General features: G+C 46.1%; 207 protein-coding genes, 1 rRNA gene and 1 riboswitch (1 of these 209 cut by a window edge). Of the genes, 105 read left to right on the forward strand and 103 right to left on the reverse strand.

Features of this window, described 5'->3' with window-relative positions; genetic code table 11:
* Both NL644_RS00005 and NL644_RS00010 read right to left on the reverse strand, forming a co-directional pair.
* A 16S ribosomal RNA gene (locus NL644_RS00005) occupies positions 1–608 on the reverse strand; the annotation flags it as partial.
* A 523-nt stretch (positions 609–1,131) separates the two neighbouring features.
* Positions 1,132–1,656 (reverse strand): DUF3087 domain-containing protein, encoded by a 525-nt coding sequence (locus tag NL644_RS00010; RefSeq protein ID WP_053809661.1) that lies wholly within the window; start codon positions 1,654–1,656, stop codon positions 1,132–1,134.
* A 160-nt stretch (positions 1,657–1,816) separates the two neighbouring features.
* Here NL644_RS00010 and trmY point away from each other — a divergent pair, with 160 nt between their 5' ends.
* Positions 1,817–2,416: a tRNA (pseudouridine(54)-N(1))-methyltransferase TrmY gene (gene trmY, locus NL644_RS00015; RefSeq protein ID WP_005459965.1), complete on the forward strand. Its 600-nt coding sequence runs from the start codon at positions 1,817–1,819 to the stop codon at positions 2,414–2,416.
* Between the two features lie 80 nt (positions 2,417–2,496).
* Here the strand turns inward: trmY and NL644_RS00020 are convergent, their stop codons facing one another.
* Together NL644_RS00020 and NL644_RS00025 are read right to left on the reverse strand one after the other, a co-directional pair.
* Positions 2,497–3,840 carry a TldD/PmbA family protein gene (locus tag NL644_RS00020; protein ID WP_114322630.1) on the reverse strand — a complete coding sequence of 448 codons (1,344 nt, stop codon included), beginning with the start codon at positions 3,838–3,840 and terminating at the stop codon, positions 2,497–2,499.
* A complete protein-coding gene (locus NL644_RS00025) occupies positions 3,840–5,225 on the reverse strand; it encodes a TldD/PmbA family protein (protein ID WP_114322631.1) in 1,386 nt (461 codons plus the stop codon). The genes NL644_RS00020 and NL644_RS00025 overlap by 1 nt, the downstream gene beginning before the upstream one ends.
* 311 nt (positions 5,226–5,536) lie before the next feature.
* Positions 5,537–5,644: riboswitch (TPP riboswitch) on the forward strand.
* Positions 5,645–5,741: 97 nt separating this feature from the next.
* On the opposite strand from NL644_RS00025, the gene thiD reads away from it, so the two are divergent.
* The 8 genes from thiD to NL644_RS00065 all read left to right on the forward strand — a co-directional run bounded on the left by thiD (position 5,742) and on the right by NL644_RS00065 (position 12,187).
* Positions 5,742–6,599, forward strand: coding sequence for a bifunctional hydroxymethylpyrimidine kinase/phosphomethylpyrimidine kinase (gene thiD, locus NL644_RS00030; protein WP_114322632.1), 858 nt, complete (start codon positions 5,742–5,744; stop codon positions 6,597–6,599).
* The gene (locus NL644_RS00035; RefSeq protein ID WP_253657854.1) at positions 6,589–7,344 is read left to right on the forward strand and encodes an ABC transporter ATP-binding protein; all 756 of its coding nucleotides are present in this window, start codon (positions 6,589–6,591) and stop codon (positions 7,342–7,344) included. The genes thiD and NL644_RS00035 overlap by 11 nt, the downstream gene beginning before the upstream one ends.
* Positions 7,337–8,137 (forward strand): ABC transporter permease, encoded by an 801-nt coding sequence (locus NL644_RS00040; RefSeq protein WP_114322633.1) that lies wholly within the window; start codon positions 7,337–7,339, stop codon positions 8,135–8,137. Before NL644_RS00035 ends, NL644_RS00040 begins: the two co-directional genes overlap by 8 nt.
* A gap of 22 nt (positions 8,138–8,159) precedes the next feature.
* A complete protein-coding gene (locus NL644_RS00045) occupies positions 8,160–9,110 on the forward strand; it encodes an ABC transporter substrate-binding protein (RefSeq protein ID WP_114322634.1) in 951 nt (316 codons plus the stop codon).
* An 18-nt stretch (positions 9,111–9,128) separates the two neighbouring features.
* A complete protein-coding gene (gene tenA, locus NL644_RS00050; protein WP_006740999.1) occupies positions 9,129–9,791 on the forward strand; it encodes a thiaminase II in 663 nt (220 codons plus the stop codon).
* A gap of 18 nt (positions 9,792–9,809) precedes the next feature.
* The gene (thiM, locus tag NL644_RS00055; protein WP_114322635.1) at positions 9,810–10,601 is read left to right on the forward strand and encodes a hydroxyethylthiazole kinase; all 792 of its coding nucleotides are present in this window, start codon (positions 9,810–9,812) and stop codon (positions 10,599–10,601) included.
* Positions 10,602–10,664: 63 nt separating this feature from the next.
* Entirely contained in the window at positions 10,665–11,279 is a 615-nt protein-coding gene (thiE, locus tag NL644_RS00060; protein WP_114322636.1) for a thiamine phosphate synthase, read from the forward strand.
* A gap of 182 nt (positions 11,280–11,461) precedes the next feature.
* Positions 11,462–12,187 carry a phosphatase PAP2 family protein gene (locus NL644_RS00065; protein WP_114322637.1) on the forward strand — a complete coding sequence of 242 codons (726 nt, stop codon included), beginning with the start codon at positions 11,462–11,464 and terminating at the stop codon, positions 12,185–12,187.
* A 70-nt stretch (positions 12,188–12,257) separates the two neighbouring features.
* Here NL644_RS00065 and NL644_RS00070 read toward each other — a convergent pair whose 3' ends face one another.
* Together NL644_RS00070 and NL644_RS00075 are read right to left on the reverse strand one after the other, a co-directional pair.
* Positions 12,258–14,705, reverse strand: coding sequence for a trimethylamine-N-oxide reductase 2 (locus NL644_RS00070; protein WP_104972195.1), 2,448 nt, complete (start codon positions 14,703–14,705; stop codon positions 12,258–12,260).
* 22 nt (positions 14,706–14,727) lie between these two features.
* A complete protein-coding gene (locus NL644_RS00075; protein WP_085344579.1) occupies positions 14,728–15,822 on the reverse strand; it encodes a NapC/NirT family cytochrome c in 1,095 nt (364 codons plus the stop codon).
* 270 nt (positions 15,823–16,092) lie between these two features.
* Here NL644_RS00075 and NL644_RS00080 point away from each other — a divergent pair, with 270 nt between their 5' ends.
* The 5 genes from NL644_RS00080 (at position 16,093) to NL644_RS00100 (ending at position 18,953) form a co-directional block, all read left to right on the forward strand.
* Entirely contained in the window at positions 16,093–16,608 is a 516-nt protein-coding gene (locus NL644_RS00080; protein WP_047009770.1) for a GNAT family N-acetyltransferase, read from the forward strand.
* A 9-nt stretch (positions 16,609–16,617) separates the two neighbouring features.
* The gene (locus NL644_RS00085) at positions 16,618–17,349 is read left to right on the forward strand and encodes a glucose 1-dehydrogenase (RefSeq protein ID WP_047009769.1); all 732 of its coding nucleotides are present in this window, start codon (positions 16,618–16,620) and stop codon (positions 17,347–17,349) included.
* A 1-nt stretch (position 17,350) separates the two neighbouring features.
* Positions 17,351–17,821: a GNAT family N-acetyltransferase gene (locus tag NL644_RS00090; RefSeq protein ID WP_006740992.1), complete on the forward strand. Its 471-nt coding sequence runs from the start codon at positions 17,351–17,353 to the stop codon at positions 17,819–17,821.
* A gap of 118 nt (positions 17,822–17,939) precedes the next feature.
* Positions 17,940–18,407 carry an HAD family hydrolase gene (locus NL644_RS00095; RefSeq protein WP_006740991.1) on the forward strand — a complete coding sequence of 156 codons (468 nt, stop codon included), beginning with the start codon at positions 17,940–17,942 and terminating at the stop codon, positions 18,405–18,407.
* A gap of 33 nt (positions 18,408–18,440) precedes the next feature.
* Entirely contained in the window at positions 18,441–18,953 is a 513-nt protein-coding gene (locus NL644_RS00100; RefSeq protein WP_006740990.1) for a GNAT family N-acetyltransferase, read from the forward strand.
* Here NL644_RS00100 and NL644_RS00105 read toward each other — a convergent pair.
* From NL644_RS00105 to NL644_RS00115, 3 genes are all read right to left on the reverse strand, one after another.
* The gene (locus NL644_RS00105; protein ID WP_005391876.1) at positions 18,937–19,464 is read right to left on the reverse strand and encodes a hypothetical protein; all 528 of its coding nucleotides are present in this window, start codon (positions 19,462–19,464) and stop codon (positions 18,937–18,939) included. The two genes, NL644_RS00100 and NL644_RS00105, sit on opposite strands and share 17 nt — an antisense overlap.
* 238 nt (positions 19,465–19,702) lie before the next feature.
* Complete coding sequence (locus NL644_RS00110) at positions 19,703–19,987, reverse strand: hypothetical protein (protein ID WP_046875577.1); 285 nt, start codon at positions 19,985–19,987, stop codon at positions 19,703–19,705.
* A 67-nt stretch (positions 19,988–20,054) separates the two neighbouring features.
* Positions 20,055–20,954, reverse strand: coding sequence for a DMT family transporter (locus NL644_RS00115; RefSeq protein WP_253657855.1), 900 nt, complete (start codon positions 20,952–20,954; stop codon positions 20,055–20,057).
* Between the two features lie 92 nt (positions 20,955–21,046).
* Between NL644_RS00115 and NL644_RS00120 the strand changes: the two genes are divergently transcribed.
* Positions 21,047–22,483: a PLP-dependent aminotransferase family protein gene (locus tag NL644_RS00120; RefSeq protein ID WP_253657856.1), complete on the forward strand. Its 1,437-nt coding sequence runs from the start codon at positions 21,047–21,049 to the stop codon at positions 22,481–22,483.
* 93 nt (positions 22,484–22,576) lie between these two features.
* On the opposite strand, the gene NL644_RS00125 is transcribed toward NL644_RS00120, so the two are convergent.
* The 3 genes from NL644_RS00125 to NL644_RS00135 form a co-directional block, all read right to left on the reverse strand.
* Positions 22,577–23,713: a glycerate kinase gene (locus tag NL644_RS00125; RefSeq protein ID WP_114322641.1), complete on the reverse strand. Its 1,137-nt coding sequence runs from the start codon at positions 23,711–23,713 to the stop codon at positions 22,577–22,579.
* A gap of 16 nt (positions 23,714–23,729) precedes the next feature.
* On the reverse strand, positions 23,730–25,082 hold the full coding sequence (locus NL644_RS00130; RefSeq protein ID WP_048625544.1) for a GntP family permease: 1,353 nt from the start codon (positions 25,080–25,082) through the stop codon (positions 23,730–23,732).
* A gap of 158 nt (positions 25,083–25,240) precedes the next feature.
* Complete coding sequence (locus NL644_RS00135) at positions 25,241–26,383, reverse strand: sugar diacid recognition domain-containing protein (RefSeq protein ID WP_114322642.1); 1,143 nt, start codon at positions 26,381–26,383, stop codon at positions 25,241–25,243.
* 234 nt (positions 26,384–26,617) lie between these two features.
* Here NL644_RS00135 and NL644_RS00140 point away from each other — a divergent pair, with 234 nt between their 5' ends.
* The gene (locus tag NL644_RS00140) at positions 26,618–26,791 is read left to right on the forward strand and encodes a hypothetical protein (protein WP_005391896.1); all 174 of its coding nucleotides are present in this window, start codon (positions 26,618–26,620) and stop codon (positions 26,789–26,791) included.
* 69 nt (positions 26,792–26,860) lie between these two features.
* Here the strand turns inward: NL644_RS00140 and NL644_RS00145 are convergent, their stop codons facing one another.
* Positions 26,861–27,223, reverse strand: coding sequence for a hypothetical protein (locus NL644_RS00145; RefSeq protein ID WP_047009761.1), 363 nt, complete (start codon positions 27,221–27,223; stop codon positions 26,861–26,863).
* 283 nt (positions 27,224–27,506) lie between these two features.
* On the opposite strand from NL644_RS00145, the gene NL644_RS00150 reads away from it, so the two are divergent.
* The 5 genes from NL644_RS00150 (at position 27,507) to NL644_RS00170 (ending at position 31,730) form a co-directional block, all read left to right on the forward strand.
* A complete protein-coding gene (locus tag NL644_RS00150; RefSeq protein WP_114322643.1) occupies positions 27,507–29,354 on the forward strand; it encodes a M3 family metallopeptidase in 1,848 nt (615 codons plus the stop codon).
* A 65-nt stretch (positions 29,355–29,419) separates the two neighbouring features.
* The gene (locus NL644_RS00155; protein WP_114322644.1) at positions 29,420–29,956 is read left to right on the forward strand and encodes a DUF924 family protein; all 537 of its coding nucleotides are present in this window, start codon (positions 29,420–29,422) and stop codon (positions 29,954–29,956) included.
* A gap of 25 nt (positions 29,957–29,981) precedes the next feature.
* Positions 29,982–30,692, forward strand: coding sequence for an HAD family hydrolase (locus NL644_RS00160; protein WP_114322645.1), 711 nt, complete (start codon positions 29,982–29,984; stop codon positions 30,690–30,692).
* Between the two features lie 96 nt (positions 30,693–30,788).
* Entirely contained in the window at positions 30,789–31,106 is a 318-nt protein-coding gene (locus NL644_RS00165) for a DUF4144 domain-containing protein (protein ID WP_005460842.1), read from the forward strand.
* Between the two features lie 138 nt (positions 31,107–31,244).
* Positions 31,245–31,730: a VOC family protein gene (locus NL644_RS00170; RefSeq protein WP_025522697.1), complete on the forward strand. Its 486-nt coding sequence runs from the start codon at positions 31,245–31,247 to the stop codon at positions 31,728–31,730.
* A 72-nt stretch (positions 31,731–31,802) separates the two neighbouring features.
* Here NL644_RS00170 and NL644_RS00175 read toward each other — a convergent pair whose 3' ends face one another.
* Positions 31,803–32,717, reverse strand: a complete 915-nt coding sequence (locus NL644_RS00175; protein WP_253657857.1) for a LysR family transcriptional regulator — start codon at positions 32,715–32,717, stop codon at positions 31,803–31,805.
* A gap of 141 nt (positions 32,718–32,858) precedes the next feature.
* On the opposite strand from NL644_RS00175, the gene NL644_RS00180 reads away from it, so the two are divergent.
* The 4 genes from NL644_RS00180 (at position 32,859) to NL644_RS00195 (ending at position 36,312) form a co-directional block, all read left to right on the forward strand.
* Complete coding sequence (locus NL644_RS00180; RefSeq protein WP_053313895.1) at positions 32,859–34,166, forward strand: DUF1254 domain-containing protein; 1,308 nt, start codon at positions 32,859–32,861, stop codon at positions 34,164–34,166.
* A 151-nt stretch (positions 34,167–34,317) separates the two neighbouring features.
* A complete protein-coding gene (locus tag NL644_RS00185; RefSeq protein WP_139060498.1) occupies positions 34,318–35,160 on the forward strand; it encodes a LysR family transcriptional regulator in 843 nt (280 codons plus the stop codon).
* A 154-nt stretch (positions 35,161–35,314) separates the two neighbouring features.
* Positions 35,315–35,740: a VOC family protein gene (locus tag NL644_RS00190; RefSeq protein WP_005391937.1), complete on the forward strand. Its 426-nt coding sequence runs from the start codon at positions 35,315–35,317 to the stop codon at positions 35,738–35,740.
* Between the two features lie 59 nt (positions 35,741–35,799).
* The gene (locus NL644_RS00195; protein WP_046875590.1) at positions 35,800–36,312 is read left to right on the forward strand and encodes an O-acetyl-ADP-ribose deacetylase; all 513 of its coding nucleotides are present in this window, start codon (positions 35,800–35,802) and stop codon (positions 36,310–36,312) included.
* A 133-nt stretch (positions 36,313–36,445) separates the two neighbouring features.
* Here the strand turns inward: NL644_RS00195 and ygjK are convergent, their stop codons facing one another.
* From ygjK to NL644_RS00210, 3 genes are all read right to left on the reverse strand, one after another.
* Positions 36,446–39,136, reverse strand: coding sequence for an alpha-glucosidase (gene ygjK / locus NL644_RS00200; RefSeq protein WP_253657858.1), 2,691 nt, complete (start codon positions 39,134–39,136; stop codon positions 36,446–36,448).
* 115 nt (positions 39,137–39,251) lie between these two features.
* Positions 39,252–40,019 (reverse strand): hypothetical protein, encoded by a 768-nt coding sequence (locus NL644_RS00205; RefSeq protein WP_020841655.1) that lies wholly within the window; start codon positions 40,017–40,019, stop codon positions 39,252–39,254.
* A gap of 455 nt (positions 40,020–40,474) precedes the next feature.
* Entirely contained in the window at positions 40,475–41,611 is a 1,137-nt protein-coding gene (locus NL644_RS00210) for an MBL fold metallo-hydrolase (protein WP_253658291.1), read from the reverse strand.
* A 180-nt stretch (positions 41,612–41,791) separates the two neighbouring features.
* Here NL644_RS00210 and NL644_RS00215 point away from each other — a divergent pair, with 180 nt between their 5' ends.
* Positions 41,792–42,037, forward strand: coding sequence for a Rho-binding antiterminator (locus NL644_RS00215; RefSeq protein WP_020841653.1), 246 nt, complete (start codon positions 41,792–41,794; stop codon positions 42,035–42,037).
* A 96-nt stretch (positions 42,038–42,133) separates the two neighbouring features.
* On the opposite strand, the gene NL644_RS00220 is transcribed toward NL644_RS00215, so the two are convergent.
* The 3 genes from NL644_RS00220 to ompW form a co-directional block, all read right to left on the reverse strand.
* Entirely contained in the window at positions 42,134–43,624 is a 1,491-nt protein-coding gene (locus NL644_RS00220) for an MDR family MFS transporter (RefSeq protein WP_253657859.1), read from the reverse strand.
* A complete protein-coding gene (locus NL644_RS00225; RefSeq protein WP_005482880.1) occupies positions 43,621–44,646 on the reverse strand; it encodes an HlyD family secretion protein in 1,026 nt (341 codons plus the stop codon). Before NL644_RS00225 ends, NL644_RS00220 begins: the two co-directional genes overlap by 4 nt.
* Before the next feature lie 214 nt (positions 44,647–44,860).
* Positions 44,861–45,505: an outer membrane protein OmpW gene (gene ompW / locus NL644_RS00230; RefSeq protein WP_005391962.1), complete on the reverse strand. Its 645-nt coding sequence runs from the start codon at positions 45,503–45,505 to the stop codon at positions 44,861–44,863.
* Between the two features lie 496 nt (positions 45,506–46,001).
* On the opposite strand from ompW, the gene NL644_RS00235 reads away from it, so the two are divergent.
* Genes NL644_RS00235 through NL644_RS00245 form a run of 3 tightly spaced genes read left to right on the forward strand, consistent with a single transcriptional unit; the run spans position 46,002 to position 47,632 of the window.
* Positions 46,002–46,652 (forward strand): Qnr family pentapeptide repeat protein, encoded by a 651-nt coding sequence (locus tag NL644_RS00235; RefSeq protein ID WP_005391967.1) that lies wholly within the window; start codon positions 46,002–46,004, stop codon positions 46,650–46,652.
* Positions 46,653–46,661: 9 nt separating this feature from the next.
* The gene (locus NL644_RS00240) at positions 46,662–46,973 is read left to right on the forward strand and encodes a cupin domain-containing protein (protein ID WP_114322652.1); all 312 of its coding nucleotides are present in this window, start codon (positions 46,662–46,664) and stop codon (positions 46,971–46,973) included.
* 38 nt (positions 46,974–47,011) lie between these two features.
* Positions 47,012–47,632, forward strand: a complete 621-nt coding sequence (locus NL644_RS00245; protein WP_046875594.1) for an HAD-IB family hydrolase — start codon at positions 47,012–47,014, stop codon at positions 47,630–47,632.
* Positions 47,633–47,748: 116 nt separating this feature from the next.
* On the opposite strand, the gene NL644_RS00250 is transcribed toward NL644_RS00245, so the two are convergent.
* Positions 47,749–48,927 (reverse strand): lytic polysaccharide monooxygenase, encoded by a 1,179-nt coding sequence (locus tag NL644_RS00250; protein WP_006740966.1) that lies wholly within the window; start codon positions 48,925–48,927, stop codon positions 47,749–47,751.
* A gap of 215 nt (positions 48,928–49,142) precedes the next feature.
* On the reverse strand, positions 49,143–49,583 hold the full coding sequence (locus NL644_RS00255) for an Lrp/AsnC family transcriptional regulator (RefSeq protein ID WP_114322653.1): 441 nt from the start codon (positions 49,581–49,583) through the stop codon (positions 49,143–49,145).
* 114 nt (positions 49,584–49,697) lie between these two features.
* On the opposite strand from NL644_RS00255, the gene NL644_RS00260 reads away from it, so the two are divergent.
* The 3 genes from NL644_RS00260 (at position 49,698) to NL644_RS00270 (ending at position 53,446) form a co-directional block, all read left to right on the forward strand.
* A complete protein-coding gene (locus NL644_RS00260; protein WP_006740964.1) occupies positions 49,698–50,282 on the forward strand; it encodes a LysE family translocator in 585 nt (194 codons plus the stop codon).
* Positions 50,283–50,538: 256 nt separating this feature from the next.
* Positions 50,539–52,461 (forward strand): S9 family peptidase, encoded by a 1,923-nt coding sequence (locus tag NL644_RS00265; protein ID WP_114322654.1) that lies wholly within the window; start codon positions 50,539–50,541, stop codon positions 52,459–52,461.
* A gap of 211 nt (positions 52,462–52,672) precedes the next feature.
* Positions 52,673–53,446, forward strand: a complete 774-nt coding sequence (locus tag NL644_RS00270; protein ID WP_253657860.1) for a siderophore-interacting protein — start codon at positions 52,673–52,675, stop codon at positions 53,444–53,446.
* 100 nt (positions 53,447–53,546) lie between these two features.
* Here NL644_RS00270 and NL644_RS00275 read toward each other — a convergent pair whose 3' ends face one another.
* The gene (locus NL644_RS00275) at positions 53,547–54,419 is read right to left on the reverse strand and encodes a LysR family transcriptional regulator (RefSeq protein ID WP_114322656.1); all 873 of its coding nucleotides are present in this window, start codon (positions 54,417–54,419) and stop codon (positions 53,547–53,549) included.
* Positions 54,420–54,498: 79 nt separating this feature from the next.
* The gene (locus tag NL644_RS00280) at positions 54,499–55,305 is read right to left on the reverse strand and encodes an arylamine N-acetyltransferase (RefSeq protein ID WP_054866732.1); all 807 of its coding nucleotides are present in this window, start codon (positions 55,303–55,305) and stop codon (positions 54,499–54,501) included.
* 293 nt (positions 55,306–55,598) lie between these two features.
* On the opposite strand from NL644_RS00280, the gene NL644_RS00285 reads away from it, so the two are divergent.
* The 5 genes from NL644_RS00285 to NL644_RS00305 all read left to right on the forward strand — a co-directional run bounded on the left by NL644_RS00285 (position 55,599) and on the right by NL644_RS00305 (position 60,072).
* The gene (locus NL644_RS00285) at positions 55,599–56,747 is read left to right on the forward strand and encodes an S-(hydroxymethyl)glutathione dehydrogenase/class III alcohol dehydrogenase (protein ID WP_054866733.1); all 1,149 of its coding nucleotides are present in this window, start codon (positions 55,599–55,601) and stop codon (positions 56,745–56,747) included.
* Positions 56,748–56,808: 61 nt separating this feature from the next.
* Positions 56,809–57,648, forward strand: a complete 840-nt coding sequence (gene fghA / locus NL644_RS00290) for an S-formylglutathione hydrolase (protein WP_047009747.1) — start codon at positions 56,809–56,811, stop codon at positions 57,646–57,648.
* 451 nt (positions 57,649–58,099) lie between these two features.
* Positions 58,100–58,555 (forward strand): hypothetical protein, encoded by a 456-nt coding sequence (locus NL644_RS00295; RefSeq protein WP_005391987.1) that lies wholly within the window; start codon positions 58,100–58,102, stop codon positions 58,553–58,555.
* A gap of 5 nt (positions 58,556–58,560) precedes the next feature.
* Complete coding sequence (locus tag NL644_RS00300) at positions 58,561–59,658, forward strand: GGDEF domain-containing protein (RefSeq protein WP_109169350.1); 1,098 nt, start codon at positions 58,561–58,563, stop codon at positions 59,656–59,658.
* 9 nt (positions 59,659–59,667) lie between these two features.
* Entirely contained in the window at positions 59,668–60,072 is a 405-nt protein-coding gene (locus NL644_RS00305; RefSeq protein ID WP_031831553.1) for a hypothetical protein, read from the forward strand.
* A 110-nt stretch (positions 60,073–60,182) separates the two neighbouring features.
* Here the strand turns inward: NL644_RS00305 and NL644_RS00310 are convergent, their stop codons facing one another.
* Complete coding sequence (locus NL644_RS00310) at positions 60,183–60,986, reverse strand: HAD family hydrolase (protein ID WP_114322657.1); 804 nt, start codon at positions 60,984–60,986, stop codon at positions 60,183–60,185.
* 95 nt (positions 60,987–61,081) lie between these two features.
* Positions 61,082–61,969: a LysR family transcriptional regulator gene (locus tag NL644_RS00315; RefSeq protein ID WP_109169345.1), complete on the reverse strand. Its 888-nt coding sequence runs from the start codon at positions 61,967–61,969 to the stop codon at positions 61,082–61,084.
* 126 nt (positions 61,970–62,095) lie between these two features.
* On the opposite strand from NL644_RS00315, the gene NL644_RS00320 reads away from it, so the two are divergent.
* From NL644_RS00320 to NL644_RS00330, 3 genes are all read left to right on the forward strand, one after another.
* Entirely contained in the window at positions 62,096–62,962 is an 867-nt protein-coding gene (locus NL644_RS00320; RefSeq protein WP_006740944.1) for an MBL fold metallo-hydrolase, read from the forward strand.
* A complete protein-coding gene (locus NL644_RS00325; RefSeq protein WP_114322658.1) occupies positions 62,956–63,576 on the forward strand; it encodes a DsbA family protein in 621 nt (206 codons plus the stop codon). Before NL644_RS00320 ends, NL644_RS00325 begins: the two co-directional genes overlap by 7 nt.
* A gap of 117 nt (positions 63,577–63,693) precedes the next feature.
* Positions 63,694–65,373, forward strand: a complete 1,680-nt coding sequence (locus tag NL644_RS00330; protein ID WP_114322659.1) for a pseudouridine synthase — start codon at positions 63,694–63,696, stop codon at positions 65,371–65,373.
* Between the two features lie 97 nt (positions 65,374–65,470).
* Here NL644_RS00330 and NL644_RS00335 read toward each other — a convergent pair whose 3' ends face one another.
* Positions 65,471–66,811, reverse strand: a complete 1,341-nt coding sequence (locus tag NL644_RS00335; protein WP_114322660.1) for an MATE family efflux transporter — start codon at positions 66,809–66,811, stop codon at positions 65,471–65,473.
* 533 nt (positions 66,812–67,344) lie between these two features.
* Here NL644_RS00335 and NL644_RS00340 point away from each other — a divergent pair.
* Positions 67,345–68,493 (forward strand): GGDEF domain-containing protein, encoded by a 1,149-nt coding sequence (locus NL644_RS00340; protein ID WP_046875609.1) that lies wholly within the window; start codon positions 67,345–67,347, stop codon positions 68,491–68,493.
* 3 nt (positions 68,494–68,496) lie between these two features.
* Here the strand turns inward: NL644_RS00340 and NL644_RS00345 are convergent, their stop codons facing one another.
* Positions 68,497–68,778: a hypothetical protein gene (locus NL644_RS00345; RefSeq protein ID WP_114322662.1), complete on the reverse strand. Its 282-nt coding sequence runs from the start codon at positions 68,776–68,778 to the stop codon at positions 68,497–68,499.
* 131 nt (positions 68,779–68,909) lie between these two features.
* Positions 68,910–69,194: a pyrimidine/purine nucleoside phosphorylase gene (locus tag NL644_RS00350; protein ID WP_005392006.1), complete on the reverse strand. Its 285-nt coding sequence runs from the start codon at positions 69,192–69,194 to the stop codon at positions 68,910–68,912.
* A gap of 326 nt (positions 69,195–69,520) precedes the next feature.
* Between NL644_RS00350 and NL644_RS00355 the strand changes: the two genes are divergently transcribed.
* Together NL644_RS00355 and NL644_RS00360 are read left to right on the forward strand one after the other, a co-directional pair.
* The gene (locus NL644_RS00355; protein WP_054866862.1) at positions 69,521–70,024 is read left to right on the forward strand and encodes a DUF2850 domain-containing protein; all 504 of its coding nucleotides are present in this window, start codon (positions 69,521–69,523) and stop codon (positions 70,022–70,024) included.
* 369 nt (positions 70,025–70,393) lie between these two features.
* Positions 70,394–72,940 (forward strand): glycosyl hydrolase family 18 protein, encoded by a 2,547-nt coding sequence (locus NL644_RS00360; protein ID WP_253657861.1) that lies wholly within the window; start codon positions 70,394–70,396, stop codon positions 72,938–72,940.
* Positions 72,941–73,114: 174 nt separating this feature from the next.
* Here the strand turns inward: NL644_RS00360 and NL644_RS00365 are convergent, their stop codons facing one another.
* Both NL644_RS00365 and NL644_RS00370 read right to left on the reverse strand, forming a co-directional pair.
* Positions 73,115–73,972 (reverse strand): alpha/beta fold hydrolase, encoded by an 858-nt coding sequence (locus NL644_RS00365; RefSeq protein ID WP_006740936.1) that lies wholly within the window; start codon positions 73,970–73,972, stop codon positions 73,115–73,117.
* Positions 73,973–74,102: 130 nt separating this feature from the next.
* Positions 74,103–74,693 (reverse strand): TetR/AcrR family transcriptional regulator, encoded by a 591-nt coding sequence (locus NL644_RS00370; protein WP_005392013.1) that lies wholly within the window; start codon positions 74,691–74,693, stop codon positions 74,103–74,105.
* 251 nt (positions 74,694–74,944) lie between these two features.
* On the opposite strand from NL644_RS00370, the gene NL644_RS00375 reads away from it, so the two are divergent.
* Together NL644_RS00375 and nhaD are read left to right on the forward strand one after the other, a co-directional pair.
* Entirely contained in the window at positions 74,945–75,970 is a 1,026-nt protein-coding gene (locus NL644_RS00375) for an acyltransferase (RefSeq protein WP_114322664.1), read from the forward strand.
* A 420-nt stretch (positions 75,971–76,390) separates the two neighbouring features.
* Positions 76,391–77,821, forward strand: a complete 1,431-nt coding sequence (nhaD, locus tag NL644_RS00380) for a sodium:proton antiporter NhaD (protein WP_114322665.1) — start codon at positions 76,391–76,393, stop codon at positions 77,819–77,821.
* Between the two features lie 35 nt (positions 77,822–77,856).
* Here the strand turns inward: nhaD and NL644_RS00385 are convergent, their stop codons facing one another.
* Entirely contained in the window at positions 77,857–78,252 is a 396-nt protein-coding gene (locus NL644_RS00385; RefSeq protein WP_006740934.1) for a GFA family protein, read from the reverse strand.
* Positions 78,253–78,453: 201 nt separating this feature from the next.
* Here NL644_RS00385 and NL644_RS00390 point away from each other — a divergent pair, with 201 nt between their 5' ends.
* The gene (locus tag NL644_RS00390; protein ID WP_006740933.1) at positions 78,454–79,062 is read left to right on the forward strand and encodes a YitT family protein; all 609 of its coding nucleotides are present in this window, start codon (positions 78,454–78,456) and stop codon (positions 79,060–79,062) included.
* 79 nt (positions 79,063–79,141) lie between these two features.
* Here the strand turns inward: NL644_RS00390 and NL644_RS00395 are convergent, their stop codons facing one another.
* From NL644_RS00395 to NL644_RS00405, 3 genes are all read right to left on the reverse strand, one after another.
* Positions 79,142–79,960 (reverse strand): hypothetical protein, encoded by an 819-nt coding sequence (locus NL644_RS00395; RefSeq protein WP_114322666.1) that lies wholly within the window; start codon positions 79,958–79,960, stop codon positions 79,142–79,144.
* Between the two features lie 100 nt (positions 79,961–80,060).
* Positions 80,061–80,543 carry a methylated-DNA--[protein]-cysteine S-methyltransferase gene (locus NL644_RS00400; RefSeq protein ID WP_046875615.1) on the reverse strand — a complete coding sequence of 161 codons (483 nt, stop codon included), beginning with the start codon at positions 80,541–80,543 and terminating at the stop codon, positions 80,061–80,063.
* Positions 80,540–81,907, reverse strand: coding sequence for an AlkA N-terminal domain-containing protein (locus NL644_RS00405; RefSeq protein ID WP_114322667.1), 1,368 nt, complete (start codon positions 81,905–81,907; stop codon positions 80,540–80,542). The genes NL644_RS00400 and NL644_RS00405 overlap by 4 nt, the downstream gene beginning before the upstream one ends.
* A gap of 194 nt (positions 81,908–82,101) precedes the next feature.
* Here NL644_RS00405 and NL644_RS00410 point away from each other — a divergent pair, with 194 nt between their 5' ends.
* The 3 genes from NL644_RS00410 (at position 82,102) to NL644_RS00420 (ending at position 83,781) form a co-directional block, all read left to right on the forward strand.
* Positions 82,102–82,305: a hypothetical protein gene (locus NL644_RS00410; RefSeq protein WP_253657862.1), complete on the forward strand. Its 204-nt coding sequence runs from the start codon at positions 82,102–82,104 to the stop codon at positions 82,303–82,305.
* Positions 82,306–82,632: 327 nt separating this feature from the next.
* Positions 82,633–83,076, forward strand: a complete 444-nt coding sequence (locus tag NL644_RS00415) for a DoxX family protein (RefSeq protein WP_005374434.1) — start codon at positions 82,633–82,635, stop codon at positions 83,074–83,076.
* Positions 83,077–83,085: 9 nt separating this feature from the next.
* Positions 83,086–83,781, forward strand: a complete 696-nt coding sequence (locus NL644_RS00420; protein ID WP_054866741.1) for a pirin family protein — start codon at positions 83,086–83,088, stop codon at positions 83,779–83,781.
* Positions 83,782–83,862: 81 nt separating this feature from the next.
* On the opposite strand, the gene NL644_RS00425 is transcribed toward NL644_RS00420, so the two are convergent.
* Positions 83,863–84,756: a LysR family transcriptional regulator gene (locus tag NL644_RS00425; RefSeq protein WP_005374436.1), complete on the reverse strand. Its 894-nt coding sequence runs from the start codon at positions 84,754–84,756 to the stop codon at positions 83,863–83,865.
* 148 nt (positions 84,757–84,904) lie between these two features.
* Between NL644_RS00425 and NL644_RS00430 the strand changes: the two genes are divergently transcribed.
* Entirely contained in the window at positions 84,905–85,258 is a 354-nt protein-coding gene (locus NL644_RS00430; protein WP_005392041.1) for a DUF413 domain-containing protein, read from the forward strand.
* A 151-nt stretch (positions 85,259–85,409) separates the two neighbouring features.
* Here the strand turns inward: NL644_RS00430 and NL644_RS00435 are convergent, their stop codons facing one another.
* Positions 85,410–85,661 carry a DUF3081 domain-containing protein gene (locus tag NL644_RS00435; RefSeq protein ID WP_253657863.1) on the reverse strand — a complete coding sequence of 84 codons (252 nt, stop codon included), beginning with the start codon at positions 85,659–85,661 and terminating at the stop codon, positions 85,410–85,412.
* 374 nt (positions 85,662–86,035) lie between these two features.
* Between NL644_RS00435 and nagB the strand changes: the two genes are divergently transcribed.
* On the forward strand, positions 86,036–86,836 hold the full coding sequence (gene nagB / locus NL644_RS00440; protein ID WP_006740926.1) for a glucosamine-6-phosphate deaminase: 801 nt from the start codon (positions 86,036–86,038) through the stop codon (positions 86,834–86,836).
* Positions 86,837–86,927: 91 nt separating this feature from the next.
* On the opposite strand, the gene NL644_RS00445 is transcribed toward nagB, so the two are convergent.
* Together NL644_RS00445 and gltS (NL644_RS00450) are read right to left on the reverse strand one after the other, a co-directional pair.
* Complete coding sequence (locus NL644_RS00445) at positions 86,928–87,794, reverse strand: glycerol kinase (RefSeq protein ID WP_065645245.1); 867 nt, start codon at positions 87,792–87,794, stop codon at positions 86,928–86,930.
* 157 nt (positions 87,795–87,951) lie between these two features.
* Positions 87,952–89,178, reverse strand: a complete 1,227-nt coding sequence (gene gltS, locus NL644_RS00450) for a sodium/glutamate symporter (RefSeq protein WP_046875620.1) — start codon at positions 89,176–89,178, stop codon at positions 87,952–87,954.
* A gap of 415 nt (positions 89,179–89,593) precedes the next feature.
* Between gltS (NL644_RS00450) and NL644_RS00455 the strand changes: the two genes are divergently transcribed.
* The 3 genes from NL644_RS00455 to NL644_RS00465 are packed head-to-tail and all read left to right on the forward strand — an operon-like array spanning position 89,594 to position 91,649.
* Positions 89,594–89,965: a GntR family transcriptional regulator gene (locus NL644_RS00455; protein ID WP_005392046.1), complete on the forward strand. Its 372-nt coding sequence runs from the start codon at positions 89,594–89,596 to the stop codon at positions 89,963–89,965.
* A complete protein-coding gene (locus NL644_RS00460) occupies positions 89,962–90,819 on the forward strand; it encodes an ABC transporter ATP-binding protein (RefSeq protein WP_114322668.1) in 858 nt (285 codons plus the stop codon). The genes NL644_RS00455 and NL644_RS00460 overlap by 4 nt, the downstream gene beginning before the upstream one ends.
* Positions 90,819–91,649, forward strand: a complete 831-nt coding sequence (locus NL644_RS00465; RefSeq protein WP_114322669.1) for a hypothetical protein — start codon at positions 90,819–90,821, stop codon at positions 91,647–91,649. The genes NL644_RS00460 and NL644_RS00465 overlap by 1 nt, the downstream gene beginning before the upstream one ends.
* Positions 91,650–91,750: 101 nt before the next feature.
* On the opposite strand, the gene gltS (NL644_RS00470) is transcribed toward NL644_RS00465, so the two are convergent.
* Positions 91,751–92,986 carry a sodium/glutamate symporter gene (gltS, locus tag NL644_RS00470; RefSeq protein ID WP_006740921.1) on the reverse strand — a complete coding sequence of 412 codons (1,236 nt, stop codon included), beginning with the start codon at positions 92,984–92,986 and terminating at the stop codon, positions 91,751–91,753.
* Positions 92,987–93,853: 867 nt separating this feature from the next.
* Between gltS (NL644_RS00470) and NL644_RS00475 the strand changes: the two genes are divergently transcribed.
* The 4 genes from NL644_RS00475 to NL644_RS00490 all read left to right on the forward strand — a co-directional run bounded on the left by NL644_RS00475 (position 93,854) and on the right by NL644_RS00490 (position 97,521).
* Positions 93,854–94,648 carry a DUF4344 domain-containing metallopeptidase gene (locus NL644_RS00475; RefSeq protein WP_114322670.1) on the forward strand — a complete coding sequence of 265 codons (795 nt, stop codon included), beginning with the start codon at positions 93,854–93,856 and terminating at the stop codon, positions 94,646–94,648.
* 27 nt (positions 94,649–94,675) lie between these two features.
* Positions 94,676–95,062: a thiol-disulfide oxidoreductase DCC family protein gene (locus NL644_RS00480; RefSeq protein ID WP_005392063.1), complete on the forward strand. Its 387-nt coding sequence runs from the start codon at positions 94,676–94,678 to the stop codon at positions 95,060–95,062.
* Positions 95,063–95,242: 180 nt separating this feature from the next.
* Positions 95,243–96,904, forward strand: a complete 1,662-nt coding sequence (locus NL644_RS00485; protein ID WP_114322671.1) for a methyl-accepting chemotaxis protein — start codon at positions 95,243–95,245, stop codon at positions 96,902–96,904.
* A gap of 122 nt (positions 96,905–97,026) precedes the next feature.
* Positions 97,027–97,521: a peptidylprolyl isomerase gene (locus NL644_RS00490; protein WP_020195057.1), complete on the forward strand. Its 495-nt coding sequence runs from the start codon at positions 97,027–97,029 to the stop codon at positions 97,519–97,521.
* A gap of 119 nt (positions 97,522–97,640) precedes the next feature.
* On the opposite strand, the gene NL644_RS00495 is transcribed toward NL644_RS00490, so the two are convergent.
* The 8 genes from NL644_RS00495 to NL644_RS00530 form a co-directional block, all read right to left on the reverse strand.
* Positions 97,641–98,276 (reverse strand): DUF2268 domain-containing putative Zn-dependent protease, encoded by a 636-nt coding sequence (locus tag NL644_RS00495; RefSeq protein ID WP_114322672.1) that lies wholly within the window; start codon positions 98,274–98,276, stop codon positions 97,641–97,643.
* A gap of 68 nt (positions 98,277–98,344) precedes the next feature.
* Positions 98,345–99,136, reverse strand: a complete 792-nt coding sequence (locus tag NL644_RS00500; protein WP_065645241.1) for a LytTR family DNA-binding domain-containing protein — start codon at positions 99,134–99,136, stop codon at positions 98,345–98,347.
* Between the two features lie 15 nt (positions 99,137–99,151).
* Positions 99,152–100,174 carry a sensor histidine kinase gene (locus tag NL644_RS00505; RefSeq protein ID WP_114322673.1) on the reverse strand — a complete coding sequence of 341 codons (1,023 nt, stop codon included), beginning with the start codon at positions 100,172–100,174 and terminating at the stop codon, positions 99,152–99,154.
* Positions 100,175–101,521, reverse strand: coding sequence for a hypothetical protein (locus NL644_RS00510; RefSeq protein WP_114322674.1), 1,347 nt, complete (start codon positions 101,519–101,521; stop codon positions 100,175–100,177). It abuts the gene before it with no gap.
* Between the two features lie 45 nt (positions 101,522–101,566).
* On the reverse strand, positions 101,567–102,352 hold the full coding sequence (locus NL644_RS00515) for an outer membrane lipoprotein-sorting protein (RefSeq protein ID WP_085342431.1): 786 nt from the start codon (positions 102,350–102,352) through the stop codon (positions 101,567–101,569).
* The gene (locus NL644_RS00520) at positions 102,345–103,613 is read right to left on the reverse strand and encodes an ABC transporter permease (RefSeq protein WP_114322675.1); all 1,269 of its coding nucleotides are present in this window, start codon (positions 103,611–103,613) and stop codon (positions 102,345–102,347) included. Before NL644_RS00520 ends, NL644_RS00515 begins: the two co-directional genes overlap by 8 nt.
* The gene (locus NL644_RS00525) at positions 103,601–104,299 is read right to left on the reverse strand and encodes an ABC transporter ATP-binding protein (protein WP_054866749.1); all 699 of its coding nucleotides are present in this window, start codon (positions 104,297–104,299) and stop codon (positions 103,601–103,603) included. The genes NL644_RS00520 and NL644_RS00525 overlap by 13 nt, the downstream gene beginning before the upstream one ends.
* Positions 104,300–104,308: 9 nt before the next feature.
* Positions 104,309–104,977: a hypothetical protein gene (locus NL644_RS00530; RefSeq protein ID WP_114322676.1), complete on the reverse strand. Its 669-nt coding sequence runs from the start codon at positions 104,975–104,977 to the stop codon at positions 104,309–104,311.
* Positions 104,978–105,384: 407 nt separating this feature from the next.
* Between NL644_RS00530 and rodA the strand changes: the two genes are divergently transcribed.
* The gene (gene rodA, locus NL644_RS00535; protein WP_074190274.1) at positions 105,385–106,467 is read left to right on the forward strand and encodes a rod shape-determining protein RodA; all 1,083 of its coding nucleotides are present in this window, start codon (positions 105,385–105,387) and stop codon (positions 106,465–106,467) included.
* A gap of 73 nt (positions 106,468–106,540) precedes the next feature.
* Here the strand turns inward: rodA and NL644_RS00540 are convergent, their stop codons facing one another.
* The 3 genes from NL644_RS00540 to NL644_RS00550 form a co-directional block, all read right to left on the reverse strand.
* Positions 106,541–107,257 (reverse strand): YebC/PmpR family DNA-binding transcriptional regulator, encoded by a 717-nt coding sequence (locus tag NL644_RS00540; RefSeq protein WP_005392082.1) that lies wholly within the window; start codon positions 107,255–107,257, stop codon positions 106,541–106,543.
* 135 nt (positions 107,258–107,392) lie between these two features.
* Complete coding sequence (locus tag NL644_RS00545; protein WP_005374484.1) at positions 107,393–107,602, reverse strand: DUF3283 family protein; 210 nt, start codon at positions 107,600–107,602, stop codon at positions 107,393–107,395.
* 100 nt (positions 107,603–107,702) lie between these two features.
* Positions 107,703–109,598 (reverse strand): ATP-binding protein, encoded by a 1,896-nt coding sequence (locus NL644_RS00550; protein WP_114322677.1) that lies wholly within the window; start codon positions 109,596–109,598, stop codon positions 107,703–107,705.
* A gap of 68 nt (positions 109,599–109,666) precedes the next feature.
* Here NL644_RS00550 and NL644_RS00555 point away from each other — a divergent pair, with 68 nt between their 5' ends.
* Positions 109,667–110,422, forward strand: coding sequence for an ABC transporter substrate-binding protein (locus NL644_RS00555; RefSeq protein ID WP_006740908.1), 756 nt, complete (start codon positions 109,667–109,669; stop codon positions 110,420–110,422).
* Positions 110,423–110,493: 71 nt separating this feature from the next.
* Here the strand turns inward: NL644_RS00555 and ribA are convergent, their stop codons facing one another.
* Positions 110,494–111,555 carry a GTP cyclohydrolase II gene (gene ribA, locus NL644_RS00560; RefSeq protein ID WP_074190277.1) on the reverse strand — a complete coding sequence of 354 codons (1,062 nt, stop codon included), beginning with the start codon at positions 111,553–111,555 and terminating at the stop codon, positions 110,494–110,496.
* A 281-nt stretch (positions 111,556–111,836) separates the two neighbouring features.
* A complete protein-coding gene (locus NL644_RS00565) occupies positions 111,837–112,034 on the reverse strand; it encodes a PA3496 family putative envelope integrity protein (protein ID WP_005392088.1) in 198 nt (65 codons plus the stop codon).
* A gap of 361 nt (positions 112,035–112,395) precedes the next feature.
* Here NL644_RS00565 and NL644_RS00570 point away from each other — a divergent pair, with 361 nt between their 5' ends.
* The 3 genes from NL644_RS00570 to NL644_RS00580 are packed head-to-tail and all read left to right on the forward strand — an operon-like array spanning position 112,396 to position 114,645.
* On the forward strand, positions 112,396–113,283 hold the full coding sequence (locus tag NL644_RS00570; protein ID WP_114322678.1) for an ABC transporter ATP-binding protein: 888 nt from the start codon (positions 112,396–112,398) through the stop codon (positions 113,281–113,283).
* Positions 113,246–114,178, forward strand: coding sequence for an ATP-binding cassette domain-containing protein (locus NL644_RS00575; protein ID WP_114322679.1), 933 nt, complete (start codon positions 113,246–113,248; stop codon positions 114,176–114,178). The genes NL644_RS00570 and NL644_RS00575 overlap by 38 nt, the downstream gene beginning before the upstream one ends.
* Positions 114,178–114,645 (forward strand): transcriptional regulator, encoded by a 468-nt coding sequence (locus tag NL644_RS00580; RefSeq protein ID WP_114322680.1) that lies wholly within the window; start codon positions 114,178–114,180, stop codon positions 114,643–114,645. The genes NL644_RS00575 and NL644_RS00580 overlap by 1 nt, the downstream gene beginning before the upstream one ends.
* 289 nt (positions 114,646–114,934) lie before the next feature.
* On the opposite strand, the gene NL644_RS00585 is transcribed toward NL644_RS00580, so the two are convergent.
* Positions 114,935–116,905, reverse strand: a complete 1,971-nt coding sequence (locus tag NL644_RS00585) for a replication initiator protein RctB domain-containing protein (protein WP_005392102.1) — start codon at positions 116,903–116,905, stop codon at positions 114,935–114,937.
* 1,240 nt (positions 116,906–118,145) lie between these two features.
* On the opposite strand from NL644_RS00585, the gene NL644_RS00590 reads away from it, so the two are divergent.
* From NL644_RS00590 to NL644_RS00605, 4 genes are all read left to right on the forward strand, one after another.
* The gene (locus NL644_RS00590; protein WP_005374503.1) at positions 118,146–119,363 is read left to right on the forward strand and encodes an AAA family ATPase; all 1,218 of its coding nucleotides are present in this window, start codon (positions 118,146–118,148) and stop codon (positions 119,361–119,363) included.
* Positions 119,364–119,370: 7 nt separating this feature from the next.
* Positions 119,371–120,345, forward strand: a complete 975-nt coding sequence (locus NL644_RS00595; RefSeq protein WP_006740903.1) for a ParB/RepB/Spo0J family partition protein — start codon at positions 119,371–119,373, stop codon at positions 120,343–120,345.
* Positions 120,346–120,450: 105 nt separating this feature from the next.
* Complete coding sequence (locus NL644_RS00600; RefSeq protein WP_114322681.1) at positions 120,451–122,478, forward strand: tRNA(Met) cytidine acetyltransferase TmcA; 2,028 nt, start codon at positions 120,451–120,453, stop codon at positions 122,476–122,478.
* A gap of 252 nt (positions 122,479–122,730) precedes the next feature.
* Entirely contained in the window at positions 122,731–124,410 is a 1,680-nt protein-coding gene (locus tag NL644_RS00605; RefSeq protein ID WP_114322682.1) for a DUF342 domain-containing protein, read from the forward strand.
* Between the two features lie 56 nt (positions 124,411–124,466).
* Here NL644_RS00605 and catC read toward each other — a convergent pair whose 3' ends face one another.
* Positions 124,467–125,126, reverse strand: a complete 660-nt coding sequence (gene catC, locus NL644_RS00610) for a type C chloramphenicol O-acetyltransferase (RefSeq protein WP_114322683.1) — start codon at positions 125,124–125,126, stop codon at positions 124,467–124,469.
* Between the two features lie 88 nt (positions 125,127–125,214).
* On the opposite strand from catC, the gene NL644_RS00615 reads away from it, so the two are divergent.
* Positions 125,215–126,126, forward strand: a complete 912-nt coding sequence (locus NL644_RS00615) for a LysR family transcriptional regulator (RefSeq protein WP_253657864.1) — start codon at positions 125,215–125,217, stop codon at positions 126,124–126,126.
* Between the two features lie 208 nt (positions 126,127–126,334).
* Here NL644_RS00615 and NL644_RS00620 read toward each other — a convergent pair whose 3' ends face one another.
* The 3 genes from NL644_RS00620 to murQ all read right to left on the reverse strand — a co-directional run bounded on the left by NL644_RS00620 (position 126,335) and on the right by murQ (position 129,924).
* Positions 126,335–127,390: a porin gene (locus NL644_RS00620; RefSeq protein ID WP_006740897.1), complete on the reverse strand. Its 1,056-nt coding sequence runs from the start codon at positions 127,388–127,390 to the stop codon at positions 126,335–126,337.
* A gap of 148 nt (positions 127,391–127,538) precedes the next feature.
* Positions 127,539–128,993, reverse strand: coding sequence for a PTS N-acetylmuramic acid transporter subunit IIBC (murP, locus tag NL644_RS00625; protein ID WP_005500182.1), 1,455 nt, complete (start codon positions 128,991–128,993; stop codon positions 127,539–127,541).
* Positions 128,994–129,021: 28 nt separating this feature from the next.
* On the reverse strand, positions 129,022–129,924 hold the full coding sequence (gene murQ, locus NL644_RS00630) for an N-acetylmuramic acid 6-phosphate etherase (protein ID WP_114322684.1): 903 nt from the start codon (positions 129,922–129,924) through the stop codon (positions 129,022–129,024).
* A gap of 242 nt (positions 129,925–130,166) precedes the next feature.
* On the opposite strand from murQ, the gene NL644_RS00635 reads away from it, so the two are divergent.
* Positions 130,167–131,018, forward strand: a complete 852-nt coding sequence (locus NL644_RS00635) for a MurR/RpiR family transcriptional regulator (RefSeq protein WP_109169311.1) — start codon at positions 130,167–130,169, stop codon at positions 131,016–131,018.
* A gap of 19 nt (positions 131,019–131,037) precedes the next feature.
* Here NL644_RS00635 and mpaA read toward each other — a convergent pair whose 3' ends face one another.
* On the reverse strand, positions 131,038–131,748 hold the full coding sequence (gene mpaA / locus NL644_RS00640; RefSeq protein ID WP_031381642.1) for a murein tripeptide amidase MpaA: 711 nt from the start codon (positions 131,746–131,748) through the stop codon (positions 131,038–131,040).
* Between the two features lie 141 nt (positions 131,749–131,889).
* Here mpaA and NL644_RS00645 point away from each other — a divergent pair, with 141 nt between their 5' ends.
* Positions 131,890–133,515, forward strand: coding sequence for an ABC transporter substrate-binding protein (locus NL644_RS00645; protein ID WP_114322685.1), 1,626 nt, complete (start codon positions 131,890–131,892; stop codon positions 133,513–133,515).
* 62 nt (positions 133,516–133,577) lie between these two features.
* On the opposite strand, the gene NL644_RS00650 is transcribed toward NL644_RS00645, so the two are convergent.
* Positions 133,578–134,162 carry a flavodoxin family protein gene (locus tag NL644_RS00650; RefSeq protein WP_085342445.1) on the reverse strand — a complete coding sequence of 195 codons (585 nt, stop codon included), beginning with the start codon at positions 134,160–134,162 and terminating at the stop codon, positions 133,578–133,580.
* A gap of 231 nt (positions 134,163–134,393) precedes the next feature.
* On the opposite strand from NL644_RS00650, the gene NL644_RS00655 reads away from it, so the two are divergent.
* Complete coding sequence (locus tag NL644_RS00655; RefSeq protein ID WP_104973199.1) at positions 134,394–134,732, forward strand: hypothetical protein; 339 nt, start codon at positions 134,394–134,396, stop codon at positions 134,730–134,732.
* 300 nt (positions 134,733–135,032) lie between these two features.
* Here the strand turns inward: NL644_RS00655 and NL644_RS00660 are convergent, their stop codons facing one another.
* The 7 genes from NL644_RS00660 to NL644_RS00690 all read right to left on the reverse strand — a co-directional run bounded on the left by NL644_RS00660 (position 135,033) and on the right by NL644_RS00690 (position 145,642).
* Positions 135,033–135,626 (reverse strand): mechanosensitive ion channel family protein, encoded by a 594-nt coding sequence (locus NL644_RS00660; RefSeq protein ID WP_012842403.1) that lies wholly within the window; start codon positions 135,624–135,626, stop codon positions 135,033–135,035.
* Between the two features lie 511 nt (positions 135,627–136,137).
* Positions 136,138–138,252 carry a type I secretion system permease/ATPase gene (locus NL644_RS00665; protein ID WP_006740888.1) on the reverse strand — a complete coding sequence of 705 codons (2,115 nt, stop codon included), beginning with the start codon at positions 138,250–138,252 and terminating at the stop codon, positions 136,138–136,140.
* Positions 138,253–138,267: 15 nt separating this feature from the next.
* Positions 138,268–140,181 (reverse strand): EAL domain-containing protein, encoded by a 1,914-nt coding sequence (locus tag NL644_RS00670; protein ID WP_031780239.1) that lies wholly within the window; start codon positions 140,179–140,181, stop codon positions 138,268–138,270.
* 5 nt (positions 140,182–140,186) lie between these two features.
* Entirely contained in the window at positions 140,187–140,870 is a 684-nt protein-coding gene (locus tag NL644_RS00675; protein WP_005392134.1) for a transglutaminase-like cysteine peptidase, read from the reverse strand.
* Between the two features lie 114 nt (positions 140,871–140,984).
* Complete coding sequence (locus NL644_RS00680; RefSeq protein ID WP_005392136.1) at positions 140,985–142,376, reverse strand: HlyD family type I secretion periplasmic adaptor subunit; 1,392 nt, start codon at positions 142,374–142,376, stop codon at positions 140,985–140,987.
* Between the two features lie 172 nt (positions 142,377–142,548).
* Positions 142,549–143,775 (reverse strand): sigma-54 dependent transcriptional regulator, encoded by a 1,227-nt coding sequence (locus NL644_RS00685; protein WP_253657865.1) that lies wholly within the window; start codon positions 143,773–143,775, stop codon positions 142,549–142,551.
* Positions 143,768–145,642, reverse strand: a complete 1,875-nt coding sequence (locus tag NL644_RS00690; protein ID WP_253658292.1) for an ATP-binding protein — start codon at positions 145,640–145,642, stop codon at positions 143,768–143,770. The genes NL644_RS00685 and NL644_RS00690 overlap by 8 nt, the downstream gene beginning before the upstream one ends.
* A gap of 115 nt (positions 145,643–145,757) precedes the next feature.
* On the opposite strand from NL644_RS00690, the gene pdxH reads away from it, so the two are divergent.
* The gene (pdxH, locus tag NL644_RS00695; protein WP_054866767.1) at positions 145,758–146,393 is read left to right on the forward strand and encodes a pyridoxamine 5'-phosphate oxidase; all 636 of its coding nucleotides are present in this window, start codon (positions 145,758–145,760) and stop codon (positions 146,391–146,393) included.
* A 72-nt stretch (positions 146,394–146,465) separates the two neighbouring features.
* Here pdxH and NL644_RS00700 read toward each other — a convergent pair whose 3' ends face one another.
* Positions 146,466–147,185: a PAS domain-containing protein gene (locus tag NL644_RS00700; protein WP_005392144.1), complete on the reverse strand. Its 720-nt coding sequence runs from the start codon at positions 147,183–147,185 to the stop codon at positions 146,466–146,468.
* A gap of 968 nt (positions 147,186–148,153) precedes the next feature.
* On the opposite strand from NL644_RS00700, the gene NL644_RS00705 reads away from it, so the two are divergent.
* From NL644_RS00705 to putP, 4 genes are all read left to right on the forward strand, one after another.
* Positions 148,154–148,966 carry an AraC family transcriptional regulator gene (locus NL644_RS00705; RefSeq protein ID WP_005392148.1) on the forward strand — a complete coding sequence of 271 codons (813 nt, stop codon included), beginning with the start codon at positions 148,154–148,156 and terminating at the stop codon, positions 148,964–148,966.
* A gap of 406 nt (positions 148,967–149,372) precedes the next feature.
* The gene (putA, locus tag NL644_RS00710) at positions 149,373–152,504 is read left to right on the forward strand and encodes a bifunctional proline dehydrogenase/L-glutamate gamma-semialdehyde dehydrogenase PutA (protein WP_006740881.1); all 3,132 of its coding nucleotides are present in this window, start codon (positions 149,373–149,375) and stop codon (positions 152,502–152,504) included.
* A gap of 11 nt (positions 152,505–152,515) precedes the next feature.
* Positions 152,516–153,223, forward strand: coding sequence for a 1-pyrroline-5-carboxylate dehydrogenase (locus NL644_RS00715; protein ID WP_006740880.1), 708 nt, complete (start codon positions 152,516–152,518; stop codon positions 153,221–153,223).
* Positions 153,224–153,359: 136 nt separating this feature from the next.
* Positions 153,360–154,853, forward strand: a complete 1,494-nt coding sequence (gene putP / locus NL644_RS00720; protein WP_005392162.1) for a sodium/proline symporter PutP — start codon at positions 153,360–153,362, stop codon at positions 154,851–154,853.
* Positions 154,854–154,976: 123 nt separating this feature from the next.
* On the opposite strand, the gene NL644_RS00725 is transcribed toward putP, so the two are convergent.
* A complete protein-coding gene (locus NL644_RS00725) occupies positions 154,977–155,510 on the reverse strand; it encodes a GNAT family N-acetyltransferase (RefSeq protein ID WP_006740879.1) in 534 nt (177 codons plus the stop codon).
* Between the two features lie 182 nt (positions 155,511–155,692).
* On the opposite strand from NL644_RS00725, the gene NL644_RS00730 reads away from it, so the two are divergent.
* Entirely contained in the window at positions 155,693–155,932 is a 240-nt protein-coding gene (locus NL644_RS00730) for an RNA-binding protein (RefSeq protein ID WP_005392166.1), read from the forward strand.
* Between the two features lie 58 nt (positions 155,933–155,990).
* Here NL644_RS00730 and NL644_RS00735 read toward each other — a convergent pair whose 3' ends face one another.
* Positions 155,991–156,548, reverse strand: a complete 558-nt coding sequence (locus tag NL644_RS00735; RefSeq protein WP_253657866.1) for a GNAT family N-acetyltransferase — start codon at positions 156,546–156,548, stop codon at positions 155,991–155,993.
* 384 nt (positions 156,549–156,932) lie between these two features.
* Between NL644_RS00735 and NL644_RS00740 the strand changes: the two genes are divergently transcribed.
* Positions 156,933–157,181 carry a hypothetical protein gene (locus NL644_RS00740; RefSeq protein WP_012842405.1) on the forward strand — a complete coding sequence of 83 codons (249 nt, stop codon included), beginning with the start codon at positions 156,933–156,935 and terminating at the stop codon, positions 157,179–157,181.
* A gap of 290 nt (positions 157,182–157,471) precedes the next feature.
* The gene (locus NL644_RS00745) at positions 157,472–157,948 is read left to right on the forward strand and encodes an Lrp/AsnC family transcriptional regulator (RefSeq protein ID WP_006740877.1); all 477 of its coding nucleotides are present in this window, start codon (positions 157,472–157,474) and stop codon (positions 157,946–157,948) included.
* 102 nt (positions 157,949–158,050) lie between these two features.
* On the opposite strand, the gene NL644_RS00750 is transcribed toward NL644_RS00745, so the two are convergent.
* Positions 158,051–158,758 (reverse strand): DUF445 domain-containing protein, encoded by a 708-nt coding sequence (locus NL644_RS00750; protein ID WP_114322689.1) that lies wholly within the window; start codon positions 158,756–158,758, stop codon positions 158,051–158,053.
* 591 nt (positions 158,759–159,349) lie between these two features.
* Positions 159,350–161,200 carry an ABC transporter ATP-binding protein gene (locus NL644_RS00755; protein ID WP_005392176.1) on the reverse strand — a complete coding sequence of 617 codons (1,851 nt, stop codon included), beginning with the start codon at positions 161,198–161,200 and terminating at the stop codon, positions 159,350–159,352.
* 403 nt (positions 161,201–161,603) lie between these two features.
* Between NL644_RS00755 and NL644_RS00760 the strand changes: the two genes are divergently transcribed.
* Positions 161,604–162,605: an arginine deiminase-related protein gene (locus NL644_RS00760; RefSeq protein ID WP_054866774.1), complete on the forward strand. Its 1,002-nt coding sequence runs from the start codon at positions 161,604–161,606 to the stop codon at positions 162,603–162,605.
* Positions 162,606–162,735: 130 nt separating this feature from the next.
* On the opposite strand, the gene NL644_RS00765 is transcribed toward NL644_RS00760, so the two are convergent.
* Positions 162,736–163,659, reverse strand: a complete 924-nt coding sequence (locus tag NL644_RS00765; RefSeq protein ID WP_005392187.1) for an AraC family transcriptional regulator — start codon at positions 163,657–163,659, stop codon at positions 162,736–162,738.
* 423 nt (positions 163,660–164,082) lie between these two features.
* On the opposite strand from NL644_RS00765, the gene NL644_RS00770 reads away from it, so the two are divergent.
* From NL644_RS00770 to NL644_RS00785, 4 genes are all read left to right on the forward strand, one after another.
* On the forward strand, positions 164,083–164,532 hold the full coding sequence (locus NL644_RS00770; RefSeq protein ID WP_114322690.1) for a cupin domain-containing protein: 450 nt from the start codon (positions 164,083–164,085) through the stop codon (positions 164,530–164,532).
* A gap of 152 nt (positions 164,533–164,684) precedes the next feature.
* Positions 164,685–165,035, forward strand: a complete 351-nt coding sequence (locus NL644_RS00775) for a cyclophilin-like fold protein (protein WP_114322691.1) — start codon at positions 164,685–164,687, stop codon at positions 165,033–165,035.
* Between the two features lie 157 nt (positions 165,036–165,192).
* Positions 165,193–165,858, forward strand: a complete 666-nt coding sequence (locus tag NL644_RS00780; protein ID WP_243327427.1) for a carboxymuconolactone decarboxylase family protein — start codon at positions 165,193–165,195, stop codon at positions 165,856–165,858.
* A 43-nt stretch (positions 165,859–165,901) separates the two neighbouring features.
* Entirely contained in the window at positions 165,902–166,399 is a 498-nt protein-coding gene (locus NL644_RS00785) for a cupin domain-containing protein (RefSeq protein WP_005398244.1), read from the forward strand.
* A gap of 51 nt (positions 166,400–166,450) precedes the next feature.
* Here the strand turns inward: NL644_RS00785 and NL644_RS00790 are convergent, their stop codons facing one another.
* The gene (locus NL644_RS00790) at positions 166,451–167,143 is read right to left on the reverse strand and encodes an MOSC domain-containing protein (RefSeq protein WP_114322693.1); all 693 of its coding nucleotides are present in this window, start codon (positions 167,141–167,143) and stop codon (positions 166,451–166,453) included.
* Positions 167,144–167,254: 111 nt separating this feature from the next.
* Here NL644_RS00790 and NL644_RS00795 point away from each other — a divergent pair, with 111 nt between their 5' ends.
* Positions 167,255–168,070, forward strand: coding sequence for a helix-turn-helix transcriptional regulator (locus NL644_RS00795; protein ID WP_181869487.1), 816 nt, complete (start codon positions 167,255–167,257; stop codon positions 168,068–168,070).
* Between the two features lie 88 nt (positions 168,071–168,158).
* Positions 168,159–169,151 carry a zinc-dependent alcohol dehydrogenase family protein gene (locus tag NL644_RS00800; protein ID WP_114322695.1) on the forward strand — a complete coding sequence of 331 codons (993 nt, stop codon included), beginning with the start codon at positions 168,159–168,161 and terminating at the stop codon, positions 169,149–169,151.
* 72 nt (positions 169,152–169,223) lie between these two features.
* Here NL644_RS00800 and NL644_RS00805 read toward each other — a convergent pair whose 3' ends face one another.
* From NL644_RS00805 to NL644_RS00815, 3 genes are all read right to left on the reverse strand, one after another.
* The gene (locus tag NL644_RS00805; RefSeq protein WP_114322696.1) at positions 169,224–169,919 is read right to left on the reverse strand and encodes a VC0807 family protein; all 696 of its coding nucleotides are present in this window, start codon (positions 169,917–169,919) and stop codon (positions 169,224–169,226) included.
* 167 nt (positions 169,920–170,086) lie between these two features.
* On the reverse strand, positions 170,087–170,572 hold the full coding sequence (locus NL644_RS00810) for a sigma-70 family RNA polymerase sigma factor (protein WP_065645210.1): 486 nt from the start codon (positions 170,570–170,572) through the stop codon (positions 170,087–170,089).
* A gap of 84 nt (positions 170,573–170,656) precedes the next feature.
* On the reverse strand, positions 170,657–171,343 hold the full coding sequence (locus NL644_RS00815) for a DJ-1/PfpI family protein (protein WP_114322697.1): 687 nt from the start codon (positions 171,341–171,343) through the stop codon (positions 170,657–170,659).
* Positions 171,344–171,468: 125 nt separating this feature from the next.
* On the opposite strand from NL644_RS00815, the gene NL644_RS00820 reads away from it, so the two are divergent.
* A complete protein-coding gene (locus tag NL644_RS00820) occupies positions 171,469–172,425 on the forward strand; it encodes a LysR family transcriptional regulator (protein ID WP_114322698.1) in 957 nt (318 codons plus the stop codon).
* Between the two features lie 127 nt (positions 172,426–172,552).
* Positions 172,553–173,092 (forward strand): CAP domain-containing protein, encoded by a 540-nt coding sequence (locus NL644_RS00825; RefSeq protein WP_006740864.1) that lies wholly within the window; start codon positions 172,553–172,555, stop codon positions 173,090–173,092.
* A 77-nt stretch (positions 173,093–173,169) separates the two neighbouring features.
* Here NL644_RS00825 and NL644_RS00830 read toward each other — a convergent pair whose 3' ends face one another.
* The 4 genes from NL644_RS00830 to NL644_RS00845 form a co-directional block, all read right to left on the reverse strand.
* Positions 173,170–173,589 (reverse strand): VOC family protein, encoded by a 420-nt coding sequence (locus tag NL644_RS00830; RefSeq protein WP_114322700.1) that lies wholly within the window; start codon positions 173,587–173,589, stop codon positions 173,170–173,172.
* 1,252 nt (positions 173,590–174,841) lie between these two features.
* On the reverse strand, positions 174,842–176,410 hold the full coding sequence (ahpF, locus tag NL644_RS00835; protein WP_109169293.1) for an alkyl hydroperoxide reductase subunit F: 1,569 nt from the start codon (positions 176,408–176,410) through the stop codon (positions 174,842–174,844).
* Between the two features lie 157 nt (positions 176,411–176,567).
* Positions 176,568–177,125: an alkyl hydroperoxide reductase subunit C gene (gene ahpC / locus NL644_RS00840; protein WP_005395542.1), complete on the reverse strand. Its 558-nt coding sequence runs from the start codon at positions 177,123–177,125 to the stop codon at positions 176,568–176,570.
* A gap of 303 nt (positions 177,126–177,428) precedes the next feature.
* On the reverse strand, positions 177,429–177,887 hold the full coding sequence (locus NL644_RS00845; RefSeq protein ID WP_114322701.1) for a MarR family winged helix-turn-helix transcriptional regulator: 459 nt from the start codon (positions 177,885–177,887) through the stop codon (positions 177,429–177,431).
* A 137-nt stretch (positions 177,888–178,024) separates the two neighbouring features.
* Between NL644_RS00845 and NL644_RS00850 the strand changes: the two genes are divergently transcribed.
* A complete protein-coding gene (locus tag NL644_RS00850; RefSeq protein WP_005374640.1) occupies positions 178,025–178,447 on the forward strand; it encodes an organic hydroperoxide resistance protein in 423 nt (140 codons plus the stop codon).
* Positions 178,448–178,506: 59 nt separating this feature from the next.
* Here NL644_RS00850 and NL644_RS00855 read toward each other — a convergent pair whose 3' ends face one another.
* From NL644_RS00855 to NL644_RS00875, 5 genes are all read right to left on the reverse strand, one after another.
* Entirely contained in the window at positions 178,507–179,406 is a 900-nt protein-coding gene (locus NL644_RS00855; protein ID WP_114322702.1) for a GyrI-like domain-containing protein, read from the reverse strand.
* 178 nt (positions 179,407–179,584) lie between these two features.
* Positions 179,585–180,709: a lipocalin-like domain-containing protein gene (locus tag NL644_RS00860; RefSeq protein ID WP_114322703.1), complete on the reverse strand. Its 1,125-nt coding sequence runs from the start codon at positions 180,707–180,709 to the stop codon at positions 179,585–179,587.
* Positions 180,709–183,234: an ABC transporter permease gene (locus tag NL644_RS00865; protein WP_114322704.1), complete on the reverse strand. Its 2,526-nt coding sequence runs from the start codon at positions 183,232–183,234 to the stop codon at positions 180,709–180,711. Before NL644_RS00865 ends, NL644_RS00860 begins: the two co-directional genes overlap by 1 nt.
* The gene (locus NL644_RS00870; RefSeq protein ID WP_114322705.1) at positions 183,221–183,955 is read right to left on the reverse strand and encodes an ABC transporter ATP-binding protein; all 735 of its coding nucleotides are present in this window, start codon (positions 183,953–183,955) and stop codon (positions 183,221–183,223) included. The genes NL644_RS00865 and NL644_RS00870 overlap by 14 nt, the downstream gene beginning before the upstream one ends.
* 226 nt (positions 183,956–184,181) lie before the next feature.
* Positions 184,182–184,427 carry a DUF3297 family protein gene (locus NL644_RS00875; RefSeq protein ID WP_005383498.1) on the reverse strand — a complete coding sequence of 82 codons (246 nt, stop codon included), beginning with the start codon at positions 184,425–184,427 and terminating at the stop codon, positions 184,182–184,184.
* 304 nt (positions 184,428–184,731) lie between these two features.
* On the opposite strand from NL644_RS00875, the gene NL644_RS00880 reads away from it, so the two are divergent.
* Together NL644_RS00880 and NL644_RS00885 are read left to right on the forward strand one after the other, a co-directional pair.
* On the forward strand, positions 184,732–186,453 hold the full coding sequence (locus tag NL644_RS00880; protein ID WP_114322706.1) for a glycosyltransferase family 39 protein: 1,722 nt from the start codon (positions 184,732–184,734) through the stop codon (positions 186,451–186,453).
* 39 nt (positions 186,454–186,492) lie between these two features.
* Positions 186,493–187,494, forward strand: coding sequence for a glycosyltransferase family 2 protein (locus NL644_RS00885; RefSeq protein ID WP_005395558.1), 1,002 nt, complete (start codon positions 186,493–186,495; stop codon positions 187,492–187,494).
* Between the two features lie 20 nt (positions 187,495–187,514).
* Here NL644_RS00885 and NL644_RS00890 read toward each other — a convergent pair whose 3' ends face one another.
* From NL644_RS00890 to NL644_RS00900, 3 genes are all read right to left on the reverse strand, one after another.
* A complete protein-coding gene (locus NL644_RS00890) occupies positions 187,515–188,399 on the reverse strand; it encodes a hypothetical protein (RefSeq protein WP_006740853.1) in 885 nt (294 codons plus the stop codon).
* Entirely contained in the window at positions 188,389–189,033 is a 645-nt protein-coding gene (locus NL644_RS00895; RefSeq protein WP_006740852.1) for a bifunctional 2-polyprenyl-6-hydroxyphenol methylase/3-demethylubiquinol 3-O-methyltransferase UbiG, read from the reverse strand. Before NL644_RS00895 ends, NL644_RS00890 begins: the two co-directional genes overlap by 11 nt.
* A gap of 152 nt (positions 189,034–189,185) precedes the next feature.
* Positions 189,186–191,177 carry a U32 family peptidase gene (locus tag NL644_RS00900; protein WP_114322708.1) on the reverse strand — a complete coding sequence of 664 codons (1,992 nt, stop codon included), beginning with the start codon at positions 191,175–191,177 and terminating at the stop codon, positions 189,186–189,188.
* Positions 191,178–191,408: 231 nt separating this feature from the next.
* Here NL644_RS00900 and NL644_RS00905 point away from each other — a divergent pair, with 231 nt between their 5' ends.
* Positions 191,409–191,855, forward strand: a complete 447-nt coding sequence (locus tag NL644_RS00905; protein WP_025515564.1) for a DUF302 domain-containing protein — start codon at positions 191,409–191,411, stop codon at positions 191,853–191,855.
* Positions 191,856–191,951: 96 nt separating this feature from the next.
* On the opposite strand, the gene ptsG is transcribed toward NL644_RS00905, so the two are convergent.
* Positions 191,952–193,394: a glucose-specific PTS transporter subunit IIBC gene (gene ptsG, locus NL644_RS00910; RefSeq protein WP_253657867.1), complete on the reverse strand. Its 1,443-nt coding sequence runs from the start codon at positions 193,392–193,394 to the stop codon at positions 191,952–191,954.
* A gap of 265 nt (positions 193,395–193,659) precedes the next feature.
* Between ptsG and NL644_RS00915 the strand changes: the two genes are divergently transcribed.
* The 3 genes from NL644_RS00915 to NL644_RS00925 are packed head-to-tail and all read left to right on the forward strand — an operon-like array spanning position 193,660 to position 197,034.
* Positions 193,660–194,367 carry a response regulator gene (locus NL644_RS00915; protein ID WP_114322711.1) on the forward strand — a complete coding sequence of 236 codons (708 nt, stop codon included), beginning with the start codon at positions 193,660–193,662 and terminating at the stop codon, positions 194,365–194,367.
* Positions 194,357–195,787 carry an ATP-binding protein gene (locus NL644_RS00920; protein ID WP_025535909.1) on the forward strand — a complete coding sequence of 477 codons (1,431 nt, stop codon included), beginning with the start codon at positions 194,357–194,359 and terminating at the stop codon, positions 195,785–195,787. Before NL644_RS00915 ends, NL644_RS00920 begins: the two co-directional genes overlap by 11 nt.
* A 2-nt stretch (positions 195,788–195,789) precedes the next feature.
* Entirely contained in the window at positions 195,790–197,034 is a 1,245-nt protein-coding gene (locus NL644_RS00925) for an ABC transporter substrate-binding protein (RefSeq protein ID WP_114322713.1), read from the forward strand.
* Positions 197,035–197,107: 73 nt separating this feature from the next.
* On the opposite strand, the gene NL644_RS00930 is transcribed toward NL644_RS00925, so the two are convergent.
* Genes NL644_RS00930 through NL644_RS00950 form a run of 5 tightly spaced genes read right to left on the reverse strand, consistent with a single transcriptional unit; the run spans position 197,108 to position 204,356 of the window.
* Positions 197,108–198,310 (reverse strand): type III PLP-dependent enzyme, encoded by a 1,203-nt coding sequence (locus NL644_RS00930; protein ID WP_114322714.1) that lies wholly within the window; start codon positions 198,308–198,310, stop codon positions 197,108–197,110.
* Entirely contained in the window at positions 198,303–200,132 is a 1,830-nt protein-coding gene (locus NL644_RS00935) for an IucA/IucC family siderophore biosynthesis protein (RefSeq protein ID WP_114322715.1), read from the reverse strand. The genes NL644_RS00930 and NL644_RS00935 overlap by 8 nt, the downstream gene beginning before the upstream one ends.
* On the reverse strand, positions 200,104–201,309 hold the full coding sequence (locus NL644_RS00940; protein ID WP_253657868.1) for an MFS transporter: 1,206 nt from the start codon (positions 201,307–201,309) through the stop codon (positions 200,104–200,106). Before NL644_RS00940 ends, NL644_RS00935 begins: the two co-directional genes overlap by 29 nt.
* 6 nt (positions 201,310–201,315) lie before the next feature.
* Positions 201,316–203,148 (reverse strand): IucA/IucC family protein, encoded by a 1,833-nt coding sequence (locus NL644_RS00945; RefSeq protein ID WP_253657869.1) that lies wholly within the window; start codon positions 203,146–203,148, stop codon positions 201,316–201,318.
* Positions 203,145–204,356 carry an acetyl-CoA carboxylase biotin carboxylase subunit family protein gene (locus tag NL644_RS00950; RefSeq protein WP_253657870.1) on the reverse strand — a complete coding sequence of 404 codons (1,212 nt, stop codon included), beginning with the start codon at positions 204,354–204,356 and terminating at the stop codon, positions 203,145–203,147. Before NL644_RS00950 ends, NL644_RS00945 begins: the two co-directional genes overlap by 4 nt.
* Before the next feature lie 249 nt (positions 204,357–204,605).
* On the opposite strand from NL644_RS00950, the gene NL644_RS00955 reads away from it, so the two are divergent.
* The 6 genes from NL644_RS00955 (at position 204,606) to fecE (ending at position 212,694) form a co-directional block, all read left to right on the forward strand.
* The gene (locus NL644_RS00955; RefSeq protein ID WP_114322719.1) at positions 204,606–206,642 is read left to right on the forward strand and encodes a TonB-dependent siderophore receptor; all 2,037 of its coding nucleotides are present in this window, start codon (positions 204,606–204,608) and stop codon (positions 206,640–206,642) included.
* Between the two features lie 120 nt (positions 206,643–206,762).
* Positions 206,763–208,901: a TonB-dependent siderophore vibrioferrin receptor PvuA gene (gene pvuA / locus NL644_RS00960; RefSeq protein ID WP_253657871.1), complete on the forward strand. Its 2,139-nt coding sequence runs from the start codon at positions 206,763–206,765 to the stop codon at positions 208,899–208,901.
* Between the two features lie 100 nt (positions 208,902–209,001).
* Positions 209,002–209,925, forward strand: coding sequence for a Fe(3+) dicitrate ABC transporter substrate-binding protein FecB (locus NL644_RS00965; protein ID WP_114322721.1), 924 nt, complete (start codon positions 209,002–209,004; stop codon positions 209,923–209,925).
* Positions 209,922–210,959 (forward strand): iron ABC transporter permease, encoded by a 1,038-nt coding sequence (locus NL644_RS00970; RefSeq protein WP_114322722.1) that lies wholly within the window; start codon positions 209,922–209,924, stop codon positions 210,957–210,959. The genes NL644_RS00965 and NL644_RS00970 overlap by 4 nt, the downstream gene beginning before the upstream one ends.
* Positions 210,956–211,927, forward strand: coding sequence for an iron ABC transporter permease (locus tag NL644_RS00975; protein ID WP_114322723.1), 972 nt, complete (start codon positions 210,956–210,958; stop codon positions 211,925–211,927). The genes NL644_RS00970 and NL644_RS00975 overlap by 4 nt, the downstream gene beginning before the upstream one ends.
* A gap of 2 nt (positions 211,928–211,929) precedes the next feature.
* Positions 211,930–212,694 carry a Fe(3+) dicitrate ABC transporter ATP-binding protein FecE gene (fecE, locus tag NL644_RS00980; protein ID WP_114322724.1) on the forward strand — a complete coding sequence of 255 codons (765 nt, stop codon included), beginning with the start codon at positions 211,930–211,932 and terminating at the stop codon, positions 212,692–212,694.
* A 118-nt stretch (positions 212,695–212,812) separates the two neighbouring features.
* Here the strand turns inward: fecE and NL644_RS00985 are convergent, their stop codons facing one another.
* Entirely contained in the window at positions 212,813–214,699 is a 1,887-nt protein-coding gene (locus NL644_RS00985) for a methyl-accepting chemotaxis protein (protein ID WP_114322725.1), read from the reverse strand.
* A gap of 364 nt (positions 214,700–215,063) precedes the next feature.
* Here NL644_RS00985 and NL644_RS00990 point away from each other — a divergent pair, with 364 nt between their 5' ends.
* On the forward strand, positions 215,064–217,814 hold the full coding sequence (locus NL644_RS00990) for a pitrilysin family protein (RefSeq protein ID WP_114322726.1): 2,751 nt from the start codon (positions 215,064–215,066) through the stop codon (positions 217,812–217,814).
* Positions 217,815–217,902: 88 nt separating this feature from the next.
* Here NL644_RS00990 and NL644_RS00995 read toward each other — a convergent pair whose 3' ends face one another.
* Both NL644_RS00995 and NL644_RS01000 read right to left on the reverse strand, forming a co-directional pair.
* Positions 217,903–218,355 (reverse strand): polymer-forming cytoskeletal protein, encoded by a 453-nt coding sequence (locus NL644_RS00995; protein ID WP_074190324.1) that lies wholly within the window; start codon positions 218,353–218,355, stop codon positions 217,903–217,905.
* The gene (locus NL644_RS01000; RefSeq protein ID WP_005395595.1) at positions 218,259–219,212 is read right to left on the reverse strand and encodes a M23 family metallopeptidase; all 954 of its coding nucleotides are present in this window, start codon (positions 219,210–219,212) and stop codon (positions 218,259–218,261) included. The genes NL644_RS00995 and NL644_RS01000 overlap by 97 nt, the downstream gene beginning before the upstream one ends.
* Before the next feature lie 428 nt (positions 219,213–219,640).
* Between NL644_RS01000 and NL644_RS01005 the strand changes: the two genes are divergently transcribed.
* Positions 219,641–221,395 carry a hypothetical protein gene (locus NL644_RS01005; protein WP_253657872.1) on the forward strand — a complete coding sequence of 585 codons (1,755 nt, stop codon included), beginning with the start codon at positions 219,641–219,643 and terminating at the stop codon, positions 221,393–221,395.
* A 91-nt stretch (positions 221,396–221,486) separates the two neighbouring features.
* Here NL644_RS01005 and NL644_RS01010 read toward each other — a convergent pair whose 3' ends face one another.
* A complete protein-coding gene (locus tag NL644_RS01010; protein WP_114322727.1) occupies positions 221,487–223,733 on the reverse strand; it encodes a CehA/McbA family metallohydrolase in 2,247 nt (748 codons plus the stop codon).
* Between the two features lie 505 nt (positions 223,734–224,238).
* On the opposite strand from NL644_RS01010, the gene NL644_RS01015 reads away from it, so the two are divergent.
* Complete coding sequence (locus tag NL644_RS01015; RefSeq protein ID WP_005395601.1) at positions 224,239–224,448, forward strand: DUF3955 domain-containing protein; 210 nt, start codon at positions 224,239–224,241, stop codon at positions 224,446–224,448.
* A 16-nt stretch (positions 224,449–224,464) separates the two neighbouring features.
* On the opposite strand, the gene NL644_RS01020 is transcribed toward NL644_RS01015, so the two are convergent.
* The 4 genes from NL644_RS01020 to glgX form a co-directional block, all read right to left on the reverse strand.
* A complete protein-coding gene (locus tag NL644_RS01020) occupies positions 224,465–225,109 on the reverse strand; it encodes an START domain-containing protein (RefSeq protein ID WP_181869469.1) in 645 nt (214 codons plus the stop codon).
* Positions 225,110–225,188: 79 nt separating this feature from the next.
* Positions 225,189–226,373 (reverse strand): multidrug effflux MFS transporter, encoded by a 1,185-nt coding sequence (locus NL644_RS01025; protein WP_253657873.1) that lies wholly within the window; start codon positions 226,371–226,373, stop codon positions 225,189–225,191.
* Entirely contained in the window at positions 226,370–227,014 is a 645-nt protein-coding gene (locus tag NL644_RS01030; RefSeq protein ID WP_114322729.1) for a recombinase family protein, read from the reverse strand. Before NL644_RS01030 ends, NL644_RS01025 begins: the two co-directional genes overlap by 4 nt.
* A gap of 160 nt (positions 227,015–227,174) precedes the next feature.
* Entirely contained in the window at positions 227,175–229,145 is a 1,971-nt protein-coding gene (gene glgX / locus NL644_RS01035) for a glycogen debranching protein GlgX (protein WP_114322730.1), read from the reverse strand.
* A gap of 446 nt (positions 229,146–229,591) precedes the next feature.
* On the opposite strand from glgX, the gene NL644_RS01040 reads away from it, so the two are divergent.
* Positions 229,592–230,686, forward strand: partial view of a maltoporin gene (locus tag NL644_RS01040; RefSeq protein WP_006740823.1) — the 5' portion only. Its footprint extends 177 nt past the window's final position; the window shows 1,095 of its 1,272 coding nt (coding positions 1–1,095); its start codon is at positions 229,592–229,594; its stop codon lies off the right edge, out of view.

Here is a 230,686-nt window from a genome sequence, read left to right on the forward strand (position 1 = left end):
ACTTAACAAACCACCTGCATGCGCTTTACGCCCAGTAATTCCGATTAACGCTCGCACCCTCCGTATTACCGCGGCTGCTGGCACGGAGTTAGCCGGTGCTTCTTCTGTCGCTAACGTCAAATGATAGTGCTATTAACACTACCACCTTCCTCACGACTGAAAGTACTTTACAACCCGAAGGCCTTCTTCATACACGCGGCATGGCTGCATCAGGCTTGCGCCCATTGTGCAATATTCCCCACTGCTGCCTCCCGTAGGAGTCTGGACCGTGTCTCAGTTCCAGTGTGGCTGATCATCCTCTCAGACCAGCTAGGGATCGTCGCCTTGGTGAGCCCTTACCTCACCAACTAGCTAATCCCACCTAGGCATATCCTGACGCGAGAGGCCCGAAGGTCCCCCTCTTTGGCCCGTAGGCATCATGCGGTATTAGCCATCGTTTCCAATGGTTATCCCCCACATCAGGGCAATTTCCTAGGCATTACTCACCCGTCCGCCGCTCGACGCCGTTATCGTCCCCCGAAGGTTCTGATAACTCGTTTCCGCTCGACTTGCATGTGTTAGGCCTGCCGCCAGCGTTCAATCTGAGCCATGATCAAACTCTTCAATTTAAAGCTTTTGATTCCCTAAATAAATAGGGAGAGGCTCAATGAATACTGACTTCAAAACTACTTATGTAATTTTAAAGCTATTATCGTTCCAACAGAACGATAATGAATTGACTGTGCCAAGTCCGAAGACTTGATTGGTCACTTCGTTTCATTGAAACCTAATTTGAAACCGAAGTTTCTAATTGGATTATCATCAACGAGTGCCCACACAGATTGATAGGTCTATATTGTTAAAGAGCTTGCTTCGTAAGCTTTGCTATCGAAGCGGAGGCGTATTCTAAGGAATTAACTTTCAGTGTCAAACACTTTTTCAAATTAATTTTTAGAAGCTTTCTTTCGCCTTATTGCCAATTGCTTTTGCGTTTCCGCTTTGCCCTGACAACGGAGGCGCATTATAGGGAGATGATTTTTCTTGGCAACCCCTTTTTAGAAAAAAACTTAAAAAAAAGCATCAAGTGATTAAATCTCACTCAAACGCTTAATTTTAGCACTCAGTTGTTAACTTCAAGTAGCAAATAGGCAATCAGTATGTGTCTACCCAGCTCTCTTTAAAGCTGGTGATATCAAGATCCAGTGATTGCGCCGCTTCGATTTGCTCAATTGCCTCTAATTCTTTATTTACACTATTCATCGTCAATGTGTTGTTGTCTAACTCAAACACTTGTTGTTGCGTTGTGTAATAGAACTTAAGCGTAGTGAGCGCTTTTACATCGTCATTGCTCGCGGCTGCTTTAATGCTTTTTAGTTTACGAAATATTTTGTTGTGCAGTTGCTTGAGCTTCCAAACGTACAGCACCTCTTCCATGTATGGTCGAGTTTTAATTTGATTCAATAAAGAGAGGGAAGTTGCGACTGCGAGAACGACACCAATCAAATTCCAATGAAAGTTTCCCGTTGATTGTTCAGGTACGACTTCAGTGTTGCCAAACAAAACAATAAGCAAGGTACTAAAGGCAAGAGATGAGATAGCGAGCAACGCAACAAAACCGCCAATCACCAGGTTTACTTTCTTTTTATAAATGTCTTTATTTATCTTTTTGATTTCCATATACCGCTCCTAACAGGGTTGCCTCCTATTCTAACCAGCATACTCCGCACGACAATCGAAGCTTTGTAAGTAAGTTCACATTTACTATTAAACTCGCATCCCTTCCCTGCTTGGGTATATACTTCCGCGCATTCACTCTTCCTATATAGAGGCTAAATTCATGCGCTCTTTTGTTTTACGAGCTCGCGCGGCGCCAACCACCAGCAAAGCACTATTAGAAGGTGTTGGTAACGAGGCGCATACCGAGATCCTTGCTCATACCATGATGAACACCATGTTCGTGGCACAATCTCACCGTGAAGATGTGGTTGTCCACTTGGTATTAGAGAGCACGAAGGATTACTCGCGCACGATTACCATTCGTTCAAACGACATTACCAATATTGGCGGTTTTCACGAGTCAACGTTGATCGCTGCCGTTGCCCGTGCGTTGGACGCATCTGTTGGTATGGGTAAAGAGCAGCTTCGTGAAGTCGAACCTGGTATCACCGTTCGTACAGTGAGCTTCGAACGCTTGGTTCAAGAACTAGCCGAAGATCACCAGCTTTATATGTTGGACAAGAAAGGCGAATTTGTTCGTGATGCAGAAATTGGTGAAAACCCATGCTTCTTGTTAACTGACCATATTCCGATGCCTAAGAAGTCTTTTAACAGCTTAAAGCGCCTTGGCACAGAGAAGATCAGCTTGGGTCCTAAGATGCTTTTCGCTTCTCAGTGTGTGGTATTGATCCACAACGAACTGGATATCCGCGAATTCTAGTTATTCGCGTACACGTTGCTAGATGATGAAAGAGGACTCGATTGAGTCCTCTTTTTTGTTTCTGATTTTCTATGCTGCGCTTATTTGCCGCCAATACTCAAGCGAGCAAAACGCACATCTGGCGCGAAGAAAGTGCGGCTATCATTAATAAGCTGGGTATCACCCACAGCTTCTACTTCTTGCAGCATCTTATAGAAGTTACCTGCAACTGTAATTCCGCGCACAGGTTGAACACGTTGACCATCACGACACAAGAAACCACTCGCACCAAATGAGAAATCACCACTGACAGCATCTGCACCAGAGTGAACCCCTTGCAGTTCCACTAATTCTAGGTATTCACCTGCTTTGACTTCTGACGCACTGCTGTTGCCTGTCGCAATCACTTTATGATTTGCCGATACGTCTAAGCTCGATTTCGCACTGCGAGATGCACTTGCCGTCGACACAGCACCCAAATAATTCGCTGTTTGGCTATTGTGCAATAGCGTATTCAGTTGGCCATTGGCGATCAACACATTGTCTTGAGTTGCAAAACCTTCACTATCAAACCCTGCGATAGCCATACCATTTGGCATGTATGCCGCATCGGTAAAGGTGAGAAGTTCACTTGCAACGCTTTGACCAAGCTTGTCACCCAGTGGCGTAATGCCTTTCATCGCACTTACACCAGAGAAAGCACTGCCGAAAGCACCGAATAAACTTGCCAGCGCATTGATGTGGAAAATAGCGGGGTAGTTACCTGTCGCAACTGGTGCGCCATCAAGGAGGTCGCGAGCAAGGTTGTAACCGCCTTCAATGCAGTAAGTTGGATCCAACTCATCAAAACGGCGACCTAGCGACATTCTACCTGCCATCGACTGTTTGCCATCTTTTTCAAATAAGGTATACGCGTAACAAGTGAAAGAGCGCTCGAAATGTTGACATAACGTACCCTGAGTATTCGCAATGATGAGCTGAGTTTCACCGTCACTGTAACCATTGTATGGTGAGCTTGAAGCGTGAGGCAAAGCCACAACACCTTGCTCAAGCGCAAGGGACAGTTCAATTTTCTCATCGACCGATGTGGTATCGTCTTGCGCAATTTCTGCAATATCAGTGGTGATTTTACTGTTTACGCAGCTGATGGTTTGATGTTCATCTTGCTTGGAAAAGCGAGCACTTTGCAGCGCGTTGGTGAGCATCAAATCTAAACTTGGTTGCTCTAGTGATTCAGAATAACTTGTCGCGACACGAGCATCTTTAATGACTCGAACACCCAGCACTTGACTTGAGCTTACTTTGTATTCATCCAACTTGCCTTGGTTCGCTTTCAGAGAAAAGCTGCTGTTGCGGTTTACAATGACGTCCGCTTCTGCGCCTTGACGCTTTGCTTCTGATAGGACGTAATCAACCGCATTAAGAAGTTGTTTTTCTTGGCTCATTAGTTACCGCCTCCTACCAGAATATTATCCACTTTCAGTGTTGGCTGACCGACTGTTGTTGGTACTGAACCACTTACTGAACCACACATGCCCGGCGCAAGCGCCATGTCTTTGCCGACCATGCTGATTTCTTTCAACACTTTTGGACCCGTGCTGATCAGCGTTGCTGTTTTCAGAGGCTTGGTGATTTTGCCATTTTCAATGAGGTAAGCTTCACGAACGGCAAAGTTGAACTCACCCGTACCCGGTTGAACCGAGCCACCGCCCATCTTCTTCGCATAGATACCACGCTCGATGCCTGCCAGCATGTCATCAAGTGAATGCTCGCCTTCTTCGATAAAGGTGTTACGCATACGCGAGGTTGGTGCGAATTTGTAGTTTTGACGACGACCAGAACCCGTAGGCTCATAACCTGTCTTCATGCCACCCATTTTATCGACCATAAAGCTGGTTAGCTTACCGTCTTTGATCAATTGAGTGCGCTGAGTCTTCATGCCTTCGTCATCAACATGAATCGAGCCCCATTCGTTGGTCATGGTGCCATCATCAACTGCATTCACTGCGGTGTGAGCAACCATTTCGCCCATCTTGTCGTGGAATACGGACGCTTTCTTCGCAACCGAAGTAGTTTCGAGTAAGTGACCACACGCTTCATGGAAGATAACGCCGCCAAAGCCGTTACCAATTACCACTGGCATTTCCCCCGATGGACAAGCATCCGCGCCAAGTTTCACTAACGCTTGCTGCGCGATAGTTTGACCCAGCTCTTTCGCATCAAGCTGTTCGCTGAACTCCCAACCAGCAAGAGCGCCAGGACCTTCCATACCAGAAGACTGCTCATTACCTTTTTGAGCAACGGTATTACCAGCAACTCGGATGTAGTGACGAGTATCGTCAACGTGTAGACCTTCTGAGTTGAAGATAGACACTTGCTGCTCGCGCTGAAGCACACTACCAATGAACTGGCTGATGTACTCACTTTCTGCACGCGCAGCTTGGTCAACTTTCAATAGAAACGCGATTTTTGAATCTAAGTTGGCATCCTGACTTAACGGCATGCGACAACCGTGTTGGATTGGGTAGCGGTTCAAATTCAAAGAACCTGCTGACGCGATTTGTTCACGCTTGTCTTTTGCCGCAAGCAATGACGTTACGCGTTTTAGCTCGGCTTCGTCGGTGCTGTTGGTGTAACCGTAAAGCACTTTATGACCGAAGAAGAGACGAATACCGATACCAAAATCGATACCCGAGTTCACCTTATCCACCTCACCAGATGCGATCTGGACGGTGTTAGTTTGATGATGTTCAACGAATAGTTCAGCGAAATCAGCCCCTAAAAAGAGAGCATGATCGATCACTGACTTCGCTGTTGCAGAATTAAGCATGAAGTCTCCTTGCTCGATGATCGTCTTAGCCTTCCTAATTAACTGTCGAAAAGTTCAACAAAGTTAAATTGGCAACGCGTTAAATTTTAACAGTTTTTTAACCTTGTTTTGTGCTAATCCTTGCTTAGCGAGACCACGATTATTTATTAAATATTCCAGGTTCAGCTCTTTCACCAGAGCGTTGCACTAGTAAATTCCACACAGCAAACCATTTAGGTGCTTACTTTATCACTCACCTCGCATAATTGAATACTCATTATAATTACGCTCAAAAAACGTATCCCTTCCGCAATGGTCCTGCTATCATCCGAACGAAATAGTCGGGGGGCCACACGACAAGTGTTGGCTGAGATCGAAATTCGAGACCCGTTGAACCTGATTCAGTTAGCACTGACGTAGGGAACTATGCACACTTTGCCTTTCGTCACCCCTCTTAGGTAAGCGATAGCGATCGAAAAATCGATCTATCTGCAACGGTCAAAGTCAGTTCCTATACGTCTTGTAGTAGGAGCGACCATGACGCAGCAATCACAACCTCATTCACATCACACGCCAGCCTTGCCTACCCCTATCGTATTGACCATCGCGGGCTCAGACAGTGGTGGCGGTGCAGGTATTCAAGCCGACATCAAAGCGATGTCCGCAACCGGCAGTTTTGCTTGCTCGGTAATCACGGCGATTACTTCGCAAAATACCCAAGGCGTTTCTGCGATTTTCCCCATTCCTCTCGACCATGTAGAGAGCCAACTTGATGCAGTATTTACCGACCTCAACATCGTTGCAGTCAAAGTGGGCATGCTAGCCGACTCCAACATCATCAAAGTTGTTGCAGACAAAATTAAACAATACCAGCCAAAACACCTCGTGATTGACCCTGTAATGGTGGCCACCAGCGGCGATCTATTACTGGAACAGTCGGCAATCAGCACATTAAAAGAAGAGTTAATTCCACTGGCAGACATCATCACTCCTAACCTGCCAGAAGGTGCAGCATTGACGGGTAAGCCAGTGCCTCAATCAGAATCTGAAATGAACGATATGATTACCGACCTTCGTGCACTTGGTGCCAAAGCTATTCTGCTCAAAGGCGGTCATCTTGAAGAAAATGAAAACAGCAACGATCTGCTGATCATGCAAGACTGTGCCGAGTTAATCAGCGCCAAGCGTTTTCCGACCAAAAACACACACGGTACGGGCTGTACACTGTCTTCCGCCATTGCGTCTTACCTTAGCCAAGGCAACAACCTACACAAAGCGGTGCACCTTGGTAAGCAGTACATCAGCCAAGCTATCGCACACGCTGATGAATTGGATGTCGGTAAAGGTCACGGCCCTGTGAATCACTTCTTTGCGGGTCATACCTATGTTCGCTAACGCGATTGGCATTCAGCTTTCCGATGCTAGCCTGCGATACAAAGATAGCCAAACACCGACTTTAGCAGGAATGAACATGACCATTCCCGTCGGTAAATGGACGGTATTACTCGGACGAAGTGGCTGCGGGAAAACCACAATATTGCGTTACTTAGCGGGCTTACTGGATGACCAAGTTGACTGGCATGGCGAACTCATCACAACCGATGGCGCTGCACTGCATGACCGTATCGCTTACATGGCTCAACAGGATTTATTGCTACCGTGGTTGAATGTGTTAGACAACGTCCGCCTCAGTTCTCGATTTTCTCAAGAGCAAGCACCAGAGCAAAATAGACAACGTGCACTGACTTTACTCAGCCAAGTGGGACTCGCCGATTACGCGGATGCTAAGCCAGCTCAGCTCTCTGGCGGTATGAGACAGCGTGTTGCCCTTGCTCGTACTCTGATGCAAGACAAGCCTCTGGTTCTGATGGATGAGCCCTTCTCTGCGCTGGACGCGGTTACTCGCCATAAGTTGCAAACCTTGTCTGCCGAATTATTGAAAGATAAGACGGTTGTTCTGATTACCCACGACCCACAAGAAGCGGTGCGATTAGCTCATCAACTCTATGTATTGCAAGGCTCACCTGCGCAAGCTCAGCACTTGGTTGTTCCGGGTTCTACGCCTCCACGAGTTCTCGATGGAGAATGCGCGGCGCTACAACAAGCGATTTTGGATCAATTGGAGAAAGACTATGAGTGATATGACTCAGTACAACTCCGTTTCGGCACGTATTAGTAAAAAAGAACGCGTGACCCATCCGGCTCTCCGTTTGGTCATCAGCACGGTGGTGATCTTGGGATTGTGGCAGTTGGTTGTTGTGGTATTCGACATGCCAGGCTTCATCTTACCTTCACCAATTGAAGTGCTGGATAGATTGGTCACTCGTTACGATGTCCTGCTCAAACATACTTGGGTTACCGCGCAAGAGATCCTACTTGGCTTGGCGCTTGGATTATCGATGGGTTTGCTGTTCGCATTGCAAATGCTGATGTTCGAACCGCTGAAGCGTTGGTTACTGCCAATTCTGATTGCTAGCCAAGCGATCCCTGTGTTCGCCATCGCGCCAGTGCTCATGCTTTGGCTGGGTTACGGCATTGCATCGAAAGTAGTAATGGCGGCGATCATCATCTTTTTCCCTGTAACAACTTGTTGTTATGACGGACTGCGCAACACCCCCACCGGCTATCTCGATCTTGCCAAAACCATGGGCGCATCGAAATGGCAATTACTGCGCCATATTCAACTACCTGCCGCCCTACCAACGTTAGCGTCTGGTATTCGCGTTGCCGTGGTTATTGCGCCGATTGGTGCCGTGGTAGGTGAATGGGTTGGCTCAAGTGAGGGCTTGGGCTATCTGATGCTGCAAGCCAACGCTCGCATGATCATCGATGAGATGTTCGCGGCGCTGTTTATTCTCGCCGCGCTGTCTATCGCACTCTATTTCACCACTGACAAATTACTGAAAAAAGCCATTCCCTGGGAAAACAAATAGGGAAAGAAAAAGGAAGAACCTCGTGAATAAAAACAAACTCATGAGCGCTGCTGCTCTGCTCGCTTCAATGGTTTCAACTAACGTACTAGCTGCCGAAAAAGAGCTTACTTTAATGCTGGATTGGTTCGTTAACCCGAACCATGGCCCTATCGTGATCGCACAAGAGCGCGGCTACTTTAAACAGCAAGGTTTGAAGGTCAATATCCAAGAACCCGCCGACCCAAGCACACCACCTAAACTAGTTGCAGCAGGCAAAGTCGATATGGCGATTTCATACCAACCTAGCCTGACCATCGACGTAGCGGCCGGCTTGCCATTGATCCGCTCTGCGACCTTGATTGCTACTCCTCTCAACACATTGATGGTGTTGGATAACGGCAAGAACGATAACCTTGGCGACCTCAAAGGCAAGAAAATCGGTATTGCTATCGCAGGTAACGAAGAAGCAACAATCGGCACCATGCTTGCGCAGGAGAACGTGAAGTTTTCTGACGTGCAAATCATCAACGTCGGTTGGGCACTCTCTTCCTCTCTCGCATCAGGCAAAGTGGACGCCATTTGGGGCGGCTTGCGCAACTTCGAAACCAACCAACTTGCGCTAGAAGGCTACAAAGCCAAAGCCTTCTTCCCAGAAGAGCACGGCGTACCAGCGTATGACGAACTGGTGTTTGTGGCGAATGCAAAAACCTACGACAAAGCCGCTATCAAAGCGTTCAACAAAGCGCTGGAGCAAGCGACCACTTACATCGTCAACCATCCTAAAGAGTCTTGGAAAGAGTTTGTCGCTTACTCGCCAGACACACTAAACAACGAGCTCAACCAACGCGCTTGGAATGACACGTTAACTCGTTTCGCGCTTCGCCCATCAGCAGTCGATCTAAAACGCTATGACGACTACGCCGAGTTCATGTATTCACAAAAAATCATCGAAACGCTACCAAAAGCGAAAGATTACGTACCGAACTTTGACTAATTACGAGGCAGCCCCATTATGAAATACCAAGATTTGATCGACGCTTGCCGCCAAGATTGGCAAGAATACACCGAGCATGCCTTCGTGCAGCAATTGGCCAAAGGCACTCTGGCTCAACCTTGTTTTCTGCATTACTTAAAGCAAGATTTCTTATTCCTAAAACAGTACGCACGAGCTTATGCGCTGGCAATCTACAAAGCGCGTACGTTAGACGATATGCGCCGCGCACTACCAAGCGTACATGCGCTTTTAGATTCAGAGATTGCCCACCATGTTACCTACTGCGGTCAGTGGGGATTAACGGAATCTGATCTCGAAAACGAGCCGGAAGACTTTGGCACGGTGGCTTACACGCGCTACGTATTGGATGCGGGAATGACGGGCGACTTAGTTGACTTATATGCCGCGCTCGCCCCTTGCTCCATCGGCTACGCCGTCATTGGTAAAATGCTGATTGAAGATGAAAACACGGTATTCGAAGGCAATCCTTACGCAAGTTGGATTAACTTGTACGGCGGTGAAGAGTTCCAATCTGGCGTGGCAAGTGGGGCCGAACACTTTAACCAGCTACTGGCTGAAATCGACATCCACAGCCAGCGCGGTCAAAACCTGATTCAGGTCTTCAAAACCGCAACGCGTATGGAAGTGGCGTTTTGGCAACAAGGTCTAAACGCGCAATAAGGTTAATTGGAGAATCTCATGTTAATAGAACAAATCACTCAAGCATTAACCGCAGTGCGTCAGCAAAAGCCTTTAGTCGTGAACATTACCAACTACGTGGTGATGAACAACACGGCGAACGCTTTGCTGGCTATCGGTGCTTCGCCTATCATGGCGCATTCAAAGCAAGAAATGGCAGAAATGATGTCGTTTGCTGGCGCTTTGGTGATCAACATCGGCACCCTAGACAGCGTTTGGACGCCGCGCATGATCTACGCCGTCGAGAAAGCCAACTCGAACGGTAAAATCGTTGTGCTCGACCCTGTCGGTTGCGGCGCAAGTTCACTGCGCACCGAAACCTCGCGCGAAATCGCCCGCCTTGCAAACAAGTTAATCATTCGTGGTAATGCTTCCGAAATAATTACTCTCGCTGGTGAGCAAGCGCAAAGCAAAGGTGTAGATGCACTCGACAGTAGTGATGCGGCCCTTGGGGCGGCTCACTTCTTAGTTGAAGAATACGGAGCGAGCGTGGTGATCTCCGGCGAAACTGACTACATAGTGACAAAAGAGCAAACCGTACAGCTGAATAATGGTCACGAGATGATGCCATACGTAACCGGAATGGGCTGCACACTGACGGCACTGACTGGCGCTTTCGCAGCAATCGGCGACGAAACAGGCCTTGCTGCGGCAGCGGTGCTTGGCGTTGTGGGTGAAATTGCGGCTGAGCAAGTGCGAGGGCCAGGTAGCTTGCAAATGCATCTTTTGGATGAGCTTTACCAACTGGACGAAGAAACACTGGCAACACGTCTTAAATTACAAGTGAGATAAATCACTTTTCAATGCTTTAAACGCCTCTCACTCCAAAGACAGTGGGAGGCAAAAGGAAACATAATGAACGCCTATCGTTTGTATTTGGTCACCGACGACCAACAAGATTTATCCACTCTCAAACACGTTGTAAGAAAGGCGGTAGAAGGTGGGGTCACCATGGTGCAGGTGCGTGAAAAACATGGTGACGTTCGTGCATTTATCGAACGTGCTCAAGCCGTAAAGACGATTCTTGAAGGCACTGGCGTCCCGTTAATCATCAATGATCGTGTTGATGTTGCCCTTGCTGTTGATGCTGATGGTGTCCACTTGGGGCAATCAGATATGCCCGCAACTATCGCTCGCGAGTTGATTGGACCAAACAAAATTCTCGGTTTATCCATCGAAAATGAAGAGCAGCTTGCAGAAGCGGACTCTCTTCCGATTGATTACATCGGTTTGAGTGCCATCTTCGCTACACCAACCAAAACCAACACCAAAAAACACTGGGGTATTGAAGGTTTGAAAATGGCGCTGAACACCACATCCTTACCAATCGTCGCTATTGGTGGCATCAACGAAACCAACATTCCTGCCCTGAGTGCGACAGGTGTACATGGTTTGGCTTTGGTTTCTGCCATTTGTCATGCAGAAAACCCAACCAAAGCAGCAGAATACTTACTTTCTCTGATGGATTAAGACCCCAGCGCTTAAGGATGAGCGCCTTTACCTTCCGGATAAATGTCATCAATTCATCACTCAACCTTCATTCTCTCGTCAAATTGACAAAGCGTTGATAAGTTTTTCACGCCAGATAACGTAAGATAAGTCCCTTATTTTCACGTGGTTGAATAACCCTCAATAAAAACAAAACGCTCTCAATGAAAACCAAAAAATATGGATTGATGATGCTCGCCTTGTTTGTTCTTGGCATCATCCCAATGTCGCTGTTTGGCTCTTATCACGATCTCACTTCACAGGTGCCTGAAAGTCTGGGTATTACTTTTACTTTGCTCACTGACTCTGCTGGCAGCAAAGGCTTTTTAATTACCTTAACACTGCTACTGCTTTCTTTATTTCGCTTTAAGCCAAGTCGCACTGAGTGGATGCAAAAACTCTCAATGTTAGGGCTGTTACTTGTGATTGGCTTTGCCAGCAAAACGGGGCTAAAACTGATGACAGAAAGCCCGCGCCCATACACGGAATTGCTCGCAGCAGAACAATTGATTGAAACACCAGAAACGTTTTATCAGTTAGATACAAAACAACAAGCCAACGTAATTAACCAGGTTACTGAACACGTCAGTGATTGGCGAACACGCCATTGGCAAGGCGAGAAAGACTATTCTTTCCCATCCGGCCATACGATTTTCGTTTCGATTTGTTTGGCTTTCTTTGGTGGGTTGTTCTTACAGAACAAGTGCTATATTTCTGCACTGTCATTATGGATGTGGGGAATGAGCATCGCATATAGCCGCTTATGGCTGGGCATGCATCGCCCTGAAGATTTAATAGGCTCGGTCTTGTTTGTCGCGATTGTATTTACTTTACTCCCGACATTTCAAATTAAGAAACAGATGCCATTTGTTTCTCTCGCTTCGCGCTAATGTGAACGATGACTAGATAAAAAAGAAGCCAGCGATTCGCTGGCTTCTTGCTTTCAAGCGCTACTTTTTTCTAGCCATTTTTTGGTGGTTCAAACGCCGTTAGTTCTAATTCTGGGCCAGTGTATTTTTCAATACGAACCAGTGCCGAGTTCGCCGCACAGCCGTTTGCAAGTCGAGAGGTCGGAATATCCAACGTTAACACGTTACAACCGCCGTTCTTACAAATGCCGGTTTTCGGATCCAAATCCGGCCAACCGCCTTCATGAATACACACTGAACCTTGCTTGATTCGGTCAGTCACTTCTGCACCAACCAATACTTGGCCACGGTTGTTAAACGCACGAACTAGATCGCCCGTTTTAATACCACGCGCTTTCGCATCTTCAGGGTGAATCCAAATAGGTTCACGGTTTGCAATTGCGTACTCTTCGCGAATCTTCGCGTAGTTAAACTGGCTGTGTAGACGATGCGCTGCGTGCGCGGTCATCAGCTGCAACTCGCCATCTTTTGCATTGCCGGTGTACTCGGTTGGTGCCATCCACGTTGGGTGTGGAGGACAGTCTTCCAACTGGTAACCTTCAATCGTTTTCGAGAAGATTTCAATCTTACCACTTGGCGTACCTAGCGGGTTCATGATCGGGTCTTCACGGAAATCCGCGTAACGAACAAACTGTGCGTTCTTCTCGTTCCACTTCATCTCGATCAGTTGGTTATCTTCCCAGAACTTGCTGAAGTTCGGCATTGCTACGCGAGAGCCACGGCCACCTTGTTGCGCCACCTTGTAGAAGCCGTACAGCCATTCCATTTCAGTTTTACCTTCGGTGTACACATCACGTCCACCCGGTGCTAGCATCTCCGCCATGTCCGCGAATACATCGAAGTCATTACGCGCTTCACCTTGCGGCTCAACCACTTGCTTCATTGGCACCAAGTGTTGGTTACTGTAGTCACCCGTCATCGTTAAGTCGTTGCGCTCGAACGATGTGGTGATTGGTAGGACGATGTCCGCGTGCTTCGCAGCCGCTGTCCAGTAAGGTTCTGAAATCACGATCAGTTCAGGCTTTTGCCATGCTTTAATCAAGCGGTTGGTGTCTTGGTGGTGAGTAAAGTTCGCACCACCTGCCCACCAAATCATCTTGATATCTGGGAACGTCAGTTCATGGCCGTTGTGATGGTAGGATTGACCTGGGTTTTCCAACGCCTCGACAATACGCGCCACAGGGAAGCTTTGCACCGCGCCAGATACCGCCCAGTCGTTACCCGCAGAAGAGCCGCCACCCAGTGATGCTGAAATCGCAGGAAGCACGCCAGCGTCACGAGCAGGGTTACCACCGTTTGAGTAGTGGTAAGAGAAACCAAAACCACCGCCCGGTAAGCCGATTTGACCCAACATCGTTGCCAGTGTAACCAGCATCCAGTGACGCTGTTCACCGTATTGTTGGCGCTGCATGCCCCAACCCGCCATCAGCATGGTGCGGTTTTTACTGAAGATGTCAGCTAAGAGCTCAAGTTGCTTCGCAGGTACGCCACAGATTTGCGATGCCCACTCCGCTGATTTTTCTACGCCGTCTTCTTCGCCCATCAGGTACGCTTCAAATTTGTCGTAACCAGCGGTGTATTTATCGAGGAAGGCTTTATCGTGCTTACCTTGTTTCACCAAGGTGTGTGCGATACCCATCATCATCGCTACGTCGGTCATTGGGTGAGGAGCAATCCACTCCGCATTCTCGCCAAAGAACTCGATGGTTTCAGAACGAATAGGGTCAATCGCAATAACCGTCTTGCCTGATTTTTTTAATTGATGGAAGAACTCAAGACCAGCACAGTCTGTTGAGCTCCACGCGATTTTTAGGGTGTTGATCGGGTTTAAGCCCCAAAGTACAACCACGTCGCTGTGCTCTAGTACCACTGGGTACGTGGTTTGTTGCTCGTACACTTCGATAGAGCCCACAACGTGCGGCATGATGATCTGCGCAGCACCCGTTGAGTAGTCACCCAAGTGGCCTGAATAGCCACCCGCCATGCTCATGTAACGTTGCAGCAAGGTTTGTGCTTTGTGCAGCACGCCACTTGAACGCCAGCCGTAAGAACCAGCAAACACAGAAGCTGGGCCATATTCTTTGCGAATTCGCATGTGCTGCTCGTGGATCAGCTTGTAAGCCTCATCCCAAGACACACGCACAAACTCATCACTACCGCGCACACCTTCTGGCGACGATGGGTTTGCCAAGTAGCCTTTACGTACCATTGGGTACTTCACTCGCGCCTTGGTATGCACTTGGTCAGGCCCAGTAGTTTGTAGACTATTTGGTACAGTTTGTGGCAGAGCATTAGTAGTCGAGACCAACTTACCATCTTTCACTTCACATAACATTGGGCCCATGCGGCCCGCTGTCAAAATGCCCTTGCCACGCTGGTTTGAAGACGCAACAGACATAGGCGCAAAAGAAGTAAATGCCATGGCGCCAGCCGCCATACCTGTGCCTTTTAGAAATCCACGACGGGTTAAATTAGTCATAATCTTATCCTTCTATTTATCGTTAGTGACCAACCACATCTTTCGCGTGGTGCTGGAAGAACTTAGTAAGAATTTCTAGGTTTTCGGCAGTGATGTCTGTTCGATCACCCATACTCTTCGCCACTGGTCCCCATGCGTTCACTGTGAAGTGATTTGAAGGAATTTTCGCGTGACAAGTTGCACAATAAACGTTGTCTAGCTCTTCTGCGTATGACCAAACTGGGTCAAGCGTATCCACAACAGGAGAATCGATCGTGCCTGTTAGTGACACTGCGCGCCATTCGTTGCCGTAAACGTCGGCCTTAAACTCACCGCCCTCAAGAGCTTGCTGACCTTGCTCGGTTAGCGTTGCTACGATGGCACGTTGACCTTCACCCATGTACAGCACTTGCTCTGCGCCTTTCATTTGGAATGCGTCCAACTTAACAGTACGCTCATCACCTTCAGAGCTGATTACTTCTAACTTCGTCGTTGGGTTAATTTTACCCATCTCACCCATTGCGATTTCAGTCACAGGATAAACGACTCTGGCACCAGGTGATGTTTTTGTGGTGAAGCTCATCAACGTTTCAAATGCCTTGCTGTCTAGCTCAGCTTCTGGTGCAAAGTGAGCAACGCCTTTGTGACAATCGATACACGTTTGATCGTTCGCTTTTGCGTACTCGTGCATTTTCGCTGCATCGCGAGATTGCTCAAATTCTTCCATCGCGTCAAAGTCGTGGCAAGAACGGCACGTTGCAGAGTCGTTTTCACGGAACTGCTCCCACACCATCTCCGCAAGCTCTTTGCGGTGCGCTTCGTATTTTTCTGGCGTGTCGATCTTGCCAGTCACGAACTCATGGTAGATGTCTTTCGATGCACGAATCTTCGTGATCAGGTAGTCCATCGGTTCTTGTGGGATGTGGCAATCAGAACACTCGGCACGAATGCCTTTCGCATTACTGAAGTGCACTGAGCCTTGGTACTCTTTGTAAGGGATTTCCATAGAGTGGCACGAGAGACAGAACTCAGTATCAGAGGTGTAATGCATTACCGCTGCAGTACCACCTAATGTTAACCAGCCCACACCAATGCCGGCAGCAACCAGCAGTGCAACATATCGTTTTTTTATTGACATAATTAGCAACACTTCCAAATAAAATGTAATTATAGATCGCAAAATACTACTTTATGGGTAGTTCTCTCTTGATCCACATCATTTCCGTGTTGCTCTATGTGTCTCAAGTATGAAATTTCGTTATTTTCATCCCACAAATGAATATTCAGTAAGAATTCATTCCCCAACTAGACATTCACCACACAAATCACTTTTGTAAGTGCAACCGTTTGATTAAAGAGATAAGAGGATGAGAAACTGGCTCTCTACATAAATGCTGTAAGGACACGCATGTCAGTTTATATTGAGACTCACCGAAGCCGATTAAGACCTATCGAAGCCAGCGATTGGGAACTATTTCAGCGATTACATTCCGAACCAGAGATCATTGAGCTCTGTTTTGATCGCCCGAGCGAAAAACAAATAAAAGAAAAATTTGCTTCGCGATTATTACCATGGACACCAGACAGTCAGCACTGGCTTTGCCTCGTCATACTCGATAAGCAATCTGAACAACCGATTGGCGTCACTGGCCTTGCCATTGAAGAAGGTAACGCAGAGGTGGGTTACTTACTTTTGCCTGAATTTCATGGCCGACAGTTTGGAACAGAAACCCTTCAAGCGCTTCTAAATTGGGCGAGAGCAACACATGACATCGACCGCTTTTCCGCTACGGTCACTGAAGGGAATATTGCTTCAGAGCGTGTTCTCATGAAGTGCGGATTCGAGCTATCTGAAGTCATTCCTGACGCATACCAAATTGGCGACAAGCGTTACGCCGACAAAATCTACTCGCTACAAAAATAAGGATGTATTTTGAATAAAGTAGTCATCGTTACTGGCGCAAGCCGAGGCATTGGAGCCGCAACGGCGAAAAAACTGGCCGAGCAAGGCTATGCCGTGTGTGTTAATTACCGTGCGCAAAGTGAAGCAGCTCACCAAGTGATCAGAGACATACAAGCAAATGGCGGAAAAGCGATCGCCGTTCAAGCAGATGTATCGGACGAGCAACAAGTGCTCAATCTTTTCGATGCAACAGAAAACGCACTAGGCTCAGTCACCCATTTGGTCAACAACGTTGGCATTCTATTTACTCAGTCACCGTTGGCGGAAATCAGCTTGGAACGCTTTCAGAAAGTAATGAACACTAATGTGAATAGCTGCTTTCTCTGTTGTAGAGAAGCGGCGAAGCGATTCAGTACTGGTGGCGCAATTGTGAATGTTTCTTCTGGGGCATCACGCTCAGGCGCGCCATTCGAATATGTCGATTACGCCACATCAAAAGGCGCAATGGATACCTTAACCAAAGGGCTATCGCTTGAATTGGCAGACCGAAATATTCGCGTCAATGGCGTTCGACCTGGTTTCATTTATACCGATATGCACGCCGATGGTGGAGAACCAAACCGAGTGGATAGACTCAGCCCTCAAATTCCACTAAAACGGGGCGGTACGGTAGAAGAAGTGGCGAATGCGATCGCTTGGCTACTCAGTGATGAAGCTTCTTATGTTACAGGCTCTTTTATCGATCTTTCGGGCGGTAAGTAAAATGGAAGTCAACATTCGACAAGCAACTCCTGACGATTTGGATGCAATTTTTGAATTAAACCTACAAATTAACGCACTGCATTTTGCCAACGCGCCTGAAGCTTTTGTAGCGCCTTCGGAAGACGACCGAGCGTTCCTCATTCAGGCTCTCGAGAATGATGAACGCTTGTTTTTAGTCGCAGAACATGAAAAGGAGGTAGTCGGCTTTTTAACCGCGATGATCACTCAGAATGAAACCGTCAGCTTTCTGATCAAAGATCCAATTTGTCGAGTAGGAACGATTGTCGTCAATGAAGAACAAAAGCAGCAGGGCATCGGCCGCCAACTGCTTGAGGCTTGTGAGCAATGGGCTCGCGATGCCAATGCTACACAAGTTCGATTAGAAGTGATGGAATTCAATCAATCAGCACAGCGGTTTTACGACAAGCAAGGTTTTAAAACTAACTCACGCATTATGCTGAAACATTTGTAACGATAACGACAATTAAGCGCTTTTCACGACTAAAGCCACCTAAATCGCATTTATCGATGCAATTTATCCCCTGATTTTAGAAAAGACGATATGATGTGCGGATAAAGGAGATTCGAACATGATTTATCTTTTCGATTGGGGGAACACCTTAATGGTGGATTTCCCTCACGCACAAGGAAAAATGTGCGATTGGGAACACGTAGAAACGATTCCTCTGGCCAAAGAAACACTGGCAACACTTTCCCAAAATCATGCTATTTACATTGCGACCAGTGCGTCTGATTCCAACATGGAAGAGATTCAGCGTGCATTCGTCCGCGTCGACTTAGACCAGTACTTAAATGGCTACTTTTGTTTTGCCAATCTCGGCATCGCTAAAAACCAACCTGAGTTTTATCTTACTATCGCAAAACAGCTAGGGGTTAACGTGAGTGAGTTAACCATGGTTGGCGACTTGCCTCATAAAGACATTTACCCTGCAATGCAAGCTGGCGTAAATACGATTTGGTTTAATCCAACAGGAGCCAATGCGCCGGCCGATCCCATTCCGAACCAGATTCGCTGTTTATCTGAACTTGTACCTTAACCATCACTAACCTGCACTAATCAAGGAAGATGAATGCAAATCAGACCCATCCAGGTAAGCGATATCGAGCGCTTTACCGAACTGTGGAACCGAGTCTATGCCGAAGGTAAATACCTGCGCAGTCCGGCTCCAGATAAAGACACCCTGACCAATATTTTACGTCGCGTAGAACTTGAATCGATTCCTCAATTTGTTGCTTTGGACAATCACGCTCTGATTGGTAGTGTAGAGGTTTTTCCTGCCGAACTGTGCGGTTATGAAGGCGGTCAACTCACTAGCACAGGTATTTTAGGTATTCATATCGATAGAGCGTTCAGAGGAAAAGGGCTAGGTAAGCAGCTATTGTCTGTCGCACTTAAAAGTGCCTGGGAATATGGTTACGACACCATTGTACTTAATGTTTATAAGGAAAACCTTGCCGCGATAGCGTTGTACGAACGATTTGGATTTGAGCACCATGGTGAACTAGGAGAAGTCTCTCTCCCCAATGGCGAAGTGTTGATGAGTCAGAAGATGATGTTAAGCGCGCCTAACAACCCTCAGTAACGTGCCCTCGGACGATAGACTCTGTGGATGCTTGATTTACATAATAGAAATAGCATGCCTCTTCTGCCAAGGTATACCCTTGCGGCCAAATGTACACCACCCGATCCAGACCTGACTGGTCGACAAATTGATAATCGGGAATAGACACAAAGTGGGTACTGTTTGGGTGTTGCTGACCAATAATACAAAAGTCACTGCCTTTGCAGGGAACATCAATTTTGGACACGCCACTCTGCGGCAAATCGATTTCTAATAACGCGCCAATGCTATTGGCGCTCGCTTCTGGCATACCACTTAAGGTTTTTACGTTCCTATCAATATAGTGGACTTGGTTTTGCTCGGCAGCATTGTCTATCACCACTCGGGCGTTAAAAAATTTAAGCGCGGTACCCAATGACGAATTGGAACTGTGTAACATCGACGCATAGGCTTGGCGATGAATGTGGAGTAGTGTTGGCAACGCAGCCAAAGCGATGAAAGCCAAAGTGGCGAGCACTATGGTGATTTCCATCAGAGTAAATCCCTTTAATCTCACTTTTTTATCTCAGCAGAATGAATGGTCGTTTGCCTCACATCCATGTGAGACCTTGCCAATATATCGCTGATTTAAAACGTTTAAAGCCCTAGTAGATGACAAACAAGAGTCATGGGCCAAAGTTGAGACCGCTCGCCAAGTTACTATGCAAACGCACACATTTATGTGTCAATTTTAGGACTTTATTTATCAATCACTTATTTACTGAAGTAGATTACCCGAGTAGTGGAACGTTATTACGAACAAGTCCGCGACGTACGTTAGTGCACATCTTCCCGAAACGACGGATCTCATCAAACTGCGGAATCACACCCCGCTCCATTGCCGACTCCCAATAAGTAACCTCTGAATCGACCATTTCTAATAATTTCTTTGGACAACCGATGCACTGCCCTTCCGGCCCACACACAAAGGTTTCCGGTTCGTAAATCGGTAGTTCAGCTTTTACTTGCTCGATGATATTACGCATCGCGGTCATTCGGTCTGGCTTTGCCGTCATCACTCTGCTCCACGGATTAAGATGAAGCAGAATTGTACTCACTGGCACGTGAATGTCCCTACCCAATTTAGGTATATTCTGTTTGAACCGATTTTTTTATCGTCAGATCTGGCTTTTTAACCACTAGATAGACCGCCGTGGCCGCCAATGCAAAGCCAGAAATGCCCATCCAATCAAACGACTCACCAAACGCGAGCCAAGCTTGAATCGCGGTTGTTGGCGGCACGAGGTAAAACACAGACGCCACACTCGAAGACGCGCCATTTCTCACCATGTACAGCAGCAGTAGGATAGCCACACAAGAGAGCACGACGACCAACCACAACACGGTTAAAATAAACTCCAGTCCCCACTGAACTTGCATGGTTTCAAACTGCATCGCAACAGGCAGAAACATGATGAGTGCGGCCAAATATTGCACCGTCGCACCACCAACCATATCCACCTGTTGGCAATGTTTTTTCTGATACAGCGTCCCTAACGTTATACCAACCAAAGACAGTAAACAGACTCCAATGGCTAAGAACTTATGTTGCTCAGACTGCCACTCCATGTTTCCCATCAGCACCATAGCGATGCCGACAAAGCCTAGAGCCAAACCCAGCCATTGCGAGGGTTTAAATTCCTCACGAACAAACACCACCAGCAAAGCCGCGGTTAAAATCGGCTGAATGCCCACCAACAACGAACTCAGCCCTGCAGGCATACCCAAATCAATAGCGAAATAAGTGCCGCCTAAATAGAAGCCATGGATCAACACACCCACCACACAGCTGTGCCAGAAATCGCTTCCTGTCGGCAACCTTCTACGCAATACCGCCACAAGAACCAAAAACAGTAAGACATTGAATGCCATACGGATAGAAAGTAGTGTCGCTGGCTCGGCATATTGCAAACCAAAACGCGCACCAACAAATCCAGAAGCCCAAAGGATGACAAATACAAAAGGGATGGCTCGGATTAACATGATCGCCTCACTCACGCTTGTTTTATGTTTTGAGATACTGTTAATGTAATTAGGTACAGTGTTTTCAAAAAGTGACAGATGGAAGTATTTTTATGGGTACAGATTTATTGGGAAACGGTGAAGGGAATAAGTACCTCGTGGTGGAAAAGCACCTTAAACAAGCCATCAATGGTGGCGTTTACCAAGTGGATGATCGACTACCCTCCATTCGCTCATTGAGCCAAGAATTAAGCGTCAGCAAAAACACCGTGATTCGTGCGTATCAAGAGCTGGAAGCGCAAAACTTGGTGTACTCGGTTCCCAAGTCGGGTTATCGAGTGAAAATCGCCTTGCCGACCTCTCGCTCAATTCCGGATCCGACTCGCGTGGATTTGCTCTCGATCTGCAAAGAAATCCTCACGTACCCTGAATACCAAGAGCATTTGCCCGCAGGCTCAGCCCACCCAAACATTGACTCCCCCGCGATCAAAAGCTTGTACGCCGAGATTGGCCGCCACAGCCGCCAGCAAACGTATGTACCGAGCCATTACCAATTGCCACCCGGTGATCACCTCTTAATCAAACAACTGGCGAAAATCACACAAGATTTGGGTACGCCAGCCAAGTTGGATGAGATCATGGTGACGCACGGCGCGCAACAAGCCATTAGCCTAGCGCTGCGCGCAACGACACAAAAAGGCGATATCGTCGCGGTGGAGTCCCCTTGCTATTTTGGCAACTTATTGATGCTAGAATCACTCGGCCTCAAAGTGGTGGAAATTCCGAGTTGCCCACGCGACGGTATGTGCCCCGAAGCCTTAGCAAAAGCAATGGCGACATGGGACATAAAAGCGATCATCGTAACGCCAAACTTCACCAATCCAACTGGTGCCATGATGCCGCTAGAAAAGCGCCAGCAATTGCTCTTGGCATCTGGCAATATTCCTATTATCGAAGACGATGTGTTTGGCGGGTTAGGTTATGACAAACCATTATCAAGCTTGAGATTGCTCGATGACAAGCAACGCGTAATTTACGTGAATTCGTTATCCAAAACGCTCGATTCGCGTTTGAGAATTGGTTGGATGTTGGCGGGGCGATATCGAGATCAAATTGAGCAATATCTACTGTGTGAGAACATGGGCAGTTTGAACCTGATGCAATCCGCCGTGGCAACGTTTCTAACGTCAGGCAAGTATCGAACGCATGCTGCGCGAATGGGTCGGGTTTATCAAAACAACATGCGACGATTTATCCAGATGCTTCATCAATACTTGGATGAATACGAACCTCTAAAAAATCGATACCAGATCAACGCCGTACAAGGCTCGTTCTTGCTTTGGTTGCGCCTGCCCGAAGACACGGACAGCTATGCGTTGTATCAAGCGTGCAATAAGCGCAGAATCAGCCTACTTCCCGGCACCGTATTTGGCACTCAAGGGCAATATCGGCATTGCGTACGCCTCAGCGTGGCAAACTTTGGTCATGAAACCGACTGGAGTCACGCGATGCAAACTCTGGCAAAATTGATAGCAAAACATGCCTGTTAACTCGCTCTTGCTAAATGAACTTATGCCGACACACGCAAACAGGTAACAAAAAAACTCCACGCAAAGGTGGAGTTTTTCATATCGTCATCGCTTTCAGTGCGACTTAATTTGCCACATTCTCGCGACGTTTTCGGCTAAATTGGCAACGTTGACGTCGGCCTCTTTCATGGCCTCAGATAAGCTCATCGCCTTTGGCACGCAAGCAAACACCGCATCAATGCCGCATTCATAGACCGCCTGATAGTTATCGCCCACGCAGCCTGCTAATGCAATGACTGGTAAATCAAACTGCTTGGCCACCTGAGCAACTCCCATCGGCGTTTTGCCATGTGCGGTTTGATGATCGATTCGACCCTCGCCTGTGAATACAATATCCGCATCCGCAACATGCTGAGCAAGCTTGACCGTTTCAAGCACAATCTCAATTCCCGGTTGCAAACGTGCTGGCGTGTACCCGAGCAAGGCCGCCCCCATACCACCAGCAGCGCCCGCCCCTCCACGAGTCAGTACATGCTTACCCGTCGCTTGTTCCGTCAACTCGCCAAACTTGCGCAATGCGTTATCGAGCAGAGTGACGTCTGATACGGTCGCTCCCTTTTGCGGGCCAAAGATAGCCGACGCGCCTTTGTCGCCACAGAGTGGGTTATCAACATCGCATGCTACCAACACTTCACAAGTTGCTAAACGTGGGTCAAGACCAGAAATATCGATGGAGGCAAGCGCCGCTAACCCGTCTCCATTTGGGGTAATTGCATGACCAGATTCATCAAGAAACGTTACCCCCAACGCGGTCAACATGCCCACGCCACCATCATTAGTAGCGCTGCCGCCCAAACCAATGATTAAGCGTTGAATACCGCGGTCTAGCGCGTGTTTGATCAGCTGTCCGGTACCAATGCTGCTGGTCAGTTTTGGGTCGCGAGCGTCACTCGGCACAAGGTGCAACCCACTGGCCTCCGCCATTTCAATAACCGCGGTTTCACCGTCACCGAGGATGCCATAAAACGCTTCAACATCATTCCCTAATGGCGCGGTCACCGTTGTGAAGACTTGTTCGCCTTGAGTTGCATCTATCAAAGATTGAACCGTGCCTTCGCCTCCGTCTGCGACCGGAACCGTAACAAACTCGGCATCATGCCATACGCGAGCAAGACCCGTTTTGATCGCCTCGCTCACTTGTTTGGCGGTTAAGCTTTCTTTAAATGAATCAGGTGCAATTACCACTTTCATACGTATTTCCAGAGACTTATAAGAGAACGAGACTCAAAATGTACACCAATGCCATTGCCGTGACACCTTGAACGAGCGTAGCCATGGTTTGCGCGCGGTACGCTAAGCCCACCGACATTCGGCTAAACTGCGAAACTACCCAGAAGAAGCTGTCGTTTGCATGAGAAACCGTCATCGCACCTGCACCGATCGCCATCACCGTTAATACGCGGCCCATTTCTGAATCTAGCCCCAATTGCGTAAGCATAGGCGCAACCAAAGCCGATGTTGTCACCAGTGCAACCGTTGACGACCCTTGCGCCGATTTTAGCGCAGCCGCAACGATAAATGGCATGAAAATACCCACGCCCAGCGCCGATAACGTCGTACCCAAGTATTCACCTAGCGGCGTTGCTTTTAATACCGCGCCAAATGCACCACCCGCACCGGTAATCAAAAGAATAGGCGCAGCAGCCGTAATACCTTGGCTGATTCGCTCGCCAAATTCTTCAATCTTGTTGTCTGATTTGAGTAGGCGAACAGAAAGGAACAGGCCAATCACCAACGCCGTTAGTGGCTGTCCTAAGAAAGTCAGAACATCAAACACAAAACCTTCGCCTAGCGGTAAGCTTGGGAATTTCGCGATAGAGCCAAAACAGATCAATAAGATTGGAACAAAAATAGGAGCGAATGCTTGGCTCGCCGTTGGCAGTTGGCCGTAAGACGCTTTGAGTGCTTGCCAGTCTTGCTGAATTTCCTCTGCGGCTTCAATGCCATCTGGTTCTACATGCTGGAATCGGTTCGCCCACAACATACCCGCCAGTGCCGCAACCGCTGCAACAAACACACCCACACCAATCACTAAACCAAGGTTAGATTCCAGGCCTAAGTTACCCGCAGCGGCAATCGGGCCAGGAGTTGGCGGCACAAACGTGTGCGTTGCGTATAGGCCAGTTGCCAACGCCACACTCATTGCAACGCTTGAGGTTTTTAAACGCTTCGCGAGTGATTCTTTGAGCGAGTTCAGAATGACAAAGCCTGAATCACAAAATACCGGAACAGAAACGATGTAACCGATGATGCTCATGGTCAATGTTGGGAAACGCTCACCCAGCACTTTGATGACCGTATCAGCCATGGTGATCGCCGCACCACTTTTTTCCAAAATAACACCGATGATGGTACCTAAAACGATAACCAAGCCAATGTAACCAAGGATGCCGCCAAAGCCAGAAGCAATGGTTTTGGCAATGCTATCTGCCGGTAAGCCGTAAGCAAATGCCGCAAGGAACGCTGCGATGATCAGCGCTAAAAAGGGATGTAATTTGAATTTGGTGGTCGTGAGCACAATAAATGCGATCACCCCAAGCAGGATTAATATAAGGTTCATGATAACTCCATTTATTCTTATTTTGCTGAGCGAGTCCGTGTTGGCTCACTCAACATGTAGGGACGCATGAATTATTAATCGTTTGCTTTCGAATTCCTTTAGGCGGAGTGACAAATGATGTGGTCAAAAAATGACGCGTATTGTGCAGATGCACAATATTACGACATTTTTGAGAGCCGAGTCGCAATATAAAGCTCCGCTAACCCCACAAAATTGGTGGTTGGTAGCCCCGTTATCTCGGTGATTTTTTCTAACCGATAACGCAGAGTGTTCCGGTGAATAAACAGCATTTTAGAGCATTCCGTCACATTGCCATTGCATTCAAACAACGCATCTAGGGTTTTCAATAATTGCCCGGATTTTTCTTTCTCTTTCAACCGTTTCACGCCATCAATAATTTGTTCACCTTGCCAAATATCCGCCAACGGCGCTAACAGCACAGGCAAACGAAGTTCATCGAACAGGTACTTACGTTTCTCTGGGTAGAACTGCTTGCCAATAGCTAATACCTGCTTCGCGCTTTGGTATGACAACGCGACATCTTTAGGCTCATTAAACAGCTGCCCTAGCGCAATGTGAAACGTATGCGAATCGTGATCACTTAAACGCGACATCAACTTATCAATGCGTTCACTTTCAACTTGGCTATCCCACAGCTTGGCGGAATGACACGGTTTCAACACCACAATTTCATTCACCGAGACAATCGCAACCAGGTTGTTACGCTCTGGGTATTCAAGCAGCTCAACAATATTGCGCACACTCTTCATGCTTTTTGAGGCGGACGGTGTCGAGACTTCAATCACCGTTGCCACCCGTGGTTGAGTAATATCGATAGAAAGACGCATCGCCCAATCTTTCAGCTCTTCATCGGTCAATTTGCCATTGATCCAAGCCAGAATAAACTCTTCGCGATGACGTCTATCCCACTGAAATTTTTCCACCAGCGCGGCTTGTTCGATTGTCAATTCAGCGGTCATTTTGACCAGTTTGGCGAAATCTCGGATTTTCTCCGGCTCGCCTGTCACACCAACAATACCGACCACGTCGCCATGCAATTTCAACAGCATATTGATTCCGGGTTTGACACCCTGCAACGTCAAACATTGCTGCTCATTCAGCTCTAGCGAATCGCCGTGATTCAACGCCAATACCGCGCCATCATGCACTTGCCCAACGCGTTTGGGATCGCCACTGCCAATAATGATGCCTGCTGAGTTCATCACATTCACATTGTGACCAATGATGGACATGGTTCGATCAACAATTTGCTGTGCTAAGGAGTGGTCGAGAATAACCATTTCGATTTTCCAGATTGACAATTTAATCATTCAATAAATCACAAATAGCCAACTGTCGCGATGATGCAGTTAAAAATAACTGAAGCAGCTCAAAGCATTACTCAATTAACCACACGATAAAAATGGATTAAACCCTCATTTTGAGCTGAGAGTTATATACTTAGAACAAAGGTCACCGATGCATTCGTCACTGTGCATCGATACCGCTCGTCTACCTACAGAGGAGGAAACAACATGGAATTACGTAATAAATCGGGTGAAGTCGCAAAAATTGCAGATAATCTCACTTTAAAGGAAATCACAGAAATGGGCTACACCGTAGATTTATGCGATGAAGCATTTGACCCCGGTGAACATTGGAAAGCGGAAGGTAAAACGCAAGGTATGGGCGAGTACCCAGAGGAGTAAACGTCCTGACGGGCCAGCGCACAAAGCGTTCCATAAACAGAAAAACCGAGCGACTTAACGCTCGGTTTTTTACTTTTGAACTTCTTGAATAAACAAGCCCATCTCTTCAAGATAATTGCCGTTTGAGCATCCCCAATCGGTGACTTCAATCAGCTCGGTAACTAACTGTCCAGATTCATCATTTTGTACTCGCTGCACAAACGCTTCAAAGCGTTCTAACTGCGCCTGAGTTTTAATTCCATGCACAGCATATTCTACAAGCAAGCCGTTGTATGTCTGCCAGCGCTGTTCACCTGAAACATCACTGCTTAAAATTACAGAGCACTTTTGTTGAATGTTCTCAACCGCATCATTTCTTGGCGGCGTGACAGAAGAGCATCCAACCAAAATCGTACCTAGCGCCAATAGCGTAACTTTTGTCTTATTTATCATATCGTTTCCATATGTACTGCCGCGATATAGAAATATTATTACACATGACAAAGATCATCGAGAGCGCCTCGCAGATTAATTAACTGATGAACTGTAAAACCCGTGCCAGCCTTAACACTGCGCACTCCGAACGCGTAACAACTCTTGCTAACTCATTAAAATGTAAACAAATAGTAAAATCACGTTTACGCAGTACACTACCAGCAAATTAATTTGTCCCTCCTTTATTATCAACAAGCGTGCAATAATTAGGGGTCTACTCCCAACCATTTGAAGGATCAAAATGACCGCAACGGATTATCTCAACGACCTCAATCAACGTTACCTCGCGATTCACCGCACCAAAGAAGATTTCTTTTGGGAAACTTACATGGGGATCAGCGATGACCATGATGGCTCGACGCAAGCACAAACCGCATGGACAAGCTTTTTAAGCAACGCCGAGCAAATTACTGCCATCAAACAACAGCTTGAAGCCGCGGACTCAATTACCGACCCACAAGAGAAACAGCAAACCATTACGGGTCTTTCTGGTTGGCTGGCGATGTTTGAATCTCACGCAATCGAGGGCGAAAAAGCACAAGCGTTGAAAAATCAGCTCATTGCCTTTGAAGCTGAGCTCTTCGAGAAAAAACAGAACCACGTACAAACGTTTACCGATGAAAACGGCGAGCAAGTGGAAGGTTCACTGCCAGTATTGAGCTCAACCATTCGCACCAACAATCATGAAGAAGTTCGCCAATCGGCTCACCAAGCGTTGCTGAACCTTGAACAATGGCTACTGCAAAACGGCTTTATAGAACTGATCAAACTGCGCAACCAGTTCGCTCGCTCACTGGGTTATGCGACCTTCTTTGATTACTCCGTGCAAAAAACGGAAAAGATGAGCTCTGAGCAGCTATTCGAGATTTTGGAAGATTTCGAACAACGCACGCGAGATGCGCACCTAAACAGCTTAGAAAACTTGGCGAAAGAGAAAGGCGCAAGCGCGCTAACAGGCTTCAACTTTGTTTACTCGTTCGCGGGTGACGTCATGCGTGACCTTGACCCATACGTGCCGTTCTCAAAATCTCTGAGACGCTGGGTAGAATCGTTTGGTCGTCTGAATATTGATTACTCTGGCGCGACGCTAACGCTTGATTTGTTAGACCGCAAAGGTAAGTACCCGAACGGGTTCTGCCACGGCCCGATCCCTTCTTTCTACAATCAAGGCGAATGGGTCGCTGCGCAGGTGAACTTTACCAGCAATGCCAAACCAGACCAAGTGGGCAGCGGCTACGACGGCATTAACACGCTGTTCCACGAAGGTGGCCACGCAGCACACTTTGCGAACGTAAAAATGAACGCGCCTTGTTTTTCACAGGAGTTTGCGCCAACGTCGATGGCTTATGCAGAAACTCAGTCGATGTTCTGTGACAGCCTGTTAACCGATGCCGATTGGCTAAAACAATACGCACTGGATGATGAAGGGAATCCGGTTACTGATGAGATCATTCAAGCGATGATCAACAGTCGTCAGCCATTCAAAGCTTATGAAGAACGTAGCATCTTGGTTGTGCCGTACTTTGAACGCGCGTTATATCAACTTAGCGATGACGAGTTAACGCCAGAGCGCATCACTAAGCTGGCTCGCGATTGTGAAAAACAGATCCTTGGTTTGGAATGCAGCCCTCGCCCACTGATGGCGATTCCACATTTGCTATCCGACGAAGCAGCTTGTGCGTATCAAGGTTACCTACTCGCGCACATGGCGGTGTACCAGACCCGTGCATACTTCCTTGAGAAGTTTGGCTATCTGACGGATAACCCAGAAATTGGCCCACTGCTGGCAAAACACTACTGGCACGCGGGCAATCATTTGTCACACAACGAAACCATTTTCAGCCTAACTGGCGAGGGGTTCAATGCTAAGTACTTGGCAGATGTATGTAATCTATCGCCAGAGCAAGCGTGGGAAGTACAGCAGAAGAAAATAGACTCACTTGCGACGCGAAAGCGAGCACCAGTTGCTTCACTGAACGCGACGATTAAAGTCGTCGACGGCAGTAAAGAACTGGCAAGCAACGCCATCTCTGACGAACAAATGTGTGACGATTTTGAACGTTACATCGTTGAGACTTACGGTCGATAACACGCCAAGAGCCAGAAGCCACGCTTCTGGCTTTTTACTATTAAGGCACAACAAAAGGAAGCGCCATGCATCAACAAATCATCAAGTTCTGGTTCGAGGAGCTAACGCCTCAAAACTGGTTTGAAAACACCCCAGAACTGGACAAAAATATTGCGTCACGATTTGCCTCGGTACTAGAACAAGCCGCTCGTTGTGAACTGTTTAATTGGCGTGACAGCGCACAAGGACGATTGGCCGAAATCATCGTCCTCGACCAGTTTTCACGTAATGTATATCGCAACACCCCAAAAGCGTTTGCGCAAGACCCGCTCGCATTAGCATTGGCTCAAGAAGCAATTCGGTTAGGACACGATCAAGAATTAGCGCCTGAGCAGCTAAGCTTTTTGTACATGCCGTTTATGCACAGCGAATCTCGCCTCATTCATGTCGAAGCTGAGAAATTGTTTCGCGCATCAGGGCTTGAAAATAACTACGATTTTGAGCTAAAACACAAAGCCATCATCGACCAATTTGGACGTTACCCACATCGCAACGCCATCTTGGGTAGAGAAAGCACACCTGAAGAGTTAACATTTTTGCAGCAACCCGGTTCCAGCTTTTAACCATCAATAACAACGAGAACGTTGAATGAAATTAGACGCCATATTGTGGGATTACGATGGGACACTCGTAAACTCTGTACCGAAAAACATCGACATCACCAAAGCGATCTTATCCATCGTTGCCCCGCATTTAACTGGCGATAATTTACCGAAATATCTCCATTCAGAAGCCAACTATCACTACGCAAACCACGCGGCGAAAAACTGGCAAGAGCTGTACGTGGATTACTACGGCATGTCCCATGATGAAATGCTACAAGCTGGTGGTTTATGGGCAGAGCATCAAGAGAAAAACCAAACACCAGTAACCCTGTTTGAAGGCATTGATGGCGTCATTAAAGAGTTTGCGCAGCTGCCTCACGGCATTTGCTCTCAAAACTCACAAAGCAATATTCGTCGAGTGCTGTCCGACAACGGCATCAGCGCGCCATTTAAATCCATCATCGGGTATGATGACGTCTCGAACGGACACCAAAAGCCCGATGCGTACAGTGGCATCAAATGCGTTGAGTCGATTTTTGGTCACGCAGAAAATCGACAGCTGATGTACATCGGTGACCATGAAGCCGACACGCAATTCGCACGCAACATCGAACAGCAGTTGGGTGGCCAAAGTAAGGTGATTGCCGTTGCAGCAGCGTACAGCGGCGCGATGCCAGAGCGTTGGAGCGTGCAACCAGATTACGTGGCAAAAACGGTTGACGAGCTGTTTTCGATTATTGCTCAACACACGTAATTTTTGACTGCGGTTTAAGGCCAACACCTTGAATGCCAGCGCTCACCTTGCCCTTTCAGACATTGAAACAATTTTAGCCACTACACTGGAGGCCCCATGGTTACATGGCCATGTTTATTGAAACTCGATGGCGACGATGAACTTATCTATTTGCGTTCTCATGCCGATCTTGATTCCGAATGCGAAGCGCTCATTTGGGGGCCAGATGATTACGTAATTGACTCAAATGGCAACACGTTCGGGTTGCAATACAACGATTCGAACACCACCGTTTTACAACCGGAAGAACGCACTCTGTCCGTCGAGGAAGTTACGTCACTCATCCAGTCGCATGAGTTTAGTCTCGCACAAAGGTGCATCATCAAAATTCACTTCACCTCGGTACAGCAAGCAGTTGAGGCATTAGCCAATTAGCTCGAACTCCGCTCACATTGATTACATATAATTATTATTTTTATAATTTATGATAATTTCATGTAATTAAAATCGCACCATATACTCTCCCACATCGAAACAAAACAACGTTTAAGCACACATGTTGGGAGCAAACAAATGAAAATGAATCATGTCGGTATTATGGTCGGAGATATGGATAAAGCGGTTGAGTTTTACACGCAAGCGCTTGGTCTAAAAGTCGTTATGGGCAACACGAAAGTGATTGAAGAACGCGAAACCGCAATTGGCAGAATGTGTATTGCGGTCTTTGGTGAGGGCTTTAAAGGCTTCAACATTGCGCATCTAGTGACAAGCGATGGCATCGGACTTGAGTTATTTGAAATGAAAGAGCGTCAAGCGCGCCATGAAGTGGATTTTTCTCGCATCGGTATCTTCCATTTCTGTTTGCAGACGGACGACTTTGAAGGTGCAATCAAGCGCACTGAAGCGTTTGGAGGCAAAGTTCGTATGGACATCATGCGTTACCACCCAGAAGACGATAACAAGCCTGCGAAAATGGTCTATCTAGAAGACCCATTCGGCAACCTGTTCGAGCTTTACTCGCACACTTATGAAGAAACTTACGCTTCTGAATACGAGTAATTGCATCAAGCAACACAACCGGGATCAGTGCGTTATTGAACCCGGTTGTTCAAACCGTTTCACCAACCATTGTTACGACTCAATGCCTAACGACTTCATCAACGATTCAACGGTATTGTTAACCCACAATATCAACGGATCATTACGGCGCTTTACGCTGTAAACGTAACCGAAGTTACCCTCTAATTTCGGCAGCGCGTCATCAAATTCGATAAAAGAAAAACGCTTATCTAACTGATTGATCAAGTGACGCGAACAAGGAAACAGCACATCGCTATCCGCAACCAAATTCAAAATGGTGTTGATGTGCGTGGTACGCAGTTGAATTCTTGGGACAACTGAAAAAGGCTGTAATAAGCGCGAGATGTGATCTTCTTTTTCATTCCAATGTTGGATGATGTGAACCGCGTACGCGTACTCTGAAATGTCATCCAAAGACATGCGTTTGCCACCATGCGGATGCGTCGAGCGACAGGCCAGAGCAAAGTCGTCCCGCCCGCCTTTTTTCTGAACCAGATGCTTCGGCAATTCCATAGGGAAATAGTTGATGCCAAAAGCGATTTCACCCGCATCGATTTTGTCTGGCGTGGTTTCCGTCCAGTCTTCGATCACCAAGTTCATAAACGGCGCTTCTTTGGCTAGCAGCTGAGTAAACGCGGCAGAAAACCATTGCGCAATGGACGAGTTGATCGCAACACGCAGAACACAGCTTTCGATCGCGGGATCAAAACTATGAGAAACATTCACTAGCTTGTCGATGTCGTTGATGATCCCAGAAAGCTGCGCTTTGATCTCTTCGGCTTTCGGCGTGAGCTCCATATTGGTGCCCTTGCGCACTAAAATGTCGTCGTTAAACAAATCCCGAATTTTACGCAAGCTTCGGCTCACAGCAGGCTGGCTGGTGCATAAACGCTCCGCAGCCGTTGTGGTGTTGCGTGTTTCAAGAATCACCGCAAGCACCTTGAGCAAATTGTAATCAAAGTTCATCAACGTTATCTCTTTAACTTTTCTCAAAGCATATCACTTTTGATATAGGCTAAATACCCACAATTCATTTCTGTAATAAATGGGCTAACAACTAAGCTTAGCTGGAAACATATCCTCACAACCAAATGGATGAAACCAGCCATGAAACAAAAATTACTCGTTACTCTATTGGGATTATCAGCGCTAGGAGCCAGCTCTGTATTTGCGGCTAACACCAATGTTGATCTTGCAGAAGATGCTTATATCTACGGCTACTCTATCGATGAAGCGTACAAGTTTTTCTATCACACGGCGGTAGAAAACAACTATCCACTGAACCGCTTTCAGAATATTCGTGCTCTAGCTGATGACTCTTACACCGCTCACCCAACCATTAATAACGATACGCTTCACCTTATGGGCTGGTTAGATGTTGCTGCAGAACCTGTCATTGTGAGCGTGCCTGATATGGATGAAGGCCGTTACTGGATCTTGCACACAATGGACATGGGCCACTACACCAACGCAGCGTTCAGTTCTCGTACTCGCGGCACAAAAGGCGGCCAGTTCATGTTTGCAGCACAAGATTGGCAAGGTGAAGTGCCAGCGTCTGTCGACGAAGTGGTTCGCGTAGACAGCAATCTTGTGAAGCTGATGGGTCGCATCATGGCAGTGAATGACGAAGACGCAAAAGTCGCGCTTAACTACATGGACCAATGGAACATTCGTACCCTATCGGAATATTTAGGTAAGAACGGGCCAAAACCAGTACAAAGAACGTATCCAGATCCAAAAAATTCAACATGGCTTGAACGCGTGAACTTCGTGCTATGTGATGGCTCGATGGGCAATGCAGACAAACAGTGGTTGGACAAATACCAATCTATCGGCGTTGAACCATGCAAAACTGACTTCACACCTGAGCAGCTAAAACTGGCAAAAGTTGGTGAGAAGAAAGGCATGGAACACCTCGTCGAACTTGCACCTAAAATGACAGATGCTCGTACGTTGCTTGGTACACGCGATACCTTGGGTGATGCGCCACGCGATATTTTTGCAGAAGGTACTTACCTTGGTCAGTGGGGTTTACCACCTATCGAAGCGTCTTACCGTAAATCAGATTTCGACAGCACTGGTCAAAAACTGGATGGTTCGAAGCATGATTACGTGATGCGCTTTAAAGCGCCGAACGTCAGCGAATTCTGGTCTGTTACTATTTACGGCAACGACAACCGTTTGATGGCGAAAAACGACCTAAACCGTCACAGCCGTGGCGACCGAACCATGAAAGCGGACAAAGACGGTTACTACACCATTTACATGAGTGCGAACGAGAAAGGCCGAGCAGACGATCCAAACTTCTTGCCAGTACCTGAAAAACCGTTCTACGCCATCATGCGTTTTTACGGCGCAGACGATGCAATCCAAAGTGGTGAGTATCAAATGCCTGAAATCAAAGTAGTTAAATAATTCGTTTTAACGAACCACTACTCTGTCGCCTCCTTAGCTCGTAAGTGCGTTAAGGAGGCTTATTTCAAGGTGGGTGCCTAGGGCGAACATCTAGCCCAAAAATCAAAGAGCCACCCACTGAATCTAGTGATTATTTTTATTTAGGTATCGTATGGATTTTAATCTAATCCAAACCTTTTTAATTGTTGCTGAATATCAATCTTACTCTCGCGCCGCAGAGCACCTAGGGCTAACTCAGCCAGCGATTAGCGCATCCATGAAGCGTTTGGAAAAAGAAACCAACAAATCGTTATTTGTGAAGGATGGGCGACAAATCAAACTCACTTCTGTAGCGCATCAGTTGCTACCTAAATTTCATCAGGCGTTTGCGATGATCAATGATGCCATTTCCGATCAAAGCACTTTCCGCCTGAGCTGTAACGAAGCGCTGCTCCACCGCATCACACCAACCAACACGATCAGCATTTGCGCCGATACGGATTTACCTTCGTTATTGAACGATCTACGACTTAAACAGATCGATTTGATTATTAGCCCAACGACCATTCATGACCCATCATTTATCAGTGAGTCAATTTTTGAAGAGCCAATGGTGGTGATTTGTCGTCAAGATCACCCACGTATCGCAGGAAAAATCGAACAAGAACAGTTTTATTCTGAAAAGCACTGTCGGTTTGTCGGAGACGAAGACTTCCCAGTTAGCAACACCGAAATTCACCAGCCAGGGCTGCAAGAGCGTGATGTGGAAATGATGACAACATCGCTCTCTGGCATGATGCTTTATGTGGCGAAACACGATTGCTTAGGCGTACTTCCCCTGTCTTTGGCGCAGAAATGGCAATCGGCTTTGAATCTGCAAGTCATTCAAACTCCAATGTTTTCCGAGCCAGTCAGCTATAAGCTGATTTTCCATAAACGAGATGAATCCAGCACTTCCCATCAATGTTTGCGAGCTTGGGCGCGTGACCAATTTGCTACAGGCCTAAACGCCTGACTCGGTCGCACATCAAGGCATTTCGCCAAAAACTCTTTCTCTCTTCTTAAACGCACTCTTTATGACTAAATGCGCATATGTTAAAAATGGCTTAACGATCAATATGGACGTTCAGGTCGTATACTTTTCCATAACCGCACAAAAGGAGTGAAGCATGCCCACCAACAACCCAATCGCAATCCAAGCCCTTGATCATGTCGTGTTAAGAACGTGCAACCTCGACGCCATGTTGCATTTCTATCGAGATATTTTGGGCTGCCCTGTCGAGCGCGAAGTAATGGAGCTTGGTTTAACCCAGCTCAGGGCTGGTAACGCATTGATTGATGTGGTGACGGTGGACAGCGAGTTAGGGCAACTTGGCGGAAAGCCACCAGTTCAAAATGGTCGTAATATTGACCATTTTTGCCTGCAACTAGCGCCTTTTTCCGAAAATGAAATACTGGAATATCTGCGTTCGAACGGCATTGAAACCGAAGAGTTTGCGAAGCGGTATGGCGCACAAGGGTTCGGTAGATCACTCTATATACATGATCCGGAAGGAAATGTCGTCGAGTTAAAACCTCAAGTCATTGATGAGTAAGCTACACTTAACTGTGTTACTGACCATTTGTTTCTCATCATTTTAGAAGGCTCAAAAAAATGAACGCGATCTCGTTAGTCCAAGGCGACATTACCACCGCACATGTCGATGCCATCGTGAATGCAGCAAACCCGAGAATGCTCGGCGGAGGTGGCGTCGATGGTGCCATTCATCGCGCAGCAGGGCCTGCGCTTATCAATGCGTGTTATGCCGTTGATGATGTCGACGGTATTCGATGCCCGTTTGGTGACGCACGCATTACTGAGGCTGGCAATTTAAACGCGCGTTACGTCATTCATGCCGTTGGCCCGATTTACGATAAATTCGCCGATCCAAAAGCGGTGTTGGAATCTGCATATCAACGTTCGCTGGATCTCGCGCTCGACAAGCATTGCCAAAGTGTGGCACTGCCTGCGATTTCTTGCGGAGTGTATGGTTACCCGCCCCAAGAAGCAGCAGAAGTCGCGATGGCCGTTTGCCAAAGACCGGAATACGCGGCACTCGACATGCGCTTTTACTTGTTTAGTGAAGAGATGCTTTCGATTTGGCAACGCGCCCTGACCCAGCACTAAAATCTGTGTGACAAGAGACATAAAAAAACCGGACTGCCAATACAGTCCGGTTTGTCTTATTTATCACTGAATTATCGTTCGTTAAGCGCTACGAATGCTAGGGGGGTCATCCAGGGCGCCTAATGTGTGCGATCTAGTTTTTGAAGAATCCGTTGTACATCATGTACAAATGCGCCGCAGACCAAGAGAAGTTCGACGCACCTTGTACCGCGCCCGTCTCTGGGTTGTAGTTTTCACGGATTGGCATGTCACCCGTCATACCTTCTGCGTTGTTAAACAGCTCATTCGCCATTGCAATCGCTTCTTCTTTGTAGCCGTAGTTTTCCATCGCACGGAAGCCAAAGTACACTTGGTCTAGCCATACACGACCACGCCAGTACACATCTTTACCGTAAGCAGGGTTGGTTTGCGATGCGGTCGGCAAAGGCACACCCGTTCCTTGGAATTTATCTGGCGTGTTGAACTCGTCTTGATCACGCATCACCGCGATCACTTTATCGGCATGCTCTTGCGTTGCTGCACCATTAAACAGCGGCGACCAACCTTCAGGGCCTTTTCCACGCTCTACAATCGGCAAACCCGCACAGCCATTTGCAAGAGGCGCAGGAGTAGTGCCATCTTCAGCCACATTTAAGTGAATGTCGTAGAAGAATCCTGTGCTTTCATCAAACATACATTGGTTAATGTAAGTCTTGATTTTTTCTGCGCCGTTAAGGAATTCTTGCGCACGATCTTTACCTTCTACGCCATCGGACACCAACTTCGCCATTTCCGCTAAGTATTTGTTGTCTGAGTACATGTAAGAGGCTTGATCCACCGATTCTTGCAGCATAGAGAAGCCAAGCAGCTCGCCGTCCGCAGCATTATTGTTGGTGCGATTTTCTGCAAAACGAACTTCCCAATCTTTCTTCGCAAGGTCGAGTTTCGCTAAGTTTTCCGCTGACGTATTGCTGTACACCCACTCTTCGCCTTCCAGCTTGATGCTGTTATCAAAGCCGTACGCACTTGCCGCGTAGCGACCAAGTTGATCCACATTTCTGTCTGGGTTGCTGATGTCTTCAGCTTGCGAATTCATATTGTGGATATTGTAGATAAAACCAAAACGAGCCGCGTTATCCATGCCCGATTCCCAGCCCGCCGCTTCTTGTGCGCCGACGTGAATCGTCATGTAATCCACTTCATCGAGAATCTTATTGTAAGACGCCATGCCTTTTACTTTATAAGAATTGCCGTTTTGCTCGATGATGTCTTCTGCCGGAATAATGGTCGTGAAGTTAGGATCGCGCGTTTCTACCCAAACGTACATCACGCCTTCTTCCGTGTTGTGTGCTGGGTCCACTGCCGCGCCGTATTCAGGCACACCATTTTGGTTGTGGTCGCGGTTTGATAGCCACCAATCGTGGTATGCCACCAACTTCGGATACATTTCATCAATGAATTTTTGCGCGTCTTCTGGGCGATCAAACTGGTTCACGAGAGCGTGATACACCTCCATCACAGACCATGCCGCCAACGATGGTTTCGTATTGCGTTCGTTCCAGTTTTCAGAGCCAGCACCACCACGACTAATAGGTTTGGTGTACGTCAACACATCCAGCAAGTAGCCTTTGTCTTGCGGACGAATCTTGTCATCAGCTTGAACTTGTTCTTGGAATACCGTGCGAATGTTGTCCATCGCAACATCTGGGTTGAAATGCGCCATCGCGTACGCTTGTTTCCACGAATCCCACGGCCACGTTAAGTTACCAGAGAACCAACGCGCAGTGACCGATGGCGTGACTGTCGCTTGTTCAATATCGCCCGCCGCAGAGCGCCAGTTACCGTTTAGGGTCTCCATCGCTTTTACGGCCACACGAGCTTGGTCTGCTGTCGCTTCTTTGTTGATAAGACCATTCGCTAAATAGCCGTCCCAACGCGCTTTCGACGCTTCCATGTATTGAGTTGGATTCGCCAATACGTCTTGCAATCTCAACGATTCTGACTGCACTTCTTTCGCATTGTGCAGGTTAGAATAGGCCGTATAAACCGCCGATATTTGCTCAGCTGGTAGGCTCATCTCCGCGGTAGAACTGAATGAGATTTCGTTGGTGAACGTCTTCGTCGGTAGAGAACGAGTAATGCGGAACTCGGCATCGCGGTCATTACGGATCGCCCAGTTGTCTTTCATCTCGCTAAAGTTAATTTTAATGCCGTTCTCGATGGTCGAAATCTGGCGCTTGTAATCTGGGTAGTACTGCGCCACGGTTTGGTCTTTTCGCGTCGACAGCGCGTATTTCACCAACTCGCCGTCCCACTCCAACGCCAAGTTCATATCACGATCAGTTTTGTTAGTGATGAGCGTTTCTACCAACGAAGAACGGTCAGTTACGAAGCGCAGCACCATTTGCACGTGAATATCCTCCAAGTCCAACACCTGCACTAACGCACCTGGAATGGAATAGACTTTCGCTTCTGCGTTCGATAAGTCGTAAGTTTGGCCACTCACTTTGTCGGTCAACGTGAGCTTGTCGAACGTTTGGCCAGACATAAAATGCGCGTACTCTTGCGTCACTTGCATAATACCGCCGAAAGCGCCATAACCCGCCGCATCTTCAGGTAGCAAATGGCCATGCCACGCGCCGTTATCCGTCAACGCGTTGTACTTCAGGTTCGAATAACTGTCGTAATCACGCAGGTAAGTTGGATTACCAGTACGATCAATCACGTTAGTAAATTCCGAAGTTGGCGCCTGTGGTAAACGGATTTCAGTTTTATCATTGGAACCACATCCAACAAGCGAAATAGTAGCCCCGATCAGAACGGCAAGTGTGCTCTTTTTAAACATACTTTTTCCCTATTATTTACGTTATTTTTATATTCTCATTTATATAAATGAGTGTTTTTAGTGTGCAGAAGCCCGGCTCGCACTAAATAAGCACAAGCTTCCGATAATTATTCTTTTATTTTTCTTTAGCGATAGTGATGGCTTTTAATAAATCGCCATTAATATTCGGAATTGTGTCAGCCAAAAATATCTGATTACCAGGTGTGAAAGTGAGTAAAACGTTTTTTAGTCGTTGACTGTTTTCACTGGTTTTATTTTGAACATCAAACTCAATTAGTTTGTTGTACACTTCATTTGCCAGTTTTTCTTCTTGTTCTTCGGTAATCGCAATACGTCCAACACAAATTGGAGGTCGAATATCGTGGCTAAACACTTCTTCACGAAAGCGCTGTGCAAATAGCGTGTCTAAATTTGAACCTTCTTCAAAAATAAAGCGGCCTGTATCTTTAAATTGATAGTGTTTATCCCCTTTCAGTTCAATGTAATCCATCATTTCTAGTGCACGTAAATAGAGCGCAACGGAAGTATCACTCAGCTGGTATCTCCGAGCGATCTCTTCTAAAGACCACTCAGGTCGACGCAAAAGATAAAGAAAATCAAATAAGTGAGGATATTGATGAAAAATCTCACTGTTGGTGTCGGTGATAAACTGTTCACTCTCTTGCTGCAGCTGCTTACCTCGCATGGATAACTCAACCAAATCCGTATCAAGGTGCGTGGCGTACAACAAGATTTTATCTAAACCAAGAGACGTATTGTGAAGCTGCCTTTTTATAGTAGAAAGCGGGATTCCAAGTCCAATAGAAAGCTCGGAATATCCAATGCCTTTTTCTTTTATTTTTTCTCGTAAAGCAGCAAGTAAATACGTTGCAGAATTATTCATCTAACAATGCCTGTATTTTATTTATTCAGCATCCATGATGATAAATTCAAGAGAGTCCTACTCTTGTGATTTTAGTCTCAATATTCTATCTTGTTGGCGTAAAACATGTCTTATCCAAAATATTTTTTACTTTTCTTTAACTGGATGTATTTTACCCACCACGAACAAGTTATGGCCATTTCTCTATGGGCTTATCAAGATAATAGTCAGTATAATTGTTTTGAAGAGTAAAATTAAGATGGCAAAGATTTTTACTAAAACTTTTCTGATAAGAGCGCAAATTTTCAGATGAAAAGTATCAAAAAATGACACCAATCGATTTATAAAAGCGTGAGATCACAATTGGAAAGTGAACCTATGGAAATTTTTAATTTCAATGATCAGTAAAAACCTTGTTATATTCTGAAAATAACAAGGTTAATTTATAAAATAATTATTGAAGTAAGATCATGTTATTAAGTAAAAATTATATCTTGCTCACATATTTCTTTTTCTCGCCACCATTGTTTATTTATATGTTCTTGATGAACGTAAAAACTCTCCCCCGGCATTGGCGTCAGCAGCGTTATATGTTCTTTTTGACAATGGGTAAGCAAATCTAAAATCGGTTCGTCCCAGCGGTGAGTAAACAGTTCGTATGTAGCCCAATGTACTGGCAACAGTTTTTTCGCATTTAAATCGCGAAACGCTTGCACGGTATGATGAGCCTGCATGTGCCCCCAGTTTTCGACCGGATAACCTTGGTCTTTCACATCGGCAGCCACTTCCAAACAGGCAATGTCGATTGGCCCACATCGCTGTGCGATCTCAGAAAAGTGCGAATCGTAAGCTGAATCGCCACTAAAATAGAGCGTCTCTTCTTTTCCTTTGATGACCCAAGAAGCCCACAAGGTCGAGTTTTTATCGAAATAAGTACGACCCGAATTATGGTTAGCGGGCGTACAAATCAGTTCGATTCCGGCATAGTGCACGCTATCCCACCAGTCGAATTCCACGATGTTGTCTGCGCAAACGCCCCACTTTATCAGATGCTTGCCAACCCCTAAGGGTACATAGAACGTCACGGGCTTATCGGCGTAGAAACGTATGGTCGATGCTTCTAAATGGTCGTAATGATCGTGCGAAATCACGATAATTTCAGGAATCGGCAAACAATCTCTGGCGTGAGTATTGGGAATATTGCGTTCAAACCACGCTTTTGCGATGAACGGAGAAGCGTAATCAAATACCGGATCGGTCAGAATTCGAATGCCATCGACCTCCACCAGCATAGTGGAATGGCCCAGCCAAGTAAGGCGCATCGATTCACTTCGCTGCGCAAACTGCGTAGGTTGAATTGGGGAATGTGGCAGATGTTCGTTAGGACTCAACGGCGTTCTACCACCAAGATAACTCCAACACACCTGCCAGAATGATTGCGGACTAGGCACATTTGGCATCTCGTTTTTAACGCGGCCGTTTTCAAATTGAGGCGAGTGGTGAACACGGTGCGCCAACTGCGCATGGTAGGTTTGAGGCGGAATCAGTGAACTTGGCTTTTGTGTCTTTTGTTCACTCGTTAGGTATGTGCGCTTAAGTATCGTTTCAGACATATCGTAGTTTTGTCTCGCTTGCGAACGCTCAACAGTAGGTTTATTAAAACGTGCGTGTATGTCTATTTCGTGACCAAAATGAGGTGTAAGATGAAGATTCAGTTTCAATCAAACGTCTTCTATTTAAGGATACGGTTCTCAAACCTTCTGAATACTGCGTCGGTTTGAAAGGAGAAAACTATGGTGACTTGCAGCCAATACGATTTTATTGAAATCGCCTGTATGTTTAAGCTCCCGATCGAGATCACACTAAAAAATGGTGAAACTCATCAGGGCAACGCGTTCGACACAGGCTACGACATGCAGCGACAAGAGTGCTTATTTTTAGATATGGATGGTGAGCACATCGCCTTCCCGACTGAACAATTAGTCGCAATGCGCGCGCTCAAAGCCAATCCGCATTTTGATGAAGTGACGTTTGAGTAAACGTCCTTCTTTCACTGATACCGTCCAATAAAAAACGCCTCTCAAGCTGACACAACTTGAGAGGCGTTCTCTGGCACAGTTCACCTGAACTTGTTGTTATTCACGCGACCGGATGAAAACCAGCATCGGCATCATGATCACGAACATCACTCCTACAAGCTGGAAAGTGTGTACAAACGCAACCATTTGCGATTGCTGCTGCAACATCTGTTGGTATTGGTCTAACGCAACCGGGTCGGTAATAGAAAGCCCCTGATTGGCCGCCCAGTCATGCAAGTTAGGATTATAAGGATTAATACCCTCTCCCAGCGCATGCCATTGCTGCTGACTATCACGATATTGGAACGTGGTGGCGATAGAGATACCAAACGAACTACCAATCGTACGGAACAGATTGTAAATACTTGCCGCCGCGACAGATTGCTCTTTCGGAATCGTTAAATACGCCAAGGTGGACAGAGTCGAGAAGGTTAAACCAAGCCCCATGCCCTGAATCATACTCGGCATCACAATCCAAAATGTATCGATCTGCAGTGAGTATTGCGTCATCAAATAACTACCAATCCCGATGCAGCTCAAGCCAAAGACTATTTTGATTCTGGGATCGAATTGCGGATTGAGCTTAATCACCAAAATCAACATCGCCGCTGACGCCAACCCACGCGGTGCCATTAATAAGCCAGTGGTTGAGACCGGATAATCCAGCAAACTTTCCAACAACATCGGTTGTTGAGTCGTCAGACCAAACATCGCCATCGACACCACGGCAATCATCAATGACGAGACCATAAGGTTTCGGTCTTTAAGCAGCCATAATGGCGCTATTGGGCTTTTGGTTTTCCAACTACGATAGATCCACATCACCAATCCCATGACTGCGAGTAATATCGCGGTCTGGATCATGCGTGAGTTGAGCCAGTCTTCTTCGTTACCTTTATCCAACACAAACTGCAGCGCGCCCACACCTAACGCCATGTAACCGATGATCCACCAGTCAAAGTTAGGTTTGGATTTGTTGTCGATGTGGATATAACGATAAATCAAAGAGGTACAGATCAAACCGAATGGCAAGTTGATGTAAAAAATCCAGCGCCAATTGATGTTGTCGGTGATCACGCCACCCACGACTGGGCCCAAAATAGGACCAAGCAAAATGCCTATGGAGAAAATCGCCATCGCTTTGCCTTTTTGTTCGTACGGATAAATCCGCACTAACGTCGACTGCGCCAATGGAATCACCGACGCGCCGAAAGCGCCTTGGATAATGCGAAACAGCACCATTTCTTCAAGAGACTGTGCTTGCCCACAAAGCGCACTGGCAATCACAAAACCGATCACAGCAACCAGCATGACTTTGCGTTCACCAAAGCGCGACACCCAGAAACTGGTCATCGGAATGAAGATCGCTTCCGCCATGCTGTAACCCGTCAACACCCAAGTAATTTGGTCTGCCGTTGCGCCCAACGCGCCCATCATGTGCGATAGCGACACGTTCGCAACGGTCATATCGATTAACACCATGATGGCAGAAAGCATCACGGCGACGGTGGCAATCCCCCGTTTGTCTGCCGTAATTTGATGGCTCATTGCACGCTACTTTGCAAATCAATGGTGACTTCTGAGCTCGCACCAACGCGAAGTTGCGGCGCATCGGCCGGTACTTCTAATGCCAAACGTACAGGGAAACGCTGTTTAATTTTAACCCAGTTACCCGTTGCGTTTTCTGGTGGCATCAAGGAGAACGATGTACCACTCGCTGGCGACAGCTGTTCTACCGTTGCTTTCCACACCACGTCTGGGTACATATCAATCACCACATCCGCATGCATGCCAGGTTTAATATGAGTAAGATCGGTTTCTTTAAAGTTCGCGCGTACCCAATAGCTGTCTTTTAAAATCACAGGGAACAGCGTTTGACCCACGCTAACGACCGAGCCTACGTGCGTATTGATTTCACCGGCAATGCCATCCACTGGTGACGTAATGTCGGTGTAGCTCAAGTTCAGCTCCGCTTGCGCTAACTGTGCGGCCGCTTGTTGAACAACCGCAGCCTCTGCGCCTTCTTCACCACGGTTCGCAATGGCTTTTTCTACCGTCGCACGCGCTTGCTCTAGGCTCGCTTGGGCATTGGCTAGTTTGTTTTTCGCCGTATCTAAATCTTGGTCCGACGCCAGTTTGCGTTTCACCAAGGAATCCGTACGTTTGTATTCCACTTGCGCTTCTGTCAGGTTAGAGCGCGCCGCATCTAAGCCCGCAACGGCTTCAGTTACCTGCTTATCGGCAACGTCATGTTGCTGGACCGCCAATTGGTATGCCGCTTTTGCTTGCTTCACTGCCAACAGATATGGGCGCGAATCAATCTTCAGCAGTAGATCACCTTTGTTAACAGATTGGAAGTCTTTGACATCCACAGAAACCACTTGGCCTTTTACCTGAGGCGCTACCGACAAAATTTTTGCCCTAACGTAGGCATCTTCCGTGCTTGGATGACTGTCAGAATACTGCCAAGACCAATACATCGCACCAAATGCGATAACACAGAGAGTAAAGAAAAGAGTTTTTACCAGCTTAGATCTGGAGGAAGAATGCTTCGCGATGTCGCCGCTCATTTATATTGTCCACTTGTTCAATTATGTGATCAGTGTAGGACTTTTCGATCTTCGGACAATAAAATGATCTGCAAGGTAAAGATCCAATTTTGCGTGTTGCTAAGTTGAGTAAATGATGTGCAATCAAAACGAGGATAAAAAAGAGGGGCAGTCCCCGTAACCGCCCCCAAAGTCATGCCAATAATAGTAATGTGCGTGTAACTACTGGTTTTTCTTAGAACTTGTAACCGCCGCTGATCATAAATACCCAAGGGTTAATTTTGACGTCGGTTTTTTGCTTCGCTCCACCTGCTTTGTAAGTTGCTTCTGTTTCAATGTTTGCGTACCACGCAGCAGCGTTGAGGAACCATTGATCGTTGATCATGTAATCCACACCAATATTCGCTGCTAGACCGAATGAGTCATCCAACTTAAGATCTGAAAGACCAGCGCCTTTACCCGTGCTATTGAAGCCCTCATCAAAGAACATGGTGTAGTTGAGACCTGCACCAACGTATGGACGGAACTTACTTTGTGGCTCGCCAAAGTAGTACTGAACCATAAGCGTTGGTGGAAGGTGTTTGGTGTCCGCGATATCACCAAGACCTAACAAATCTGTTGAGATATCGTGGCTGAATGGCGTTGCTGCTAGAAGCTCTAGGCTGATGTTATCTGTGAACATGTAGCCAAACGTCAAACCAAGCTGCGTATTTGAATCCACTTTCAATTCTTCTTGAGAACCAAGAATCTTATCGCTGCTGTCATTTGGAACGACAGACGCCGCACCAACACGAAGAACGAAGTCACCTTGTTTATGAGCGAAAACACTTGGTGACACGAGTGCAGCAACCACTGCTAGACTGCAGATTGTTTTTTTCATTTTTTATTTCCTTTTATAGGGCTTCGTTATGTCGTACCCAAAGGTGTGCCTGCTGACTGGCCTTAGATTTCAAGTAAACTCATTGCCTTGAAGCACACGGGCATCTATATTTTTTTGAGCTGCGCGCAATCTAGCACATAGAAACCCTACTATTTTGATGGAAATCAATTTGTGAAAAATATAGGTTTTTTGTATAGAGAAACGCCATACCGATCAACAAATTATGCAAATCGGATACAATTCTGTAATGAAAACTGTGCGTGTGAGAAGCTATGCATGCTCAAAAACACGAATCCTCTCGCTAAGGTCCGTAGCCAGCAAAAACTTTTTTCTTCCTCTACGTCTTCTATTTTCAAAAAATAACCCACTTAAAACGCTCGTTTGACCCCTTAAAATCGCGATTTGAGGGGTTTGTAAAACACTGAAATACAAGAAGTTATTTTTCTGGAAAATCAGTCACTTGGAGTGCTAGTCTGCTCGCAGATAAGGAGAAGACATGTTAAAAACCGATCTCATTTTTGAACGAGAAAACTTTTCTCATCACGATTTTCAGAATGCCACCTTTAAAAACTGCCACTTTTATATGTGCAGTTTCGACCATGCCGATCTGCGCGATGCTAAGTTCATCGACTGTCGCTTTATCGAATCCAAAGCACTAGAAGGATGTAGTTTTCGTTTCGCGAACTTAAAAGATGCTAGCTTTACGAACTGTATGCTGGCAATGAGCCTGTTTAACGGCGCAAATTGTATGGGCTTAGAACTGCGTAAGTGCGATCTCAAAGGGGCAAACTTCCAAGGTGCGAACTTTGCTAATCGCGTCAGTAACACCATGTTTTTCTGTTCGGCTTTTATTACTGGTTGCAACCTCACCTACTGTAACTTCGAGCGAGTGTTACTAGAAAAATGTGACCTCTTTGAAAACCGTTGGAACGGTGCGAACCTCGCAGGGGCAACTCTCAAAGGCTCGGATTTATCTCGCTGCGAATTCTCGCCAGAACAATGGGGAACCTTTAACGTTGAGCAATGTGATCTGACTCATGTCGAACTAGACGGGCTAGATGTTCGCCGCGTTTCTCTGTTTGGTGTTAAAATTTGTGATTGGCAACAAGAGCAATTGCTTGCGCCTTTTGGACTGATCATTATCTAAGGAAAGGCCATGAACCTGTTTAAAGACTTACCGAATAACCTCGACGAGGAAGTGTTCGAAGACCTGCTGACCCACAAAAACCTGCGTATAGAACGCATTGTCTCAACAGGGCAAACCTCGCCCAAAAGTGGCTGGTACGATCAACAAGAACATGAATGGGTATTGGTTCTTAAAGGAGCTGGAGAGCTGACTTTTGAATCAGGTGTAGTGCAACGACTTGAGGCAGGCGATCACGTGACAATTCCGGCTCATACCAAACACAAAGTGAGCTGGACTGACCCAACGCAAGAAACCATCTGGTTGGCAGTGTTTTATCAATAAACACAAAACGATCTTAAATCGAAAAATAGGCGCTGAATTTGCTCGATACTACCAAGCCGTCACTGGCACTGTTTGATTTTGATGGCACCATTACCCGAGAGGATATGTTTAGCCTTTTCCTCCACTATTCTGCTTATGGCCTGCGCAAGCGAGTAGGAAAGGTCGCTATCATGCCATTTTATGCGCTGTACAAACTCGGAGTGTTACCCGCTCGTCTTATGCGTCCGCTCAGCAGTTTTATTGCATTTTCAGGGAAAGAAAAGCAGCAAATTGAAGCGATTGGCGCTCAGTTTGCCCATGAAGTGATCCCGCTGTACTTACGGCCAGAAGCGATGGAAAGGTTGGCGTGGCATCAACACAGAGGCGATACCATTGTGGTGGTGTCGGCATCACTCAATGCGTATCTCAAGCCTTGGTGTGAAGCGAACGGTTACCGCTTGCTGTGCAGTGAACTGATCTCAGAACAGCCAAAACTGAGTGGCTTTTACCAGCAAGGTGATTGCAGTTTAGAAAGAAAAGTCTCGCGCGTTAAGGCGGCGTTTTCGCTCGACGAGTTTGAGTCTATTTATGCCTACGGTGATACACACGAAGACATTCCGATGCTCAAACTGGCAGACTACGCGATGCTCAACTGGATCGAGTGGAGAGCAAGCGAATAACGATATATGCTCTGATTTTCAAGACAACCACTCCGCCAAAGTGGTCGTTTTAGACTGAAAAAACAAACCCTTCTCATGTGAGAAGGGTTTTATTGATCAGGGCCCGAATAAATGGCTTAACGCCATACACCCCATTGACCCGTTGTGCCTGGTTCCTCACCAGACGTCCACCACTGAGCGGTCCATTCTTTACCGTTGTGCGTCACCACATCACCTTGGTCGTAAACAGCCGTCTTGTCCCACAAGTTGGTTGGTTCAACTGGTGGCGGTACATCCGCTTTGATCAGTGACAACGCATAACTGAAGTCTGCGCTTGGCGCTAATACTTGGTTCGCATTCACGTTCTTACTATCGAACATGTAGTGGTTCATCTCTTGATGCCAAATGCCCACATACCAATCGCCCGTTTGCTGCGCGTTAAATTGATCCGCAATTTCTGCCGCCCAAGTCGTCGTATTGTTTGCGCTGATTGGCAGTGAAATATCAACAATTTCATTGCCTGTCGCATTAAAAGTACGGAAACGGATGGTGTCACCCGCTTCTACTGGTCCAAAACCTTGCTGAACAAAGTAGCCCAGAGATGTCAGATTGTTGCCCGGTTCGGTTGGATCAACAGGGTCAGTCGGTGGCGTCGTGCCCGTTCCGTTTAACGTAATGTCACTACAGTTGTAGAAACCTTCACCAGCGACATCAATGCGCTGCCAACGAGTATAAAGCACCGCATCGCCCGAACGCTCAGCTGGGAAAGTCACCTGAATACGGTAGCGTTTTTCCGCATCAACATACACGTCACCTGCGGTGTCGATCAGCTCTAAATCACTCCAAGTAAGCGGTTTTGAATCATCATAGGTCGGCTTGGTGAGATAGAATTCCCAGTATGATGGGTTGTGCGGCGCCTTGCCGTAAAACACCAATTCAATCTGGTTATTTGCATCTGGTGTAACATTGGTGCGCTGCCAGTTTGGAGAAGGAATGTTCAAGCCTTTCTTAGCGGCATCGCCGGCAGAACACAGTTCGCCGTCACGGACTACGGCTTTAACATGTTCCATATCTCGGTAATTTGGTACGTTTGCTGCAATTTCACTGCGTTGCACAAACGGGTAAGCACCAGATTCTTCAAAAGCCGCTTTACACGCTTGGTTGGGGATCTCATTGGTCCAAAAACCACCGTCTAAATAACACGTATTCTGACGAGCACTTGGAAATTCTACCCAGCCGTGGGCGTTGACGTTAAATGAGCTCAATGCGGCAACAGCGCTTAAGCTCAAAAGAGGAAGTGTTACATGTGATTTCATCGTTCATCCTTAAATTTGCTGACTCGCCGCTCATGAACACAAGCGGTTTAAGCAAAACTAGCAGGATGAGATTATTTCGAAGGTGAGAATAAAGGTGGAAATTGTAAGAGTGCCATCTGCTTTCCAGCATTTGTTGTGTACTTATCTCATACTCGACTGACTCTTTCGAGTCACTTCAAATTCATGTGCCACAAAACCATGCCACTCTTGACCGACTAACGTTCGTCTTTCGGTGTGTCCATTACCACCATGGTTGTGATCGACTTGACGTGCTCACACTCACCCAGTACATCGGCATGGAACGCTTTATATGCGGCTAAACTTTGCGTTTCTACGCGTATTAAATATTCATTGGCTCCCGTAATATTGTGACATTCCACCACTTCATCCACAAAGCGCACGTGTTCTTCAAAACCAAGCTGTGCTTGCTTAGAGTGCGAGGCCAAACCAATCGACACATAAGCGACAAAACCCACGCCAAGTTGCTGATTATCCAGTACTGCTCGGTAGCCTTTGATCACGCCTTTACGCTCTAAATCTTGCACTCGGCGTAAGGTTGCAGACGGAGATAAACCAACGCGTTCCGACAGATCCACATTGGAGATTCTTCCGTCTCGCTTGAGCACTTGCAATATTCTTTCGTCAAATCTATCCATGATGATGTTTCATTGCTTATTTAGTTTCTAATCATCAAATAAAAGCACAATATTGACCTCAGTTCTACTTATAGTTGTTCTCAACTTATCGAGAACTGATTCAAGGAACAATCTATGGAATATCATCAACTGGGCGCTTTGGCGTTGTTCGCTTTTGTCTCCACTTTTACGCCGGGTCCCAATAACATTATGTTGATGACCTCAGGGGCAAATGTTGGATTTAAACGCACCATTCCACACATGTTGGGCATTACCTTCGGTTTTGGTGCCATGCTGATTTTAGTAGGCATTGGTTTGATGAGCCTCTTCAACGCTTACCCGATTACTCACTCCATTTTGAAAGTATTGAGCTTGAGTTATTTGCTGTACTTGACGTACAAAATCGCCACGAGCGGCAAAACCGAAGCAAAACACGATTTTCGCCCAATGTCTTTTTTAGGGGCGGTGGCATTCCAGTGGGTGAACCCAAAAGGTTGGTCGATGGCGTTGACGGCCATTACGGTATACACCAGTGGCGGTTCTTGGCTTGAACTGACTTTTATCGCCGGTATCTTCTGTTTAGCTAACTTGCCATCGGTAACATTTTGGACCGCGGCAGGCATGCAACTTCAACGCTGGTTGACCACATCTAGGCGTGTAAAAGGGTTTAACTATGGGATGGCAGCGCTTTTACTGCTGTCGACTATCCCAATGATATAGAAGACAAAATAGCCGTAAAACCGTGATCTAATACAAAGTTCAGGTAGATACTGAATCAATAATCACAATCTAACGCCACTTTTGGACAATGCCAGGGTCATAGTAGCGAAGCAATGCGCTATTTATTAAAAGCACACTAATCATAAGCCACAGCTATTTTTAATGTTCGTTGCTTGCTCGCAGTAACTGCGATGAATCTATCACCCTGGCCAAAAGCTCATGAGCTTAAGGTCCTTTACACAAGGAGCGTTACACAATGCACACTCGCAAGCTTATTCTTGCTGCCACTTTTGGATTATTATTGGCGGGTTGCAGTCAAACATCCACCACAACCAATGCTGAAGTCATTCCACCCGAGTATCCAGTGGATTATTTCTTTAAAAACAGCGAAGTTTCTAGCTATCAAATCTCTCCTGCTGGTGACTACATCTCAATGATGAAGCCATGGCAAGACCGTAAGAACGTCTTTGTTTATCCCACAGATAATCCCGATCAGATAAAACGCGTCACATCCGTAACAGGGCGCGACATCGCATACTACTACTGGGTTGGCGAAGACACCGTAATTTACTCTCGTGATACGGGAGGAGATGAAAACTTTTATCTCGTGACGGTTAATGTCAAAACAGGCGAAGAGAAAACCATCACACCGACATCCGGTGTTGTGGCATACGTCATCGACACACTAGACAATCAACCCGATGACATTTTGATTTCGAGTAACGAGCGTAACCCGCAAGTCTTTGATGTCTATCGACATAATCTAAAAACAGGCGAAAATACTCTCGTCGCGCAAAACCCGGGCAATGTGCGCTCATGGGGTACCGATCACGATGGCAACATTCGTGTCATCACCACATCAGATGGTGTTAATACCTCCGTTTTATATCGCGATACGGTTGAAGATGAATTTAAGCCGCTAAAGAATCTCACTTTCAAAGAGAGCTTTAGCCCCATTTCATTCACGCCGGACAACAAAAACTTATATGTGGCATCACGAATTACGCGTGATAAATCAGCCATCGTTGAATACGATGTAAAAGCCAATAAAGAAATACGAGAAATCTTCTCTCACCCGGAAGTTGACGTGAATAGCGCTCATTACTCTGAAGCGCTTAATAAGCTGGTTTCAGTCTCTTACGTGACAGATAAAAACCACTATCACTTCTTAGATGATTCCTACCAACAAACCTTCGAACGCCTCTCAGAGAAACTGCCAAATGTAGAAATTTCTGTAACCAGTGCGACGCGAGATGAAAGTAAAATGATTGTCGTCACCTACAGCGATGTCGATCGACCGAATTACTACTTCTACGATCGTAAAACAGACAAATTGGAGAAATTGGCAGAAAACGCTCCATGGCATAAGCCAGAACATATGTCGAAGATGACGCCTATCCAATACACCGCTCGCGATGGAGAAACCATTCATGGGTACCTAACGCTGCCGAAGGGTCGAGAGGCCAAAGATCTGCCTTTCCTTGTGCTCCCACACGGCGGTCCATGGGCTCGTGATCACTGGGGATTTCAGCCTGAGGTACAATTATTCGCTAACCGCGGTATCGCGGTGCTGCAAATGAACTTCAGGGGCTCAACTGGTTATGGTCGCGAGTTTTGGGAGAAGTCGTTTAAGCAATGGGGACAATCCATGCAGGATGACATTACCGACGGTGTCAAATGGGCTACCGAACAAGGTTACGCACAAGATGGCAACGTATGTATTTATGGTGCCTCTTATGGCGGCTACGCAACTCTGGCGGGGGTGACATTCACTCCTGATTTGTATAAGTGCGGAATCGACTACGTTGGCGTATCTAACTTATTTACCTTTATGGACTCCATTCCACCTTATTGGGCACCATTCCTTGCAATGTTACACGAGCAAGTAGGCAATCCGAATGATCCTGAAGATGCGAAAATGATGAAAGCCTACTCACCAGTGTTCCATGTCGACCAAATTAAGGCACCCTTATTGGTTCTACAGGGAGCACAAGATCCACGCGTGGTGAAGAGCGAGTCAGACCAAATCGTTAATGCACTGCGTGAACGAGGCGTCGAGGTCGAATACATCGTGAAGGAAAATGAGGGGCACGGATTCCGCTCTTTAGAGAACCGTCTTGATGGTTACCAAGCGATGGATAGATTCCTAAAAACACATTTACTTGAGCAGACTCAGTAAGCCTTTACATCGCTAAGTTCGAAAGGGCATGTTGGCGTGCCCTTTCTTATTTTTTCTACGTATTTTGCTCGCCCCAGTCCCCAGTACCACTTCAATACTCCAATAATCCAGCTCAATTCACAGTGTAAATTTATATAAAGACACTACCCTCTTATGAGAGATCTTGATAACCTTAAATGAGAAAGAGAATAATTATCGAGTAGAGTCAAAGATGAAGAAGAAGCCTCAACCTAAAACGATTGTTGTCACAGATACAGAGACAATTACCCCAAATATGCAGCGTATTACTTTGCAAGGTGAAGCGCTAAGCCAGTTTCCACGCGACTGCGAAGGTAGCTACATCAAGCTATTGTTCAATGAGATGGGCGGTACCGATTTGAGTACGCTAAGCGACGATGACCGACCATTAATGCGAACCTATACTATTCGTCGTTTCCATCCGGAAACACACACCATCGAAGTCGATTTTGTCCGCCACACCACACAAGATTTACAGTGTGGCTTTGCCGCGCGTTGGGCGATGGCCGCACAAAAAGGCGATACGATTAATATCGTAGGTCCAGGCAGTATCTCTAATTTGAATACCGAGGCTGACTGGTTCTTTATGGCCGCCGATATGACAGCACTTCCTGCTCTTTCAGCGAAAATTCGTACGCTACCAGAAGAGGCAAAAGGCTACGCCGTGATCAGTGTGATGTCTGCGGCAGACATCCAGCCTCTGCCCGCACCAACTGATATGGAGCTAATTTGGCTTACAGAAGGTCAAACCCTAGCAGAAGCGGTACGCGAACAAAAATGGCTAGATGGGGACGCTTCGATATGGTGTGCCTGTGAGTTCGATTCAATGCGCGCGCTACGCCAATACTTCCGCAACGAGAAAGAAGTTGATCGTGACAATATCTACATCAGCAGCTATTGGAAGCAAGGCGTGTCGGAAGACGGGCACAAAGTGATTAAACGTGAAGACGCGGAATCCAATCAATAGTAATTCATGTCTGTGTAATTCAGGCTCTCACCCAAATTAATAACGCCCGGCATCACCGGGCGTTTTAGCAACATACCTTGTAATGAGGTACTTTAAACCGCTAATCAACAAGCTCTTGCGCCAAAAAGTCGATCAATAACCGCACTTTTGGCGACAAATTGCGACTTTGCGGATACAGCGCCCAAATGCCTTCGCGATCGTCGCGGTAATCGGTCAGTACTTCGACTAACTCACCACTGTCTAACGCTTCTTGAACGTAGTAATCCGGCAGCTGCACTAAACCAAGATCGCGTTTCGCTGCATCCACCAAAGCAAAACCGCTGTTGCATTTAATCCTTCCCGACACGCGCAAAGACTTATCGCGTTTATTTTCTTTAAAGTGCCAATAGTCGACAGAGCCAACCAAGCACTGATGCCGTCCCAATTCCGACAACGTATGTGGCTCACCAAAACGCTCCAAATACATCGGACTGGCACACACGTAGGTTTGACGTGAGGAAAGACGCTTGGCGATCATGCTGGAATCTTGCAAGCGGCCAAGACGAATCGCCACGTCCACACCTTGCTCAATCAAATCCAGCTTTTGGTTGGTCAGCACTAAATCAAGATCCACACGCGGGTACTTTTCCAAAAACTGATGCAAAAGCGGCGCGAGGTTCATTTCCCCATACGTCACAGGAGCCGTCACGCGCAGCAAACCGCGCGGTTCGGTCTGCATTTGCGTTACGGCAAGCTCGGCCAGTTCTAACCCTTCCACCAAATGTTTACACTGCTGGTAATAGAGTTGTCCGGCTTCAGACAGGGAGACTTTCCGCGTCGTACGATGCAGCAATTTCACCGCAAGTCGTTCTTCAAGTGCAGATACCCGACGACTGATTTGTGCCACCGATGTTTTCAGCTTAGCTGCTGCTCCGGTAAAACTGTTGGTTTCCGCCACAGCAACAAATTCGCTGACCCCTTCCCAATTCGCCATGCTGTACTCCTGTCGACCTCTTCTAGACAAATAGTGATGAAAATGTTCTCGTCGCGCTACGCTTTGAAAACGGGAGAGTTTACACCTCAGGCAACGGACGAAGATCGCCGTACTGCGCATCAAGTTCAATGCCGAAGTGTTCTTTCAAGGCATCCAGATAAGCTTGGCCTGGCTCTAACTCCAATTCTGTCTGCTCACCTTGGCTAGTGTATTTGAGTGTGTAGTTAAGCAATGTCACCAACCCACTTTCTGTTGCTTTCGCCGCGACTCTTGCGCTGGTAAAACGCGAGTGAGGAGAAGTGGAAGTAAAAAAGTTGCCACACGCGATATCACCCGCAAACACAAACTCTAAATCGAAGCTATAAAGGTTGTTCCATGTGTCCGTTCCATCCGTTGACAACACTTGAAGGAAGTAACCAAACTGAGCATCTTCGACAAAGCGGAAGGTTTGTAAGTCCGTCTGGATCACTTGGTTGAGGATAAACGGCAATGGCGCGCGCGGCGTATTGGAGCCAAAGCCTACATCGACAATCCATGCTTGTTCATCCAGCGTTACCAACGTGATTTGATGACTACGGCCCGTTGGTGTGCCCGACACATGCACACGTCCTAGTAAACTGCGTGCTTCAAATCCGAGAGTATTGAGTACCTCAAGCATTAAGCCATTCAATTCAAAGCAGTAACCACCGCGAGAGTGATACACGGTTTTTTGAATGATGTCTTCAATCTCAACAGAGATGCCGCGCTGCAACGCAATATCAAAGTTCTCAAACGGCAGGCTGCGGTGCTGCGCCACGTGTACTTTATGTAATGTTTCTAAATCGGCAGGTAGCTCTCTTGGCAAACCGAGCTTGGTTAAATAGGCATTCAGATCCGTCTTGTTCATAATCACTCTTACTTCGCTGATGGGTTGATTGCGTTCTACTCTAGCCCCTCTACCTAACTTCAGGTCAACTGCCTTTTCCGCTTTCCCTTCCGCTTTGAGGAGACGTCACACTCTTATAATCTGCTCACCTTACCATTATTACGTATATGTAAAAATCATTTTCAAAATGGACGGATTATCATTTTTATTGAAACACCTAGAATAGATACCAACAAAACGACGCAGCGCAGTAAGCAAACCTTAACTACGCTTATTACGTCACTCCATATACTGAGAATATAAAGGAAAATCCAATGACTGTTGAAATCAAACCTGGTCAAACTCACATCAAATCCAAGGCAATGGTTGCATGGGCCGCTGGCGAACCACTGAAAATGGAAGAAGTGGATGTACAGCTTCCTAAAGCGGGTGAAGTGCTAGTGCGCATCGTCGCAACAGGTGTTTGTCATACTGATGCGTTCACTCTGTCAGGCGACGATCCAGAAGGCATCTTCCCTTCGATTCTTGGTCACGAAGGTGGCGGTATTGTTGAAATGGTTGGCGAAGGCGTTACCAGCGTTGAGGTTGGCGACCACGTGATTCCTCTTTACACCGCAGAATGTGGCGAGTGTAAGTTCTGTAAATCGGGCAAAACCAACCTTTGTCAGGCCGTTCGTGAAACACAAGGTAAAGGTCTGATGCCCGATGGTACAAGCCGTTTTTCTATCAACGGTGAAACCATCTTCCACTACATGGGTTGTTCTACTTTCTCTGAGTACACGGTACTCCCTGAAATCTCGCTAGCGAAAGTAAACAAAGATGCGCCACTTGAAGAAGTGTGTCTGTTAGGTTGTGGCGTAACAACCGGTATGGGCGCAGTTATGAATACGGCAAAAGTTGAAAAAGGCGACACGGTTGCGATCTTTGGTCTGGGCGGCATCGGTCTTTCAGCGATCATCGGTGCGCGCATGGCAGGTGCAAGCCGCATCATCGGTATCGATATCAACGAAAGCAAATTCGATCTTGCAAAACAGCTAGGCGCAACCGATGTGATTAACCCACAGAAATTCGACAAGCCTATCCAAGAAGTGATTGTTGAGATGACTGACGGTGGTGTTGACTACTCATTCGAATGTATCGGTAACGTAAACGTGATGCGTCAAGCACTTGAATGTTGTCACAAAGGTTGGGGGGAATCGGTGATCATCGGTGTTGCGGGTGCAGGTCAAGAGATCTCAACTCGTCCATTCCAGCTAGTAACTGGTCGTGTATGGCGTGGCTCGGCTTTCGGTGGTGTTAAAGGCCGCTCTGAGCTTCCAGAAATCGTAAACCGTTACATGGCTGGTGAGTTTGGCTTGCAAGAGTTCATTACTCATACAATGGGATTGGCTGATGTAAACAAAGCGTTTGATCTGATGCACGAAGGTAAGAGCATCCGTACTGTTATTCATATGGATCAATAATGCTGCCTCAGGCTCTCCTTTTGGGGAGCCTGAATTCATTCTGTTGTTAGAGAGTTTATTCATGACCATTGAAAATGTAAGCCAGGCCAAAGTGTTTGGCGGTTGGCACAAACAGTATACACACGAATCCAAAGCCCTAAACTGCACGATGCGCTTTGCGATTTTCTTACCACCAAATGCCACTAAATCGAACCCCGTACCCGCTTTGTACTGGTTGTCGGGCTTAACCTGCACCGATGAAAACTTTATGCAGAAAGCGGGCGCATTTCGTATGGCGGCCGAGCTTGGCATTGCGATCATTGCACCAGACACGAGTCCAAGAGGCGAAGGTATCGCTGACGATGAAAACTATGACCTGGGTAAAGGAGCTGGCTTTTACCTTAATGCGACTCAAGCACCTTGGTCACTGCATTACTTCATGTACGATTACGTGACTAAAGAGTTACCAGAGATCATTGAAAGCAATTTCCCTGTCTCAGAAGTAAAATCCATTTCTGGGCACAGCATGGGAGGTCACGGAGCATTAACCATTGGTCTGAAAAACGCAGAACAATATCGCTCAATATCGGCGTTTAGCCCTATCTGTAACCCAGTCCAATGCCCTTGGGGACAAAAAGCCTTTACTGCTTACTTAGGCAAAGATATTGAGAGCTGGAAACAATACGATGCAAGTGAGCTTCTCAAGCAAAAACCATCACCACTTCCTATTTTGGTTGATCAAGGTGATGCTGATGGCTTCCTTAACGAACAACTTAGGCCAGAAGCGCTGGTTGCTGCAGCAAAAGTGCATGATTCAAACCTGAACTTAAGAATGCAATCTGGTTATGACCATAGCTATTATTTCATCTCAAGCTTTATTGACGATCATCTCAACTTCCATGCGAAGTATTTGTTTGCCTAATTCATAGAAGTAACTTGATGAATTAAAAAATAAAGTCACCTACCTAGGTGGCTTTATTTTTGGTGCGTATTAACATACCAATCTTAAATAACATTGGAATAAAGATAGAGAACAATGTAAGGATGAAATCGGGTTTGCTTATACCTCAATCATTAACCCTTCTAATTCTCATTCACAATACAATTCATCGGTTGAAAATAGGATTAATTTCCATTAAAAATCTGCGAACTGACACGAATTCGTTATAGAGCGAAATAATAACGCATATTTCTGACCTTTTAATTAAGAAGTCACTTAATAACCTTGACGTACAGTAAACCGACAGTTACTTTTCAAACATAACATATTATAAAATCTCATCCGGTTGGCTCTATTATTACAATTACAAATAAAGTACCGCTAGCACCTTTGTCCTAGCTCAGCAAAAAGAATAAAACTCAAAGGGCATATGATGAAAAAGATAGTCGCGCTAGGTCTGTTTTTTGTTGCGCCATTCTTATCTGCAAGTACGATCGTATTTAGCAGTAGCCAACAACCTAGTGTCACATTAAAACTGGAAGAGATTCAATCTTTACCAACCACCAGCTACACAACCACGCTGCCTTGGATCCCTGCTTCTTCTGAATTTCTTGGGGTCAAACTTAGCACGCTCCTCACCCACGTCTATGGCAAAGTGCCAGAACAAGTTGATGTCAGTAGCTTGAATGACTATCACTCGACACTGTCTCGACAAGACATTCTTAGATACCAACCAATACTGGCTTACCAACAAGATCAACACTATATAAAAGTCAGGAATAAGGGGCCATTTTGGGTAATATACTCTCTTAGTCTCTATCCTGAGCTCAACTACAATAAATATCACGCGCAAATGGTCTGGCAAGTAAATGAGATGAAAGCAAAATAATAAGAATGAAGTTATCAGAACCCACCCATCAAAAGCAGAGAGCACCACAATACTCTACAACCAGTAAAATGTTGCTTGTGGTGTTTGCCACTTCTTTGCTTCTCGCAAATGTATTGCTTCTGCAGCAGACACGCGCACTGTCACAAAACTTTAATAATGAGCAAAAACAAGCGACCTGGTTTTTATTCCAACTCTCTAAAGAGCTTTCGGAACTTGTCGGAGAAGCGAGACGAGTCGATGAAAATGTATTAAATATCGAAGGTGCAGAGCTGCAATATGAATTGGCCTGGAGTAGATTCGATTTATTAATTAGTAGTAATGAAGCCTACACTTTTTTCTCTCGAAATAATATGCATCAGTATTTCATTGATCTTTTTGAGGAATTTCAGGGCCTGGAAGCGCAATTAGTTGAAGCAAGAACTGGCGATAGCCAAGCTGCGGCTCAATTTTATCGATCCACTCAAACACTGTACTTAAGCTTGGTCGATTTCGTTAATCAGAACTTTCGCCTAAGCAGCAAAGTCTATGAGGCACAGAAAGGAGAAACGCAACGGTTAATGCAAGCGCAGTATATGCTGTTTGCTACATTCGTTTTGTCGATCCTGTCTCTGACTTATTTCTTTTATCGTGAATCCCATTTCCATAGAAAACTGGCGCTCAGCGACCCACTTACTCATCTTGGAAATCGCAATGCACTATTTATCAACCTGAATGAGCTCACTCAAGAGAAAAGGCCTTTTTCTCTGTGGATTTTAGATTTAAATGGTTTTAAAAGTGTCAACGATACACACGGTCACCAAGTGGGAGACACCGTACTGCGTGAAATTGCTAGACGGCTTAAATCTATGGCGTTGAATGATTTTACCGTCTATCGCATGGGAGGCGATGAGTTCGCCGTCATCCTCGAAGGGGAGCATGTTGATGAAGAAGGCGTTCGTGAGCATATCAATGCGGTATTTGATGCGCCAATACTAAATTCCGACAACGTCGCAACACTATCAACCAGCATGGGCTTAGCGCAATACCCAAAAGACAGTAACAATGTTGACTTTCTTATCAGCATAGCGGATAAGCGCATGTACAAAATGAAATTTCAACGTTAAACGGTATTTATGATGAGAAAGTTCATGCAAGTACTGCTTCTACTAGCAGTCATTGCGGCAGGTGTGTTAGCTTGGGTATTTATCCCATCGCACGAAACTATCGGGCAAAAAACGCTTGAGCAGGCACTCAACGACGACTACAGCCTCGTTGGGCATCGAATCTACTCAACCGATCCGGATGCTGGCAACCGATTCGGCTACTTCGTATTGGCAACGGGTCAAAGTATTGAAGAGCAAGAGCCGTTTTTGGTCACTTCGGATCAGTTTATTCGTATGGAACAAACGGGTGATAACACCTTGTCTGTGACCGTCAATGGCCGTATCTACCAATACCACAACGACTTGTGGGTACCAAAATCGGATGGAAAGTTGCAGCACTTTTTAGTCAGCGCAACCGCTAAGTACGTGCGCTAAAAAACGGGAACATTACTACCCCCTCCCACCACACAAAAAAACAAAGCCCCGCATGCATGCACTGCGGGGCTTTTTACGTTTAGAAGAAAGTACCGTTGAACGGATGAACGTTACTTCGCTAACACTTTCTCTTTAATCACTTTTAGTACCCCAGCCTCTTGGTTGCTTGGCGCAGAGTAACGAGCGATTTTCTTAATCTCGTCATGCGCATTGGCAACCGCGTACGAATACTCACTGACTTGCAGCATTTCAAGGTCGTTGAGGTAATCACCAAACGTCATGGTTTCTGCCGGAGTAAAATGCATCGTCTCTTGAAGGTGCTGAATGGCCGCTCCTTTAGACGCCTCGGCATTCATCACATCCAGCCAAATTTTTGCGCTCACCACGACTTTATGCGTTGCGCCAAACTTCGCGTTCATGGTCGGGAACAGGAGCTCTTCCGAACCGTCAAAGTGACAAATTGCTACCTTGATGAACTCGTCTTCGACCTCAAGCAAATCCGGCACGTATTCACAGCGGTGGTAGTACTTTTGAAACTCTTCCAGCGATTGCTGATCATGCGTTTCGATGTACGCCGAGCGCTTGCCACACAATACGATGTTCGCCCCGTCAATTTCACGAGCCGCTTTCACAATCTCCGCCACTTCCGCTTTAGGAATGGTGCAACTGTAGAGCTCTTTGTCTTGGTACATCACCAAGGTGCCGTTTTCGGCCACATACAACACTCGATCTTTGATTGGCGCGAACGTGTCACGCAGGCTGTAATACTGACGACCAGACGCAGCGGAGAACAAAATACCTTGCTCTTCCAATTGCAAAAACAGATCGAAAAACTCTGGATCCAAACGACCGTATTGGTCAAGCAAAGTGCCGTCCATATCGGAAGCAATAAATTTGATGCGAACTTGTGACATTAACTAAAACTCTAAATGACGCTGCGAAAATATAATCCATGTAAGGTACAGGATCTTGTATGAATCTCAAGTCGGGATGACGACGCCTTTCGCGATTACCAAGGGTGTAGTTTAAAGTAATCTTCACTGTGATCGATGAAAGCTCTCACCGCAGGAGACAAGTGTTTACGCGATGAATACAGCGCGTAAATGTTGAGATCATTTGGCTTCCAATTCGGCAACACCGACTCAAGCTGACCCGATTGCAGATAGATATTGCTCAAATAGGTTGGCAACATCGAAATACCCATGCCTTGTAAAGCGCCATGCAATAACGCCGTGGCCTCATTGCTGGTTAGGCGACACTCAATTCCCACCGATTCGAACTGCTCGCCCTGCGACAAATGCCATACGTGACGCTCAAAGTTTTTGTAACCCAAACAGTCGTGTGAAGATAAATCTCGCGGATGCGCGATCGCGTGGTGAGTTTGCAAGTATTGCGGCGATGCCACCAACACCGATTCACACACCGCAATCGGCTTACCAATCAAAGAAGGATCGGGATCCGACGCAATTCGGATTGCCAGATCGATGCGTTGCTCGGTTAGATCACTCACTGAATCTTGCAGATCTATGTCGATATGCACTTTGGGGTGCTTTTGCATAAAACTGTTTACGGCTGGGATCAACTGTGAGAATCCAAATGAAGTGCTAGACGCGAGACGGATTTTTCCGGACAGCTCACCATCAACGGCAATGTTCGACGTCAACGTATCGGCCTGTTTTAACCAGCGCTCAATCTGAGGCAAGCTGCGCTCCCCTGCGGTGGTGAGTGACACCTTGCGCGTAGTGCGGTGCAACAAACGAGTTTGTAGCCAGTTCTCCATCGCCTCTACATAACGAGTCACCATTGGCCGAGACATGTCTAACCGCTCGGCGGTAGCGGTAAAACTGCCAGAATACACCACATCCACAAATACTTTTGCTGCCGTTACTCTGTCCATACATTTGCTCGAAATAAGAAATAGTGATGCACATTATTGTGTATTTTTCCGAGCGTATCAATTTCCTAATATAGCTCCCGTTCCCAAGCCATGGTCGCTTGGCCCCAAATTCTTTAGGAGCTTATTATGAAAAAATTCACTTTGATTGCTGCATCCATTTTAATGGCAAGCCCTGTTCTAGCGGCAAACCACTCTCCCCTTACTCTTGAGGTTTACAACGCCGACGGTAACAGCTTCCACGTAAACTCAACCTTGGTATACGGTGAGACTGACGCCATGGTTATCGACACTGGCTTCACCAAAGCTGACGCGATGCGCATTGCCGCTAAAGTGCTGGACTCAGGCAAAACACTTAAAACCATTTTTATCAGCCAAGCGGACCCAGATTACTACTTTGGCGCAGAGGCCTTACACCAACAGTTCCCTGATGCGCAGATCATCACAACGCCTGCGGTTCAAAAAATTATTAAAGAGAAATTGGCTGGAAAGCTGGCGTACTGGGGGCCAAAGCTTGGCGCAAACGCACCGGTAAAACCAGTGATCCCTGTCGCGTACGATAAAGCATCATTAGAGCTAGAAGGTCATAAGATTGAAATCCGTGGTAACCATGGCACATCAGCACACCGCCCTTACCTATGGATTCCAGATAACAAAGCGATTCTAGGTAACGTAGCCGTGTACTCAAACGTACATTTGTGGATGGCCGATGCCGCTGACCAAACCGCTATCAATGCTTGGGAGCAACAACTTAGCGAGATGCTTGCGCTTAAACCTCAAGTGGTCATTCCTGGTCACATGAAAGCAGGCACAAAGCTGAACGCAGACACCATTCGCTACTCGCAACAATACTTGCAGGATTTTCAGCAAGCGAAAAAACACAGCAATAACAGCGCTCAACTCATTGACACCATGTCAGCGAAATACCCAGAAGCTCAATTGCCAATCGCGCTAGAAATCGGTGCGAAAGTGCATACTGGTGAAATGTCATGGTAACCGTGCATTACTTCTTCGATCCCATGTGTGGTTGGTGCTACGGGGCATCACCACTCATCGAAGCCTTGATGGACACCTCTCAATTTAAGGTGGAGCTTCATCCCGGCGGCATGATTGAGAAGCGCGCAATTGAGCCTGAATTTCGTCAGCACATCATCAACAGTGACGCTCGTATCGCAACCGAAACCGGAGCAACGTTTGGTGAAGCATATCTGCAACGCGTGAAAAGCGAAGATGCGTTTGTTCTTGATTCTTATCTACCCACACAAGCGATCTTGAGTGCGGAGAAAATGGAGCTGAATCCATGGCACATGCTAAAGGCCATCCAATCCGCGCATTATCAGCTCGGGTTAAAAGTGAATGAAGCATCGACGCTCAAAGCCATTGCAGAATCGCTAGGCTTAGCAAACGATGCGTGGGAGCAAAACATGACGTTAAGCGAAGCCGAGCTAAACGAAAGAATTTGCTCCAGCCGACAGTTGATGCGCCAGTTACACGTTGGTGGTTATCCAACCCTGATTGCAGAAGTAAATGGCGAGTACTTGACCTTGCCGCACTCGACCTACTACGACAAACCGGCACAGTGGAAGCTTGCATTACGAAAACTGCAATAAGCTCTTCCCCACTCGCTCTTGTTCTTAAGCCAAGAGCGAGTGCCAACACCGACATGGCAATCCTGACTCAAACAGGTACAATCCTCGCTCGAATTTTTACTCGCGCGGATACCCACCATGCACTCGCCTGAACATTGTTTTACACGTTTTACTGCTGATACTTCTGACTATGAATTACCAACGCAGTTTACGTTTCCGTTCTACTACACGCCGCATCCTCTTTGCGTTATGGCCGCAAAGCAATTGCAGCAGCACTTATTAGCGCAAACCGACTTCGAACACGATTTTGGTTTGGTTAATGAAGAAACGGGGCGAGGCAAAATGTTTGGCGTATTGCTGGTAGAAAGCCCTCAAGGCGAGCTCGGCTTTTTAAGTGCGTTTTCTGGCAAAATTGCCGACCAAAACTTGATTCCAGGATTTGTCCCTCCTGTGTACGACATGCTGACCGATGAAGGCTTCTTCCGCGCAGAAACGGATGCCATCAACGCCGCCAATGCGGAGTACAAAACCTGTGCTGCGAATCCGGAATTGGCGGAGCTTAAAGCGCAAATCCAAGCCGACCGAGCCGCTTATCAACAAGAAGAGCAAACACAGCGCCAAGTGATGATTGACGGCCGCGCCGCACGCAAACGACAGCGCCAACAGGGCGAGCAAACGCTCAATGCCGATGATCTCAAAATCTTGTTGGATGAGTTGGGTAAACAAAGTGTCGCCGAGAAAAACGTTCTCAAATACTTAAAGCAAGCGTGGGATGAAAAGCTTGCAATCAAAGAAGCGCGCTTGGCCGAGTTAGAGCAGCAACTTGCTCATCTGAAAGAGCAGCGCAAAACGCTCTCCAACGCTTTGCAGCACAAATTGCATAAACAATACCGCTTTCTAAACAACCATGGCGAAGCACGCGACTTGGTGGACATTTTTGCGGACACCACAAACCCAATACCACCAGCAGGTGCAGGGGAATGTGCTGCGCCAAAACTGCTCCAATACGCGTTTAAATACGGATTCAAACCGCTGGCGCTGGCAGAATTTTGGTGGGGTATTTCGCCAAAGTCTGAGGTTCGCCAACACAAAAAATTCTACCCATCGTGCAACAGCAAATGCCAGCCGATTTTGGGCCATATGATGCAAGGGCTGGATGTCGAACCTAACCCATTGGCGGAGAATTGGGCAGAAGACAAAGAGCTAGAGATAATCTACCAAGACGACGCTATGGTCGTCGTCAACAAGCCATCGGGCTTACTTTCAGTGCCGGGTAAAACCATCAAAGACTCTGCTTATACACGCCTACAAGCGATGTACCCTGATGTGGAAGGGCCGTTTGTGATTCATCGTCTCGACATGGCGACCTCTGGCATTTTGGTGTTTGCCTTAACTAAGCGCGCGAACAAAAGTCTGCAAAAACAGTTTATGGCTCGCGGCGTACAAAAACGTTATATGGCACTACTCGAAGGCGTATTGAACGCGCCAGAAGGGGAAATTTCACTGCCAATGCGTGGTGACCCCGACGACCGCCCACGTCAACTGGTGTGTTTTGAACACGGGAAACATGCAGAAACCTACTGGCAACTGATTGAAGTCAAAGATGGACGCAGCAAGGTATACATGTATCCGAAAACCGGGCGAACTCACCAACTACGTGTACACAGTGCTCATCACATGGGGTTAAACATGCCGATGGTTGGTGATGGTTTATACGGCGAAAAAGCGAATCGCTTACACCTGCATGCTGAGATGCTAGAGCTGGATCATCCATACAGCAAAGAGCGCATGGTGTTCAGAGCTGAGTGCGAGTTCTAACTTCTTCCAGATTTTAAATAACAAAAAGGCACTGACTAACAGTGCCTTTTTGGGTTTCTAACAACAGAATAAGCGTGATGCGCGATACCGAAAACTGTTAGCTCACCTTAAACTTGGTCCACACCTGAGAGCGCCAACGCCTTGCCATGATGATACCACGCACCCATTCATCGAGAGCGATTGCCATCCAAGCCCCTAAAACGCCATAACCCATGTGGATGCCAAAGATGTAGGAGAAAAACACGCCTAGTCCCCACATACTCAAAATCCCCATTTGCACTGGGAACTTGATGTCACCCGCGCCTTTGAGCCCCGCGATAAAAATCAGGTTAAACACACGTCCGGCCTCGAGCAAAATTGAGCCCATGACTAACGAACCTGCCAATGCGAGTATTTCTGGTTGATCGGTAAATACGCGCAGAATCTCTTCTCTAAACAGGTAAATCAGTGTGGTTGCCGCCGTTGATGCCACAAATCCCACTAAGAAGTAGATTTGTACGCGTTTTAAAATGCTGCTCACCCAACCTTTGCCGATGTAGTAACCAGTCTGAATTTGCGCAGCCTGACCAATTGCCAACGCGAAAGCAAACGAGAAACGGGCAATGTTTTGTGCATAAGTGAAAGCCGCCAACGATGCCGTCCCCATTTGCACCACAAAGTACACAATGCAGATTTGCGCCACGTTATAAGACAGCACTTCACCCGCGTTCATGCCGCCGATTTTTAAGATCTTTTTGTAAATCTCTGCGGGCACTTGTTTCATGGTCGACATCGGTAGTTCAACGCTGCTGCGAGCGAGAATAAACCATAACATTAACGTACCGATGACTTGGCTGACGACGGTTGCTATTGCTACACCTTGCACACCATACACAGGTAAACCAAATGGCTGGTAAAGCGCAATATAGTTACCAATGATGTTGAACACACCCGAGATCAAGTTCACCACCATTGGAGAGCGCGAATAGCCATGGCTACGCAGAATGGTCGTAAAAACAACGCCAATCGTAACGTTAAACGTCATCGCACCGCTGATCAGCAGATATTCACGTGCGTATTGCTCGACTTGTGCCTCCAAACCGTAATACGGGAGCAGGAATATCGCGCCAAGCACGGCAATCACACTCAAGAACGCACCGACAATCACGGACAGCGCAATACTTGCAACGCCGACGTTCACAGACTCTTGCTCGCGCCCAGCACCGTTGTATTGGGCAATCAAAATCCCCGTTCCGCTGCTGACAAACGTCGAAACGATGATTAAGAAAAAGGTAATCTGCGTGATCACACCAACAGCGGATACCGCTTTGTCTGAGTATCCACTCAGCATGAACACGTCACTGGTTCCTAAAGCCGTCCGTAGCAAAATTTCGACAAGAATCGGCCAAGCTAACGCCACAATAGACATTCGCTGGTTGATGTTCTGGCTTTTAGGCATGTTTGTAACCTTTCCTACAACTAAAAACTGCCTCACAAAATGTGTGAGGCAGTTTGGAAAAAGAGTAACTAGAACGAAGCTCGAGATGAGGTCGTGATTTAGCGCGGATTCTAGTCGCATATTGGTCACAACGACAACAATATTTCGCTCTGTTTCGGAAAAATATTTCTAATGCTTTTTCACAACGAAAAACTCATTGACGGAACTTAGAGATCGTCGATTGACGAACAATGAGATCAATAAGTAGAAGGTGCCATTCATGCTACTCCCAACAGAGCTCAGTCAGGATAGACCCTGCAAATACAGCGGTGGAAATGCATTACTTTGAATTATTAATCGAACCATCTGAAACCATAAAGATCCGCCATGGAAAACTTTATAAGCCTTTGTTGTGCTTTGAGCACTCTCACCAAACCACACTTCTAGGCCCATACTAAAAATGACTGACATCACATTTGGAAACTTTGTTGTTCTATTTATCGCTAAAATACCGCCTAGAATAAGCGTACACGTTAATTAAGCAAGGATACGTAATGTCGACATTGGCTGGAGCACGCTTAGAGGAAATGGCGGATATCCGCTCAACAAGAAAAAAGAAAATTGTCTTTTTATGCTCCAGTATCGCCGCGGCATGTTTAACTTATGGCTCCATTGCTCAATTGTTTGAGGATAATTGGGGATTAAGCTTTTTCCATGCTCTGTGTGCCTTAGCCTGTTTAGGTATCAGTTATGTAATAAAGGTCCAACGACATCATCAATATGCCGACCTATGGCTGAGTGCAGTCTTGATGTTCGAAGGGTTATTGCTACTTCTGTATAACGATGCCCCCTCAGGTAAACTATTATGGCTATACCCCATTGTCGCCACTCTGGTGCTGATCAATGAGTTTAAAGTCGGTCTGCTGTTTAGTGGCACCTATATCTTACTGATCTTTTTTGGCGTCGTTTTTTTAGATCGGCTACCAACAGCCAGTGACATCATAGAACGACGATTTATGCTGACCCTGATAGCAACTGCATTTGTGTGTCACACATTCTCGTATTACTACACAAAAGTCCTCAACTACATTCAAACACTTTATCGTGAAGGGATTGAAGAGTTGGCGTATTTTGACCAACTCACAGGGCTTGCCAACCGCTGGAGCTTTGAAACTTGGGCGCGAGCAAAACTCGATGAGATCAACCATTCATCTGATGACAGTATCACTGCTCTGGTCTTCCTAGATATTGATAACTTCAAACACATTAACGATACCTACGGGCACGATATTGGTGACCAAGTGCTTCAAGCCTTTGCAACTCGATTAAAAAACAATGTTCGCCATAAAGACAGAAAAACCGACAAACACGACTACTCCATCGCTCGATTTGCGGGCGACGAGTTTGTGCTCATGCTGTACGACATAAACAGTAAAGATGACCTCGACAGCATTTTGAAGCGTATTGTGAATCTATTCCCAAAAGGCTACCGAAGCTACGATATGATTAACGAGTTAACGACGAGTGTGGGCGCTGCTATCTACAAACAAGATGCGAAGGATTTATCTGAATTGACTCGGTGCGCAGATAAAGCAATGTATGCGGCTAAACACACAGGGAAAAACCAATACGCGTATTACGAGCACTGCAATACCGAAGAGAAGTCAGCCTCTGAAACGCCGACTGTATCAGAAGCTTGCTAATGGTTAAGCGAATACATGCATCACCCATAGCCCCAGCACCAGAAATACGATTAGCCACACAGCTTGCAACACTCTGCTCGGCTTATCTTGTTGGCGACCGAATTGGCCTTTAAACGCACGGTCCTTCACTTTGCCTATTAAGCCTTTCCCTAGAGCACGTCGATAGAATTCACGTCTCTTATGGGCTGCATTGGCGACCTCGGTAAAACGATGTCTTTGCTCATTGGTGAGATCTTTGTCCTCGTAACGAGGAGGGAGATCAGAATGCTTGCGTTGTACTGCCATCACTTCCTCCCTGGTCGATGGGTACATTTTTATTAAGTATATACCCAAATAACCAAAAGATGCGTTATAAGTGAAGGACATAGACGAAAAAACCACCCGAAGGTGGCTTTATCACGGGCAAAAAGTGCGCTTTAGAAGTACTCACATAAATACGCAGTCGCGTCTTTCACTTGAAGCTCAAATGAAGAGTTCCCTTCCACTTCAAAAAACTCACCACTTTGGTAAGTCGTCCAATCACTCTCGCCGACACGCTTGACCACAAGTGCACCTTTTACAACCGTCATACGCTCAGGCGCTTGAGTGCCGAACGTGTATTCACCAGGAAGCATTACACCAACGCTAACGTCCTGATCATTCTGGTTAAAGCCTAGTGATTTTACACTACCTGCAAAATAGCTATTTTCCTTAATACTCATTATTGGTTTCCTTATCAAAAGTCCGCTCTTTTTTACCTTGTTTCTTCCTGTTACTCAAGCTCTGAAAGCCATTAAGCTCAACGTTATAAAGCACATCCTTTGCTACTGAGCGAGGCCACCTTTTTCTAGGCTTAACCAGACGACGTAATTAGTGAGATAAAGTCGGTGAATTAGTTAACGCTAGCAAACAATAAAACCATCAATAAGAGTGTATCCGAATGTAAAAGTGGACATTAGATCATAATTTCTTAGTCTTAATGGCGGGATTGTTTGTTTTTGAGAAGGAAGGTTTCCACCATATTAAAAAAGGGAAGAAAAGTAGACCAATGACGGACTCAGCTCGCCGAAGGCGGAAAACAAGACAGGAACCAAAACTTTCATTTTGGGCTCGCCACCAATCCAAAGTCCTCAAAAGCGCATTTGCCGTTTTCGGGGTGGGTCTTTTGACGTTTTTCAGCTATCAAATCCACCTATCCTATCAAGACCATATTGACCCGGAAAAAGTCTACGGCGAGTGGATTGAGATCGGCGCACCACCCTACCAAACAGAACGTCTGACTTTCACAGAGGATGGGGTATATCGAAACCATCGACTCATCACGACAGAATTTGAATTCGATGGAAAGGTCATCACGTTGAACACTGGATTAGGAAAAACCGCGTACCAGATCTCGGGCTCTCACCTTTCACCTCAGATTCGCCGTATTGAGCCTCTTATTCCAGACCAACGATTCATCCGTAAGGGATTTGAGCATACCGTTCAAGGCTCAGAAACCGGAGCGGCTTCAAAACGTCGCGCTGCATTAAGTGAACATTTCAGCCGTGACTAGCACGTCTTCACGGCTATTTCTCCTTTCAATTATCTTTCTACTTCGATGAAACAAAACCTTAATAAACAATGAAATAAGGTATTCATCGCATTTATCCCCCCCGATACTGAGTAAACAATAATTTTAGTTTCTGCTGAGATTTTATAAATTATTGACTCAGTCTGACACTTTCTGTGTAACAGAGTGCGAGTTTTAGTTAAGTTCTCTCAAGTGCCTCGAAAACCGTCTTAATTTTTTTTGACGAAAAAAAACTCTCTGAAATGCTGAGTGTGATGCTTTTGCACATGGAGTAAATCCAATCATCTTATCTGGTGCAAGAGCAGCCTATGTTCTAGGTAGAACATGAATCCAAGGATTGAGAGAGAAGTTATGATTCGATTTAACCTATGTGCAGCTGGCGTTGCTTTAGCACTATCAGGTGCTGCAGTTGCGGCTCCAACCGCACCAAGTATCGATATGTACGGTTCCAACAACCTTCAGTTTTCTAAAATTGAACTCGCGATGGAAACCACGTCAGGCTACTACGACATGGTGAAATACCATGAGCAAGCGAAGATCACTGTTAAATTTAACCAGTGGAGTGGCACGCCAGGTGATACTTACAACGTCTATTTTGATGGTGCAAAAGTAGCAACCGGCCCAATCACTGGTAGCCAAACAACAGCGACATTTGAATATGGTCAGGGCGGCCTATACCAAATGGAAATCGAGGCGTGTGATGCGACAGGTTGTGCGAAAAGCGCACCAGCTGAAATCACGATTGCAGATACCGATGGTTCTCACTTGAAGCCACTGACGATGAATGTTGATCCAAACAACAAAACGTACAATACCGATCCAAGCGTCGTGATGGGTACGTATTTTGTTGAGTGGGGCATCTATGGTCGTGACTACACGGTCGATAACATGCCAGTCGACAACTTGACTCACATCCTTTACGGTTTTATCCCAATTTGTGGCCCAAATGAGTCTGTGAAGTCTGTTGGCGGCAACAGTTTCAATGCACTACAAACCGCTTGTACAGGCGTGCCTGACTACGAAGTCGTGATCCACGACCCTTGGGCTGCTTATCAGAAGAGCTTCCCACAAGCTGGTCATGAATACAGCACACCTATCAAGGGTAACTACGCAATGCTAATGGCATTGAAACAACGTAACCCTGATCTAAAAATCATCCCATCTATCGGTGGCTGGACACTGTCTGACCCATTCTTCGATTTCGTAGACAAGAAAAACCGAGACACATTCGTCGCATCGGTTAAGAAGTTCCTGAAAACTTGGAAATTCTACGACGGTGTTGATATCGACTGGGAATTCCCTGGTGGCGGCGGTGCAGCCGCGGATAAGGGCGACCCTGTAAACGATGGCCCAGCTTACATCGCACTGATGCGTGAATTGCGCGTAATGCTTGATGAATTAGAAGCTGAGACTGGCCGTACTTACGAGCTAACGTCAGCTATCGGTGTCGGTTACGACAAGATTGAAGACGTAGACTATGCAGATGCGGTTCAATACATGGACTACATCTTCGCGATGACTTACGACTTCTATGGCGGTTGGAACAACGTTCCTGGTCACCAGACTGCGCTTTACTGTGGTTCATTCATGCGCCCTGGTCAGTGTGACGGTAGTGGCGTTGATGAGAACGGCGAACCGTACAAAGGTCCTGCTTACACAGCAGATAACGGCATACAGCTTCTTCTTGCTCAAGGCGTTCCTGCGAACAAGCTAGTACTTGGTACAGCAATGTACGGTCGTGGCTGGGAAGGCGTCACTCCAGATACGCTAACCGATCCAAATGACCCAATGACAGGTACTGCTACAGGTAAACTGAAGGGCAGTACAGCGCAAGGTGTTTGGGAAGATGGCGTAATTGACTACAAAGGCATTAAGTCATTCATGCTAGGTGCCAACAACACTGGCATTAACGGCTTCGAGTACGGCTACGATGCACAAGCAGAAGCACCATGGGTATGGAACCGTACTACGGGCGAGTTGATCACATTTGATGACCATCGCTCAGTGCTAGCAAAAGGTAGCTACGCTAAGTCTCTAGGTCTTGCGGGTCTATTCTCTTGGGAAATCGACGCGGATAACGGCGACATTCTCAACGCAATGCACGAAGGTATGGCTGGCGGTGTAGTTCCTCAACCAAACCGTAAACCAACCGCAGTTGCTGGCGCAGATCAATCTGTAACTGGCCCTGCAAGTGTGGTTCTAGATGGTAGCCTATCGAAAGACTCTGACGGCACTATCGCGAGTTACGCGTGGGAACAAGTATCTGGCACGGCAGTAGTATTAGCAGGCGCAAACACAGCGAAAGCAAGCTTTGATGCAGCAGAAGTTACCGTTGAGGAGCAATTAACTTTCAAGCTAACGGTGACTGACAACGAAGGTGCAACGGCATCTGACCTTGTTGTAGTAACGGTGAAACCAGCAGGTGTGGTTGACCCAGCGAACAATGCGCCAGTAGCGCAAGTTGTTGCTCCAGCAACAGCAAACGCTGGTGACGTTGTGGTTGTAGATGCGTCAGCCTCTAGCGATGCAGACAACGATACTCTTACTTTCAACTGGACGCTTCCTCAAGGTTTGAACGCAACGGTTGAAGGTTCTAAAGTAACTTTCACTACTGCTGAATACCCGCGAGACACTAGCCTAAGCTTTACCGTAAGTGTGAGCGACGGCAAAGCGTCTTCAACGGCAAGCGCAACTGTTGTTGTTGCACAGCATACCACCGATCCAAACCCTGGTACCTGTGACAACGCATGGGATGCAAGCGCAGTGTACACTGGCGGCAACCAAGTCACTCATGCAGGTAAAACTTGGGAAGCGAAATGGTGGACTCAGGGTGACGATCCTAGCCAATCTGGCGAATGGGGCGTTTGGAAAGAAGTTGGCGTAGCTAACTGTAACTAAGCCCAACCTTGCAGACTTTCTGTAAAGTTAACGATCAAAGGACAGCTTCGGCTGTCCTTTTTTGTTTTTATCTCATAACGAGAAAAGCGATACCATAGACGAAAAACAATCCGAGGTATTGATTTCAAATCGAATTAGCCCAAAACGGACCGAGCCAATTAGCAAGCATGAAGATTACCAAGCACGATCGAGTAAACGGTCAAAACTACTGAAGACTTGTCCACACTTCATCACTCGGCCATGGCCTTGACCTTGCGTTGTCACTAACTCAACATTTTCAATCTCTTCAGCGGCTTGTGCAGAAATACTGTACTTAGTGAACTTATCCTGCTCATCATGAACAATGATGGCTGGAGACGAGCGCTCAGCCAAACGCTTCAGCGGATCAATTGACTGTAATGGGTAACCAAATTGATCTTCAACTTCTGAAACCACAGCATTAAAAAGCTTCATCGAATAACCTGAACGCGCAATGCTACCGAATAGGTTCTCTACGTAATTCAATACCGGTGCAATAAGCAGTAAAGGCTTGTTTTCTAATTTGCTATGTCTGCACTCAAGAGCAGAAGCGGTGCCCATGCTGTGCCCAACTAGACCAACAATATCGTCTACCGTATCTAACACATCTTCTAACCCTTTGACAAAACCCGGAATGTGCCCATACTGCCCTTCACTCTCACCATGTGCTGGATGATCGTATGCCAAAGCGGTGAACCCTTTCGACGCAATATGTTCCATCAACGGATAAAACTGACTTGCGGTGCCAGACCAACCATGAGTTAGCACCCAAATAGGTCCAGAGCCCAAAGTGTAGGTTTTGATAATGCCTGCATGCCCTTTAATTTCACCCTTGGCAAGTCCTTGAGGTTCGGTGTTTTTAGGTGCTGTGCGAGCAGGTGTCAGGAGCAACTTACGCGCGGTATTCTTTGCATGTGACGGGGCAAGTGTGTGGTGTAACCGAGTACTAATGTTCACCAAACTGCGCTTAATACTGAAACGTTGCGATGTATTAAAGTAAATTTTTTCACTCATGATTATGTCCTTAACTATCAGCTACGCACAAAAAATAGAACGGTCGTGCTTTTTATGCTGATAAGAAAGAGCGAACTCAGCCGCTCTTTATAATTTTATGTCTACAAATCTGGAAAGCGAATAACTGGTATCAGCCTTTCCAGCGAGAAAATAAGTTGTCGATCCCTTGCCAAAACAGGCGCAAGCTTTCTTCCTCACCTTTAATTGAGTAAAAAACATGCGCACTCAAATAAAGACCGTATAAATCAAACGTTGCTTGGCGTGTATCTAAGTCTGCTGCAAATTCTTGCTTCTCTTTGCCTTTCGTTATTTGGATCTCCAAGTAGCTCAGCCAAGTGTCTATGGATTTACGCAGTCCGGCCTGAAGTGGGCAATCTTTATCTGCCGTGTCATTCCAAGCGTCTAGAAACATACAACTTCCTTGAAATGCGTGGTTCCAAGTCATCCAAGAATCGAGCAACCCTCGAATTTTACGTTCGATATTGCCATCCCCTGCTTCACGAACAGGCTCAATAACCCGAGCAGCGAACACTTTATTGGCGTGCTCCAATACCGATAGTTGTAAATTCAACTTCGAATTGAAGTGGGCAAACAGACCACTTTTCGACATACCGCATTGCTTGGCTAACTCACCAATCGTAAGGCTTTCTAATCCGTCTTCGCTGGCGATCTCAAAAGCCCGTTGCAGAATAAACTCTTTTGTCACTTTTCCTTTTTGCATAATCTTATTTTTAGCACGATCGTTCTTTTTTGCAATCTAGAGTTAACTGGTCTAACCATACATTAGTGTCATTTTCGACTCGCTAATCACGTATTGAGTTGGTTAATGGGTTAATAATTAAGAAGTTTGAAGTAAGTCTTAAATTTAAACACAGCTTCAGTGTAAGCGCGAGTCTGTTGACTTTTTCACGCATTAATTCAGCCACAACCTGCTACTTTCACCTAAGTTTTTTTATTTAGGTAAGTAATGTAATGGCAAAGAAACAAAAAATAGCCAGCTTAGAGTTTGCGCGTATTATTGCGATGTTTGCAATTATAGGATTGCACTGCCAGATGGCCCTGACATACTGGCAATGGGATGGAATACCGTGGGTTGGCTATATGCTCAACCAATTGGCTCGTTTTGCTGTGCCACTGTTTTTTCTCATTTCTGGTTATCTTATCCAGCCCAAGTTAAGCCGCGCACCTATCGAAACCCTAAAAAACTACGCCAAACCACTGATGAAGGTTTGGCTCATTTGGAGCGTGATCAGTTTATTGATGCCATTCCAGTGGCAAACTGTCGCTGAGGCGGGGTATCTCGCCGAAAGGCAGGGCTACTGGGGCTACTTAATGTCGACCCCGTTCAATTCACTCGTCGAAGGCGGGCTCGTTCACCTGTGGTTTATTCCAGCTCTGGTCATTGCCGTTGCCTTAATTGCCTTCCTCGTGCATATTAATATGGCTCAATTGGTACTGCCAACCGCCGTATTGCTATACATATACGGCGTGTTTGCTGGCAGTTATTCGACCATTACCGATCTGCCAGCGCCTTTCTTTACTCGTAATGGGCCGTTTTTCAGTACTTTGCTGGTAACACTGGGTTATCTAGCACGAGAAGAGCAGTGGCGATGGTCGCGAAACAATACGATTCGATGCATTCTTCTTGGTACGGCGCTGCATTTTGGTGAAGCTTATTGGCTAATGCAACACGAGGTCGCTTTTAATTCTCACGACTTCCTGTTTGGTACTGTTATCTGGGCCGTGGGTGTCTTCATGTGGCTCTTAGTCCACCCACATTTTGGCGATATGCCTTGGGTATTCAAACTATCTCCTAGCGTGTTAGGCATTTATGTTAGCCATCTGCTTGTGATAATTATTATGATGAATGTCGCTGAATTTATCGGGTTGCAACACCTCGCGAAAGACGCATTTATTTATCCTGCAACGATTGTCGCAACCATAATACTTGTGAAAGCAATTGAGGCTTCGCCGTTGAGAAAATGGCTGCTGCGCTAAATCCATTCAGCGCTCGATATAGCTAGCTCTAGCTCAAAAGGGTTAGAGCTAGCCAGTTAAAAATGAGATTTCTCTCTCACTGACCAATTTTTGACTTTCTAATCCTTCAGAATTTGCCGTCACTCACAAAAAACATTGTTCATTTCCTTTAAATTGGCTCGACTATTACAACATTGCTCATTAAACGGAGGCTGTATGTGGGCAGGTCAAGGACTCGTTCCTTTTTTAGAGATTAGCCATTGGTTAACTTACGGTTTGTATGCCGCTGTGGTTTTATTTGGCGCAGCAAGCATTGCGTCACTCAGAAAATAGTGGCGCACACTATCATTTCCTAACTCCTACTGTTAATTCGAGCTCTCTCACAACTAACTCATTAATTTGTGGCTAATATTTCTCCAACCAGACAAAGGAGAAATGTCTATGCCAATCTATCCAATTGTAGCTTTCTGCTGTTTGTTGTTCTCTAGCGCCACCTTTGCTGCCCCCACCAATGAACTGAACCTTGTTAATTCTGGTGTCGGTTACGCGGCTCTCATTATCTTTTCGATTGCTTACATACTGGTTATGTTGGAAGAGTATCTGAAAATGAGAAAATCCAAGCCTGTGCTGCTCGCTGCAGGGTTAATTTGGATTCTAATTGGCTACACCTTTGCTCAACACAACCAGCCAGAAGTCGCCAAATCCGCACTAGAGCACAACTTGTTGGAATACGCGGAACTGCTGCTGTTTTTGTTAGTAGCGATGACTTACATCAATGCTATGGAAGAGCGCAAACTCTTCGATGCCTTACAGGCGTGGATGGTCGGCAAAGGCTTTGGCTTCAAAAAGCTGTTTTGGCTGACGGGGTTTCTCGCCTTTATTATTTCACCGATTGCCGATAACTTAACCACAGCCCTCTTGATGTGCGCTGTGGTGATGAAAGTCTCTGGTGATAATCCTAGATTCGTGAATCTTGCCTGTATCAACATTGTTATCGCTGCCAACGCTGGCGGTGCATTCAGCCCATTTGGTGACATTACGACCCTGATGGTGTGGCAAGCCGGGCATGTCAGCTTTGCTGAATTCATCCCGTTATTCGTCCCGTCACTGGTGAACTATTTGGTTCCTGCGTTTTTGATGTCACTCTTTGTTCCAAACACCAAACCGAATACGATTCACCAACACGTAGAACTGAAACGCGGCGCGAGACGTATTGTCGCACTATTCATTCTGACGATTGCCACCGCAGTCTCTTTCCACGCTTTGCTGCACTTCCCACCAGTTATGGGCATGATGATGGGCTTGGCCTACTTACAATTTTTCGGCTACTTCTTACGCCAAACACTCAAACATTCCTTAGCAAAAAAAGCGGCCATGGCAATTGCCAATGGCGACGATCACGCATTAAAACGCTTAGGTTCAGTCGTTCCGTTTGACGTGTTCCACCGTGTATCTCGCGCAGAATGGGACACCTTGCTGTTCTTCTACGGCGTAGTGATGTGTGTCGGCGGTTTGAGCTTACTTGGCTATCTCGAACTGGTTTCAAACGTCATGTACAACCAATGGAACCCTGTCTGGGCCAACGTGATGGTTGGTGTTCTATCTGCCATCGTCGATAACATTCCGGTTATGTTTGCTGTACTGACCATGGAACCAAGCATGTCGATGGGGAACTGGTTACTTGTCACATTGACTGCGGGTGTGGGGGGCAGCTTGCTTTCAATTGGCTCTGCGGCAGGTGTCGCATTAATGGGAGCCGCGCGTGGACAATACACCTTCTTTGGCCACCTAAAGTGGGCTCCCGTCATCGCCTTGGGTTATGCCGCCAGTATTGCAGTGCATTTGTGGATGAATAGCGGTTTATTTACCTAAGCACCGCAACTCACGTTCTTCACTTGCTATGCGGCCTAACGGTCTGATGGGTGGTTAACGCCATCCATCACTTCGATAGTTCCCAATTCATATGGGTTGACGCCCTCTAAACAGCCGACATTGTAGCCGTATTCACTCGGGTCAGAGCGACGCTGATGGTGCGTATAGATACCGCATTCGCCACAGAAAAAGTGCTTCGCTGTGCGAGTGTTAAATTGATACAGCTTCAAAACATCTTCGCCTTGCACGATACGAATACCATTCAGAGGCACAGATGCCACAATCGCGCCGCGACGTCGACACATGGAGCAATCACATCGTCTCGGCTTCTCAATACCATTAGGTAATGCAAGTTCCAGTTCAACTTTTCCGCAGTGACAACTCAGTCGATGTAATGCGTTGATTTGGGTAGTGCCGACTTTCTTAATCATAACTTTTCCTTGTTGTTTTTCTACCTGTGTACATTATGTTAAACAGGCTAGCATCAGCACAATCTTGTCCAAAAACTCGACATTCATCACTTTTCGCGACATTTTATTGGCCGATTTGTTAGTTGCTGTTTTGGCAACTGTTTATCTCGCTGGATGGACGTGTTGTCTCCGGCGCGGTTTTTAAACCAAGGAAAAAATTTTATGGATAAAGATCATAGCCTAAGAGAGAACCTCTTGGCTCTGACGCTCGGCAGTGCGTTAGTGTCGCTTGGGGTAATATTTTTCAGCAAAGTAGGATTGCTCACCGGCGGTACGGCTGGTTTGGCGATCTTCCTTACCAAAGTGAGTGACTTCAGCTTTGGTCAGATATTTTTCGCTCTCAACCTCCCTTTTTATATTTTGTCTGTAATGCGCATGGGATGGCGCTTCACCATTAATACCTTCATTGCGGTCTCGATTGTTTCTTTTGCGGTCGATCATCTGCACCATGTGATTGAAATTTCACGAATCGAACCTTTCTATGCAGCACTTCTAGGTGGTGGGTTAATTGGAATAGGTATGTTGGTGATTTTCCGCCACAAGATGAGTTTAGGCGGTTTTAACATTTTAGCGTTGTACCTTCAGGAACGTTTTGGGATTCGAGCAGGTAAAGTTCAGATGGCACTCGATTGTGCCATCGTAGTGATGTCGCTGTTCATTGTGGATGTGCACCTTATCGCTCTATCCGTCCTAGGTGCCGTGGCGACAAACTTGATTTTGGCGATGAACCATAAACCAGGACGATACCAGGCAAAAGCGCAAATAGCTTAATCAACATCGTGTAATGAGTGAACTTACAAAATATGAGCCCCGAGCCATTCGCTCGGGGCTTTTTTATTCAACGTTGAGATCATGTCAACGAACTCGTTGTGCAGTATTGCTGCATCCCCACATCAACTTGAGCTTTATATTTCTGGCTAAGATGGAAGTGCACTTGCATCAGCAAATCATGCGCATGGAACAGCTCAAACGCGTCACCACCATTTTGCTGACAAATGGCTTCGCAGCGCTCGGCATGCTGCTTGGCTTGTCCGGCTTCACCCGCTTTGAGTAAACTCATCGCTAAGCGATACTCTGCACGTTCTTCTTGCATCCAACCACCCGCCACTTTCCAGTAATCCAACGCGAGCTTCGCCGCTTCTAGCATCCTCGATTTTTCCACATCCGTGCGCTCAGCCAGCGCTTCATACTGACACGCCAAGTTATTTGCTGTGATTGCGATAGAGCGTGCTAGCAGCCCTTCAGCATCTTGTGGTGTCATACCTAGCGCGGCTTTCGCCAGCCATTGGCTCGCCAGTTCAAGCTGAGCAAGCGCAGAAAGTTCATTCGAAATCAAAGCGTAAACTCGTCGTTGTTCTTGCTCTTCCAATAATTCCATATTGTCAGTGCCATCTACGAAGTAGCGCGCAACGGCAATACTGCGTTGCAATGCCGAACTCTCGGCAACCTTGCGTTCATCAAAGCGCTCTAAACAAGCAAGAAACGGTTCTGGACGCTGGAGGTGCCCAATCGCGGTGTGCAGCATCAATGCGAATATTCGCTCGATGTGGCTAACGTTTTCCACCTCACTCAGAGCCGTTTCCAATTGAGCATAAGTTTGTTCGGGCTGTGCTTCGTGATGCTGCCAACACTCACTCATGAATGCATCAAAATCCGTTTTGAAAGGCATGTCCTTATTATCCTTTTTCTATTCGTATAACGAATATGAAACTCTATACTATCGTTTCCCCTGTGCAGCACGCTTAATCACAATATGAGAATCGCCTCACTTAAAGTGGTGTACCTTGCTCCAACGCAAGTAAACGTTGCTTGCGCTCTACTCCACCAGCATACCCTGTCAATTTACCGCTTTTGCCAATAACGCGATGACAAGGCACCACGATAGAAATAGGATTTTTTCCGTTTGCCAACCCAACAGCGCGCACAGCTTTAGGGTTGCCAATCGCGTTGGCGAGATCTTGATAGCTCCACGTCTCGCCGTATGGAATGGTCGTTAGTGCCTGCCAGACTTGATTTTGAAAATCCGTGCCTGTAGCCGCCAAAGGCAGCTCAAATTCATTACGTAGGCCAGAAAAATATTCATTCAACTGGGTAACAGCTTGGCGCAAAACTGGGTGTTGATCGTCTCGCGCTCCCAGTTCACTCGGCTTAGTGGTGCATGTTTCAAACCAAATGCCAAGCAAGCCCTCAGCGTTAGATTGGATGGTCACCGTTCCTAATAGGCTCGGCATTTCGGTATAAAATGTTTTCATGATTGATTCCATAAGTGAAACGTTGCGTAGCTTCCCCAAGGGGCCGCAGTATGCGTATTCAGTGATGGGTAACGCTGCATCGCCTTTTTCACCACTAAGTCTTTATCTAAAAAGCAATCGGGTTGAGATTGCCCTCGCAGTTGAGCATAACTGACTGTCCAAGGTCCAATGCCTTTCAAGACTAGCCACTGCTGAGGGTCGGCTTCTGAGTTGTCCTGCATGAACTGGGCGAAGCGCACTAGCGTCTCTTTACGGCTTTGCGGCATGCGCAAAAAGCTCACGTCGGTATTCGCTATCGCATCTGGTGTCGGGAAAAAGCGTTTTTCTGACTCTCCACTAAGTGTGGTCACCAATAAGTTAAGTTGACCAATCGCCGCTTTAACCGACACTTGTTGGCCTAAAATCGCTCGAACTCCAGCCTCCCATGCATTCCATACACCAGGAATCCGAATACCTTTACTCGACACAAGCCCTGGTGCGACATAATCCAAATGCTGCTCGACAGTACAAATATCGGCGTCGAGATCGAACATACGACGAATGTCAGACACCAAGTTTTGCAGCTTCGTTACATCTTCAATTTCAAACGCTAGCTCTAGGTACCCTTCACCTTTGGTCGCTTTAAACCATGCTTTACTGGTATCCAGACAAACGTTGCGCTGATAACTCTCATCACTCACCAGCTCAACCCCCTCAATCGCTCGTAAACGGTAGAAGTTCAGCATGTGCTGCCAATTCAATTCACCTCGATAAGGCAAGGCAATTCGATTGCTACCCATACCGTCAAACTCTTTGCGACGGACTTGAGAAGGCGTCAGTTTGAGAAACTTTTGGAAAGCATCGTTAAAGCGGCGTGTACTGTTAAAACCAGACGCAAACCCCACTTCGGTGACCGACATAGAACTGGAATGAAGCAACTGTTTGGCGAACATTAATTGTTGATATTGCGCATACTGCTTGGGTGACATGCCTAGATACTGCTCAAACAACATACGTAAGTAGCGATCCGAAATCCCAACACGCTCTGCTAGCTCAGACACCGAGTGGTGATGCAGTTCCCCTCGATCAATTAACGAAATCGCTCGTTGAAAGGTCGTTTCTACGCCTTTCCATGCCCAAGAACCCGGCGCGCTATCAGGTCGACAGCGCAAACAAGGACGGTACCCCGCTTGGAGAGCTTGCGCTTTATCGGTGAAGTACTCTACATTTTCTTCTTTAGGTAAATTAGCCGGACAAATTGGGCGACAAAAGATCCCCGTTGTTTTCACTGCCACATAAAATCGCCCATCAAAACGGCTGTCTCGCGCGACTCGCGCCTTATGACACTGCTCGAACGTCAGTGAGGTATGGGGGTGAATAAACATAGTGCTTTCCTTGCTCATGCCTTTTGTCATTTATTGTTCATAGGCATCGTTCAATATAGTGTTATTGTAGCTTGCTTAAGCGCCTACCATTAGCCATTTTCGGAACTCAATATTGAGATTTATTGGCATTAGCGCTTTTGTACACTAAAGTTAGATTCAGAACATCACAACAACGTCGGCTAAAGGGAATTGGCATGGACTTACACACTTGCGTAATTGTACTAAGAAACCAAAAGGTTATTACCAGTAAATCCGTAGATCATTCAATTGGAATTATCGAACGAGACTCAGATAACGAGATCTCAGAAATTCAAATTAATGCCACGGATGGGCGTAATATTCGAACCTATCACTACAACAATGTAGAGGAGTCACTAGAGGGCTTAATGAACCTCTGACGGTTTTCTTTAACACACCTTTCTCCCTTGTTAATAGCGAAAGCAATAGAGCACAGCAACCTGTGCTCTTTTTTTTGTTTAACAGCAAAAATGTTTATCGAAAATAATGATGGAACCTGATTTAAAACACGACAAAACTGGCATACAAAAACTCATAAAAAACACTCAAGCAACTGATTAAAAATAACAAAAAACCGTTATTCAATTTTTTAGAACGAGTTTATCAAAATACTCCCGTTATTTTTATTCTCACCGCCACCTAAACTGTTCTCAACAGCACGGGAGCACACGCTTCCCACTCATTGAAAAGAGTCAGAGGACAGAATCATGAAAGCACTATTACAGAAAATTACCACATCAAACGCAGGTTACAGCGCACTATCACTTCGCGTTCCAATCGGCATTATCTTTATGGCGCACGGCGCACAAAAGCTGTTTGGCTGGTTTGGTGGCTACGGGCTAGAAGGCACAGGTCAGTGGATGGCATCTATCGGTTTAGGTCCTGGCGTGCTCATGGCGTTACTTGCGGGCAGCGCAGAGTTCTTTGGCGGCTTGTTCATCTTGCTTGGCCTGCTAACTCGCCCGGCAGCCGTTGCTTTAGCGTTCACGATGGTGGTAGCGATATTCTCCGTCCACTTTGAAAACGGTTTGTTCATGGCAAACAACGGTTACGAGTTTGGCTTAGCTTTACTGGCAGCAAGTGTTTCACTGGCGTTTTCTGGCGCAGGTAAGGCCGCGCTAGATAACTTCTTGAACAAAAAGCTCTCTTAAGGAGACCCCATGATTACGGTAAGACATGCAGCAGACCGAGGTCGAGCAAACTTTGGCTGGCTTGATAGCAAACATACGTTTTCTTTCGGTAGCTATTACGATCCACAACATATGGGCTTTTCTGAGCTGAGAGTCATCAATGACGATGTAGTCCAACCTGGCGCAGGTTTTGATACACATGGCCATCGTGATATGGAGATCATCAGCTATGTGCTGGAAGGAGTTATCGCGCACAAAGACAGCGAAGGTAACGTGAAAACATTACCTGCCGGGGAATTCCAACTCATGTCGGCAGGGAAAGGGATTTACCACAGTGAGTACAATGCGTCGAACCGCGACACGCTGCGCTTTCTACAAATTTGGATTCAGCCAAATACATTTGGAACCAAGCCAGGTTATCAGCAAAAAGACTTTGGTCGCACGCCTGGACTAACAACTATCGCGACTCCAACAGGAGAAAACGGTACGCTACTTATTAAGCAAGATGCCACATTACATCAGTTAATTCTTGAACCAAATAGCGAACTTAACTTTGAGATAGAATCGGGTAGAAACTTATTCGTTCACCAAGTAACGGGAAGCCTTAGCATCGACAATACCACCTTGACGGCGGGCGACGGCGCGAAGGTCGAACAGCAAAGTAAGGTTGTTTTACGCAATACATCGAACGAGAGCACAACCGCCCTGCTATTTGACTTGCCATAACTATCGATTCATCGAGATAAAAAGAAAGCCGCCTGGATTTTCCAAGGCGGCTTTTTAATTTCTCTGACTTTTCACTCAACGCTATTCGTCGGAAGTGCCGGAACCAATTTGCTGAAAACTGTAAGCCGTCAGTGGATCAATCTCTTTGACAATTTCTTCCACTTGCTTAATCGCGTCTACAGACGAGCTAGCTTTACGATAGCTCAAATAGATAGGGCGACACCAATCTTCTACGCCAGACACCTTGTGAAGCTGCCCATTGGCGATAAAGGGCTCTACCAGAGAGATGGGTAAGTAAGCGGCACCGCCCTTCTCTAAAATAAAGTCCAATGCTATACGCGCTGTTGAGGTGCGCAGATACGGAGCCGGGATCTTAGGGTGACGTTCAGAATGTTCTGATGAGAAGCGCGTTCCCCAATCCACATACACGTATTTGTTTTCAAAAACGGTGTCTAAAGAGTCTTTCTCAGTCGATACCAGAACGAGAACAACATCGGCCACTTTTTTGCAGTTAAGCTCATCAGCTTTGATTTGGTCGAACGCAAATGCCATATCTAACGTGCGCTCTAGCAAGCTGCGACTGAGCATTTCCCGCCCCATCACTTCTGCCATAAAACCATAACCACCAAATGAATCTGTGACGACACTTAAACAGTTCTGCAAGTAAGCGTCCCAAATATTTGGCGTACCGCCTAACGTTAATTGCAGCGCTTTGCCATCTTCAAGCGATAACTCTAGCTTCGCTTGTTGCAATGTGGTGACCATCACCTCTGCATAACTGATTAAGCGCTCACCTGCAGAGGTCAACTTTATGTTATTTCGATCACGAATAAACAATTGCGTATCGAAGTAACTTTCCAATTGTTTGATACGTGCGCTCACTGCAGCTTGGGTAATATAAAGATTCTCAGCGGCGCGTCCGAAGTGACGAACCCTTGCCAGCTCTAAAAATGTTCGAAAGACTTTTACATCCATAAACCATCTCCTGGTTAATATAAAACCAGATTAACAACTAATTAAAATCATGACGACAAAAAAGTTTTGTTTTTCTTTTGTTAGCTTTACGCCTAATTTTCGCCGTAGTTCACTACATTCATCAATAACGGTTACAGAGGCTGTTGACATGTCTGACACTGAATTCCGTCATGGCAAAAAACGTTTTTACGACAACGTAAAATTCCCACGCGGCTTTGCAAAGTCTGGCGATTTTACTCTCTCGGAAGAGGAAATCCTAACAATTTATGGGGATACTATGCTTGGCTTAGAGTCAGGCGAATTAACACCTGAAAATAGCGAAGAGAAACACTTCATCAAGGTGCTAGAAAACCCGGGCAAAGCAAAAACAAAACTTGAGCGTACGTGGCTAAAGTACACCCAACTTGCTCGTGGTCGCAAGCGCTTCCACACGCTAAATGGTCGTAATAAGCCTGACGCGACAGAAGATTACATTGAAGAGAGTTTGGTCGAAGACGATTAATAACCAAATAAACTAATTCTCGCCTTTTTCTAGCAGTAGGCAGTAGGCGAAAGCTCGTTTGGTTTGACTGAGCGAGCAAAACAAGCTCATTTCTTCTCCTAAAGCCCAAGGGCGCGTTCTCCCAAGGGCTTTTTTAGTATTTAGTGCTAGTCTACTTGGCAAGCATCGCGATCTTTTTCAAAAAGCTCTCTTTCAAGTGCTCTTGGTCGTACTCCAATTGATAGGTATTGTGGAAGCCAACCTTTAGATCAACACCATTCCCTCGTAAGAAAACGTTGTACCCGTCGTAATCGGAAAACGCTTCTACACCTTCATACATTTTGCCAAATTCGGTTGGTGTACCGTTGTTCATCACACATTCGTAAGCCTGTAGTACTTTGCTCGGATCTAACTCATTTTTCATACCGAATTCCTCACTGGTTTACACATTTCAATTATGGTTAAGGAATGAGCGTCGTGCCATGTCCATCCCATAATATTTGAAGTTCGTGTGCGGTTTCACACTCTGTAGGTTGTTAAAAAACAAGGTTAAGTGCGAAGGCAGAACTTAATTTAGATCATAAATTTTATCTATCAATTCGTCAGTTTCATAATGCAATTTCTTTGTAAAAAATCGGCTTATAAAAGCATTTAGATATAAAAACAGTCGATAAAATCAACACTGGTTAAAGAAAAAGCAAAATTTTGACCTAAAACAATAGCAGTTCGTTATTACTTATTTTATAATGCGAATTAATGTTTCGGTACATCGTAAATTCCAATAACTAGGGGCACAAAATGAGACTTATCCCGTTAACTCGAGCAGCACAAGTAGGTAAGTGGGCAGCTGCGCATATCGCTAAGCGTATCAACGACTTTAAACCTACTGCTGAGCGTCCATTCGTTCTGGGTCTACCAACTGGTGGCACTCCTCTAGCAACCTACAAAGCCCTAATCGAGCTTTACCAAGCCGGCGAAGTGAGCTTCAAAAACGTCGTGACTTTCAACATGGATGAGTACATTGGCATCCCTGCGGATCACCCAGAGTCTTACCGCTCGTTCATGTACAACAACTTCTTTAATCACATTGATATCCAAGAAGAAAACATCAACCTACTGAACGGTAACACTGACGATCACGACGCAGAATGTAAGCGTTACGAAGACAAAATTAAGTCTTACGGCAAGATCAACCTGTTCATGGGCGGCGTGGGTAACGACGGTCACATCGCGTTCAACGAGCCAGCGTCATCTCTGTCTTCTCGTACTCGTATCAAGACACTGACTGAAGACACTCGCATTGCGAACTCTCGCTTTTTTGACGGCGATATCAACCAAGTGCCTAAATACGCACTGACTATCGGTGTGGGTACACTGCTAGACGCAGAAGAAGTGATGATTCTAGTAACAGGTCATAACAAAGCTCAAGCACTTGAAGCAGCAGTAGAAGGTTGTGTAAACCACCTATGGACGGTTTCTGCACTTCAACTTCACCCTAAAGCAGTGATCGTATGTGACGAGCCAGCTCAACAAGAACTGAAAGTGAAGACAGTGAAGTACTTCTCGGAGCTAGAAGCGGAAAACATCAAAGGTTTTTAATCCATAGGATGACAGCCTAGAGGCACGCTAAAAATACGAAACCCGTGATCAATCACGGGTTTTTTCTTATCTGAACAGCGGGCTTAAGTCGTTAATAAGCTTTAATACCAAACTGACGAAGACGCTTAGGAAGCACTTCATCTAACTTGTCTAGTTCACTCGGTTCGACTTCGATAAGGTTGAAATGATGCTGCTCATAAACAGTACGAATGGTCTCACGGTCAGCCTCAGCCATCCCCCCAGTATCACTTCCCCAAAACTGTAAATAGACTTTACCGCCTGGCAAGTAAAAATCGCTAGTGACATCTTGGTCAATCGGCAGCTGACGTTCATAAGCGTGCACCACACCAGCCAAGTACAGCCAGTTGTCGATGAGCAACTCCCCCTTAGAGCGCACGTAATGCCCATCTAATGTTCGGTGTTTGGCTTCAAACTTTTGGCGAAAGCTTGAGTACGATTTATCCGTGGAGTGTGACTCCGCATCTTGCCCTAAAAATTCAATTACAGACTGCTTAAGACGCTTATTACGCAGCACCACATCGTGCCATACGACAAAGGTATTTTGTGTCTCTTTATCGGTTCTTTGCTGGCCACCAGCGCGTATACCAGCTTCAGTGACACTCCAACCTTCTTCAGATTTGGCGATCCACCCCAACTCACTCAACAGTTGGTTCATGCGCTTCGCATTCAGTTTCAGCTTTTCACCCAGCAGCGTGGCGCTTAATGTTTTCCCTGAGCTGGAAGTCAGCTCAATATGTAAATTGGTCGGCCAGACGATGAACTGGCCAAATTTAGGGTGATCCACATACTCGCCGCCAAACTTGGCGCCTTCTTCCGTCAGAATCCATTTTTCGTCTTGGCGAACAATGTAGCCAGCACGTTTGAGATCGGCAAACAACAGCTTGGCTTCAACCTTGCGCATTTTAGCTAATGCCGACGTCGATATTTTTTCAGACATGTGGGTACCTCATGCTGCTGTAAAACTGAACACTATGTCATCATAGTAACGTATTGATTTCACGGCTTGAAGTCAGAGAAACAAGATTTCGTGTTACAAATAACAAAGCCAATCTCAAGGGACTGGCTTTGTTATGTTAAGTTGAAAGAAGCGGGGGCTATTTAATAAAAGCAATGCAGCCTTGCAAAATCACTAAGTTCACAATGTCGATGAAGAATGCACCGACAATTGGTACTACCATAAATGCTTGTGGTGATGGACCATAACGACTCACGATAGAGCCCATATTCATGACCGCAGTCGGTGTGGCACCTAAACCGAAACCACAGTGTCCACTGGCGATCACCGCGGCATCGTAATTACTGCCCATCATGCGGAATGTTATGTAATAAGTGAACACCGCGAGTACGGCCGACTGAATAGCAAGAATAATAAGGAACGGGATCGCAAGATCAAAGATATTCCACAATTTCAAGCTCATCAGAGCCATGGCAAGGAACAGCGATAGCGAAACCGTACCAAGAATATCAACGGTTTCTAAATCAACCTTGCGCACCTTGGTCACTTCCATGATGTTGGTGATGACAACACCAATAAACAGCGCATAAACAAAATCTGGGATCATCAACCACTTGATGCCAAAACTGCTCACCCAACTCTCCAGATAGCTCGCGCCTGTCACGCAAAGCAAAATAATGGATAAGCTTTCTACAACTCTTTTCGCCGTGACACGATCTTCTTCATGTTCGTTATAGGTCACCAATTCAGGGAAACTCTGATGGCTTTGGTTGGTGCGTCCGTATTCCGATTCTAAGTTGTGCTTGTTGAGTAACTTTTGCGCGACAGGGCTGCCAATAATCCCGCCCATGACCAAGCCAAACGTAGCAGAAGCCATCGCCACTTCTAGGACATTGTGCAAACCATACATTTCTTGAAAAGTTTGCGACCACGCCGCACCAGTTCCATGTCCGCCAGAAAGCGTAATAGAGCCGGCGATCAACCCCATGAGTGGATCTAACCCCAATGCGGTTGCTAGGGATACGCCGACCGCATTTTGGATAAGAATGTAGACCGATGCCACAACAAGGAAGATGAAAACCTTCGCACCGCCTTTAATCAGTTGGGTGTAATTCGCGGCTAAGCCAACCGTCGCAAAAAACATCAGCATAAAGGTGTTTTGCAGTGGCAAATCAAATGATACATCCACACCATTTAAGTGCATCGTCGTGATCACGCAAGCCACGACTAGACCACCAACAATTGGCTCTGGGATATTGAATTTCTTTAAGGTTGGTAATTTGGTGTTAATGAACTGCCCTAAAAATAACACGCAAATTGCGACGAGAAACGACTCTTGTGGGCCGATAGATATTACCTGATTCATGAGACCTCTTTACTCTCCTCTTTCTCATTCATTGAGCAAGCGCTCAACGTGAGATAGGTGCCTAAGTCAATCAGATTGCCTCTCGAACCTTTTGTTTTCTAGGGTGTATTTGCCACAAATTCTCATCAAGTAAGAAATGGATGCACCCAAAATCCCACTGATTATCATTATATGAGAATACCAATACCAAGCTGGTGGTAAATACCTTGATTGGATTAGAAAAATAACACTTCTCAACTTATGAGAAGTGTCTAATTTATGTTCACAATAAAGTCTTCAAAATAGCTATCACATAGGTAGATATTTAGGGAAAGCGAAGGCTGGAACATACGCTTAATTTTAAATTATTACTTTCTCTCCGGCACACTAGGTGTTATACCTATATATAACACCACTTCAGCCAAGAGATTCACTCATGACCAATTGGCATGATCGCCAACCGATTTTTCGACAGTTGGCTGACCAGATCACTCAACAAATACTGCAAGGTATCTGGCAAGAAGGCGATGCTCTACCCTCAGTTCGTAGCATCTCTGCGGATATGAAAATTAACCACCTCACCGTCATGAAAGGCTATCAATTACTTGTTGATGAGGGATTAGTGGAGAAAAAACGCGGTCAAGGTATGTTTGTCGCTTCAGGGGCAAAGCTCAAATTGCTCGCAGACGAGAAGGCACGTTTTCTTCAACAACAAATTCCGCAGATAGCCGACACAATACAGCGTCTGGATATGTCACTCGACGAATTCATTCAACAACTAAAACCACACTTGAAAGGTGACCAATGAGCGCATTAGTCAGTGTAAACAACGTCTCCAAGCAATATCAGCAACAAGGAGAAGCACTGCATGAAGTGAGTTTCGACCTACATGCAGGACAAGTACTTGGCTTACTCGGCCATAATGGCGCAGGTAAATCAACGCTTATTAATGCCCTACTCGGCGCACATGAATATCAAGGCACTGTTCGTATCAACGGATTTGAACCCATTATGCAACGCGACAAAATAATGCAGAGCTTGTCCTACATCTCGGATGTGAACGTTCTGCCAGATTGGATGACTGTCGCTCAACTGCTTAACTATACCGAAGGCGTGCATCCAGGGTTCAATCGCGCCCAAGCAGATACGCTGCTTCGTCAAACGGACATCAAACCTCATGCGCGCATCAAATCTTTATCCAAAGGGATGAAGGTGCAATTGCACCTTGCGATTGTAATCGCGACTAACACCCAAATCCTCATATTGGATGAACCGACACTCGGGTTAGATCTCGTGTATCGTGATACGTTTTATCGTCACTTGTTAGAATGGTTTCATGACGGCGAACGCGTGTTGATCATCGCCAGTCATGAAGTATCAGAGATTGAGCACTTACTGACTGATGTTCTGATTCTCAAGCATGGCCGCCCTGTACTACAAACCTCGATGGACAGTATCAGTGAAGACTACTTCATCCTTGAGGCCAGCGACGAATACCGCACACAAATTGAAGCGATGAACCCACTGTCGTCACAAAAAGGGCTCGGTTCAACGAAATGGTTACTCACTGCCCAGTATGCCCAACAAGCAGAAACAATGGGGGCCATCCATGGGGTGAAGTTAGCGGATCTATTTTTAGCATTGCAGAAGGAGGCAGCGTAATGCGTTCAGTTGTCGCGATGTTGCAAAAAGAGTGGTTAGAAAACCCTCTTGTTTTACGTATTCCACTGTTTGTGTTGGCATGTGGACTTATCCTCTTTGTCAGTTTAATGAGTAACGACACACTACAACACAATATGTTTTTTCAAATGAGCTTTGGTGGTGATGTCAGTGACATTCACAAAGAGCTTGGTGACGATGTAAACATGTTGATTACCGGCGGGGCGGGACTGCTGTCTATCTTGTTAGCCGTTCAATACTTCCCGAGAACACTGCGCAAAGAGCGTGCGGAGGGCAGTATTATGTTTTGGCGTAGTATGCCGGTCAGCGACATAAAAACTCACTTAGTGAAGCTAGGGTTTGGCTTATTGGTGATTCCGCTCGTTTGCTCGGCGCTCGTGCTCGCAGCAGATTTGATGTTGTGGTTGCTGAACATCTCTACCGATCACCAACTGGCTCTATTGTACCGCCAAGCCTCGTTAGGTTACGTGCTGCTGCATTGGGGAGAGTTTTTAATCAGAATGTTATTCGCCGGTATTCTACTATTACCGCTGGCATTAACCGCAATGGCTATTTCTCAGAAAGTGAACTCACCACTGGTCATTTTGTTTATCGCCATTTATGCGCTGCGCTGGATGCCAATCGCACTATTTGGCTATTACGGCCTAGATCAGTTCTTCTCCGAAGTGCTTTACCTTCCACTGCACGCCATTGTTGCACCAAGCCCATTTAATGCAATTCCTCAAGCGGGTTGGTTAAACGTTGGCATTTACGCTTTCGTCGGCGTTCTTGGTTGGACAGCTAGTCTCAAGTTCAGCCGAACCATTCAATAATCCGTCGTTCGATAAACGGCCAAAATCGAGCCATAAAAAAACGGTCACAACCTGTGTTGTGACCGTTTTTATTTCGACCTCAGGAGATCATGAACTTAAATTTAACCAAGGAATGAAATGTAACCTTGTAAAATGATTAAGTTAACGATGTCGATAAAGAAAGCCCCCACAATTGGCACCACCATAAATGCCTGCGGCGACGGGCCAAATCGGTTAACGATAGAGCCCATGTTCATCACGGCTGTTGGGGTTGCCCCCAAGCCAAAACCACAGTGACCACCCGCAATAACCGCAGCGTCATAGTTGCGTCCCATCACTTTGAACGTAACGTAGTAAGTGAAGATAGCTAAGACCACAGACTGCACAGCCAAAATGACCAAGAATGGAATCGCTAAGTCAAAGATATTCCATAACTTCAAGCTCATTAATGCCATCGCCAAGAACAATGACAAAGAAACGGTACCGAGCATATCGACGGTTTCTGCATCTAACTTACGAAGCTTGGTCACCTCTAAGAAGTTCGTGATGATCACACCAATGAACAGCGCATATACAAAGTCTGGAATCATCAACCATGAGATTTCATACGTGCTGACCCATTGCTCAACATACTTCGCACCCGTAACACAGATCAGTAGGAAGAAGAGTTTCTCCACCACTTTTTTCGCCGTTACTTTATCTTCTTCGTATTCGTTGTAGGTCACCAACTCAGGGAATTTTTCGTGAGTTTTGGCATCCCGACCACCACGACCATACTCCGATTCAATGCTGTTTTTTTCTACGAGGCGCTGTGCCACTGGGCTACCAATGATACCGCCGATGATCAAACCAAAAGTGGCTGATGCCATCGCAATTTCCAAAACGTTATCCAATCCATACACGTCTTGGAAGGTTTGTGACCACGCAGCACCTGTACCATGGCCACCAGACAGAGTAATCGAGCCAGCAATTAATCCCATCAAAGGATCTAAACCGAGCGCCGCCGCGAGTGAAACGCCAACGCCGTTTTGTATGATGATGTAAAACGATGCGACAGCTAAGAAGATAAAAACCTTCGCACCTCCTTTCATCAACTGAGTGTAATTTGCGGCCAAACCAACCGTCGCAAAAAACATTAACATAAACGTATTTTGTAACGGCAAATCGAACTCCAAGTCGATGCCGTTGAAATGAAGAGCAGTAATCATGCAGGCCACAATAAGGCCACCTACAATCGGCTCAGGTATGTTGAACTTCTTTAAAATCGGTAGCTTAGCATTAATAAAATGCCCCAGGAAAAGCACACTGATTGCGACCAAGAAGGACTCCAGTGCACCTACAGATATTAAATGATTCATATCGCCTCTTATTATTGTTCTCTTCATCCTCCGTAATGATCGAGTGTTAATTTAACCTTCATTCAATAGCAAATGTTCTCGCTTTACTGTTTCGAAAATACTCAAAAGTTGGTGTAGATGCGCCTTAGGCTAGTTTAAGGGGCGCTCCTTTAGCGATGTGTCAGTTTTCCGCTGTTAGCAAGCCCTTAAATGTGAAAGGAGCCGATATAGCTCCTTCAAATGCCCCCTCGCAATACCTGTGCGTGACTGCTTGGGGTATAATGTTGTGAGTAAATTCTGGGTGACACTTTCTGAACCACATTGGGCTCCCTTACTTAAACAGAATGTGTCAATTACTATCAAACAAAGTTCCTTCCCGTTGTAACCTCTAAACGCCGAGATCGCGTTCAAAACAATTGGGTTTGCTTGTTCCTGTCGTAGTTTTTTTAACTCTGGCTCATGGTGAATAAACGAGCCGAATCCAAGGAAACTCTCAAGCTGCAACAAACGTTTTCGTCACAACGGAGCCGGATTATAACATATTGCTGATAATTTTCTTCAATTCAGTGACATTCACCAATCCCATGGTTTCGTTCCATAATGATTAACTGCTGAATAGCATTTTTACAGACAAAAGAGCGAAGCGAATTCAACTTAGCCTCACCAAAAAAATAAACCTTAAAAGCCAATCACTTATCTATGGTCTACTGAGTACAACGTGTTTTGATAGGCTTTCTGGAGAGCCCAGCAACCAAAATGTACGGTGTTGTCATGGTAGTCTTTCGAGGCTAACTACCCGATTCTGGGTGATAAAAACAATCCCAGTTATGAATCACACAAAAACATGTATAATTTTTATGTAAGTTATTCAAATAACAAGAGCCCTACATGAAAATTCATTTGCTTTTCCCTGTGCTATTACTCTGTGCCATCTCATCTGCCACTGCAGCGGAAAATATCCGTATTGAATATTCTCCCGTGGAAACAACCCATGAAAACATCGCCCTGCAATCTATCCAAAACAGCGATGTAAACCCAATTTTTCTTGAGCTATCTCAGATCCACTTTCCATTTCGCAAACCACTCACACTGATTTACGGCGGAGAAGATGGCCCAATGTACGATCCCGATACGCACACGATACACATTCCTTACACTTTTTATTTGGAATCACTCAATTACTTCTCCAATAACCAGTATGAAGAACGCCTTGGAAAATCCCCAAAAACAGGGGCGTTAGATACGTTATTACACACCTTGCTGCATGAAGCCGGGCATGCTTACATCGAAGATCAAAACATCCCTGTTCTCGGAAAAGAAGAAGATGCCGTCGATAATTTTGCCACGATCTTAATGATTGACTTCCTAGAAGATGGCGCAGAGATGGCCATTAGCGCCGCCGACATGTTCGCATTTGAGTCCGATGACAGACCGGACTACTACGACTTCGGTGAGTACATTGATGAGCACAGTTTTGATTTGCAACGCTACTTCTCTACCTTATGTTTGGTGTACGGCAGTGATCCGGAACAGTACAAGTCGCTTCTCGATGAAGTTGAAAAAGACTACCTACGAGATCGCAAAGACTTTTGCCAATATAACTACGAGAACATACGCGCGAATTGGAACCACTACCTGCAACATAATGAACCAAAAGAAAAATCGCCACGTAGAACTCAGTAAGACAAATCAAATAATAAGACGATCGCAATGACAAAACTCACCATATTTTATGACGGAACTTGCCCACTGTGCGCCAAAGAAATGCACGCACTTAAGCGACGAGATGTAAAACAAGCGATAAAAATCGTCGATATCTACAGCGATGAATTTTCTGATTACCCACAGATAGACGCGCAAAAAGCCAATACTATTTTGCATGCGCTGAATGACAACAATGAACTGATACTTGGTCTTGATGTGACTCACCGAGCATGGCAGTTGGTAGGACGAGGTTGGCTATATGCTCCACTACGTTGGCCATTACTCAAGCCAATTGCAGACTGGCTTTACCTGCGCTTTGCCAACAATAGGTATCGTGTCTCATACTGGCTTACTGGTAGCTCCCGCTGCAACTCGGGCCAATGCTCTCGCTAATTGTGATCCTGCTTAAAAATGTGAGTCTCTCTCGTCCACGATCACCAACTTCCTGTACTTCTCACCCGCCAACTCGGTTAATCTGCAATCAGTACAAAAATAATTATTAACACTTTTATTTGGTAAAGCTATTGAAGTTTACCAGTTTGTAACGCTGCGCCGAGACGTAAGGAAGTACCTATGAATCTAACGATAAGAAAGCGACTTTATATTCTTTCCATCATTCCCGTGTTAACGATTGCTTTGGGTATGATGTGGTTTACCTACCTCCAAACCAGTACCTACAACCAACAACAAATCAATCATACGCACACGACGATGATGGCGATGAAGAAAGCGGAACTGAAAAACTATGTGCAGATGGCTCATTCCGCACTCAAACCGTTATTGGATCGTAATGCCTCATTGCAAGAAGCTATTCCAGTGCTCAAAGAGCTAGAGTTCGGCCAATCAGGTTATATTTTTGCGTACGACTCAAAAGGCGTGCGTGTTGTTGTCGGAAAAAACAACAAAGGGGTTGGAGAAAACTTCTATAACCTTCAAGACAAAAAAGGCAACTACCTGATCCAAGACCTGTTGAAAAACGCCAAAACGGGTGACTTCACAACCTACTACTTCCCTAAGTTAGGGCAAACCGAAGCATTACCAAAACTCAGCTACTCCATCTTCATTCCCAAGTGGGATATTATGATTGGCACAGGTTTTTATACTGATGATATCGATGCGATCATTACAGATATGGAAAACACAGCAAACGATGAGCTAAACAATACCTTAGCCGCTATTGCTATGTTTTGTGTCTCTATTGCCGTTGTCGTGGCCATTTTTGCCGTACTCGTCAACCGTAGCATTATGCGCCCTATCGAACAGTTTGACAGCTCAATCCAATCTTTCGCGCAAGGTGACGCCGACTTAACCGCGCGGATGGAAGAATCTAGCGTGCCAGAATTTAAGCAGCTCGCGCATAACTTCAATATCTTCGTTGAGAGCTTGCAAGGAATTATTAAGAGCGTCAGCCATGTCGGACAAGAGGTAGTATCAGAAACGAACAACATGTCTCAACGCGCCTCACAAGTGGATGAATTGGCTTCTGGTCAACGTGAGGAAACGGAACAAGTCGCGACTGCAATGACAGAAATGACGGCCACCGCTCACGAGATCTCTGGCAATGCAAACCAAGCCGCCGATTCCGCTAAAAACGCCGATGACAACGCACAACAAGCGAAGCACATCGTGGACTCCGCCGCTAACTCCGTTGAAGCGCTAGCAAATGAGGTATCTGAAGCAAGCACTGTAATTTCACGTCTAGAGAGTGACGTGCAGAACATCTCATCCTCACTTGAAGTCATCCAAGATATTGCTGAACAAACCAACTTGCTTGCGCTAAATGCCGCCATTGAAGCGGCACGAGCGGGCGACCAAGGACGCGGATTCGCAGTTGTAGCGGATGAAGTGCGTAAGCTTGCAAGCCGCACTCAGGACAGCACAGGTGACATTCACAAGATGATCGATCAACTTAAAGCTGGATCGGATGCCGCAGTAAAAGCGATGGAATCTAGCCAAGCACGTGGCGAAGCGACAGTAGAAGAAGCACGTGCTGCATCGGTTGCGCTGCAAGATATTCAAGCAGCGATTGCGAATATCATGGACATGAACACGCTGATCGCTACCGCGACCGAAGAGCAAAGCCAAGTTGGACAAGAGATTTCACAGCGCATCGAAGTGATCTCTCAACAAAGCAGTCAGTCGGCAAGCCTTGCGAATCAAAACCGTGCAGGCAGTGGCAACCTTAACCACAAAGCCAACGAGCTGTACGACTTAGTCGGTCGCTTTACGGTCTAGAGCTTTCCTCAAGCACTCAACATGCAAACAGCGACGCCAAAACGTCGCTGTTTTTATTTCTGCTATCATAATGCGACTTAGCTATAATGCCGCCAACTTAGCACCCACAAGGGCAAAACCAGATGATTATTATGACCACCAATTTCGGTGACATCGAGATTGAACTGAACCTAGAACGAGCACCAGTTAGCTCAAAGAACTTCAAAAAATACTGTGAAGATGGCTTCTACAACGGCACCATTTTCCACCGCGTTATCGACGGCTTTATGATCCAAGGTGGCGGTCACACCGAAGACATGGCAGAAAAGCCAACGCGCGCTCCGATCGCAAACGAAGCAAACCGTGGTCTAAAGAACCTTGTTGGCACTATCGCAATGGCGCGTACCGATGCACCACACTCTGCAACAGCTCAGTTCTTCATTAACTTGGAAGACAATGATTTTCTAGACCACACTGCAACCACCAACCTAGGCTGGGGTTACGCGGTGTTTGGTAAAGTGACCGCGGGTATGGATGTCGTAAACCGTATCGCGAAAGTGAAAACGACCTCTAAACTTGGTCACGATGATGTGCCATGCGATCCAATCATTATTGAGAAGGTGACGATCAGCGAATAAGCACACTCGCCTCTTCGAAGAAGTCGTCACTATAAAACGATAAAAGCGCCTAACGTCTTATGACTTAGGCGCTTTTTGTTTTGAAGGCTCAGCTTATTAGTTTAAGTTTAGTAACGGAGTTATTGATAGAAAAGCTCGGCTTTTGCTCCAACCAAATCCAGCTCAGAGCCCTGAAAATCAGCCAGATATTCCGCGACAAGGTTGTACCCGACCCAATACCCCATGTACTTCGGCCAGCGGCTTTCATCACTGCCAAGAAAGTAAGCATCGAAGTTGTAATCTAAACTGGTCAGCTTGTCTTTCATCTCAGCATAGAAAGGACGCCAATCTTGATCTTTGATGTTCTCAAACAAGCTCGGAGTGACGCCACCATTCACCTTACGTTCGAAATGACAAGCTAACCCTTCCATAATCAGCACATCACCAAGTGCAACGCCATTCTCTCCTGCTCGCATACGGAAAAGGTGATGCAACTCATGCGCTAGCACCGCAGCTAGTTCTTTCTCAATCACGTTTTTAATATCTGCACGTTGAGTATCAAGCAAAATTTCTACACGATGGGCGCTTAAGCAATAGCCACCAATCCCCGTCTGCGGTACGTCATTGCGATCAAACGGGCTAATGGTCAGGTCAACGTTACTTAAATCAAAGTAACTAGAAAGCTGTGAGCTCAGGTCATCAAGTTTCTGATGTAAATACTCAGCGAGTGGAGACAACTCTCCCGTCGCATTTAAGAGGGTGACGCGATAACTCATTTATCTTCCTTGATAATGTAGGTTAAGAGCAGCGAGTTTACAGTGTAAAGAGTGAGCAGTTCTAGCGATTACATCCCTTTGAACAAACTTTGAGATGCACGGCTCACAGCGAGCTTGTTTTCCCCAATGTGAACAAACATTCTTCCAGCAAAGTCTTTGTTTACTTTGCTAATTTTGCACACTTGCACCACGCTTGAACGGTGCACTTGCCAGAACTGTTCTGGGTTAAGCTGCCCTATCAACTCTTTCAACGATGTGCGAATCAAATACTCCTGCACTTTACCTTGTCCTTGTTGGGCATACACAGAAACGTATTTTTCTTCCGCTTTGAAATACAGCACATCAGACGTGGCGATCAGATGAATATCTTCCCCTTGCGTTGCTTTGATCCACTGAAGATATTGCGGCGTTTGTGGCGCGGATAATTGTTGTAACTGTTCTAACAGGCTGTTCATCTGCACATTGCTGCTTTCTTGCTCTCGCTTAGCAAGGCGTGCTTTCACTCTTTCACACGTCGTCAGGAGGCGCTCATCCGAGATAGGCTTGAGCAAATAATCGGCGGCATTTTGCTCAAAAGCTTTGATGGCGTAATCATCGTACGCAGTGACAAACACAATCAAAGGTGGATTGGCGAGTTGATTGAGTTTTTGCGCTAGTGTCATGCCATCCAAAACTGGCATACGAATATCAAGAAACACAATGTCAGGTTGGTTGTGCTTAATAGCTTGCAACGCTTGTTCACCATCCGCGACTTTGGCTATTACCTCTAGCTCTGGCCACACTTCAGCTAGGCTTTTATCAAGATGACGCCTCAATAACGGTTCATCATCAGCAATAATGGCAGTAAACCCTGTATTCATTCCTTTCTTCCTTGCTTACGATTCCATTGGCCAGCTCAAGCGAACACAAACGCCACCCTGAGCAGACTCACTGATAACAACCTCTCCTTGCCCTGCGAACAAAGCTTCAACTCGCTGCTTGAGATTACTCAAACCCACGCCGGAGCCCATGTGCCCACTAACGTGATTTAAGCCAACACCTGTGTCTCTGACTTCAATCTGCAAGTTCTGTTGTTCGCGCTTGATGAGCAAACTGACTTCGCCGCCTTCTCGCTTTGGCTCAATACCGTGAACAATGGCATTCTCCACCAAAGGTTGCAACATCATCGGTGGCAGTTCTGTTGTTCCTAAACCGTCTTCTACTTCAATTTTGTAGCTTAGACGTCCATCCAGACGTATCTTCTGAATACTCAAGTAGGCTTCAATTAAGGCAATTTCATTCTCAATCGTGGTGTGCTCTTCACGTGAGCTTTTTAGCGTCGCACGTAATAGTGCGGTAAGTTGATCCAACATCTGCTTGGCCTTATCAACGTCCTGGGACATCAACACGCTGATATTTGCCAAGGTATTAAATAGGAAATGCGGTTCAATCTGGCTTTGCATCTGTTTAAGCTGACTTAGCAACAGCGCACGTTCCTGCTCTGCCTTTTCACGCTTGATACTCTCTAATTCACGCTGAGCAATCGCTTCTTTCTCTCGTGAGTGAAAATAAAAGTAACACATGCCGCTGAATAACAAGCCCATCAGCAACACTGGCAGCATGCCCGAAATGCCGAAGTATTCACCGAGCCAAAACTGCGCATTAATGACGCCAAACAACAAACAGGCGGTCAGTGACAAAGCAATTTCTAGTCTACGAGGGATGCTAGGAAACAACTTGTCGACTAACCAAGAGAAGAACAAGGCGGAGTAACCAAAACCAAAGCTCACCAATACATGTACATAGTAAGGACCACCCCAAACAGACAATGTCATTACCGAGATAAACAAACAGAATAAAGTCGTGACAACCACACTGCGTAGCCATCCACTTTCTACCATTAACTTAGCTGAATACATTTAGAATTTCCCTTTGATGTTAAATACAATCATATGCTTATCATTGATTTGTGCGTAAGTAGATTGGTCGTCTCCGGTTAAAAAGCGTGCGGCAACTTCCACTTCTACACTTTGATCGCCGGTATCAATCCATTGGTAGTTAAGCCAATGCGTGACAATCACACCGCCATCTTGCGGCGACAACATCACATCCAACGTGGGTGTTATATCGCTTAACCAGCCCATATCCGCTTTACCGTTCCATGCAGCCCATGCTTCTACATCCCAACTCCAGTGCAGCATTACGTTATGCTGAACGATATTGGCATGCTGAAACCCTTGGGCGTAGCTTGTCGCAAGTAGAGCGCTGCTAGCCAACAGAGAGTTGTTAGGATCAGGGATCTGAGAAAGTAATTCGCCACGCTCTATTGCTTGTTGCCATTCGCTTTTCGACCATGCTCGGCTGTCGTACCAATATTCAGCAATCACGTTGTGTCCGGCTTGGTTTGCCCAGTTCACCCCAACTAAAGCTTGGAATGCGCTTCCCTGTTCCTCAACTGAAACGGGTTGGTAGAGATCACCCTGCTGAAACTGATAGCCGACACTTTGCTTTTGCCACATTATTGATCCGTGCATAGCGATGGATTCATCCCACACGGCAACGACACTGGCGCCAAGCAAACCTCGGCGTACATCATCGTAATAACCAATAAGTTGATACTCGGTGTCACCCACCAGCGCGTATCGACGAATACCAACACCTTGCTGCTCTGAGGCTTGATCAAGTGCACTTTGGTCTTGTTGCCCCCAGCTTGAATCCGTCGCAATCACCGTCCACTCGCCTGCCATATCATAGTGTGAAAGTGAAAACACACCCGCACCCTCTTCTGCGACTAAGCCAACAGGGTTTTGTCGATACGGCTTAAACAGATCCAATGGTCGGTAGCCATAACCCACGCCCCAATCCACGCGCAACTTACCTAAGCTCACATCAAGTGTGGTATCACCGACTTGCCACTCCCCTAGCCAAGCAAGCTCTCGAATCAGCAATTGGTTATCAGCTTCACTCCACCACTCACTCTCTCCCCATTGGCTGAGGTACAAACCTTGGCTGTACAGAGCAAACAAGCCACTGAAGTTCTGATAATTCACCTGCACATCCAACAGTGCATTCAGTGAATCACGAGAACTGCCCTGCGCTTGTATAAATGCGCTATCACGCTGCTTGGCAGTTTCGTAACTGACAGCCCAATCCCACTCAAAACTCAGCTCATCATTGGCAAAAGCTGGGGCTGCCGCGCCCACACACAATGACGCAGCAATCAACAGACTGGTGCTTTTGTTAAGGTTAGGCTGGTGCGGTTTCATGTGACTTCCTTGCTCGTTTTCATGGTTCTATTTACGAAGCTCAGACTAAAGCTGAGTCGTATTGGCTTTCGGCAAATAACTTGGGTTGTAGAACTTGTTATCCAGCTGCCAAGGCACGATTTCTTGGTACTCGATAACGGTCTTTTTGCTCGGCTGAATGCTATCAAGCAAGGTCATCTCACTGACGTAGTCTTCACCGTTGTCAGTTGCACGCCCATATTGCGCTTGCTTGGCGAGTTTGCCAGAGCGCAAGTAGAGATCGGCTTTGATTGGAAACGCATCTTGCTCAGACAACCACAAGTCGATCTTCTGATAGCTCGCCCCTTTGGTTTTCGCGGTTAAAGCAAGGTGATAAGCCGCGACACTTTCCCCGTTTACCGAAACGGTTTCTGTCGCTTTCCATTCACCTTGATAATCTTGGCTCCACGTCAGGGTTGAGATGTCGCCGATAGACGCTTCACCAAGCAGCTTTTGCATCGGCGTAATGCGAATCGGACGGCGGCTCTTTGGCATTTGCAGCCAGTAGTTGTCGCCCATCATCAGCATCTTTTGCCCAGCTTCGACTGCCGATTTGAACACCACCAACGATTCACGATTTGGACGCGTGTACACGTGGTAAAGGCGGGTTTTATCTAATTCTTGGTCTTGATATAAGCGCACCAATGACACCACTTTGGAAGAATCATCTTGCAAGCGGTAGCTGTCGGCTTTTTCAATCAATTGCGCGACTTGCTGTGCATCTAACGCTGTTTCATTCGCACTGGCATTCATGCTTGCCATGCCGCTTACCGTCAGCAGTGCAATTGGTAATAGTGATTTGAAATTAAACATAAATCAGTGCCTCCGTAATTGGCTTGTTCACCCCTTTGCGCGCCGAGAAAAACGCCGCAACCAAACAAATCATCAATACTGCGAATCCTGCGACAGCCACCAACTCCCAAGAGAAGTAAATCGTCAATGGGTAACCTTCCGTGCGTCCTGGCGGTGGCGGCATTTGCACATCCACGACCATCAGTAAGACGGTAACTAACGCAGTGAACAAAGCGCCGATTAAGCTGCCAATCACCGCAAGCAACCCTGCTTCGTGCAAGAACCCAGCAATGATTTCGCGAGGGTAGCTACCAAGTGCTGACAAGGTGCCGATTTCACGTGTACGCTCGGTGACCGACATGGTCATGGTGTTGAACAGCGCGACAAAGACCACCAAAGCCATTACTGCACCCATGATGCCGAAGATACGGTCGTACAAATCTTTCACTTTGAGATAGAAGAACGCACGCTCTTGCCAAGGCGTAATCTCAATATCTTGGTCACCAAAGTTCTGCTTTTGCTTACTCAGAACCGAAGCCACTTGTTGCTCGACTTGGCTCGTTAAACTGGTATCGAACAGGAAGACCGATAACGCGCTGACTTTGTCTGAGCCCAACAACGATTGCGCACTATTGATGTGCACGTAAAGCTGGCGTTTATCAAGCTCAGGTACGCCAGTTGAGTAAATGCCACGGACTTTGAAGTCATATGCGTTCAAAGCACCGTCGGTTGTGGTCGCCAGCAAGGTGATCCAATCGCCAACGTGCACGCTTAGGTTGTTTGCCAAATCAACGCCGAGCATCACTTCTGGCTCTGCTGGGTCATAACGCGATGCATGAATGTTGGAAAGTGTTTGCCCTTCGCGCACGTCCAAAAACGGTCCTTTCATATCGAATTCGCGTTCGTTCACGCCAATGCCGATAAAGATCGAAGACTTGTTGCCGTTGGAAATCAAACCGCTGAATTCAACTCGTGGTTGAACGCCTCGCACTTCATTCAACCCAATCAATTGCTTGGTGATATCGTCGGCATGAGTTAACCCGTTACTCAGCGGCATCTCTTCTTCTTTAGCGAAGTAACCCGGCGTGGTTAACGTCAGATGCCCCGTGTCACGTGCTGTCGACTCTTTCAAACTGTCGTAGGTGTATAGACCAAAACCACCCGCACTGGTTAAGGCAAACACGGCAATGGCGATGATCAGCATCGACAACAAACTGCGACGGCGATTGCGTTGCAGGTTCAACCAAGCAAGGCGAACGGAAACTGGAATTAGCTTGCCCATGAAACCTCCTCCACACTCTCGTGTATTTGGGTAATCTTGCCATCCACCAACTCAATGGTTCGATCGCAGCGGGATGCCATGCGAGGGTCGTGAGTGGCGACGATAAAAGTAGTACCAAGCTCGTGTCCGAGCCCTTTCATGATATCGATGACCTTGTTGGCAGTTTGGCTATCAAGGCTGGCGGTTGGCTCATCGGCAATCACCAACGCCGGTTTGTGTACTAAGGCGCGAGCAATTGCCACGCGTTGCTGCTGACCGCCAGACAGGTTATCGGGCATGTGATGAATAAACTCACCCAAGCCAACGTGTTCTAGCATTTGTGTGGCAAGCTCGGTTTGTTCTGCTTTTGAAAAGCCGTTGAGGTGCAGCGGATAAGCCACGTTCTCTAACGCTGTCATCACAGGTACAAGATTGAATTTTTGGAACACAAAACCAAGCTTTTCGCGGCGCATTTTCGCAGCTTGCATTTGTCCGGTTGGGTATGGGCTGCCTGCAAATGTCACCTGACCTTGGTATTGAGTATCCAGCATGCCAAGCACGTTAAGTAAGGTGCTTTTGCCTGAGCCAGACGGTCCGCATAATGCCACCATTTCGCCCGCAAATACTTCACCAGACACGTCTCGCAATGCATGCACGGTTTGGCTGCCAAGGGCGTAATCGCGACTAAGTTGATTAAAAACGATCATGACGCCTCCCTAATATTTCGCTAGCAGCGCTTTCGCGGTTTGCGTTTCTAAATTGCTATCACCCAACTGCTCCATTTGCGCTAACCATGTTTTGGCTTGTTGAACGTCTTCAGCGCGCAGTGCCGCTTCAATGGCGTAGCGATAAATCCAAGACGTTGCCGCAAAAGGTTGCTGACTAAAACTCGGTTCATCGAGCAGAGAAAGGTACAGCTCGTAGCCGCGCTCAAAGTGATTGAACATGTCTGGCAGAGAGGTAAAGGTAGTGGCTGCCATGGCGGTGGCTAGTTGGTATTCCGGCAAGCCTTGTAAACGTTGTTGTTCTTGCAGTGGTACTGGCTGATTCGCCATTAAATCCAAACCCTTTTGGATTGTGGCAAGACCGCGCTCGGTGAACTTCATCTTGTTCCAAGGCATAAACGCCTCACGACCTTGCAACGTCTCAGCACTGCCTAAATACACCAAGGTCACCGGCGTTGCGCCCTGCTCTTCGAGTTGTTTGGATAGTTCGCCGTAAACGGTATCAACCAAACCAGAATCACCCTGCGCTGCTTGGTTGAACTGACTGAGTGTGCGCTCGCTTGGGTTAGCTAGAGCCAGATTGCTGCTGAGTGCAAATGCGGCGATAAACGTACTTGCCAGTTTAAGAGCTTTGACTGAGCGAGATTGAGAAACCATCATGTACTGTCCTTAGTTGAACGTGATTTGATGGTTTCAGATTAATGGAGAAGATCGCACACTGCTTTTGCATGCGACCAATGGCAGTTATTTAGAATGAACGGTTGTTTGCTGCGATGAATGACATTCCCTTCTTAAAGAGAGCATATATCCCTGCTTGTTTGTAAGCGTCCATCTTTCACCACAATAGGAATAAAAATACTGGCTTAAAACCTGCGTCTAGTGTATTTATCCATTCCACAGCTTTCCAAGCAGCTTACCCATAACAGACGACATCGACGCTCCTCTCATACACACCTTTGCATGGTGTCTGTTATTTCCAAATAGGATTCTTAGCATCGGAATAGTTCGAACTCTCGAGTTCTGGTTGTTTTCGCGCTCGAACTGGGTGCGTTATTAGGTCGTAGAAAATGAATAAGCGTTTTTTCCCCAGGGTCGATTTGCCACTGCTGATGGCGATCATTCCGATCATGCTATTGAGTACACTAACACTTTGGAGTGCCAGTGGCTTTAATGAGGCCATGCTCTTCAAGCATTTAGCACGCTGCGGACTGACCTTGGTTTGTATATTGGTCATGTCATCGATTCCCGCCGCTAGCTATCAACGCTCAGCTCCATATCTCTACATTATTGCGGTTGCGCTGCTACTTGCTGTCGCTTTGTTTGGCGATAGCACTAATGGTTCTCAACGTTGGCTCGATATTGGCTTTTTTCGCTTTCAACCCTCGGAGCTAATCAAACTCTCGATTCCAATCATGATCGCGTGGATGCTACATATTGAAGGTGGCAGACCAGATAGTAGGAAAATCGCATTCTGCTTACTCATCACAATGATTCCTGCTGGGTTAATCGCGCTACAACCGGATTTAGACGGTGCAGTTTTTACCGTCATTTACGCCTTATTCGTTTTATTTTTAGCTGGCATGAGCTGGAAAATAATCGGTGGCTTTGTCGCGAGTATATTAACGTTGGCGCCAATTTTGTGGTTCTTCGTCATGGAGACGTATCAAAAAAGCCGCGTTACTCAGTTCTTGCACCCGGAGTCGGATCCGTTAGGTTCGGGCTACCAAATCATCCAATCTTTAATTGCGATAGGCTCCGGCGGAATGAAAGGCAAAGGTTGGATGAATGCTACGCAAGGAACACTTGGCTTTATTCCAGAAAGTCATACGGACTTTATTTTTTCGACTTATGCCGAGGAGTGGGGTTTTGTTGGTAGTTTAGTCTTGCTCACACTGTACTTGTTTATTACCGCGCGCGTCATGTTGCTTGCATGTCAGTCTGACCACTTTTTTAGTCGGCTTGTGAGTGGTGCATTAGCGATGAGCTTTTTCCTGTATGCTTTTATCAATACAGGCATGGTGAGCGGCTTGTTGCCAGTAATGGGAAGCCCTTTGCCGTTCTTTAGTTACGGCGGCACGGCCATGCTGACGCAAGGCATCTGCTTTGGTGTGATCATGTCACTGTGTTATTCCAAATATCGCAACGTATAATGCTGCTAGCAAAGAGTGCGATCAAAAAAGGCTTCCCTCGGGAAGCCTTTTTACAACGGTGGAAGCTAAAAAATTATAGCTCTGCGTTGTGGTAAACCTGCTGAACGTCGTCACAGTCATCTAGAAGATCTAGGAATTTCTGGAACTTCTCAGCATCTTCACCCGCTACTGGAGTGTGAGTTTGAGGAACGAAAGTGATTTCTTCCACATCGATCGTTAGATCTGGGAACGCACCATTTAGTGCTGTCTTCGTCTTGAAGAACTCTGTATGAGGAGCGAATACAGTGATCACACCGTCTTCTAGCTCAACGTCAGTTACGTCTACATCTTCCATCATTAGCGTTTCTAGGATGATTTCATCATCGTCGCCTTTGAACTGGAATACCGCTTGGTGATCGAACATGTGAGAAACTGAGCCCTCAACACCAATTTTCGCACCCACTTTAACAAAGCATTGGCGTACATCTTGGAAAGTACGGTTGCCGTTATCGGTCAGACAATCAACGATAACACTAGTACCGCCAGGGCCGAAGCCTTCGTAGCGCGCTGGTTGGTAATCTTCACCACCGCCGCCACTCGCTTTGTCTAGTGCTTTGTCGATAACGTGCGCTGGTACCTGATCTTTTTTCGCTTTCGCGATCAGGTGGCGAAGAGACAAGTTCATGTCTGGGTCACTACCGCCGTTTTTCGCGCACATGTAAATTTCTTTACCGTATTTGGAATAAACTTTAATTTTCGCGCCTGCAGTTTTCGCCATAGAGGCTTTGCGCACTTCAAAACTTCTTCCCATCGGGATGTCTCTCTAAATTCAAATTTAATGCGAAGGATTTTAGCAAAAAGCGAAACCTTTTCAATTTCGCTTAGCAAAGGAATGGGGAGGTTACCTCATTCGCCACATAGTTTTATACCGTTGTCACGATTCGCGTTAAGCGACACCCATTACTCGTTTGTACTTTTCGACCGATTGCTGAAAAAACGCTTTTTCATCAGCATCGTTAATCTTGGACAACTGTTCTTCTATTGCTTCAGGACCAGATTTGGCCTCTCTGAGCTTCCAAACCAAAAACGACGCTTGTTTATCCAGTTCGATTTTGTTTTTTTCATCAGGCGGCAATAGGGATAGATTGAACGACATTTACAGCCTCAAGGTACTTTAAATACTAGCCGCGCACTATAGCATACAGAGTTACAATTGCAGAATAGAAACGCACTTAACTTGATCAATTTCAAGTTAACTATTTGGGACCCGCACTGATTTTCAGCGCTTTTGGTAAAAACTGCTCGAATATTTGATGCAACCGATCTTTGGTCACAGGTTTGGCGACAAACTCATTCATACCGACGTCAAAGCAATGTTGTTGATCTTCTTTAATAACATTGGCACTCAACGCAATAATGGGAACGTGTTTCCCCCACTCTCCCATTTGTCGAATACGCTCAGTAGTAATGAAGCCATCCATCACTGGCATTTGGCAATCCATAAACACCAAGTCAAAAGCTTGCTTCTCACATAGCTGAAGCGCTTCTTCACCATGATTTGCGACGCTCACTCGAACGCCGAGCTTTTCCAACATAATACGCACGACTTTCTGGTTTACGATGGTATCTTCAACAATCAATACCCAAGGTTGATTGTCATGCTGGAGGCTGGTTTCATTATCTTCAACTTTTGGAAACGTCAAAACATTAGGTCGTTCCGTGTAGGTAGACCGTGCTTTTACTACAACTGGAATCGAAAACTCAAAACAACTACCGAGCCCCAACTCACTTGTCAGTTGGATTTCTCCTCCCATTAAGTTCACCAACTGAGCACCAATCGCCAAACCAAGGCCGGTACCACCGTACTTTCTGGTTGTACTGCCATCGGCTTGTTGGAAACGTTCGAAAATCGCTTGTTGGTTCTCTTTCGCAATACCAATGCCAGAATCAACGACGCGAAATCGAATCATGGCGACATCATGCTCTTGACGTGTTAACTCAACAAGAAGCTTCACATGACCTCGATCAGTAAATTTGATCGCGTTGCTCAACAAATTGTTCAATACCTGTTTTAAGCGTGCAGCATCACCTTGCACTTCCGCTGGCAAGTGAGGATCAATATCGCTAAGCAATTGCAGATTCTTCTGCTTGGCTTTGACGGCGTGTAAGCTGATCACATCATCCAAAATACGGCGCAGATCATAGCTCGCATTTTCTAATTCGACTTTACCTGCTTCGACTTTAGAAAAGTCGAGAATATCGTCGATGATCGTCATTAAAGAGTGAGAAGAACTATCGATGATCTCTACAAACTCTTTTTGCTGAGGATCGAGTTTGGTGTCACCCAGTAATGAAGCGACACCAATAATGCCATTCATCGGTGTTCGAATTTCATGGCTCATGGTGGCAAGAAATTCACTTTTTTTGCGGTTAGCGACTTCCGCTCTATCTCTTTCTTCTTCGAGTTCAGTCTGATGCTCACGGACTTTCTCAACGCTTCGGTTGTATTTCTCCGCCAACACGCTCACTTCATCAAAACACCAACGCTTTGGGAGCGTAACTTTGCTTGGGACCTTCCCGCCACTAAAATCGCTCACGGCGCCGGAAAGCAGTTGGAGAGGATTGACCAAAAGGCGGAAGGCGACCCAAAGCACGCCAATTATGAGCAATAGGATCTTGATCGCTTCTGTCGTGAGCAAGAAAAAAAATTGTTGCCAAAGATCTTCATAAATCGAGCTCAGATCCGCCTGAACAGTCAATGTCGCCAGCTCATAGGTTTTATCACCAACACGATATTGCATCGGCCAACTTCTTTCTACGACATCCTCAGAAAGTGCGGTGCCCAGTTCGACGATAACTTCGTCTTCATTAGCGATACGTAAATAATCCACAGAGGGCATGCGCATTGCGCCCTCTGCTTGAGTGAGTAACAGCTCCCTATCCTCCACCCATAAGCTGGCAGAAAAGCTCGATAAGTAACTGGATTCGACCTGCTTTAGCTCGACGTGCAAATGGGCTAAATCTTCGTTAAAAACTCGATATAAACTCACAGCGGAAATGATGACAGTAAAGATTAAACTCAACGTTAGCACCGCCAACATAAGTTGGTTGCCGATACTAAATCGACGTTGAGATCGCTCTTTTTCATCCATATGAAATCGCTCCGATAAACTTGCGCTACTCTAAATATAGCCACGCGTAAATAATAATCGAGGATACGATGAAAAGACTTCTACTTAGATTGGCTTTTAGTTTTATTGCGATAGGAACTTATGCTACTGCCGCTGAAGTGAACTATTACGTTATCGCCGACCAAGCAAGGCCATTTCAAATAGAACAACAGGGGCAAATGCATTCCGGGATTGTGACTGACATCGTCAGTGCCATTTTCGCTGAATCAGATTATCAGGTGAATTATCATACTTATCCGTTTAAACGAATGATCTCCATATTAGAAGAAGGTGGCGAACCAAACTGGCTAACTTACGGCAGCCCAAATTGGGGCAAGGTGCAATCAGAAAACTTGTCTGAAGAGCCCATTTACACTGTAAAACATGTATTGGTCTCTAGTAGTGAGAAACCGTTAGAGTTCAAGAATATGGACACCATGCATGGCCGATCTATCGTATTACTACTCGGTTTTGATTATCCGAATTTAATCCCATTCTTTGAGGATGGTAGTGTGAATGAAATACGCGTTAAAGATTATGATGCCGCATATCGAGTGATAACTCGAACACCAGGAGATACAGCCTTCGTCGAAATGGAATCACGCGTTATGTACAACTTAAAACGCCTCAATTTGTCGCTAGAAGATTTTCAGATCCAATCTTTCGACTCAGTTATCCCTGACTACTCGATCTATTTGGCCTTTTCGCCCCAAATGCAGCCAGAAACTCAGGACTACATCAATACACGTTTGGCTGAGTTAAAAACATCGGGTGAAATTGATGAGATCATTCAAAGGTATCAATAAATGACCTAACGAATGAAAACGCCAACGATTCTATCGTTGGCGTTTTCATCTATTGAGACATAGATGATGCTTTACTTGGTGTGATTGACAAACTTAGGATCAAACATGTGCCCTAATTTACTCGCCTTAGTTTGCAAGTAGTGTTGATTGCTCGGATTATTACCTTCTTGCAAGGGCACACGCTCAATGACGTTGATATCAACCGCTTTTAACGCAGCCAGCTTACGTGGGTTGTTCGTCATTAGTCGCACCGCATCAATGCCCAAATGCTCTAACATCCCTTTACAAAATGCGTAATCACGCATATCGGCAGCAAAGCCCAAACGTTCATTGGCTTCTACAGTATCGGCGCCATCGTCCTGGAGGTGATAAGCTCGAATTTTATTAATCAAGCCAATACCACGTCCTTCTTGACGCAAATAAAGCAGTACACCACATCCCTCTTCGACAATATTTTGTAGCGCCCTGTTGAGCTGAAAACCACAGTCGCAACGCGTACTAAACAAGGCATCGCCAGTAAGGCACTCCGAATGCAACCGAATAAGCGGTGCAGCGCTGCTTGCAGGCTCTCCATACACGAGGGCAAGATGCTCTTTGTTCGTGGCGGTTTCAACGAAGCCATACATCATAAATGTGCCCCATTGGGTCGGCAATTTGGCTTTATCGATGAACTTCACGAGATTGTAGGGCTCGACATGTCTCAGCTCAGCCCGAACGTTCATCAGAATTTCTCCTAAATGATTTTCTCCTTTACCGTCTCCCCCATCCCCCCAAAAGGCATCTTTGTGAGAATGCTCTGTGAGACAAGCGTTACCCGTTCTCATTAACTGCTGCGCTAAAGGTGGATTTTGCAGAAACTTTTCTCTAACGATGAAAGCCATAACGGCCAACTTCATATCCTCCCAGTCACTTCTGACGAAATGTTCGTATTTTCGGCTTAAGGCGAATGCTTCATCGGGAGTGCTCGCGTGTTGAATTTTGCTTTGTAACTGCGCATCGAGGAACTTTTGGGCTTGATAATAATGTTCGCTGGTGGGCCAAGTTTGGGAGGATATATTGACTGGGGCATGGCAAAAATTGGAAAGAAAACCGTGGGGCTCATCGGGCTCATAAAAAAGGATTTGGTCAACCATACTCGCGCTCCTTGCTTTGTGGTCGCGATAATCAACAAAAAGCATATCGCTATTGATATATCTTTTAGTAACGCTAGGTAAGATTGTCAAACTTCTACACAGATGAAAATGAGTTTGGATCTAGAACTTTTTAGGTGAAATAGAGGTGAATTAGAACGTTTGGATAAGAAAAATAAAGAGATGTGAGATGTTGTGGTGAGACGCAATGGCTAAAATGGAAGGAAAAATAAAAAGGGCAGCCCGACGACTACCCTATGGATTGCTATACCAAACTAGAGCAATCAGTGTATCAAGCCAAGCTCCCTTGCTTCTTCAATGGTCAATCCACTTTCACGGATTTCACGTAGCGCTTCAATGCGTCTTCTGGCTTCTGCTGATTTCACTGTTTTCTCAGGCTTCACAACGGCTTCTTCATCAGGTAATTCCCATTTGTGAGCGATGTTGGTCATCTCGTCATGGTCGATAGAATTAATGGACATATTTCCTCCGAACACACCATGTTTTCGATGCGTAATCTATAGCAAAACAGGAACGAGGTGGTAAGAAAAACTGTAGGGAAATGTGACCCCTCCCGCCCTTTCGTTAACTCCTTAATAGATCCATCATTTAAGTTTTGCCAAGGGGCAAATTTACGATTAAATTTGAGTAATTACCCCTAAGAAAAGTGTGCTGATCCAGCTCTCAATTCTCGTCTTTCTTGACTTCATTAACAACGCCGGATACCACTTTTTATTTCGCCTAACTTTCGAGTCACTTCACTGATTCGCCGCGTGCCACTTTCTAAAAACCATCACACCTGATAATGATAATAATTATCTTTTACATTAGTAAGGTGTTTATATGGATGGTATTAACTTAAATCATGCATACCACAATAATCCGGTCATCCAGATCCGAGATTTATGCGTCGATTACATCACCGATAATGGTGATTTCAATGCGGTAAAATCCGTCAGCTTCGATATCGGCAAAGGGGAAGTATTTGGGCTTGCTGGTGAATCGGGATGTGGCAAAAGCACGATCGCATTCTCGATCAACCGTCTCCATAAGCCGCCAGCGTTCATTTCTGGCGGTAAAATATTATTTGATGGCAAAAACATTCTTAGCCTCTCAGATTCTGATCTAACCGCTCTGAGGTGGAGTGAAATCGCCATGGTGTTTCAAAGCGCGATGAACTCACTCAACCCTGTCTTAACGATCCAAGAGCAATTCGCAGATGTATTGCGTCATCACCAAGGACTCACCAACGCTCAAGCGAAAGATCGAGCAGAAAAACTATTGGACTTGGTCAATATTCCACGAGAACGGTTAACGGAATACCCTCACCAATTTTCAGGTGGAATGCGTCAGCGCTTAGTGATTGCTATTGCTTTGTCTTTGAACCCTAAGCTGATCATTATGGATGAGCCCACAACCGCTTTAGATGTGGTGGTACAAAGGGAGATTTTACAGCAAATCTATCAGCTTAGAGATGAATTTGGCTTCTCAGTACTCTTTATTACGCACGACTTGGCGCTGATGAGCCAATTGTGTGATCGCATTGCCATCATGCGGCATGGAGAAATCGTCGAAGTCAATCAGGCATACGAAATTCGCAATAATCCTCAACATCCCTACACACAAAAGCTATGGGCTTCTTTTCCAAACATCCACGACGTCCACAAACAACAGAACGACCAGGAGCGCAATCATGAATCAGCCTATCATCCAAATGAAAAACGTGATTAAAGAATTCAGAGTAGGCGGTGGTTTAGAGAAAGAGGAAACCTTCCGTGCGCTCCAAGGCGTGAGCTTTGATCTGTATGCAGGAAAAACGCTGGCTTTGGTTGGAGAATCAGGCTGTGGTAAAAGTACGTGTGCTCGCTTGATCACTAAAGTCTATCCGGCAACAGAAGGCGAGATCCTTTTCAATGGCACTAATATCAATGAGATTACGTCACGCTCAGCGCTCCAAGAGTATCGCAGTAAAGTACAAATGGTGTTTCAAGATCCGTTTGGTTCACTCAATCCAACTCATACCATTCGCCATCACCTCACACGCCCTTTAAAGATTCATAAGCAAATCAAAAGCGAGCGTGACATTCCTGTCCGCTTGGAAGCGCTTTTAAAGCTGGTGGAACTACCTGAAGAGACATTAAATAAGTTTCCTCACGAGCTTAGTGGTGGACAACGTCAGCGAGTAAACTTAGCACGTGCTCTCGCCGTCGGTTCGCAAATCATTCTTGCGGATGAGCCAACATCTATGCTGGATGTCTCCATTCGCCTCGGGGTACTGAATCTAATGCAGCGCATGAAGCAAGAGCTAGGAATCGGCTTTTTGTACATTACTCATGATTTGGCGACCGCACACTACATCGCGGAAGAAACAGCTGTGATGTACAAAGGGCAAATCGTTGAATGGGGTGATACACACTCAATACTGAAGAATCCGCAGCACCCGTACACCAAACTATTGATTTCAGCCGTTCCCGATCCAGATCTTCCTTTTGGTAACTTAGTGAAAAGTGAACCAAACTATTCGATAGATGCCGATGAAATTCGTAGTCGTAGCAGCATCATTGTCGACGAATTTGATCAAATAGGACCCAATCACTATGTAAAACAATGGACTGAGGCTGCGTAATGGAATTGAGGACTTGGCAAGATCAGATCGCCATGTGGTATGAACATCGGAAGCATGATCAAGTTGAAAAACTGGAAGCGATCTTATATCAAGCGCCCGACGGCGTGTTTGGTCCAGAACTGAACGAAGTTCAAAGCAAAGCGATTGCTTGCTGGCTAGACGGTTGTTTACGTGTGTTTCAACATGCTAGGTACCAAGATCCTCAAAAAGCGTATCAAACCTTGCTTTACACGAGCGCAAAGCTCGAGCAAGCGGCCTGTCAGGTATCGACCGATATTCTGATCAAAGATTGGTGTTTAAAGCGACTTCAGCACCTTACCGTTTTAGCGTTAGAGTTTTGTAATCAGCAATGTGATCAAAATGAGTGGCAAAAACAAGCACATAACTTGATCGAGTCGCATGTTGCTTTGATGCGTTCTTTACATTGGAATGAAGCCAAGAAACATGATCAAGGTTTATCTCATTAATCTGGAAAAATGATCAAGGCTTACTTTGAGGAATTTGAGGTAAAAAAAAGCGAGTTTCCTGAGGAGAAACTCGCGAAGTCTATTCAGAATGAATGTAACAATATGAGCCAATCTATTAATCATCAGAAAGGACAAAAGGTTGTCTATTCGTGATAAATAGTAGTCTCAGGCTTGGCTCCTAATGTCAGTGATTTGTTAGAGTTAAGTCTGTTTTTTATCATCGAAAGACATTGTTACATTTCAAATCAATACGCCACGCCTATTGCTTGATACACATCAAGCAACGCTTTTAAATCGCCATTTCATCCAGAGCGCGGAATACCATTTCATCCATGTGGCCATCGAAGATTTGACGGCACACCTTCCTACGTACCGCTAATCCAGCAATCAAGCGTTCAATGGTAAGATGCTTAATATCATTTTGAGTGTTAAACAGCTCGACGGTTTTGCTTAATGTCTCATAAGGAATTGGCTCATCCCCTACCCTTAGCCAATCAAGCTTCTCTATGTAATCAGAGCACTCTTCTTTGATTGAGGCATACGAGTGCCCTGTCATCGCAGATAAAGCCGTTATACTGCGTTCTAGAGCCTCTGGTGAGGTATATTTAGATAAAGTAATGGTGATCTCGTCTGCATTGATCTCTACCAGGTGTTTTCTTTGCTTCACGCGGCGGCCTAAATTCCCTCTTGGAGATGGCGCTTTGCGTTGGATAGGCTCAAATTCGCCGTCTATGATGCCTGAGAGCTCTTCAAGCTGTTGTCGGGTAACCATCTCATTACGAAGTGGGTTTGGCAGCGTAGGCGCCATGTTACGCTTTCCTGCGTTGGTTGTTCGCGCACGTGAATAACGTAAGACTTCTTCCACATCGCATTTAATATCGATCTGGTAGTCCATCACTTTGTCATTCTCGATCATAGTTTCGATCGTCAGGTGATAACCCCACAAATTCACGACAAACAGCTCATCCGTTCCCTTACCATCCGATAAACGCTTCAGCTCTCGGATCAAATCCATCGAGAATCGTCGCCATTCGATGTTACGTGCCAGCTTCTGGTTTAATTCACTCAGCAGCATGCAGTCAGTATGACGACGCACCATGCGGCTGCGGAAGAAAGAATACAGTTGGAATACCAAAGTATGTTGCTTCAAGATCTCTGGTGGGAACAAGAAGAAATAATCACGCGTTAATAGTTCTTCATAAAACGAAGGCTCCCAAACCAAAATGTACAAGTTTGGCTTGATACGAATTTCACCATCGCTTCCCTCTACAGGCGCTTCTTCAGACGCAGTGATGGTTCGAGCAAGAAAACGAAAACGATCACTTTTGAATCCTTCTGGCATGTTTTCACTTAGCCAACGACCAGTAAGTTCATGCAGCTGGAAATCGGTAAACTCAATACGATCAATACTGTCGCGAATAGAATCACGTGCTGGACCACTGTCTTTTTTGCCTCGAAGCGACAAAATATCAGTAATGTATAACGGCGTCTTGTTCGGCACGTGTGCTGCGTCGAGTTGATACTGATCTTTGTGATGATCATGGTATTGCACGGTCAATGTGAACAGAGCAAACAAGGTCATCAGATCATCCACAGTCATGATATTTTTGGATGATCGCGTTTCAATAACCGCTTTGGTACCAGAGATCGACACCATGGATTTCTGATAACTTTTTCGAGTTCTTGGTGGTGCAAGTGCTTGGTCAATGATCCCAGCCCAATTCGTTGGAGACACGACAAATTGATCGGCTTCATCTTTCATCGTTGGAGGGGTATTCAACCCATGTTCATTCAACAAACGCTTGTTCACTTGGGTTTGAGCCAATGCTTTTGAACGTTTTTGCTTTTCGTTTTGGCGTACTTTGTCTGTAACAAGACTTGTTGCACCCAACACTGAAATAAGCTGATTAGGATTAACAAACTTATGTAACATCGTCTTACCAGCAAGTCCTTCTTCAAACCGCACTGGAGTTTGAGTAAACAAACCAATGTTTACTGCTGCACGTAAGCGTTGTTGCAGAGCTGCACGAGTGAGTTGTCCGTCCGTCGCTTCCACAATCTCTGTGGTTGAAACCAATCCATCTTTGCTGCTGAAACCTCGCAATGAGATCAGATTAAGCAACTCTAAGATGCTTTTGGTCACCCCTTTGAAATGTTGGTACTGCTCTACCCAATCTGCAGAGGATTCATGTACCTCAAAAAGATGGCCATCCTTATGGCTTCTAGGTGCTTTAATCAGAATTTTTTCATCAGCCGTCATTTTAGATCCAGATCACACTAGCCGTAGTTGTGCTATGGTTCCGAAGAATAAAGAAAAACAGATCATAAATAAAGAAAAAAGATTGTTTTTTAAATAACTGATCTTTTTGATTAATCTGATCTTAATTGATTATATGATCTAATGATCTGGCTATCGTTTTGCCGCTAAGTGCATGTTCTATAAAGTGATTATTTTCATGCATGTCGGAACTATGATCATGTTAATTCTGAAACTATGATCAACAATAGCCTGAAAGCATGATCACATTTGCTCGTAAGCATGATCATTAAGTTTATGAAAAAATGATCAAAAGAGTCATGAAACGATGATCATGATGTTTTTACAGGTTATCCACAGATGCTGTGTTTAATAATGATCTTAATGAGAATTTTATTGAGCATTGTCGATGTTATTGATACTCGGATCGATGATCAAGAGCTGAGATAGCTATCGTTCTGGAGACAATATTGATGATAAATTACTCATGTGATGAAAATACATCCAAGTAGCTCTTATTCCGCAGTAAAACCTAGTTTCGGACTATTCTTAGGAAGCATGATCATGAGAGTAAGATTTATCATAGTAACTTGAACAATTTCATTGTTCCGGCTTATCTATCCACTAATTTCTTCTCCATCCCCCATTCTGACTGCACTCAACCGTAAATTAGAGACAAAAACTCATGCTTCCGAGAGATTCTATAGCTTGATCATATTTCCGATTGATGGATCTTATTTAATCCGCGTGTTTACACCCTCGTCTACTCTATTTTTCCATGATCATGCTTTCGTATTTGTGTTTTATCATGGAAGCATGATCATAAGCATACCTTGATCATACTTCCATAGGAACATCACTTGAACTGCCCTTTTTGGCTCGGATACATGATCAAGGTTGTTATTAGCGTTCATGTTGAAAGATTGCTTTCTATTTTTTGTTTAAATTAGGTTGGCCTAACATAATCCGTAATTTAGCTTAAGAATATAATCGTTCCGGTAGAAAATTGATTTACATTGTAAATGGGTGACGCTGTAACACTTTTATTTTTAAGTTTAAGGTGTCCATTTATTCGAAGATTATTTAATTAAAAATAGTTATGTTTTTTACCATAAATCATAAAAGCGTCGATTTGAGTGTTTTTTTATGTGATGGTTATTCAAAATGTTCGTGCACCTTTTTGTTGTTTTTGGTCTTTACTGCTGTACAATTGCAAGCATAAATCCTTCCAACGGAATTTGGCATGAAAAGAGAAAAAACGATTGAAAACCTTCTTGAGTTGGCGGAGCTGACTCAGCAGGTTCAAGCTGACCGTATTGAAATTGTTTTAGAAGAGCGAAGCGATAACTATTTCCCACCAATGTCTAAGGCGATGATGGAAACCCGTTCAGGTTTAACTCGTCGTAAGCTCGATGACGCGATTGGTAAGATGGAAGCGGCTGGCCATCAATTTACTAAAAATAACGCGAATCATTATTCAATTACGTTAGAAGAAGCACATATGCTTATGGATGCGGCTGAAGTGCCTAAATTTCATGAGCGTAAGAAGAATTCAGGTAACAAACCTTGGATTATTAACGTGCAGAACCAGAAGGGTGGTACAGGTAAATCAATGACAGCGGTCCATTTAGCGGCATGTTTAGCGCTAAATTTGGATAAACGCTACCGTATTTGTTTAATCGACTTAGACCCACAAGGCTCGCTACGTTTATTCCTCAACCCACAAATCAGCATGGCAGAGCATGACAATATCTATTCTGCTGTAGACATTATGTTGGGTAACGTGCCTGATGGTGTAGAAATTGACAGTGAATTTTTGCGTAAAAACGTATTGCTGCCAACGCAATACCCGAACTTAAAGTCGATTTCAGCGTTTCCAGAAGACGCAATGTTTAATGCTGAAGCATGGCAAACGCTATCTGAAGATCCATCACTCGATATCGTTCGTCTGCTAAAAGAGCAACTGATTGATAAAATTGCTGATGACTTCGATATCATCATGATTGATACCGGCCCACATGTTGACCCACTAGTATGGAATGCGATGTATGCATCAAATGCGTTGTTAATCCCTTGTGCGGCTAAGCGTCTGGACTGGGCTTCAACAGTAAACTTCTTCCAGCATTTGCCTACGGTATATGAAATGTTTCCGGAAGACTGGAATGGTCTTGAGTTTGTTCGCTTGATGCCAACCATGTTTGAGGACGACAATAAGAAGCAAGTTTCTGTTTTAACTGAAATGAACTATCTTCTAGGTGACCAAGTTATGATGGCTACTATCCCTCGTAGCCGTGCGTTTGAAACCTGTGCCGATACCTACAGCACAGTATTTGATCTGACAGTAAGCGATTTTGAAGGCGGTAAGAAGACGCTAGCCACCGCACAAGACGCTGTTCATAAAAGCGCACTGGAATTAGAGCGTGTGCTGCATTCTAATTGGCCGTCATTGAATCAGGGGTAATAAGTAAATGGCTTTGAAAACGTCTGAATTAAACGCGAAATTATTTGGCAAAACGAATAAACGTCGTGTTGTGACTCCACAAGAGGCGCAAACCGCGGCAAAAGAAAAAGCTCAAACGATTGAGCTAGCTGTCGCAGGTGAAAATATTGTTCAGTTTGAACTTGTTCGTATTCCTGCAGAGAAAGTCGCGACAGAAACAACGGTGTTTGTTGATAACGCTCGTGAGCAATCGTTCTTAAACGAGCATGCTTTATCTGATGTTTTAGTCACACTCAAAGAGCGTGGCCAACAATATCCAGCGGTGGGTCGTAGAACTAAAGATGGCAAGATTGAAGTTTTAGATGGTAGCCGTCGTCGCATGTCTTGTATCCTCGCGGAGCAAGATTTTTTGGTTTATGTTGCTGACAACATCAATACTGACCATGCAAAGTTTTTGTCTGATGTGGCAAATGCTCACAAGCCGCTCTCTTTGTACGAAAAAGGTAAAGAGATGCAGGCTAAACTAGATAGTGGTGAAGCTGAAGATCAGAAAGCATTGGCGAAAATGTTCCAGTGTAGTGAAGCGTTAGTAAGTGGCGCTTTAAAAGCGGCGGCATTACCGTTAGAACTGCTTCAAGCGTATCCCAATGTCGGCGATCTTGGTCGTCCAACTATCGTGAAACTGCACAAACAGTTTTCAACGTTGACGCCAGAGCAGCAGCAAGAGCTGTTAGATAAGTGTCGCTCTAGCGAAGGCTTTTTATGGCAGCGAAGCACAGCTCAAGGCGTTGCTCGTCTGACAAAAGAAGTCACGGAAAGCATCGAAAACTGGATTGCTGAGCTTGCACCAGCAAAACCTGGCAAGAAGACCGAAAAAGTCGACTTAGTAAAAGGTCGAGCAAGCTACAGCCGAAAAGGTAGCAGTCTGGCGTTGAACTTGAAGAAAGTTGACGACAGCTTGATGGAAGAGATTCTTGCCTTTGTGCAAAACAAGCTGCAATAACAAAAGATGATTGAATCAACCGCCTCCGGGCGGTTTTTTTATATCTGCGAAGCGTCAAATTAAAGATGTGATACCATTGCGTCAGTTCAACGTTGGATAGACAAAATGCAGACACAATCTGATTTCCTTTCATCACTTCAACAACAAGCTCACCAATCTTTCCAAAGATTCGGCATCGTCATTCAAGGCGAGTCTTCTTGGCAAGATGCATTGGTGTCAGAGTTCCATAAAACACAGATGTATCAACGTTGGTTTTGTGTCGGCGATTTTGGTTTGGAAAACGCATACAGTGTTTCGCCTAAACAAGGGCACATGTTGTTAGGCAGAGAGTGTGACGTTCTATTGTTTGATGCTCGAAATGGTTTTGACGCAAATAGCTTTACCGCCGCGCTTGGTTCATTGGTTGGCGGTGGTCTTCTTATTGTCATTACTGAGTCGCGACAACCTACGAATTTTGCTCAGCAATGGATGCACAAACAATGGGAGAAGCTCGTTGTTATTGAGCAAGACAAAGCATTGCCAACGGCTCCAGACATCAAGCAAGCAGAAAAAGAAAGCCACTACACGGAACAAGAACATGCCATTTCTCTAATTGAAAAGGTGGTGACAGGACATCGAAAGCGACCATTAATTTTGACCGCTGATCGTGGGCGTGGAAAAACAAGTGCTCTCGGCATTGCGTGTGCGAACTTATTACAGCAGAAGCCACTTAGAATCTTAATTACGGCACCATCTATAAAAGCTGTTGAGCCTGTTTACCAACATGCTTTACGTTTACTCCCTAACGCACAGCGTATTAAGAAGGACAGATTAGAATTAGGGCAGGGAGCCATTCAATTTATTGCTCCTGACGAACTTCTATCGAGCCGACCTGAATGTGATTTGTTACTTGTCGATGAAGCGGCTGCAATTCCAGTTCCTATGCTCAAAAGCATTACCGAACATTATCATCGACTCGTTTTTTCTACGACTATTCACGGTTATGAAGGTTGTGGCCGGGGCTTTACGATTAAATTTGTTGATTGGCTTCAGAAACAGCGTTCGGGAATGAAAACATGGCACATGACACAGCCCATCCGCTGGAGCATGAATGATGCGCTCGAATCATGGCTCTATGACGCGTTTTTGTTGGATGCGGAGTTAACGCACCATCAACTTAACCAGGTCGACTCAATTTCCCTTTCTAAAGCCGATAAGGACGATTTGATATCGCAGCCTAGTTTGCTGCGCGAGTGCTTTGCTCTTTTGGTGAATGCTCATTATCAGACCTCGCCGAATGATTTGATTCACCTTTTGCAAGACGACAACAGTCAGCTCTATTTTGCTAAGCAAGATAATGCGGTTGTGGGGGTAATATTAGCGGTCGAAGAGGGGGGGCTTGACGCTGAATTGGTTGAAGAAATTCAGCTTGGTAAGCGTCGTCCTAAAGGACACTTAGCCCCAGTTACGATTGCAAACCAACTAGGATTTCCGAATGTCGCGAATCTATCGACGCTGCGAGTCATGAGAATTGCTGTTCATCCAGCATTGCAAGGAAAAGGCATTGGTCAAAAAATGCTGCAGAAACTTGAGCAAATGGCTGCTAAACACATTGCTTACTTATCCACGAGTTTCGGTGCGACTGAAGAATTGGTCCATTTTTGGCGACAATCGAACTTCCGTACAATTCGCTTAGGATCAATGCGCGATGCTGCTAGCGGTTGTTATTCAGTCTTGATGGTCAAAGCTCGTGATTCCAAACAGACGGCTTGGGTCGATGAATCTCAGGCGCTATTTGAAGAAATGTTGTCTAACAATGTGGCTGACGCCTATCCAAAATTAGAAGCCTCAATTTTTCGAGCTCTATTACCGCAACCTTTGGGAATGAGTCCACTTCATCCCGCTAAGTTATTACTAATTGAATGCTATGCTGATGGTGGTAACAGTTATGAGTCCGTGTCTGCTTGGCTTCAGCAGTGGTTACTTAACTTAGGTTTGAACTCCGCTTCCGACTTGATGATCAGTAAGCTTTTTCTTAACCGTAGTTGGACTGAATGTGCTCAGCAATTTGGGCTACCTGGAAGAAAGCAAGTTGAGCAGCAGCTAAGGGACGAAGTAAAGCACATTTGGAACGATTTACACTGTAAACAATAAGGTGAGATTTACACTGTAAATGAAATTATTAGGAGCTGATTTTACACTGTAAATCCAGCTCCTTTTTTATTTCAGTGTGTATTTTGATTGAGCTTTAGGTTAAATCGAAATGCTCTCTTAATATCTGTTTAACCGTTATTGATGGATTACTTTCTTTAGTGACGTGAGCCTTATAATAAGAAATGCGAGGTTTGTTCAGAAAACGGATTTGGGTAGACTGAAAGTGTTGATGGGAAGCAAAGTGGTAAGGGTATGTGGAAGCTGTGTCTTGAGTTATCTGAAGATAAGACCAAGGTAATAGCCCGTCTTCCGGGAGAAGTGGACCTCGGTGGTGAGCTAAATCAAAATGAATTAAACGAGCAGCTCGTCGCAATGAACGCTGAAAGGTTGTTTGTTGTTGAGGGGGAAGTCGTGAGATTCATTAACTGTGCCAAAGAACGTAAAGCCGAAGCTTACGAAGGCATCGTCATTGCGGAAAAACGCAACGCGCAAGTTGAGGTCGAATTATCGAATAATGACATGCTCGCCAGTATGAACGTTGTCGGCGCGTACGGAGGCCGAGGTTTACGTGGCCCCGAGATTGTTCAAGCCCTTGCTCAAGCGCGAGTTTCGAAAGGCATCAACAAACTGGCTTTGAAGAAAGTGTTGGTTGTCAGCACTCAGCTCAAACCCGGCGAAACTTTTTCTCAACCTGTAGCGGTTGGTAAGCAACCTATCAAAGGCAAAGACGCTCTTTTTACTCCTCTCGTTAAAGACATCACCAAACGCATCCTCAAACCCAAAGACGGCCAATCTGCTAGCGACAAAATTGATTTACGTAACCTCGGTGAAACTATCGCGGTTGACGTAGGCGATGAGGTGATGCGCCGCACGCCTGCGACCAAAGGTACGCCAGGTTTTACTGTTCAAGGGCGAGTGATTCCTCCACAAGCTGGAAAAGACAGCCCAATGAAGCCAGGCAAGGGCACCGAGATAAGCAAGCACGACCCAAACCTATTGATTGCATCGGTATCCGGTACGCCTCTAATTAAAGACAAAACCATTGAAGTTGATAACGCACTCTGTCTCAATAGCGTTGGCGTGAATACAGGTCACGTGAAATTCAAAGGGAATGTGATTATCGGTGGCAACATTGAATCCGGCATGATTGTTAAAGCGACGGGTTCTATTACTGTAGGCGGCTTCATTGAATCGGCTGACGTACAAGCGCAAGACGACATTCAAGTTGGTAAAGGGATCATTGGCCACACCGTGAGTGATGGCCAGCCAAAGAGTTGTCACGTCAAAGCCAAAGGTTCGATTCGTGCCAGCTACGCCCAATATTGTGATTTGCAAGCTGGCGAAGATATTGAGTTGGCGGTGCACAGCATGAATAACGATATTGTTTGTGGGCGCAATCTGACGGTGCTGGATGCGAACGGTAGGAACGGTACGCTCAGCGGCGGAGATGCAAAAGTCGGTGACAAAGTGGTGTGCTTACAATTGGGCGTAGAAGGCGACACCGCCACTAAGGTAGAAGCGTTCGCGCGCTATTCTGCATTTAAGGAGCGATTAGCAGAGCTCAAAGATCAATACAAACGCGCTCAAGAAGGAACGATGGATGTGATTCGTAAAGAGCTCGAATTTAAGAAACGTCCTAAAGCCGAACGTACCGACGAAGAACAAGCTCAGATTGATGTGATGAAAACACAAAACAACGAGCAGCTTGAAGCGATAAAGCAAAAGCTAGAACAAACGGAACATGACTTTGAAGTCGCGTTAGAAGAAAATATTGTCGAAGCCAAAGAGCGTGTCTTCACTCGCGTGACGGTGCAGTTTGGCGACGAGCAAGTAACGACAAAGCGTACTCATGGCGGTTGTTCGTTCCGTTTCAATCAATACGAAATTAAAGTCTCGGCGAACTTGGAAGAAGAGGACGTCGCTGCGGTTTAAGCTTTCTTACTCACTGAGCCCACACGCCGCAACAAGATGTGTGGGCTTTTGTTTATCTACAAATCGACAATGTGCTCTTGATAGTAGTCCGCAAGCGCACCGACTTGGCTGCTACACATTACTTTCATTGCTTGTTTAATGTGTTCTATTGGCCAGTTCCACCATTGGATATTGAGTAGCATTTCAATCTCTTTATCGCTGAATCGTTGACGTACGACTTGGTTGTTTCCAACCACCACCGAATAAGGTTGGACATCTTTCGTCACTACGGCGCGTGCTCCGATGACGGCTCCATCGCCGATGTTTACTCCGGGCATGATCATCGCCTCGCTGCCAATCCAAACATCGTTCCCCACCACCGTGTCTCCGGCACGCTCGAAACCGTCTTGTACGTCTTCTCCAAATTCTTCAGGAGAGAAGGGGAAGGTCGAAATCCAGTCAATGCGATGACCTTGGTTTCCTGCCATCATGAAGGTGGCTCCAGAAGCGATGGAACAAAACTTGCCAATGATTAATTTGTCGATGCTATCGGGTTCTCTACTTTGCCATTCTTGAAGTGTGACGGGGTCACCCAACAAGTAGCGTACTGCTTGCTCTTCGAAGCTTTTTTGATGATAGAAGCCCGAGTAATAGCTGTAATCGCCAACGATGATATTGGGATTAGTGATGTGATCTTTAATGACTTGACCTTTTAACCACGTGTCGAAAACACTCATAACTCATCCTTTCAAATTTAGGTTGTACAGAGTTTAGTGGCTTTCTATTATTTCCAGTAGTTTGATTTTAGAGATTCAGAATTACTGTATGGAAATAAAATGGCTCAGCTACGTACCACTTTACGTCGCTTTGTGCGAGGAGCGAAGTATTGCTGGCGCAGCAAAGCGACTGAATTGTTCGAATGCGCATGTAAGTCGGCAACTTAAACAGCTTGAAGAGATATTGTCGGTGCAGCTTATTCAGCGAACTACGCGCCAGTTTAATTTGACCTACGATGGTTTGCGGTTTTATCAGCAGGTAAAGCAACTGCTCGAAGGCGCTGAGCAGATTAATGAACAAGTCATGGCAAACGAGATCGTATCGGGAAAATTGAGAATAGCGGCGTCTGCTTCTTTTGGAGCCGCGTTACTCAGCCAAACATTGATCGAGTTTCGATTGCAACATCCACAAGTGAGCGTCGAAGTGATCTTCACAGAGACACCTCTCGACTTGATTGAGGCTGGGTTTGATATCGCATTCTACTTTACCGATAATCCTCCAGAGGGATACGTCGGCCATCAGCTACGCACTTTACACTGTAAACCAATCGCTCATCGCTCGTATTTAGCTGATAAACCAAATGTAAGTACGCCAGAGAATCTTGGTGACTTAGAGCACATCCTTTATAAAAGTCGCGACTTGGTGTTAGATAAATGGACGTTTACGCATAAGCAAACTCAGCAGCAGGGCAGTATTGGGTTAGAAAGTACGCTTAGTTTTAATCTTGTCCGGTCCATGTTGGATGCTACTTTGGCTGGTTGTGGTGTTGCCATGTTAGATGAATTTGCGCTGGCCGAACTCGAACCTGCACAAAAAGAACAACTCGTGAGTTTGCTGCCAGATTGGCAAACGGATGCGATTTTGCCGCTTTATCTGCTTTACCCAAAACGTGAGCACTTACCAAGAAGAACGCGAGCGTTCATTGATCACTTTAGGAACATATATTCTGTCGGCGAATAGCGACAGCAAACTTAGTAACAATAGAGGAAGCAAAGGAATGCGAAAACACTGTCACCAGCTTTCCTGATGCCGGTGTGTTGGTCAAAACAGGTAACGAAGAAAACATATTGCGAGGGTGAGCTTCTTCAAATCAGCATTAAAGGCAATAACTGCTGACCGGACATAGAAGAAGCTCATGGATTCAGCTAACTTACATTAAGTATCGTGCTTACAGCTCGTAACGCAGACCTAAGTGGTAGTAGCTTTCGTCTGCGTGCGCACCGCCAAACGAGACTTCTTGTCCATTGCTGTAGCCACGCGAGCCGTTACGATCAACGTAGTTTGTGTAGATAGAAGAACGAGGCGTCAGTTTGTATTGCACTTCTAGCGTTGTATCTTTCAGCTCTAGCTCGTCACCATCACTGTTTTCTAAAGAACGATAACCAGCACGCAGTGCCCATTTGTCATTTACACTGTAAACCGCCGTCAGTTCCATCACTTTGTCGGTACTGGTTTGTGAGTAATAGCCCTCAAGTTCATCTTCCGAGTACAACGCACCCAACATCAAATCACCTAGGTAGTAACGCGTACCTGCGCCCCAGAATGTGTAATCGGTGTCGTTGCTTTCACGTGCATCACCTTTATTTTTCTGCATCGCCACCACTGGCGCCAAGGTACCCAAATTCCCCATGTCTAGCGTATAACGCAGTGCAGCGTTGTAACCGTAGTCGAGCTCAGAAGTGTTGTTTCCTAAAATGTACGCGACAGAAAAGTCGAAATTACCTAGGCTGTTTTGATATTGCAGCGTGCCATCTTGACGGAAAACTTGCGTCGCGGTTTTGTCGACTTTATTCGCTTGGCGCGCCATAGAAACATCGGAAGAGGCGAACACATCACCAATGTCGGTAAACATAATCAACCCAGAAGCCACGCGACCACCAGTAATGCGACCATAATCTTTCGCATCAATACCCGCCCATACATAACGTGCGGTCAGAGACGGTTTGTCGTTTACTTGGTTTGCGTATTCAGCGGCACCCACTTGGTATTGCGCTTGGCCGATGATCGACGCGTACTCGTTGATGGTTTGTGAACCGTTTAAACCAATACGGCCATCAAACTCGCCATTTGCATCGCCGTGCTCATCATTTTTACTGGTGACATTGAAACCAAGACGAGAGTAAATATTTAAAACTGACCCATCTTCCGCTTGATACAGCTGCGCTGCCATTGCGTTTGATGCCATCAATGTAGGGAGAAGTAGAGTCAAAATGTGCTTTTTCATGATTAACGACCTTTCATTTCTATTGTTTTAGGTACGACAAAGCCCCTTCCGAGTAACGGAATAAGAAAAATTGTCGTGAAGTAGAGAGAGGGTGCGCCCTTGTTTGCCAAGGGCGCGAGCTAGTCCATTCCTATAGGGGAAGAATGATTTAGCTTAAATCGACGTCTTTGCAGCCAAAGAAGTAAGTCGCGAGGAAGCCGACGATGTAAGAGATAAGCAGGCCAGCAACAAACACCATCATGCCCGGGAAGATGCCATTTTCTGATGTCATGAGAGGAATCGCCACGATACCGGATGGGCCAAACACCGTATTAAGACCAACTGGTAAGCCAAGGTAAGAAACTAAGCCGATAAAGAAGCCGCCCGCAGCGCCACCAATACAAGCGGTAACGAATGGTTTTACGCGTGGTAATGTCACGCCGTAAATCAATGGTTCGCCAATACCTAGAAGACCAGGAATAATAGCGCCTTTAACTTGAGTACGCAGTAGAGCGTCTTTTTTGGCTTTGAAATACAGCGCCATTGACGCGCCAACCTGACCGCCACCAGCCATCGCCAGGATAGGAAACAGCGAGTTAAAACCCTGTGCTTCCATCAATGCGAAGTACACTGGAACAAAACCCTGGTGGATGCCAAATACCACAGAAATTAAGAACAAACCTGCCAAGATTGCAGCGCCTAATGGGTTATCGTTCAAGTTGAGGAACAACCAAGACATCCCTTTAAACAGCTCGCCGCCGATCGGCATGATGATCAAGAAGGTTACCGCACCCATGATCAACAGAGTGATAACGGACGTTAAGATCATGTCCAGATCATCTGGCATGTATTGACGAACCTTACGCTCGACTTGCGCACCGATGATCGCCGCCAAAAGTACGCCGATAATGTTGCCGCGCGGATCAATCGCAAAGCCGAAAAACTCGTTCATGCCAGAGTAAATACCGGATGTAGCCTCTGGGTTGTAACCCAGCACAAACAAAGAGGCGAGAATGGCACCATTAACACCAGAGCCGCCAAACGCTTGCTGCGCGTTGTAACCAATCAGAATACTTAAGAAAGCAAACAGACCCTTACCAAAGACTTTCATGTAGGCGATCAAATCCAGCATAAACTGGCTTGGTGTCTGGTCGAGAACAAACATCTGTTCCAATAACGTCGCAAAACCTAGCAACAAACCAGCGGCAATAAAACCAGGGATCAACGGCGTAAAGATGGTAGCAAACTTGCTTAAAAAACGCTGAACCGCACTGGTTTGTTTGCTCTTCATCTGCTTTTTTTGCTCGGCCGCGACGGCAGAAAGATCTTGTTGCGGCATATCTGGTTCTTCACTGTCACCAGAGGTTAAGCTGTCGATCAATTGATTCATCATCTCAGCCGCTTGTTGAGCTTTTCCGGGACCGAGAATGATCTGAAACTGCTCATCGCTTTCCACCACACCCATTACGCCGGGAATTTGCTTGATAACAGACTGGTCAGCCAAACCATTGTTGGCGAGCGATAAACGCAAACGCGTCATACAGTTACCACATTTGCTTACGTTGCTGCTGCCACCCACTGCGGACAGCAACTGCGATACTGTGTTTGAAGTTATTTTTGCCATAGGGTCTATCCTTCAGAACTCGGATTATTTAGTTATTATTTAGTGCTGCGCGAATAAAACCGTTGTGCGCGGCGAGGCGTGATTTGGCTTGTTCGGCATCCAAATCGGCCAAAATCATTAAGATGGCAGTTTTGCAGTGGCGATCGCAGGCATTTAATGCTCGCTCTGCTTCTTCTTTTGATGCGCCAGTTGCTTCTATAACAATGTTGGTTTGGCGTTGGATGAGCTTGGCGTTGGTGGCCTCTACATCCACCATTAAGTTACCAAATACCTTACCGCTACGAATCATTGCGCCTGTCGTGAGCATGTTTAACACCAGTTTTTGTGCGGTGCCGGCTTTCATGCGAGAAGATCCAGTAACGACTTCTGCGCCAACAATCGGCAGAATCGCGATGTCGGCCGCTTTTGCCATGGCACATTCTGGATTACAGGCGATAGATGCGGTCGTAGCTCCGATGGATTTAGCGTACTCCAAACCACCTAGTACATAAGGTGTACGGCCACTCGCTGCAATGCCTACAACCACGTCATGCTTGGTGAGGTGAAGCGCTTTTAAGTCGTCTTGACCCATTTGCGCGTCGTCTTCGGCGTTTTCTACCGCTTTCAAAATCGCTTGGTGTCCACCAGCAATTAAGCCAATCACCATATCTGGATGCGTGCCGTAGGTAGGAGGACACTCGCTCGCATCAAGGATTCCTAAGCGGCCTGATGTGCCAGCTCCCATGTAAACCAAACGGCCACCATTGGCGAACGCTTGAGTAATTGCATCAACCGTCTTTGCAATTTGTGGTAGCACTGCTTTGACCGCGAGCGCGACTTTTTGATCCTCTTCATTAATGACTTGTAGCATCTCGATGGTCGAAAGCGTATCAATCTCTGCACTGGCTGGATTACGGCTTTCTGTCATCAATCGGCTTAAATCAATTTTCATGTTTTACACTCTTCGTAATGTTCAATCTGAGGGCGATTCTATGGAATAAAATATTCTGTTTTGGTGATAAAAATCACACTTGAGGTTATTCTTTGTGCAGGAGAAATTTGGAATAATGAGAGAAAATATACGTCCATTACATCCGATATAAACTGGCTTGGTTAGAATAATCATGGAGTTAAATCAAACTCCAATTATTTTTGTTTTGGAATAATTTATTTAAATTTTTTGAGGTTTTTGTTGTGTCAGTTATCAATAAGATAGTCGCGAGGCGTACTCAGCTTTCGCAAAGTGGTCGTTTGGTCGGCGATTGGATTGTTGAAAACGCAGAAAAGGCGGCGCTGCTCACTAGCCAAGAACTTGCGGCGCAAGTAAAAGTGAGTCAATCGAGCATTGTGAAATTTACTCAGCGTATTGGCTTTAAAGGCTACAGCGAGTTTAAGTTAGCTCTAAATGAAGAGATTGGCCGTAAGCATGCGATGCAGTCGACACCGTTGCACAGTGATATTTTGGCAGATGATCCTATCGCGGTTATTTCACAGAAACTGGTGAAAGCAAAAACAGATGCTATGTTTCAAACCACCAATGCGCTGTCTTATGAAGCTTGTCACCAAGCGGTGAAATGGTTGAGTGAAGCGCGTCGAGTGCAAGTGGTCGGGATTGGGGGCTCTGCACTGACCGCGAAGGATTTAAGCTTTAAACTGCTTAAACTTGGTATTACGGCGCTTTCTGAACAAGACAGCCACGTGCAGATTGCTGTTGCCCGCACGCTCTCTCCAGAAGATGTTCAGATCGCAATCTCGTTTTCGGGTGAGCGCAAAGAAATTCTCGTCGCGGCAGAAGCGGCAAAAGAGCAGGGCGCGAAGGTGATTGCGTTATCTGCTCCTGGGAGAAGCCGCTTGCGCGGTATTGCCGATATTACGTTTGATACGATTGCCAATGAAACGGAACATCGCAGCTCATCCATTGCTTCACGCACCGCGCAAAACGTGATCACCGATTTGCTGTTTATCATCTTGGTTCAGCAAAGAGACGACAGTGCCCGTCAGTTGATCAGCGATATCAGTACCGACATCAAACAGATCCTCACATGATCGCTTAACCAACAGCGAACTAAAGATCCGGATCGTGCATCAGTAAAGCAATAAAGGCGGGGAGATGCTTTTCAATGGTGAGATCGGCAGAAATTGCCGGTAACTCCAACGTGATGCAAGGTAAATCACGTTCACTACACCAAGTGCCGAATGAGCCGGGTGTTTCGTAGTCGACATCGTCAACGATTGGCAGTTGAAACTGCTCGCCGAGCCATTTGGCAAGGTTGGAATGTTTGGGATCATCTACAAACGCAAGCGGTTCATGAAACGACACCACAAACTTTGGCTTGCGCAGTTCAATCAAGTTAATTAATGCGCTAACTTCTGGCTCTAGCTGGTTTTTAGTGCCAGTTTTCACTTTTACGTCTCGAACGGGTGTGTGAGAACTCCATCGATACACTGTGCCATGCTCAGTCCAATTTTGGGTTGGAAACGCGCGATTGAGGTCCACTTGGTTTGCATTTGCGCGTGTGCCTAGCTGGTTGCCGTCCGGATTCAGTGATAGAATCACATCATGTCGTAAGTTTTCAGCAGGCAAGCTTCTTAGCGCGCAGGACAAACCTGCAATCGAGGCCGTCTCATCCCCGTGAGTGCCTGCTAAAATCAAACCTCGCGAAGCACTTTCGACTTGTGCCGGAAAATACAGTAATGGCGCACCAAGCACGGATTGACCGTATATTGTTGGCCGAATTAAAAATGCCGCTCTTTCCGTTCTTGGAATTAGACTCACCGTAATCTCCTGATTGATGAAGTAGTATCAATATCTAAGCTAATTAAACCTAGCTAAACCGAACCGTTTAAACTCGTCAACGGTAGAAATGTTAATTGTGGCACTTGCTTCACAAGACGCGTTAGGAGAACGAAAAACGATATGGATTTTAAAAAACATTCAACGGCGTTGCTGATTTCCTCTTTATTCACCCCTTTTCTTGCTACATCGGTTGCTGCGGAGACCTTACCTAAAGGCATTCAACTTGCCGCAGAACAGCATTTAGTACGTGCGAATGACGCAGAGGCGGCGACGCTTGACCCAGCGAAAGCCGAAGGTCTGCCAGAAATGCATGTGATTCGTGACTTATTTGAAGGGCTTGTGATTCAAGATCGTGACGGAAATATCATTCCCGGTGTGGCAGAATCATGGGAAACCAAGGACAACCAAACCTTTGTTTTTCACTTACGCAAAGACGCAAAATGGTCGAATGGCGAGCCTGTGACGGCGGATGATTTTGTCTATTCACTGCGCCGAGCGGTAGATCCGAAAACTGCTTCTCCAAATGTTTGGTATCTCAAACTCACCAAGATCAAAAACATCACCGATGTAGCAGAGGGCAAAAAGCCTTTGGACGAGCTCGGTATCAAGGCGGTAGATAAATACACCCTACGTTTTGAGTTGGACAGTCAAGTGCCGTACTTTGTTGCCATGACTGGGCACACGTCCATGATGCCAGTGCATCAAGCGACAGTGGAAAACCGCGACAAGCCGTGGAGCGATCCAGACCAATTTGTTGGCAATGGTTCATTCACATTGGATAAGTGGGTCGTGAATGAGCGCATTGAACTGGTTAAGAATCCAAGTTACTGGGACAGCGCAGATACGCATTTAAACAGAGTGACTTACATTCCGTTTGAAAACCAAAACGCGTCGATCAATCGTTATGCGGCAGGAGAGCTGGATATCACGTCAGATGTGCCGACTCATATGGCGCAGAAGCTTAAACAAGATTACAAGCAGGCTTACACGGTGGTGCCATTACTGTGCACGTATTACTACGCGTTCAATACCACTCGTCCGCCATTTGATGATGCGCGAGTGCGTCAAGCGGTGTCGTACTCCATCATGCGTGATGTGATTACGAATGGTGTCACGCAAGTGGGCAACCTTCCTGCTTATACCTTTGCGCATCAGTACACCGCCGGGTTTGATGCGACGCCGCCTGAATACAGTAAGTGGAGTCAGCAACAACGTGACGAGAAAGCGCGTCAGTTGTTAAAAGAAGCGGGTTACAGCAAAGACAAGCCGCTCGATTTTAAATTGCTGTACAACACCAGTGAGGCAAACAAATCGATCGCGGTTGCGATAGCGTCGATGCTACAAAAAAATCTCGGTGCAAACGTGGAGTTAGAAAACCAAGAGTGGAAGTCGTACTTAGTGGCGCGTAAACAAGGCAATTTCGATGTGATGCGTGCTTCCTGGTGCGGTGATTACAATGAAGCGTCTACTTTCCTGAGCTTACTTCGCTCAGGTTCTTCGGGTAACTTTGCACGTTACAGCAATGCAGCGTACGACAACGCGATGAACAGTGCATTGGCTGCAACTAATGAGAAAGCGCGCCAAGGATTTTACGATCAAGCTGAACAGTTGCTGGCGACAGATATGCCTATCGCGCCAATCTATTACTACATGCAAGCACGTTTGGTTCGTCCAACCGTGGGTGGCTTTGCAAAGAATAACGTAGAAGGGCGCATCTACTCGAAAGATCTCTACATCAAGAAGTAGCGCTCAAAACAAGCGATAAACAGAAGCCCCGAAGATGTGTCTTACGGGGCTTCTGTTTATTGTTAGCGAGCGGAGAGCTTGTCCACTAGCATTGCGACTCGTTTGCCAAGATACTCCGCCGTTGCAACATCAGAAGCATGCAACTGACCACCTTCACCACCTTGTGCAACAATACCACCTTGTACACCATAACGATTCAGGTTTTGCTCCCCAGAATTGCTGATCTTATCCAACCCGACCCACATCATGCCGTGTTGGTTAGCGAGCGTTTGTAGATATTGTAATGTGCAAGATTGGTCGCCATTCATTGCCCCACCACTGGTAAAGCCAGCCGCGATTTTGCTCGCCCATTTTTGGTAATACCAAGATTCACTGCTTGCATCTGCAAATGCTTTAAACTGCGCTGCTACACCGCCCATATAGGTCGGTGAGCCAAAGATAATCGCATCACACTCAGCAAGTTCATCCATTAGTTTAGGGTTCACAAAACGTCCCTCAATAATCTCACTGCCTTCAATTCGGTGAGAGAGGATTTCACATTCATCTTGCTGCTTAATGCCTTGTTGTTCAACGCCTGCGGCAATCGCGCGAGCAAGCTGACCAGTAACGTCGGTTTTAGAGAAATAAATAATCGCAATTTTGGACACAATGGTTCCTTTTTTCATTGTTGATTTTTAATCGTGCGACTAAGGCTAAAACCTCAAGCTAAGTTGAGGTCAAGAAGAGATTTGAGATAGATAAAGTACGAATTGGTATCTAAAGAGCTTTCTTATAGGGTAAGCCGACGGCATAACTACAGTGAATGCAACGACGATGAATATCGTGTATAAAAGCGTTAAAGGAAGATCTTAAAAATGTAGAAAACTCTCTTGGAAACAATGATAAAGGTACCGATACTAGTGATGATTAATAGGCGGAAAAATAGATTAAAATATGTAAACTCAGACCTGATCCAAGGCGGGAAAAGTACATTTCATCGTTTCTTAAGGCGAGGGATTATTATCATTATGGTAGGAGGCCTTTCTACAGCCTCTTCCACGGTATTTGCACACTTTATAGCGGGGGTGTTTGATGTGGATATGAATGTTCATCCAGAGAGCTTAGAAGAAAAAGTGCATGCACTACTTTTTGTTTCGGTCAGTCTTGTTTTTTACCTCTTTTCTGCCCTTATCTCGCTAAATATTAGTGGGTGGCTCATAATGAAGCTAAAAATATAAGCTTAACTAAAACCATGTCCTTGTATTTTAAGGAAGATGGAACTAGTGACGATTTTTTCTTTGCTTGCACCATCTCTATTTTTTGTATTTATTTAAGGTTCGTAAATAAGAAGCTTCCTTTGGTTAAAGTGGCGCTTTTGGTTTCGGCGATGTGTCATGTTTTTATCATGAAAGAATACAGTGGTGACCTTCAGCTTATACGTTTTGTCTCTTCACTGTTGTTCTCCATTAACTTTGGGTTATTTGTGACTACCAAGTGATATTAAAAAGCCGATGTAGATACATCGGCTTTTTAGTGGGTTATTTCTTTCTGCGAGTATAAATCCGAGATTTTGCTTTACTTGGCTCTGGCTTGTTTTTCGCCAGCTTTAGCACTGCTTTTTGCAAAATCTGGTTGTTTGGGTAAGTGATCAAGTTACCGTTATCGTGCTTAATTAACACGTGAAACATACTGATTTCTTGAATCTCGCCGCTGATGTCTTCGTCTTTGTCTACGACTTTAATGCGATCGCCCACTCGGTATGGGAAGACAAAAAAGATCAAAAAGCTGGCAGTGATGTTGCTCAGAATTGACCATTGCGCAATAAACGCCACACCCAATACGGCGAAAATGGACGATAGGAACAATGACACATCGCCATAGCCAATCCCGGTGATAATGGCAAAAACAGACGCGGTTAAAAATAAAAGCACGACGTTAAAACAACGCTGAATAAAACTCAGGCGGGCCTTTTTTACACCTTTTGAGGTCGCTAAGTTTAAAATGGCTCGATTGACGATTCTCTTCAGAATGCGATAAGCAATCAGGACAATAATGCCCATTAAGACTTTGTACCCGAGAGAGCCAGCGGTGAAATACTGGCTCACTTGATCTAGATGGATCCAATCATTCATTTCTTCAACTCGACGATATTAAGAAAACCGCTGTTATAGCTGATTTTCTGATGTAAGTAATCACAAATTTTCTCTCTCCATTTTTCGTCTCTCTACCTAGGAATTTCTCCCTAGAACCTACGGAGAGTTGTAGAGTTTTATCTATAGTGTGCAGAGCTTTGCTTCTGTTTGCGCTCACCGCATATATTCAACCAAAGTTGATGCGGTTTTAAAGTGTTTAATGTTTGAGCTGTATCTCATATCCGGTATTGTATGAGGCTAGGAGCGTATAAACGTGCTGAATATGATTTTTGTCCTGATAACCTAAGACGTGTTGAGTGAAATGGCTTGCTAGGATATCTATCAAATGGAAGAAGATGAAAAGGCGATTATGATGTTGGTCGTGATTGTGGGGCTAGTGCTCGTTTGGATAGCGCTTGAAGAGCTTAACTATCTTGGATTCTCAATAAAATAAGCCCCGTTAAACATGAGTGTAAACGGGGCCTTTCTCTTTTGTAAATGCTAATTTCGGTTAGCTAACCGCACGTACTTTGCCTTGCTTCAAGTCATTCAGCACTTGCGCTTTAGGACCATCAGCAATGATGCTGCCTTTCTCCATCACAATCACTCGATCAACAATGTCGAGCATCGACGTTTTATGCGTAATCAGTATCAATGTTTCGCTCGGTTTGAGCTGAGATAGCTGGTGCTTAATATGCATTTCAGAGCGGTTATCCATCGCGCTGGTCGGTTCATCCATGAGTAGGACGGGAGGACGGCCCAAAAATGCACGAGCGATCGTGACGGCTTGACGTTGACCACCAGAAAGCATCGCACCACCTTCACCTACTTGACGTTCTAAACCAGCTGGATCCGATTGTGTAAATGCGGTCACGCCTGCACGGTTTGCTGCATCAAGCACGTCTCGGTCATCGGTTAGTGGACGACCTAAGGTAATATTGTCGCGAATCGAACCGAAGAATAGATTCGAATCTTGAGGCACACAGCCGATGTTACGTCGAACATCAACGTGATGAAGCTGTGCAATATCAGTATCATCGATACGTACGTGCCCCTCTGTTGGCTTATACAAGCCCATAATCAAGCGCTCTAACGTTGTCTTACCCGAACCAATCCGACCGATTATCGCGACTTTTTCACCAGGATTTATCGTGAGAGAAATGTTACGTATAGACGCGACAGGAGAGTCTGGGTAATGAAACGTTACGCGATCAATTTCAATCTTACCTTGGATTATTGGGCGATGGATGTAGCGTTTCCCTTCTTCTTGCTCATCCGGCATTTCCATGACTTGATTGATAATCGTCATAGAAGACTTCGCCTGGTTGTAGCGCGTTGAGAGCAAAGACAACTGAACCAAAGGCCCTATGGCGCGACCACTCAACATGGTTGCGGCAATTAAGCCACCCATGGTGAGTTCGCCTTCTGCAATCAGATAAACACCGAGAATGATCATCCCAACGTTACTACTTTGCTGTACGAAGCCAGCCGCGTTCTGGATGCTGTCGGTAATGCGGCGGCTTTTGATGTTCCAGTTCGCCATGTGCGCCACCGCTTCTTCCCAACGGTATTGGAATTGGCTTTGCGCGCTGAGCATTTTTACGGTTTCTAGCCCCGCTAGACTCTCAATTAAGTTGGCGTATTTTTGCGATGCTAAGCGTGACCCCTCCTCTATAGAGCGACGTAGCGGTCCTTGAATCAGTAGTGAATGAACAATCAAAATGACCACGCCGACCATTGGAACATACACAAGATCGCCAGCCATTAGCCATATAATCACCAAGAACAGAATGGCAAAAGGCAGGTCAATTAGGGCACTGACGGTTGCAGACGTGAAGAATTCTCGAATAGACTCAAACTCTTGAAGATGGCGAGCGAATGCGCCGACCGAAGGCGGCTTGGACTCCATTCGGATGCCCATCACTTTGCTGAACAGTTTGGAGGAAATCAGAATGTCAGACTTCTTTCCTGCGACATCAATAAAGTAGTTTCTCAACGATTTGAGTATGAAATCGAATAGAAAGACAACAAAGATGCCGCTTGCCAATACCCATAAGGTTTCAAACGCGAGATTCGGTACCACTTTGTCGTACACCAAACGAGTGAACAGAGGGGCGGCAACGGCAAAGAGGTTGATGAGAAGTGAGGCGATTAAAACATCGCGGTAGATACGTTTTGACTGCCACAAGGTTGACCAAAACCAGTGACCTTCGTTGGTTTTGAGCACCTCGGGAGAGCGTTCATCGAAACGGAATTGCTTTTTAACTAAAAAGTAGCGACCAGTGTACTGCTCAAGTAGGTCTTCTAATGGAATGGAGATTGGCACCATTCCACTTTCTAAGGTGGTGACTTCGGCTTCGCGTGTCTCCGCGTTAATGCTGTTGAGAACGCATGAGTCACCGCCTTTAAGAACTAAGATTGCCGGCAGAATCAGGCTGGAGATGTTCTCCAGCTCTGCACGGTTTTCCTTGGCAACCAATCCGGCCCTTTCCGCTGCTCTTGGTAGCAAAAATGGAGTTAGCTTGCCGTCTGAAAGCGGAAGGCCATTGACCAGCGCTTCTGGCGAGTTAGCTAACCCATAGTAACGGCTAACGTAGATGAGCGAATTCAGTAAAGGGTCTTTCATCTGTGGTAAACCTTTTTATTCCTTGTCGACGATGAATCCTTGGAATACCTCAACAAAATGCTCGGTGAGAAAGTCCAACTGGATTTGAGTTTCAATACGCGACGCGATAGTCGTAATGCCTAGGTTATGAGCAGTACGAGAAATCGACGTTAGCGTGAATTTCTGTTTTTCGTCGTGTAAGTTGTGTGTGAATAGGTAATCGAGCTTCACATAGTTAGGGCGGAACTCTTGGATGTACTCCAATGACTGGAAGTTACGTCCATAGTTATCTACGCCAAACTCAGCCCCAGATTGGCGAATGGCATTACATAACAGCGCCGTGTGGTGAGGCTGATCAATAAAACACTCCTCTGGAATTTCAAAGTGTAGCTTAGAGGCCACTTTTGCGTGTTTTTCCAACATGCTGGTGGTCCAGCGAATGAACGATGGCTGAGACAAGCTGCTTTGCGCAATATTGATCGCGACAGGATCGGTTAGCTCGCCACTTTCTAGCATCTTAATCATCGACTCAATAACGTATTGGTCGAAAATATTGGTGGCGTCTAACTGCTCTAGTGCGAATAAATATTGGTTGGCACGGAACGTTTCGCCCTCTTTTTCGATGCTTGAGAACACTTCGTTATGGAACACTTTACCCCAAGTGTTCTTCGCTGCTTGGAAGCGGAATTTAACCCAATCGCTATGAATCGCTTCTTCAACCAGCGCTTTCCACTGCTGTTTACCCATTAAGTTAGAAGGTGTGTCACTGCCGATAAAGCCGTAAGCTTTGTCTGGTTGAGCTTTGGCTTTCGAGAGCGCATTATCCACCATAGATAAGATTTCAGAGCGCGTTTTTTGGTCTTTACTATGCGCAACACCTAAGGCTGCTTTTGGTTTGGCTAGACCTGTTGGATCAGTGTTCAACCCGTTAACGCAGTTCACGATGCTGTCCGCCAAAATGCGTAGTTCGCTTTCATCCATGTGTGGGAAAAGCAGACCAAATTCATCACTAGACAGGCGTGCAATGGTAGCTCCCGGCACATCAATGGTGTTTTTCAGACGTTGAGACAGCTCTTTTACGTGGGCATCGGCGCGTTGGTAGTCTTTTGTCTCATAAATGTCACCAATGTATTCTGCATGGAGTAGCGCGATACCCCCTTGCGTTTGCTCTGCAAGCCATTGGTCTATTTGGTTGATGTAGAACGAGCGATTACCCAGTTTGGAGATAGGGTCGAGGTAAGCTTGAGCACGCAGTCGTTGTGCCTCTTTCGCTTGCTCTTTGAATGACAGCTCAATTTGAGCAGACATCATGTTAATGCCATCTACCACCGCGATCAGATCTTTAGTTCTTGGACGAGCAAGTGGTTCACCAAATTGGTTATTAGCGATTTCATGCATTTTCTTCACGATGGCCGCTAATGGTTTTAGTGAGCGACGGAGGATGTACGAAATCGCAATTAAACCAGCCAGGAAAATGACACTGAATGCAGATAACAAACCAATAAAGCCTTGCCAGAGCTGCTCGTAAGCTGCTCCTGGGTGGCTAATGATTTCCACTTCAGCAAGTTGCATCCAACCACTGGTTACTACGCGCTTATCGTGAATGGCTTTGAATAGATTCATGTCGATAAACCATTGTGGCACCGTACTTGGTTTAACCGGGTAAGTGCGCACGATTTGGTAGTCAGAATCTAAAGCGGTAAGGCGAACAACCGAATAGGTGCTGCCGTCAAACAGAGCATTAATCACGGATTCTACCGCGACTTTATCTTTGTCTTTAAGGTAAGGAGCCAATGCCAAACCTACGGTGTTAATGGTGTTGTTGACCTCTGAACGTTGCTGTTGTTCCAAGCTGTCTCGAGTCGTGTTGAATTGGATTACGAATACTGATGCCAACAAGAGTATAAAGACCGTAACCATTCCCACTACAAGCTTCTTATATAGGGTCATGTTTCTCACTCGTCATAGTTAATTTTAGGTTTATTTAACTGCAACTTACGTTCGCGCGAGCGTAAGTCATTCCAAAGGCTCAACCGTGATGCTTTCCCTGCCAGCTCTCCAGTGCTAGCAGAAGACTTCATCAACCACAGGTTTGTACCATTAAAACTGTATATCGGTAGCAAGTCGCTACGTTTAGAGGCTCGGACAATATCAGGATTGATATTGTCGAGAATGAGCGGCTCAGAGCTTGGGGTTGGGTAGTAAGCTAATACCATGTGAAACTGATTCAGTTCGATGGCTTTTACGTAGATCAAACGCATCTTAGAATCTGGTATTCCTAGCTCGAGTAACGAGAAGTACTTGGCGATGGTGAAATCCTCACAATCCCCTGCATTACTCCCTAAAAATTCGAGTGGCGTAGCCCAATAATCTGTCTTTCCCCACAGTTTTATGTCGTCAACAAAATACAGCTGGTTAAAAAAGTCGTTGACGCCAGCGAGCTGTTCATGTGTCTCTAATTGTTTAAATAAGTCGAGGTTTTTTCGCCATGTATTTACGCGCAATCCCGCACGTTCGCCGTACACCGCTGTGACCGTATTGACCCATTGTTGTTCTTTACTGCTTAACGCACCAATTTGGAACGAAAAACAACTTAAACTGATTAATAATGTAACTTTACGCTTCAAATTGGATCGCATATTCGACTCATATCACAAGTATACTCTTCTAAAGGGTTCGTCAGTGAGAAACAAGTGCTTTTTATTTAATCACTTATCGCTCAATACTCGCCGTTGTGAGTACCTTGGTGTGATTTACTCCTTCAAGGCGTTCGTTTTGGCACTTAAAATCGGTTTAAGTAGATATTCCAAAACGGTTCGCTTCCCTGTGATGATATCGACCGATGCCGTCATTCCTGGAATGATTGGTAAATCTGCATCTTGACCAAAATTCGTTTTATCGGTGCGGACACGAACGATGTAAAAGCTATTTCCTTCTTCATCTTGGGTTGTATCTGCGCTGATGTGCTCCAACTCACCTTCTAAGCCGCCGTATTTAGTGAAGTCGTAAGCCGTAAACTTCACGATGGCGTGTAGGTCTGGGCGCAAAAATGCAATGTCTTTTGGCGCAATTTTCGCTTCTACTAATAACGTATCTTCAGTTGGTACAATTTCGACGATATCCATGCCTGGCTGGATAACTCCCCCAACGGTGTTGATGTTCAGCGTTTTGATTTTGCCTGTGACTGGCGAGTTCACAACGGTTCGATTGACTCTATCTTCTAAACCCACTGCTGATTCAACCAAGGCAGATAACTGGTCTTGGGCGCTGTTGAGCTTTTCTTGCTGTTCTGAACGGAATTTGAGCGCAACATCAATACGATTAAGCATGGATTCTCGAATCGCTGATTTTAATACCGGGATTTTGAGCTCACTGGAAGTCATTTCGCGGCGGGTGTCGTTGACTTGGCGTTGTAACTTGAGTAATTCAATACGAGGCACAACACCTTCATCAGCCAACGGTTTGGTGATGTCTAATTCTTTCTTCGCATATTGATAGCTTTGACGTAAGTTCCTTACTCGCGCTTCAATCTCTACTAAGTCCTGCTGCTTTTGCTGAACTTGTTGGTCAATCACCGAAAGTTGGTTGCGTAAATTGTCTAAATCTTCGCGGTATTCAGCTTTCTGGCGCTGAGTGAGTTTCGGTTGAGTTTCTTCTAAAGTTGGTGGAAAGGTCAGTTTGCCATAATCGAGTACTACGCTTTGACGCCAGTTTTCCGTTTCAAAATCACGATTCACGGCAACACTGTTGATTGAAGCTGAGAGTTGCAGCACAGACGCAGTTAGGTTGGCAACTTGTTGTTCACGCTCACGAAAATCAGAGCGAAAGCGAGTGTCATCGATAAGAAGTAACTGCTGACCTTTTTCAACCAACTGACCTTCTTTGACTAAAATTTCTTTGACTAAGCCACCTTCTAAGTTTTGGACAACTTGAATCTGTGAAGAGGGAATGACTTTTCCCTGACCAACAGTGACCTGGTCTATTTCAGCCCAAGATGCCCAGCCTATTGCAGCAATAAAAAACAACACCATCACCCAGAGCATCAAACGTGCGCTATTGGGGGTGTTGAGGAGCAATGCTGCAGTTTTGTCGTCAACAAAATCCAACTCTTCATTGTTGAGTTTGTTGTAGTTATCTCGGCTCATCACAGTCCCTGCTTATATAAATGCTGATTATCTTTTTGATCTTATTATTATTAACCGATCATGTCAGTATGCTCGGCGAATAAAAATATGAGACGAAGACCATTCTCTCTCCGAATGAGCGTTTTCAATGCTTCTCTAGCAAAAGAAAAGTGAAGATATCGTCAGAGTATGGCTATTGCGCCTTGAACTTGGTTTTATCCAACTGATGTTTTTTTAGTTTGTCGTACAAGGTTTTGCGTGATACCTGTAATTCTAGTTGAACCTCTTTGAGTCTGCCTCGGTGTCTTTGTAGTGCATCGAATAATAAGCAATATTCAAAGTATTCTGTGCGCTGAGTCATACTCTGAATTTCGATACTTTTTTCACTGTTCCAATCTTCCATTCGGAAGGTATCTGGTTTGAGTGCGCGAAGTTCTGCAAATTGGCGCAGCTGCTTAATATTCTCTGGCCATTCTAAATCGGTCAGATGTTTGACTTCTTCTAAGCTAATGTGTGGCGGTTGAAGCTGATAACGGCTCGCTGCGTGGCGTACAAAGTGCTTATATAAAGGCCCTATATCTTCCTTTCTTTCATCGAGTGTCGGCAAGTGAATTAGAGTAGCCAGGGCTTTGATAGACGGATCGACTTGGGTTGTCGCACCAAAAACACGCTCAAGTTTCGGGTGGTTAAATAAGCATCGCCATTGTTCATGTGACACATGATCAGCACTATGTAAGTACAAGCTGCAATGGCTTTTTCCTTCAATCAAGCGATGTATGGCTTTATCGAGGGCTTCTAATGAAAGCTCATAGAGATCCTCACCAGAAGCGGCGATTAACTCGCTGTCTGGCGTTGCATGTATGTCGTGGGCAAATTGTGCGGCGAGCCGGCGACCTGTGCCATCTTGACCAACAAAAATGATCGGCTGGTTCGTTGGTGTGCTGATCAAAGCGCGACGAATGCTCACCATGGCTTTACTGTGACCAATCATTTTCGGACCAACATGAGTTTGCATGTCGAGCTCTTTCTTAAGCCAGATGTTTTCCTGCAATAGATTCAACTTATCGCCAGCATTATTGAGCGACTTCATAAGTTGTTCCGTTGAAAAAGGCTTTTCGAGAAAGTCGTACGCGCCGCTTTTCATGGCATCCACCGCGGTTTTCACATCTCCATGTCCGGTAAGTACGATAAATTGAAAGTGATCGTTTTTGCTTCGCAACGTTCGCATGAACTCCAATCCATCCATCACAGGCATATGGATATCGGTAATGATGATCGCTGGCGTATTTGGGTCGATAATGCGTAAGGCTTCCACGGCGTTTGGTAAGCAGGTGACGTCTATCCCTTCAATAAGCAGTGCTTGAGCGACGGCATCACGAATATGTGGTTCATCATCAACAAAGAAAACGGGATTATTCATGGTTGTTTTCCACTTCTGGGTTGCGTTGGTTTTGGATAGCGATTGGCAGTGTCACGATAAAGGTCATGCCTCCTGCTTGTTGTTCCGTGTTCTGATGTTTATAAGCACTGAGTGAACCGTGATAGCTTTCTAAAATGCGTTTGGAGATGGTCAAACCTAATCCTAAGCCCTCTGGCTTAGTCGTAAAAAATGGGTCAAAGACTTTTGCTAGGGCTTCGTCCGACATGCCGGGCCCGTTGTCGGAAACAAGAATGTCACAGCTGTCATCATAACACTGAACGGCAATAGATATTTGCGGATCAATGCAGTAGTTTTCCATCGCTTGTGCAGCGTTGTGGAAGAGATTGATCAGAACTTGCTCTAACTCAACGCTGTGAATTGCTAGCTTCACATTATAATCGATGGCTGGGACTTTTAATGTCACCCCTTGTTTAATGAGTTTGTTGCTCAAAATGCTGGTGGCAGTATGTACTGCGTCGTGCAGTACCGCGATTTCATTGTGTGAATCGTGCGTGGCTTTCCGAGTAAAGACTTTTAAGCGAGCGATCACTTCCGAAATGGTGTCATTGAGTGTCAGCATTTTGCCCAAGTTGTCGGCGACCATTGGGTATTTTTCCATTGCCAACAAACGCTGCGAGTTTTCGGTATAGGTTCTTAGTGCGGAAAGTGGCTGATTTATCTCATGATTAATACTGGCAGAAAGTTCTCCCAACAATGCCAATTTCGCGGCTTGGGTCAACTCTTGTTGTGTTTGTTTAAGCTCTTGTTGGCTTTGCTCATATTGGCGGATGGTCTGTTGTAGCTTTTGGTTGGCCTCACTCAACACTAAGGTTCGTTGCACCACTTTTTCTTCTAGGCTCACATTAAGGTCGGCTAGGCGTGCCTTGTTCACGAGTGTTTGGAACCACGCCAACGCAATCAGCGCAATGAGCGCATATAGAATCAGGAAGACGATATCAGCCTGTAAAACGGCGGCAAGGACGGTATTGTGGTTTATCAAGGCAACGACGCGAAATCCTTTATCCAATAAATGTGTCGCGTATGCGAGGTAATTGGGTGAGAGGAGCAATTGATTATCAGCAAACTCGCTGACGCCAGTTTGCGCGGTAAGCTCACCAAAATACTCTGGTAAGGTATCGCCATACTGACGCGTTTCGGTAAGCTCGTTTATCGCACTCGGTGACAGCGGGAAAAGTGCACGATAGCGCCAGTTAGGCAAATTGCTCATAAACACGACATTGTGTTTATCCGTGATGAGTACGTCCGTCGTGGTTTGCGAAAGACGCTGTTCCAACTGCTCCAAATTCACTTTTACCGTGATCACGCCAACGACCTCATCATTTACCCAAAGCGGAGATGAGAAGAAGTACCCACGTTTATTTGAACGAACGCCTAACCCGACATATTGAGCAGGTTCACCGCGTCGCGCATTTTTAAAATAGGGACGATAGCTAAAGCTGGAACCAACAAACGTATCTTCTTGCTGAAAGTTACTTGAGGCAATGACCAACCCTGTGCGGTCATGAACGTAAATCGTATCGGCCAAACTTTGTTTCAACCAATCTGCTAACAATAGGTTGAGCTCGTGAGAGGGCGCTCCGCGTTCTACTGCTTTGAGTAATCTCGGATCGTGACTTAATAGGTTTGGTATCTGTTCAAACTTTGCCAGCTCGTAGTCGACTTCTTGCGACACTTGCGCTGCTTGTCTCTCTAGCTTTTGTTGCCACTGATCATGTTGGTATTGAGTTGCGTAATGATGAGTAAGCGCAAGCCCTGAAATGCCAACGGCACACAGTAGCAATAGAAAATGGCGTAGGGCTTTAGGGTTGAGTAAGTTCACGATCAGCTCACTGGTTTTTTGTGTCATGGTATCAAATGACACACTGTGATGCTGTGAGCGGCAACGATAACAAGCACAATGATGTCCTTGTATTTCCTCAGTATCGGGAGCACAATCGACAAAAACGAGTGAAGGAGTAAAGATGGAACTTGCTGATATTCGTCGTGAGTACACCAAAGGTGGGCTACGTCGTAAAGATTTGAAAGCTGATCCTATTGATCAATTTAATCTGTGGCTAGAGCAAGCAGTTGAAGCGGGTTTAACGGATCCGACTGCGATGACAGTTGCAACGGTTGATGAAAATGGCATGCCGTTTCAACGCATTGTTCTATTGAAAAACGTCGACAAAAATGGCTTTGTATTTTACACCAACCTAGGCAGTCGCAAGGCCCAGCAGCTTGAGCATAACTGCAATATTAGTTTGCACTTCCCTTGGCATCCGTTAGAGCGCCAGGTTCATATTACTGGTGTGGCGGAAAAGCTCACCGCAGTAGAAAATATGAAATACTTTACTTCTCGTCCAAAAGAGAGCCAATTAGCCGCAATCGCGAGCAAGCAAAGTAGCCGTATTTCTGCTCGAGGCGTATTAGAAGGTAAGTTTTTAGAGCTAAAACAGAAATTTGCTAAGGGTGAAATACCGGTTCCAACCTTTTGGGGTGGTTTTCGCGTAAAACCACAGAGTATTGAGTTTTGGCAGGGTGGTGAACACCGTCTTCATGACCGCTTTCTTTTCTCCCAACATGATGGAAGTTGGGACATTGACCGTCTTGCGCCATAAACTCTCTTGCCTCATGAATAAACGAACACCGCCCACTTGGGCGGTGTTTTTGTAGGTGGAAAGTGGCGTGAATTATCGCTCTCCATTCAACACTACCGATAATTGATGCTTAAGCAGAGTTTTGGGTACAACAGAGCCGTAGCCAGCTTCCATTGCTTTATCTATTAGTTCGTTCTTGCTGTTCGCTGCAAACTTATTACGTAAGCGTGCGACGTGACCTTCAACGGTTTTTGTTGATATGCCCATGACCTGAGAGATGAATTGTGGCTTCTTGCCGTAGAGCAAGAGGAAAAGCGTTTCTTGCTCGCGACATGTGAGCTTCTCAGGTTTTGGTTGTAAATCAGAGAAACGAAAGATGGATTGCTGATTAGGGTTGGTGCTGATTGCACGACAAACCCAATACCCAACTTCAATCACGGCGGTGTCGGTGAGCTCTCTTCCGTAGAAAATGGTCCCTACGATGTTACCATTGTCATCTCGCCACGGTGTTTTAGTAAAGATATGCGCTCGCCAGCGGCCATCTGGATAAGGGTGGATATCAAGAATTTTGAGTGACTCACCAGTTTCGATGACGTGTTTATCTTGGCGTTGAAATTCTTGTGCACATTCAGTGGTTGGACTTGCCATCTCAAAATCAGTTTTACCGACGCACTCCTCGGGCGACGTGTGTCCCAACAGTTCTGCGTATTCCTGATTTACGTAGCGGAATACCGAATCTTTATCTTTGCATCCCCAACAACCTGGAAGCTGTTTAAGGAGGGATTGTTCTATGGTATCGACTGAAATATTCACAAAAGGACTCACTACATACTGCTTTTACCAATACAGAGACGTCCGTGTTGCGTTGTTAATATTGACATTGCCAAGTAGGCAGTCACGTTGCTAGAACACGTTCGTTGATTGGCGCTCAATCCAATTAAGTTCATGGTGTTCGATATTTTCGTCACACAGTGATAAACAACAACGAAATTGAACGAAGAATTTAATTGGGAAAATGGTCTGTTTCATTACAGATATGTGCGCTCACGGATGTCCGCCTGATGTTCGGCTTACAACTCGTATCGTCCTTGATCATGCTTCCTACAACTCAGTTGTAATTTAGTTGGCGTTCATCATCGAGAGGGAGAACGGCGCCTAAGTCATATGAGAGGGACAGTGAGACGAAAGCTATAATATCAGCTTATGCCATTGTTTTCATTGTTGAGAAGCGAAAAAAAAGCCAGCCTGAAGACGGGCTGGCAACACAAGATATAATCTTGTCGACGTGTAGAAGAGGTTCTAAATTACCTAGCGAGGGTCTGCTAAGTAAGTTAGAGGTATCAATGAGATACCGAGAGCTTTAGATCGTATGCATCTTAAAGCTCGAGGACTAATGTATTGAATCAGAAGCATATTAGTAAGGGGGGAAATCCCTCTATGTTGATTTCAAGAGGTGGCTTTGATCTGTTTATGAGGCGATTTATCTATTTTGAACCGCAGTGTTCTACCAAATAACGGATTGTTCGGTAACAAGGATCTTTATATCTATTGGTTATGTATACGTAAGGTGCTTCTATCTATCCGTTTTTGTTAATAAAATTGGTTGCTCATTGACCGTAAGTTAACCTCGCATGATCATCGTTCCGGAACTATGATCATGTAAACGAACTTGATCATGCTGTTTTGATCTTGTGCGATTGAGTTGGGGAAAAGTTGCAACCCAACAAGGAAGGTATATGATGCCAAGACGTAAGCTGACCGTGTAAAGACGACTGTTTAAAATGAGTGATTCAGATAACCCCAAAGCCCTGCCATATCAAGAGATTATGCTGCCTAAGCCAGCAGAACTGATCACACTTCCGTCTTATATGGATTGCCATGATCATTCTTACACACAGATCGTGATTGGTTTAAAAGGACAAGCCGAATTTGAAGTGCGTGGACGAGGTAATCTTGTCGGTCCTGGCCAAGGTTGTGTGGTAACCGCATGCTCTGATCATGCTTTCGGTGGCGTTATTAACCAATCGGATATTTTGGTGTTGAATATGCCAAAACCGACAAATGATGATCCTGAAATGCTGCAGAAAATCAATAATCTGGAGAGAGACCATGTCTACTTTCAGTTAGACGGTCAAATTCAGAAGCTGATACAGATGTTGGTTCAGGAAATGCGAAACCATCCGGATGATCTGCTGTTAAGTCGCGCGTGCAACGACACTGTGATTGCACTGATGCAGCGCCATATCTCGGCATTTGAGACTAGCCGAAAAGAGTCACGCTTTGATTTGGAGGCGATTGATCGCTACATCGAGCAGCACCTTAGCCATAAAATCAGTGTGGCTCAGTTAGCGGGACGAGTGTTTCTTGGGGAAAGTCAGTTCCATTGCTTGTTTAAGGAGCAGATGGGGATTACACCTCATCAATATGTTCTCGGAAAGCGTATCGACATGGCTCGTGAATTAATCGAGCAAGGCCACCTTTCTTTAGGGCAAATTGCCGAATTCACTGGTTTCTCAAGCCAGAGTACGTTTACTCATACTTTTACTCGCTTACAGGGAATATCGCCATCCCGCTATAAAAAACAAGTTGGATAACAACGCGTATTTTTAGGTCAAATTAGCAGCAATCAGAACAAAACCATGCAATATGCATGGTTTTTTTGTGTTTTATTCACGTGACCTATCTCTCGTTTTGTTAAATTCTCTGTCCTTTGGTGTGACTGATATGCCACTTGATCCTACATTTTCTCTTAGAACGGACGCTTCACAAAAATCTTATTGATATTCTTGACATTTTGTTGTGATTGCAATGAAAAAATTAAAATTTACAACACAAAATATTACCTATTTGAATGTGACTATGTGGATGTTTTGTTATAAAAGCGAGTTTTTGGCAAAAATGTCGTAGTTTTTGACAAGTATTCTTATCGGCCTCAAAATACACTGCCAGCCATTGATAATCCTCGAAGCGGTTTTCGAGGAGTGAGATTGAGGAACACACATGTTTACAGCTACGAACGTGTTGACACCGGAATTTATCGGGCAGCCGCTTGATAAGTTGTGGTCACTGATCTCGCCATTATATATGGTGGACGAGTCTCAATGGCTAGAGCAACTATTGCCACTAGCGACGCCGACAGAGGATGAAAAATCGGCGATCACTACCCAAACGACCCAACTTATCGAAGCCATTCGTGCCGATAAGAAGTCAATCCAGATGATAGATGCTCTATTGTTGGAATACAGCTTAGATACTCAAGAAGGTATCTTGCTGATGTGTCTTGCAGAAGCATTAATGCGCATCCCAGATGCCGCGACAGCAGATTCTTTGATTAAAGATAAGTTGAGCGTCGCAGACTGGAAATCTCACCTGAAAAACTCTGACTCTGTGTTTGTTAACGCATCAACATGGGGCCTCATGCTAACAGGTAAAGTGGTTGGTCTTGGTGAGCAAGGCACCCAGAGCCCAGGTCAGGCTGTAAACCGTCTGGTAAATAAATTCTCTGAGCCTGTGATTCGTAAAGCCATGTATCAGGCAATGAAGATCATGGGTCACCAGTTTGTTCGTGGTCGTACGATCGAAGAAGCGCAAAAGAATGGTCGCCCAATGCGCGACAAAGGTTTCACCTACTCATTTGATATGTTGGGTGAGGCGGCGTTAACTACAGCGGACGCGAACAAGTACTTCAAAGATTACCTAATGGCGATCGAAGCGGTAGGTCGAGAGACTTACGGCAATGACACCAGTCCTGCGCCTTCGATTTCCATCAAGCTTTCTGCATTACACCCGCGCTACGAAGTCGCAAATGAAGAACGTGTAATGACAGAGTTGTATGACTCACTAATGCAGCTATTGAAACGTGCAATTGAAGTCGACGTTGCAATCACAATCGATGCAGAAGAAGCGGATCGCCTTGAGCTTTCTCTGAAGCTATTTGAGAAAGTGTACCGTAGCGATCTTGTGAAAGGTTGGGGCAAGTTTGGTTTGGTTATTCAAGCCTACTCAAAACGTGCTCTACCAGTCTTGGTGTGGCTAAACGCACTCGCAAAAGAGCAGGGTGACCTTATTCCGCTGCGTTTGGTTAAAGGCGCGTACTGGGACAGCGAAATCAAGTGGTCTCAACAAGCAGGTTACGCTAATTACCCGGTATACACTCGCAAAGAAGCGACGGACGTTGCGTACCTAGCTTGTGCTCGTTTCCTACTTAGCGAAGGTGTTCGCGGTAATATCTACCCGCAATTTGCAAGCCACAATGCCCACACGGTGACGGCAATCGCCGTTATGGCTGAGCACAAAGAGTACGAGTTCCAGCGTCTACATGGTATGGGTGATTCACTGTATAACCATGTTATGGAAATGTATGGTCAGCCAGTACGTATTTACGCTCCTGTCGGTAGCCATGCTGATCTTCTTCCGTACTTGGTTCGTCGTCTGCTGGAAAATGGCGCAAACAGCTCGTTTGTACACCGTCTGGTTGATGCGCGTTGTCCGATTTACGAGTTGACTCATCACCCTGTTGATGTGTTGACGGGTTTTGACACGCTACACAACGACAAGATCCCATTACCTGCCGACATCTTCCCTGAGCGTAAGAACTCATACGGCGTCAACATTGATATCGACAGTGAGGCGAAGCCATTTGAAGCGCAAGTAGAAAGCTTCATGGACAATCAGTGGGTTGCAGGCCCGATGATCAATGGTGAGCGTTTTGCCGAAAGCATGATCAAGGAAAATGCGGCTGAGATCATCACCGCACCGTACGATCGCCGAATTGAAGTCGGCAAGGTGGCATTTGCAACTCTTGATCATGTTTCCGCTGCAATTGATGCGGCGCAAACTGCTTTCTCTGATTGGAAAGGTGTTCCTGTTGAGCAAAAAGCGGCTTGTTTAGAAAAGCTTGCTGACTTAATGGAAGAAAATCTGGCTGAGCTGGTGGCGATTTGTCACAAAGAAGCGGGCAAGACGATTCACGATAGTATTGATGAAGTTCGTGAAGCAGTGGATTTCTGTCGTTATTACGCGAAACAAGCGCAAAACCTACAGCCATTTGAGCTAGAGGGTTTCGATGGTGTGAAACGCATTTCTAGCCGTGAAGGTCTTGGTGTGTTTGTGTGTATCAGCCCTTGGAACTTCCCGCTGGCTATCTTCCTTGGTCAGGTAACGGCAGCACTGATTGCGGGTAACACAGTGGTTGCCAAGCCTGCTGAGCAAACAAGCCTAATTGCCGCTCGCGCTATTGAATTAATGCTTGATGCGGGTTTCCCTGCTGGTGTGATTCAGTTACTTACTGGTCGCGGCGCTGAGATTGGTCATGCACTGACTTCTCATGATGCCATTGCTGGTGTGGCATTCACTGGTTCAACGGCAACTGCGCAACGCATTAACGTCACGCTTGCGGAGCGCAGCGCGAAACCGGTTCCGTTTATTGCGGAAACAGGTGGTCAAAACGCAATGATCGTGGACAGTACTGCATTGCCAGAGCAGGTGGTGCGTGATGTGATTCGTTCAGCGTTTGCATCTGCCGGTCAGCGTTGTTCTGCCCTTCGTGTTCTATTTGTACAAGAAGATGTAGCAGACCGTATGATCAACCTGATTCAAGGTGCGATGAATGAGCTGCATGTTGGTTTACCTTACCTACACAAAACGGATGTTGGTCCGGTTATCGACAGCAATGCAAAACAAAAACTCCTTGCTCACCTTGAGCAAATGAGCAAAACACAGACTAAAGTCGCTCAGCTACAGCTGGATGAATCGTGCCAGCATGGTGACTTTGTCTCACCAAGTGCGTTTGAAATCTCGGGCATCGATGTGCTGAAAGAAGAACAATTTGGTCCAATCTTGCACATTGTTCGCTTTAAAGCCTCTGAATTACCGAACGTGGTTGCGCAGATCAACAAGACGGGTTTTGGCTTGACGATGGGTATCCATAGCCGTAACGAAACCACGTACCGTTGGATTGAGAAACACGCTCGAGTGGGTAACTGCTACATCAACCGAGACCAAGTTGGTGCTGTGGTTGGCGTACAGCCGTTTGGTGGTCAAGGCTTGTCGGGTACTGGCCCGAAAGCTGGTGGTCCACACTACCTATTCCGCTTTACTCAACATCTTCTTGCTCAAGCAGAAAACGCATAAGGAGTCGCATTATGGTTCATCAGATCACCTATTTTAAAGATGCATTCTCTGCGTGGGAGCAGTGGAATCTGACTGATTTTGATTACAAATGCGAGCATGTTCTGGCATTTAAATCTGCATTAGAAGGGCAGCAGTCTACCGTTGCCAAAGTGGTTTCTTACCACTTGCAACAAGCATCAACTCTTCTTGCAGAAACTCACCAGTTAGTTGGCCCTACCGGGGAAACTAACGAACTGTATGCCGCAGGACGCGGTGTGGCTTTGGTGATTTGTGAAAACAACATCGAGCCTGCTGATAATGCGTTATACAGTGCTTTTGCGATGATCACCTGTGCCTTAATTGCAGGCAACAGTGTGGTCGTTTGCAGTGACAATGCAGAGCTAAACCAACTGGTTAAGCAAGCTGTAGCGTTGGCAAACTTCCCATCTAACTTAGTCCAGGTTGTTGCGTACGATGCGTCTGCCCCGTTGCTTGAGAGCGATGTACGTAGTGTGGGTTATGTTGGGCGTTCACAGGTTGAGCATGCGCTCAATCTTCAACTAGCTAAGCGTGACGGTGCAATCGTCGGCTTAGTTTCTGAAACGGATTTAGAGTCACCGAAATTGGCTCATGATCCTCATCTCTCGTTGCGCTTCATTACTGAGCGCACTCGAACGATAAATATTACCGCGGTGGGTGGTAACGCGACTCTACTCGAGTTGGGGAACGAAACTCACTAACCTGACTTGTAATGCCAATCTGGAGTAACTGGACTGAGAGCCGGTCCAGATTGGTTTTTTATACTCTGATGTATTGCTGAGACGGTAAAATATCAGGGCAGGCAAGGAAGGAAATAATTATAACGAGGACTATCTAATGATAGAAAATAGCTTTGCTATCACGTCCACTTTTGTGGCGTATTTACTGATTATGGTTGCTATTGGCGTTTACGCGTATAAGAGGACTTCCAATTCATCTGATTACTTCCTAGGTGGCCGTAGCCTAGGTCCGTGGCCTGCTGCATTATCTGCAGGTGCTTCAGATATGAGTGGCTGGTTGCTGCTAGGCTTGCCTGGCTATGCGTACGCTGCGGGTATCGAGGCTTTCTGGTTAGCCGGCGGTCTACTTCTTGGTACATGGGCAAACTGGCTCATCAGTGCAAAACGCCTACGTACCTACAGTATCCAAACTGACGCGTTAACGTTGCCAGAGTTCCTGTCACGTCGCTTCAACGATAAGTCGAAACTGATCCAGACAATCTCTGCGTTTTTCATTCTTCTATTTTTCCTTTTCTACACCAGCTCAGGTTTGGTCGCAGGGGGCAAACTGTTTGAGACGGTATTCGGTCTAGATTACACCTACGCTGTTATCATCGGTACGGTGTGTGTGGTTTCTTACACACTATTCGGTGGTTTCCTTGCGGTATCTTGGACTGACTTAGTGCAAGGCTTGCTAATGGCGGCTGCGCTGATGATTGTTCCTGTTGCAGTAATGGACGGTGGTCTAGGTCAGCTAACTTCTGATCTGCATGACATCAACCCAGAACTTGCAACGCTATGGAATGACGCCAAAGGCGAACCACTGTCTGCGATTGCTATCATCTCTTTAGCGGCATGGGGTCTTGGTTACTTTGGTCAGCCACACATCCTAGCGCGTTTTAAAGCGTCTCGTTCAAACAAAGATCTAACGACTGCACGTCGTATCGCTGTGATTTGGACTGCACTATCTATGGTTGGTGCAATGCTTGTTGGTCTTGTCGGTCTGGTTTGGGTTACGGGTCATCCGGGCACTCAACTAGAAGATGGCGAGAAGATCTTCATGTTATTGGTTAACGCAGTATTCCACCCTGTCGTTGCGGGTATGTTGTTAGCAGCAATCCTAGCGGCGGTAATGAGTACAGCAGACTCACAGCTTCTTGTTTCATCTTCAGCGCTTGCAGAAGATTTCTACAAGCAAGTATTCAAGCCAGAAGCCTCTTCTGAAGAAATCGTAATGATTGGCCGTATCGGCGTTATCGTGATTTCGCTTGTTGCGCTATTCCTAGCAATGACACCAGATAGTTCAGTACTTGGTCTTGTTTCTTACGCTTGGGCTGGCTTCGGTGCTGCATTTGGTCCTGCGGTTGTACTTAGCCTTTACTGGAGCGGTATGAACCGTAACGGCGCACTAGCAGGTATCCTTGTTGGTGGTATCACTATCGTAGTTTGGAAGCAGCTAACTGGCGGTTGGTTTGATGTGTACGAAATCGTACCGGGCATCATCTTCTCTACGCTTGCTATCGTTGTTATCAGCAAAGCGACAGGTGGTGCAGCGCAAGACGTATTAGACCAACATCAATCGTACGAGAAGAAACTAGTTGAACTAGACTAATTCTTCCTTGTACGAACACAAAGCCCGCTTATACAGCGGGCTTTGTGTTATCTGAATTTAATAAACGTTAATGGTGATTGCTTGAGGCCAGATTTTCACGTCGCTTTATTCTTTGTGAGTGTGTTAGTCACGACGAACTTTGGCGTAAATGACGGTGTTACTCAGCTCGCCAGAAGGCGCACGCCGAGCATTGCGTAGCTCACCTTCAAACTCATACCCACAGCGCTCAGCAACCGCACGACTTTTGCGGTTATTCGCATCGGCTAGAATCGCGATTCTTTTCGCGTCCAACGCTTCGAATGCATAGTTTTCAATCGCCGCTACCGCCTCAGAGATATAACCGTAGCCTACCGCGCGATCATCAAGCCAATAGCCAATCTCAAATGCCGGTATCTCTTGATCATGGATCATTAACCCAATGGCGCCGAGTAAACGATCGCTTTCCTTGTCGATTAGGTAGTAGCGCAACTCTTCTTCGAAGTTTTCAAAGTTTGCGATGGCTTTCTCTGTTCCTGCAATCATCGCTTCTAAAGTGAGCACGTGAGGTACCCATGGCAGGTAAACTTCAAGCGTTTTTTGGCTACGAACAACGGCCTGATGTGCTTCTTCTGCACGTTCCAAGCAAGCTGGGATGAGCTTTAAACGTTTGGTTTCCATGTCGAATCTCCTAGGTTTTTATACTCCAATCGTTTCGTAATGCAGGATTCAGAACGTTGTCACTAAAAATCATTTAAACAGAAACACTTAGAGACATCTAGCCTTCGCAACAACATTATTCACTTGGTTTGTAAGGGAGAAGCTGAGAGAATTGAGGCGTTATAAACATAAAATGGTTTAATATGAAACTTCTAGTAAGAAACTTAGCTCGTGAGACGACAGAGCAAGACATCCGTACTCTGTTCTCAAACTACGGCAAAGTTGAGCTTTGCACCGTCGTGCTTGATCAAGAGACGGGTTTATCAAAAGGGTTTGGTTTTGTGATCATGCCGGATGAAGCCGAAGCCGTTGCGGCGTTGGAGGCACTAAACCTGTCTTCAGTACATAAGAGCAAGATTCGTGTGAAAGTCGCACAAGACTAGTATTTTTGCCTTTCAAGGTGAAAGATAAAACCAGCTGAGAGGCTGGTTTTTTAGTGCCTTAATTTTGAGAGGTTGCTACGGTTACTTGAGGCGAAAATATTTGCTGGTATACGCAGACTTCTCGTTCTTTTCCCTGCATTTTGATGATGTGATTGTCGATATACGTCATGCCCAACTTTTGAATGACTGATTGGGATTGTCTGTTTTCGACCAAGTGCATCGCTTTTAGGCCCGATAACTCAAAATGTGGTCTGGCAAACTGAATTAAAGCCATTGACGCTTCTTGAGCAAACCCATTCCCCCAATAATCGACGCCAAGCCAATACCCTAATGTGCCGACTCCCTCCGAGATGTTTAGCAGACTAACAGCACCAATTAACGCTTCGTCTTGTTGACGTTGAGTAATGGCATATATGACCCCACTACGTTGGTGATATACGCCAACATGGCTCTTAATCCAAACTTGTGCCATCGGATCTTCATAGGGATGAGGAATATTTGCGGTCATATCAGCAATGCTCTTGTCTCCTGCGAGTCGTGCGACTGTTGCGCTGTCTGTCGGATGAAATGGGCGAAGAATAAGCCTTTCTGTAGTGAGCGTTGGTTGAAGCGTCATCGTGCGTCCTTGAGATGAGTCAGTATCGTGGAAATTGCAGATTCACACTGTAAATCAGGCATGTTTAAACAACCAAGTAATGCCTGAATAGAAAATGTGAGTGAAAGCCCTATTTAAAACGCTATAGAACTGTTCATTGCAGATTGAAATAGCGAGTAGCAACAATTGCTTATGTGTGATGTGTCGTATTATTACACACATAAGTGCGTTCGTTCATAATAATGGTACAAAAGTTGAGGTCTGACCAATGTCTCAATTTTTTGATACTTTCGTCCAATTTTTTGAAGATAGGACACAAAAAATTAAAGGGGCTTTTTTATTGTGGAATTATTTTGAACAAAATATGTCAATTGTCAGTAGTACTGAAAAACAGGGAGAAGAGAAATGCCGGATATATATTGCGCAGCTTGTAGAAAATCAACGCAACATAAAGTGATCATGAAGCGTTGCGAGCCACAGCCCGTTGATTCGTTGACAGGTAAAGTGGTGAGTTTTACACAGCTGATGGCGAAATTTGTATCAGGTGAACACTACTACGAGATGGAACCACAATACTACTGCCGATGCTGTAATCATCGTGCAATTGGAGAAGTGATTCCTCATCCTACCAGGCATACGTCGGCAGCTCTCTAATTCAGAGCGATAGCTATGATTAATAGCTAAACAGGGCGGCTTGCCCCGCACGCCAGATCTATAAAGGCGTATCACACGCTTTCAAATTTGCGACTCTACGGGAGCCGCTAGATTACTTTTGTTCTTCATACTCGGTTATGGAGAGAGCGGCAGTAATCACAGCCCTTTCCTTCCTTAGTTATTTTCTAATTATTCTCTGCTGAATTTCACATGCTGTGCATTTGATGGTTTGCAATTGTTTAAGCAACGATTAATGTGATGCTTCCTGAGTGGTTACAAGGATGTGGTTAATGAGTTACCAATTGGACCGGATTGATTTACACATTTTGAGAGTGCTTCATTCAAGAGGCAGAATTCCAGTTGTTGAACTCGCAAAGCAGATCAACTTAACGACCTCGCCGTGTTCTGACCGCGTGAAGCGGCTAGAAAAAGAGGGGTATATCAATGGCTACCATGCGGAGCTGAATGCGGAAAAATTAGGGTTGGATGTGCAAGTATTCATCCATATTCGCTTAGACCAAACCAGTTTTTCCATTTTTGAAAAGTTTGCGAAAGCCGTCGAATTGATGCCGGAAATTGAAGAGTGTTATTCGCTCTCTGGGGACTTCGATACCATGATAAAGGTTCGTGTTAAGAGCATGAAAGCGTATCAGGAGTTTATGTCGAGTAAGTTAGGCACGCTTCCGGGCGTGATCCAGACTCGTAGTGAAGTGGTAATTGAAGAACATAAAACGGGATTTGGTGTTAATCCTGAGCTCCTTGGTTAGGCGAGGCATGCGTTGAGCCCCGTTATTTAACGTGACTTGGCGTATTACTTTTTCAAGATCAAAAAAGGAGCCGAAGCTCCTTTTTGATAAATCGGTGAGCGACTATGCGCCGATAACGGTGCTAATAACACCAATTAAACCGCCAAAAACACCGCCCCAAACGACTAGCCAGCCAAGGTGTTCTTTAATCATTTTTTGCACCATTTCTTTGACCAGTGCGGGTGTTAATTCGCTCAAGCGCTGATCAATGATGCCTTCAATGTTTTGCTTTATCTCATCCATCATAGCAGGAGATTCGAACTGCTCTTTCAGTGCTTCTTTGATGTTATCGCTCTTGCTCAACTCAATAATGGATTCTTGCATCTTTTCGACGAAAGGCTGCCGCATAGGTTGTAATGCCTCCGCTCCGCCAAACATCGCTAGCATGCCGCCAAATTGAGAGCCTTCGATCACTTCTACCAAAGAGTCAAAGGCTGGGTTTAAATCCACTTTCTCAATCACAGGTTGAAGATCGATGTTTACACCGCCCGCCATTTCTTTGTTCAAGAATCGATCGATGTTCGCTTCGGTAAAGAACTGCTCCATCATCAAGTTTTTGATAGCCAGTTTAAACTCTTCAAATCGCGCGGGGATCACGCCAGAACCGTATAATCCAGGCACTTTTTCAAACAGCATGTGGATGGCAAGCCAGTTAGTGATGGCGCCTGAGAACGCAAACAGCCCCGCATACCAAAGGTAGTCGTTTTGTAATTGATGACCTCCAGCCATCAAAGCGATAGCGAGGACATTCGTTAGCAAACTTTTGTTCATAGTGACCAGTTATATGTGAATATCGGAATAAATAAGTGGGCCTGATTCTATACCTAAGTCACATTGAGATGCTAGGTTTTGCCGTGGTGAGTGACCGTGCTGCGAAGGGATAAAAATGGATGTGCAGAAAAACAAAACCCGACAATTACTGTCGGGCCACTGCTTTTTCTTAGAAAAACTAAGATTCTATTTTTAATTTTAGATGCGGTAGATCTTACAACAAAGTTGGCATTTCCATCTTTCTGAGTAGCCGAATAGCTTGTCAGCCCAACTTGGTTTGAGTTGTACGATCTGCATTGAACCACATTTACACATAAGCTAATTACCTTATTGTTAATCTAATAACTAAGCCATCTATTGAGTATAGCTGTTTCTCAAAAAGTGAAATGACAAATGAAGACGGCTCAAAACTCTGTATTGTGTTCATTGCAATGGATACGCAACGAGGCGGTATATTAGCAGAAAAAATGTGAGCTTTATCATGGAGGGTGTTTCATATATGAGAAACTATAATGGCTACATGAGTATAGGTTTATTAATAAAAATGAAAAACGGCGCTTCATGCGCCGTTTCTATTGGGTTTCTCGCTAATTAAGAAACGTGTTGATTTTCTAACTCTTCAGCGATAAATCCGCCAGTTTGGTGCGCCCAAAGCTGGGCATAAATACCGTTGTTCGCGATGAGCTCTTGGTGAGAACCTTGCTCAACAATACTGCCTTTATCTAGCACGATGAGGCGATCCATTTGTGCGATGGTCGACAATCGGTGCGCAATCGCAATAACGGTTTTTCCTTGCATTAACTCATTCAAGCTTTCCTGGATGGCTGCTTCGACTTCTGAATCCAGAGCCGATGTTGCTTCATCCAGTACCAACAATGGTGCATCTTTGAGTAGCACACGAGATATTGCGATACGCTGACGTTGGCCGCCAGACAGTTTCACACCACGTTCACCAACTTGCGCATCGTATCCGACATTACCAAATGGGTCGGTCAGAGTTTCAATAAACTCATGGGCATGCGCTTGCTTAGTGGCTTTCAGCAAATCTTCTTCTGTCGCATCTGGGTTGCCATACAAAATATTGTCTCGAATCGAACGGTGTAGCAGAGAAGTATCTTGGGTCACCATACCGATCTTTGAACGCAAAGAGTCTTGTGTGACTTCTGAGATGTTCTGTCCATCGATCTTAATGCTGCCGTCTTCGACATCGTGGAAACGAAGTAACAAGTTCACCAAAGTCGATTTTCCGGCGCCGGAGCGCCCAACCAAGCCGACTTTCTCTCCTGGTTTGATGTTGAGATCGAGATGGCTAATTACGCCTTTGTTCTCACCGTAATGGAAGCTGACGTTATCAAAGTGAATGCCACCTTCAGTGACTACTAAGTCTTTTGCGCCTGGTTTATCTTTAATATCAATAGGCTTAGAGAGCGTTTTCATTCCATCGACTACGGTTCCCATATTTTCAAAGAGGGCGCCAACTTCCCACATGATCCACATCGACATACCATTTACGCGTAATGCAAGGCTAACAGCAATCGCAATCGCGCCAACGCTGATGGCACTATCCAACCACAGGTAAATCGATAAAGCAGCAACGGAAAACACCAAAATATAGTTTGAGATCTCTACAGCAACGTCGAAGCCGGTCACTAGGCGCATTTGACGATAGACCGTATTCAAAAATCCCTTCATGCCTTGCTCAGCATATTGGGTTTCGCGCTGGCTATGAGAAAACAGTTTGACCGTCTGAATATTGGTATAGCTGTCGACGATGCGTCCTGTCATTGTCGAACGTGCATCGGCCTGCGCTGAAGCGACGTCTTTAAGCTTAGGAACGAAATAGATTTGGATAGCGATGTAAGCGAGCAGCCAGACGATCATTGGGATCATCAAACGCCAGTCTGCCGTTGCTAACATAATGATCATGCTTGTGAAGTAAACCGTAACATAAACAAACACATCCATAGCTTTCATGACGGTTTCGCGCACAGCTAGTGACGTTTGCATGACTTTAGTTGCAACTCGGCCTGCAAAATCATCTTGATAGAAGTTTAAGCTTTGATTGAGCAAATACCGGTGTGCAAGCCAGCGGATAGACATTGGATAGTTGCCCAATAATGTTTGGTGAACGAGCAACGAATACACGATCACCAAAATGGGCATGACAACCAACAATAAGGTTCCGTAGAAAATTAAATCTGCTTTATTGTCTTGCAAGAACGTTTCTGGATTGCTGGTAGACAACCAATCAACCAATTGTCCCATCGCGCCAAACAACATAACTTCAACGACAGCAACAATCGTGGCCATCAAAGACATGATGATCAAAGGCTTTTCGTAGCCGCGGGTGTAATAACGTAAAAAAGCGAGCATCCCTGAAGGAGGCTGATCCGGTGTGGATTTGGGGAACGGCTCTGTAAAGCCTTCAAATCGTTTAAACATAACTCATCCTAAAGTTAAAACAGTGCCATTTGGGGTGGCTAAATCCATCGATTCACGTAGCTTTGGACGAAGCCGCGTGTATAAGAGTTTTTGGCTGCTCCTCGAGAAAGCAGACGGATTGACGAGAGGGGCGAAAAAATAGTCTAACCGATTGTGTTTTAAATGTAACTAGTTGGTTATGGGTGTGGTTGTCTATGGTTCTGATTCTTATGATGAATTCTTCGCATGTTCATCGCGATGCCATAAAACCTTAAACCTGCATAGTGACAATAAAATTTCGGGAGAAATAAGCTAAGTGCAGTGAAAATTACTTCTAGATAATTAAATTAATTGTGAAAACAGCAAAACTGAAGTTAACAATAAATTTACAATCTCCTCATTCTAGTGATAAGGAATGTATTGGATGCTATTACACGAATCAGTAACCCAATTTGCTAATGGGAAAGAAGAAAGCACGCAAAGTGCTCAGCGCCAAACCGCAAACTGCGTAGTGATGGTGCCACCGAAAGAGTTTCGTTTTAATGAAGAAACCGCACAAGATAATGAGTTCCAACATAAAGTGTCACTCAGCCAAGAAGAAGTCTCGCGTAGAGTGATGGCCGAGTTCGCGAGTATGGTAGCAACGCTGCGTCAAGAGGGCGTTCAAGTTGTTGAGTTTGATTATCCAGCTTCAGATGTTTCGACGCCAGACGCGGTATTTCCAAACAACTGGTTTAGCACTACGCCAGATGGCACGTTGTACACCTTTCCAATGGCCTGTGAAAACCGTCAAAAAGAAGTGCGTCCTGATGCGCTTGTGGCGGCACTAGCGCAAGCTGGGCGAGAAGTTCATCGACGTAGCAGCCTAACTGAATATCTTGATGAGCAAGCGTATTTAGAAAGCACGGGTGTGATGGTCTTTGACCACTTAAATAAAACGGTCTACGCCGCACTTTCACAACGTTGTGATCGTCTGGTTTTAGAAGATTACGCCGATCGTATTGGCTATGAACGAGTGATCTCTTTCCAAACTCGTTTGCCATCTGGTGCGCCTATTTACCATACCAACGTGATGATGGCCGTGGGTGAGCAGTTCTGCGTGATTTGTGACGAAGTGATCCCAGAATTTGAGCGTCGTTTTGTTCTGAAATCACTCGCCAAAGATAAGCAAGTGATCTCTATTTCGATTGAGCAAATGAACCACTTCTGTGGCAACATTCTTCAGTTGGAAACCATCAATGGAGATAAAGTCATTGCGATGTCGCAATCGGCATACGATGCTTTCTCTCCTGCACAAAGAAATCAACTTGCGACGCACGGTAAATTGCTGCCATTCGATGTTTCTACCATAGAATCTATTGGTGGTGGCTCGGTTCGCTGTATGTTGGGTGAGGTATTTTTGCCTAGTCGACAAGCGGTGTTATAAACAATATTGCGCAGTTTTGCTTGCAAATGCAGTTTACGTTCATTCTCTCCCAAATAATAAAACCGTTAGCCTCGAGGCAGTACGAGGCTGACGGTTTCACTTTCTAGCTTCTTCCTAGGATATTCCGAGCTTAACCCATACTCTCGCGCAAAGACTTGATGTCTTTGGATGGTGGCGCACCAAATAAACGGCTGTATTCACGGCTAAATTGAGAAGGGCTTTCGTAACCCACTTTAAACGTAGTCGCCATGGCATCGAGGTTTTCTGTCAGCATTAAACGCCGAGCTTCGCTGAGTCTTAATTTCTTTTGAAATTGCAGTGGCGTCATAGATGTCATAGAGCGAAAGTGGGTATAAAACGCCGATTTACTCATGCCACTGTAGGCGGCTAACTCACTGACACTTAACGGTTTTACGAAATTATTCTTCAACCAATCAATGGCCTTCGCGATTTGATGGCTGTGACTTCCTGCAGTCACGATTTGATTAAGACGAGCGCCCTGTTCGGTGATTAACAGTCGATAAAAAATCTCTCGCTTAATGATCGGCGCTAAAATTTTGATGCTTTGTCCTTCATCCAGCAGCTCTATTAAACGCAGAAAGGCGTCAAGTAATGGCTCCGACAACTCTCCAACCGCTATGCCTTTTTGTGCTTCTTTGCTTTGATTAAACGTCAGCTCACTATCGACAATAAGTTGAGATATTTCAGTCAGATCCAGCTCCATAATCACCCCTAAATAAGGTTTATCTTCACTGGCTTCAATGATGTTGGCGATAATCGGCAAGTCGACAGAGGAGATCAAAAAGTGGTTAGCATCGTAAACAAAGCTATCTTCACCCAACAACACGCGCTTTCTCCCTTGAGCAATTAAGCAAATACTTGGGTTGTGGGTGTAGCTTGTCGGTGGTGTTGGGGTTGCCCAGCGACTGAACCTTAATCCTGGAATTTCTGTGTCATATTGGTTCGCGCCATTTGCCCATTTCTCAATGTGCTTGGCAAGCTTTTCTATTGCACTGGCCAGGGTTGACGAAGTGTTTGACGGTACCTCTTGCATAAGTCAGTGCTCTCCTCTGGTTGGCCTCAGGTTCGGGGTTAACGGCATGCGATTTCTGCCTTTGTTGTTAACGCCTCTTCGGAGTCAATTAAGCATAGTTATAACAGTTCATTTCTTTAAGTAAAGAATATTGGGCAAGTGTCTATTTCGAGGTTAAGCGATCAGAGAGTGATCTTTCTGGTTGGTTTTTGAGCGGGTTAATTGTCTGTCATGAATTTTACTATTTAATAGTCAACTACTTATGTATAGATGAGTTTTTATTCCGCTTTTTCTAACCGGTCTCAAGTATGGTTGTCTTTTGTATTGGTTTGGAATATTGGGCAAGTATTAGCAATGAATAGGCTAACGGTCATCTATCAAAGCGCAATACAGTGAACCCATGGTTTGGTGAGTTGTAAGCACTCAAGAACACTATTTGGAGTCATGATGAATAACAAAAGCAATACTCAAATCCCTGACGTACTGCAAGCCGGTGTATTTCAAGGTCGAGGCATTTTCGAGTTTGGTGAAAAGAATGAAGCGTATGCGGATTACTTTACCGGTACGAGTTATCTGGCGTTGCTCAATCAGCCTGGTCTTATCGTGGCGAACGTAACGTTTGAACCAGGGTGTCGCAATTTTTGGCATATTCATCATGAAGGTGGGCAGATTCTGTTAGCGACAGGAGGGCGAGGTTGGTATCAAGAATTTGGCCAACCAGCACAAGAGTTGAATGTTGGCGATGTCGTGCATATCGCTTCAGGTACTAAGCATTGGCATGGCGCAGCTAAAGACAGTTGGTTCTCACATGTTGCAATAGAAATACCGGCTGAAGGCGCAAGTAATGAATGGTGCGAACCAGTCTCTGATCAAGAGTACATGCAACTAAAGTAGCCCGAGCAAGTTTTCAGTGAGAAAAGGGAATCTCGATGAGACAAGCATACCGTTTCAATCAGTGGGTGAGATGCGTTTTGGTGAGTAGTGCCTGGATGTTCCCCTGCATTGTAAACGCAGAAGTTAATAGCGCTGGATTGGAGGAAAATATAGTGAAAATTCGTTTTATTTTCGATGATTGCAGTGTTTTAGGTACATTGAAGAGCAGTGCGAGTACAGACGATTTTGTTCGTCAATTGCCTCTAACATTAGATCTACAAGACTACGCAAATACAGAGAAAATTGCTTACTTACCGAATAAGTTAACTCGCGAAGGCGCACCTTCTGGAACTCAATCAAAAACGGGTGACATCTCTTATTACGCCCCTTGGGGAAATTTGGTTATCTTTTATAAGGACTTTGGTTACGCGTCTGGGTTAATTAAATTAGGTCAAATCGATGATGGGATTCATTGCTTTATTTCGAAAGAAACAAACCGTGTCACGATCGAAAAAGTAAATTAATGACCTAGTTAACAATGTGAATTATTAATGTAGAAATCAGAACGCTAATAAATATATTTCTAGAACTTCTATGGATTAGAACACCGTTACATAATGGAATTTTGATATGAAAGCATTAAACAAATCTGTTAAATCAATATTAATATTGGTGCTCACTATGGCAACACTATGCACAACGAATATCGCTTCAGCATCAGAAATATTCAGTGATAAAGAGCGAGCTATTATTCCTATTTCTGCTTTTACTGCGAGTGGTGAAATAGAAAAACTAACACAAAGCCTTAATGATGGGTTAGACGCAGGCCTAACGGTCAACGAGACAAAAGAAGTGCTGGCTCAGTTGTACGCGTATGCTGGATTTCCGCGCAGTTTGAATGGACTAGCAACATTTATGACGGTGTTGGAGGAACGTAAAAGCCGAGGTATTACCGATATCTTAGGGCGAGAATCAAGCGCGTTACCTAACGATAAAACCAGCTTAGAATTTGGCGCTGAAAACCAAACACAACTTGTTGGTGCAGAAGTAAAAGGCGCGCTATTCGATTTTTCTCCGCAAATTGATGAATACCTAAAAGCACATTTGTTTGGTGATATTTTTGAACGCGATGTGCTCACTTGGAAAGAGCGTGAAATTGCTACGATTGCAGCATTAGCAAATATGAACGGTGTTAATAGCCAATTAGCAGCTCACTATAATATCAGTATGAATAACAATGTTTCTCTTAAAGAGTTAGAGGAATTTATTGTTGTATTAAATGAGTGCTGTGGTGAAAGTGTGTCTAACAATGCTCAATCGGTCCTAAAAACAGTTTTGGAAAAATAAATATTATTTGGCCAATCATATCAATTAGAAAGGAATTCGTTTTATGAAAAATAAATCATCATTGTTTATTTGGTCTGTGCTGTTGTCGACGGGATTTATGCTTCCAATCGCTCAAGCAGCCGATGGTAACTCATCTTCGCAGCAAGTTTATCGCTCTGCTGATCAGAAATCGTTTCAAGGACCTGAAAACCTATTTACCGGGAAAGTTAACGTCGAGATGTTGTTTCCTGAAAACGAAGTTGCAAACTACAGCGCCGCCTATGTCACTTTTGATGCAGGAGCTCGAACCGCTTGGCATACTCACCCTGCAGGACAACACATGATCGTCACTTCCGGTACCGCACTTACAGGAACGCGTGATGGGCATGTAATTCGATTTGCTGCTGGTGATAGTGTTTGGTGTCCTCCTGGTATCGACCATTGGCACGGTGCAACACCAAATGCGCCAATGACTCACCTAGTGGTTACGGCGTCAAAAGACGGTGAAAACGTTATCTGGAAAGAGCAGGTCACCGATGGTCAGTATGCAGCAGGACAGTAATAACCAAGGCCACGTTTTTATAGTGAGCGCAGAGCTTTTACTCTGCGTTTTTTATTGTCTTGTTGGGCCAACCAAGCGCATTTCCCAATCCTCGACTTCGCCAGTTTCTAGGCGGCGCTCGACCAACTTGCCCCAAGACTCGACTAACGGCAGTTCAGACAGCTTAGTGAGTTCTTCTCTATCTAAACAGCCAGTGAAAACCGCGCCCATGATGCGAGCCAATGGCCATTCTGGATAAGGTCTTTCACACAGAATAATCTCGTCACCTGCACCGATATCGCCTTCTTCCAATACTCGGAAATACCAGCCTGTTCGAAGCGTATCTTGCAGTCTTCTCGCCATGTCGTGTTGGTCAAATCGTACGTTAAGTTTCCAACAAGGCATGCGACCTTGCGACACTTCAAGTAGTGTTGAGCCGATACGGATTTTATCTTTCAAGCAAATCGTGGATTCGGTGACGCCCTCGGAGCTGATGTTTTCGCCAAAGCCGCCAGCGGATTGGAAAATAGTTCTTTCGCCTAATTCTTGTTGCCAGATTGGGTAGTGCTCGCTTGGGTAAATATGAAGCGCTTTTTGAATCCCACCATGAAAGCGCGGATCGCCTTGCTCATCACTGGTAAAACCAAGCTCTGTTGCGTGCTGGCGCTCGGGCAACACTTGTTTGTTGATTGCGCTTTGCGCTCCATGAGCATAAGGGACAGTTTTCCCTGCTAGCACAGCTTTTACGACGCCGATTTTCTTCATGTAACCTCCTTATTATTTGAATGAGAGATAAAGTGTTTACCTTCATTCGCGATGCGGAGCATGATAGCCTAGTGAACTTGTGTCGGAATAGGGATGAAAAGACAATCAACAATGCTAACTCGCCAAATTGATTCGAAGTCAGGCGTCATGACCTCCAATGAAATGATGGCCGCGAATCCCCATTCTCCTGTTTTGGTGAAAACCATCGACATGCCAAAAGGTTACATTGATGCGCTACATCAACACACTTGGCATCAAATCATCTTTCCTATCAAAGGGTTATTGCAAACGCAAACGGAGCATTATCAGCATTTGGTTCCGCACACTTCTGCGTTATTTGTTCCTGCGGGTGTTCAACACGAGTCGATTGCTCTGAGCAATACGATATTTGTTGGCATTTACCTCAACCCTGCGTTTGGCGCAACGTACGAGCCACAAGTGAGAACCATTGCTTTAACGCCGTTTTTAAATGAGCTTTTACAAGAGATCCGCAGACAGTGTGAAGGTGAGACAAGCCACGAAGAAGTGCTGCATTTGCTGGCGGTGTTGCATGATCAAATTTTGAAAAGCAACGTGCAGACATTTCAGTTATTACTGCCACAAGATCGCCGACTAAAACTGATTTTCGAGCAACTGACTGACGAGCCCGCGTTGAGCTGTTCGCTAAAAGAGTGGGGGGAGAAAATTGGGGCGTCTGAGCGCACTTTATCACGGTTGTTCGCCAAGGAATTCAACACTTCATTTCTGCTTTGGCGGCAACAAATTCGGCTGATTTACTCGCTTTCTTTGTTAGATGAATCGTTGCCAATCCAAGCCATTGCAGACCTAGTGGGTTATCAAAACGACTCATCCTACATCAAAGCATTTAAAGCCTATTTTGATATGACGCCACAACAGTTTAGAGTGAACGGCGCATCGCGCAGGTAGAAATACAGAGCTTCGACTTCACTTAATGTTTTTGAGAAGAAGCCATGAAACGTCCCTTTTTAATTTCAACTACATGGTATGAATAACAATGGCACCAACGATAAATACTCGAGTGAATCAATTCTGCTTTGGTCAGTCCAAAACGTCGCTGTCGTTGGAAAAAGAGCCCCTCAAACCGCTTGTTCAGGGCAAGATTCGGGTGCGACTGGAAGCCACCAATATTAACCCAAGTGACTTGCTTTCCATTTATGGTGTTGGGCAATACCGCCGCGTTCACGTACCACCTCGCGTGCCGGGATTTGAAGCGGTTGGGCGTGTGGTGGAAGTCAGTGGTGTTGGTCAAACTGACCTTCAAGTTGGGCAAAAAGTGTTGGTGGCGATGAGTGGTACTTGGCAATACTACATAGATGCTTCGCCTGAGAATCTTTTTCCGCTACCTGAAAGTTTGGATAACGGCTATGCCTGCCAGTTGTACATCAACGCGCTAACCGCGTGGGTTATCACCACGAAAGTGGCTAAGTTGAACAAAGACGATGTGGTGATCATCAATGCGGCGGGTTCGGCGATCGGTAAGATATTTGCCCAGCTTGCTCATTCACTGGGTTTTACACTGATTGCTGTGACTTCAAAGCCAGACGAGTATCCGTACGATACGACTCCAGTATTGGACGCGAAGCAAGACTTACACGTGCAACTGCAAACGCGCAAACTGCCACAACCAACGGCCGCTTTGGATGCGATAGGCGGTGAGGCTGGCACATATCTCATTCGTACCTTGAAAGAAAATGGCCAATACATCAACTACGGAACGTTGTCGTTAGCGCCTTATACGCCTGCGTTTTTTGAATCGATGAAGACCAACAACATCGACTTTAGCACCTTCTTTTTGCGATATTGGGAAGAGTCGGTAGGTAAAGGCGGGAGAAAAGCGGTATTCGCTGAAATGTTAGATCACTTTATTGCCAACGATATAAAGTTAAATGTAGCGTCTGAGCTGCCACTAGAGGATTTTCAAACTGCGATTGAAATGGTTGAGCAACGCTCATCGGCGGTGTCAGGAAAAATCATTTTGACGCTATGAATTACAGTGAGTCTGTTGAGAAAAGGGAGGATAAATCCTCCCTTTTTTGGTGGGTTATTTGTAATGATGGGACTATTTTAGATGGAAAATTTGTTCTGTTTCGAGCGATGTCATCGTACGTACTTGACGCCAAATGTAATAAAAAATACCGAACATCATTAACATGCTTGGAATTGCAATCATCGGGTAGCTGTAAAGCGTCATCTTACCCAACTCTTCATTAAAAGCAGCCGTGCCCGAAGGACTGGTCACGATCCAGGTCGCAAGGAAGTAGTTCATCGCGGATGAGAACGCAAAAGTACTCGCAAACAGATAGTTTGATGACATTAGACAACGTTCAAATGCCTCTGATTGACCGTTCTCTTTCAAGCGTTCGTTAATCAGCGATAAATTCAATACCGTGTCATTCAGTACTAACTTCTGCATCAGTGGGTAGCGGGTAAACGTTGAGCCCAAAACCGCTAAACCGATCAGGCCAGGGATCAGGGCTTCTTTCAAGGCTAACCAACGTGTATCAAGCTCTAACAAGCCAATGCCGCCAGTTAATAAAACACTGATAAAGCCAAGTACAGAAATAAAGTTAAATTTCTTGTTCCGGACAAGGTCCATACCGCCGTAAATGATAGGAAATAGCAAAGCGACAACCAGCGCCATTGCTGTTCCTAGGTGTTCATCGCCGCTAAACTTCATCAAGATAAAGGAAGGGATGAATACGTTAAAAAGAATCTCGAATAGGGGATTCGGCTTTTTCGCCGTTGTGTTACTCATAATGTTTTACTGACTCTACTCTATGTCGGCTGTTATTGTACTTTGACGAGAAGTGTTCATCTAGTCGCGCTTGATGTAAAGCGTTAAAGCGCCGAGTTGTGTAACGACTTATGAAATAGACCGGAGCATAGCCAGTTAGTTGACATGATTGACTACTTTTTTGTGTCTTAATCGCCCTCCCTCTGCGCAATGATCTGATTGCGTGCTCTGAATAATCGAGTCGCCACGGTGTTGTGATTAAGCTCTAAGACTTGAGCAATTTCATTATGATTAAACCCGACTACGAGTTTTAAGACCAATGGCTCTCGGTATTTGGGTTCGAGAATCATCATTTGTTTTTTAAGCCAATCTTGTGCCATGTCGTGGTCACTGCCAGGGTAGGTTTTTGCCTGTATTACACACTCATCAATATCGACAAAATCGTACTGCTTTTTATCAAAGCGCCGAGCATTCTCACGACGCAAAATGGTGATGAGCCAAGGCTTCGCGGCATTGGGATCATTTAAGTTATCAAAGAATCGCCACGCTTTCAGGAAGGTGTCTTGCGCCAAATCTTCAGCAAGGTGATGATCTTTGCATAGCCAATATGCGAGACGATAGATATCTTGGTATCGCTCCTTCGTCAGTGCTTCGTATCGTTTGTGTTTTTCCATAGGATTAAGATCAGAAGTGTAGAGCTGAGTAGCAAGGTAACCTCTGAAGCTTCAAAGGTTACCTGCGGTTTCGTCCTTGCCCGCTTAAAATGGTTGGGTAGAAAAACGTGAGTATTGAAGGGCGTCTGCGACTTCTTGAGCTTTAGATTCCGAAGTCATGAGATGCAGCAATTTAAGTGCGGCCTGATAGCTAACTAGGCTGCCGTTTGAGGTGATGACGCCCTCATCAACAACAAAATTCTGGTCGACCTGTACATCAACTGCTGGATAGTCTTTTTGTAATCCGTTTTCACCTCCTGCCCACGTCGTCGCTTTCTTACCGTTTAACAGGCCAGCCTCGGCCAATAGATACGCACCAGAGCAATTACTTGCCATCCAATCTGCCGCCTTTGATGTGGTTTGAATAAAGTGAATGAGATCCTTGTTTTCGATTAGCGCATCCATGTCGTAGCTGGATGTTAAAACCAGCACGTCGAGTTCCGGCTGATCGCCAATCCAAGCATCCACACCAATTTTTAATCCCTCTTCAGTGGTGATGGTTTTCTGTTCAGAGACGGAAATAGTGACTACTTCATAATCGCTAAACCAAGTCAGACGACTTGCAACGCCAAAGACCTCTAAAGGCGCAGTAACATCAGAGGTCAGTACGCCGTCGTAAACTAGAATGCCAATGCGTTTATCCGTCGCATGTGCCGTTTGAAGCACCCCAAAGAATAGGACTAAGGTCGCTATCAATAGTTGTAGTGCATTCTTTAATCCATTTTTACCCATTGTTTTTCCTCGCTAACAGAGCATCAAGTTATTGAGATTCATTATATTTGGGCTGATTGGTGATTGAAGAGCCACTTTGTCTTTACTAAAGTGAATAAAGTTCACGAATGGAATGCACGAGTTTTATGGATAAGATACGGTCCCTACGATTTTTTATTGCCACTTTAGAAGGTGGCAGTTTTGCTGCGGCCGCCAAAGCGTATGGCACAGACCCTTCTACGGTGAGTAAGGCCATCCATCGTCTTGAAAGCGACTTGGGAATACAGCTTTTCCAGCGTTCTACGAGACAGATCCGTCTGACAGATGCCGGTCGTCGATACGCAAATACCGCTAGGTTTGTACTGGACGAACTGACAGCGTGTGAGGATTCATTGAAAAGCCACAATGATGCGCTTTCAGGACTGCTTAAGATTAATGTGCCGGTCTCTTACGGTCGCCTTTACATTCGCCCTTTATTAAAAGAGTTTTGTCGCCGCTACCCCAGCATCACGATCGATATTCATTACGATGACGCCTACGTTGATATTATTGAGCAAGGGATTGATGTGTCGATTAGATCTGGTGTCGTTCAGGACAGCCAGTTGATTGTGCGCCAGCTTAGTCCTATCGATTTTATTATTTGTGGCAGTCAGGATTACTTAGCGCGCCATGGTGTTCCGAGTGGCCCGGATGTATTCAATGACCATTCTTGGGTTCGTTTTCGTTTTAAACAAACGGGAAAACTGTTGCCGATTCGGATGCCAGAACCAGACGGTGCAAGTGAGTATAACCCCGAGAGAAATTTTATTGTAAACGACGGCGAATCCATGGCAGAGCTTTGCGCAGAAGGTTTAGGGTTAACTCAGATTCCTCATTTTATCGCGAGAGACTGGCTCAAAGCGGGGCGTTTAGTGCCGATATTTCCGAGTATGCGCCAAGCAGGAAATGGCGTGTATCTTCTCTATGCCAACCGGGAATATGTGCCTGCTCGAGTGAGGGTGTTCATCGATTTTATCACCCAAGCGATACAGGAGATGGATGAAACGCCATTCCATACGTGGGCTGAAACGTTGCCGATTTACCAACCGAACCAAGGCGATTGAAAACTTCATGTGAGTCTTTGGTTAAAACACTCCAAGCCATATGGTGCTTTTATGGGTTTTTGTTAGGTTATTGGCCGTTATTATCGACAAGCGCAGTTTGCTCTTCGTCACTCATAAAGGAAAGACAATGCCAACTAAGATCTTAGTGCCAGTTTTGGCTCTACTTCTCAGCGCATGTGGCGGCGACGGGGAGTCGTCAGCACCTGTAGACAGCGGCTCTCAAAACACAGGTTCCACATCGTCACAAGGCACATTTGCCGAGCAGATGCTCGCAGCGGTCAACAGTGCTCGCTCTACTACACAGCAGTGTGGGGCAACCACCATGCCACCTGTTGGGGCCCTGACTTGGAGCTACGATTTGGAAAGCGCCGCTTATCGACATTCAAGCGACATGGCGAACAGCGATTTCATGAGTCATACAGGCTCCGATGGCAGCAATATGTCAGATCGAGTCAACGCAACGGGCTATGCTTGGAGCGCCATTGGTGAGAATGTCGCCGTAGGGCAAAGTTCCATTAACGCCGTCGTTAATGCTTGGTTATCGAGCGAAGGTCACTGCCTCAATATCATGAGTGCGGATTTTGATCAGATGGGCGCGTCGCTTGTCGAAAATCACTCTGCAAGCTACGGGTATTACTGGACTCAGGTTTTTGCTAAACAGCGCTAATGCGATAAAGAAACCTGATAGATAAACTAAAACGCCAGTAGTCACCATCTGCTGGCGTTTTATTGTTTACGTCTCTTTTAGCTTGTCAGGTTACGAAGTTTTGGATCATCCGTCAGGTATTCAACAAATTCGATCTCAAAACCTGCAGGGTCAACAAAATACACATTCTTGCGGTATGGCTCATCAGCCCCAGGTTGGGCAATTGAATAACCGGCATCGGTCAGTCTTTTTATGATGGCATCGACGTTGTTGGTCACATAAGCAAAATGCGCTAGCCCTACTTGGTGGCCGCCCAACTCGCGGTTCTCTCCTTCACCGTGGTCACTCATAGCAATGTATTGATACTCGTCGCCAAAATGTAGCCAGTTTCTTGGCTTACCACTCCATTCGCCTTTCCCCTCATCACGCACGTACCAATGTGGAAATGCAGTTTGATAAAACTTCAGCATTTCAGGGATGTTTTTCACGACTAAATTAATATGTTCTAGTTGGATCATGATGTGCTCCTTTTTGTCATTTCCTAGCCAACGATGAACATGCTAAAACCTCAAGTTAAGTCGAGGTAAAGAGCTTTTTTAAAATTTTTTAGGGTTGATATCTTTGGATCTTGATACATGGAGAGATTCGGTGGAGTGGTACTTTGAATCTGCGAGTTGGGTTAGGTGCTTGCAACCCTCTTTCATCTTTTGTTTGTTCGTGCTAATCATTTTCGAGCGAGTTTGTGGTGAGTAGATTCCCTGTCTCACCTAGGTTCGCGGGAATGACGCGAAGAGAGCGCTTAACGAACAGCGTCATTCTGAAGGAGCCTAAGCGAGTATTCAGAATCTATTTGCAGCGCGTTTTGATGCTGGTGGTGTGAATTGAATTATCCGTAACTGTAGAACTTGCCACCGTGAGCTCGGAGTGCTGAGATCTTTAGAGTTTGATACAAGCGCAGGTTAGGTGGGGTTGGTGGTTTGAGGTTGAGAGGAGGATCATGTTCAGAACCCTCTAACCGTTGATGCGTCACGTGTATGTGTATGAATTTCTCTCGTTCAAGCTTGCGGTGGGTAGATTCCCAGTCTCACCTAGGCTCGCGGGAATGGCGTGAAGAGAGCGCTAAACGAATAGCGTCATTCTGAAGGAGCCTAAGCGAGTATTCAGAATCTATTTGCAGCGTGTTGTGATGCTAGCGGTGTGAAGTTAACTGTCCACGATTGCAGAACCAGTCCCTCCCCTTTGAGCCCGGAGTGTTGAGATCTTTAGAGTTTGATACAAGCGAAGGTTAGGTGGGGTTGGTGGTTTGAGGTTGGGAGGAGGATCATGTTCATGAACTCTCTAACCGTTGATGCTTCACGTGTATGTGTGTGAATTTCTTTCGTTCAAGCTTGTGGTGAGTAGATTCCCAGTCTCACCTAGGTTCGCGGGAATGACGTGAAGAGAGCGCTAAACGAACAGCGTCATTCTGAAGGAGCCTAAGCGAGTATTCAGAATCTATTTGCAGCGCGTTGTGATGCTGGTGGTGTGAATTGAATTATCCGTGATTGTAGAGCCATTCCCTCCAGTTTGAACTCGGAGTGCTGGGGGATGTACTTACACCCCTCCCCAAAAACCAAAAAAGCCAGCAGTTAATACCTGCTGGCAAAGTCTTTGGGCTTCTAGGTTTTTTTTGATTTTATTTCTTGTTACTCATCGCTGTCACGGTGCCCCGATTGGTTTTCCGGGGAAGAAAACACCGCACCGTGCGCTTTGTGCTCAAGAAATTGGAGATTAACCTTGCTTACGGATTAGGTAGTCAAACGCGCCTAAGCTTGCTTTTGCACCCTCACCCATCGCGATGATGATCTGTTTATAAGGAACCGTCGTAGCGTCACCGGCTGCGAAGACACCTTCTAGGCTGGTTTCACCACGGCTACCAACTTCAATTTCGCCGCGCTCAGAAAGCGCTACTTCTGAATCTTTTAGCCATTCTGTGTTTGGTACTAGACCGATTTGGACAAAGATACCTGACAGTTCAATTTCTTTGATTTCATCTGTGTTGCGGTCTTTGTACTTCAAGCTTGTTACGCGAGTACCGTCACCCACAACTTCAGTAGTTTGCGCCATCGTGATGATGTCTACGTTTGGTAGTGAGTTCGCTTTGTCGATAAGCACTTGGTCTGCGCGAAGTACGTCTGCAAATTCAAGAACGGTTACGTGTTCTACGATACCAGCAAGGTCGATAGCCGCTTCGATGCCTGAGTTACCACCACCGATAACAGCGGTTTTCTTGCCTTTGAACAGTGGACCATCACAGTGTGGGCAGTACGCGACACCTTTGTTGCGGTACTCTTGCTCACCCGGAACGTTCATTTCACGCCAGCGTGCACCAGGGCTTAGGATGACACTCTTACTTTTCAGCGTTGCACCGCTTTCAAGTTGGATGTGAATCAAGCCATCATCTGTGTGCGCTGCGCCCATTAGTTTTTGCGCTTGTTGCTCAGTCACAACGTCTACGTCATATTCTTTTAGGTGCTCGGCTAGGTCAGTCGCCAGTTTTGGACCTTCAGTACGTTTTACCGAGATAAAGTTCTCGATTGCCATGGTGTCCATCACCTGACCACCGAAGCGTTTAGCGACAACGCCAGTGCGAATGCCTTTACGCGCTGCGTATAGTGCAGCTGCACTACCACCAGGGCCACCGCCGACAACTAGCACGTCGTATGGGTCTTTTTCGCTCAGTGCTTTGGCTGCTTTCTCGCTCGCGCCATCATCCACTTTGTTTAGGATTTCAGTTAGAGACATACGGCCTTGACCGAATAGCTCACCGTTCACGAATACGCTTGGTACGGCCATGATGTCGCGTTGTTTCACTTCATCTTGGAAGAGTGCACCGTCGATCATGGTTGCTTTCACTTTCGGGTTGATTGCCGCCATCATGTTGAACGCTTGAACAACGTCTGGACAGTTTTGGCACGACAGTGAAATGAACACTTCAACTTCCAACTCTTTATCTAGCGCTGCGATTTGTTCAATCACTTCCGGCTCTAGTTTGATTGGGTGACCACCAGAGTGCAGCAATGCCAATACCAGAGAGGTAAATTCGTGACCCATTGGTAGGCCAGCAAAGCGAAGTGCTGTGCCTTTTACTGGGTTGGTCACCGTCATCACTGGTTTACGTGCGCTTGCGTTGTCGTCACGTTCAACGGTGATAAAGTCGCTCATCTCTGCGATTTGGTTCGCCAGAGACAGAATGTCATTCGATGCTTTGCTTTCATCTAGACTAACCACTAGACGAACGTCTTCTTTTACATTAGCCAGATATTGTTTGAGTTGTTGTTGGATCGCTTGGTCTAACATAGTTGTTGTTACCTTAAATAAACAAAAGAGTGGTTACTCTGGATAAAATCAGTAGGGAGAGAGCAAACCAGGCAGAAGGTCGTCAAGGTATCTAACCTGGAATGCTCTCTAAGTTAAGCGTCAATTAGCATGTCAAATTGAGCTTAAATTCAGTGGCTTAGATTTTGCCTACTAGGTCTAGAGAAGGAGCTAGCGTCTCTTCGCCTTCTTTCCATTTTGCTGGGCAAACTTCGCCTGGGTGTGCTGCTACGTACTGAGCTGCTTTCACTTTGCGTAGTAGGTCTTCTGCGTCACGACCGATACCTTCAGCAGTGATTTCCATTGCTTGGATAGTACCTTCTGGGTCGATTAGGAACGTTGCACGGTCTGCAAGACCTTGACCTTCACGCATCACACCGAAGTTGTTTGTGATGTTGCCTGTTTGGTCGCCAAGCATGTAGTACTGGATCTTGCCGATGGTTTCTGAGCTATCGTGCCAAGCTTTGTGAGTGAAGTGTGTGTCTGTTGATACTGAGTACACTTCAACGCCGCGTTTTTGTAGCTCTTCGTAGTGGTCTGCTAGGTCACCTAGTTCTGTCGGACATACGAATGTGAAGTCTGCTGGGTAGAAGAAGAATACAGCCCATTTGCCTAGAACATCTTGTTCTGTTACTTCAACGAATTCGCCGTTTTTGTATGCTGTAGCTGCAAATGGTTTGATCTTTGTATTAATCATTTTTACTTTCCTCAGAATGTTTTAGGGTGAGCAGTTCTTGCTTTCGGAAAGTATATTCGCATTGGATTGTGTTTAAGGAAAATTGCTTGTAACTATCCTATTGATAGTCATTTCCTATCTTTCTTAATAGAGAAACCCGATGTAAGTGAGTTTGCTTTGATAGGTTTTATTGAAGAGGAAGGCCAAGTGGTAATAGAGAATACTGATGATGACCTTTAAGATATCGTCTGGCTAAGATCGAAAGAACCTGCATCTCGGCAGGCTCTTTCTAATAGGAAGTGGGGAAGCTGATGCTTTTATTTTTTAGTTCAGATTGTCGAGCACCTTGCCGCACAACTTCTTCAGCATGATCATTTCATCCAGCTCTAACGTGATTTTACACATCATGGCGTTTGGCACTGACTTGGCTTGCTTTTTGAGGTCACGACCTTGCTTTGTGAGGTTGAGTACGCGTACGCGCTCATCGGTGTCACTGCGACCACGTTCTACATAGCCTTTTGTTTCTAATCGTTTAAGCAGCGGCGTGAGCGTGCCTGAATCCAAATGCAGTTGCGAGCCCAATTCTTTAACGCTGGCGCCGTCTTTCTCCCACAACACCATCATCACTAAGTACTGCGAATAAGTCAGATCAAGTTCGTCCAGCAAAGGGCGGTAAGCTCGGATCACCGCATTTGCAGCACTATAGAGCGGGAAGCAAACTTGGTTTTCGAGTAAGAGTTTATCGTCGTTGGTCATGGTGTTGTCGGTGTAACACTGGCTCATTGGCGTTGCCTACCTGCTCACAGAGAAAGAGAGTAACAAAATCAATTGTGCACAATATAGTTGCAAACGATCTTTACTTCGATATAAGATTGTAAGCAATTAAATTGTGCACAACTTAAATTAAGAAGGACAATCGTATGACTACTCTATACAAAACTCAAGCTACTGCTTTGGCTGGTCGTAATGGTCAAGTAAAAACAGATGACGGTCTTCTCGATCTAGAGCTGTCATACCCGAAGGAAATGGGCGGCACAGGTGCGGCAACTAACCCTGAGCAGCTTTTCGCAGCGGGCTATTCAGCATGTTTTTCTAACGCTATTCTGCACGTAGCACGTGAAGGTAAAGTAAACCTGAAAAGTGCACCCGTAACAGCGGAAGTGGGCATTGGTCCGAACGATAACGGCGGCTTTGCACTAACAGTGAGCTTAGCGGTAGAGCTAGATATGCCACAAGAACAAGCATTAGAGCTAACGCGCATTGCACACCAAGTTTGCCCATACTCAAACGCCGTTCGTGGCAATATTGATGTTGCTGTTACAGTAAACGGCGAAGCGATCTAATCGATTTAGACATTATTTCTAATAGAAGGAAAGCCTGCGAACGTGCAGGCTTTTTTCGATTATTTGATGGCAGTGCAGAAGCTGACGTCTGCATGGTGCGTTTGTGGATCGTAGCTATGATAAAGTTCGAAGCAAGGTCGACAGTCGTTTTCAATACCAGATTCAACCACTTTGCTCATCAAATCATCCCATGCTTTAGGGTATTGGCTGAATTCGGTAATTTGCTGGCGCATCACCGCATATTGACCGCCGGGGAAGTCTTGCAGCTCAATGCCTTTTGGTACTTCGGTATCTTCTGGCACCATTAGACAGATGTCAGTACGACACTTCTCGTCTGGCGTGATTTCTGGGTTATCGTGATAAATGAAGATACAGGTATTGCCCGCCAAACCTTTCATTCCTGCCCATTGATACAAGCGACCTGATGGTTCTTCATAACCTTGGCCATAAGGGCCGTTAACGCGAATGTAAGCCAATTTTGCTTTATCAAAGTTTTGCGTTTCCATATTGTTGCTCCATGTTGTGAGTTCAGAGTCAGTATATGAATCGCTTAGGGCTCGTTCGTTTCCATTCTTGCGCAGTGCGTGTCCAATCTTGCTGTTTCGCGCGAGTTCAGAAAATTGCTGGTAGTTTTTACAATCGCGAAAGGCGGTTGGTGTTACGCCATAATGCTGCTTAAACGCTTTAGCTAGGCTTTGCGAACTAGAAAAACCGTACTCTAACGCGATGTTCAGCACTGGTTGCTTTGATTTGAAAAGGTCGTCTGCTGCCGCCTCTAGCCGTAAACGTCGGATGAAGTCGGCTAATGTTTCGCCTTGTACCGCCTTGAAGGTACGGTGAAAATGATAGGGAGAGAGGTTGGCTAGCGCTGCCACTTCGAGCAAATTGAGAGGATCGTTAAAGTGCTGTTCCAGATAGCGAATAACAGGAACGAGTCGTTGGTGATAATCGACACGCATGAGAGGGGCCACCCTTGTTTGATTTGCTCAAAGCGTACCGCAACGAAGCAAGGATTCAAGGCTAGTATCGAATAAATGCGTCGTAGTCATTTATTTCTGATTATGATGCATTCTGTTGCGGGTAGGAGATGGTTCTTAAGATGGCTTCTCAACGGTAATTGAAATCCGTTCAGAGCGCTTAATATCCCGTCAGCTCCATATAACCAGTCCCAGAATGAGAGCCCTCAATACGCACTGGGCCTTCCCAATAAGGCACAGAAAGGGGCATTTTCGCGTTCGGGTTGAGTGCAGAAATGGTAAGTTCAATTTGCTGGTTAGGAATCGATACTTGCCACTGGGTTGGATACTTTCGCCCTTGGATTTCTGTTTGCTTGGTCGCCTCTAACCGAATGTCTTTTTGTGGGATAGCGATGCCAGAACCATCTTGCTGCATCAGCCTTGCGCTGGAGTAACTGGCTTGTCCGGTTTTAGAATCCCGCAATTGGAACACCACCAGACTGGTCTCGTCACTCAACCTTAGGGCAAACCAGTCCCAGCCTTGTTGTGAGTCGAGTAAGAATTGCGAGCTCCACTCTCGGTCTATCCAAGCTTTGCCCGACACTTGATGGGTTTTGCCGTCGATCGTGACCTCACCAGAGACATCAATAAACGGTTGGCTGTAGTAATACGAAGCCACTTGACCATCGGCGCTTTTGGTGCTGTAACCTTGCTCGCCTTGTTTTTGATAAGGTGCGCTGCTGGTAAGCGTCAGCGAATATCCAAACTGTTCTGAGTTTGCATTCAATGCGGCAGGGAAGAGATCGGTGGTTGAAGAAGTCCACTGCCAATCGTCGAGATAAACCCGAAATGGTGAAGTATCAACACCTGCTAGAGAGGCTTGAGCGCGTGACCATTTCTCATCTGCATAGTGTTTGTCCTTCGTCGTGACCGCGCTGTGCGCCATGTAGATTTGCTGAGTTTGCCATTCGGTTTTCTTCACGTCATCTTCGCCCGTTGGTGGCGCAGCAGCAAAGCGAAATTGTGTCCATTGAACGCCAAGTGGATTGCCGTCTTCATCAATTAAGTTAGCGGTTAAGTACCACCATTCATGACGAAAATTCGGGTGCGCTTGATGGTCTGCTGGGAAGGTCAGTTCGACACCTTTTTCCACGGGTGTGAATGGGTTGCTCTCGCTTGGCGTGTCTCCACTGCCCAACAACGTGCCCATATTTAGCGTGCCCATATTGTTTTGTTGGGGATCTTCACAACCGAATAGGAATAAGCTGCTTATGAGTAGAGTAAGCTTGCTTGCCAATCGAACCATCACAACACCTCGCTTTGCAAACTGGAGACGACAGGCTTGCTGACCAATCGCCACAGCGGAATCAAGGTGGCAATCACCGCCACCAAGATGGTGATCGCCGCAATGCTGAGGGCATCACTCCAATTCCACAGATAATTTAAGCTCCAACCAAAAGCGCGCAAGGTGACGATGTCTGTCAGCACATAACCAACCATGGCTCCTAAAGGTAGGGCGATAACCAGAGTAAAACTGACCAGAGCGACGATCTGTCCGACCACCATGGTCATTAATTTACGACGGCTGACGCCAAGTGCATACAGCCTTGCAATGGCGGCTTTACGCGCGTCGAGCAACATAAAACAAGCACTGAACAAACCAATCACGGCGACCATCAAAGTCACGCCGTTGAGTGCGCGCGTAATGGCGAAGGTCTGCGAGAAAATATCTAACGCGATGGATTTGATTTGCGCCTGATCGTAGAGTTGACTTGGATGCAGATTCAGTTGCTCGCGCAGTTGGTCGTATACGACTTGTGGGTCATCTGAGACTTTAATACCAAGGCTTGTTGGCAGGTCGGTAAAGCCACTCTCTTGCCATAATTTGGGTGCTAATAACACTTCACCATTGGGTGAGCCATAATCGTGAAATATCGCGCCCACAAGCAGGTTCTTATTTGGAACAGCATCAAGCGTGAGCTCGCTACCCAGTGACAAACCCAGTTTGACCGCGGTTGGTTCACTGATCGCGACTGATTCACCTTGGTAAAAACGCTGCCAGAAGTTCTCCAAATGCGATTTGAACACCATGGTTTGCTCTAAGGTGTCTTTGTCTTTGGTACCAAGCAAAATCGGTAAGCCTTGCAGGTTATCGTCGACATAATATTGCTTGTAGACGGTCTCAACCTTGTCGAACAGCCCTAACGCGCGCTCCACATTAGCGATTTCACCCTGTGCGGGGCTAACGTAAATATCGGCGTGTAGTCTTTGTTCTAACCACTGTTTTAGGGTGGATTCAAAACTGCCCACCAGCGTATTCATCCCCATATTGGCTGTAACGGCGAGTAGCAGTGCCATCATGGCGAGAGAAAGCGGAGAAATCAGCTCACGCAGCTCTGCAAACAGATACTGCATCAAACCGGAAGTGGTGCGTTTTTCACACCAATTAGCTAAGACACTGAGCGTTTTGGGTAGATACAAAGGAATCGACACCACAAGCACGCCGAGCCACGCCATGGTAAAGCGGTGATGCTCACTCAGCCATAACCCTGCGAGTGCGAGAGTCGTCAACACAGCACCTATCACGAACAATTGGTTTTCGTTAGAAGCTTCAGGTGCTTGATAAAATCCACCATGAGAGGAGAGCGGCTGGCGCACTCGCTGTTTAAAGTGCTGCCAACACGCCAACAGGGTTGCGGCTAACGTGAGCAGCAGGGCTTGCGCCCACCATTGCCACTGCCAAGTGCCGGGCAGTAGTGTCGCGCCGTAAAGTTGTTCTAAAGTCAGTGCTACGGTCGGATGTAGCCAATGGCTAAGCTGCATGCCCAACACAAAACCGAGGGAAGCGCCGATGGTAACGAGGATAGTGAGTTCAACTAACAGCGCAGAGAACACAATGCTCGGCGCAACACCCGCCTGTTGAATCTGCACTAACAGCCGATTGCGTTTCAGCAAGCTGTACTTTACGCCGTTGTAAGCGATGAACAGCCCGACTAAAAAGGCAAGTAAGCTCATTGCTGTGAGATTGAGGTGAAAGCTGTCGGTCAGCGAACCAAGGTCTGTGCTTTGATTATTGGAAATCCATTGTCCTTGCTCACCAATCAGCTTCTGCCATTTTGTTTGCTTGTCTTTATTCCCTTTATCACCCGAATGGAAAACTGCAATGTAACTGAGCTGTCCTTGTTTATTGAGCAGTTGCTGGGCAAAGCCAATGTCCAGCAACATTCGGCTACCTAACTGCCATTCGTCAGGTAGCACCACCACTTGGGTTGGGATGTCGTCCAGAGTTAGGGTTTCTACCTCCCCTAGGTTTTGATGTTGAGATTGGCTCATCATCACAATTGGCTTGCCAGCTAAAAGCTCAGGTAAAGGTAAAGCACTGTCGAACAAAGACACGTTCTGTTCACTATCCGATGACTTTCCGTTTGCAGAATACCGAGCGCGTGAAGAGATGGCGGCAATCAACTCGCTACCTTGCACTAACCAACGTCGACCTTGTTCATCTCTCACTCGCCCTTCGATTACAGGTAGTGCTGCACTGAGCCCGTTTTGTCTAAGGGTGAAATAAAGAGATTCGGGCAGATAGTTTTGCCCTGCTGGTGGAATAATTAAGTTCTGAGCTTGTACGCTAAGTTGCTCGGTAGACTCCGCATAACTGCGCTTGGCATTGAGGTTGATGGCTTGCACTGCAACAAACAAGGTCACAGCCAGCACGATACCGATCAGAATTGCCGCGGCTTGCAGTGGCGCCTGCCGATAGTGCGCTACAAACAGATTCAGGGCGAGTCGAGTATGCGTGAATCTGGTGTTTGGTTGCTTAGCTTGCTTCATGATGTTGCTCATTTACATCACTCTGATTTTGCGTCAGTCCGCTTTGCAAACGACCATCCTTCAAACGCCCATCTTTTAAACGTAATTGGGTTTGCATGAACTCGGCACACTCAGGGCTGTGGGTCACCAAGAGCACAGCGGTATTGCCTTGGGTGGTGATTTCATTCAACAGTTTCATCACTTCTAAGCCCGCTTTTTGGTCAAGGTTTCCTGTGGGTTCATCGGCAAGCAGAAGTTTGGGTTTGTGTGCCAATGCTCGTGCAATCGCGACGCGTTGTTGTTGACCGCCTGAAAGAGCAGAAATATGCCTGTCGAGAAGCTGGCTGATGCCTAACGTTTCGACCAGATAATCGCACCAGTCATTCCATTTCTGTTGATTCAAATTGAGAGGAAAGGCGATGTTTTTCTTTACGTTAAGAGGTGTTAAGAGGTTGAATTGCTGAAAAATAACCCCGAGTTTTTGATGTCGGAAGCGGCTCCATTGTGGGTCTTTCCAAGCCGCTGCGTTGTCGCCGTCTAGCCACAACTCACCACCGGAAATTGGCTCAAAGCCAGCGATGATATTGAGTAAAGTACTTTTGCCGCTACCACTTGCCCCCGTCAGTGCGACACTCGCTCCCGAATTGAGGGTGAAGTCGATGCCTTCCAGCACACGATGGCTCTCTTTGCCATCGACAAAGCTTTTGCTGGCGTGTTTGAGTGTGACAAGTGGGCTTTCCATTTCCTCTCCCTACAATCAAAAGGTGTCGTTTCTTTTGGCAATGGTTATTACAGTAAGTTCTATAGAAACTTTAGCCAACAATCAGATAAAAACAGCGATTTACATCGATTTCTTAATAACTTGTACTGAATAGAGGAGGGAATAGATTAATCGAGAAAGGGATATAACAGGCATTAAAAAAGCCCGAGTCAAACTCGAGCTTTCAAAGAAATTCAGCTTGGTCAGCTTATACGTAGTACGCTTCAACTTCGCCTTTAAGTTTGATCAGCATTGGGTTACCAAAACGGTCTTTTGCTTTAGGAGAAGCAATTTTCACCCAACCTTCGCTCACGCAGTATTCTTCTACGTCTGTGCGCTCTTTGCCGTTAAAACGGATACCGATTTGGTGATCGAAACATTCTTTGATGAAGAATGGGCTACGTGGGTTACCTGCTAGGCGATCTGGTAGAGCTGGTTTAGCTGTATCTGTCATGTTTGTGACCTAAATTCCGTAAAAAGTGCGCCATTGTAGTCAGTGCACAGTGAGTGTTCAAGATATGTTGAGAGACTTAATACTAAAGCCTTTTGAAATAATGCAAAGTTTCCCGCTTTCAAAGTGTGGAATAAAAACACGGTCTCGTTGCTCAACGGTGTTTTGCTCTCGAAACTTCTCCTGCCACCCCTTATTTGGTTTTGAATCATGACTATACTCATTACTGGCAGTTCTAACCTTATTCATACAACTTAATGTCTCAGAGCATGCCACTAGTCGAGAAACGATTAACAAGGAAGGGTGAATGGAGACTGTTGAACAGGTTAATAAACGTCATTTATCGGATAGAGATACTACCTCTAGCACTTCTATTTTTCTTTGTATTCTAATCGTAGTGGCTGTAATCGCTCGGTTTTTTGTTGCGTTTAATTACGAAGTAAATTGGGACGAGTTTTATTACCTATCTTTTGTGCATCGGTTTATTAACGGCGAGGTGATTAATAGTTTCCAAACCTTTCACATTCACTTCTTTACTTGGCTGAGTGGTGTATCAGATAACGATGTTGACCAGATCATTGTGGCGAGAGTCGTTATGGTCTTCTTTCAATTACTCACGGGATTTTATCTATACAAGTTATGTCGATTGTACTGCAGCAAATCGGCGGCACTTTTTGCGGTGCTTGCCTATTTTTCTTTTGTTTATAATGTTCGTATGGGGGCCAGTTTTCGTACTGATCCTATCGCGACATGTATGATCATGGCGGCGCTGTATTATGTGTTTAGTACAACATTTTCTTGGCGTGTATCCATTCTTGCTGGTGTCCTTACGGCTGTCGCCTTGCTCGTCACTTTAAAGACCGCTCTGTATATCCCGACTTTTATAGGCATAGTTTTAACCTCGCTTTATTGGTCGCGAAATCGTAAGCGTTATTTTAGGCAAGTTCTCATGTATGGAGTCGCAATACTGGTTGCCTTTGCGATGCTATACAGTTGGCATTACTTCTCTATACATGGAGCGAGTTCGGTTGGTGATGCAGGAACGATGTTCGGTGCTGCGGATAAGACACTAAACCAGCGCGAGCTTTTTCCTCGATTGTTTTACTTTGTTCATTCAGTTTCGACGAACTCATGGTATTGGTTAGCTCTTTTCATTGGTATTGGTACTGCTGTTTATGCGTGTTTTTCGCAAAAGCTATTAAGTCGTGAGTCATCGATTAAGTTTTTGTGCCTAAGTTTATTACTCTTCACTTTGTTCTTTTATCGCAACGCTTTCCCATACTATTACGCTTTTATGCTTGCTCCAGTGAGTGCTTTGTTTGCTGTGGCTTGGGTTGGTATCCAGAATTTCACTAACGCAAGAGTTGCACAATTTTTTAATTTTATTGTTCCTTGCTTGTTTGCGGTATCCATTGTGGTGAATGGTTTTGTTTTACCGATAAAAAGCAACTTGGCCTACCAGCGTCAGTTTCTTGATGAAGTACATAAAATCTTTCCTCAGCCTGTTGCTTATATTGATCGATGCTCCATGGTTCCGACTTTTTCAAAACAAGGTTTTTTCATGAGTACGTGGGGTTACGAAGATTATATTGCGAGAAACATCCCCGTTATTCGCAATGCAATAGAGCAAGACAATCCGGCTTTTGTACTGGTTAATTCGCACTATTTAGATGTGTTTGGCCCTGACAAAACCGATAAAGGGCTATTAAGGCAAGATATTCAAGCGTTAAGGCAGAACTACATTCATCATTGGTCGCATCTGTATGTTGCAGGAAAGACGTTTGAACTGACGCCCAACTCTCTTAGTCGGGAAGTTAAGGTCAACATCGAGGGCGTATATACGCTTGAAGCTAGCAATAGTCTTATGATTAATGGCAAGGTTTGGTTGGCTGGTCAAGCACGGTACTTGGCGCGGGGGGGCTATGAATTAGTGTCGAAAGAGCCAGGTAAAGTCGTTCTGCGTTGGGGAGATAACCTGTACCGACCTCGCAATCTTGAAGAGAAGCAGAGGTTATTTACCGGCTTCTAATACGCACAGTAATGTTGATTCAGAACATGAGGAGCAAGCATGAAGTTAATTGTTCAAATTCCGTGCTTTAACGAAGCGGACAATATTGCTGATGTTATTCGCTCAATACCAAAGCGCGTTGATGGTATCGCTAAGATAGAGATTCTAATCATCGATGATGGTTCTACGGATGGTACTTCAGAAGTCGCACGCAAGTGTGGTGTTGAGCACATTATTACTAACCAGGGCAATAAGGGGCTTGCTTACTCATTTCGAAGAGGGATAGAGGAGTGCCTTCGTCTTCATGCTGATATCATTGTGAACACCGATGGCGATAATCAATATAATGGGGCCGATATTCCGCACTTGGTTAAGCCTATTATCGAGCACAAAGCAGAAATTGTTGTTGGTGACCGAGGAGGGTATAGCAATACACATTTCTCTGTATTTAAACGATGTTTACAAGTGTCGGGGAGCTTTATTATTGCCAAAGCGACGGGATTGGATGTTAAAGATGCTGTGAGTGGTTTTCGCGCAATATCGAGAAGTGCGGCACAACAACTTAATATCGTATCGGATTTTAGCTACACAATAGAAATGTTGATTCAAGCAAGTGCAAAAAGGATTGGTGTGGTTTCGGTGCCAATCCGAACTAATGAAAAAACGCGAGAGTCCCGTCTGTTTAAGAGCATTCCGCAGTTTCTAAAAATGTCGCTCTCTACCTTGGTCAGGGTTTATACCATGTATCGACCTCTGCAAGTGTTTTTGTTTATTGGCTCGGTGGCGATGATTTGTGGTGTGATTCCCATTATGCGATTCCTGTATTTCTTTTTAAATGGAGCGGGAGATGGCCATATTCAGTCATTGGTCTTGGGGTCAACGCTACTTATCTTGGGTTTCATCACTTTATTGATGGGGTTGGTGGCCGATCTAATAGGGTTCAATCGAAAGCTGACCGAAAAAGTATTGCACCGAATTGAGGTATTGGAAGAAAAGCTGGAGCATCAGGAAAAGTTGCCCACTTATCAGTTTGAAACCAAGCGAAAACGATCTGGAGAGTAATAGCGAGTTACCTCGATACTTTAAAGAAGTGAGTTATTTGATACGGCTTGCTTAGGCCTAAATAAACTCGAGATAGCGAAGAACAACATATCCCCTAGAACCGTGACGATTCTGGAAACAAGGACGGCAACTAAGAGTGTATCTTCAATACTCGGCGAATCTAGAAGTGTGATTAAAACAGCCTCTCGGACACCCAACCCTGCAGGAGAACCTGGGGTGGCAAACCCTATTAACCATGCGATGATGAAGTAACAAGATGTTTGTAAAAATGTCTCTAAAGTTGGAGTTAGATTGTCGTTTAGCGTAAAAAATATGAGTGAGAAAATGCCGCCCGATACCAAAAAAAAGCAGAGATAAAGCCCACAAGCTTTTAGGTAATTGCGACTGGCTATCAAGCTTAATATTGATCCGGTGATCACGATAAGTCCAGCGAATAAAGTCATCTCGTACCCCATTAAACTAGGGAAGTACTCATTCAGCAGAAAGACGCCAAACGAACCAGCCGCAATACCCATCAACCCTATTTCCCATAAGGTCGATTTCAGTAATACATTATTCTTAATTCCGTGTTGTACGCCAATTACTTGTCGGCTAGCGAATTGGAAAATGTTTCCAGGTAGATACTTAGCAATTTGAGATCCGCCAAACACCCAAATGGCAGTTGATGCAGACAAAGTATATTCACTGTTCGCGACTAAAAGTCGCCACGCCATAGAAAGAACATAATTGCCAAAGGCGTAGAGGCCTATGCAAAAAATAAATACCAGATAGGAGTAAGAGGGAATATCCTGAATATTCAGTTGCTGCGAGTATGTAGAGAGCTTGATTAATACAAAGGCGATGGAAAAAATAGTAATGATTCGCCCAACCCAACTTAATATGAATTTACTCTTATTATGTTTCATGATTCACACGCTGGCATAAAACCATGGTCCAAGGAATGGGAGAGCGTACTTCGAGAATCTCAAAGTGTTGATTGAGCAAAGTCAGAAAGGCATTCTTGGACCAGTGTTGGATATGTCCGGGAGTATTGCCCCAACTGTTTAAATATTTACCTCTTGCCATGTTTAACGCACACCACAACGGCTCTCTTGGCACACTAAAAATGTAATAGTCAGTATCGAGATCTTGCAATGTTGCTAGTGCTTGCTCGGGATGCTCTAGGTGTTCCAAGACCTCACAACAAACAACAAGGTCAGCAGAATCAGTCTCTCTAGCAACGTCATACACACTTTTTTGTTCAAACAAAATGTCTTCCAAGTTGTGTGCTTGGGCATTGTCTCTTGCTAGTTGAATCACTTGTTGGGAGAAGTCACTCCCTTTCACACGGATCCCTTGTTGATGCCATTTAAGTGCCCAGACTCCTTCTCCGCAGCCGATTTCGTGTATCGACTTTGGTGTGACCATATCAACCAGTTGCGATAAATGATGATCGAAATTGCTCATCATTTTTCTGGCGATGGGGTTCTGAGTATTGTATTTGTCGTAATAGTTTCCGACAGGGATTCCCTGCTCTTCGATACCTTTAGATATTTTCATGGCGTACTCAAATAAATTATCTCAAATGGCCAGGAAGTTCTTCTATTGATGAACTATGTTCTTCAGCCAACCATCTGACTTACAAAGCGTTACGCTTCCCTCTAGTAGAGTGTAGGATAATTTATTGTTTTGTTTGCCTCGTTAGAAAAATTCTACAACCCCTTTAAATACTGCGCGTTGGCTGTTGGTTGAATCATGGCATTCAGCGTTTGGACGGTTTGTTCGCTGTGTTCTTCAAGTAGAGCTAAGAACGCGTCAATCAACTCAGGTTTGCTTGCTGAGACTGTCGTTTCGGTCTGGATATCACGCAGATCGATCAACACATCGGTAAACAATTGCGGCAGATCGTGCAGTACTTGCAGGTTTAAGACGTTGTGCTCGCTGTAGATTGAATTGTGGCTGCCTTTTTGTTTTTGCACCACGTAAGGATTATCTTTTAAGTTGATGATAGACGTGCGTTTATCACAGCGTTTCAAACAACCTTTGTTGACCTTCACCTTACGGCATCCTTCGGTTTGTTGGAACAAACATTGGCGGCTCGTGAGTAGGTTATTTGGATGATAAATGCTGTAGAAGCTGCGCATGTTTTTCGGACGCTTGATATGGCGCATCTGCTTCATATTCAGCTCGTTAGAAACAAACGCGCCACTTGCCGCGAACTCGTCTTGAAGGCATTTAAACGCGTATGAGTTCACCGTGTTCATTTGTGGGCCAGCCACCCAGCCTAAGCCAAGCTCTTTTGCGATCATGCCGACGCCTGAGTTGTTGGTGATCAACAACTCAGGTTGGATGGTTTCCAAAAATACGCGCGCGGCGTGGTAGTCTTCGCCAATCAAAATGGCTGGGAACCAAGGTTTGAGCATTGGGTTGGCTTTGAACAACTCAATCATCGCGCTCAGTTCACCAGACAATCCCATTGGCAATTGATAGTAAACATCAATGTCTTGGTATTCGCACAGCATGGCTTCTTGTGCTGACGAGATCAGAACCGATAATTTTGGCGCACCTTGGCGAGGTTCTGGTTGAGGTAACGCTGGCAGAGTTGGTACATCAATCGACCCTTTCAAGCTGCTGCCGGATACTTGTGTCGAAGTGACATCGAACGACTTGGTTTGCTCTGCCACTTTCTCAATGATCGCGGTTTTGTCATCGTACAGTTTCTTTTTCACCGCTTGCACATCATCAGCAGACTGGCATTGATAAACCTTCGAAAAATGCTTTACAGCGTGGTCGCGCGGGTTGTCGATGTACATCGCCTTGCCGAAATCACCTTGCAAAAATGCGTTGGAGAAATCACGGTTGAACACCGTGTATAACTCTGTGGTGTCTTCAGAGAGTTCCAAACCTTCGCACAAGCGATCGATTTGCTGACGCCAATTGTCGACCACGGTATAGACGTAGTGCGATTTCTTGATTCGTCCTTCCACTTTTAAGGAATACACGCCAGCATCGGCAAGCGCTTTCAAGTCCCCAAAGGCGGAGTTGTCTTTCATATTGAGTGGGTAGTTGTTGTCTGTTTTGGTCGTTTCGTACTGTTCGCGACAAGGTTGGCTGCAGCGTCCACGGTTACCTGATGCACCATTGCGAGCGGAACTGATGTAGCAAATTCCGGAGAATCCGATGCAGTATGAGCCGTGGACAAACACTTCCATCATTACGTTGTGCTCGCGACCAAATTGCGCCAGATGTTTGATCTCATTGATGTTAAGCTCGCGAGATAGATTTACTCGGCTTGCGGTGAGCTGGTTGAGAAAGAGGATCTGGCCTTCGTTATGCGTGTTCAGTTGCGTTGAAGCGTGCACATCCAAATCGGGAAAGTGATGTTTGAGAATGTAGGCCAGACCGAGATCTTGCGCGATCACGCCATCGATTTTGGTGGTGTTCAGTTGGCTGAGTAAGCGAACAATCGCTGGAATTTCACTTTCTAAAATCAGCACATTCAACGTTAGGAAAATCTTACAGCTGTGCTGATGGGCCAACGTTAACACGCCATTTAAGTTATCTAAGGTGAGGTTGGTCGCTCGGTTACGAGCATTGAAGCGGTCGAGCCCACAGTAAATTGCATCGGCGCCAGCGGCAATGGCGGCTTTGATGGAATCTAAATCACCACCGGGTGCTAATAACTCAAATTGATCGCGTGTCACTACTTTTCTCTTTCTTACTAAAATAGGCTGCAAATGTTACGTATTTCACGCTTTTGATGCTCAGCTAGTTAACGCTTTATTAATCTGAATCAATTAATCCGTGTTACACGGTCGACTCTTGAGTGGGTAGAGTGCAATTCGCGATAGCGGAATCTGACTTCTATAGTTTTCCTACACTTGGTTTTTCTATATTTACAGTTTTCGACTCAGATAGAGAGGAAGGGACGACAAATGAAAAAAGTAATCATCGGGTTGGTCGTGGCGTTGACGTCATTGAGTGCGTTGGCTGGTGAGGGTGTGGTAACCGTTGCGAGCACGCATTCAGCAAAAGATACGGCGGATAAATTTGTCGCTATCGCGCAAGAAAAAGGGTTGAACGTCTTTGCGCGCATTAACCATCAAGAGAATGCCACGAAAGTCGATATGACGTTGCGACCAACTGAAGTTATCGTGTTTGGAAACCCTAAAGTGGGCACACCACTGATGATCTGTACGCAGGAGGTGGCGCTCGATTTACCCCAAAAAGTGTTGGTGTATGAAGATGCTGAAGGCAAAACGTGGTTAGCTTACAACGATCCTATGTATTTAAAGCAGCGCCATCATATTGAAGGCTGTGACGAGGTATTGAACAAAATCAGCGGCGTGCTGGGCAATTTAACCCACGCGGCGGCGAAGTAGGGCTGGTTATTGGCTTCGCTTTTTTTACTCCGAAAACGAAAAAGCCAACCTCACAAGGAGGTTGGCAAATCTTACCTAGACTGGGGGTAGATAAGATCAGGAGGTGGCGAGTACGCTGTGCACTTCTGACTTAATTGAGTCAGACTGCGTGCCGAAAATCGCTTGTAAACTGTCGCCAATCACTAACACATCTCGCGCGCCAAGTGCTTTTAGCTTAGCAACATCAACGTTGGCAATGTCTTTCACCGAGACACGCAGACGAGTGATACACGCATCAACCGACTTAATGTTGGCTTTGCCGCCCAATGCAGCGACTACATCCACCGCAATTTCACCAGGCTGTCCGGCAATCTTCACTTCTGCAATGTCGGTTTCACGACCCGGCGTTTTCAGATCCAACTTCACAATTAGGAAGCGGAACAAGCCATAGTACAGCGTCGCCCAGATTGGACCGATGATGATGAACATCCACGCGTTGCTCGACATTGGGTAGTAAAGGAAGAACTGGATCGCGCCGTGCGCAAAGTCAGTACTGTGTTTGATTTCCAAAAATGCGGTGATCGCAAACGCAATACCGGTGAGGAAAATATGGATCACGTACAGCACTGGCGCGACGAATAGGAAGGTAAATTCGATTGGCTCAGTGATACCAGTCAACCAAGAGGTCAACGCCGCAGACATCATCAAACCGCCGACGATTTTCTTACGCTCAGGAGACGCGCAGTGGTAAATCGCCAATGCCGCTGCTGGTAGCGCCCACATGGAGTACATAAAGCCACCAGACAGATAACCTGCGGTTTTATCGCCCGCGAAGAAGCGAGTGAGCTCACCGGTAAACTCTTTGCCGGTTTCTGGGTCTACATAGCTGCCGACTTCAAAGAAGAACGGTGCATTCCAGATGTGGTGCAAACCAACAGGGAGTAATGAACGTTCGCCCGCTCCGTAAACCGCCCACGCGAGTACCGGGTTTTGGTACGCTGCCCAATGAGAGAATGCATCAAGAAGTTGTCCGACAGGTGGCCATGCAAACGCGAGAATCGCACCAACGACGATCGCCGATAGACCGGTGACAATGGGCACAAATCGCTTACCCGCGAAGAAGCCCAAATATTCCGGCAGTTTGATGTTGTAGAAGTGGTTGTACATGATTGCCGCGACCGCACCGATAAAGATGCCGCCAAACACCCCGGTTTGCAGCGTCTCAACGCCCATGATGGTGGCGTCAGTTTCTAAGCCGCGCAAGCCAGTCACGATACCGAGCGATGCGTTCATTATAATTAGGCCAACTAAGCCTGCGAGCGCAGCGGCACCGTCATTGTCTTTTGATAACCCGAGCGCCACACCGACCGCAAACATCAACTGCATGTTGCCGAACACGCCTTCACCGGCAGCGAGCATCACTTTGTTGACCGCGTCTGGAATAAACGCAAAACCCGCGTTACCAATACCCAGCATTAAGCCGGCCACCGGTAACACCGCCACAGGCAGCATCAACGACCGCCCTATTTTTTGTAGTTGTCCAAATATACTTGCAAACATGGTTTCCTCCTGACGAATGCCAGTGTTGTAGGACCTGATTCCTTCAGGTCATGTTGTTTCACGTTAGGTCAGGATGATCATAGCGAGCAAGGCGGCGCCTAAGGTTACAAAAGGCAATCAGTTTGTAAGTGGCCGCTTACAAATCTCTTACACTGAGGAGTGAAAATTGTAATCGGCTCGATTGTGCATGGGCGTTTAAGAATGCATCATATTGGCCAGCGCCAAACTCAGGGACAGGCACAGGGACGGACACAGGGAAAGTAGGATGGAAAACAAGCAGATACTGGTCGTCGATGACAACCTCGACCTTCGCGAAGCGTTGTCAGATTACCTTGGCCACGCAGGGTTTGAAGTGCTTTGCGCGGAAAACGGCGGCGTGATGTGGCAACTGCTCAACGATCACCATCCTGATTTAATCATCCTCGATATTATGATGCCCGGTGAAGACGGCTTTACCCTGTGCCAGAAACTGCGCAAAAATTCCGATATCCCGATCATCATGCTGACCGCCGTCACTGAAGAAGCCGACCGAGTCGCAGGGCTAGAAATGGGCGCTGACGACTACATCACCAAATCATTCAGCCCGCGAGAACTACTCGCGCGCATCAAAACGATTTTGAGACGCAGCCAATCGACCGCCAATAGCAAACTGACGCGTAAAGTGCGTTTTGACGATTGGTTATTAGATACCGTAACCCGGCAACTGACCCACGTTGCTAGCCGCGAGGTTAAGCAACTGAGTGGCGCGGATTTGTCGCTGCTCGGTTTGTTCGTCAACCACGCGCAATCGATATTGTCTCGCGATGACATTGCGCGCGAGATCTGGGGACGCGATGCCGACCCGTTTGAACGCGGCATCGACGTGCAGATCAGCCGCTTGCGTCATCACCTTGAAGATAAAGACCGCTCGCTGATCCTAACGGTGCGCAATAAAGGCTACATGCTGACCACGGACGTGCATTATGAGAATTAAACGCTGGACGGGATCACTGGTCGTTCGCACCAGTGTGTTCTTGTTGCTGGTGATCATTCTGGCGCAGGTATTATCTGGGATTATCTGGTATCAACACGCCAGCGAACGCGATAAAGAAGGCCTGACCACCACAGTCAAAAGCTTAGCACTGAGCGCTTCTTCCACCATCGCTTTCTTTCAAACCCTCCCTTCGGAATATCGCCACTTGGTGCTCAATCAACTACGCAATATGGGTGGTACGCGCTTTTTCGTCTCACTCAACAATCACCAGATTGATGTCGACCCGCTGCCAGAAAGCGAACGCAAAACGTTGGTCATCAACCAAGTTCGTGAAGTATTAGAAAGCGAGCTGAGCGGCATTCCTAATATCGAGGTGGAGTTCACCCAGCGCGACAAACTCAAAGTATTCAACAACGAGCTACCTATCGATGAACTGCCACTATTGTGGGCGCATTATTCGCTTTCGTTTGGTGACCTCAATCCGCCTATTCTGGTGATGCAGGTCGAAGTCGCGCAGAACGAATGGTTTTATCTCGCGGCGGTGCTACCCGCGCCTTACATCAACCTAGAGACTAACTATTTTGAGCTGCGCCAATGGCTGACACTATTGCTGTCCGCACTAATGCTGTTGCTGTGTACCTGGTTTATCGTTCGCAAAGAAATTCAACCAATTCGAGAGCTGGCAAAAGCCGCAACCCTGATGTCGAGCCGATTAGATGTGCCCGAAGTCTCTGAGCGAGGCAGTAACGAACTGAAAGCGGCGGTACGTGCGTTTAACAAAATGAATCGACGCATCGACAGCCACATTAAAGACCGCGAAATGCTGTTCAGCGCCATCTCCCACGATCTGAAAACGCCGATAGCCTGCCTAAAACTGCGGGCGGAAATGCTAGATGACGACGCCGACCGAGAACGCTTTATCCGCCTGAGTAACGACCTAGATTTGATGGTCAAAGGCGCATTGCAATGCATTAAAGAGACCGATATCCACGAGGAAATCGAGCCGATCAATTTCACCCAACTGATTCAGCACATTTCCTCCAATATCGCCGATGCGCCGGACACAATTCGCATCCACGGCGAAATCCGCACTCACTTTGCTGGTAAACCGTTAGCGATTAAGCGCTGCATTCAGAATCTGGTCGATAACGCGCTCAAATACGGCCATCAAGCGGATATTACGCTGAGTGAAAGCCCAGAGTCGATCCAGATTGAAATTGAAGATCACGGTGACGGTGTTGACGATTTATTACTTGAAAAGCTCTGCCAGCCATACTTTCGCGCTAGCAACGATAAAGAAGGCAGTGGGCTGGGGTTAACCATTTCACAGAGCATTGCAAAGGCTCATGGTGGCAACTTGTTGCTGAGCCATTCTCAGTTTGGCGGCCTCTGCGCCACGCTGACTTTCCCGAGAGACTGACTATGAACAAACTGGCATTCTTGTTCCCACTGTTGCTCGCCCCTTTCGTCGCTCACGCTGAGTCGCCACAAGGGGTAGAGTTTTTACATTGGTGGACTTCTGACGGCGAGCAACAAGCGCTGCAAACACTCAAAGCTCAGCTAAAACGGCACGATATTGAGCTGCTGCAAAGCCCGGTGTTAGGCGGTGGTGGCGACAGCGCGATGACGGTACTGCAAGCTCGCGCGCTGGCGGGCAATCCACCGAGCTTCGCGCAAATCGAAGGGCCAAGTATTAAGGCGTGGGATGCCATCGGTATTTTGCACAACGTTAACGCGGTTGCCGATGAGCAACGCTGGGACGAGGTGCTCTACCCGCTGTCTATCGAAATCAATAAAACACAAAACGGCTATATCGCCCTGCCACTTACGCTGCACCGCTTGAACTGGTTGTGGGTCAACCACAAGCTGCTTAAACAACTGAATCTTTCCGCGCCGAAAAATTGGCAAGAAATGTTCGCCGCCATGGAGCTTGCGAAGCAAAATGGCATCGTGCCAATCGCGGTCGGTGAGCAGCCGTGGCAAGTCGCCCAACTTTTCGAGAACTTAGTGATCTCTACTGGCGGCGTTGAGTTCTACACCAATGCAATGGTTAAACTTGAGCGAGACAGCATCGACAGTGATACCCTGCGCCAAGCGTTGACGCAATTTCGCCGCCTGAGTTTGTTGATCGACAACCAATTACCCGACAGTAAGTGGGATACGGCGACCCAAGCGCTAGCCGACGGTCAAGCGCTGTTTCAAATCGGTGGAGATTGGATTTTAGGTGAGCTGCTCGCCAATCAAGTCTCAGTCCCGCAAGAGGTCGGCTGTTACCCAACGCCGGACAGCGATGGTGTATTCCTCTACAACATGGACAGCTTGGTGTTTATGTCGAGCAAGTCGTTTTCTGCCGAGGCTGCTCAGCAAACCGCAAGCGCGCTGGCAGACGTCGAGTTTCAAGCTAAGTTCAATAAGGTAAAAGGCTCGATTCCGGTACGTACTGATATCGACATCAGCGATTTTAATCCGTGTCAGGTCCAGTCATATCAAGACTTTCACTACGGCGTTAAACACAACCTCGCTGTGCCGAGTATGATTGATTCGATGGCGGTCAATCCGGTTGCTCAGCAAGCGATAAACTCGGAAATCTTCCGTTTTTACCGCAATCCCAAGATGGAACCCGACGAGCTGATAAAACGCATTATTGCTATTTCGCAAAGCGGTTAATGGCAATGAATTTGTGCCGAGTGGAGTAAAAAAGCCCCAATGATTGGGGCTTGAATAAAGCGAAGTATGCCGTTTAGAAATAGTGGAAGATCGGCGGTTCATGCATCAAGAAGTTTTGATGGGAGATGTTCCACGCATAGGCGCCCGCTAAGGTAAACACAACATAATCACCAATATCGACGTGGGCGACGTGTTGATTGCGTGCCAGCACATCTTTGGGCGTACAAAGCTGGCCGACAAAAGTTGCTTGTGCATGCTGAATTGGATGAGAAATCTCATGGTGTTGCTTGCTTTTCAGGATGACGAATGGATGATCATGGCTCTGCGCTGCTGGCGTGCGGAAGTGGTGAGTTCCCCCGCGTGCGATGACAAAGTTTTCGCCAAGATTTTGCTTAATATCGAGCACTTCCATCACGTAATAACCGCATGCCGCCGTGATGAAACGTCCGCATTCAAAACGCAGTGTCCAGTCTTGCACTTGCTCTTTAGCGATCAGGAATTCCAACTTGTCGCAAAACTCCATCCACGGAAAGTGTTGCTCAGGGTTTTGGTAGTTAATCCCCATGCCTCCACCCAAGTTGATCATCAGCTCACCGAGTTCAAACTTTTGTTGCCACGCCTTCACGACTTGGAAATAGCGCTGCATTAACGCTAAGTGACGTTCAACATCGAGCTGATGCGACATCAAGTGAAAATGGAAACCTTTCAGTGACACTTGCGGGAAATCGCGTAGCAACATCAAAGCATTGCTCAGTTCGGACTCGTCCAAACCAAAAGGAGTCGGCTTGCCGCCCATCGCCAACTTGCTGAGCGTGATGTCGCCAATATCAATGTTCATACGCAAAAAGATCGAAGCAGGGCGGTTGAGGCGCTCGGTTATTGCTCCAATGCGTTGCAGCTCGGTGAGGCTTTCGACATGAATTGCATCAACATCCAGCTCAATCGCTTGTTGCAATTCACTTGGCATTTTTCCTGGGCCACCGAAGATCAATGGCTTATCGAGTTGCTGCTGGTGGAGGTGTGCCAACTCCCCGCCAGATGCCGCTTCAAAACCATCGACATACGGCGCGAGCGTTTTGAGAATCGGGCCCGATGGATTGGCTTTGGCTGCGTAAAATAGCTCGACATTTTTCGGCAAAACGTGACGCAGTTGTTTGATGTGTTCTTCTAAGGCGTTTAGGTCATACACGTACGCGCACAAGGGTTGATTTTGCTGCTGTGCGAGCGTGTGAACTTGCTGGCTAACGCGTGTCGGTAGGGAGAGTGAATTAGACATGTTGCGCTCCTTTTTCGTGTTGCTGCCAAGGCGCGGCGACTTGGGTATAGCCCGACTCCTTATCGGCTTTTTGCATCAAACGCGTGGTGAAATTATTTTTGCTTGGGAAGTGACCGCCATTCAGCAACGCTTCTAGTTCCGGCTGTTTTCCATTCACTGATTGCCAACGCACAATGGCACTTTGCACCGCATTCCACAGCGTTTGCTCTAGTGGCTCATCACCTTCTGCGATGAAGAAAATCGCTTCGCTGATGTTGTTGATAAAGGTGCAGTATCCGATGCGATTCCAGCCTTGTTCGCGACTGTAGTAAACCGATTGTCGCGCGCGTTCAGACAAGTCAGTTAATGTTTCTGCTGGCCAAAACTCCGGCAGTAACTTGGTTCCTTCCAAATCACGAATCCAAACACAACACGGCATCTCTTGCTCAAAGCCAATCAAGGTGTTTTGCAAATGCGGCTCAAACGCCACCCCGTGTTTGAAGTAGTAGTTAAACACCCCCGGAATTAGGCAATGCAAATAGCGTTCAAACCACAGTGTCGCGATGTCGGAATAGCGATTTTGCGTTGTACGCGCTTTGTTTTTAAGGCGTTGAGCAATGCAACTGTTGCCGTTTTTGTCGTAAGCAAACAGAGCGCCAGCGAGGGTTGGTTTTAAGATATCGACTTCGCTCAGCGAGAAATTTTCGCGGTATAAAATCCCAAACGATTCGCGCGCTTTGGTGTTGTCGTCCCAATTGCGCTCAGCGACACTTTCTAGATTCAACGTGGTGGCGTAAGGCTCCGTCATCACTTTAAATACGGGGTTGTGCAGCTGTTCGTTTTCTCGAATCGGTTTGAGAATCGACGTGAGCTGCACGGCGCTGTCGAGTTCGTACCACGCGTTTTTGCGCACGCAATTGGTTAATCGTACGTTGATGGAGAATTTCGCAAACCAGTCCATGTCTGGATGGTAGAGGGTACGAACTGAAGAGGTCGGCTGCATCTTTTCACCACCTAAACCTAGTGGCGTGATCTTGCCTTGTTCAATGGCACGCTTCACGCTTGGGTTGCTCAAAATGGTGTAGCTTTCCCAAGGATGACAAGGGTAGAGGGTCTTCCCGTTGCTGGTGGCGTGTTGTGGCGCGAGCTGTTGTAGCATGCGTTGCGCAGGGTTAGCGTCTCCGTCGGAACTCAGCACATCAAGTAACGATGTATCCACTTCAAACCAGTACAGCGGGACTTGCGCGCAGACTTCTGGAGAAAACGCCAAGAGATCATCCATGGTGACGCCCGAACGACTTTTTGGGGTCGGATGGAAAGTATGCCCCCAAATCAGAGATTGTTCCGAAGCGATAAATTCGTTGTGATGCGATTTGGGTGCGACGTTGAGAAACTGCTCGGTAACCAGCACGCTATTTTCCAGTTGTTCGATCAGCTCATGGTTAAACGGGATCGCCAACACCTGCTTGAGATAGTTAAGCAAAAGCGTAAGAGTTTGCGTGGCATCCAATTTCGCCCAACCAGATCCCGGCATTTTTGCCCAAGGCAGTTCTGCCAATTTGATTTTGCCCAGTTTGCTCGCGTAGTGAATCGGTAAAACCAGCAGGCCATTTTGTTGAGACAGATGAACGGCTACCCGTTGTTTTGCGGAATAGTTGCGCTTTAACGTTTGGGGGAGCGATGTCGATTGGTAGTGCCATTCTACTTGTTGATTCGGCAGTGCAAATTCACGTAAGTAACAATTAAGAACACCCATTATCGTGTTGAGTTGGGCCTTCTCCCGATTGAGCTGCACATCATGCGCGCGTAATTCGCTAGTCTGAGAAGATTGAGTTTGTAACATGTTGATTTCCAAATTTTGAATGGAGAACCAGCGCGATCAAGGTGATTACGCTGACTATCGCAGAAAGTAGGAAAGGAACCTCAAGTAGCCCCAAGCTAGAAATGAAAGAAGCGCAAAATCCCGCCGCCACGCCACCCCATTTGGACATGGCATCAAAGCGAGAAAATACTTTGCCACTGAGTTTGCGATCCAGATTGCTCGCAAGATGCTGATGCAATCCGTGATAACAACACACCATCGCGATGCCGAAGACAATTCTCGCAGCAATGAGTGCGGTTTCGGACGCAATCAAATGCAAGGCAGAGCTCACGGCAAGCAATGCAAACCCGAGCCACAACGTGCGCAGCGGTTGATGGCGATTCAGCCCATCTGACAACACGTGGATTTTGCCTGCCAGCAACAGATAGACGCCATGCGGCAGTGCGTACAAAAAACCGATCCATGCGTGGTTAGTGATGCCATATTGCTGCACAAACGGCGAGAAATAAGGAAAGGTCACCACCATGGAAAACGCAAACCCGAACTGAGCAAAGAAGATCCAACGAATGGCATGCATTGCGTTTTTCTTTGCAACAGGTTGTTCTTGCTGAGATTCTGAGTTTGGCTTTTCGAGGTTTTGTTCGGCGGGTTTATCCGCTGGCAGTGTTAGTGTGATGCCCATCGCAATTAAAGGCAAAATGCATAACCACAGGTACGCGTTGAGCGGGTTGGTTTCGGACAAGCTCCAGCCGAGCCCAATGGGCGCAACGATCAGCGCCAAGCGAGCAGATAGTTGGGTTTTATTGAGTGACTTGCCGAGTGTTTTGGCTTCTTTAATTTGACTAGATAAGTAGCTGTTTGAGGCGGCCATGGTGCCGCCAAAGGTTCCTTGAACAATAAGACCAAACACAAACATGGCGAGGTTGTCTGCCAAGCCGCACAGCGCAAACCCTGCTGCAAGGCCAAGTTGCGCACGCAAGAGTGAGCGGCGGCGACCATAGCGATCGGCAAAGCTGCCCCAAAATCGTGCCGCCAACGCAGTACAAAACGTGGGTAGGATAAACAATACCCCTGCCCAGTCCGCATCAATGCTTGCGCCTAACGTTGGCAACACGACGGGTAGAAATAGCGGCATACCTAACGCGGCAAACGCAGCGATAAAGTGGCACAACAACACACTGTAGATGAGTTTGGTCATAATCGTTTAACGTACGCTTTTTTTGATGGCTTCTAAGTAGGCGCGTTGCGCTTCTTCGCTAGAAAGCAGCAAGAAGTTCGGAGCCGACAAACCATAGAACTTATTGATGTCACTCGCGCCGGAGGCCTCTTTCGAGAGCAAACTGCCAGAGCTCAACAAGTACTTGGCGTACAAATCAGGCGCCTCTTGCAGTAACTCGCGTGCCAGTTTTGTTTCTAACCCTTCGCCTTCCAATCGGTTGAGTTGCTCTGCAATGCTTTTGGCCACGATGGCGTAAAGCGATGCTGAAGAGGCAATGCCCTTCGCTGCCATGGCTTCTACAATCGCTGCAATATCCAGTTGTAATGTGATGGTGGTAAACATCTGACCGAGCGCCAATTCATTGTCGACTTTGATGCGTTGGTCGAGCAGTTCATCGCAATCCACTGGAAGTAGTTTTGCGCCGTGTTTTTGGGCAGCATGCTCTGTTGCAAAGTGGAAGCGCTCTGGCCAAATTCGCGCCGCGTCGTTGTCTTTCATCGCGAGCGTCATTTTGCCCTGTTGATCAAATGCAACGATGGCGTTTTGTTGGTTGGACTCCAATGCGATGCCATAACGAAGCCACAAGGTGAGGTGCACTTGGCATAATAGGTCGACGTAATCTTGGAACCAAGCCAGCGTATCTTGTTGATAGTACTGCTCCGCCAAATGTTCTAAAAACAAGCGACCGTCAGGCATTGGGCTAGCCAGTGCTGCAACCGGAACTAACGCTTTATCTTCGCAATGAGTAAGTGGGTACTCACGTACGATGTACGCCAAGGTTTTATCCTCGCCGACGTGCCCACCGTGCTTTTCGTTGCAATGGAACAAGCGAGTGTTTAAGTCTGCGTCCGTTTGTTCAAGGTGGCTGAGTAGACGTTCAAACCAGTGGCCGTCATACAGTGTTGAAGGCTTGATTAAGCGAATGTTTTTCGTGCCTAGCGATCGCATGATCAGCGGAACTTTGATGTGAATGTGCGGCGCGTCGTTGACTACCACAGTACGAACGGAAAGCGTTGGCGTCACGTCTAGGTACGTAAACGGCGCTTCTATCATGCCTTCGGGTAAGGCTTCTAAAGAGCGAAGGGTGAGCGGATGCGCAGGGAACAGTACGTGGCTCAGTGCAAAATCAGCAGGAAGCCCCACTTGCTCCATCGTCGGCCAGCAATCAGGTTGTTCGCTGGTTAATGTCACCAGTGATTTTTCAATCGCAATCCAATGCAGAGCAAAGCTTTGTGCGAACTCGGGCGCGTACTTAGCAAGGTCTTCATCGCTCAGACCAAACTTCGCACGCGCAGTTGGATAGTACGGGTGGTCTAGGTAAGACGCGATCTGGTCGGCAAGCAGCAGTTTTTGATGCCAAGAGCCAAGCTTGGATATTGGTTGAGAAATGTGGTCGGCGTGGTGACGAAACGCTTGGTCACACAGTGCTTTGTGTTTCTCTGCGCATTCCAGTTCTTGAAGATATCCCGCTAATAATTCGTGAGAGCTCTCATGCGCCAGTGTCGTTAGTAGCGCAATCCACTCTTGATAATGCTGCTGATGCTCGACCTGGCCATTTCTCTCCACCCACCAACCTAGCGGCGCTTCGCCATTGGTTTGGCCGTAACACCAATGCTGCATGTAATACGTTGGCACAACAGGTAAATAGAGCGTGAAATCCGGATTATCAAAGGTTAGCCAGACTTGCTCGAGTTGAGGAACAATAACCCCTTTGGGTACGGCGCTACTGAACTTGGCATTCGATAAAATGCCAAACATGTCTTCGCGCAGGCAAGTATCGATCAATCGTTGGGTTAGGTATAAAGCGTTGTGATTCATGCTGCCACCTCGCGAGTCGGAGCTAGATTGAAATTGTTAAGCGCGTTCTGCAGTGCTTGGTCGAGGTTTCGCCCCGATGGCGAGACAATCGAAATTCGGGCGAGATAATCCTTGTTGGAATAACTCTGTTGGAAGAGTTCTCCCGCGGTTTTTAGTACCTGTTGCTGGGTGATGACATCGCCATCGTGTTGGATGAAGGAGGTCGAATCTCCATCAATCACACCACTGTGCTCCGCAACCACATAGTGCACGTGTGCTGAGCCATGAATTTGGTAATCGCCATCCAATCTTCGGCCCAAATGCAGACCCAAAATTGTGCTAAACCAACCGAAGTGAGCGAGATTGTTGAGCAAGAATTCGCGGCCATCTCCAATACTGCGGTAGTTAATTTCCACCAGAACCGGGCCATTTTCCGTAATGATAAATTCGCTGTGGCAAACTCCAAAACCAACGCCGAACGCTTTCAGTTGAGCCAAGCAAGCTTCTCGGTGAGCAATGCCGTTTGGTCCGTTCCAGTCTGCGGCGGTTTCGATAAAGTAAGGCGGCTCTGAGAGCGACACATCAAAACCGCCCACGGCGATAAGGCGCTCACCATCTCCCAGAGTTTCGAGCGTAACCAAAGGCCCTTGAAGGAATTGCTCCACCAGAATGGCGGCGTTTGGGTGTTTTTGCCAAAACGCATCGCAGTATGCGTCGAGCTCGCTTTGGGAGTCACAGCGCTGCACATCTAAACTTGCCACGCCTTCTTTGGGTTTTGCCACGACAGGAAAGGCCATGCCTAATGCCACATTCGAATGGCGGTGCAGCAAACAGCTTTTTGTGTTGGGTAGGGCTTTTTTATTTAACACTTGTCGAGTTAAGTGTTTGTTTTTGGCTTTTAACGTGACAGACCAATCTTTGGATGGGAGGCCAAAAAATTGCGCGCAGATGGCGGTGGAAGTTTGTAAGTGATCACTATTGCTGAAAATAGCGTCTGGCTTTAATTCATGCTCCGTGATGGTTTCGATGAGTTCTAATGGGTTGAAGACATCACATTCTAGAATGGTATCCGGATTAAAGTGACTATCACGACTCGCCAGCTCTAAATGGCTGATCTTGTGGTCGGTGACAAGAACGACGTGAAGGTCCATCGCTTTAGCTGCAGGCACGAAGCCGTGAGTGACTGCATCGTTAACGACATGACTTACGATAATCATCGTAGATTTCATGAGCTTTCCTAATTTTCTAACATTTTCTTCTAACGTTGATAAAGTCGCTCACGGTCGTCTTCCAATGTGCCTCTCGCGAGACGGAGGGCAGAAGTTTTAGTGTTTATTGTTATTATGTTTGGTTTTTTTGTTGTTAGTTGTGTTTTTAGGGTAAATAAATATAGAGCATAAAATTAATATTGCAAATAGAAATAATATTTGTTCTTATTTCCATCCGTTGGCTTTATAACAACTAAACGGAATTATGGAATGAATAAATTATTGACCCTGACCCCCTTGGCGGTCGCGATTGGTTCTTCACTAGTAGCACCAAGCGCAGTGGCTTCAGAAGAGACGAACTCAACCTCATCAGCAACTGAAACGATTCAAGTCTTCGGTCATCAGTACGAAGGTTATGCTGAACACATGCCTCAATCAGGCACCAAAACCGATGTGGAATGGCTTGATGTGCCACAAGCGGTATCTGTAGTAACGAAAACAGAAATGCAAGACCGAGGCGCGGTGCGTTTAGTGGATGCGCTAGATGGGGTAGCCGGGGTCAATAACACCTTGGGCGAAGGCAGCCGCGATCAGTTCATGATCCGTGGTTTTGATTCACTCAACGATATGTACCGTGATGGCTTGCGAGATGACGGTACGTTGCAGTCTTACCGCAGCTTAGCGAACGTTGAACGCGTTGAAATTGTGAAAGGCCCTGCGGGCGCATTGTATGGCCGTGGCTCGGCTGGGGGCATCATCAACTTGGTGACGAAACGCGCTAACGGTGAGAATTTTACTCACGTAAACGGCAGTGTAGGCAGCAACAACCAGTATGTCGGTCAGGTCGACAGCTCAATGGCGTTTACAGATAAGGTCAACGGGCGTATTAACTTGGAATACCGTCAAGCCGACTCGTACGTTGATCATGTTGATTCAAACGATTTCTTCATTGCACCGACCATTCGTGTGTTACCAGCGGATGGTCACACCATTGATATTGACGTGGAATACGCCCATCAAGAACTAGTGCCATATCGTGGTGTGCCATCAAAAAATGGCAAGCCAGTTGATTTGCCAGTAAGCACTTACTTTGGCGGCACAAACGACTATCAGGAATCAGACAGTCTCCGTATTGCGGTGGATTACGAATGGCGTCTGAATGATCAATGGGTATGGAACAACCGAGCGGCGTTCAACCATATCGAACTTGAGCAAAAAGGCACGCGTCAGGGCAAAGCGACGGGTAATGAAGTGTCTCAAACCGTGAACAATTTTGGTTACGACCCACGTACGACGACCACTTTACAATCTGAGTTGGTTTGGGAAACCAGGGACAATCAATTGATGGTGGGTGCAGATTTCAACCAGATCGATATCGACCTAACGTTGGCAAGTGACAAAACGCTTCCTCCGCAAAATATCTACGACCCAGTCATTGGCCCAACGCCCGATCCGGGCTTTAAGCCATTTCGTGACAATACCACCACCACGACAGGTTTGTATGTGCAAGACGTCTATACGTGGGGCGACCTTTCTTTGATCGGTAACGTGCGTTACGACTCGATGGAACTCGAACAACAAAAAGCGGGTTCAGATAAAGAAAAGTTGGATGATGACAAAGTCAGCTACCGTGCTGGTTTGGTATACCGCATCAATTACGACACATCCGTTTACGCCAGTTTAGCGCGCTCTTGGCAGTTGCCGTACGCAGGCATCTACATCAATCCAAAATTGGCGGAGTTCTTCCACACCGACTTAAAAGAGGTGGGTGCGAAAGCGTACCTTTTGGATAACGCATTAATGTTGAATGCGGCACTGTTCCAGATTGATCAAGAGCAACCACAAACTAACGTGGACGGCGATGTGATCGATAAAATTGAAGTGCGTCACCAAGGCATTGAATTAGAGGCTCGCGGTCAAATCACCAAACAGTGGGACATCTCTGTTGGTTACAGCTACTTGGATGCGGAAGACAAAGCCACAGGTAAAAAGCCGAACGATGTGTCAGACCACTTGTTCTCCCTTTGGAGCACTTACCAATTGGATGACAACTGGCGTTTGGGTGGCGGCGTGAAATATGTGGGCGACCGTTATGCAGGTAACGACGAAGCCGTCGCACTTGGCGATTACACCACGGTGGATTTGATGGCGGCGTACACCACTGGTCGTCACAAGATCCAAGCGAACGCTTACAACATTTTGGATGAGAAATACATTCTTGGCGCAACAAACGGCACGTCTGGCCTAAACCAGATTGGCTACGGCGCACCAGCCGAGTTCATGCTCAGCTACGGATATCAGTTCTAGGCTTTTTGTGCGTAGTTAGCGCCTGTTAGCCAATTTTTACCTCATATTGAGGATGTTTAGCCCCGAGAGCCTACGGGATGTATTCTGCCCGAGGCTCAATTTCTCGCAAAGGAGATCTTAATGTCTTACCAGAATTTGGATGGTAAAGTGAGTGTACGTGCTGGTTTGTCTACCACTTACAGTGTGCTTGCGATTGCAATCGCTTCTGCCACATCCATGAGCGCGGTTGCCGCTCCTGCTAAAAAAGAACAAACTACCGCGATGGAAACCGTCGTTGTCACTGGCAGCGTAATTGGTAACTCTGAAATTGAAGACGTCAAAGAGTACCCAGGTGCTCGTACCGTCATTACCCGTGATCAAATCGAGAAAACCGCCGCAGGCTCGATTGATAACGCGTTACAGCGCGTGCCGGGTATTAAAGTTCAGGATGAAAGCGGAACGGGCGTATTGCCTAACATTTCCGTACGTGGTTTGAAAGCAAGCCGTAGTGGTCATGCTCAGTTCTTGATGGATGGTGTACCGCTAACACTTGCGCCATATGGTCACACTGGTCAGTCTATCTTCCCAGCAACACTGTCGATGCTTGATCGTATTGACATTGTACGCGGTGGTGCCGCAGTGCAGTACGGCCCAAACAACGTCGGTGGTGTGATCAACCTAGTAACCAAACCGATTCCACACACTTGGCAAACTGAAATCAGTAACCGCCTTACCGTGTTTGATGGCGGTGATGCGCCACTGAATGATTTTTACCTGCGCACGGGCGGCTGGTTAAGCGACACATTCGCGCTGCAGTTGGAGGGTAACTTCCTAAAAGGCGAAAGCTTCCGTGAGCATTCCGATACGGACGTGAAGAACTTTCAAGCTAAAGCACAGTGGCTATTGAGTGACACTCAAGAGATTCAAGCATTCCTGCAACGTTACGATGCTGAAACGCAAATGCCGGGCGCACTTTCGCCACAAGATTACGAGCAAGATCGTCACCAATCGAAACGTCCTTACGATGATTATGAAGGTAAGTCGACGCGCTGGAGTGTTAAGTACATCCACGATTTGCCATTTGCCGACAGTGCCGAGCTAGAAGTGCTAACGTTTGGTCACAAGTCAGAGCGTCTTTTTAAGTGGGGCTTTAACAGCGCGGGTGGCCATTGGGCGGATCCGGCTCTGCCTGCGACGGACGTTCGTACCTCTCCACGTGAATTTACCGTGTACGGCATAGAGCCGAAAATGGCGATGTATTTTGGTGAAGGTAAATCCGTTACTCAAAACTGGATCGTGGGTACCCGTTATGTTAACGAAGACATTGACTACAAACTCACTCAGACTCCAATCGCTGGTGGCGCAACCAAAGTGCCGCGTGATTGGCATTTAGATACGGATGCGTTTGCTGGTTACGTTAGCAACGAGATTGGCTTGTTCAATGATACGTTGAAGGTAACGCCAGGGCTGCGTGTTGAGTCGGTTCGCATGACGTTTACCGATCGCGGTAAAGAGCAAACGGCAGACAACACGGTGACCGAATGGCTGCCGGGTTTGACGGTGGCATACAACGTGACTGACCAATGGGTAACGTATGCGAACGCGCAAAAGTCACTTCGTGCGCCACAAATTGCCTACATCCGAGGATTGGGTGAAGAAGGGAGCGAACTGGCTTGGAACTACGAAGTCGGTGCGCGTTACACCCAAGATGCGACCAGCTTTAACGCTGCACTTTATCGCATCGACTTTGAAGATCAATTGCAATGGCAAAGCTCAACGCAGACCTTCGATAACATCGGAAAAACACTTCACCAAGGCATAGAGCTTTCTGCTCGTTACGTGCCTGAAGCACTACCTGCACTGAGTTTAGGCGCAAGCTACAACTACCTCGATGCCACGCTTGAAGAAGAAGGCGCGAATAAAGGTAATCAACTGCCTTACACCTCTAAGCATCAGCTTGGTTGGGATGCGACCTACGCATTTTACGGCATGGACACCACGCTATCGGGCTTCTACTTCAGTGATTCGTATACCGATAACGCCAACACCAGTGCCGAAGACGCAACAGGTGCAACGGGCAAAGTGCCGTCTTACATGGTGTGGAACTTCAACTTGGGGACGGATTTATACAAAGACGACAAAGGCAAGTTACGCATGAATGTTGCGGTGAACAACTTGTTTGACGAGGAGTATTACTTCCGCGGGATTGATACAAGCCCAGTTGGTCGGTACCCAGCTCCAGGACGCTCTTACACGCTGGATCTGAACTATCAGTTTTAAGCGTTTCGTTCACTGAGTTTGAAAAGAAAAGTCGCCAATTTACCTTGGCGACTTTGCCGATCTTAGGTAATGGAAAACTCTTAGCACTGGAAAAAGCAAGATGAAAAATAAAAAACAATTTACGATCAAATACTTTTCAACCGTTTTGTTGATGCTGTTGAGCTCAGCTTTGATGTCATTTAGCGCATTTTCTCAGGCGCGCAGCGTGCAAGATGAGCAAGGCACTTTTGAGCTAGAAGCGATACCACAACGTATTGTGGTTTTAGAATTTTCGTTTGTCGATGCATTAGCGGCAGTCGATGTCTCACCGGTAGGCGTTGCCGATGACAACGATGCCACACGAGTCATTCCTGCTGTTCGTGCCAAGATTGAGCCTTGGCAATCGGTCGGCATGCGCTCACAACCGAGTTTAGAGGCGATTGCGGTGCTCAAGCCTGATTTGATCATTGCCGATGCCGAACGCCATCGCGCGATTTATCAAGATTTGCAGCGAATTGCGCCAACTTTGCTACTAAAAAGTCGTGGTGAGACATATCAAGAAAACCTCGAATCTGCACAGAAAATCGGCGTGGCGATTGGCAAGCAAGCGCAAATGACGCAACGCATTGAGCAGCACAAACAGACCATGGCAGAGTTCAAACAGCATTTTTCGACACAAGAAACCATTCAGTTTGGTGTGGTTTCCGACAAAGGGATGTGGCTGCATAGCCCGGTTTCTTACGCTGGTGGCGTTTTGAGCACTCTAGGCATCCAAAGCCCGCTGGCTCCATCTGAGCGCAATGCGTATATCCCAACCAGCTTCGAACTTTTACTAAAAACCAACCCTGATTGGTTACTAGTTGGACTTTACTCTCAACCAAATGTCGTGGATGAATGGCGCAAAAATCCATTATTTAAGCTGTTAACTGCGGCGAAAAAGCAGCAACTGGTCGAAGTCTCTCCGGAACTGTGGTCATTAAATCGCGGCATGTTGGCGGCGGAAGAAATTGCCCGCAATCTTGAAGCGTTATTGGAGCGCTCATGAGTGCGGCGATAAGCTCGGAAAGCGCGTCTTCGGTTAGCAAATCGCATTGGAAAGCGAGCTTGTTTGTCTGTGCTATGGCGTTGTGTACGCTCTCAGGCTATGCAGCCTCAATGATTGGCTGGTCCAACTTTTCTTTGAGCGTTAATGATCTGACAAGCTATTGGTTTGCGTTTGATGAGGGCAATATGCTGCATCAAATCCTCGCGACGCTGCGTGCGCCTCGTGCCTATGCTGGGTTATTAATTGGCGCTTCGCTTGCGGTATCCGGAGTGCTGATGCAAGGATTAACTCGTAACCCTTTGGCGTCGCCATCCATTCTCGGCATTAATGCCGGTGCGGCGTGTTTTATGGCCTTGGCGTCCATCGGCGTACCATTCTTTAGTCAATTGAACCCAATCATCAACGCAGTACTCGGCGCGCTACTAAGTGGTGGTGCGGTCATGTTGTTGGGCGGTTTTTTCTCCGCGCGTTCTCACCCATTGCGTTTAGTGCTAGCGGGCATTGCCATCAGTGCACTGCTGATAGGGTTAACTCGTGCGTCGGTAATTTTGGCGGATGACATGGCTTACAGCGTGTTGCATTGGTTAACGGGTTCACTCTCTGCGGTAGATTCTGAGCAGTGGCAGCAACTGTGGCCTTTTGCGACTTTAGGTTTGGTGCTCGCCATGGGCTTAGCGCGAAACTTAAATTTACTCGCGTTGGGGGACGAAGTTGCTGTTGGGCTAGGTGGTAACATTCGTCTTACGCGATTTATCAGTGGTTTAGCGGTTGTGCTGTTGGCAGGAACTAGCGTAGCGATTGCTGGGCCAATTGGCTTTGTCGGGTTGTTAGTGCCGCACTTGGTACGCCCGATTGTTGGTCACAACTATCACATTCTCATTCCGGTTTCCGCCTTGTGTGGCGCGGCATTGGTGACGTGGTCAGATGCTTTATCACGATCGATTGCCTTTCCGGCTGAAACGCCAGTGGGCGTGATTACCGCGCTGTTGGGCACACCTTGCTTTATCGCGATTGCAACGAGGAAATCATCATGATGAATCAAACCAAACTGTTTGCATTACTTGGATTGTTGCTGATTGCGTCTTCTCTCACGCTGTTTGTTGGCGCGGCGAACATGTCGGCTCAACAGGTTTTTGCATTGCTGTTTTCTTTCTCTGATTCGGACTTTGTGATTCACCAATATCGATTGCCGAGAATGTTGCTCGCCATTGGCGTGGGCGCTGGGTTGGGGCTGTCAGGCGTTTTAGTGCAAGGCGTCATCCGTAATCCACTTGCCTCACCAGATTTAATGGGGATAAGCGCCGGAGCAGGACTGGCGGCTACCGCTTGCTTGGTGTTGTATCCGAATGCGCCGGTGGCAATGTTGCCGATGGTCGCTATGGCGGGAGGTTTGCTTGCTGCAGGCTTTATTGCTGTGCTGGCTTATTGGTCGAAGCCAACACCTGCACGTTTGGCGCTGATTGGTGTTGCTGTCAGCGCATTTTTAGCCAGCGGTATCGACTTTCTTCTGATTGTGCACCCTATTGAAATCAACACGGCGATGGTCTGGCTAACGGGCAGTTTGTGGGGACGAAACTGGCAACAAGTGCCGTTTATTTGGAGTGCTCTAATGCTGCTACTGCCATTGGCGTTTTGGCTGGCATGGCGGCTAGATGTGATGGGACTGGGAGAAGAAAGTGCCACTACACTTGGCACAAAACCAAGACAGATCCAAATTCTTGCGTTGATTGCTGCGGTGCTGCTGGCGAGCGTCAGCGTGTCTGTGGCCGGCACGATCAGCTTTGTTGGCCTGCTTGCGCCGCATCTTGCGCGTTTGCTGTTTGGTCACAACCACAAGTTGTTGATTCCTGCCGCGGCAACCCTTGGCGCGCTGTTGGTGATTTGCGCTGATGGCTTGGCGAGAGGCTTACAGCCGCCGATTGAGCTGCCTGCGGGTGTGTTGACCTCCGTTATTGGCGCACCATATTTCATTTTTCTTTTGTATCGTTATCGAGGTTGGTAAGCATGTTACGAACGCAGAATTTATCCGTCGCGTACGGTAAACAGACCATCATTCCGGATCTCTCTTTGTCGATTCCTCAAGGTAAAATTACCGCGCTTGTTGGCCCAAATGGTTGCGGTAAATCGACACTATTAAAAACCTTGGTACGCATCAATAAACCAGCTTCCGGTAAAGTGTTGTATGACGACAAACCTCTAAGCAACTACGGTGATAAACGCTTGGCGCGTTCGTTGTCTTTGCTGCCGCAGATTCTTGTCAGTCCTGAAGGTATTACAGTAAGAAAACTGGTCGAATATGGCCGCTCGCCTTATCTCTCTCATTGGGGCCGGTTAAGTCAACAAGACAAAGCCTTAGTCGAGCAAGCAATGCAAGATACTGGCGTGATTGAGTTTGCTGACAAGCCAGTTGAATCGTTGTCTGGCGGTCAAAGGCAAAGGGCGTGGATAGCGATGGTAATGGCGCAAGATACCGACGTAGTGATGCTTGATGAGCCAACCACTTACTTGGATCTCTCTCACCAAGTTGAGCTGATGAAACTCATGAGGCAGATGAACGACAAAGGCAAAACAGTGGTCGTAGTGCTGCACGATCTAAACCAAGCGTGCCGTTACTGCGATCATTTGGTGGTGTTGGAAAAAGGTCAGTTAGTCACGCAGGGAACACCGCAAGAGGTACTGACAGAAAGCATGTTGGCATCGGTGTTTGATTTACAAGCGAGAGTATTTAACGATCCAATCTCAGGCACGCCGATGTGTGTGGCGGTGTAGGTCTTACGTCTTTCGAAAGCTATCTGCAGTTAAAACGCTGAGCCATAAAAACAAACCCCGCTAGTAACAAAGTTGCTAGCGGGGTTTGTTGTTTTTAAGAGCGTTCCTAACGTGGCGTTTAAGCCAGTTTAAACGTCGCTACTTTCGAGTTGAGATCCTCAGCTTGCGATTTCAGCTCAGCAGATTGATTCATCGATTCTTCGGCACCAACCACCAAGTGATCGGTCACATCTTTAATTGACGTGACGTTTTGCGTGATTTCATTGGTTACGTGCGTTTGCTCTTCGGCTGCGGTTGCAATTTGCGTTGCCATATCGCTGATCAGCGCAACGGCCGCGTTGATTTCATCCAGAGCCAGTGCTGCGCGATCGGCATCTTCCACTGATCCTTGGGCAAGTTGAGAGCTTGTATCCATGATGGTCACAGCGCGTTGTGTGGTCTGTTGCAAAGTCTCGATCGTCGAGCGAATTTCTTCGGTTGAGGTGTGTGTGCGTTGTGATAGCACACGAACCTCGTCTGCAACAACGGCAAAACCGCGACCTTGTTCACCTGCACGCGCCGCTTCAATCGCCGCATTCAGAGCAAGTAGGTTGGTTTGCTCTGCGATGTCTCGAATCGTTGATAGTACTGTAGAGATGTCTTGCGCGTGCTGGTTGAGCTCGCCGATGACAACGCTCGCTTGGTTGACTTCAGAAGACAAATTATTGATGGACGATTTGGAGTTGATCACCAACTCATGACCATTTTGTGTGCTCGCTGAAGAGTCTTGAGCGGCTTTAGCCGTCTGCTCTGCATGTGCTGCAATCTCTTGCGTTGCCGATGCCATTTCAGTCACAGCGGTCGCCACCATAGTGATTTCTTGTTGCTGATGGTTCAGATCGGAAACCGATTGATTCGCGCGAGTCGTGCTCAGCTCCGATTGTTGGCTCAGTTCTTCCGCTTGGTGACGAATGTGGCCAATAAGTTGCTGCAAACTTTCAACGAACTGGTTGAAGTTTTCAGCCAGTTCACCAACTTCGTCATGGTTTTCTACTTTGATGCGTTGAGTCAGGTCGCCGCTACCGTTGGCGATTTGCGCGAGCGCATTCGAAACATTGTAGAGCGGACGGAACAAGATGTTACATAGCAGGTTAAACAAAGCCACACAGATAACGACGACGATAGTGGTTGCGATGATTTGATCCCAAACAGCATCGTAAAGTGGGGCAACCAACGAGTTTTGATCTAACACTGTGACCGTTGTGAGTTTGGTGCCCTCAATATGGCGCGCGTAAACCACATATTCGGTGTTGTTAATCGAGACACGACGCTCTGTGCCGGAACGTGCGGCAGAGGTAATATCGCTGTTGTTTAGGCCTAGCTTGCTAACAGGTTGGTTCAGCAGCTTACCGTCGTTATGGGTGAAAATATTGCCCTGTTCATTGGCAATAAACATATAGCCTTCACCCGGTAGGATCACTTGGTTGAGGCTGTTTAAAATATCTCCAATTTCGACATCTGCACCCAGAACGACGGTTTGACCATGTAGTTGCAGTGCTTTACCAAGCGACACGACGTTGGCCCCCGTGGCCGCTGCGACGGTTGGGTTATCCATAAAGACTTTCGATGGATTGGCAATGGCGTTGGTGTACCAACCCCACTTGCGTGGGTCGTTATTACCTGGTGGCAAAACCACCCCATTAGCGTTGTCTTGTGAGCCGTCTGGGTAAGCGAGAAAGACGTTATCAAACGCGCCAGAGTCTCGGACTTGTTTCAAGTGCGTAACTAGAGAACGCTTTTCTGAATCGGAAGAGAGTGACGTCAGTGCTCGCTCTTTTGAGAGTAACCAGTCCTTTACGTATTGATTGTAAGATGCGCTGGTGCTCTCTAGTCGTTGCGCGACTTCGACATCCAGTCTGTTTAATGAATCTCGAAAAGACAGCCCTTCTACCAGCACTCCCCCGAGAATGATGGCAGCACTGGCAGAGATTGCCAGTTTGTTTTTTAATGATAGATTTTTGAACATAAAGCGAATAATAGATCTTTGAATAATAGTTGTTGTGTTTTTATTCTCATCAGGACTCACCGAGCCGTTGAATATGCAGCAGAAAGTCAGATTCGAATCTGTTCAATAATTATATTTTATTGCTCAAAATAAATACTGACTCCATGTCGCGATTTTGAGTTTTACATCAAATAAGAAAAAGGCTTTTAAGCTGTGTTATTTATCTATTTGTAAAGTAAGGATTTGTCTATTTTTGTAAATGATAATTGATTTCATTAAAAGGTGATTTACGTCACGTTTGAGTAGTAAATAATCCATTAAAAATGTGAAGGTCATCGAACGAGGATTATATTAATCGGCTTAATCATTGTTATGGGCAATAGTTATGCGCAGTATATTGTTAGTCCCCGCGTTATTACTGTCAGGGTGTGCTCTGACACAACAATCGACGCCGATTCAGCCTGACGCCAACTGGCATGTCGACCAGTTATCGAACGGTATGAAATACCATCTTTACCCAACAAAAGACCAAGAAGTATCGGTCCGTTTGGTTCTGAATGTCGGCTCATTCCAAGAAGAAACCAATCAAAAAGGTTACGCTCACTTTGTTGAGCACATGGCGTTTAATGGCAGCACGCATTTTACCGGCAACGACGTTGTTAAACTTTTCGAGCAATCTGGTGGTAGCTTTGGTGCCGATATCAACGCCTTTACCACTTATCAGCAAACTTCTTACCAACTTGATCTTGCCAATAATACAAAGCTGGAAGATGCCCTGAAGTGGATGAGAGATATCGGAAACGGACTTCAGTTTGCTCCTGAACAAGTAGAGAAAGAGAAAGGGGTGATCCTTGGTGAATGGCGACGTGCTAACCCGGATGATAAGTCCTTTTCTATGCATGCTTATCAAGCGTCGATTGAAGGCACTATGTATGGTGAACACGACCCAATTGGTACTCGCGAAGCGATTCAAAATGCCTCATCAAGCAAGCTAAAAGCGTTTTACGACAAGTGGTACCAACCACAAAATGCCGAGTTGGTTGTGACCGGTAATATCGACGTGGATTCACTGTCCAATATTATCAAAAACAAATTCTCGAACTGGGAAAGCACCTCGGATACCGTAATAGAGAAGCGCCGCGATATTCGAGTGAACAACCAAAACCGAATCTTGCCAAGTAACACGATGGAATCACCAAGCCTTCATTTAGTGATTGAGCGTGGTCTAAGTGGCAGCACTACGATTGAACAACAGCATCAAGTGTGGCGTGATGAAGTCGCAACACAGCTAATTCAACAACGTCTGATTCGTGTACTTAATGATGCCGCTGAACCTTTTCAGTATGCTTATGCCCAGCCTTACTACTCCAACTACCAGCGCATGATGTCGGCAGGTATTTCGTTTTCGCCTGAGCGTCGTGAACAAATGCATCAAACTTTCATCAGCACGTTGGCGTCACTGAGAGATTATGGTGCGACCCAATCTGAGTTAGAGAGCATCATGTCAAATTGGCAAGGTGAGCTCGCAAATATTGATTCAGACTGGGACCAACGTAAGCCAAACAGTTATGCAGAAGCACGCGTTTTCCAAATTGACCAAGGCAGTGTGAGTCAATCAAAAGAGAGTTACGCCCAGAGTTTGTCTGAATTCATCAACAACGAGAATCTAGAGAGCATTAACACGCAATTGAATGCCTTGTTGTCTGAGCAACCAATCTTTGTGATTGGGTTAGGGAAAAGTGAAACGTCAGCTCAGTTCAATGATGTATTTACCGATCTATACAGTGCCTACCTCCAAACGGGCGAAAAACCGTTAGAGATGTATGACAAAGTGGATGGATTCTTACAGCCTACTCAAGAAGGTACCATCACCAGCATGCGTCAGGAAGCGGGTGGCTTTCAAGTTTATACGTTATCAAACGGTGTCGAAGTGTGGTTCCAAAAAGATGCCAAAGCGGGTGGTCGAGCTTATATTTACTATGCGAGCCAAGGTGGTAAAGCCGCCGTTGATCCAGCGTTATATGCTGCGTATGAAATCGCTGCAACGACGGCGATACGCAGTGGGTTAGGGGCATTTTCTGGTTCAGAGTTAGACAGTTACTTACGCAAAAATAACATTGCGCTTAGCGCGATTCTCGATGCGACCAGTCACGGTTCACAAATTACCGCGCCAACAACGCATTTAACTTACGCGTTGAATGGGTTGTACAACCTAGCGACGGAGATCAAAGTTGACGAGCGCCAGATGGCGGCAGCAAAGCAAGAGTTTAAACAGCAGAGTGGCGCTTTTTTTGAATCGCCGATGGGAAAACTGATTCAGAAAGCAAACGGTAATTCTTATTTGCCGGGTAGTCGTCATCGTATAGTGTCCAGTGACGATGTGGAGCAAGTGACTTCCGAGCAAATATTGGCGGTGCATGAGCAACTTTTCAAAACCAATGATGGTTTTAAGATGGTCATTGTGGCAAATGTCGAGCCGGAAGAAATTACGCCACTCTTGCGTAAGTATGTGGCCTCTATCGAGATGAAACCGGGTCGTTCGATTGATTACCATGTTGCGTTCAACACCGACGTGCCGGCGCGAACAGTCGTTGCGGATGGTCATGAACCTTCATCGTTGTACGTAATGCGTTTGACTAACACGAACGATTACCAACGTACGGCAAGGGATACGGTTATCGAAGATATTTTGCAACGTATCAGTAATGCGCGTGTCTTGGATATTGTGCGAGAAGAGTCTAGTCTCGATTACAGCCCAAATATTTACACCGTGACGCAAGATCGCGAACCAATCTCTGATTGGCTCTTGGAATCTCAAGTTGAGCCCGAAGACGTGGCAGTTTTAGATAGCAAGTTAGGCAAAATGTTTGATGACCTAGCTTCGAACATCACGCAAAAAGAGGTGGATACGGCAGCGAAGCAATTGGCGGTAGCGATGCAAGGATTAGATGATAACCCTGCTCAGCGCGCATGGTCGTATACTCGCTACTTGGTGCATGATTACGGCGTCGATGTGTTACTTGACGTTGAAAACGCGGCTAAGAGTGTGACATTAGAAGAAGTGAAAGCGCATGCGAGAGCGGCTTTTGGTCCACAAGCAAAGCGCTCGGTGATGATTTTAAACCCGGCCGAATAATCACTGTAGCTTCTGACGAAGCTCGTGTCTCTAGTAATAAAAAAGACGGCGTGAAAGCCGTCTTTTTTATGCACTTTAACCAAAGAGTTTACGCTGATTTACGCGCAGGTCGCTTTTCATTGTTGGTATTGTTTTCTTTCGTGCTGGCGTTCTCTTGAGTCTTCCCTTTCAGTGTCACCACTTCTTTTTCAGGTAATTCGGCCGCTTCACCAAAGAATTTACCACCAGGTTCGATGCTGAGGTTATTACTCCAGATCCTCCCACTTACACGTCCCTTGGCAAGTACTTGAATGTGTTCTGCGTGACAGTTACCATCCATCATGCCATTGATGATCAGTTGCTTAGCGTAGATCTCACCGTTTACTCGGCCGCTTTCTGCAACGACGAGAGTGCCTTCTACATTAATTTGACCATCGACGATGCCATCAATCTGGACATCGTTTTCTACTTTGAGTTCTCCGCTAACAGCACAGCCTTTGGCGATGAGAGTTGAAGCTGCTGAGCTACTCGTTGTTCCACGGTTTTGATTAAAGATTCCCATCGTATTCTTCGCTCCTTAGTAAAAATGTCTTCGAAATCATTGAGGCTCCAATCGACAAATGGCTTCGGATTCAGTGCTCGCCCAACAAAACGCACCTCGTAGTGAAGGTGAGGGCCAGAAGAGAGCCCACTGTTGCCGGAAATTGCAATCAGTTGCCCTTTTTTGACGAACTGACCGCTTTTTACTTTGAACTTTTTCAAGTGCGAATAAGAACTCGAAAAACCGAAAGAATGTTGCAGCCTGAGGAAGTTACCAGAGCCTTTATTGCTGCGGCGGGTGACTTCCACAACCCCATCTGCTGGGGCATAAACCTTAGTACCGGTATTCACGGCAAAATCGAGCCCGCGATGCATCTTAGCGACTTTTGTCACCGGATGAATGCGCTTACCGAAGCGAGAAGAGAGCCGCGCTTTACCGACCGGAGACCCGCTTGGTATTTGGTTTAACAACACCATGCGAACGTTCGACGTAATCGCCGCCGCATCAAGTCGGGCATCCAAATTATCCGTGGTAGTATGTTCTCCAACTCCAAGGACTTTCTCTAACTCTCCCAAACGCTCCGAAACAAGTTGTACTCGCTCTTCTCGCTCTGAGAGATCACTTTCCAGCTCGGATTTTAATGCTTTCAGTGTGCTGAGCTCTTCACCCATAGTGCGCGAATGTTCTGTCAGTTCAGCTTGTTTTAACGCGGCATTATCGACGCGAGTGTACAAGTGATGAATTAAGATCGCGGTTGCGGCCAGAGCAATGACAAAAAAGCATAAAAACGTTTTTAGATTGCGTTGCATCCTTTTACTGAAGTACCAATGTCTGGAGCCATTGATGGTTGATATAGAGATCGTCAACTGGTCTTTCATCGTCTTCTACTGCTCGTATCTGGTATACGTCTCGTCACTGAGTTAATGGGAATGTAAGGAAAACGAACGGGGACCGCTAGAGGCAAACTGGAAAGAAGTGTCAGGCCGTGAGGCGTTTTCAGATATTAGATAAAAGACTCAATAAAGATTTAATATCCTAGCGCTTTTGGTCGTAGTTACTCCAAATCGCTTTATTGAACTGAAGATTTTGATTTGTAAGGTGGTTATCCGAGAAATTAGATTGTGAATATTGCCAATAGCATCCTCACGCAATTCAACTTACTTCACGGTTTACCTTATAAATGTTGGATAATTTATCAAACCGACATTCATTATATCGATAACTTGTTTATGATAGCGGTCGATATAAAAGTGCTATTCAAAGGCTTTAAACCTAAGCGTGATATTTCGCTTAGGAACACATAACTATGACAACGGAGTTGGTCGTGAAAAAACTACTATTGGCTACAGCAGTGGTCGCAGCTGCAGGGGGCGCTGGCTACCTGTACCAAAACAATACTACCCCGAGTGATTCAGTATCACTACTTTCGCAAGTTCCTGCGGATTCGCTCATGGTAACGTATCAGACGGAACCTTTTAATCATTATAAATACATGAATGCATTTGGCACGGCTAACCAAGGCTCGATTGCTGAACTTTTTGCCGATGAATCACTTTCTCCACAGCAACAGTTTGCCGTTAACTTGTTTGATGGATATCTGGAGAGCGCTGCATCGCCAGAAACGTTAAAAGCCTATTTAGGTACCGGAGAAAACATTAATCCTGTGTTGTACACAATCGGTATGGTACCAGTGTACAAATTGAAGATTGAAGACCCTGCCGCGTTATGGAAAACATTGGATCACGAAGAGCAGATGAGCGGTGCTAAGCACGAGCTGGTTAAACTCGGTGAAGTTGAGTTTCGTCGTTACGAGATGACAGATTCGGTTGACCCGCAAGATGGCATTGGCTTGGTTGTTGCCGTGGTTGACAACGTACTTACGTTAACGGTTGATATTCCGCAACTGGGTGTTCAAAACCCGCTTAAAATGGCATTGGGACTTGAGTCACCAAGTCAAAACATTGCGGAGAGTGGACGCCTAGCGGCGTTGCAGGCTAAATACGGCGAAAACAATAACTCTTTCGGTTACTTTGATCACCGTGAATTGATTAAAGGTTTGACGACGAAAGATGGCAATATCTTTGCGCGTCAAGTCAGCATGCTGGATGCCATTGACCCTGAGCCGACAATTCAGGAGATGCGCTCACCAGCTTGTCATACTGAACTTACTCAAGTTGCAGAAAACTGGCCTCAATCCGTCGCATTTGCGGAATACAAGTTGAAAGGCGAGCAGGCATTCATTAAAGGTGCTTTTGTTGTTGAATCGAAAAATAAAGTGATTCTAGATGCGCTTAAGTCGATTCGTGGCGTTTTGGCGGAATCGAACAATGATAAGAGCTTCTTTAGCATGGCGCTTGGTTTAGACATTAATACGCTAGCGCCATCGATTGGTCAGATTTGGAGCGACTTGACTCAGCCTCAGTACCAATGTTCTGTATTGACTCAAATGCAGCAAGAGATGGGTGGCCAAAACCCAGCCGCAGCTGTGAGCATGGGCTCCGGCATGGTTAACGGCCTGAAAGGATTAAGCCTGCAAATGTTTGATATCCACGTTGACACTAATGTTCAGCACGGTGAAGTATTTAGCCAGCTAGATGGTATGTTGTCTCTATCTGCCAATGATCCAATGATGCTGATTCAAACCGCGCAAATGTTTGTCCCTGAACTTGCTCAATTACAAATTCAGCCGGATAACCAGCCAGTTAATGTCAGTGACCTGCTCGAAATGCACACAGGCTTGAAGATGGATGTGTTTGCTCGCTTAAACGAAAACCATTTTACGCTCTACAGTGGTGAGAATGCCGAAGACGCGAGCAAAGAAGTGATGGCACAACCACTTTCTCCAAATGGCTTGTTCAGTTTTGACTTCGATTCAGAACGCATTTTGGAAGAGTTGGAAAGTGCGTCAGCCGTGACTGGTGAGCCGTTACCTGATGATGTTATGAAAAGCTTACAAGGCGAGCTTGTTGGTGGTATGACGATGGATGTAACAGATCAAGGTATTGGTTTTGAGTTTGATTACCGTGGTGCGACCAAACCCGTGACGGTTGCACAGCAGTAAAACATCGAGTAGAAAAAAGGCGGCGCAGTGCCGCCTTTATTTCATCGTCGAACTCAGGTTTGTTTACCATCGAGTCGGACTTTCATCAAGACTATGACTGCAACCAAACAGGGTTACTCCAGGCCGTGCTGCCGTCTTTATCTTCGACTTCTAAACTTATCCATCCCTCTGCGTCGCTAGGTATAGGTAGCGACAGCTCTATGCGTTGAGTATCAACTTTTGGGTTAATCGTCAGAGTATTCAGCACGTTGCCGCCTTTACCGATCAATCGAATTTCTTTTAGACCATCGGCTGCAACGACGTGGATGTCCCACGTGTCGCCAGCTGTTGCTGTTTCACCAAACATAATGTTTTGCGGATAAAGAATAGGGCCTTGTGTTGCGTAGCCATGGCCGGCTTTAAGTGCTTGCGCAAACTTCGACGGCGTTAGCTCGCCATCGACTCTTGCCATCATTCGAATCTGCCCCGTGAGTTGGTTCCACGCATCGTGGGTGTCGGTTCCCGCTGTAAAGTACATTGCTTCACCCAGGTCCCAGAGTTTATGCGCTTTCTTCAACGTTGGTTCATTGTCTACGCGCGCATTAAGCTCCATAAGGTCGAAGCGATCCGTTTTACCACCAGGGACTGCATTTTTAGCGATATTCGTAAAGTAGCCATAATCGTTGTATGGATGGTTCATCGGTACGACTTCAGCCCCCATCTCATGTACGGCGTTAAGTAACGTGTGAACGTCAGCAGTGCCAGGATCGACCTTTAGCTCGGCGCCATTATCGATAGGAAATGGGTTCATATGTCCCCATGATGGCGAAACTTCGATCGACGGGATGAAAGGCACGCCACGTTTCGCAGATAGTTCTGCAAACTTCTGGTGGTTAATGGTTGAGTCATGATCGCTAATGAAAGTCAGGTCAAGATCCGTTGCCAACTGAGCGCGCACAACAATTTCTGGCGGAGTAACGCCTTCCAACACGTTGCCATGATGGTGTAAATCTGCGCCATACCAATGCTGACGGTTAGGAAACGTCACTTGAGGCACTTCTACTCGTTGCTTCGTCGTTTTACCGGACGTTAGAGTTACGTCTAATGTTTGGGTTTTAGCTGTAAAACCTCCACCAGAGTTGATACCTAATTTGTATTGACCGGGTGCCAGTTTTAGTTCCGCATGACCTGCAGGCAGCAGATCGGTAAAGAAGGTGCGTTTACCCAAAAATTCAACCGGTGGCGCTTGACCTTCAAGGATGGTGATTCTCGCATCTTTGGCCAGACCTGATGTTGCCTCTTCAACTTGAAGTGAGAGAGTTGCTGGGCGTTTTAGAGACGTAAAATCGAGTGTTTGCTCGCTATTTCTCGCCACTTGAATCGATTGCAGCTCGCTGTTTGCGTGACCAGTCGCTGTGCCGTAGATTTGGTACTCACCCTCAGGCAGCGCCATGCTGTACTGGCCATCTTTGGCCAATGTCCAGGCATAGGGTTGTCCTTCTTTTTCGATCATCACGATAGCATCTTCAGGAACACGACCATTATCTGCGCGTAATTGGCCGTTGATGGTGCCTGTCGCTTGTCCTAGTCGGTCAGCTTCTGCCTTGACAATGGGGGCCATGTCTCCATTTGGAACCACTTGTAATCGGGATTGGAAAGTGCGGCTTTCACCTGCTTTCAAGGTATGTCCTAGGTACATGTCACGACCATTGTATTTGACGCGATCAAAATAAGGAGCATGAAGTGCAAAGGCCCAGTCTCGATCATAAGCGACCATGCGATCGGCGAGGGCATGGTCGGCCATGGATTCTTCTTTCCCTTCCAGCCCGGGCACGGCAAATTGGTAGCCAGTGTCTGGCCAAATGGTGTGCCCTGATTCTAATGCAAGATCTTTTTTACCTTGGTTGGTCATGACCGTTTTAAGCGCAATTGAGTCAGATCCAGAAGCGAGCGTATACCACGTTGTGATATCAACGTCATCGAAGTTGCGGCTCACTTTGATGACCGCTTTATTGTCGCTGTCTTCGATAATTTCAATGGATTTGCGATCATTCGGCCACGCGGACCAGCTGTTAGGAATGAAGTCAGCAAAGGCAACCCGGTCAAGGTCTACTTTGCCATTCTTTACTGCTGCCAAATCGACCAATGTTCCTCGCGGTACGCCCCATGGTGGTGCGGATTCAACAGCGAGAGCGAAGGCGACATGTTCGTTTTGAACGGTAATGTCTTGAGCGTGTGTTGCTTCGCCATCGGGGATCGTGGTCTTTCCTTGTGTGATACTCACTCCCGCATTCGCTGAAGTTCCAAGCAAAAGGCCAGAGATTAAAGTTGCCACTGCGCTTTTTGAAAAATTATGCATGAAGACACTTCCTTTTTTTCATGATTTATTATGTGAGTTGTCGATGGCATTGTGCGTTAACTTGATTAGACGTTCAATTAAAAAAGCGAAAGAAATGAAGAGGTCAACTCGTTTCTATTATTGTTTTACAATTGATTTCTGAATCTTAAGTTTTGATTTTAAAGGTCTTTTGTTGTTTGATTCGTTTTTGTATAGAGTAATAAAAATATTTAGAACACTAATTATTTTGGGAGAGATGTGAACGATTTTTGGCAGCATTGAGCAAACAAAATGATAACAATTACACTGTATATGTGAGAAAAAAGGTCAAGATAGTTCTGAGAACGCATATAATATTTTGAGTTAAATTTGACTTTTTATTCTTTATGTTTGGGTTTTTATCTTGTCTCTGACTAAAAGGCCTTTAATAAAGATTAGAGCAAACATAGAGACACTATGTTTTTTGAGTGAACTATATACGGTGGCAATATGTCGAAAACATATCAATTGATTGCTTGAGGTTTAGATGGGGTTTATTCGTAAATATAAACTGAGCGTAGTTTTATTTTTGAGCGGTGTGACATGTTTAATTGCGTACCACGCTCAGGGCTCTTACGTAGATGAAAATGGCTTATTAGTAGAGTCATTTGGGTTTATCCCTTTGTTTTGGCTCTTTTTAGGGTTAGCCTTCGCCTCTTTTGTGGGCACTTTTTTCAAACACCGTAATCGTAATTAAAGAGCAAACGTGAAGTTTACTCCTTTATCTGAGGATGGGAGTATTGCTGATATTTTGGTAACTCTTTCCTTAGGTTACTAAATGTTGCTCGTGTACTTTGTTTTGATAGTTTGTTGATTAGCCAGATTGGCAAAAGGCCTCCGGGGTCAGCAAACGCTTTGTAGTCAATGAGTGTCGTGCCATTAGTGAGCTTTTGTAATTCCCAAGTTGCAGCAACCGAACGAATGCGAACATAGCCCTTTTGTTCAGCAAGATATGAGTCTGGTGCGCTTTTGATTTTTATCGTGAACCCAAGCTCATCGACCCAATATTCAGAGTAGGTGAGCATATCACGATTTTTTGCAGGCCATGGCGCCGTAAATTGGGTATAAACGATGTTTTCGGTGGCTGATATTTGATTTAAAACTCTGCTATGACTGGCATTGTCAATCCAGTTCGGGATATTGTCACTATCCTCCAATAGCGTTAAAAATGCGTCATAGCTGGTGGGTGTGAACATCCGAGCACGAATCTCAACTAAACCGTCGGTATGCTCTCGAGAGTAGATAGTGATTCCGTTATCGTCACTATCAAATTGCCAGTACTCGTTGGCTTTTGCGGCGGTGCCAGCGGATATAAAAGTGGCGAGTAGTAGCGCGCCAATTCGTAAATGCAACATCATGTTAGTACCCGCCAACTTATCCTTAGTTAAAGCTTATACGATGTGTTCTTAATTATAAGGACAATAGTAAGTCTTTTCGTTACTGTTCTGAAGGTTGCTCTGCTCCAAAACCTCGTTGAATATTGGTGAGCGTTATTGCTGCAAACACCACAATAACGATTGATAGATGCCAGGCTTGGCTTAAACCAAGCTGTACCAATGTTAAGCTGACCAATGAGGATACGATCATTTGTCCACCTCCAGACATGGCTGCTGCAGCACCAGCCTGCTTTTTGTAGGGTTGCATTACCATGGCTTGCGCGCAAGGTAGGGCAATGCCGTTACCTAAGATCATTAATAGTTGCCCCAACATTAAATACAGCGGTTCTACCGGGCAGAAGAACAACCATATTGCAGCACTGAGATGCAGGAATGGACTACAAAGTAGCATTCTTTTGTTGCCGATAATTGGCCTTACTCGGTTACAAATCGTGGTGCCGCCTAACATACCTAAAGCGGGAATGAGTGCCCACATTGCGTATTGATCGGATGTCATGCCAATTTGGTCTTGCATGATAAATGGCATCACGGACACGGTCGTTATCATCAGGCTGAAGTTTAACCAACTGATGCTGGCAAAACTCATAAAGTAACGTGACGTCACCAAGTCTCGATACTGGAAACGCATATTGCGTGGTGACGGAATAACAGATCGTTTTGCAATGGTTTCTGTAAACTTAAAGGCGATGATTACCCAAGCGAGTGAGACATAACCTAGCAGTGAAATGAACACCATGCTCCAACCAAAATGGAAGTTGATAAAACCGCCAATCACAGGTGCAATGAGTGGCGTGATCGAAGCTGCCATAGCGATGTAAGACATGGCGACAGGGAGCTCATCACCGCTAAATCTATCTCGAGTCGATGCTCTCGCGAGTACCGCGCAGCACCCAGTTCCTAAGCCTTGTAGAAAACGCCCCATCACCATGCCTGTGAAGGTGTCACTGAGGAAAATGATCATTAATAGACCAGACATCGCGATGAGCAAGCCCGTCAGTAGCACTTTTTTTCGACCCAAAGCATCCGATACCGGACCGTAAACGAACTGAGAGGGACCAAAACCGAGTAAGTAAATACTCACGAGCAGTTGGGCTTGATCAAGGGAGATAGAAAAGTCTTTTGCGATCCATGGCAAAGAGGGCATAACAAGCCCCATGCTCAATTGGCCAACACTGATAATAAGACAGGCGAGTAAGATAGTGCGAAAGTTGATTGGGCGACTCATGATGGATCACCATCAGAATAACCTCTTTGCTTTCGTGTTCTGAGGCAGCCTTCATCATCCACTTCATTTAACTTAGATTTGACGCGTTTTACGGTAGATAGGCTGACATCACACTGCTCCGAAACACTCTTCAACGTATAGCCTTCTAACAGCAACGTTGTGATCTGTTGGTGTTTAGTTTTGTCTGCTGGGCGTCCGCGAAATTTCTGTTTCCACAAATCTGGTTGATCTTTAATGGCTTGCCGTCCTTGCTCTGCTGCAAACAGGCGATGTTCAGTCTGTACTTTTCCATATCCAGATAACACGGTGAGTAGCGTTTGAGTTTGAACAGAATCCGGTTCAAATGTGAGTGGTTCACAAACGGTTTTCAGTGTGACCCCTTTTGCTAGTAACACTTTGATTGTATTTAACGCCTGACTAAAATCTCGACCAAATGCCGTTAGCCACCAGAGCACAATCGTATCACCTGCTCTGACGGAATCGAGCAGTTGTAAGAATGCCTCTCTCTCGGTTGGAGGCATGCAACCACGAACCTTATCCTCAAAATGCTGAGCTTCGGGCGCAAAAGCTTTTAGAGTATTAAGGTGCTCTTGGTAAGCTCGATTTTTTGGCGAATAACGTGTGTAAAGATAAGTAGCCATATGGACTATACGCCTTTTTAATTTGGTTCATATACTGTAATGGCTCATAAATATACAGAGGTTCATTAATGCTTACAACACTAAATGGACCCGAAGTCGTTAACGGACTTCGGGTCTTTTACTATTAAAGTCGTGTATATAAGCTTTCCGGGTTATTGTTCTATGATTGATCTGATTTCGGGTGGTAATGCAAAATCACCATCGAAGTAGGTGATAGCAAAACTTCGCCTTCAGCATGCCCTGGGTTGAGGTTACGTACGTTTGTGTCGCAGATCGTTACCCATTCTTGCTTTCGCTCATTAGGGAGCTTAAAGCGCGCTGTAGCGTTAGTTTGGTTGATGAGATAGACCAGCTCTTGTCCTTCTTTACCGATGCCAAGGTGAAGTGCGACAGAGCTTAAACGGTTCCAATCATCATGCTCCATTAAGCGACCGTCTGTTCGGCGCCAGAAAATGCGGTTGTTATTGCGGTTTTCGCCACTGAAAGCTCGGATAAATGGCACCATGTATTGATTTCGGTTGGCGACCATTTGTGACATCCACGTTTTGAAATGTTGCTTACGCTCCGTTTCTCCCCAGTTAAGCCAACTGGTTTCGTTATCTTGGCAATAGGCATTATTGTTACCGCCTTGGGTGTGAGACAGCACGTCAGCAGTGAGGATGTGTGGGATTCCAAAAGCAAACAGCAAGCTGGCAATAAGGTTGCGTTTTTGCTTCTCACGCGTGGCGATGATCATCAGATTTTCTGTCTCGCCTTCGACACCGTAGTTTTCTGAGCGATTGTCACCGTGGCCGTCGCGATTTTCTTCGCCATTAGCTTCATTGTGTTTGTGCTTGTAAGACACTAAATCTTGCAGTGTGAAGCCATCGTGATACGTGATGTAATTCACCGTGAGTTTGTATGGCCAGTTCGCTGCACTATAAATGTCACGAGAGCCCATTAATCGAGTGGCGAACTCTTTTAAATAGCCTTGATCACCGCGCCAAAAACTGCGGGAAATATCACGCAGTTTGTCATTACATTCGTTCCAACCAAATGGAAAGTTACCCACTTGGTAGCCATTTGGACCAATATCCCAAGGTTCGGCAATCAATTTAGTTTCACGCAAAATTGGGTCTTGCGCGACGGCTTTAAAGAAAGCTGCTTCAGGGTTGTAATCATCGCCTTGACGCCCTAACGTTGCGGCTAAGTCGAAACGAAAACCATCGACTTTAAATTCGCTAACCCAGTAGCGCAATGTATCCATTACAAGATTTAAAGCGGGTTGATAGGTGAGATCGACCGTGTTGCCACAACCAGTGTAATTTGCGAAGTGGTTGCCATGTTTGATGTAAAAACGGGAATCGAGCGCTTTCAGGTTGAAAATTGTAGGCCCTTCCCCCCCCTCTGCGGTGTGGTTGTAAACTACGTCGAGAATCACTTCTATGCCGTTTTTGTGCAGTTCTCGAATCGTTGTTTTGAGCTCTGTGACGGCGTCTTTTTCTGCATAGCGCGGATCGGGCACCATAAAGAGATAAGGGTTGTATCCCCAATAATTGACCTTTTCCATCTCTAGTAGGTGAGGCTCATGCATACACGCTGCGACAGGTAGCAATTGCAGCGTGTTAATGTTTTGCTGTTCATAAAAGGCCAGCATTTTAGGTGATGCAAGACCTAAATAGCGCCCCTTCAGCTTGTCCTCAACTTCTGGGTGAAGTTGGGTAAGCCCTTTGACGTGTGTCTCAAACAACACCATCTCTTCTCTGGGTATACGCGGATGATCCGTATCTTGCCAGTCAAAATTATCTTCGATAACGATGCACTTCGGCATATCGAAACTTTTGGCTGGAGAGTAGGGAGGGTGGTAGTGGAGGGCTTTATCAATTGACTTTGCGTAAGGGTCAGAAATTAATAGTGGCTCTTCCTTGTGGGAGACAAGGTAACCGTATTTTTGCCCCGGCTTAATATCAGGAATAAAAGTATGACGTATGCCAGCGTATTCATTCGGTAAATCATGAAGCGCGTAACTGCCATCGTCTGCAAACAGGGCGAGTTTTATGTCTTTATTCCCTGGTGCGTGAATAGAGAAGTTACAACCTTCTTTATTTACAGTTGCACCCAAGGGGTAAGGGCGAGAGAGAAGTCGTGTCATCGGAGATACTTTATTTAATATTTATTGCTACCTTTAGGAAACTATAAGTTAAAAACTTTGTCTTACTAAGGTCAACCACCCTAAATATAAAAATATTCATGTAATTTAATTACTTTATGTGACGGCTTAGAGTCAAAAATATGAAATGGCTATCACTTTGTAGCGGCTCAAAACCGAATAAACTTACTAATTCCTCCCTAGATTGGTGATCTGACTCGAAAAAACACCATTCGGTAAATTTTCTACTCCCTTCTCATCCCCCCTAAATTAGTTTGGGGCGGAGGAAGTCATCCTTGTACGCCTCGGGTAATCTCATAACTGTTGAAACAAACGGGGATTCGTTCCCATCTTACCTCTCTTTCTTTAGGTGTGTTTTTACTGCCTATATTCATCTAAAAGAGTGAGCAGGGAAGACAGAATTATAAATACCCTTAATGGAGTTAAGAATGAAAAAAGTAAGTGCAATTGCTGCTGCTGTGGCTGCAACTTTAGCTGCTGGTTCTGCGTTCGCAGTGGATTTCCACGGTTACATGCGTGCTGGCGTTGGCGTGAACGCTGACGGTGGTCAACAATTAACATTCGAAAAGAACAAGATCGGTCGTCTAGGTAATGAAAGCGATATCTACGGCGAGATTCAACTAGGTAAAGAAGTTTACAACAACAACGGCAAAACGTTCTACGTAGACTCTATGGTTGCAATGACTTCTAATGGTTCAAACGACTGGGAAAGCACTTCTGCTAACTGTGGTTTGGATAACGGCGAAGTGAAATGTGTTGACGATGCACAATTCGCACTACGTCAATTCAACGTTCAAGCTAAAGGCCTACTAAACTTTGCTCCAGAAGCAACACTTTGGGCTGGTAAGCGCTACTACCAACGTCACGACATTCATATCTCTGACTTCTACTACTGGAACATCTCTGGCGCGGGCGCTGGTGTTGAAGGTATCGAAGCTGGTCCAGGTAAAGTTTCTTTCGCTTGGGTTCGTAATGACCGTGGCGATATCGCAGATCCAGGTAACGATGGCGGCGATACAAACGTTAACACTCTAGACGTACGTTATGCAGGTCTTCCTCTATGGGACAACGGTTCTCTAGAAATGGGCTTGAACTACGCAATCCTTAACGAAACTGACGCTGCGCCAAACGGCACTAAAGATGCGAAAAACGGCGTAATGTTCACAGCAGAATTGACTCAAGGTCTAGACGCTGGTTTCAACAAAACAGTGCTTCAGTACGGTACTGAAGGCTACTCAAAAACAATGGCATTCTACGGCGACGGTAGCTGGTACGGCGCAGAAGCTGATAACGGTGCATCTGGTTACCGCCTAATCAACTGGGGTGTAATCGGCATGGGTGACAGCTGGGAAATGGGTCACCAGTTAGTTTACGGTGTTGGTGAAGACATGTGGGCTGGCCAAGACAAGTGGGAAACAATGTCTGTTGTAGTTCGTCCAATGTACAAATGGGATGACAACCACAAAACTATCTTCGAAGCTGGTTACGCTATCGACGATAACGACGGCGACGAAAACAAATAC

The organism is Vibrio sp. Y10_XG_PY6, assembly GCF_024181795.1.
Classification (GTDB): domain Bacteria; phylum Pseudomonadota; class Gammaproteobacteria; order Enterobacterales; family Vibrionaceae; genus Vibrio; species Vibrio diabolicus.

Coding starts and splice junctions, on each gene's coding strand:
- NL644_RS00010 (WP_053809661.1), bottom strand. CDS start 1,656: ATGGAAATCAAAAAGATAAATAAAGACATTTATAAAAAGAAAGTAAAC.
- trmY (WP_005459965.1), top strand. CDS start 1,817: ATGCGCTCTTTTGTTTTACGAGCTCGCGCGGCGCCAACCACCAGCAAA.
- NL644_RS00020 (WP_114322630.1), bottom strand. CDS start 3,840: ATGAGCCAAGAAAAACAACTTCTTAATGCGGTTGATTACGTCCTATCA.
- NL644_RS00025 (WP_114322631.1), bottom strand. CDS start 5,225: ATGCTTAATTCTGCAACAGCGAAGTCAGTGATCGATCATGCTCTCTTT.
- thiD (WP_114322632.1), top strand. CDS start 5,742: ATGACGCAGCAATCACAACCTCATTCACATCACACGCCAGCCTTGCCT.
- NL644_RS00035 (WP_253657854.1), top strand. CDS start 6,589: ATGTTCGCTAACGCGATTGGCATTCAGCTTTCCGATGCTAGCCTGCGA.
- NL644_RS00040 (WP_114322633.1), top strand. CDS start 7,337: ATGAGTGATATGACTCAGTACAACTCCGTTTCGGCACGTATTAGTAAA.
- tenA (WP_006740999.1), top strand. CDS start 9,129: ATGAAATACCAAGATTTGATCGACGCTTGCCGCCAAGATTGGCAAGAA.
- thiM (WP_114322635.1), top strand. CDS start 9,810: ATGTTAATAGAACAAATCACTCAAGCATTAACCGCAGTGCGTCAGCAA.
- thiE (WP_114322636.1), top strand. CDS start 10,665: ATGAACGCCTATCGTTTGTATTTGGTCACCGACGACCAACAAGATTTA.
- NL644_RS00065 (WP_114322637.1), top strand. CDS start 11,462: ATGAAAACCAAAAAATATGGATTGATGATGCTCGCCTTGTTTGTTCTT.
- NL644_RS00070 (WP_104972195.1), bottom strand. CDS start 14,705: ATGACTAATTTAACCCGTCGTGGATTTCTAAAAGGCACAGGTATGGCG.
- NL644_RS00075 (WP_085344579.1), bottom strand. CDS start 15,822: ATGTCAATAAAAAAACGATATGTTGCACTGCTGGTTGCTGCCGGCATT.
- NL644_RS00080 (WP_047009770.1), top strand. CDS start 16,093: ATGTCAGTTTATATTGAGACTCACCGAAGCCGATTAAGACCTATCGAA.
- NL644_RS00090 (WP_006740992.1), top strand. CDS start 17,351: ATGGAAGTCAACATTCGACAAGCAACTCCTGACGATTTGGATGCAATT.
- NL644_RS00095 (WP_006740991.1), top strand. CDS start 17,940: ATGATTTATCTTTTCGATTGGGGGAACACCTTAATGGTGGATTTCCCT.
- NL644_RS00100 (WP_006740990.1), top strand. CDS start 18,441: ATGCAAATCAGACCCATCCAGGTAAGCGATATCGAGCGCTTTACCGAA.
- NL644_RS00105 (WP_005391876.1), bottom strand. CDS start 19,464: ATGGAAATCACCATAGTGCTCGCCACTTTGGCTTTCATCGCTTTGGCT.
- NL644_RS00110 (WP_046875577.1), bottom strand. CDS start 19,987: ATGACGGCAAAGCCAGACCGAATGACCGCGATGCGTAATATCATCGAG.
- NL644_RS00115 (WP_253657855.1), bottom strand. CDS start 20,954: ATGTTAATCCGAGCCATCCCTTTTGTATTTGTCATCCTTTGGGCTTCT.
- NL644_RS00120 (WP_253657856.1), top strand. CDS start 21,047: ATGGGTACAGATTTATTGGGAAACGGTGAAGGGAATAAGTACCTCGTG.
- NL644_RS00125 (WP_114322641.1), bottom strand. CDS start 23,713: ATGAAAGTGGTAATTGCACCTGATTCATTTAAAGAAAGCTTAACCGCC.
- NL644_RS00130 (WP_048625544.1), bottom strand. CDS start 25,082: ATGAACCTTATATTAATCCTGCTTGGGGTGATCGCATTTATTGTGCTC.
- NL644_RS00135 (WP_114322642.1), bottom strand. CDS start 26,383: ATGGTTATTCTCGACCACTCCTTAGCACAGCAAATTGTTGATCGAACC.
- NL644_RS00140 (WP_005391896.1), top strand. CDS start 26,618: ATGGAATTACGTAATAAATCGGGTGAAGTCGCAAAAATTGCAGATAAT.
- NL644_RS00145 (WP_047009761.1), bottom strand. CDS start 27,223: ATGATAAATAAGACAAAAGTTACGCTATTGGCGCTAGGTACGATTTTG.
- NL644_RS00150 (WP_114322643.1), top strand. CDS start 27,507: ATGACCGCAACGGATTATCTCAACGACCTCAATCAACGTTACCTCGCG.
- NL644_RS00155 (WP_114322644.1), top strand. CDS start 29,420: ATGCATCAACAAATCATCAAGTTCTGGTTCGAGGAGCTAACGCCTCAA.
- NL644_RS00160 (WP_114322645.1), top strand. CDS start 29,982: ATGAAATTAGACGCCATATTGTGGGATTACGATGGGACACTCGTAAAC.
- NL644_RS00165 (WP_005460842.1), top strand. CDS start 30,789: ATGGTTACATGGCCATGTTTATTGAAACTCGATGGCGACGATGAACTT.
- NL644_RS00170 (WP_025522697.1), top strand. CDS start 31,245: ATGAAAATGAATCATGTCGGTATTATGGTCGGAGATATGGATAAAGCG.
- NL644_RS00175 (WP_253657857.1), bottom strand. CDS start 32,717: ATGAACTTTGATTACAATTTGCTCAAGGTGCTTGCGGTGATTCTTGAA.
- NL644_RS00180 (WP_053313895.1), top strand. CDS start 32,859: ATGAAACAAAAATTACTCGTTACTCTATTGGGATTATCAGCGCTAGGA.
- NL644_RS00185 (WP_139060498.1), top strand. CDS start 34,318: ATGGATTTTAATCTAATCCAAACCTTTTTAATTGTTGCTGAATATCAA.
- NL644_RS00190 (WP_005391937.1), top strand. CDS start 35,315: ATGCCCACCAACAACCCAATCGCAATCCAAGCCCTTGATCATGTCGTG.
- NL644_RS00195 (WP_046875590.1), top strand. CDS start 35,800: ATGAACGCGATCTCGTTAGTCCAAGGCGACATTACCACCGCACATGTC.
- ygjK (WP_253657858.1), bottom strand. CDS start 39,136: ATGTTTAAAAAGAGCACACTTGCCGTTCTGATCGGGGCTACTATTTCG.
- NL644_RS00205 (WP_020841655.1), bottom strand. CDS start 40,019: ATGAATAATTCTGCAACGTATTTACTTGCTGCTTTACGAGAAAAAATA.
- NL644_RS00210 (WP_253658291.1), bottom strand. CDS start 41,611: ATGTCTGAAACGATACTTAAGCGCACATACCTAACGAGTGAACAAAAG.
- NL644_RS00215 (WP_020841653.1), top strand. CDS start 41,792: ATGGTGACTTGCAGCCAATACGATTTTATTGAAATCGCCTGTATGTTT.
- NL644_RS00220 (WP_253657859.1), bottom strand. CDS start 43,624: ATGAGCCATCAAATTACGGCAGACAAACGGGGGATTGCCACCGTCGCC.
- NL644_RS00225 (WP_005482880.1), bottom strand. CDS start 44,646: ATGAGCGGCGACATCGCGAAGCATTCTTCCTCCAGATCTAAGCTGGTA.
- ompW (WP_005391962.1), bottom strand. CDS start 45,505: ATGAAAAAAACAATCTGCAGTCTAGCAGTGGTTGCTGCACTCGTGTCA.
- NL644_RS00235 (WP_005391967.1), top strand. CDS start 46,002: ATGTTAAAAACCGATCTCATTTTTGAACGAGAAAACTTTTCTCATCAC.
- NL644_RS00240 (WP_114322652.1), top strand. CDS start 46,662: ATGAACCTGTTTAAAGACTTACCGAATAACCTCGACGAGGAAGTGTTC.
- NL644_RS00250 (WP_006740966.1), bottom strand. CDS start 48,927: ATGAAATCACATGTAACACTTCCTCTTTTGAGCTTAAGCGCTGTTGCC.
- NL644_RS00255 (WP_114322653.1), bottom strand. CDS start 49,583: ATGGATAGATTTGACGAAAGAATATTGCAAGTGCTCAAGCGAGACGGA.
- NL644_RS00260 (WP_006740964.1), top strand. CDS start 49,698: ATGGAATATCATCAACTGGGCGCTTTGGCGTTGTTCGCTTTTGTCTCC.
- NL644_RS00265 (WP_114322654.1), top strand. CDS start 50,539: ATGCACACTCGCAAGCTTATTCTTGCTGCCACTTTTGGATTATTATTG.
- NL644_RS00270 (WP_253657860.1), top strand. CDS start 52,673: ATGAAGAAGAAGCCTCAACCTAAAACGATTGTTGTCACAGATACAGAG.
- NL644_RS00275 (WP_114322656.1), bottom strand. CDS start 54,419: ATGGCGAATTGGGAAGGGGTCAGCGAATTTGTTGCTGTGGCGGAAACC.
- NL644_RS00280 (WP_054866732.1), bottom strand. CDS start 55,305: ATGAACAAGACGGATCTGAATGCCTATTTAACCAAGCTCGGTTTGCCA.
- NL644_RS00285 (WP_054866733.1), top strand. CDS start 55,599: ATGACTGTTGAAATCAAACCTGGTCAAACTCACATCAAATCCAAGGCA.
- fghA (WP_047009747.1), top strand. CDS start 56,809: ATGACCATTGAAAATGTAAGCCAGGCCAAAGTGTTTGGCGGTTGGCAC.
- NL644_RS00295 (WP_005391987.1), top strand. CDS start 58,100: ATGAAAAAGATAGTCGCGCTAGGTCTGTTTTTTGTTGCGCCATTCTTA.
- NL644_RS00300 (WP_109169350.1), top strand. CDS start 58,561: ATGAAGTTATCAGAACCCACCCATCAAAAGCAGAGAGCACCACAATAC.
- NL644_RS00305 (WP_031831553.1), top strand. CDS start 59,668: ATGATGAGAAAGTTCATGCAAGTACTGCTTCTACTAGCAGTCATTGCG.
- NL644_RS00310 (WP_114322657.1), bottom strand. CDS start 60,986: ATGTCACAAGTTCGCATCAAATTTATTGCTTCCGATATGGACGGCACT.
- NL644_RS00315 (WP_109169345.1), bottom strand. CDS start 61,969: ATGGACAGAGTAACGGCAGCAAAAGTATTTGTGGATGTGGTGTATTCT.
- NL644_RS00320 (WP_006740944.1), top strand. CDS start 62,096: ATGAAAAAATTCACTTTGATTGCTGCATCCATTTTAATGGCAAGCCCT.
- NL644_RS00325 (WP_114322658.1), top strand. CDS start 62,956: ATGGTAACCGTGCATTACTTCTTCGATCCCATGTGTGGTTGGTGCTAC.
- NL644_RS00330 (WP_114322659.1), top strand. CDS start 63,694: ATGCACTCGCCTGAACATTGTTTTACACGTTTTACTGCTGATACTTCT.
- NL644_RS00335 (WP_114322660.1), bottom strand. CDS start 66,811: ATGCCTAAAAGCCAGAACATCAACCAGCGAATGTCTATTGTGGCGTTA.
- NL644_RS00340 (WP_046875609.1), top strand. CDS start 67,345: ATGTCGACATTGGCTGGAGCACGCTTAGAGGAAATGGCGGATATCCGC.
- NL644_RS00345 (WP_114322662.1), bottom strand. CDS start 68,778: ATGGCAGTACAACGCAAGCATTCTGATCTCCCTCCTCGTTACGAGGAC.
- NL644_RS00350 (WP_005392006.1), bottom strand. CDS start 69,194: ATGAGTATTAAGGAAAATAGCTATTTTGCAGGTAGTGTAAAATCACTA.
- NL644_RS00355 (WP_054866862.1), top strand. CDS start 69,521: ATGACGGACTCAGCTCGCCGAAGGCGGAAAACAAGACAGGAACCAAAA.
- NL644_RS00360 (WP_253657861.1), top strand. CDS start 70,394: ATGATTCGATTTAACCTATGTGCAGCTGGCGTTGCTTTAGCACTATCA.
- NL644_RS00365 (WP_006740936.1), bottom strand. CDS start 73,972: ATGAGTGAAAAAATTTACTTTAATACATCGCAACGTTTCAGTATTAAG.
- NL644_RS00370 (WP_005392013.1), bottom strand. CDS start 74,693: ATGCAAAAAGGAAAAGTGACAAAAGAGTTTATTCTGCAACGGGCTTTT.
- NL644_RS00375 (WP_114322664.1), top strand. CDS start 74,945: ATGGCAAAGAAACAAAAAATAGCCAGCTTAGAGTTTGCGCGTATTATT.
- nhaD (WP_114322665.1), top strand. CDS start 76,391: ATGCCAATCTATCCAATTGTAGCTTTCTGCTGTTTGTTGTTCTCTAGC.
- NL644_RS00385 (WP_006740934.1), bottom strand. CDS start 78,252: ATGATTAAGAAAGTCGGCACTACCCAAATCAACGCATTACATCGACTG.
- NL644_RS00390 (WP_006740933.1), top strand. CDS start 78,454: ATGGATAAAGATCATAGCCTAAGAGAGAACCTCTTGGCTCTGACGCTC.
- NL644_RS00395 (WP_114322666.1), bottom strand. CDS start 79,960: ATGCCTTTCAAAACGGATTTTGATGCATTCATGAGTGAGTGTTGGCAG.
- NL644_RS00400 (WP_046875615.1), bottom strand. CDS start 80,543: ATGAAAACATTTTATACCGAAATGCCGAGCCTATTAGGAACGGTGACC.
- NL644_RS00405 (WP_114322667.1), bottom strand. CDS start 81,907: ATGTTTATTCACCCCCATACCTCACTGACGTTCGAGCAGTGTCATAAG.
- NL644_RS00410 (WP_253657862.1), top strand. CDS start 82,102: ATGGACTTACACACTTGCGTAATTGTACTAAGAAACCAAAAGGTTATT.
- NL644_RS00415 (WP_005374434.1), top strand. CDS start 82,633: ATGAAAGCACTATTACAGAAAATTACCACATCAAACGCAGGTTACAGC.
- NL644_RS00420 (WP_054866741.1), top strand. CDS start 83,086: ATGATTACGGTAAGACATGCAGCAGACCGAGGTCGAGCAAACTTTGGC.
- NL644_RS00425 (WP_005374436.1), bottom strand. CDS start 84,756: ATGGATGTAAAAGTCTTTCGAACATTTTTAGAGCTGGCAAGGGTTCGT.
- NL644_RS00430 (WP_005392041.1), top strand. CDS start 84,905: ATGTCTGACACTGAATTCCGTCATGGCAAAAAACGTTTTTACGACAAC.
- NL644_RS00435 (WP_253657863.1), bottom strand. CDS start 85,661: ATGAAAAATGAGTTAGATCCGAGCAAAGTACTACAGGCTTACGAATGT.
- nagB (WP_006740926.1), top strand. CDS start 86,036: ATGAGACTTATCCCGTTAACTCGAGCAGCACAAGTAGGTAAGTGGGCA.
- NL644_RS00445 (WP_065645245.1), bottom strand. CDS start 87,794: ATGTCTGAAAAAATATCGACGTCGGCATTAGCTAAAATGCGCAAGGTT.
- gltS (WP_046875620.1), bottom strand. CDS start 89,178: ATGAATCAGGTAATATCTATCGGCCCACAAGAGTCGTTTCTCGTCGCA.
- NL644_RS00455 (WP_005392046.1), top strand. CDS start 89,594: ATGACCAATTGGCATGATCGCCAACCGATTTTTCGACAGTTGGCTGAC.
- NL644_RS00460 (WP_114322668.1), top strand. CDS start 89,962: ATGAGCGCATTAGTCAGTGTAAACAACGTCTCCAAGCAATATCAGCAA.
- NL644_RS00465 (WP_114322669.1), top strand. CDS start 90,819: ATGCGTTCAGTTGTCGCGATGTTGCAAAAAGAGTGGTTAGAAAACCCT.
- gltS (WP_006740921.1), bottom strand. CDS start 92,986: ATGAATCATTTAATATCTGTAGGTGCACTGGAGTCCTTCTTGGTCGCA.
- NL644_RS00475 (WP_114322670.1), top strand. CDS start 93,854: ATGAAAATTCATTTGCTTTTCCCTGTGCTATTACTCTGTGCCATCTCA.
- NL644_RS00480 (WP_005392063.1), top strand. CDS start 94,676: ATGACAAAACTCACCATATTTTATGACGGAACTTGCCCACTGTGCGCC.
- NL644_RS00485 (WP_114322671.1), top strand. CDS start 95,243: ATGAATCTAACGATAAGAAAGCGACTTTATATTCTTTCCATCATTCCC.
- NL644_RS00490 (WP_020195057.1), top strand. CDS start 97,027: ATGATTATTATGACCACCAATTTCGGTGACATCGAGATTGAACTGAAC.
- NL644_RS00495 (WP_114322672.1), bottom strand. CDS start 98,276: ATGAGTTATCGCGTCACCCTCTTAAATGCGACGGGAGAGTTGTCTCCA.
- NL644_RS00500 (WP_065645241.1), bottom strand. CDS start 99,136: ATGAATACAGGGTTTACTGCCATTATTGCTGATGATGAACCGTTATTG.
- NL644_RS00505 (WP_114322673.1), bottom strand. CDS start 100,174: ATGTATTCAGCTAAGTTAATGGTAGAAAGTGGATGGCTACGCAGTGTG.
- NL644_RS00510 (WP_114322674.1), bottom strand. CDS start 101,521: ATGAAACCGCACCAGCCTAACCTTAACAAAAGCACCAGTCTGTTGATT.
- NL644_RS00515 (WP_085342431.1), bottom strand. CDS start 102,352: ATGTTTAATTTCAAATCACTATTACCAATTGCACTGCTGACGGTAAGC.
- NL644_RS00520 (WP_114322675.1), bottom strand. CDS start 103,613: ATGGGCAAGCTAATTCCAGTTTCCGTTCGCCTTGCTTGGTTGAACCTG.
- NL644_RS00525 (WP_054866749.1), bottom strand. CDS start 104,299: ATGATCGTTTTTAATCAACTTAGTCGCGATTACGCCCTTGGCAGCCAA.
- NL644_RS00530 (WP_114322676.1), bottom strand. CDS start 104,977: ATGATGGTTTCTCAATCTCGCTCAGTCAAAGCTCTTAAACTGGCAAGT.
- rodA (WP_074190274.1), top strand. CDS start 105,385: ATGAATAAGCGTTTTTTCCCCAGGGTCGATTTGCCACTGCTGATGGCG.
- NL644_RS00540 (WP_005392082.1), bottom strand. CDS start 107,257: ATGGGAAGAAGTTTTGAAGTGCGCAAAGCCTCTATGGCGAAAACTGCA.
- NL644_RS00545 (WP_005374484.1), bottom strand. CDS start 107,602: ATGTCGTTCAATCTATCCCTATTGCCGCCTGATGAAAAAAACAAAATC.
- NL644_RS00550 (WP_114322677.1), bottom strand. CDS start 109,598: ATGGATGAAAAAGAGCGATCTCAACGTCGATTTAGTATCGGCAACCAA.
- NL644_RS00555 (WP_006740908.1), top strand. CDS start 109,667: ATGAAAAGACTTCTACTTAGATTGGCTTTTAGTTTTATTGCGATAGGA.
- ribA (WP_074190277.1), bottom strand. CDS start 111,555: ATGGTTGACCAAATCCTTTTTTATGAGCCCGATGAGCCCCACGGTTTT.
- NL644_RS00565 (WP_005392088.1), bottom strand. CDS start 112,034: ATGTCCATTAATTCTATCGACCATGACGAGATGACCAACATCGCTCAC.
- NL644_RS00570 (WP_114322678.1), top strand. CDS start 112,396: ATGGATGGTATTAACTTAAATCATGCATACCACAATAATCCGGTCATC.
- NL644_RS00575 (WP_114322679.1), top strand. CDS start 113,246: ATGAATCAGCCTATCATCCAAATGAAAAACGTGATTAAAGAATTCAGA.
- NL644_RS00580 (WP_114322680.1), top strand. CDS start 114,178: ATGGAATTGAGGACTTGGCAAGATCAGATCGCCATGTGGTATGAACAT.
- NL644_RS00585 (WP_005392102.1), bottom strand. CDS start 116,905: ATGACGGCTGATGAAAAAATTCTGATTAAAGCACCTAGAAGCCATAAG.
- NL644_RS00590 (WP_005374503.1), top strand. CDS start 118,146: ATGAAAAGAGAAAAAACGATTGAAAACCTTCTTGAGTTGGCGGAGCTG.
- NL644_RS00595 (WP_006740903.1), top strand. CDS start 119,371: ATGGCTTTGAAAACGTCTGAATTAAACGCGAAATTATTTGGCAAAACG.
- NL644_RS00600 (WP_114322681.1), top strand. CDS start 120,451: ATGCAGACACAATCTGATTTCCTTTCATCACTTCAACAACAAGCTCAC.
- NL644_RS00605 (WP_114322682.1), top strand. CDS start 122,731: ATGTGGAAGCTGTGTCTTGAGTTATCTGAAGATAAGACCAAGGTAATA.
- catC (WP_114322683.1), bottom strand. CDS start 125,126: ATGAGTGTTTTCGACACGTGGTTAAAAGGTCAAGTCATTAAAGATCAC.
- NL644_RS00615 (WP_253657864.1), top strand. CDS start 125,215: ATGGAAATAAAATGGCTCAGCTACGTACCACTTTACGTCGCTTTGTGC.
- NL644_RS00620 (WP_006740897.1), bottom strand. CDS start 127,390: ATGAAAAAGCACATTTTGACTCTACTTCTCCCTACATTGATGGCATCA.
- murP (WP_005500182.1), bottom strand. CDS start 128,993: ATGGCAAAAATAACTTCAAACACAGTATCGCAGTTGCTGTCCGCAGTG.
- murQ (WP_114322684.1), bottom strand. CDS start 129,924: ATGAAAATTGATTTAAGCCGATTGATGACAGAAAGCCGTAATCCAGCC.
- NL644_RS00645 (WP_114322685.1), top strand. CDS start 131,890: ATGGATTTTAAAAAACATTCAACGGCGTTGCTGATTTCCTCTTTATTC.
- NL644_RS00655 (WP_104973199.1), top strand. CDS start 134,394: ATGATAAAGGTACCGATACTAGTGATGATTAATAGGCGGAAAAATAGA.
- NL644_RS00660 (WP_012842403.1), bottom strand. CDS start 135,626: ATGAATGATTGGATCCATCTAGATCAAGTGAGCCAGTATTTCACCGCT.
- NL644_RS00665 (WP_006740888.1), bottom strand. CDS start 138,252: ATGAAAGACCCTTTACTGAATTCGCTCATCTACGTTAGCCGTTACTAT.
- NL644_RS00670 (WP_031780239.1), bottom strand. CDS start 140,181: ATGACCCTATATAAGAAGCTTGTAGTGGGAATGGTTACGGTCTTTATA.
- NL644_RS00675 (WP_005392134.1), bottom strand. CDS start 140,870: ATGCGATCCAATTTGAAGCGTAAAGTTACATTATTAATCAGTTTAAGT.
- NL644_RS00680 (WP_005392136.1), bottom strand. CDS start 142,376: ATGAGCCGAGATAACTACAACAAACTCAACAATGAAGAGTTGGATTTT.
- NL644_RS00685 (WP_253657865.1), bottom strand. CDS start 143,775: ATGAATAATCCCGTTTTCTTTGTTGATGATGAACCACATATTCGTGAT.
- NL644_RS00690 (WP_253658292.1), bottom strand. CDS start 145,642: ATGACACAAAAAACCAGTGAGCTGATCGTGAACTTACTCAACCCTAAA.
- pdxH (WP_054866767.1), top strand. CDS start 145,758: ATGGAACTTGCTGATATTCGTCGTGAGTACACCAAAGGTGGGCTACGT.
- NL644_RS00705 (WP_005392148.1), top strand. CDS start 148,154: ATGAGTGATTCAGATAACCCCAAAGCCCTGCCATATCAAGAGATTATG.
- putA (WP_006740881.1), top strand. CDS start 149,373: ATGTTTACAGCTACGAACGTGTTGACACCGGAATTTATCGGGCAGCCG.
- NL644_RS00715 (WP_006740880.1), top strand. CDS start 152,516: ATGGTTCATCAGATCACCTATTTTAAAGATGCATTCTCTGCGTGGGAG.
- putP (WP_005392162.1), top strand. CDS start 153,360: ATGATAGAAAATAGCTTTGCTATCACGTCCACTTTTGTGGCGTATTTA.
- NL644_RS00725 (WP_006740879.1), bottom strand. CDS start 155,510: ATGGAAACCAAACGTTTAAAGCTCATCCCAGCTTGCTTGGAACGTGCA.
- NL644_RS00730 (WP_005392166.1), top strand. CDS start 155,693: ATGAAACTTCTAGTAAGAAACTTAGCTCGTGAGACGACAGAGCAAGAC.
- NL644_RS00735 (WP_253657866.1), bottom strand. CDS start 156,548: ATGACGCTTCAACCAACGCTCACTACAGAAAGGCTTATTCTTCGCCCA.
- NL644_RS00740 (WP_012842405.1), top strand. CDS start 156,933: ATGCCGGATATATATTGCGCAGCTTGTAGAAAATCAACGCAACATAAA.
- NL644_RS00745 (WP_006740877.1), top strand. CDS start 157,472: ATGAGTTACCAATTGGACCGGATTGATTTACACATTTTGAGAGTGCTT.
- NL644_RS00750 (WP_114322689.1), bottom strand. CDS start 158,758: ATGAACAAAAGTTTGCTAACGAATGTCCTCGCTATCGCTTTGATGGCT.
- NL644_RS00755 (WP_005392176.1), bottom strand. CDS start 161,200: ATGTTTAAACGATTTGAAGGCTTTACAGAGCCGTTCCCCAAATCCACA.
- NL644_RS00760 (WP_054866774.1), top strand. CDS start 161,604: ATGCTATTACACGAATCAGTAACCCAATTTGCTAATGGGAAAGAAGAA.
- NL644_RS00765 (WP_005392187.1), bottom strand. CDS start 163,659: ATGCAAGAGGTACCGTCAAACACTTCGTCAACCCTGGCCAGTGCAATA.
- NL644_RS00770 (WP_114322690.1), top strand. CDS start 164,083: ATGATGAATAACAAAAGCAATACTCAAATCCCTGACGTACTGCAAGCC.
- NL644_RS00780 (WP_243327427.1), top strand. CDS start 165,193: ATGGCAACACTATGCACAACGAATATCGCTTCAGCATCAGAAATATTC.
- NL644_RS00785 (WP_005398244.1), top strand. CDS start 165,902: ATGAAAAATAAATCATCATTGTTTATTTGGTCTGTGCTGTTGTCGACG.
- NL644_RS00790 (WP_114322693.1), bottom strand. CDS start 167,143: ATGAAGAAAATCGGCGTCGTAAAAGCTGTGCTAGCAGGGAAAACTGTC.
- NL644_RS00795 (WP_181869487.1), top strand. CDS start 167,255: ATGCTAACTCGCCAAATTGATTCGAAGTCAGGCGTCATGACCTCCAAT.
- NL644_RS00800 (WP_114322695.1), top strand. CDS start 168,159: ATGGCACCAACGATAAATACTCGAGTGAATCAATTCTGCTTTGGTCAG.
- NL644_RS00805 (WP_114322696.1), bottom strand. CDS start 169,919: ATGAGTAACACAACGGCGAAAAAGCCGAATCCCCTATTCGAGATTCTT.
- NL644_RS00810 (WP_065645210.1), bottom strand. CDS start 170,572: ATGGAAAAACACAAACGATACGAAGCACTGACGAAGGAGCGATACCAA.
- NL644_RS00815 (WP_114322697.1), bottom strand. CDS start 171,343: ATGGGTAAAAATGGATTAAAGAATGCACTACAACTATTGATAGCGACC.
- NL644_RS00820 (WP_114322698.1), top strand. CDS start 171,469: ATGGATAAGATACGGTCCCTACGATTTTTTATTGCCACTTTAGAAGGT.
- NL644_RS00825 (WP_006740864.1), top strand. CDS start 172,553: ATGCCAACTAAGATCTTAGTGCCAGTTTTGGCTCTACTTCTCAGCGCA.
- NL644_RS00830 (WP_114322700.1), bottom strand. CDS start 173,589: ATGATCCAACTAGAACATATTAATTTAGTCGTGAAAAACATCCCTGAA.
- ahpF (WP_109169293.1), bottom strand. CDS start 176,410: ATGTTAGACCAAGCGATCCAACAACAACTCAAACAATATCTGGCTAAT.
- ahpC (WP_005395542.1), bottom strand. CDS start 177,125: ATGATTAATACAAAGATCAAACCATTTGCAGCTACAGCATACAAAAAC.
- NL644_RS00845 (WP_114322701.1), bottom strand. CDS start 177,887: ATGAGCCAGTGTTACACCGACAACACCATGACCAACGACGATAAACTC.
- NL644_RS00850 (WP_005374640.1), top strand. CDS start 178,025: ATGACTACTCTATACAAAACTCAAGCTACTGCTTTGGCTGGTCGTAAT.
- NL644_RS00855 (WP_114322702.1), bottom strand. CDS start 179,406: ATGCGTGTCGATTATCACCAACGACTCGTTCCTGTTATTCGCTATCTG.
- NL644_RS00860 (WP_114322703.1), bottom strand. CDS start 180,709: ATGGTTCGATTGGCAAGCAAGCTTACTCTACTCATAAGCAGCTTATTC.
- NL644_RS00865 (WP_114322704.1), bottom strand. CDS start 183,234: ATGAAGCAAGCTAAGCAACCAAACACCAGATTCACGCATACTCGACTC.
- NL644_RS00870 (WP_114322705.1), bottom strand. CDS start 183,955: ATGGAAAGCCCACTTGTCACACTCAAACACGCCAGCAAAAGCTTTGTC.
- NL644_RS00875 (WP_005383498.1), bottom strand. CDS start 184,427: ATGACAGATACAGCTAAACCAGCTCTACCAGATCGCCTAGCAGGTAAC.
- NL644_RS00880 (WP_114322706.1), top strand. CDS start 184,732: ATGGAGACTGTTGAACAGGTTAATAAACGTCATTTATCGGATAGAGAT.
- NL644_RS00885 (WP_005395558.1), top strand. CDS start 186,493: ATGAAGTTAATTGTTCAAATTCCGTGCTTTAACGAAGCGGACAATATT.
- NL644_RS00890 (WP_006740853.1), bottom strand. CDS start 188,399: ATGAAACATAATAAGAGTAAATTCATATTAAGTTGGGTTGGGCGAATC.
- NL644_RS00895 (WP_006740852.1), bottom strand. CDS start 189,033: ATGAAAATATCTAAAGGTATCGAAGAGCAGGGAATCCCTGTCGGAAAC.
- NL644_RS00905 (WP_025515564.1), top strand. CDS start 191,409: ATGAAAAAAGTAATCATCGGGTTGGTCGTGGCGTTGACGTCATTGAGT.
- ptsG (WP_253657867.1), bottom strand. CDS start 193,394: ATGTTTGCAAGTATATTTGGACAACTACAAAAAATAGGGCGGTCGTTG.
- NL644_RS00915 (WP_114322711.1), top strand. CDS start 193,660: ATGGAAAACAAGCAGATACTGGTCGTCGATGACAACCTCGACCTTCGC.
- NL644_RS00920 (WP_025535909.1), top strand. CDS start 194,357: ATGAGAATTAAACGCTGGACGGGATCACTGGTCGTTCGCACCAGTGTG.
- NL644_RS00925 (WP_114322713.1), top strand. CDS start 195,790: ATGAACAAACTGGCATTCTTGTTCCCACTGTTGCTCGCCCCTTTCGTC.
- NL644_RS00930 (WP_114322714.1), bottom strand. CDS start 198,310: ATGTCTAATTCACTCTCCCTACCGACACGCGTTAGCCAGCAAGTTCAC.
- NL644_RS00935 (WP_114322715.1), bottom strand. CDS start 200,132: ATGTTACAAACTCAATCTTCTCAGACTAGCGAATTACGCGCGCATGAT.
- NL644_RS00940 (WP_253657868.1), bottom strand. CDS start 201,309: ATGACCAAACTCATCTACAGTGTGTTGTTGTGCCACTTTATCGCTGCG.
- NL644_RS00945 (WP_253657869.1), bottom strand. CDS start 203,148: ATGAATCACAACGCTTTATACCTAACCCAACGATTGATCGATACTTGC.
- NL644_RS00950 (WP_253657870.1), bottom strand. CDS start 204,356: ATGAAATCTACGATGATTATCGTAAGTCATGTCGTTAACGATGCAGTC.
- NL644_RS00955 (WP_114322719.1), top strand. CDS start 204,606: ATGAATAAATTATTGACCCTGACCCCCTTGGCGGTCGCGATTGGTTCT.
- pvuA (WP_253657871.1), top strand. CDS start 206,763: ATGTCTTACCAGAATTTGGATGGTAAAGTGAGTGTACGTGCTGGTTTG.
- NL644_RS00965 (WP_114322721.1), top strand. CDS start 209,002: ATGAAAAATAAAAAACAATTTACGATCAAATACTTTTCAACCGTTTTG.
- NL644_RS00970 (WP_114322722.1), top strand. CDS start 209,922: ATGAGTGCGGCGATAAGCTCGGAAAGCGCGTCTTCGGTTAGCAAATCG.
- NL644_RS00975 (WP_114322723.1), top strand. CDS start 210,956: ATGATGAATCAAACCAAACTGTTTGCATTACTTGGATTGTTGCTGATT.
- fecE (WP_114322724.1), top strand. CDS start 211,930: ATGTTACGAACGCAGAATTTATCCGTCGCGTACGGTAAACAGACCATC.
- NL644_RS00985 (WP_114322725.1), bottom strand. CDS start 214,699: ATGTTCAAAAATCTATCATTAAAAAACAAACTGGCAATCTCTGCCAGT.
- NL644_RS00990 (WP_114322726.1), top strand. CDS start 215,064: ATGCGCAGTATATTGTTAGTCCCCGCGTTATTACTGTCAGGGTGTGCT.
- NL644_RS00995 (WP_074190324.1), bottom strand. CDS start 218,355: ATGGGAATCTTTAATCAAAACCGTGGAACAACGAGTAGCTCAGCAGCT.
- NL644_RS01000 (WP_005395595.1), bottom strand. CDS start 219,212: ATGAAAGACCAGTTGACGATCTCTATATCAACCATCAATGGCTCCAGA.
- NL644_RS01005 (WP_253657872.1), top strand. CDS start 219,641: ATGACAACGGAGTTGGTCGTGAAAAAACTACTATTGGCTACAGCAGTG.
- NL644_RS01010 (WP_114322727.1), bottom strand. CDS start 223,733: ATGCATAATTTTTCAAAAAGCGCAGTGGCAACTTTAATCTCTGGCCTT.
- NL644_RS01015 (WP_005395601.1), top strand. CDS start 224,239: ATGGGGTTTATTCGTAAATATAAACTGAGCGTAGTTTTATTTTTGAGC.
- NL644_RS01020 (WP_181869469.1), bottom strand. CDS start 225,109: ATGATGTTGCATTTACGAATTGGCGCGCTACTACTCGCCACTTTTATA.
- NL644_RS01025 (WP_253657873.1), bottom strand. CDS start 226,373: ATGAGTCGCCCAATCAACTTTCGCACTATCTTACTCGCCTGTCTTATT.
- NL644_RS01030 (WP_114322729.1), bottom strand. CDS start 227,014: ATGGCTACTTATCTTTACACACGTTATTCGCCAAAAAATCGAGCTTAC.
- glgX (WP_114322730.1), bottom strand. CDS start 229,145: ATGACACGACTTCTCTCTCGCCCTTACCCCTTGGGTGCAACTGTAAAT.